At 36.6% G+C, this 165,646-nt stretch carries 161 protein-coding genes, 1 tRNA gene and 2 riboswitches; of the genes, 95 read left to right on the top strand and 67 right to left on the bottom strand.

The genetic code is table 11. The features are described 5' to 3' along the window. Positions 1-121: 121 nt before the first annotated feature. The 3 genes from ATE49_RS20415 to ATE49_RS19930 all read right to left on the bottom strand — a co-directional run bounded on the left by ATE49_RS20415 (position 122) and on the right by ATE49_RS19930 (position 2,281). The gene (locus tag ATE49_RS20415; RefSeq protein WP_148774291.1) at positions 122-1,270 is read right to left on the bottom strand and encodes a tyrosine-type recombinase/integrase; all 1,149 of its coding nucleotides are present in this window, start codon (positions 1,268-1,270) and stop codon (positions 122-124) included. Between the two features lie 97 nt (positions 1,271-1,367). Next, positions 1,368-1,449 (bottom strand) — tRNA-Leu (locus ATE49_RS19935). A gap of 64 nt (positions 1,450-1,513) precedes the next feature. Next, positions 1,514-2,281 (bottom strand): MBL fold metallo-hydrolase, encoded by a 768-nt coding sequence (locus ATE49_RS19930; protein WP_065083526.1) that lies wholly within the window; start codon positions 2,279-2,281, stop codon positions 1,514-1,516. Positions 2,282-2,327: 46 nt separating this feature from the next. Between ATE49_RS19930 and ATE49_RS19925 the strand changes: the two genes are divergently transcribed. The 3 genes from ATE49_RS19925 to ATE49_RS19915 are packed head-to-tail and all read left to right on the top strand — an operon-like array spanning position 2,328 to position 4,499. Beyond that, positions 2,328-3,755: a nicotinate-nucleotide adenylyltransferase gene (locus ATE49_RS19925; RefSeq protein WP_065083525.1), complete on the top strand. Its 1,428-nt coding sequence runs from the start codon at positions 2,328-2,330 to the stop codon at positions 3,753-3,755. Further along, on the top strand, positions 3,755-4,201 hold the full coding sequence (locus ATE49_RS19920) for a GAF domain-containing protein (protein ID WP_059154930.1): 447 nt from the start codon (positions 3,755-3,757) through the stop codon (positions 4,199-4,201). Before ATE49_RS19925 ends, ATE49_RS19920 begins: the two co-directional genes overlap by 1 nt. Before the next feature lie 7 nt (positions 4,202-4,208). After that, positions 4,209-4,499, top strand: coding sequence for a DUF1272 domain-containing protein (locus ATE49_RS19915; RefSeq protein WP_065083524.1), 291 nt, complete (start codon positions 4,209-4,211; stop codon positions 4,497-4,499). A 115-nt stretch (positions 4,500-4,614) separates the two neighbouring features. Here ATE49_RS19915 and ATE49_RS19910 read toward each other — a convergent pair whose 3' ends face one another. The 3 genes from ATE49_RS19910 to ATE49_RS19900 all read right to left on the bottom strand — a co-directional run bounded on the left by ATE49_RS19910 (position 4,615) and on the right by ATE49_RS19900 (position 7,332). After that, a complete protein-coding gene (locus ATE49_RS19910) occupies positions 4,615-5,340 on the bottom strand; it encodes an ABC transporter substrate-binding protein (protein WP_065083523.1) in 726 nt (241 codons plus the stop codon). A gap of 20 nt (positions 5,341-5,360) precedes the next feature. Continuing rightward, a complete protein-coding gene (gene mgtE, locus ATE49_RS19905) occupies positions 5,361-6,671 on the bottom strand; it encodes a magnesium transporter (protein ID WP_059154933.1) in 1,311 nt (436 codons plus the stop codon). A 79-nt stretch (positions 6,672-6,750) separates the two neighbouring features. Further along, the gene (locus tag ATE49_RS19900; protein WP_034869822.1) at positions 6,751-7,332 is read right to left on the bottom strand and encodes a hypothetical protein; all 582 of its coding nucleotides are present in this window, start codon (positions 7,330-7,332) and stop codon (positions 6,751-6,753) included. Between the two features lie 171 nt (positions 7,333-7,503). Between ATE49_RS19900 and rpsO the strand changes: the two genes are divergently transcribed. From rpsO to ATE49_RS20655, 4 genes are all read left to right on the top strand, one after another. Further along, the gene (rpsO, locus tag ATE49_RS19895; RefSeq protein WP_034869866.1) at positions 7,504-7,773 is read left to right on the top strand and encodes a 30S ribosomal protein S15; all 270 of its coding nucleotides are present in this window, start codon (positions 7,504-7,506) and stop codon (positions 7,771-7,773) included. 68 nt (positions 7,774-7,841) lie between these two features. After that, on the top strand, positions 7,842-8,390 hold the full coding sequence (locus tag ATE49_RS19890; RefSeq protein WP_065083522.1) for a DUF1003 domain-containing protein: 549 nt from the start codon (positions 7,842-7,844) through the stop codon (positions 8,388-8,390). 231 nt (positions 8,391-8,621) lie between these two features. Continuing rightward, positions 8,622-10,811: a polyribonucleotide nucleotidyltransferase gene (locus ATE49_RS19885; protein ID WP_059154935.1), complete on the top strand. Its 2,190-nt coding sequence runs from the start codon at positions 8,622-8,624 to the stop codon at positions 10,809-10,811. A 286-nt stretch (positions 10,812-11,097) separates the two neighbouring features. Next, positions 11,098-11,226, top strand: a complete 129-nt coding sequence (locus tag ATE49_RS20655) for a hypothetical protein (protein WP_255412752.1) — start codon at positions 11,098-11,100, stop codon at positions 11,224-11,226. An 89-nt stretch (positions 11,227-11,315) separates the two neighbouring features. Here the strand turns inward: ATE49_RS20655 and ATE49_RS19880 are convergent, their stop codons facing one another. Next, a complete protein-coding gene (locus ATE49_RS19880; RefSeq protein WP_065083521.1) occupies positions 11,316-12,509 on the bottom strand; it encodes a DUF1501 domain-containing protein in 1,194 nt (397 codons plus the stop codon). Between the two features lie 12 nt (positions 12,510-12,521). Beyond that, positions 12,522-13,886 carry a DUF1800 domain-containing protein gene (locus ATE49_RS19875; RefSeq protein ID WP_065083520.1) on the bottom strand — a complete coding sequence of 455 codons (1,365 nt, stop codon included), beginning with the start codon at positions 13,884-13,886 and terminating at the stop codon, positions 12,522-12,524. Between the two features lie 213 nt (positions 13,887-14,099). On the opposite strand from ATE49_RS19875, the gene ATE49_RS19870 reads away from it, so the two are divergent. The 7 genes from ATE49_RS19870 (at position 14,100) to ATE49_RS19840 (ending at position 21,041) form a co-directional block, all read left to right on the top strand. Continuing rightward, complete coding sequence (locus tag ATE49_RS19870) at positions 14,100-14,684, top strand: porin family protein (RefSeq protein WP_065083519.1); 585 nt, start codon at positions 14,100-14,102, stop codon at positions 14,682-14,684. 223 nt (positions 14,685-14,907) lie between these two features. Then, entirely contained in the window at positions 14,908-15,948 is a 1,041-nt protein-coding gene (gene glk / locus ATE49_RS19865) for a glucokinase (protein ID WP_223200293.1), read from the top strand. Positions 15,949-16,051: 103 nt separating this feature from the next. Beyond that, the gene (locus ATE49_RS19860) at positions 16,052-16,618 is read left to right on the top strand and encodes a YceI family protein (RefSeq protein ID WP_065083518.1); all 567 of its coding nucleotides are present in this window, start codon (positions 16,052-16,054) and stop codon (positions 16,616-16,618) included. Between the two features lie 76 nt (positions 16,619-16,694). Further along, entirely contained in the window at positions 16,695-17,735 is a 1,041-nt protein-coding gene (locus ATE49_RS19855; RefSeq protein WP_065083517.1) for a S66 family peptidase, read from the top strand. 37 nt (positions 17,736-17,772) lie between these two features. Beyond that, positions 17,773-18,435 carry an alpha/beta hydrolase gene (locus ATE49_RS19850; protein ID WP_065083516.1) on the top strand — a complete coding sequence of 221 codons (663 nt, stop codon included), beginning with the start codon at positions 17,773-17,775 and terminating at the stop codon, positions 18,433-18,435. A gap of 418 nt (positions 18,436-18,853) precedes the next feature. Further along, positions 18,854-20,272: an L-serine ammonia-lyase gene (locus ATE49_RS19845; protein WP_065083515.1), complete on the top strand. Its 1,419-nt coding sequence runs from the start codon at positions 18,854-18,856 to the stop codon at positions 20,270-20,272. 19 nt (positions 20,273-20,291) lie between these two features. Beyond that, positions 20,292-21,041 (top strand): subclass B1 metallo-beta-lactamase BlaB-26, encoded by a 750-nt coding sequence (locus ATE49_RS19840; protein ID WP_065083535.1) that lies wholly within the window; start codon positions 20,292-20,294, stop codon positions 21,039-21,041. A 19-nt stretch (positions 21,042-21,060) separates the two neighbouring features. Here the strand turns inward: ATE49_RS19840 and ATE49_RS19835 are convergent, their stop codons facing one another. The 8 genes from ATE49_RS19835 to ATE49_RS19800 form a co-directional block, all read right to left on the bottom strand. Continuing rightward, a complete protein-coding gene (locus tag ATE49_RS19835) occupies positions 21,061-21,537 on the bottom strand; it encodes a DUF1203 domain-containing protein (protein ID WP_065083514.1) in 477 nt (158 codons plus the stop codon). A 76-nt stretch (positions 21,538-21,613) separates the two neighbouring features. Beyond that, positions 21,614-22,456 carry a prephenate dehydrogenase gene (locus tag ATE49_RS19830; protein ID WP_065083513.1) on the bottom strand — a complete coding sequence of 281 codons (843 nt, stop codon included), beginning with the start codon at positions 22,454-22,456 and terminating at the stop codon, positions 21,614-21,616. A 221-nt stretch (positions 22,457-22,677) separates the two neighbouring features. After that, positions 22,678-24,186: a bifunctional ADP-dependent NAD(P)H-hydrate dehydratase/NAD(P)H-hydrate epimerase gene (locus tag ATE49_RS19825; protein WP_065083512.1), complete on the bottom strand. Its 1,509-nt coding sequence runs from the start codon at positions 24,184-24,186 to the stop codon at positions 22,678-22,680. 230 nt (positions 24,187-24,416) lie between these two features. Beyond that, positions 24,417-24,785: a hypothetical protein gene (locus ATE49_RS19820; RefSeq protein ID WP_034869804.1), complete on the bottom strand. Its 369-nt coding sequence runs from the start codon at positions 24,783-24,785 to the stop codon at positions 24,417-24,419. After that, on the bottom strand, positions 24,786-25,976 hold the full coding sequence (locus ATE49_RS19815) for an alanine dehydrogenase (RefSeq protein WP_059154948.1): 1,191 nt from the start codon (positions 25,974-25,976) through the stop codon (positions 24,786-24,788). 39 nt (positions 25,977-26,015) lie between these two features. Next, the gene (gene tsaE, locus ATE49_RS19810; protein ID WP_078402387.1) at positions 26,016-26,426 is read right to left on the bottom strand and encodes a tRNA (adenosine(37)-N6)-threonylcarbamoyltransferase complex ATPase subunit type 1 TsaE; all 411 of its coding nucleotides are present in this window, start codon (positions 26,424-26,426) and stop codon (positions 26,016-26,018) included. A 143-nt stretch (positions 26,427-26,569) separates the two neighbouring features. Beyond that, positions 26,570-28,114: a T9SS response regulator signal transducer PorX gene (gene porX, locus ATE49_RS19805; protein WP_034869801.1), complete on the bottom strand. Its 1,545-nt coding sequence runs from the start codon at positions 28,112-28,114 to the stop codon at positions 26,570-26,572. A gap of 20 nt (positions 28,115-28,134) precedes the next feature. Then, complete coding sequence (locus ATE49_RS19800) at positions 28,135-28,575, bottom strand: DUF1572 family protein (protein WP_065083511.1); 441 nt, start codon at positions 28,573-28,575, stop codon at positions 28,135-28,137. A 141-nt stretch (positions 28,576-28,716) separates the two neighbouring features. On the opposite strand from ATE49_RS19800, the gene ATE49_RS19795 reads away from it, so the two are divergent. The 8 genes from ATE49_RS19795 (at position 28,717) to ATE49_RS19760 (ending at position 36,626) form a co-directional block, all read left to right on the top strand. Beyond that, on the top strand, positions 28,717-29,958 hold the full coding sequence (locus ATE49_RS19795) for an HD domain-containing protein (RefSeq protein ID WP_059345330.1): 1,242 nt from the start codon (positions 28,717-28,719) through the stop codon (positions 29,956-29,958). Positions 29,959-29,990: 32 nt separating this feature from the next. Next, positions 29,991-31,028 (top strand): UDP-3-O-(3-hydroxymyristoyl)glucosamine N-acyltransferase, encoded by a 1,038-nt coding sequence (lpxD, locus tag ATE49_RS19790; protein ID WP_059154952.1) that lies wholly within the window; start codon positions 29,991-29,993, stop codon positions 31,026-31,028. Next, positions 31,021-32,418: a bifunctional UDP-3-O-[3-hydroxymyristoyl] N-acetylglucosamine deacetylase/3-hydroxyacyl-ACP dehydratase gene (locus ATE49_RS19785; RefSeq protein ID WP_034869797.1), complete on the top strand. Its 1,398-nt coding sequence runs from the start codon at positions 31,021-31,023 to the stop codon at positions 32,416-32,418. Before lpxD ends, ATE49_RS19785 begins: the two co-directional genes overlap by 8 nt. 7 nt (positions 32,419-32,425) lie before the next feature. Then, the gene (gene lpxA, locus ATE49_RS19780) at positions 32,426-33,217 is read left to right on the top strand and encodes an acyl-ACP--UDP-N-acetylglucosamine O-acyltransferase (RefSeq protein ID WP_065083510.1); all 792 of its coding nucleotides are present in this window, start codon (positions 32,426-32,428) and stop codon (positions 33,215-33,217) included. Positions 33,218-33,250: 33 nt separating this feature from the next. Further along, positions 33,251-33,814, top strand: coding sequence for an elongation factor P (efp, locus tag ATE49_RS19775; protein ID WP_059324818.1), 564 nt, complete (start codon positions 33,251-33,253; stop codon positions 33,812-33,814). 168 nt (positions 33,815-33,982) lie between these two features. After that, complete coding sequence (locus ATE49_RS19770; RefSeq protein WP_024565811.1) at positions 33,983-34,882, top strand: UDP-3-O-(3-hydroxymyristoyl)glucosamine N-acyltransferase; 900 nt, start codon at positions 33,983-33,985, stop codon at positions 34,880-34,882. A 50-nt stretch (positions 34,883-34,932) separates the two neighbouring features. Continuing rightward, positions 34,933-35,808: a succinate--CoA ligase subunit alpha gene (gene sucD, locus ATE49_RS19765; protein WP_034869792.1), complete on the top strand. Its 876-nt coding sequence runs from the start codon at positions 34,933-34,935 to the stop codon at positions 35,806-35,808. Positions 35,809-35,957: 149 nt separating this feature from the next. Continuing rightward, positions 35,958-36,626 (top strand): porin family protein, encoded by a 669-nt coding sequence (locus ATE49_RS19760; RefSeq protein WP_065083509.1) that lies wholly within the window; start codon positions 35,958-35,960, stop codon positions 36,624-36,626. Positions 36,627-36,725: 99 nt separating this feature from the next. Here ATE49_RS19760 and ATE49_RS19755 read toward each other — a convergent pair whose 3' ends face one another. The 6 genes from ATE49_RS19755 to ATE49_RS19730 form a co-directional block, all read right to left on the bottom strand. Further along, positions 36,726-38,015 carry an ABC transporter permease gene (locus ATE49_RS19755; protein ID WP_065083508.1) on the bottom strand — a complete coding sequence of 430 codons (1,290 nt, stop codon included), beginning with the start codon at positions 38,013-38,015 and terminating at the stop codon, positions 36,726-36,728. Between the two features lie 24 nt (positions 38,016-38,039). Then, complete coding sequence (locus ATE49_RS19750; protein WP_059154956.1) at positions 38,040-38,942, bottom strand: ABC transporter ATP-binding protein; 903 nt, start codon at positions 38,940-38,942, stop codon at positions 38,040-38,042. A gap of 178 nt (positions 38,943-39,120) precedes the next feature. Continuing rightward, positions 39,121-40,122, bottom strand: a complete 1,002-nt coding sequence (locus ATE49_RS19745) for an isoaspartyl peptidase/L-asparaginase family protein (protein ID WP_059154957.1) — start codon at positions 40,120-40,122, stop codon at positions 39,121-39,123. Between the two features lie 240 nt (positions 40,123-40,362). Then, on the bottom strand, positions 40,363-40,827 hold the full coding sequence (locus tag ATE49_RS19740; RefSeq protein WP_065083507.1) for a MarR family winged helix-turn-helix transcriptional regulator: 465 nt from the start codon (positions 40,825-40,827) through the stop codon (positions 40,363-40,365). Continuing rightward, positions 40,817-41,242 carry an EVE domain-containing protein gene (locus ATE49_RS19735; RefSeq protein ID WP_065083506.1) on the bottom strand — a complete coding sequence of 142 codons (426 nt, stop codon included), beginning with the start codon at positions 41,240-41,242 and terminating at the stop codon, positions 40,817-40,819. Before ATE49_RS19735 ends, ATE49_RS19740 begins: the two co-directional genes overlap by 11 nt. Next, on the bottom strand, positions 41,239-41,658 hold the full coding sequence (locus ATE49_RS19730) for an SRPBCC family protein (RefSeq protein ID WP_065083505.1): 420 nt from the start codon (positions 41,656-41,658) through the stop codon (positions 41,239-41,241). The genes ATE49_RS19735 and ATE49_RS19730 overlap by 4 nt, the downstream gene beginning before the upstream one ends. A gap of 308 nt (positions 41,659-41,966) precedes the next feature. After that, positions 41,967-42,064, top strand: a riboswitch (TPP riboswitch). Positions 42,065-42,124: 60 nt separating this feature from the next. Here ATE49_RS19730 and thiS point away from each other — a divergent pair. From thiS to ATE49_RS19695, 7 genes are all read left to right on the top strand, one after another. Beyond that, positions 42,125-42,331, top strand: coding sequence for a sulfur carrier protein ThiS (gene thiS / locus ATE49_RS19725; protein WP_059154958.1), 207 nt, complete (start codon positions 42,125-42,127; stop codon positions 42,329-42,331). A 30-nt stretch (positions 42,332-42,361) separates the two neighbouring features. Continuing rightward, positions 42,362-44,170: a phosphomethylpyrimidine synthase ThiC gene (thiC, locus tag ATE49_RS19720; protein WP_065083504.1), complete on the top strand. Its 1,809-nt coding sequence runs from the start codon at positions 42,362-42,364 to the stop codon at positions 44,168-44,170. Then, the gene (locus ATE49_RS19715) at positions 44,167-44,781 is read left to right on the top strand and encodes a thiamine phosphate synthase (protein ID WP_065083503.1); all 615 of its coding nucleotides are present in this window, start codon (positions 44,167-44,169) and stop codon (positions 44,779-44,781) included. Before thiC ends, ATE49_RS19715 begins: the two co-directional genes overlap by 4 nt. After that, positions 44,771-45,391 (top strand): thiamine phosphate synthase, encoded by a 621-nt coding sequence (thiE, locus tag ATE49_RS19710; RefSeq protein WP_065083502.1) that lies wholly within the window; start codon positions 44,771-44,773, stop codon positions 45,389-45,391. The genes ATE49_RS19715 and thiE overlap by 11 nt, the downstream gene beginning before the upstream one ends. Beyond that, positions 45,384-46,148, top strand: a complete 765-nt coding sequence (locus ATE49_RS19705) for a thiazole synthase (RefSeq protein ID WP_065083501.1) — start codon at positions 45,384-45,386, stop codon at positions 46,146-46,148. Before thiE ends, ATE49_RS19705 begins: the two co-directional genes overlap by 8 nt. Positions 46,149-46,340: 192 nt before the next feature. Continuing rightward, complete coding sequence (gene thiH / locus ATE49_RS19700) at positions 46,341-47,456, top strand: 2-iminoacetate synthase ThiH (protein ID WP_065083500.1); 1,116 nt, start codon at positions 46,341-46,343, stop codon at positions 47,454-47,456. 334 nt (positions 47,457-47,790) lie between these two features. After that, positions 47,791-48,513, top strand: a complete 723-nt coding sequence (locus ATE49_RS19695; protein ID WP_065083534.1) for a HesA/MoeB/ThiF family protein — start codon at positions 47,791-47,793, stop codon at positions 48,511-48,513. A gap of 132 nt (positions 48,514-48,645) precedes the next feature. Here the strand turns inward: ATE49_RS19695 and ATE49_RS19690 are convergent, their stop codons facing one another. The 3 genes from ATE49_RS19690 to ATE49_RS19680 all read right to left on the bottom strand — a co-directional run bounded on the left by ATE49_RS19690 (position 48,646) and on the right by ATE49_RS19680 (position 54,328). Further along, positions 48,646-49,917 carry a TolC family protein gene (locus ATE49_RS19690; protein ID WP_260256208.1) on the bottom strand — a complete coding sequence of 424 codons (1,272 nt, stop codon included), beginning with the start codon at positions 49,915-49,917 and terminating at the stop codon, positions 48,646-48,648. Positions 49,918-50,005: 88 nt separating this feature from the next. Then, positions 50,006-53,110 (bottom strand): efflux RND transporter permease subunit, encoded by a 3,105-nt coding sequence (locus tag ATE49_RS19685; RefSeq protein ID WP_065083498.1) that lies wholly within the window; start codon positions 53,108-53,110, stop codon positions 50,006-50,008. A gap of 114 nt (positions 53,111-53,224) precedes the next feature. Further along, positions 53,225-54,328: an efflux RND transporter periplasmic adaptor subunit gene (locus ATE49_RS19680; RefSeq protein ID WP_065083497.1), complete on the bottom strand. Its 1,104-nt coding sequence runs from the start codon at positions 54,326-54,328 to the stop codon at positions 53,225-53,227. A 319-nt stretch (positions 54,329-54,647) separates the two neighbouring features. Here ATE49_RS19680 and ATE49_RS19675 point away from each other — a divergent pair, with 319 nt between their 5' ends. From ATE49_RS19675 to ATE49_RS19665, 3 genes are all read left to right on the top strand, one after another. Then, on the top strand, positions 54,648-55,556 hold the full coding sequence (locus tag ATE49_RS19675; protein WP_065083496.1) for a DUF6268 family outer membrane beta-barrel protein: 909 nt from the start codon (positions 54,648-54,650) through the stop codon (positions 55,554-55,556). A 71-nt stretch (positions 55,557-55,627) separates the two neighbouring features. Then, the gene (locus tag ATE49_RS19670) at positions 55,628-56,695 is read left to right on the top strand and encodes a sensor histidine kinase (protein WP_065083495.1); all 1,068 of its coding nucleotides are present in this window, start codon (positions 55,628-55,630) and stop codon (positions 56,693-56,695) included. Beyond that, positions 56,692-57,447: a LytR/AlgR family response regulator transcription factor gene (locus ATE49_RS19665; RefSeq protein ID WP_065083494.1), complete on the top strand. Its 756-nt coding sequence runs from the start codon at positions 56,692-56,694 to the stop codon at positions 57,445-57,447. Before ATE49_RS19670 ends, ATE49_RS19665 begins: the two co-directional genes overlap by 4 nt. 198 nt (positions 57,448-57,645) lie before the next feature. Here the strand turns inward: ATE49_RS19665 and mgtA are convergent, their stop codons facing one another. Both mgtA and ATE49_RS19655 read right to left on the bottom strand, forming a co-directional pair. Then, on the bottom strand, positions 57,646-60,318 hold the full coding sequence (mgtA, locus tag ATE49_RS19660; RefSeq protein ID WP_065083493.1) for a magnesium-translocating P-type ATPase: 2,673 nt from the start codon (positions 60,316-60,318) through the stop codon (positions 57,646-57,648). Between the two features lie 22 nt (positions 60,319-60,340). Further along, positions 60,341-61,039 (bottom strand): MgtC/SapB family protein, encoded by a 699-nt coding sequence (locus ATE49_RS19655; RefSeq protein WP_065083492.1) that lies wholly within the window; start codon positions 61,037-61,039, stop codon positions 60,341-60,343. 225 nt (positions 61,040-61,264) lie between these two features. Between ATE49_RS19655 and ATE49_RS19650 the strand changes: the two genes are divergently transcribed. The 3 genes from ATE49_RS19650 to ATE49_RS19640 all read left to right on the top strand — a co-directional run bounded on the left by ATE49_RS19650 (position 61,265) and on the right by ATE49_RS19640 (position 62,815). Next, positions 61,265-61,651 (top strand): DUF488 domain-containing protein, encoded by a 387-nt coding sequence (locus tag ATE49_RS19650; RefSeq protein ID WP_065083491.1) that lies wholly within the window; start codon positions 61,265-61,267, stop codon positions 61,649-61,651. After that, positions 61,652-62,218 carry a Crp/Fnr family transcriptional regulator gene (locus tag ATE49_RS19645; RefSeq protein ID WP_065083490.1) on the top strand — a complete coding sequence of 189 codons (567 nt, stop codon included), beginning with the start codon at positions 61,652-61,654 and terminating at the stop codon, positions 62,216-62,218. A 240-nt stretch (positions 62,219-62,458) separates the two neighbouring features. Beyond that, positions 62,459-62,815: a hypothetical protein gene (locus ATE49_RS19640; RefSeq protein ID WP_065083489.1), complete on the top strand. Its 357-nt coding sequence runs from the start codon at positions 62,459-62,461 to the stop codon at positions 62,813-62,815. Positions 62,816-62,887: 72 nt separating this feature from the next. On the opposite strand, the gene ATE49_RS20290 is transcribed toward ATE49_RS19640, so the two are convergent. After that, positions 62,888-63,055 (bottom strand): hypothetical protein, encoded by a 168-nt coding sequence (locus ATE49_RS20290; RefSeq protein WP_155759319.1) that lies wholly within the window; start codon positions 63,053-63,055, stop codon positions 62,888-62,890. A gap of 330 nt (positions 63,056-63,385) precedes the next feature. Beyond that, positions 63,386-64,060: a hypothetical protein gene (locus ATE49_RS19635; RefSeq protein ID WP_065083488.1), complete on the bottom strand. Its 675-nt coding sequence runs from the start codon at positions 64,058-64,060 to the stop codon at positions 63,386-63,388. A 249-nt stretch (positions 64,061-64,309) separates the two neighbouring features. Between ATE49_RS19635 and ATE49_RS19630 the strand changes: the two genes are divergently transcribed. From ATE49_RS19630 to ATE49_RS19585, 9 genes are all read left to right on the top strand, one after another. Then, on the top strand, positions 64,310-65,314 hold the full coding sequence (locus ATE49_RS19630) for a hypothetical protein (RefSeq protein ID WP_090346981.1): 1,005 nt from the start codon (positions 64,310-64,312) through the stop codon (positions 65,312-65,314). Between the two features lie 574 nt (positions 65,315-65,888). Beyond that, a complete protein-coding gene (locus tag ATE49_RS19620; RefSeq protein WP_065083485.1) occupies positions 65,889-66,965 on the top strand; it encodes a DUF418 domain-containing protein in 1,077 nt (358 codons plus the stop codon). 7 nt (positions 66,966-66,972) lie between these two features. Beyond that, positions 66,973-68,037, top strand: coding sequence for a serine hydrolase domain-containing protein (locus ATE49_RS19615; protein ID WP_065083484.1), 1,065 nt, complete (start codon positions 66,973-66,975; stop codon positions 68,035-68,037). Positions 68,038-68,050: 13 nt separating this feature from the next. Then, positions 68,051-68,656 (top strand): GrpB family protein, encoded by a 606-nt coding sequence (locus ATE49_RS19610; protein WP_065083483.1) that lies wholly within the window; start codon positions 68,051-68,053, stop codon positions 68,654-68,656. Positions 68,657-68,724: 68 nt separating this feature from the next. Then, the gene (locus ATE49_RS19605) at positions 68,725-69,114 is read left to right on the top strand and encodes a cytidine deaminase family protein (protein ID WP_065083482.1); all 390 of its coding nucleotides are present in this window, start codon (positions 68,725-68,727) and stop codon (positions 69,112-69,114) included. Positions 69,115-69,156: 42 nt separating this feature from the next. Further along, positions 69,157-69,726 (top strand): GNAT family N-acetyltransferase, encoded by a 570-nt coding sequence (locus ATE49_RS19600; RefSeq protein ID WP_065083481.1) that lies wholly within the window; start codon positions 69,157-69,159, stop codon positions 69,724-69,726. A gap of 10 nt (positions 69,727-69,736) precedes the next feature. Beyond that, positions 69,737-70,690, top strand: a complete 954-nt coding sequence (locus ATE49_RS19595) for an AraC family transcriptional regulator (protein ID WP_065083480.1) — start codon at positions 69,737-69,739, stop codon at positions 70,688-70,690. 15 nt (positions 70,691-70,705) lie between these two features. After that, positions 70,706-71,437, top strand: a complete 732-nt coding sequence (locus ATE49_RS19590; RefSeq protein ID WP_065083479.1) for a GNAT family N-acetyltransferase — start codon at positions 70,706-70,708, stop codon at positions 71,435-71,437. Between the two features lie 11 nt (positions 71,438-71,448). Further along, positions 71,449-71,943: a DUF7000 family protein gene (locus tag ATE49_RS19585; protein WP_221407078.1), complete on the top strand. Its 495-nt coding sequence runs from the start codon at positions 71,449-71,451 to the stop codon at positions 71,941-71,943. Here ATE49_RS19585 and ATE49_RS19580 read toward each other — a convergent pair. Then, entirely contained in the window at positions 71,940-72,476 is a 537-nt protein-coding gene (locus ATE49_RS19580) for an AAA family ATPase (protein WP_065083478.1), read from the bottom strand. The two genes, ATE49_RS19585 and ATE49_RS19580, sit on opposite strands and share 4 nt — an antisense overlap. A gap of 354 nt (positions 72,477-72,830) precedes the next feature. On the opposite strand from ATE49_RS19580, the gene ATE49_RS19575 reads away from it, so the two are divergent. The 6 genes from ATE49_RS19575 (at position 72,831) to ATE49_RS19550 (ending at position 76,901) form a co-directional block, all read left to right on the top strand. Next, positions 72,831-73,130 (top strand): thioredoxin family protein, encoded by a 300-nt coding sequence (locus tag ATE49_RS19575; protein WP_065083477.1) that lies wholly within the window; start codon positions 72,831-72,833, stop codon positions 73,128-73,130. A gap of 35 nt (positions 73,131-73,165) precedes the next feature. Further along, a complete protein-coding gene (locus tag ATE49_RS19570; RefSeq protein ID WP_065083476.1) occupies positions 73,166-73,654 on the top strand; it encodes a DUF2938 domain-containing protein in 489 nt (162 codons plus the stop codon). 274 nt (positions 73,655-73,928) lie between these two features. Beyond that, on the top strand, positions 73,929-74,372 hold the full coding sequence (locus ATE49_RS19565) for a GNAT family N-acetyltransferase (RefSeq protein WP_065083475.1): 444 nt from the start codon (positions 73,929-73,931) through the stop codon (positions 74,370-74,372). 21 nt (positions 74,373-74,393) lie between these two features. Continuing rightward, positions 74,394-74,990, top strand: a complete 597-nt coding sequence (locus ATE49_RS19560) for a pyridoxine/pyridoxamine 5'-phosphate oxidase (protein WP_065083474.1) — start codon at positions 74,394-74,396, stop codon at positions 74,988-74,990. Between the two features lie 195 nt (positions 74,991-75,185). Further along, on the top strand, positions 75,186-76,037 hold the full coding sequence (locus ATE49_RS19555; protein ID WP_065083473.1) for an EamA family transporter: 852 nt from the start codon (positions 75,186-75,188) through the stop codon (positions 76,035-76,037). Between the two features lie 24 nt (positions 76,038-76,061). Then, positions 76,062-76,901 (top strand): GNAT family N-acetyltransferase, encoded by an 840-nt coding sequence (locus ATE49_RS19550; RefSeq protein WP_065083472.1) that lies wholly within the window; start codon positions 76,062-76,064, stop codon positions 76,899-76,901. 62 nt (positions 76,902-76,963) lie between these two features. Here the strand turns inward: ATE49_RS19550 and ATE49_RS19545 are convergent, their stop codons facing one another. The 4 genes from ATE49_RS19545 to ATE49_RS19535 all read right to left on the bottom strand — a co-directional run bounded on the left by ATE49_RS19545 (position 76,964) and on the right by ATE49_RS19535 (position 79,871). Continuing rightward, a complete protein-coding gene (locus ATE49_RS19545; RefSeq protein ID WP_065083471.1) occupies positions 76,964-78,340 on the bottom strand; it encodes a HAMP domain-containing sensor histidine kinase in 1,377 nt (458 codons plus the stop codon). 11 nt (positions 78,341-78,351) lie between these two features. Continuing rightward, positions 78,352-79,053 (bottom strand): response regulator transcription factor, encoded by a 702-nt coding sequence (locus ATE49_RS19540; protein ID WP_059345356.1) that lies wholly within the window; start codon positions 79,051-79,053, stop codon positions 78,352-78,354. Between the two features lie 222 nt (positions 79,054-79,275). After that, positions 79,276-79,398, bottom strand: a complete 123-nt coding sequence (locus ATE49_RS20650; protein WP_255522279.1) for a hypothetical protein — start codon at positions 79,396-79,398, stop codon at positions 79,276-79,278. A gap of 44 nt (positions 79,399-79,442) precedes the next feature. Further along, positions 79,443-79,871, bottom strand: coding sequence for a hypothetical protein (locus ATE49_RS19535; RefSeq protein WP_065083470.1), 429 nt, complete (start codon positions 79,869-79,871; stop codon positions 79,443-79,445). Between the two features lie 314 nt (positions 79,872-80,185). On the opposite strand from ATE49_RS19535, the gene ATE49_RS19530 reads away from it, so the two are divergent. From ATE49_RS19530 to ATE49_RS19505, 6 genes are all read left to right on the top strand, one after another. Then, positions 80,186-82,414: an alpha-L-fucosidase gene (locus tag ATE49_RS19530; RefSeq protein WP_065083469.1), complete on the top strand. Its 2,229-nt coding sequence runs from the start codon at positions 80,186-80,188 to the stop codon at positions 82,412-82,414. Positions 82,415-82,674: 260 nt separating this feature from the next. Continuing rightward, on the top strand, positions 82,675-85,662 hold the full coding sequence (locus tag ATE49_RS19525; RefSeq protein WP_065083468.1) for a SusC/RagA family TonB-linked outer membrane protein: 2,988 nt from the start codon (positions 82,675-82,677) through the stop codon (positions 85,660-85,662). Positions 85,663-85,674: 12 nt separating this feature from the next. Then, complete coding sequence (locus tag ATE49_RS19520) at positions 85,675-87,369, top strand: RagB/SusD family nutrient uptake outer membrane protein (RefSeq protein WP_065083467.1); 1,695 nt, start codon at positions 85,675-85,677, stop codon at positions 87,367-87,369. 228 nt (positions 87,370-87,597) lie between these two features. Beyond that, positions 87,598-88,353 (top strand): SDR family oxidoreductase, encoded by a 756-nt coding sequence (locus ATE49_RS19515; protein WP_065083466.1) that lies wholly within the window; start codon positions 87,598-87,600, stop codon positions 88,351-88,353. 69 nt (positions 88,354-88,422) lie between these two features. Continuing rightward, a complete protein-coding gene (locus ATE49_RS19510) occupies positions 88,423-88,770 on the top strand; it encodes a hypothetical protein (protein ID WP_065083465.1) in 348 nt (115 codons plus the stop codon). A 5-nt stretch (positions 88,771-88,775) separates the two neighbouring features. Further along, positions 88,776-89,198, top strand: coding sequence for a hypothetical protein (locus ATE49_RS19505; RefSeq protein ID WP_065083464.1), 423 nt, complete (start codon positions 88,776-88,778; stop codon positions 89,196-89,198). A 384-nt stretch (positions 89,199-89,582) separates the two neighbouring features. On the opposite strand, the gene ATE49_RS19500 is transcribed toward ATE49_RS19505, so the two are convergent. The 5 genes from ATE49_RS19500 to ATE49_RS19480 form a co-directional block, all read right to left on the bottom strand. After that, on the bottom strand, positions 89,583-90,143 hold the full coding sequence (locus ATE49_RS19500) for a hypothetical protein (protein WP_260234382.1): 561 nt from the start codon (positions 90,141-90,143) through the stop codon (positions 89,583-89,585). Further along, the gene (locus ATE49_RS19495; protein ID WP_143349674.1) at positions 90,144-90,611 is read right to left on the bottom strand and encodes a hypothetical protein; all 468 of its coding nucleotides are present in this window, start codon (positions 90,609-90,611) and stop codon (positions 90,144-90,146) included. A 363-nt stretch (positions 90,612-90,974) separates the two neighbouring features. Beyond that, positions 90,975-91,454 (bottom strand): DUF4822 domain-containing protein, encoded by a 480-nt coding sequence (locus ATE49_RS19490; RefSeq protein WP_065083462.1) that lies wholly within the window; start codon positions 91,452-91,454, stop codon positions 90,975-90,977. Between the two features lie 178 nt (positions 91,455-91,632). Beyond that, positions 91,633-92,232, bottom strand: a complete 600-nt coding sequence (locus tag ATE49_RS19485; RefSeq protein WP_065083461.1) for a DUF308 domain-containing protein — start codon at positions 92,230-92,232, stop codon at positions 91,633-91,635. Between the two features lie 39 nt (positions 92,233-92,271). After that, positions 92,272-92,892, bottom strand: a complete 621-nt coding sequence (locus ATE49_RS19480) for a Crp/Fnr family transcriptional regulator (RefSeq protein WP_065083460.1) — start codon at positions 92,890-92,892, stop codon at positions 92,272-92,274. Positions 92,893-93,601: 709 nt separating this feature from the next. Between ATE49_RS19480 and ATE49_RS19470 the strand changes: the two genes are divergently transcribed. The 11 genes from ATE49_RS19470 (at position 93,602) to ATE49_RS19420 (ending at position 105,506) form a co-directional block, all read left to right on the top strand. Further along, a complete protein-coding gene (locus tag ATE49_RS19470; RefSeq protein WP_065083458.1) occupies positions 93,602-95,020 on the top strand; it encodes a transcriptional regulator in 1,419 nt (472 codons plus the stop codon). 500 nt (positions 95,021-95,520) lie between these two features. After that, positions 95,521-95,754, top strand: a complete 234-nt coding sequence (locus ATE49_RS19465; protein WP_065083532.1) for a hypothetical protein — start codon at positions 95,521-95,523, stop codon at positions 95,752-95,754. Positions 95,755-95,852: 98 nt separating this feature from the next. Next, positions 95,853-96,509 (top strand): porin family protein, encoded by a 657-nt coding sequence (locus ATE49_RS19460; RefSeq protein ID WP_065083457.1) that lies wholly within the window; start codon positions 95,853-95,855, stop codon positions 96,507-96,509. 733 nt (positions 96,510-97,242) lie between these two features. After that, complete coding sequence (locus tag ATE49_RS19455) at positions 97,243-97,425, top strand: hypothetical protein (protein ID WP_034869731.1); 183 nt, start codon at positions 97,243-97,245, stop codon at positions 97,423-97,425. 17 nt (positions 97,426-97,442) lie between these two features. Further along, on the top strand, positions 97,443-99,131 hold the full coding sequence (locus ATE49_RS19450) for a fibrobacter succinogenes major paralogous domain-containing protein (protein ID WP_090346980.1): 1,689 nt from the start codon (positions 97,443-97,445) through the stop codon (positions 99,129-99,131). Positions 99,132-99,894: 763 nt separating this feature from the next. Beyond that, positions 99,895-100,077, top strand: coding sequence for a hypothetical protein (locus tag ATE49_RS19445; protein WP_034869729.1), 183 nt, complete (start codon positions 99,895-99,897; stop codon positions 100,075-100,077). A gap of 32 nt (positions 100,078-100,109) precedes the next feature. After that, positions 100,110-101,738, top strand: coding sequence for an FISUMP domain-containing protein (locus ATE49_RS19440; protein WP_065083456.1), 1,629 nt, complete (start codon positions 100,110-100,112; stop codon positions 101,736-101,738). 498 nt (positions 101,739-102,236) lie between these two features. Beyond that, complete coding sequence (locus tag ATE49_RS19435; RefSeq protein WP_065083455.1) at positions 102,237-102,416, top strand: hypothetical protein; 180 nt, start codon at positions 102,237-102,239, stop codon at positions 102,414-102,416. 10 nt (positions 102,417-102,426) lie between these two features. Further along, a complete protein-coding gene (locus ATE49_RS19430; RefSeq protein WP_065083454.1) occupies positions 102,427-103,959 on the top strand; it encodes a chitin-binding domain-containing protein in 1,533 nt (510 codons plus the stop codon). 244 nt (positions 103,960-104,203) lie between these two features. Next, positions 104,204-104,848: a cysteine hydrolase family protein gene (locus ATE49_RS19425; RefSeq protein ID WP_081278519.1), complete on the top strand. Its 645-nt coding sequence runs from the start codon at positions 104,204-104,206 to the stop codon at positions 104,846-104,848. Positions 104,849-104,924: 76 nt separating this feature from the next. Further along, on the top strand, positions 104,925-105,506 hold the full coding sequence (locus ATE49_RS19420) for a Crp/Fnr family transcriptional regulator (protein WP_065083453.1): 582 nt from the start codon (positions 104,925-104,927) through the stop codon (positions 105,504-105,506). 601 nt (positions 105,507-106,107) lie between these two features. Here the strand turns inward: ATE49_RS19420 and ATE49_RS19415 are convergent. After that, positions 106,108-106,413 (bottom strand): hypothetical protein, encoded by a 306-nt coding sequence (locus ATE49_RS19415; protein WP_065083452.1) that lies wholly within the window; start codon positions 106,411-106,413, stop codon positions 106,108-106,110. An 18-nt stretch (positions 106,414-106,431) separates the two neighbouring features. Continuing rightward, positions 106,432-107,100 (bottom strand): carbonic anhydrase, encoded by a 669-nt coding sequence (locus ATE49_RS19410; protein ID WP_034869722.1) that lies wholly within the window; start codon positions 107,098-107,100, stop codon positions 106,432-106,434. 288 nt (positions 107,101-107,388) lie between these two features. Between ATE49_RS19410 and ATE49_RS19405 the strand changes: the two genes are divergently transcribed. After that, on the top strand, positions 107,389-108,354 hold the full coding sequence (locus ATE49_RS19405; RefSeq protein WP_065083451.1) for an MBL fold metallo-hydrolase: 966 nt from the start codon (positions 107,389-107,391) through the stop codon (positions 108,352-108,354). A gap of 68 nt (positions 108,355-108,422) precedes the next feature. Here the strand turns inward: ATE49_RS19405 and ATE49_RS19400 are convergent, their stop codons facing one another. Further along, complete coding sequence (locus ATE49_RS19400) at positions 108,423-108,764, bottom strand: winged helix-turn-helix transcriptional regulator (RefSeq protein WP_260256207.1); 342 nt, start codon at positions 108,762-108,764, stop codon at positions 108,423-108,425. A gap of 175 nt (positions 108,765-108,939) precedes the next feature. Here ATE49_RS19400 and ATE49_RS19395 point away from each other — a divergent pair, with 175 nt between their 5' ends. From ATE49_RS19395 to ATE49_RS19360, 8 genes are all read left to right on the top strand, one after another. After that, complete coding sequence (locus tag ATE49_RS19395; protein ID WP_034869718.1) at positions 108,940-109,269, top strand: ArsR/SmtB family transcription factor; 330 nt, start codon at positions 108,940-108,942, stop codon at positions 109,267-109,269. Positions 109,270-109,344: 75 nt separating this feature from the next. Then, positions 109,345-109,815 carry a DUF6428 family protein gene (locus ATE49_RS19390; RefSeq protein WP_065083449.1) on the top strand — a complete coding sequence of 157 codons (471 nt, stop codon included), beginning with the start codon at positions 109,345-109,347 and terminating at the stop codon, positions 109,813-109,815. A gap of 18 nt (positions 109,816-109,833) precedes the next feature. Then, on the top strand, positions 109,834-110,448 hold the full coding sequence (locus ATE49_RS19385; protein WP_065083448.1) for an arsenate-mycothiol transferase ArsC: 615 nt from the start codon (positions 109,834-109,836) through the stop codon (positions 110,446-110,448). Positions 110,449-110,451: 3 nt separating this feature from the next. Further along, entirely contained in the window at positions 110,452-111,486 is a 1,035-nt protein-coding gene (arsB, locus tag ATE49_RS19380; RefSeq protein ID WP_065083447.1) for an ACR3 family arsenite efflux transporter, read from the top strand. Positions 111,487-111,585: 99 nt separating this feature from the next. Next, positions 111,586-111,999, top strand: coding sequence for an OsmC family protein (locus tag ATE49_RS19375; protein WP_065083446.1), 414 nt, complete (start codon positions 111,586-111,588; stop codon positions 111,997-111,999). A gap of 241 nt (positions 112,000-112,240) precedes the next feature. Next, positions 112,241-112,897: a FadR/GntR family transcriptional regulator gene (locus tag ATE49_RS19370; protein ID WP_065083445.1), complete on the top strand. Its 657-nt coding sequence runs from the start codon at positions 112,241-112,243 to the stop codon at positions 112,895-112,897. Then, the gene (locus ATE49_RS19365) at positions 112,894-113,727 is read left to right on the top strand and encodes a sulfite exporter TauE/SafE family protein (RefSeq protein ID WP_065083444.1); all 834 of its coding nucleotides are present in this window, start codon (positions 112,894-112,896) and stop codon (positions 113,725-113,727) included. Before ATE49_RS19370 ends, ATE49_RS19365 begins: the two co-directional genes overlap by 4 nt. After that, a complete protein-coding gene (locus tag ATE49_RS19360; RefSeq protein ID WP_059155009.1) occupies positions 113,727-114,128 on the top strand; it encodes a DUF1634 domain-containing protein in 402 nt (133 codons plus the stop codon). The genes ATE49_RS19365 and ATE49_RS19360 overlap by 1 nt, the downstream gene beginning before the upstream one ends. A gap of 80 nt (positions 114,129-114,208) precedes the next feature. Here ATE49_RS19360 and ATE49_RS19355 read toward each other — a convergent pair whose 3' ends face one another. Then, positions 114,209-115,297 (bottom strand): alpha/beta hydrolase, encoded by a 1,089-nt coding sequence (locus ATE49_RS19355; RefSeq protein ID WP_065083443.1) that lies wholly within the window; start codon positions 115,295-115,297, stop codon positions 114,209-114,211. A 316-nt stretch (positions 115,298-115,613) separates the two neighbouring features. Here ATE49_RS19355 and ATE49_RS19350 point away from each other — a divergent pair, with 316 nt between their 5' ends. The 5 genes from ATE49_RS19350 to ATE49_RS19330 all read left to right on the top strand — a co-directional run bounded on the left by ATE49_RS19350 (position 115,614) and on the right by ATE49_RS19330 (position 124,847). Next, a complete protein-coding gene (locus tag ATE49_RS19350) occupies positions 115,614-117,059 on the top strand; it encodes an alpha-L-fucosidase (RefSeq protein WP_081278518.1) in 1,446 nt (481 codons plus the stop codon). Next, positions 117,059-119,725, top strand: a complete 2,667-nt coding sequence (locus ATE49_RS19345; protein ID WP_065083442.1) for a glycoside hydrolase family 3 N-terminal domain-containing protein — start codon at positions 117,059-117,061, stop codon at positions 119,723-119,725. Before ATE49_RS19350 ends, ATE49_RS19345 begins: the two co-directional genes overlap by 1 nt. Positions 119,726-120,285: 560 nt before the next feature. Further along, a complete protein-coding gene (locus ATE49_RS19340; RefSeq protein WP_260256206.1) occupies positions 120,286-121,992 on the top strand; it encodes a fimbrillin family protein in 1,707 nt (568 codons plus the stop codon). 53 nt (positions 121,993-122,045) lie between these two features. After that, positions 122,046-123,692, top strand: coding sequence for a hypothetical protein (locus ATE49_RS19335; RefSeq protein ID WP_260256205.1), 1,647 nt, complete (start codon positions 122,046-122,048; stop codon positions 123,690-123,692). Positions 123,693-123,854: 162 nt separating this feature from the next. Then, on the top strand, positions 123,855-124,847 hold the full coding sequence (locus ATE49_RS19330; RefSeq protein WP_065083440.1) for a phosphatidylinositol-specific phospholipase C: 993 nt from the start codon (positions 123,855-123,857) through the stop codon (positions 124,845-124,847). 70 nt (positions 124,848-124,917) lie between these two features. Here ATE49_RS19330 and ATE49_RS19325 read toward each other — a convergent pair whose 3' ends face one another. The 4 genes from ATE49_RS19325 to msrB all read right to left on the bottom strand — a co-directional run bounded on the left by ATE49_RS19325 (position 124,918) and on the right by msrB (position 127,736). Next, entirely contained in the window at positions 124,918-125,730 is an 813-nt protein-coding gene (locus ATE49_RS19325; RefSeq protein WP_065083439.1) for a ferritin-like domain-containing protein, read from the bottom strand. A 26-nt stretch (positions 125,731-125,756) separates the two neighbouring features. Continuing rightward, complete coding sequence (locus tag ATE49_RS19320) at positions 125,757-126,467, bottom strand: ferritin-like domain-containing protein (RefSeq protein ID WP_024567565.1); 711 nt, start codon at positions 126,465-126,467, stop codon at positions 125,757-125,759. A gap of 65 nt (positions 126,468-126,532) precedes the next feature. Next, positions 126,533-127,102 (bottom strand): fasciclin domain-containing protein, encoded by a 570-nt coding sequence (locus ATE49_RS19315; RefSeq protein ID WP_059345380.1) that lies wholly within the window; start codon positions 127,100-127,102, stop codon positions 126,533-126,535. A 121-nt stretch (positions 127,103-127,223) separates the two neighbouring features. Then, entirely contained in the window at positions 127,224-127,736 is a 513-nt protein-coding gene (msrB, locus tag ATE49_RS19310; protein WP_065083438.1) for a peptide-methionine (R)-S-oxide reductase MsrB, read from the bottom strand. Between the two features lie 61 nt (positions 127,737-127,797). Here msrB and ATE49_RS19305 point away from each other — a divergent pair, with 61 nt between their 5' ends. Beyond that, positions 127,798-128,400 (top strand): RNA polymerase sigma factor, encoded by a 603-nt coding sequence (locus ATE49_RS19305; RefSeq protein WP_223200333.1) that lies wholly within the window; start codon positions 127,798-127,800, stop codon positions 128,398-128,400. 1 nt (position 128,401) lies between these two features. Then, entirely contained in the window at positions 128,402-129,220 is an 819-nt protein-coding gene (locus ATE49_RS19300; protein ID WP_065083437.1) for an anti-sigma factor, read from the top strand. Positions 129,221-129,277: 57 nt separating this feature from the next. On the opposite strand, the gene ATE49_RS19295 is transcribed toward ATE49_RS19300, so the two are convergent. Next, positions 129,278-130,255, bottom strand: a complete 978-nt coding sequence (locus ATE49_RS19295; RefSeq protein WP_065083436.1) for a DUF2971 domain-containing protein — start codon at positions 130,253-130,255, stop codon at positions 129,278-129,280. 231 nt (positions 130,256-130,486) lie between these two features. Between ATE49_RS19295 and ATE49_RS19290 the strand changes: the two genes are divergently transcribed. Further along, entirely contained in the window at positions 130,487-131,176 is a 690-nt protein-coding gene (locus tag ATE49_RS19290; RefSeq protein WP_045184642.1) for a TMEM175 family protein, read from the top strand. Between the two features lie 282 nt (positions 131,177-131,458). After that, entirely contained in the window at positions 131,459-133,474 is a 2,016-nt protein-coding gene (locus tag ATE49_RS19285) for a BCCT family transporter (RefSeq protein WP_065083435.1), read from the top strand. A gap of 72 nt (positions 133,475-133,546) precedes the next feature. On the opposite strand, the gene ATE49_RS19280 is transcribed toward ATE49_RS19285, so the two are convergent. Continuing rightward, complete coding sequence (locus ATE49_RS19280; protein WP_065083528.1) at positions 133,547-134,695, bottom strand: acyltransferase family protein; 1,149 nt, start codon at positions 134,693-134,695, stop codon at positions 133,547-133,549. Positions 134,696-134,856: 161 nt separating this feature from the next. Here ATE49_RS19280 and ATE49_RS19275 point away from each other — a divergent pair, with 161 nt between their 5' ends. After that, positions 134,857-135,450, top strand: coding sequence for an HD domain-containing protein (locus tag ATE49_RS19275; protein WP_065083434.1), 594 nt, complete (start codon positions 134,857-134,859; stop codon positions 135,448-135,450). A 108-nt stretch (positions 135,451-135,558) separates the two neighbouring features. Here ATE49_RS19275 and ATE49_RS19270 read toward each other — a convergent pair whose 3' ends face one another. From ATE49_RS19270 to ATE49_RS19235, 8 genes are all read right to left on the bottom strand, one after another. Then, positions 135,559-136,893 (bottom strand): GH1 family beta-glucosidase, encoded by a 1,335-nt coding sequence (locus ATE49_RS19270; protein WP_065083433.1) that lies wholly within the window; start codon positions 136,891-136,893, stop codon positions 135,559-135,561. Between the two features lie 305 nt (positions 136,894-137,198). Continuing rightward, positions 137,199-137,600 carry a hypothetical protein gene (locus ATE49_RS19265; RefSeq protein ID WP_065083432.1) on the bottom strand — a complete coding sequence of 134 codons (402 nt, stop codon included), beginning with the start codon at positions 137,598-137,600 and terminating at the stop codon, positions 137,199-137,201. A 47-nt stretch (positions 137,601-137,647) separates the two neighbouring features. Then, positions 137,648-138,085 carry a low affinity iron permease family protein gene (locus ATE49_RS19260; RefSeq protein WP_065083431.1) on the bottom strand — a complete coding sequence of 146 codons (438 nt, stop codon included), beginning with the start codon at positions 138,083-138,085 and terminating at the stop codon, positions 137,648-137,650. 127 nt (positions 138,086-138,212) lie between these two features. Beyond that, the gene (locus tag ATE49_RS19255) at positions 138,213-138,743 is read right to left on the bottom strand and encodes a hypothetical protein (RefSeq protein WP_233174430.1); all 531 of its coding nucleotides are present in this window, start codon (positions 138,741-138,743) and stop codon (positions 138,213-138,215) included. Positions 138,744-138,753: 10 nt separating this feature from the next. Then, positions 138,754-139,290, bottom strand: a complete 537-nt coding sequence (locus ATE49_RS19250; RefSeq protein ID WP_045184673.1) for a hypothetical protein — start codon at positions 139,288-139,290, stop codon at positions 138,754-138,756. Further along, complete coding sequence (locus tag ATE49_RS19245) at positions 139,287-142,037, bottom strand: COG1361 family protein (protein WP_065083430.1); 2,751 nt, start codon at positions 142,035-142,037, stop codon at positions 139,287-139,289. Before ATE49_RS19245 ends, ATE49_RS19250 begins: the two co-directional genes overlap by 4 nt. Further along, positions 142,030-142,830, bottom strand: a complete 801-nt coding sequence (locus ATE49_RS19240; RefSeq protein ID WP_065083429.1) for a WxL protein host-binding domain-containing protein — start codon at positions 142,828-142,830, stop codon at positions 142,030-142,032. The genes ATE49_RS19245 and ATE49_RS19240 overlap by 8 nt, the downstream gene beginning before the upstream one ends. A 92-nt stretch (positions 142,831-142,922) precedes the next feature. Then, the gene (locus ATE49_RS19235) at positions 142,923-143,501 is read right to left on the bottom strand and encodes a hypothetical protein (protein WP_045184681.1); all 579 of its coding nucleotides are present in this window, start codon (positions 143,499-143,501) and stop codon (positions 142,923-142,925) included. Positions 143,502-144,220: 719 nt separating this feature from the next. Between ATE49_RS19235 and ATE49_RS19230 the strand changes: the two genes are divergently transcribed. Further along, positions 144,221-145,018 carry a class I SAM-dependent methyltransferase gene (locus tag ATE49_RS19230; RefSeq protein ID WP_065083428.1) on the top strand — a complete coding sequence of 266 codons (798 nt, stop codon included), beginning with the start codon at positions 144,221-144,223 and terminating at the stop codon, positions 145,016-145,018. A 101-nt stretch (positions 145,019-145,119) separates the two neighbouring features. Here the strand turns inward: ATE49_RS19230 and ATE49_RS19225 are convergent, their stop codons facing one another. Further along, entirely contained in the window at positions 145,120-147,864 is a 2,745-nt protein-coding gene (locus tag ATE49_RS19225) for a TonB-dependent receptor plug domain-containing protein (protein WP_065083427.1), read from the bottom strand. A 376-nt stretch (positions 147,865-148,240) separates the two neighbouring features. After that, positions 148,241-148,336: riboswitch (SAM-I-IV-variant riboswitch) on the bottom strand. 532 nt (positions 148,337-148,868) lie between these two features. On the opposite strand from ATE49_RS19225, the gene ATE49_RS19220 reads away from it, so the two are divergent. Further along, a complete protein-coding gene (locus tag ATE49_RS19220) occupies positions 148,869-149,384 on the top strand; it encodes a methylated-DNA--[protein]-cysteine S-methyltransferase (RefSeq protein WP_065083426.1) in 516 nt (171 codons plus the stop codon). Between the two features lie 10 nt (positions 149,385-149,394). Beyond that, positions 149,395-150,030 (top strand): DNA-3-methyladenine glycosylase family protein, encoded by a 636-nt coding sequence (locus ATE49_RS19215; protein ID WP_065083425.1) that lies wholly within the window; start codon positions 149,395-149,397, stop codon positions 150,028-150,030. 106 nt (positions 150,031-150,136) lie between these two features. Here ATE49_RS19215 and ATE49_RS19210 read toward each other — a convergent pair whose 3' ends face one another. The 5 genes from ATE49_RS19210 to ATE49_RS19190 all read right to left on the bottom strand — a co-directional run bounded on the left by ATE49_RS19210 (position 150,137) and on the right by ATE49_RS19190 (position 155,407). Further along, the gene (locus ATE49_RS19210) at positions 150,137-150,613 is read right to left on the bottom strand and encodes a glycine-rich domain-containing protein (RefSeq protein WP_234108047.1); all 477 of its coding nucleotides are present in this window, start codon (positions 150,611-150,613) and stop codon (positions 150,137-150,139) included. A gap of 231 nt (positions 150,614-150,844) precedes the next feature. Beyond that, the gene (dnaJ, locus tag ATE49_RS19205) at positions 150,845-151,957 is read right to left on the bottom strand and encodes a molecular chaperone DnaJ (RefSeq protein ID WP_034869667.1); all 1,113 of its coding nucleotides are present in this window, start codon (positions 151,955-151,957) and stop codon (positions 150,845-150,847) included. 26 nt (positions 151,958-151,983) lie between these two features. Beyond that, positions 151,984-152,520 carry a nucleotide exchange factor GrpE gene (locus tag ATE49_RS19200; RefSeq protein ID WP_059155037.1) on the bottom strand — a complete coding sequence of 179 codons (537 nt, stop codon included), beginning with the start codon at positions 152,518-152,520 and terminating at the stop codon, positions 151,984-151,986. A 59-nt stretch (positions 152,521-152,579) separates the two neighbouring features. Continuing rightward, entirely contained in the window at positions 152,580-153,977 is a 1,398-nt protein-coding gene (locus ATE49_RS19195; RefSeq protein ID WP_065083423.1) for an Nramp family divalent metal transporter, read from the bottom strand. A 113-nt stretch (positions 153,978-154,090) separates the two neighbouring features. After that, entirely contained in the window at positions 154,091-155,407 is a 1,317-nt protein-coding gene (locus ATE49_RS19190) for an OmpA family protein (protein ID WP_065083422.1), read from the bottom strand. Positions 155,408-155,712: 305 nt separating this feature from the next. On the opposite strand from ATE49_RS19190, the gene ATE49_RS19185 reads away from it, so the two are divergent. Continuing rightward, complete coding sequence (locus ATE49_RS19185) at positions 155,713-156,123, top strand: DUF6705 family protein (RefSeq protein ID WP_065083421.1); 411 nt, start codon at positions 155,713-155,715, stop codon at positions 156,121-156,123. A gap of 116 nt (positions 156,124-156,239) precedes the next feature. On the opposite strand, the gene proS is transcribed toward ATE49_RS19185, so the two are convergent. Then, on the bottom strand, positions 156,240-157,715 hold the full coding sequence (proS, locus tag ATE49_RS19180; RefSeq protein ID WP_065083420.1) for a proline--tRNA ligase: 1,476 nt from the start codon (positions 157,713-157,715) through the stop codon (positions 156,240-156,242). A 172-nt stretch (positions 157,716-157,887) separates the two neighbouring features. Here proS and ATE49_RS19175 point away from each other — a divergent pair, with 172 nt between their 5' ends. Both ATE49_RS19175 and ATE49_RS19170 read left to right on the top strand, forming a co-directional pair. Next, positions 157,888-158,832: a vitellogenin ii gene (locus ATE49_RS19175; RefSeq protein WP_233174444.1), complete on the top strand. Its 945-nt coding sequence runs from the start codon at positions 157,888-157,890 to the stop codon at positions 158,830-158,832. A 63-nt stretch (positions 158,833-158,895) separates the two neighbouring features. Continuing rightward, positions 158,896-160,320, top strand: a complete 1,425-nt coding sequence (locus tag ATE49_RS19170) for an OmpP1/FadL family transporter (protein WP_065083418.1) — start codon at positions 158,896-158,898, stop codon at positions 160,318-160,320. Between the two features lie 65 nt (positions 160,321-160,385). Here the strand turns inward: ATE49_RS19170 and ATE49_RS19165 are convergent, their stop codons facing one another. The 3 genes from ATE49_RS19165 to ATE49_RS19155 form a co-directional block, all read right to left on the bottom strand. Continuing rightward, positions 160,386-161,354, bottom strand: a complete 969-nt coding sequence (locus ATE49_RS19165; protein WP_065083417.1) for a hypothetical protein — start codon at positions 161,352-161,354, stop codon at positions 160,386-160,388. Positions 161,355-161,486: 132 nt separating this feature from the next. Then, complete coding sequence (locus ATE49_RS19160; protein WP_065083416.1) at positions 161,487-162,179, bottom strand: ZIP family metal transporter; 693 nt, start codon at positions 162,177-162,179, stop codon at positions 161,487-161,489. After that, complete coding sequence (locus ATE49_RS19155) at positions 162,180-162,902, bottom strand: class I SAM-dependent methyltransferase (RefSeq protein WP_065083415.1); 723 nt, start codon at positions 162,900-162,902, stop codon at positions 162,180-162,182. Between the two features lie 81 nt (positions 162,903-162,983). Here ATE49_RS19155 and ATE49_RS19150 point away from each other — a divergent pair, with 81 nt between their 5' ends. From ATE49_RS19150 to ATE49_RS19140, 3 genes are all read left to right on the top strand, one after another. Further along, on the top strand, positions 162,984-163,364 hold the full coding sequence (locus ATE49_RS19150; RefSeq protein WP_034866388.1) for a Fur family transcriptional regulator: 381 nt from the start codon (positions 162,984-162,986) through the stop codon (positions 163,362-163,364). 41 nt (positions 163,365-163,405) lie between these two features. After that, on the top strand, positions 163,406-164,569 hold the full coding sequence (locus ATE49_RS19145) for a THUMP domain-containing class I SAM-dependent RNA methyltransferase (RefSeq protein ID WP_059155047.1): 1,164 nt from the start codon (positions 163,406-163,408) through the stop codon (positions 164,567-164,569). Between the two features lie 64 nt (positions 164,570-164,633). Further along, positions 164,634-165,626 carry a glycosyltransferase family 2 protein gene (locus ATE49_RS19140; protein ID WP_059155048.1) on the top strand — a complete coding sequence of 331 codons (993 nt, stop codon included), beginning with the start codon at positions 164,634-164,636 and terminating at the stop codon, positions 165,624-165,626. The last annotated feature ends 20 nt before the right edge of the window (positions 165,627-165,646 follow it).

Raw genomic sequence — 165,646 nt, 5'->3', positions numbered from 1 at the left:
TCTATATACTTTTGAATAGTGTTATAAATTCCCAGAAGGTTATTGTATGGGAATGTGATTTGGTTTGTCCTGAGAAATTAGGACTTTATTAAAAAAGGAGTACTTAAGTACTCCTTAATTTTTATCCTATTTTAATGTCAATATTCTTATTTCTTTCAACCTGATGTTCGTTATGGTCAATTGCATATATTTTAGTTGTTCTATTATTAGTATGTCCAGCTAATTCCTGCGCTTTTTGCAATCCAAACGTCTTAGATACTTGATTCAAGAAAGCGTACTTTAGAGAATATAAAGTTACATTTAACCCTACATATCTTGAATATTTTTTCCAAAGTTTGTAAGCACTTTGTTTATTTTCACGAACATCACCAGGCAGCATATTATGACTGAATATATATTGACCTGCTCCTGATTCATAAACAGCTTCTTTCCAGAGTTCGAAAGAATGCATATTTATTGCTCGCATAGTTCTTATGTGCTTACCTCCTTTTTTTACAGTAATCCAAAATATTCCTTTCTCAAGATCTACATCTTCTTTTTTTACTCCTAGAACTTCTACAATTCTACTTCCGGAATAGAAAAATATAGTTGCGAATCTATGTAAATAATAATGGATATTCCTTAAGGCTTCAAAACGTTCCCAGTCTGTTTTTTCTCTTATTATTTTCTTTACAGTAGGAGTGTGTTCTAATTTTGTTATACCCTTGACAAAATTCTCACCAAAGAAATCTAATTCGGTAAATATTGTAAAGTAAGATGAGATATGTGTTCTTGTTTTATTCACTCTATAATTTGAGTGATTATCATTCATCATTGAAAGGAGTAATTGTTTTATATCTCCTTTGGTAATATCTTGTATATCCTTGGCATTAATTCTAAGTAAAGTAGCATACTTATTAACATGCTTTAGGGTATTAAGTTCGTCTTTCCTAGAGTCCTCAGTCATTTTCTTAGAATTCATTGCAATTTCTAACGCTCGCATAAAGGGAGTGCGAGGAGTTAGTATTAAAGTCTCAGTAACTCCTTCAAATTCTTCTGTTACGGGGTTATACCCTTCGTCGAGTAGCTTTTGCTCTTGTTTCAACAAGAATTTTGTGTATAAGACACGTTCTCCATGATCTTTAATATGATTCATGCCTCTAAAAGCCTTTGGATGAATTACTCCTGACTTGTCGGTATATTCATACCTTACTACCCATTGTTTGCTCACTGATTTTTTTGAAGTCTCCCAGCTAACAGGATAAACCTTCATTTCTGAATACGATTTCATTTTTGCACGGTTTTTTGCACGATTGAAATCAAACAAGAAGAAAACTTTTTTAGAAAAATCCCGCAAACCTAATGTGGAAGGTGGTTTGCGGGAATTGTACCCAGTGCCGGAATCGAACCGGCACGCCTCGCGGCACTAGAGTTTGAGTCTAGCGCGTCTACCAATTCCGCCAACTGGGCCACTCGAAATTGTGAGTGCAAATATAGACATATTTTTGTTTCTGAAAAGAGTTTTTTTAAAAAATTAAAAAACAATTTCCTGCCCGTCAAAAGCCAGCTGGATGTGAGATGGCAGCTCCTGATTCATTTCGTCGTGAAAACCAATATGATGGCTCAGATGGGTGAGGTAAGTTTGCTTTGGCTGAAGCTCTTCCACTAACTCCAAAATCTGAGGCAAAATAAAATGTGCAGGATGTGGATTATCCTTTCGCAGACAGTTAATGATGAAATAATCGAGATTTCTTAGCTTGTCTTTCTCTGCAGCCGATATAGCACTGGCATCGGTAATGTATGCTGTATTTTTAAATTTATAACCGAAAATATCAATTTTATAGTGTGAAACTTCTATAGGAATGATTTCGGTATCTAAAAGTGTAAAAGGCTTATTGTCCAGAAAATGCATTTCAAAAGAAGGAGCCCCCGGATATTTTTCATCAGAGAAAGCATAAGGAAATCGTTTTTTTACTTCGTCTCCTGTACGTTGTCTGCAATAAATGGGCATATCCCTTTTACTCCGAAAGATAATAGGGCGCATATCATCCAATCCAATTACATGATCATTATGCTCATGGGTGAGGAGTACAGCGTCTACATTATGCTCTTGTTGGGTAAGCATCTGCTGCCTGAAATCCGGACCGCAGTCTATCAATATTTTTCTGTTATCATCTGTTGTTACTAAGACTGAAGACCGTAATCTTTTGTCTTTAGGATTCTCCGACAGACAAACAGGATCGGTACATCCAATAGTCGGAACTCCCTGAGAAGTTCCTGTTCCTAAAAATTTAAGACGCATTTTTTGAAGATGGTATTTATTTTGATAAATTTACAAAAAAATAAAAATGTCCCTAATAAAGCAAATTCTTACCCCAAAGCAAAAGGCTTTAAACATAAACTTAGATCCGTCGGTGTACGGAACTTTCGCGGAAATTGGTGCTGGGCAGGAAACTGTTCGGCACTTTTTTAGGGCAGGTGGTGCGTCTAATACGATTGCAAAGGCCATGTCTGCTTACGATAAAGATTTCAGTGACGCGATCTACGGAAAAGAAACAAAAAACAGGTATGTTACCCAGAACCGTCTTAGAAAAATGCTTCGTTATGAAGTTTCTTTGATTGAAGAACGTCTGGACAGAGAAAAAAATCCGGGAAGAAAATTCTTCTCCTATGCCAATACGGTAACAACCATCAATTATGATAAAACCCAAAAAGGACATGGTTGGGTAGGTCTGCGTTTTCAGCTGCATGAAAATGAAGCTTATAATGAAATTGTTATCCATGTAAAATTCAGAGAGAACGATGCGACATTACAGCAGGAAACATTAGGTAACCTTGGTGTAAACCTTATTTATGGGGCTTTTAGATATTCAGATAATCCGAGAAGATTAATAGAGTCTTTATATGACGATATCTCAATAGACAAATTGGAATTGGACATGATAGACTTTAGCGGTCCTGCGTTTGAGTACGTTGATAATCGTCTAATGTCCCTTCAGTTGGTGAAAATGGGTATGACAGATGCTGTAATTTTCAATTCCGAAGGTAATAATATGCTTCCGGCAGATATTCTGTACAAACAGAATATTTTTGCGGTAAGAGGAAGTTTCCGCCCGGTAACACTGGTGAATGTAGATATGTTCGAGAATGGGCTGAAAATGTTCCTTGAAGATAATAATACAACTATTGAAGATACAGAGGTTTTATTCGAGATTACAATAGCCAACTTACGTGCAGCCGGAGATATTGACGAACGTGATTTCCTGGACAGAGTAGACGTGCTTGCAAAACTAGGATACAATGTAATGATCTCTAATTTCTCCGAATACTACCGAATGGTAGATTACTTCAGTAACTATACCAACGGAAAAATTGGTGTGGCAATGGGAGTAAACAACCTGTTGGATGTCTTCGATGAAGAGTTCTATGAACTGCTTCCGGGAGGAATCCTTGAAGCCTTTGGTAAGTTCTTCAAAAAAGGAATGCGTGTATACCTTTACCCATACAAGGATACAACAACAGGAGAGTTACTAAACTCTGAAAACCTTAAAGTACACCCGAATCTTAAAGAATTATATAAATATTTCAAACTAAACAAGCGTATTGTAGATATCAATAGTTTCAAGCTGGAGTATCTGGAAATTTATTCAAGAGAAATCCTGAAGAAAATTGCTCATTGTGAACATGGCTGGGAAGAGCAACTGCCAAATGGTGTTGTAGAGATCATCAAAGAACGCGGAATGTTTGGTTACAAAGAATTAGCTTTCGAAGAATAATGAAAAACTTGAAACAAAGACTTTCCTATTTGCTTGCAGCAGATGAAAGTGTAGAAAACAGACTGAAAAAAGTATGTGTATTACTGGATCAGGAAGTAGCTTACTATAACTGGACCGGATTTTATTTCCGAAACGGAGACAAAGAAGAACTTGTATTAGGTCCTTATGTTGGAGCTGAAACAGATCACACTGTAATTCCTTTTGGTAAGGGTATATGTGGACAGGTAGCTGTTTCCGGAGAAACTTTTGTTGTTCCGGATGTATACAGTCAGGATAACTATCTGTCTTGCTCTATTGATACCAAATCCGAAATTGTAGTACCAATTTTTAAGGATGGTAAAAACATAGGACAAATCGATATAGATAGTCATACTGTTGATCCGTTTACAGATGAAGATACTGAGCTTTTGGAATGGCTTTGTGGAGAAGTAGCTAAAATTTTATAGAATAATAATGTTGGAGCTCCGTACAATTTGTGAAAATTGTGGCAAAAAACTTCCGCCAGATTATGAGGAGGCCATGATTTGTACTTTCGAATGTACCTTTTGTAAAGATTGTGTAGAAAAAGTTCTGGAAAATGTATGCCCTAACTGCAATGGCGGATTCGAGAAAAGACCTGTACGTCCGCGGAGTTTTCTGGAAAAATATCCGGTTAGTGAAAAGGTTATTTTTAAGCCTGTTGATCCGGAGAAATTTAAAGTTATTTTAGAGAAATACAGAGATATAAAACCTTCAGAAAGATAACAGGAATGTGAATGAATATTTATTCCATTTCTTGCAGGTTATAATGCTCTTATTAAATACAATCCCCATAGCTTTTAATCGCTATGGGGATATTTTATTCTGAATCTTATATGACTTAGCGAACTTCTATCGTAGTGACAAGTTCTTTATAATATGCTTCGCATTTCGCAATATGAGTTCCGTACCACGAGAAAGCTTCTCCGTCCACAATCATAATCTTTTTATCCGGATATATAGCCCTGAATTCTTCCAGGTGCTTTTCCTGAAAAGGGTAGGGTTCCGAAGAAAGCATAATGATTTCGGCCTTGTCCAGATCTTGCATTTCGATAACAGGATAGCGCTTCTGTTCAGCGAAAATATTGTCAAAACCCAGCTGCTGAAGCAAATGATGAATGAAAGTATCACTTCCAATCGTCATATAAGGCTTTTTCCAGATCAAATAAGCGACTTTTATTCTTTTATTGAGTTTATACTGATTGAAAATATCGTAGATCTTCAGATTGAATGCCTGAGCCTTTTCTTTCTGATTAAACATATTTCCAAGATTTTTCAGAAAATAATAGTTGTCCTCTATATTCTCAATATTGGTAACCCATACTTTAAAATCAGGCATAAGAGCTTCAACCTGATCTTTCATATTCTCTTCCTTGTTGGCGAGAATAAGATCTGGTTTTAAGGCCCTGATTTTTTCGAGATGAATATTCTTGGTTCCACCGATAACCTCAATATCTTTTACCTGATCTTTAGGATGAATACAAAATTTTGTCCGTCCTACAATATCCGGAATGCCGAAGTCTAAAAGACTTTCGGTAAGAGAAGGTACCAGAGAAATAATGCGCATGATTGGGTTTTATCCCAAATTTACAAAAGTTTTCCGGTTAGTAATAGTCCGGCAACAGTGAAGTAAATAATCAGCCCGGTAACGTCTACGAGTGTAGCTACAAACGGAGCGGAAGACGTTGCAGGGTCCAGCTTTAATCTCTTTAGTACAAATGGAATCATAGATCCTGAAAGGGTTCCCCATAATACAATAAGGACTAAGGATAAAGAAACACTAAGCGCTACATATAACCAGTGTACCCCATAATCGAATAATCCTAAATGTTGCCATGTGTAAATTCTGATAAATCCTATTATACCCAAAATTGTACCCAGGCACAATCCGGAAATAATTTCTTTACGCATTACATACCACCAGTCTTTCAGAGTAATTTCCTGAAGAGCCATGGCTCTGATGATAAGTGTTGCAGCCTGAGAACCGGAATTACCACCACTGGAGATAATAAGCGGTACAAATAAAGCTAATACAACGGCTTTCTGAATTTCGTGGTCAAAATAACCCATAGCAGAAGCTGTAAGCATTTCCGAAATAAAAAGAATAATAAGCCAGGTAGCTCTTTTCTTAATCATTTCTGTCCAGCTGGTTTGGGTATAGGGAAGGTCTAAGGCTTCCAATCCCCCAAATTTCTGAATGTCTTCGGTGGTCTGTTGTTCTATTTCGTCGATGATGTCATCTATGGTTACAATGCCTACAAGGACACCTGCTTCAGTAATAATAGGTAAAGCTGCACGGTCATATTTTTCAAAATAATGAATAGCATCTTCCTTGGTGGTTGTAGTTGTAATCGCAACAAAATGATTATCGATAAGCTCAGAAACTTTCTGATCTTCATCAGCGAGAAGCAGTGTGCCAATAATCATGTCATCGATTAGCCTGTTGTGGTCGTCCACAACATATACGAAGTTCATGGTCTCAGCTTTCTGACCCACTTTCTTTATATGTTGAAAGCAATGCTTTACCGTCCATTCCTTTTTTACCTGAATGTAATAAGGTGTCATCAGACGGGCAATAGAATTCGATTTATAGCCTAAAAGTTTTAGTGCTACCGAACGCTCAGAAGGGTTAAGAAGATTAATAGAGTATTTAATGAGTTCGTCGGGAAAGTCCTCTAATAACTGAGTTCTGTCATCCGGCGTCATTGCATTAAGAATGTCGGCAACATCATTGCTGCCGATACTGCGTATGGTCTCTTCCTGAAAACTGGGGTCCAGATGCGCAAAAACGTCAGCTTTATATTCTTTCGGAACTTTTAAGAACTCCAACAGTCTTTCATCTGCATGAAGTTCGCTTAGTTTTTCAGCTACATCAGCTGGATTTAGAATTGTTTCCATCACAGCAAAATTTTTCGCTGCAAAAGTAACGTGAATTTGTCAAAAAAGTACTATAATGGAATATTATTTTTCTGTAACCTTAGGAAATATACACTCCAAGCATCTTTCTCTTGCGAAATTCTTTGAACATTTTCTGAATAGCTCCGGTAGTTCCGATTTTCACTGAGTTTTCAGCAGAACCAACAAGGCGTCCGTTTCCGCTATAGGTGTCGTAGGCAACTTCCATTACAAAGTCTCCCATCTTATTATAAGCTTTCATACTTACAACAACCTGATTGGAAAGTACATACTTTCCTAGACCTACTTTGAAGTATTTTACTTTTGGCACCACGATAAGATCGGCCATATTGTTATTACAGAGTGTTTTTAGAGTGGGCACATCTATAGTGTCATAAGGCATCGGAGTGTCAATCCTGTTTACCTTTATATTACCCATGCTGTACATTTTATCGGTTACAGCACTGAAAAATGCCTGGTAAGTAGGCTCTTCTATACCTTCAAATTCCGGATAGATCTCAGGATTCAGGTAGACTACTTTACCAATCTTACCCAACTTGATATCATTGTTTACATAACGCAGGCTATCACCAAAGTTAGCACAGCTAACCAGTAGTCCTGTCGTAATAATCGCTAATGTCCCAAAAAGTAGTACTTTTTTCATCTCTTTTACAGAGTACAAAAATACAGCCAATTACTGAGTTTTTGATAAAAAATTATAAAGTTTTTTGAATTATTTGAATTTTAATTTTAAAACAGAATCAGTATTGTGAATGAAGAAATTAGTCGTATATTTGCACCCGAATTACATAATAATCATTTAAATAATATTGGAATGTATTTAACTAAAGAAAAGAAGGCTGAGATCTTCGCAAAACACGGACAATCCGCAACTGACACTGGTAGCTCTGAAGGACAAATCGCTTTGTTCACTTTCAGAATCAACCACCTTTCTCAACACCTTAAAAAGAACCATAAAGATTTCGCTACTGAGAAATCATTGGTAAAATTAGTAGGTAAAAGAAAAAGATTGTTAGATTATCTTAAAAATACTGAAATTGAGCGTTACAGAGCAATCATCGCTGAATTAGGTATCAGAAAATAAGATATAAGAAATTCTGTTAAAGCAACTCGAAAGGGTTGCTTTTTTAATTTTGTAACAAAAACATATTTATGAATCTAACCAAAAACAATATAGAAAAACTTAGTGCTTTAGAGAAAATAGCCAATGGTGCAATGTGGTGGATAGGTTCTATACCTTCTCTTATTGCACATACTATCTTCTTTATAGTAAGCTTTGCACTACCAATTCTGGGGATTGTAGATTTTGACAAAATGCTTTTGGTGCTTACGACTGTTGTTTCCCTGGAAGCTATTTATCTTGCCATCTTCATTCAGATGTCTGTTAACAGAAGTTCAGAAAATATTGAAGATTTGAAAGAAGATGTTGAAATTATTCAGGAAGACATCGATGAGATTCAGGAAGATATTGAAGAAATCCAGGAGGATATCGATGAAATCCAGGAAGACGTTGAAGAGATTCAGGAGGATGTAGAAGAGATTAGCGAAGATGACGACGACGAGGATCATAATGGAAGAGCAAGGGCAGTAATGCTGAAAAGTAAGGTCTCCAGTAATAAGTCCGATATCAGAATTCTGAAAGATAAAATAACAGAATTAGAAAACCTTATTGAAAACCTGAAAAAAGAACAGGGAGAATAGTGTATATTTGGTCCTTTCAGAATCCGGTAATATTTGTTTAGTGAATTGGCTGAGATAGCTATAAAAGTAGTGTGAGAGGGATAAAAGCACTCAATAGTACTTATGTTAAGTTGTTGTTATATTGCACCAGCTTTTTCAGCTAAAACAAAACAAATTCATTACCTTTGCGAACGAAAATTTAAAGAGTTTAAATAATAACATACTCAATACGGAGTATAAAGATGTTTTTTTATGAGTATACCTCAAGCAATTACAGAAAAAATTGTACTAAGAGATGGTCGCGAGATTACCATCGAAACCGGAAAACTTGCAAAGCAGGCAGACGGTTCAGTTGTCGTTAGAATGGGCGACACTATGCTAATGGCTACAGTTGTAGCAAACAAAGAAGCTAATCCGGGAGTGGATTTTCTTCCTCTTACTGTAGATTACAGAGAGAAATTTTATGCTGGTGGGAAAATTCCTGGGAACTTCTTCAGAAGAGAAGCAAGACCTTCGGACCAGGAAATCTTAACAATGCGTTTAGTAGACAGAGTTTTACGTCCGCTTTTCCCTGAAGATTTCCATGCTGAAGTTCAGGTAATGATTTCCCTTATCTCTTATGATGGACAATCTATTCCAGATGATTTAGCAGGCCTTGCAGCATCTGCAGCTATTGCTATTACAGATATTCCTTTCAACGGACCAATGTCTGAAGTTAGAGTTGTAAGAATCGACGGAAAACTTTCAGTTAACCCAAGTTACGAGCAGCTTTCAACAGCTGATATCGACATTATGGTAGGAGCTACAAAAGACTCTATCGTAATGGTAGAAGGGGAGATGAAAGAGATTTCTGAGCAGGAAATGTTAGAGGCAATTAAATTTGCACACGAAGAGATCAAAATTCAGATCGAAGCTCAGGAAAGATTAGCTGCTAAAGTAGGAAAAGCTTTCCCTAAAAGAGAATACAGCCACGAAGATCACGATGAAGAAATTCGTGAGAAAGTATGGAAAGAGTGCTACGACAAAGTATATGAAGTAGCTAAATCTCCATCTAACAAAGAAGAAAGAGGCGAAAAATTCAAAGCTGTTTTAGAAGAATTTTTAGCTCAATATACAGACGAAGAAGAATTAGCACGTGTAACACCTTTTGTTAAAGTATACTACCACGATGTAGAAAAAGAGGCAATGCGTCAGATGATTCTTAACGAAAATATCCGTTTGGATGGTCGTGATCCTAAAACTATCCGTCCGATCTGGTCTGAGGTAGATTACCTTCCTGGGGCTCACGGTTCAGCGGTATTTACAAGAGGGGAAACTCAGTCTCTAACAGCAGTAACTTTAGGTTCTTCTAAAGATGCTAACATGGTGGACAGCGTAATTACGCAACACGACGAGAAATTCTTTTTACATTATAACTTCCCGCCATTCTCTACAGGTGAAGCAAGACCTTTAAGAGGTACTTCCAGAAGAGAAGTTGGTCACGGTAACCTTGCTCAGAGAGCTTTGGCTAACGTTATCCCGGCAGAAGTTCCTTATACTATCCGTATCGTTTCCGATATTTTAGAATCTAACGGTTCTTCTTCTATGGCAACTGTTTGTGCTGGTACACTGGCATTAATGGATGCAGGTATCCAGATTTCGCAGCCTGTTTCAGGTATCGCAATGGGATTGATTACAGACCCTAAATCAGGTAAGTGGACTGTTCTTTCTGATATCTTAGGAGATGAAGATCACTTAGGTGATATGGACTTTAAAGTAACAGGTTCAGAAAACGGAATCACTGCTTGTCAGATGGATATCAAAATCCAGGGATTATCTATGGATATCATGGAAAACGCTTTAATGCAAGCTAAGGAAGGGCGTCTTCATATTCTTGGAAAAATCCTTGAAACAATTGATACACCTAGAGCAGATGTTAAACCACACGCTCCGAAAATGGAAATGCTGGAAGTTTCTAAAGACTTCATCGGTGCTATTATCGGGCCTGGAGGTAAAAATATCCAGCAATTACAAAAAGATACAGATACTGTTATCTCTATTGAAGAAATCGGAGAGATTGGAAGAGTTGAAATCGCAGGTACTAACCGTGAGAAGATCAACGAAGCGATTGCAAGAATTAACGATATTACCTTCGTTCCTGTTGTAGGAGAAGTTTACAAAGGTAAAGTTGTTAAGGTAATGGATTTCGGAGCTTTCGTTCAGCTTAAAAAAGGTACTGAAGGTCTTCTTCATATCTCTGAGATCGAATGGAAGAGATTGGATACTGTTCCGTACAAAGAAGGTGATGAAGTAGAAGTGAAATTCATGGGTTACGACGATCGTAAAAAAATGAAGCTTTCAAGAAAAGTACTTCTTCCAAGACCTCCAAAGCCGGAAGGAAAACCAAAAGCTGAAGCAACAGAAGCTAAAACTGAAGGTGACAAACCTGCAGAACAAGCATAAAAATAGAAATTACATTATAAATGTAGAAAAGCCGAAATAAATTTCGGCTTTTTTTGTGATCAATTAAGCCACATAGAAACATCGTGTTTTAGTATTAGATTAAAGATAAAGCCACCTTCAATACTAACGCAGGATGTGTATAATGAATGTGTGAAATTTTACTTTCCTATATGAAATTTTTTATATTGACTATTCTATATAGCTATATAGTTTTATAAAACCTTACCATGCTTTTATTTTTTATTTGGCGTGAAAGTTGTACCTTATTGCTGAAAAACAAAATATTATGAAAAGAATAGTAAGAGCGGCTTTAGCCTTTTTGATCCCAATTGCAATTGAATTTGTTATAAAAAAGATTACTGAAAAGCGTAAAGATAAAAGAGATCAGTCTCCGGCAACTTTACCCAATTCATAATTGATAAAATAAGAAATAACTCCTGAATTTTTCAGGAGTTATTTTGTTTCAAAATTATATCAAAGACTTAATATCTCTCCTAATACTAACTAAATGAAGTCATAGAATGTATTCTGTCTCGACAGAATTTTCTGATCATCGGCATTTAGCCATTTCTTCAGAATAGTAGCATATACATTCCGAAAATCTTCGGTGTAGATAAGATCTCCGTCATTTAGTCTTTCCAGATTAGACAATGGATTTAACAGGCCTTTTTTCTTTAGCCCGCCACTAATAAGAAACATCTGATTAGCTGTTCCGTGATCTGTTCCTCCGCTGGCATTCTGAGCTACACGTCTGCCAAATTCAGAAAAAGTAACCAATAATACATCCTGAAATCTGCCGTTGGCTTTTAGATCACTTATAAATGCTTTTACAGCATCGTTGATCTGAGTAAACAGATTTTTTTGTGTCTGAAGCTGGTTAACATGAGTATCAAAACTTCCTACAGACAGATAGTATACTTGTGTGTTGATATCTGAATTTATAAGAGAAGCAATCGTTTTAAAATCTTTGCCCAGTCCTGTGGTAGGATAGGTAGACGAAGCTGGCTTTGCCTTTGTGTTATCAAGAATATAAGATGCATTACTAATGGTATTGCCTAAAGTCTGATAAAGGTAATCCACCACCTGCTCATCATGAGAATGAGAATCATTTAACTTTTTATAGAAAGCCTCATTACTCGAATTAAACAGTCTTTTAGGGTCTGTAACTGCTATTGCCTTATTCTGTGAACCTTTCAAAGCAAGACTCAGCATATCGTCTATTTCCAGAGCTTGGGTTGGATGCGCGCAGGTATGACAGGCTTCATCCAGGTAGCGGCCCAACCATCCGGTTTCCCAAAAATCTTTTGAACTGCTGGCAGACTGCCAGATGTCCATACTTCTGAAGTGTGATTTGTCAGGATCGGGATAACCTACATTGTTCAGTGCTGCAAGTTCCCCGTTATCATATAATTCCTTAAAGAATGTCAGAGACGGATGTATAGAAGCTTCGTCAGTTAAAGAGAGTGCATCTTCTTTGCGGATAGATATGCCATTTCGGTTTTTATAGTACAGGTCATTTCTTACCGGTATAATTGTATTCAAGCCGTCATTACCTCCGCTAAGCTGGAGAACGACAAGTATCTTGTTCTGTGTCGGGAGTGCCTGCGGCAATTCCATTGCTTTCAGAAATTTAGGCATCATAAGAGATGCGCTGGCTAATGAGCTTATTTTAAGAAAATTTCTACGATTGATCAGCATAATATCAGGAATTTAGCATAGTTGGTATTCAGGAACAGACATAAGATTAATAACATCTGCCTCAAATGATTTTCCGGAATATTCTTTAATAACATTTGAAGAAGAAGCTACTTTTTTCTGGAGAAGCAAATCTGCAAGATTCTGATCTTTCAATACAGTTTCCGCCTGTGTCCAGTTGATATTTGCTTTTGCATTCTTTGGATTAAAATGTTGCTTTTGTCCCATATAAGTGTCATCATCCTCTTTAGGTTTATATACCATAGGAATAATGCCACTCCATATTTGTGGTATCTGCATTCTTAGGAGTAGGGTACTGCTGTCTATCCAGTTGGTACCACTTGGCCACCCGGCAACGTTGGGTGGACGGAAGATAACCTGCCCGAGCAGGTTGCCATAGTTAATAATAACTTCCGGTTTTTCAAAGCTTAATGGCAAAGTACGTTGTATGCCTACAAATAATTCTATAGGCGATTTTATTCTGGTACCGATATTAGCCTCATTATAGAACCATTTCGAAGTAAAAATATGATCAAATAATTTGGCAATATTATAATTGCTTTTATAGAAAACTGCGGCCATTTCGTCTACAATCTGATCGTTGATATTTTCATTCACAAAGAAGCGGTAGATTTTGCCCGCTATAAATCTGGAGGTTGCTTTTTGCTGCAGAATAATATTCAGGATATCGTTTCCGTTAAAGTTTCCGGTTTGCCCCAGAAAAGTTTTCTCAGCATCATCATGAAGCTTTGGTCTTTCCTGAAAAATTCCCGTTTTATCATAACCCCATCCTGTGAAAGCTCTTGCAGCTTCTTTTATATCTTTTTCGGTATAATGACCTCTGCCCATTGTAAACAGTTCCATGACCTCGCGCGCAAAATTCTCATTTGGGTGGCCTTTTCTGTTTTGCTGGTTATTCAGAAAGCTCAGCATAGATGCAGATTGGCTAACTGCTTTTAGCAGGTCTCCAAAATTTCCCAGAGCTTTATGTCGTACAATGTTCAGTAGATCCTGATTAAAATTACTGTTTTGGATACGGGAAGCAAAATGTCCCATCCAGAAAAAAGAAACCTTTTCTCGAAGTTGCTGCGGTGAATATGCCATTTTGTCTATCCAGTCCAGAGCGATCTGATTGGTCTGCATATTCAGCTGCTGGTTTCTGAGCTTTCTGGCCTCCGGATCGTTTTTAATATTACCATCCACAAGCAGATTGCTATCGTCCACAACTTTTATTGCAGGGACATCAGCTTCTGTAGAATCTGCCAGAATTTGTTTCCATAGTTTCAGTGTGTCAAAACTGAGTAGATTAAGACTGTCACTTTTGGGACCAAAGCCTGCCCGCCACAACAGATGTTTATTTTTTACAAAATTTGTGAGCATATCGCTTTATTGTTTTTGGTATGATTAATATTAAACGTTAAGGTTAAAGATTAAATTGCTTTAAGTTTTTATAAAAATATATAAAAAACAGGTCTTTTTTATAATACTTAAACATGAGTTGAAGTCTGATGGATAAAGGTTTTGTTAATGTTTTGTTAATTTTGGCACGCTTTTTACAGGTGTATAGTAGTAAAATTTAAAAAAATAGATGTTATGAAAATGATTAAGCAAGCAGCTTTAGTAGCTGGTATTTTCGCAGCAGGGTTAGTAAGTGCTCAGAGTGCTGATATGAATAATATGCTTAAAGTAGGTGTTAACGGTGGTGTTTCTACCGGAGGTAACACTTCTGCAAACGTAGGGTTTGATTTATCTTACCAAAATATTGTAACTCCTGGTTTCGGATTAGGTATTGCAACGGGGTACAACCAGTTTTTCGGAAAAACTAAAACTTTTTCGCCAGGTGGGGATGTTAAATACAATGACTTTGGAGTAATTCCGGTTGCTGCATTACTAAGATATTACCCTGCTCGTACAGGTTTCTATGGTGGAGCAGACTTAGGTTACGGATTTATCGTAGGTAAAGACAATGTAGCAAAAGATGGTTCTTCTCGCAACGCTGAAATGCCAAATGGCGGTTTCTACTTGAAGCCTGAAATTGGTTACCACAACCAAAACTGGAACTTCTTTGTTCACTATACTAAAGTATTCACAGGTAGCAAAGGACAGATTGATGATGTTAAATTCAACGCCGGAACAATTGGCGCTGGTGTAGCATACAACATTCCATTAGGTAAATAGTTTTTTAATATTTAATAGCAAAAGCTCTCCCTTTTTTGGGGAGAGCTTTTTTGTTATATAGAAATAAATATCGCTTGAAATTGATTTTGGAGTATGCTATAACCTGTTTGCAGTCAATGATTTGTTTGCTTTTTTAAGGTATGATGTTTTTTTATATTATATGAACAAAATGTTAAGTGCTTTTTTTATATTTTTGGAAAAATAATTATTTAATATGGAGTTAATGAGGTTTCCATTGCACCTTCCTGGTTGGAAAAATGCTGATAATGACGGACTTTCGGTAATTGCAACAGATATTGGAGGTACCAAAACAAACTTGGGATGGTTTGTTTCTGAGAATCATAAAATGGTATTAAAAGAAGAAGCTACCTATCCATCAAGAGATTATAGCTCCTTTAGTGATATTATCAAAGACTTTATCAAAAATTATAAACTGGAACTTCCGGATGTTTTGTCAATCGGTGTAGCAGGACCGGTTGTGGATGGTAAATGTATCACTACAAATCTTCCATGGTCTCTGGATGTGTCATTGTTGAAAAATGAACTTCGTATTAACCGTGTGGAAATGATCAATGACCTGGAGGCTACAGCTTATGGATTAGCAGAGGTAAACGATGGTTATCTGGCAACAATTCACAAAGGAAATCCTAATATCGACGGTAACGTGGCTATTCTGGCTCCCGGAACAGGTCTTGGTGAGGCTGGGTTATTTTGGGATGGCAAAGCTCTAAGACCATTTGCGACAGAAGGCGGCCATTCAGAATTTTCTCCAAGAAATAAAACAGAGGTTGAATTTTACGAATACCTGAACTCTATTTATGGTATTGTAAGCTGGGAAACTGTAATCTCAGGTCCTGGAATTTTTAATATTTACAGATTCCTGCGCGATGTGAAAAAACATCCTGAACCAGCATGGCTTACTCAGAAATTTGAGGAAGAAGGAGACCCGTCAGCAATTATTAGTCATACAGCAATGCGTGAACTGGATCCTACATGTTCTCTTGCAATGGAGATGTTTGTGGACTTTATGGCACGTGAGGCGACAAACCTTGTACTAAAGCTAAAAGCAACAGGCGGATTATTATTAGGCGGTGGTATTCCTCCGAAGATTTTTAATTTGCTGAACAAAGATAAATTCCACCAGAATTTTATCGTAAGTGATAAAATGGAACATATACTAAAAGATATTCCGATCTACTTAATCCTGAATAGTAAAACTGCTTTAATGGGAGCTGCTTACTATGGAGCTTATGGAAGAGCGTAAAAGGTGAAAATGCAGTTTTTATAGTCATTGTTGAAAACTTATCATAGGATAAGGCAATCGTCTATAAAAAAGGTATACTTTTGCATCAACATAAATTCAACACATGAAAAAGTTAGGTTTTCTATTATTAATGACAGCAGGTTTGGCATTTGGACAAACCAAAAAGGTAGTTGGTTCTGATATCCAGTGGTGGGGCTATAAAGTGATGAAGTCTGATGCTTCTTCACATTATGGTAAAGTAAATCTGAAAAGCGGTAATATCGTTTTGAAAAACAATCAGGTTGCAGGAGGTACTTTCGTATTAGATATGACGAGTATCAATGCTACTGATGTTGCTGGTGAAGATCAGCAAAAACTAAACGGACACCTTAAAAATGGTGACTTCTTTGAGGTTGAAAAATTCCCGACTGCAAGCTTTACAATTACTTCTGTAAAAGCTAACAATGATAAAGTATACAACTATGTAGTAAACGGGAACCTTACTGTAAAAGGTAAAACTGAAGCTATCTCTTTCCCTGCAAGAATTAATAATAGCAAAGGACAGGTAAGCATCGTGTCTAACAAGTTCTCTTTCGACAGACAGAAGTTTGGAGTAAACTATAAAGCTGGAATGAAAGATGTTGTTATCAAAGATGATATCGATATGCTTGTAAAAGTGACTGCGAAATAAATAAAATATAGTTAGTATTTTTAATGAAACGGGAAGTAGCCTCTACTTCCCGTTTTTTTATTATATTTTTGTAAACATGATACTTACCAGACCACAACTATTGAAGCCAGGAGATACTGTTGCTACCCTTTCTCTTTCATGGGGTGGGGCTGGAACTTTTCCGCCCAGATATGAAGCCGGAAAAAAACAGCTGGAAGATGTTTTCGGACTCAATGTCATGGAAACAAAAAATGCCCTGAAATCTGCTGATTATATTTATAAAAATCCTCAGGCAAGGGCAGAAGATTTAATGGAAGCTTTCTCGGATTCATCTGTGAAAGCCATTATTTCCAATATTGGTGGAGATGATAGTCTCAGGACGCTGCCTTTTACAGATCTTTCAATAATCCGCAATAACCCTAAAATATTTCTGGGATTTTCAGATACAACAGTTACCCATGTGGCTTGTTACAAAGCAGGTTTAACTTCTTTTTACGGAACATCAGTATTGGTTGGTTTTGCCGAAAATGGAGGTATGCATCAATACCAGATAGAGGATATTAAAAGAACTCTTTTCTCTGCAGAACCTGTAGGTCAGGTTTTACCTAATCATGACGGATGGACTACGGAATATTTAGAATGGGGAGAACCGGAATTACAGAATACTAAACGTAGCCTTGTAAAAGACAGTCAATGGAATTTTCTGCAAGGCACAGGGAAGGTTAAAGGTGAGCTGATTGGTGGTTGCGTAGATGTTTTGGAATTTTTGAAAGGAACGGATTTCTGGTTTTCAGAATCTGACTGGGATGGAAAGATTTTATTCCTGGAAACTTCAGAAGAGATGATGTCTCCGCTTCAGTTTTGCCGGGCATTAAGAAATTATGCTGCACAGGGTGTTTTTAATAAAATTAGCGGACTGATTTTAGGAAGACCTTATGATAATAAATATGTTCAGGAGTATAACGAAATATTATTGCAGGTTATAAGAAACGAGGAGGGTAGGGATGATCTGACTATTGTAACTGAAATGAATTTTGGACATACCTGCCCCGTATTTACAATTCCTTACGGTGTAATGGCGGAAATTGATAATGAAAGAAAAACATTTAGTATTTTGGAAAGTGGAGTAACCTTATAAAGGAGTTGCTTTCGGTTTATATTATATTTGTAGTTAAATGCAACCTCAGGATTCTAAAATAAAACTCTATATCATAAGCGGGCTGGGAGCCAATGCGCGTGTATTTGACAAAATAACTTTTAGCGAAGATATTGAACCTGTTTTTATCGATTGGCTTATGCCGGAGAGGGATGAAAAATTTGATCATTATATTTCCAGAATGGCAGAAAAAATAGATGACAGCAAAGCGTTTTATTTATTGGGTTATTCTTTTGGTGGTGTCTTGGTACAGGAAATTCATAAACTGAAACCCGCTAAAAAAATTGTTATTCTGGGGAGTATTAAATCCTGTCATGAGAAATCCAGGTTTTTTAATTGGAACCAGCTATTGCGGCTATACAAAGTAGTTCCGATGAGTTTTTTCTCCAATAAGAAAGCCATTTCCTATGCCTTTTTCCGTAAAGCCAACGATAAAAGAATAGATAAGCTGTATGAATACTTTACAGTCAGACAGCCTTATTATCTGAAATGGTGTATTCATCAGATTTTAAACTGGAAAGGTGAGGAGCAAAAAGAAGTTGTTCAGATTCTGGCTGATAAGGATGTGGTATTCCCTGTGAAAAATTCTGCTCCTGATTATATTATTAAAGGGGCTTCTCATTTATTCCCCGTAACCAGAGCAAAGGAAGTATCGGATATTTTACGGAAAGTTTTTAGTTGATATAATTTCAAACAGTCGGATAGAACCTTTAAAAAATAACTTCTCGATACAAAATTCTTTCAGAATTTCACTTGAAGTGATGCGGCATCACATGGTATAGAAATATAATTTCTAAATAAGGCTTCGACATGCTTAGCCTGACACTCCTGAAAGAAAGATGTTTAGAATTAGAAATATCACTCTGAGTGAAGTTTGTAGTGAGCTTGAGGAACTATCGAAGAATATTGAAAATAAAATTTAAATAAGCTTATAATATTTATTATAAAACCTCGTCAGTTCGAGTGCGGAATGAAATGCAGCGTATTAAGAACCACTTAATAATTTAGCATATTTCCAAATTTTCAAATTCACCTGCTATAACCCATATTTATCATTGACTACCTGTAGATAAAATGCTAAATTTGTATAAATTCAGATTATGCAATCGATTAGTGTTTTTGAAATTATAAAAGTGGGTATAGGTCCTTCCAGTTCTCATACTATGGGGCCATGGAATGCAGCAGAAATGTTTCTGGATCATATCCGTCGCGAATATAAAATAGCAGATGTAAAAGAAGTTTTTGTAGAATTCTTTGGTTCACTGGCTAAAACGGGAATAGGACACGGTACTGATATTGCCGGGATGATGGGGCTGAGTGGTGAAGATTTTAAGTTAATAGATACTTCTAAAATAGATGATAAAGTAGCTGAGATAAAAGAATCTCAAAAGTTAAATCTTGGTGGAGAGCATGTGATTCCTTTTGTATATGGACATCACTTAATCCTGAATATGGAAAGAGCTCTGGACTTTCACCCTAACGGAATGATTTTCCGTGCTGTTTTCAATAATGGTGAGGAAATATCCAAAGATTATTATTCCGTAGGTGGTGGATTTGTAGCGACGCAAGAAGAAAATTCAATAGAAAATAACTGTGTTCGTACACTTTATCCATGTCATCATGCCGAAGATATTAAAAAATATATAGACAAACTAAGCCTTAACAGGATTTCGGACCTTATTCTTTTAAACGAGGAATCATGGAGATCAGAAGAAGAAACCCGTAAGCAGGCATTGTATATCTGGCAACAGATTAAAGAATGTATTTACAAAGGAGTAAACCGTGAAGGTATTCTTCCAGGCGGATTGAATGTGACGCGCCGTGCAGCAGGTATTAACAGAAAGCTTTTGGGTGATAAAGTTTATAAAAATATAAATGAATGGTTCCAGCTAGTTGTAGATGCCGAAGAAACTTTCAGTACAATTAATAAATGGGTAAGCTGCTTTGCACTGGCAGTAAATGAAGAAAATGCTTCTTTTGGAAGAATTATCACTGCACCTACAAATGGTGCCAGTGGCGTAATTCCTGCTGTTTTAATGTATTCACAGTGCTTTACTGAGCATATTTCAGACGATGATATTGTAAGATTCTTAATTGTAGCCGGAGAAATAGGAACACTATTTAAAAAGAATGCAACAATTTCGGCAGCAATGGGAGGTTGCCAGGCGGAGATCGGAGTATCTTCAGCAATGGCAGCAGCCGGATTAACAGAAATTATGGGAGGTTCACCAAAACAGGTATTACAGGCAGCAGAAATCGCAATGGAACACCATTTAGGATTAACATGTGATCCTATCGGAGGGCTTGTTCAGATTCCATGTATCGAAAGAAATTCAATGGGAGCTATAAAGGCTATAACGGCTTCTAATATTGCATTGGAATCTAATCCGGATAATGCGAGAGTTTCATTGGATCAGGTGATTAAATCGATGTGGGAAACTGCCTTGGATATGAATACCAAATACAAAGAAACATCGGAAGGTGGGCTTGCTGTGGCAGTGAATGTCGCAGAGTGTTAATAATACAAAGAAGAAGATAATGATGAAAAGATTAAAAGGATTATTGGTTCTGGCTTTAGGTTTTACAGGACTACAGGTTTTTGGACAGGAGAATCCTGATGTTAAAATTGAGAAACTAAAAGATAATCTGTATGTTTATACAACCTATAATACCTTTAAAGGAACTAAATATGCGGCTAATGCGGTATATATGGTAACGGATAAAGGAGTAGTGGTGATAGACTCTCCATGGGGAGAAGATAAATTTAAAAGTTTTACAGACGAGATTTATAAAAAGCACGGAAAGAAAGTCATCATGAACATTGCTACCCATTCTCATGACGATAGAGCCGGAGGTCTTGAATATTTTGGTAAACTAGGTGCAAAAACTTATTCTACTAAAATGACAGATTCTATTTTAGCAAAAGAGAATAAGCCAAGAGCAAAGTACACTTTTGATAATAATAAATCCTTTAAAGTAGGAAAGACTGAGTTTCAGGTCTATTATCCGGGAAAAGGTCATACAGCAGATAATGTGGTGGTATGGTTCCCTAAAGACAAAGTATTAGTGGGAGGCTGCATTGTAAAAAGTGGTGATTCGAAAGACCTTGGGTTTATTGGAGAAGCTTATGTAAACGACTGGACACAGTCTATACACAATATTCAGCAGAAATTTCCCGATGTTCAGTATGTTGTTGCAGGTCATGATGACTGGAAGGATCAAACATCAATACAGCATACATTGGATTTAATCAGTGAATATCAACAAAAACAAAAGGCTTCAAATTAATGAAGCCTTTTTCCTTAATTTAAACTGAACGCTTGACCTGGCAACTGTAGCAGCCTGGTTTGGCATTGTGGATGTGGATATAGTCAATATCCGTATTTTCGAACCACTGATGTAAAACATTTTTAAGTTCTGTCCCGTTTAGAACATCAGCTTGTATCATTGTATCATTTTTATCATAAGCACGAAGGGATAAAAGTCTTCTTGTAAGCATATCCGGGATTTCATTTTCCGCTATTTCTTTTGTCTGGGCATTCTCACGAATAAAAATGGCTCCTGCTGAATTATAGGGCGAATTGGTTTTTAAATGCTCGAATGATAATAACAAAACACTTTCTCCAATTTCTGCATCCTCCAGACTAACACGACAGGGGAAAGCATTGGCTTTATCAACTGTTTTCCGGACAATATTACGCTTTGCTAACTCCTCGTCTGACAAAGCAAATAATGGGGAGAATATCTCGTGGTTTAGTCCCTGGATTTTAAAATTTGTACTCATTCTTTTTTCTGACAAATTTTGCTCAAAACAGAATGTTTTACAACCCGATTCTTGCTTATTCAGCTTTTTCGAATACCTATTTCAGGATTCCTCTTATTTTATTTGCTTTAAGAATTAATTCCTCCAGATATTCATAATTCTCCTTTTCCAGTGCCGATTTAAATTTTCTCAGCTGGGAGATATGCTCGTTTAGAACATCCAGTACATTCTCTTTATTTTGCCTGAAGATAGGTACCCACATTTCCGGATGCGATTTCGCCAGACGTACCGTACTCGAGAAACCGGTGCTTGCCAGCTGAAAAATAGTATCTTCCTCTTTCTCTTTTTCCAAAACGGTATTGGCAAGCGCATAGGAAGTAATGTGTGATATATGGCTGATATAAGCTGTATGGATATCATGATCTTCGGAATCCATGTACAAAAGATTCATTTCGAGTGTACCATAAACTCTTTGCACAAGTTTTACAGCATCTTCTGCCGATTCTTCCTGATTGCATATTACGGCCGCTCTTCCGGTAAAAGCATCTGCCATTGCGGCTTTAGGTCCGCTGTTCTCGGTACCCCACATCGGATGGGTTGCAACATATCTGGAACGGTTTGGATGGTTTTTAATAGCTTTTATAATACCATCTTTTGTAGAACCTACATCCATTACAGTCTGTTGATCATTTAATAAATCCAGTATGTTTGGAAGAATCATCCTGGCCGCATCTACAGGGATAGCAACAATAATCAGATCAGCGCTTTTTACACCTTCTTCAAAAGGCATATAGTCGTCTATAATCCCTAAAGATTTAGCTTCTTTTAGATGTTCTTCATTCTTGTCGATTCCAATAATTTTAGAGGCAAGTCCTTTTTGTTTTAATTTCAGGGCCATCGATCCGCCGATAAGCCCGGTTCCAATAATACTGATATTCATGATTCTGTTTTCTTTATTATACTAAAAAAATGAACCCTGTCTTATAAGGACAGGGTTCATTAATATTTTGACATATCATTCTTGTCCTAACGGTCGTTAAGATTAGAATAATAATATGCGTTGTTCATTTTCACGAGGCTAAATTAGAAATTAAGGATGAGGTGACAAAATTTTTTATTCAAAAAATATTAGTTCCTTTTAAAATTTGTGTAAAGTCAATTCTATTTGGTAAGGTCAAAATAAGCAGCACTTATGAAATTTGAAATATCAGAAGCAACCAAAGAATGCGGATGTATTTTTTCTGTTGCTAAATCTCCGGCCAGTCCATGTAAATAGGTGCCTAAAAGGCAGGTTTCATGGGATGAATAACCTTGCCCTAAAAGTGAAACAAGTATTCCCGAAAGTGTGTCTCCGGAGCCTGCAGTTGCCATCCCCCAATTACCTGTAGAGTTGAAATAGCAATTGCCATCTGACAATATACTGGCGGTATAAGCTCCTTTTATTAATATATTGATTTCATATTTTAAGGCGATATCTCTTACTTTTTCAATTTTTTCAAAGTCATCTTTCCAATCACCAATCAGTCGCTGTAGCTCTTTTGGATGTGGTGTTAGGATGGAATCTTTTGGAATATGCCTGAATGGATCTTCGTATTTGGATAATAGATTAAGAGCATCTGCATCAATAACAAACGCCATATTAGGATTATTTATAAGACATTTCAGGACTGTTGTACCTGTTTTATTATGTTGTCCTATTCCCATTCCGATAGCTACAGCCTGATAGCCGGAAATCTCCGGGATAGTGGATAGATACTCTTCTTCGGAGTCTGTAAGACACATGGCTTCGGTTATGCTGTTTTGTGCAATAGTATAGCCGCATTTCGGAACGTATACAGTGACCAATCCACTTCCTGTTTTTAAAGCAGCTTTTGCACTTAATATAGGAGCGCCTATTTTACCAAGACTTCCGCCAATCACCAGGACATGACCGAAGCTTCCCTTATGCGAAAATTTGGAAACAGACTTTAATAGTGCCTGGATCTTATTTTTTTCTGTAAAGTAATAAGATGATGTGAAGCTATTTCTGGTAGCTTCATCAAGATCTATTTTTACAATAGAAAAATCTTTTAAAAACTGGTATGATGAGGGAAATAGAAAACCTAATTTAGGGATCTCGAAAGTAAATACATGTTCGACTCTAAGGCATGGATAGTTTTCTTCCATAGGATGATCTGCAATAAAGCCCGATGGAAGATCAATAGAATATATATGCCGAGGTAAAGAACTTTCAATTTGCCGAAAAATAAGATTCCATTCCGAATTCAGTGGAGAATGCAATCCATTGCCGAAAATAGCATCGATAACGATACTTCCTTGTGGAATTTCAAGAAGACTGTTTTCATTGAATAATATAACATTTAAGCCTATATTCTTTAGACGCTTCTGATTCTCAATATTGCTGTCCGAATAAGTGTCTGATTGAAGAAGAAACACTGTAATATTGAAATTTTTCCGACGTAAAATTCTGGCTATTGCAAGGCCGTCACCACCATTGTTTCCCTTTCCGCAGAATATGCTAAACGAGAGCCGCAAACCTTTTGCTTTGTGTAAAATGGCATCTGTAACTGCTTCGGAGGCACGTTCCATTAATTGCCATGAAGAAATATTCTGAATGGCAATAGTTTCCTGATCCAGAAGCTTAATTTGATCGGAGTTTAGGATTTTCATAACTTAAAGGTAAGGATTACCTAAAGTAAATCAAATTTTTAATCCAATAAAGCCCAGATCAGCTTTTGTAATTGATAACAGAATTGAATCTGAATAATTTGACGTTGCTCTGTATTTTGATTCTTTATGTATATTCTTAAATTGAAGAGCTTTCTAAGTATTAACCTTCATAAAAGACTTGTGATTATAAATAAAAATGACCGGAAGAAATTCCGGTCATTTGTTTATGATTAATTTATCTTTTTGATGTTGATAAACTGAGCATTTTCCTTGCACTTTTCATACTGTACTTCATATACAGGTTTTTTGGAAGGGTAGAAAAGCAAATACTTTGGACAAGGCTGCTTTTGAGCTTCACTTCTATCAAAGTCTATTTTTCCTTTGCTTACAATACTGTCCTTTAGGAATTTTTCATTCAGGTTCAATGCCTTTAGTTCTTGCTGGAAATCCGGAGAAAGAACAAAGTCTTTTGTAAGGGTTTCAGCAACCACACGGTCATTTGGAAAATATGAACAACTGGTTCCTTTTTGGTTTAGAATAAAGAATACAATGATGATGCCCGGAATAAGGCCTATTAAATAAAATCTGAATCTCCGCATTTAGAAAATTAAAAGGTTGATATCGTGGTACTGCATTCCGAATTTGTTTGCAATAGCCTGCTTCGTAAGTCTGCCTTTGTACATATAAAGGCTCTGCTTCATTTCACTATTTTTTACCAGAACATTTTCGAAACCGCCTTCCTGATCAAAATCCAGTAAGTAGCTTAAGAAGAAATTACTTATAGCTTTTGTCGTTGTTCTGGACATACGGGAGGTAAGGTTAGGCAATCCGCAATGGATAACACCGTGCTTTATAAAGGTAGGTTTAGAAAGAGTGGTAAGTTCTGATGTTTCGACACTTTTACCATTGTCTACAGTAACGTCTATAATTACGCTGCCCTTTTTCATATGCATTACCATATCCTCGGTAACGATAGGGAACATATTAAGTCTAGGTAATGCACCGATTACAACATCTGCACGTCTCAGGCTCTTTTTCAATTCTTTTGGATCGATAATAGAAGTAGGTACTCTGCTGTCTACCATCACATTCAGTCTTCTTAGTTTGGATAAAGAGTTATCGAATACTTTTACGCTGGCACCTAATCCAATAGCTGCTTTTGTTGCATATTCACCTACAATTCCTGCACCCACAATTACAACCTCTGTAGGTCTTACCCCAGTGATCCCACCAAGCATTTGTCCATTGGTTTGTGCAAGAAGCTCGGAAGAGTAAAGAATAGAAACCGTACCGGCAATCTCTCCGATAAGACGCACAAGAGAATACTGCTTGTACTCATCCATAATATATTCGAATGCAATTGCATTGATTTTCTTTTCGGATAATTTTTTGAAGTATTCTTTGGAGCTCAGATTAATCTGTAATGCAGAGATAATATAAGAACAAGGCTTAAGGAATTCTATCTCTTCCAGTGTTGGCGGATTGATTTTCAGAATAATATTCTGATTAAATACTTCCTGAGTGTCTGTTGTCATTTCTGCACCAGCCTCGGCGTATTGCAAATCGGTAAAAAAAGAACCTTCTCCTGCACCATTTTCCATAATAATGCGGTGGCCGGCCTGTACTAATACCTGTACTGCATCGGGAGTAAGACAAAGTCTTTTTTCGTCAAGACATGTTTCTTTCGGAATTCCGATGCTGAACTTTTTTTCCTTTCGTACAATTTCTAATTTCTCTTCCTTGGGAATGAGTTCTTTTTCTGTGAAAGGTGTAAAAATTGTTGTACCCATTTTCTAACTTTTATATCAATCCTTATAACAAAGATAGGACTATTTAAATTTTATTGTTCTTGTGTTATCAGAATTTGTGATTTCCATTTCGTGGTGTGGCAGATCAGAAATTTCATCCTGAAATATCTCAGGCCATTCAATAATACTAAGGAAGGCATTGTCCAAATAATCTTCGATGCCAATGTCGTATACTTCTTCTAAGTTGCGCAGCCTGTAAAGGTCAAAATGAAAAATTTTGCCTTTTGGACTCTCATATTCATTTACAATAGAATAAGTGGGTGAGGTAACTTCGTCGTTACTTCCCAGAGATTTTACAAGCTGTTGTGTAAAGGTCGTCTTTCCTGCTCCAAGATTACCTTTCAGGAACAGGATATTATGCTTCAGATGTTGCTTGATTTTCTCAGCAACTTCCTGCCATTGTTCTATGGAAGAAATTTCAATTTCCAGCATTTTTTATTCTTTAATCCTGCAAATTTGTATTTTTTAATGTTACAAAACAAAAAAGCCGGGTAAATTATTTACCCGGCTTTTATCATTTTGGCTGTAAAGGCGTTTGTTTACAGTATGTTTCGGTATTTTAAATTTTGTCTTGTTTATTTCGGTTCCAAAATAGCAATCGGAATAATTACTTCTTCCAGAGAAATTCCACCATGCTGATAGGTATCCCTGTAATAGTTGACAAAATGGTTGTAATTCTTAGGATATGCTAAGAAAGTATTGTTCTTGGCAAAAATATATTTGGAGCTAAGATTTCCTTTTGGCAAGAATAGTTTCTCAGGGAAATCTATTGCCCATACATCTTTGTCCTCGTATGTTAAGCTTTTTCCGGTTTTGTAACGGATGTTGGTGGATGTCTCACGGTCACCAATTACTTTACTTGGTTTTTTTACGTAAATAGTACCATGATCTGTTGTAATTACCAGTTTAAACTTGTTTTCCGCAGCAAGTCGGATAATCTTCATCAGAGAAGAATTCTCGAACCAATGCTCGGTTAGCGAGCGGAAAGTTTTATCATCACGAATAAGCTGGTCAACGATAACATTGTCAGTTTTAGCATGAGAAAGAATATCGATGAAGTTGTAAACAATCACTAAAAGGTCATTGTTTTTATGCTGATTAAAGTCTTCGTAGATTTTTCTCTCAAAGTCAGCATTTAATATTTTTAGGTACTTCAGGTGTTTGCCGGATAATCCTAAACGCTTCATCTGATCTTCCAGGAAGTCTCTCTCATGTTCATTTTTATTTCCTTCCTCATTATCATTGAACCAGTATTCAGGGAATCTTTTTTCTATTTCTGAAGGAAGCAGCCCCGCAAAGAACGAATTTCTTGCATACTGTGTTGCAGTCGGTAGGATACTGAAATAATAATCTTCCGATGTCTTATTATAAAAACGGGTAAACAAAGGCTCTATAACTTTCCATTGGTCATAACGTAGGTTATCTATCATCAGAAGAAGTACTTTGTCCTTCTCTATCTCTGGTTTTACTTTTTCTTTAAACAGAGTATGCGACATTAATGGCTTTTCGTTAGAGTTTAGCCAGTCTGCATAGTTGTTCTCAATAAATTTAGCGAATTGAATATTTGCTTCCTCCTTTTGACTAAGTAAAAGGTCTGAAAATTCATTGTTCAGGACTTTATCGAATTTTATCTCCCAGTTCAGAATTTTCTTATAATATTCCGCCCAATCCTGAAAGCTGTTCAGGTAAGAAAGCTCCATACTAAGATTTCTGAATTCCTGCTGGTATTCCAATATGGTCTTTTGTTCCACAAGATCTTCGCTCTGAAGATTCTTTTTTAATGACAGCAAAATCTGATTGGGATTTACCGGTTTTAGGATATAGTCCGAAATCTGAGAACCAATAGCCTGCTCCATCAGGTGCTCTTCCTCGCTTTTGGTAACCATTACAATTTTGATAGTGGAGTCTATATTTTTAATCATCGGGATTGCTTCCAATCCTGAAATTCCCGGCATATTCTCATCGATAAGTACCAGCTGATATTTTTCTTTTTCCAGAATTTCCAGCGCCTCATTTACATTATTTACCGGAGTCAGCGCATAGCCTTTAGCCTCCAGAAATACCATATGAGGTTTTAGTAAATCGATTTCATCATCTACCCATAATATCTTTCCTGACATAATTTCTTTTTATTTCTTTTTTATTCTAATAATCTTCTGTGATAGTTAATCTGCCCAAGGTGGTAGCCGAGGTGTGCTGTAAGATGAGTAAAGAAAAACTCGGTACTCATTTTATCTTCGAAAACAACAAGTGGATATTCTTTTTTCAGATCATCTTCATTAAGGTTGTTCAGCGTACTCTCTATTACCAGAATGGTATTGTCTATCATTTCTGTTAGTTGAGTTCTTGGGACATTCTTCAGAGAAAATTCAGCCTCTCTGTTTCTTATATAACCTGTTTTACCAGTAATGGCGCCGATAAAATGGTTGAGGTTTCCTATAAGGTGCAGACACAAATTACCCGCAGAGTTGCTGATATGCTTTGATATTTTCCAGATATTTTCTTCTGACTGATAAGATTCGATCTCAGTTTTCAGCTTCAGAAGATCTCTTTTGAAAAGTATTTGTAATGTCTCAATCATCATAACTTTTTTATGCTCTTCAAAAATACGACCAAAAGTTCTTAATTAATAGCTAAAATGACAATTGATTGCGTTAAAAACCGTTAACTCTGTATGGAATTGACTACATTTGTATAGCTTTTTGATGCTAAAAATTTCTGAATGGTTAATAAACTGAAAATCGTTAATGATCCGGTACACGGATTTATAAAAATCCCTTACGAAATACTTTTTGATGTTATTGAACATCCGTATTTTCAGAGGTTACGCAGAATTTCACAGACGGGATTACTTTCTTTGGTTTATCCGGGTGCTATGCATACCAGGTTTCACCATGCACTGGGAGCAACACATGTGATGTTTACAGCTCTGGAAACCTTGAAGATGAAAGGGACAGAGATCTCTCAGGAAGAAGAAAAAGCAGCTTTACTGGCTATACTTTTGCATGATGTAGGGCACGGCCCTTATTCTCACGCATTGGAATCTGTACTGATGAATGATTGCCACCACGAGCGTTTATCTATTCTTTTAATGGAAAAGCTTAATGAGCATTTTAATGGCCAGCTTGATTTGGCAATACAGATGTTTCAGGGAAAATACCATCGTAAATTTTTCAATCAATTAGTTTCTTCTCAACTGGATGTGGATCGTCTGGATTATCTGAAACGGGATAGTTTTTATACAGGTGTTACAGAAGGTAATGTAAATACCCAGAGGATTATCTCTATGATGAATGTACATCAGGATGAACTGGTTATTGACGCAAAAGGGATTTATTCTATAGAGAATTTCTTAACAGCCAGAATGTTTATGTACTGGCAGGTTTATTTCCATAAGACATCTGCAGTTGCAGAGCACTTACTTATAAAAGTACTGAAAAGAGCAAAAGAATTGGCTGCACAGGGTGAGGATCTTATTGCTACAGAAAATCTGAGCTATTTCCTGAAGAAAAATAAATTTGATAAAATGACTGAGGAGGATCTCAGACGCTTTACCGAGATGGACGATTCAGACATTATGTTTGGGCTTAAAAACTGGCAGAACCATTCGGATCTTGTATTGAGCCATTTATGTAAATCCATTACTCAAAGACATTTTCCTAAAAATATTATTTCGGAAAAAGCATTTAACAAAGAAACTGTGGACAAAATTATCCAAAAGACCAATGAGTTCTACGGGATAGACAATGCAGAATGGCTGGTGGATCAAATCGAAAGAACTTTGCTGCCATATGATACGAACAAGCAACCTATTTTTCTGAAAAGTAAATCCGAAGATGTTTTTGCTTTAGATAAGTCCGAAAATCAGATATTAACCCAGCATTTAAAGACGTCCAGCACTAAATATATCTTATCTTTTCCAAGAGAAGTTTTACCTGTTGTAATTCAGGATCTGAAAAGATAAAATTATTCACTTTTTTAGTATCTTTGCAAACTATGGAATTTACTGCAGAGCAAATTGCAAACCTAGTTAAAGGTAAAGTTATAGGGGATCCTGAGACAAAAGTGTCCGGATTTTCTCAGATCGAGGAGGGTAGGAAAGGTAATCTTTCTTTCCTTGCGAATGCTAAGTATTTACCCCTGATGGATAATACTGAGGCCTCGGTCGTTATTATTTCGGAAAATCTAATAGATAAAGATAAAAAATATCCGTCTGCCCTGATTGCTGTGGAAGATGGATATTTAGCTTTTCAGGTATTGATGAATCTGTATCAGGATTTACAGTCAAAAAAGACAGGGATAGAGCAACCTGCTTTTGTCAGTGAATCTGCTAAAATAATGGATGACGTCTATATCGGAGCATTTACCTATATTTCTCATAAATCTGTTATTGGTGAAGGTTCACAAATCTATCCGCAAGTTTACATTGGTAAAAATGTGAAAATTGGTAAAAACTGTCAGATTGATAGTGGTGCCAGAATTTACGATGACTGTGTAATAGGGGACAATTGTGTGATCCATTCCAATACTGTAATCGGTGGAGACGGATTCGGTTTCCAACCTACAGCAGATGGATTCAAGAAGATTCCACAATTAGGAAATGTAATTATTGAAGACAATGTAGAAATAGGCGCTGGCTGTACTATAGACAGAGCTACGATTGGTTCAACAATTATAGGTAAAGGAACTAAACTGGATAACCTTATTCAGATTGCCCATAACGTAAAATTAGGGGAGAACAATGTAATTGCGGCTCAGGCAGGAATTGCAGGCTCAACAACTATCGGACACTGGAACATGATTGGTGGCCAGACAGGGATTGTAGGGCATATTAATATCGGGAACCAGGTGAAAATCCAGGCGCAAAGTGGAGTTAACAGCAGCGTTAGCGATCACGAGGTACTTTACGGATCACCTGCAATTTCAGCAACTGACTTCAGAAGAAGTTATGTTCATTTCCGTAATTTCCCGGATATCGTACAAAGAATTAATAATTTAGAAAACATAAACTCAAAAGATAGCACTAATGAGTGATAAGCAAAAGACTTTAAAAGAAGAAGTAACCCTTTCAGGAATTGGGCTTCATACTGGTAAGAATGTAATCATGACACTGAAACCTGCAAAAGAAAATACAGGTTTTGTGTTTGTACGTACTGATCTGGAAGGACACCCTACAGTAGAAGCAGATGTTAACTATGTTACCAGTACAGAAAGAGGTACTTCCCTTGAAAAGAAAGGAGTAAGTATTCATACTTCAGAGCACGTTTTAGCGGCATTGGTAGGTATGGATCTTGATAATGTTATTATCGAACTGGATAGTTCAGAACCTCCTATTTTAGATGGGTCATCCAAATATTTTATCGAAGCCATTGAATCTGTTGGCGTAGAAGAACAGGAACTACAGAGAGATTACCTTGTTATTAAAGAGGTATTGAATTATGTAGACCCGGCTTCAGGTTCAGAGATTACAATAATCCCTGCAGACAACTACGAAATTACCTGTATGGTAGACTTCGGGACTAAAGTTTTGGGAACTCAGAATGCAAGTCTGAAACATATTTCTGAATTTAAAGATGAAATTTCCAGCGCAAGAACATTCAGTTTCTTACACGAATTGGAAATGCTTTTAGATCACGGATTAATTAAAGGTGGAGATATCAGCAATGCTATTGTATATGTTGATAAAGAATTGACACCTGAAACTATAGAAAAATTAAAATTTGCTTTTGGTAAGGAAGATGTTTCTATCAGACCAAACGGTATATTAGATAATGTTACTCTTAAATATCCAAACGAAGCCGCACGTCACAAATTGCTAGATGTTATTGGTGACCTTGCTTTAGTAGGTGTTAAAATAAAAGGTAAAGTTATCGCTAACAAACCAGGGCACTTTGTAAATACACAATTTGCTAAAAAATTAAACAGACAATATAAATTGCAGAAAAAGAAAAATGTGCCGGATTTTGATTTGAAGGCAGATCCTGTTTATGATATAAACGGGATTATGAGACTTCTTCCTCACCGTCCGCCATTCTTATTAGTAGATAAAATCTTAGAATTATCTGACAGCCACGTGGTAGGGTTGAAAAATGTTACCATGAACGAACCTTTCTTTGTAGGACATTTTCCTAAAGAACCAGTAATGCCGGGTGTATTACAGGTAGAAGCTTTAGCACAGGTAGGAGGTATTTTAGTATTGGCTAACGTACCAGATCCGGAAAATTACTCTACATATTTCATCAAAATGGATAATGTAAAGTTCAAAAGAAAAATTGTTCCGGGAGATACCGTTATTTTCAAGATTGAATTAATGGAACCTATCAGAAGAGGAATTGTTCATATGCAGGGATATGGCTATGTAGGAGATACTGTAGCTATTGAAGCAGAACTAATGGCACAGGTAGCAAAAAATAAAACCGAATAAGTAAGTGATGATACATCAATTAGCCGCTGTAGATAAAAGAGCAAAAATAGGAAGTCAGGTTATTGTAGAACCTTTCACAACCATCGCAGGAGATGTGGAAATCGGATCAGGAACGTGGATCGGACCAAATGTAACCATTATGGACGGAGCACGTATCGGGAATAATTGTAAAATTTACCCCGGAACTGTAATAGCTGCTGCTCCTCAGGATCTTAAATATGAAGGTGAAGATACACAGGTAATTATCGGAGATAATACCACTATCAGAGAAAATGTAACGGTTAACAAAGGAACAAAAGCACTAGGATATACCAAGCTTGGTAGCAACTGTCTTATTATGGCTAATGTACATATCGCACATGACTGTATCATTGGAGATCATGTAGTATTAGTATACGGAAGTGGTATTGCCGGTCACGTAGAAATCGATGATTATGCTTTTATCGGCGGACTTAGTGCGGTACATCAGTTCTCCAGAATCGGAAAACATGTAATGGTTTCCGGAGGTACTTTGGTAAGAAAAGATATCCCGCCTTATATAAAAGTGGCTAGAGAGCCTATTTCATATGCTGGTATTAACTCTATCGGTTTAAGAAGAAGAGGTTTTACTAACGAGAAAATCTACGAAATCCAGTCTATCTACCGCGCTATTTTCCAAATGAAGAAAAACGCTACTCAGGCAATAGAATATATTGAAAAAGAGCTTCTTTCTACTGCGGAGAGAGATGAGATTATTACTTTTATCCAGAACTCACCAAGAGGTATTGTAAAAGGATACGGTAATTCTTCAAAAGATTAGAATAAAGAAACAAAAAAAATATAAAAATACTCAATGGCAACAACTTCAGACATTAAAAAAGGTCTTTGTATTGAATTTAGCAATGATATCTATAAGGTAATTGAATTCCTTCACGTAAAGCCAGGAAAAGGTCCTGCTTTCGTAAGAACAAAGCTGAAAAGTGTAACCAACGGAAAAGTGTTAGATAATACATTTTCTGCAGGACACAAGATCGAAGAGGTTAAAGTAATTACCAGAAAATTTCAGTACCTTTATGACGATGAAAATGGCTTCCATTTCATGAACAATGATGACTTCTCTCAGATCTATATCAACAAAGAAATGATTGAAAATGCGCAGTTTATGAAAGCAGGTGAGGAGGTTACAATCGTTTTAAAAGAAGCAGATGAGTCTCCGTTATCAGCGGAAATTCCACCAACTGTAACTTTAGAAGTTATTGAAGCTGATCCAGGTGTAAAAGGAAATACAGCGACTAACGCATTGAAAAATGCAATCGTTGAGACAGGTGCAAGAGTACTGGTTCCTTTATTTATCGAACCGGGAGAAAAAATCAGAATCAATACTGAAGACGGTAGCTACATCGAAAGAATTAAATAAGATGGCACTTTGATAGAATGTAGCTGTTGATTACAATTGAACAACTGCATCTTATCAGATCTTAAAAAAAATATACGAATGAAACGAAACTTATAATGAGTTTTTCCAAACAGGTAATATCATTATAAGTTCCGTTCCGTCCGGCAACAAAAAATAAAAGATAAACGGATGAAATTTAAAAAAGCTCAGAATCTGAAAACAATTGCCGATCTTATCGGGGCACGCTATGTTGGTGATGCTGAATTTCAGGTTTTAGGCACTAATGAAATACATCGTGTTACAGCCGGAGATATTGTCTTTGTCAATCATCCAAAATATTATGACAAAGCTTTAAATTCAGCTGCTACTATTGTTCTTATAGATCAGGAAGTAGAATGCCCGGAAGGAAAAGCACTTCTTATTTCTGAGGATCCGTTCCGCGATTTCAACTTAATCAATACTCACTTTACCAGAACTCAGGACTTCAAAGAAGAAAGACATAATCTTGAAGTTGGAGATGCTACTATTATTCACTCTTCTGTAGTAATCGGAAATGATGTGAAAATAGGGGATAACTGTATGATCCATCCCAATGTGGTTATTGGTGACAGAACAGTTATTGGTAATAATGTGATTATCCAGTCCGGAACTGTTTTGGGAGGTGATGCTTTTTATTACCGTAAAACAGCTAATGGTTTCGAAAAACTTCAATCCGTTGGACATGTTGTTTTGGAGGACGATGTAGAGATTGGTGTTAACTGTACTTTAGACAGAGGTGTTACTGATGTTACACTAATCAGAAAATCTACTAAAATAGATAATCAGGTACAGATAGGACACGATACTATTATTGGTGAACGTTGTCTTATTGCATCACAGGTAGGTATTGCCGGATGTTGTAATATAGGGAACGAGGTTACATTATGGGGACAGGTAGGTGTTGCATCTTCTGTAACTATTGAAGATAAAACAGTTGTTCTGGCAACTTCAGGTGTTTCTAAAGACCTGAAAACCGGTACATATTTCGGTGCCCCTGCTGAGCCTGCAAAAGAGTTCTATAAAAAAGCGGTGAAGCTGAGCAGGCTTTAATTAAATTTCAAAAATCTAATAAAAAATATTAATTTTACAAAAAATCAACAATGTCAGTATTAGTAAACAAAGATTCGAAAGTAATCGTACAAGGATTTACCGGTAATGAAGGTACTTTCCATGCAGGTCAAATGATAGAATACGGAACAAATGTAGTAGGTGGTGTAACTCCAGGAAAAGGTGGTTCTGAGCACTTAGGAAAGCCTGTATTCAACACTGTTGCAGAAGCTGTAGAAAAAGCAGGAGCTAACGTAAGTATTATCTTCGTACCACCGGCATTTGCTGCTGATGCAGTAATGGAAGCTGCTGATGCAGGTATCAAAGTAATCGTTTGTATTACTGAAGGTATTCCTGTAGCTGACATGGTAAAAGTTAAGGACTATATTCAGGATAAAGATTGCCGTTTAATCGGTCCAAACTGTCCTGGTATCATTACTTCTGACGAGGCTAAAATTGGTATTATGCCAGGTTTCGTTTTCAAGAAAGGTAAAGTAGGTATCGTATCTAAGTCAGGTACTTTAACATATGAAGCAGCTGATCAGGTTGTAAGAGCTGGATTCGGAGTTTCTACAGCTATCGGTATTGGTGGTGACCCAATCATTGGTACTACTACTAAAGAAGCTTTAGAATTATTCATCAATGACCCAGAAACTGAAGCTGTAGTTATGATCGGTGAGATCGGTGGTCAGCTAGAAGGTGATGCTGCTAAATGGTACAAAGCTTCTGGTTCTACTAAACCAGTTGTAGGTTTCATCGCAGGTCAGACAGCTCCTAAAGGAAGAACAATGGGGCACGCAGGTGCTATCGTAGGTGGTGATGATGATACGGCTCAGGCTAAAATGAAGATTATGGCAGAATGCGGAATCAACGTTGTAGCTTCTCCTGCTGATATCGGTGCTACTGTAGCAAAAGTTTTAAACAAATAATTGTTTGCTAAAAACATAAATAAAATCCCGAATTTTCGGGATTTTTTTATGTCCTATAGGCAATGTAGTATAAATGTGATAGTCAAAGAGCCTATGTAGTGAAAGTTTTCATTATATTTGCCATATAAAATTAAAAAAACAGAAATTTTATGAAGAAATTACTTTTTACTTCTGCATTAGCATTATCTACGCTTTCGTTTGCCCAGATTGACTTCAACAATACCAGATTTGGGGTTACTGCCGGGTTTAACCGTTCAGGAGTGAGCAATGCACACAGGCCTTCCGGACCAAGATATACTTTCCAGGCAGGTGGATTAGCTTTAATCCCAATAGGAACTGCTAACCAGTTTTTCTTACAGCCAGAAGTACTATATTATGGTGCTGGTGAAACAGGAAAGGATAGCGATTTTAAGAACGGAGATCGTAATGCTAATGGTTACAATGCAGTATATGCAAATAACTACATCAGTGTTCCGGTATATTTCAAAGCTTATTTCTCTGAAGCACCATCTGAGTTTTTTGCAATGGCAGGTCCTAGATTTAACTTCCTGGTAAACCAGAACGTTAAAAATGTTCCTCAGGGAAGAGAATATTATGATCCTAATTATAGCGGGACTAGCAGTTTTAACGGTAAAGCAGCAAGTTTTAACTTTGGGATAGGATTAGGACTTGGTTACAGCCTTAAAAGAGAATGGGAATTCACAATTAAGTATGACTTAGGACTTACCAACACTTACAAAGGTTTAGTAAACGAACTAAGCTCTAAGAGTAAGTCTGAACAAGTAGCGAGCATTGGTGTTAGCTATATCTTCAAATAAGACAAATAACATTAAGACATAAAAAAATCCCGGTCATCCGGGATTTTTTATTTTATAAATCTGTCTGTTGAATTTTAATATTTCTAACTTCATAATTAGTTAGCTTCTGATCCATTTCCAAAGCTCTTTTACCGAAGCTTTGTTACCATACATCAGAATACCCACACGGTAGATTTTCCCAGCTACAAAGATCATAAACAGAGCTGATGCGGCAAGTAATGCCATGGAAAGTAATAATTGCCACATAGGTACACCAAATGGTATTCTGGCAATCATAGCAACTGGTGATGTTAACGGAATTATAGACAGCCAGAAAGCTAAAGGACCTTCAGGATTATTCATAATGCTAAAGCTGCCATATAAGCTCAGCATTAGTGGTAAAATAGCAAATAAGGTAAACTGCTGGGTTTCTGTTTCATTGTCTACAGCAGAGCCTACAGCAGCATAAATAGAGCTGTAGAATATATATCCTAAAAGAAAATAGAATATAAATACACCGATAATGGTCACGTAATCCATACCCAATAGGCTGTGTGATACCATCGTAAAAATCTCCTGAATATTTCCTAGCTTATCCATTGGACCGGCTGCTGCGACCGAGTATTTTTGATTGAAAAATACAGCAGCACTTACCGTCATAGCGATCCATATAATAAACTGTGTAAGGGCTACCAAGGTTACCCCCAGAATTTTTCCCATCATCAGTTCAAAAGGTTTTACAGAAGAAATAATAATCTCTACTACACGGTTGTTTTTTTCTTCCAATACACTGCGCATTACCCGGACACCATACATAATGATAAACATAAATGTAGCATACATCAGGATGCCTGCTAATGCAGATTTTACGCCAAAAAGAAATGCATCATCATCTTGCTTTTTCTCCTTTAGGTTTTCTGTATTCAGTGTAAAATTCTGGTTCAGATTCAGGATTTGTGATTCTTTTATACCCAGTTGTTGTATTTTAAGCTTTCTTATTTCATCAGAAATAGCGGAAGAAATTTCTTTACGGGAATCAAAGCCAATCTGTTTATTTGTGTACAGTTTTGTTTGTGATTCCAGTTTACTGTAATTGTTATCTTCCAGTTTTGGAATAACCAAGAGCCCATCTATAGCTTCTGTTTCTGTTAATGTTCCTTTTATTGTGCCGGCACTTTTTTCAGAGACATATTGGTAGGTAATATCACCTGAATTTTTCATTTTAGAAAAACTCTGACTGTTATCTACTACTGCGATGTTATAATGGGTTTTGTTCGCTTTGAACATATAAGTAATGACAGCACCAAATAACAAAAGTAGGATAGGTGCCATTAGCGTAAGGACAACAAAAGATTTTTTCTTTACCTGGGTAAGATATTCTCTTTTGGTAATAAGTATAATATTTTTCATAAGTTCAGTCGTTGGGTTCGAGATTTACTTTACAGCATTAATGAATACTTCATTCATACTTGGGATTTTCTCTTCGAAAACTCTCACCTTACCAGTTTTTAACAGCTCTTCAAGCAGGATATTAGAATTGCTTTCATTTCTAATCTGGAAACTAATAAGCCCGTTTTCCTGGATAATATTATCCGGTGTATATCTGGTCTTAAAGTTTTCAAAGTTGTCTGGCTGCAGGTCTGTCAATACTACATTAAACAGGTTTTGTTTAAACTGCTCGCGGACATCGAATACCTTTCCGTCCAGTATTTTATTCGACTGGTTAATCAGCGCTACATAATCACACATTTCTTCTACTGATTCCATTCGGTGTGTAGATAGAATAATTGTTGTGCCCTGTTCTTTCAGTTGAAGAATTTTATCTTTAATCAGGTTGGCATTTACAGGGTCGAATCCTGAGAAAGGTTCATCCAGAATTAACAATTTAGGCTGATGTAGAACGGTTACCACAAATTGTATTTTCTGAGCCATTCCTTTAGACAGTTCAGACAATTTTTTCTTCCACCACTGGTCTATATTTAGCTGCTCAAACCAGTATTTAGCTTGTGTAATGGCATCGTGCTTGGACATACCTTTCAGTTCTCCAAAATAAGTAAGCTGATCTCCGATGGTCATGTTTTTATACAAACCACGCTCTTCAGGCATGTATCCAATTTTTTGAATATGCTCAGGGCTTAATTTTTGGCCATCAATAAAAATTTCTCCGCTATCCGGTTGGGTAATCTGGTTGATAATACGGATAAATGATGTTTTTCCGGCACCGTTAGGACCCAGAAGACCGTAAATACTTCCTTTTGGAACCTCAATACTGAAGTTGTTGAGTGCTACCTTTTTACCTGCATTATAGGTTTTGGTAACATTTATAGCTTTTAGCATTATTATTTTTTCTTGTTAGTCTTTCTTTTCAGAATTTGTTACAGAGATCAGATCTCATTTTAACCACATAGATACATAGGTTTAAGATAGTCTGCCTGGGCAGAACAGAGCTATTAAAAGTTATAATATTGGGCTCTGTGTAAAAAATTTAACCTTATGTTTAATGATTATGTGGTTTTTACTTGTAGATATATACCTCTATTTCACCTTTATCGGTTACTGTTCCGCGGTACATCCCCTCGGTATTAAATGGCATTGCTACATTTCCGTCCTTATCCAGCGCGATAAGGCCTCCATTGCCACCTAGTTTTCCGATTTCATCGATACTTTCCTGTGTTGCTTCAGTAACAGGTTTATGAAGATATTTCATGCGGTCTGCCGCTGTTTTGGAAGCTACTGTACGGATGAAAAACTCTCCCCATCCTGTTCCGGAAATTCCCACCTGTTCATTGGCATAGGTTCCAGCACCAATAATAGGTGAATCACCAATTCGCCCGTATTTTTTGTTGGTCATACCGCCTGTAGAAGTTCCGGCAGCAATATTACCGTTTTTGTCCAGTGCTACAGCACCAACAGTACCAAATTTATGGTCAACAATAAAATAGTCAGGATATTGCTCTTTACTGTTCTGGCTTGTTTTCTTAGCAGTTTCCATAGCCTTTACTTTTTGCAGGCTGTTCCAAGCCTTTTCAGTCCAGAAATATTTAGGATCTACAATTTCCAGTTTCTGTTCCTTTGCAAATTTCTCCGCTCCGGGGCCGGCCATCATAACATGTTCCGATTTATCCATAACAGCTCTTGCTGCCAGAATTGGATTTTTTATAGTGGTAACACCAGCAACAGCACCTGCTTTCTGATCTTTTCCATTCATAATGGATGCATCCAGTTCATTTCTTCCTTCATTAGTGAAGACAGCGCCCTTTCCGGCATTGAACAAAGGAGAATCCTCCATAACCATAATCGCTGAAGAGACAGCGTCTAAAGAAGATTTACCGTTTTTGATCTCGGCATATCCTTTTTGAAGTGCTTCTGTAAGTTTTTCGCGATATTCTTTTTCTTTTTCAGGAGAAAGATTGGCTTTGGTTATTGTTCCGGCACCTCCGTGGATCACCATTACATACTTTTTCTGGGCAAATGTTAGTGTCCCAAAGACTAATAAAGGAAATATAAACTTCTTCATTATGTAATAAATAACTCCAAATTTACATGAAATTTTCTATTTCTAAAATAATAGCAGGGAGTAATTAATGACGAACTGAATAAAGAATTTCAATGTCAGATGAATTAAAAATTATACAAAGTATCTCATTCAACACTATGACACAAACACTGTTTACATTTCTTAACCCGTGGTGCATTTAGAAAAAGAAAGGAATCAGTTAATTATTAGATAATTACCTAAATGCACCAGGGACTGTATCTATATATTATTTTTATTTCCCAACAATGCTATTAATTTGCTGTTAAAATCATGGGCTTTTCCATCAAGCATTCCAAAGAATTGTCGGTCAAAATTTTCAACCACCACAATAGCCTGTTTTATATTTTTTAGTCCTGCATCCGTTAGCTCAACCGTTTTAGCTCTGGTATCTGTTTTATGCTCCGTTCGTCTGATAAATCCTTTTGTCTGCAAAGTCCTTAATACAGTAGATGTAGTCATCGGATCTATTTGGGTGTGATTGGAAAGTAAAATCTGTGTTACATCCTTTTTTTGTAATGAAAGCCAATGCGCACTTGCGAGTAATACAAATTGGGCATGCGTTAATTCATATTTTTCCAATGCCTTCTTTATTTCCCGCTGCCACAGATTGGTTACCTGCCATAGTAGAAAGCCTGTACTGTCTTCGGATCTTTCGAAGCTAAATGTATTATCTTTATTTTTCATTCATAATCATTTTCGAAGCGATTAAATTATAATCTTTTTTATTGATTTCAAAAAATCCATAGCGAAAAGGATAGCCCCACATTTTTTTATTCTCAATAAAATCAAGTTCAGCAATTAATGGCACAATCGAGTATTCTTTACATTCATAAAATCTTATATTCCTTCTGAATGGAATAAAATTTTCAGACATCTGAAATTGATAAATTTCATCATCAATCACTTGTCCAATTGCAGTAAACTTTTGACACTTCTCATTTCCATCTAATGTGATTTTAGAAGAATAAATAAGAATCATATCTCCTTTACTCATTCGTTTTAATGGAGCTTTTTTACCGTGACAAACCTGAATAAAATTTCCATTTACACCACGCATAGCATGTTCTTTTGATATAGAAGCTATCCAAAATCGCATCATAATTTCTTAGCATTTTTTATTTGGTTAGCAATATCGTCTACCAAATTATCGACAATGTCTTTTGCAACCAATCTTACCCATACAAAGCTTAGCAGTCCTTTTACAGTCATAGTTACAGTTATTTTCAGTCCGTCACTTGTTTCCTCATAAAGATGTTCACCATACATCTTTGCTAAGGGAAATTCTGTCAGATCAGTAAATTTCTTATAAGGCTCAATTTCAACAAGTTTTATCTTTACTTTTGGCCCACCTTTAGGTTTTAATGTAAATAAGCTTCCCACTTTGAAGTCTCCTAATAGTTTTGAATCCTCCACTGAGCTATCCCAATTTTTCCAATTATCAATGTCAGTTGTTAATTTCCAGATTTGCTCTTTTGTTACCTCTTTTGTAATTATTGAATACGATTTTCTCCACATAGTATATATTTTTAAAATACAAATATAATAATTGCACTTATAATAAGTAAAGATTATTATTTTTTTGAACGTAAAACATCTAGAGTGCTAATTATTAGATAAATACCTGAAATTAATAATCTAACAGCCAATGTTTTTATGTATTGATTTTTGAAAATCTATGATTTTTCCTGTGCTTAAAACGCTGTATATATTATAATAATTGATGCTCTTGTGTATATAAATTTTTCGATCTAGATATTTAAACATCTTTAGGCTGAAGAATTTCAGAGATTATACACAACCTGTCGGTTTTTTTCTATCTTTGTAATCGACTTTAGGGGTGTCTGCAAACTTGCAGGCTGAGATTTTACCCTTTGAACCTGATCCGGGTCATACTGGCGTAGGGAAAAGTAAAATGTCTTCATTGGTGCTTTCTGCACTTTTGTGGCCATTCCTGAAGTTATATATCTAAAAATTATCAGGAATGGAACTAACAATTAATCACGAGAAAAGAAATTACGAGCATCTGCCTTCCACACTGGAAATATTGATGCAACTGGAAGCTCCCGGAAAATCTAAAGGTATTGCTGTGGCTGTTAACAGTCTTGTTATTCCTAAGGCCGACTGGGGTAATACTATTCTTCGGGACAAAGATTCTGTTCTTATCATTACCGCTACACAAGGAGGTTAATACTAAGTAAACAATAAAAAGACAGAAAATATGAAGACAATCACCCAAACATCATTACCCAATTCTAAGAAAGTATACATAGATGGTCAGCTTTTCCCGATTAAAGTGGCGATGCGTGAGATTACATTGAGTCCGACGAAATTGAGTTCGGGAGGTATAGAAGTGAATCCCCCGGTTACGGTATATGATACCTCAGGACCTTATACCGATGATCAGGCAGTTATAGACGTTCGTAAAGGATTACCCAGAATTCGTGAACAATGGATACTGGACAGAGGAGATATAGAAGTGTTGGAAGGAATAACTTCTGAATACGGAAAGCAAAGACTTGCAGATGCTAAGCTGGATGATCTGAGATTTGAGTATAGCCATAAACCAATGGTTGCCAAAGAAGGAATGAATGTAAGCCAACTGTATTATGCAAAGAAAGGCATCATTACTCCTGAAATGGAATATGTGGCCATACGTGAAAATCAGAAAATTGAGCAGTTAGAAACCTCTACCAAAGGAATGGCTGCGCAACACCGTGGTGACAGCTTTGGAGCCAATACACCTAAAGGAAAGATTACCCCGGAATTTGTACGCAGTGAAATCGCAGCCGGTAGAGCAATTATACCGAATAATATCAATCATCCTGAAAGCGAACCCATGATTATCGGCCGTAATTTCCTGGTGAAAATTAATGCCAATATCGGTAACAGTGCTGTGACTTCCAATATCGAAGAGGAGGTAGAAAAAGCCGTATGGGCTTGTCGTTGGGGTGCAGATACGATTATGGATTTGTCTACCGGAAAAAATATTCACGAAACACGAGAATGGATTATTAGGAACTCTCCGGTTCCCATTGGTACAGTACCTATTTATCAGGCATTGGAGAAAGTAAAAGGTGTTGCAGAAAATCTTACATGGGAAATTTTCAGAGATACGCTGATAGAACAAGCAGAGCAGGGTGTATCGTATTTTACCATTCATGCAGGTGTATTGTTGCGTTATATTCATCTTACTGCCAGTCGTGTTACAGGGATTGTTTCGCGTGGCGGATCTATTATGGCTAAATGGTGTCTGTTTCACCATCAGGAAAACTTCCTGTACACGCACTTCGAAGAGATCTGCGAAATTATGAAGCGTTATGATGTTGCTTTTTCTTTGGGCGACGGATTGCGACCGGGTTCTATTGCCGATGCCAATGATGCAGCACAGTTTGCTGAGCTGGAAACATTGGGAGAGCTCACCAAGATTGCTTGGAAACACGATGTACAGGTAATGATAGAAGGACCTGGGCATGTACCGATGCACATGATTAAAGAAAACATGGAGAAGCAGCTTGAAGAATGTGATGAAGCGCCTTTCTATACATTGGGGCCACTGACAACGGATATTGCACCGGGATATGATCATATTACTTCCGCTATTGGTGCTGCTATGATTGGCTGGTATGGCTGTGCAATGCTTTGTTATGTTACCCCAAAAGAACATTTAGGCTTACCGAATAAAAAAGATGTAAAAGACGGTGTAATTACCTATAAACTTGCAGCGCATGCAGCAGATCTTGCGAAAGGACATCCGGGAGCGCAGTATCGGGATAATGCATTGAGTAAAGCCCGATTCGAATTCCGTTGGGAAGACCAGTTCAACCTTTCTTTAGATCCGGATACAGCAAGGGAATTTCATGATGAAACACTACCTGCAGATGGAGCCAAGGTAGCCCATTTCTGTTCCATGTGCGGCCCTAAATTCTGTTCCATGAAGATTACCCAGGAGATCAGAGATGCTGCTGAACAGGGTATGAATGAAAAATCAAAAGAGTTTATCGAAGCAGGTAAAGAAATCTATTTATGATTATTGTACTCTCCCCGGAGCGAGAAGCAATGCAAGAAGCCTATTGGATCAATGAACTGCTAGCCAGCGGACTCAATTGTTTTCATATCCGGAAATACTGGCTGTCTGATGAAGCCATGCATGGTTATGTGAGTCAAATTGACGAAGATTACAGAAATCGGCTGGTCTTGCATTCTCACTATAATCTTGCAGAAGAATTTGGAGTTGTAAGATTACATTTCAGGGAAGAAAGCAGATTAAATAAAGAGTATGTAAACTTTCAGGGAAAGTATATTTTGTCGACTTCCACTCATTCTATCGAAGAATTTAATACACTGGGTAATGAGTGGACATATGCTTTCTTATCACCTGTATTTCCAAGTATCTCCAAACAAGGTTATGGAGCAGAACACAATATTCTGGCTGATCTGAAACGAAGAACCAATAAAAATGTACAGTTGATAGGACTGGGGGGAATAGATGAAAATAATATAGATATAGTATTAAAATCAGGAGCAAACGGAATAGCTATGCTTGGAAATATCTGGCAAAGTTCAAATCCGCTCCGGGCATTTTTGAATTGTAAAAACAAATTTTTAAATCAATTACAGAATCAAAATTATGTTGAGTAAACTGCAATATATATCACAGGGTGTAAATGCCGAAGAACAGGAAAGGAATATTCTAAAAGCTTTGTTGAACGGGGCAGACTGGATTCAGGTACGTTGGAAAGATTCGGATGCGGAAGCATTGCAGGAACTTTGTATGAAAGTACAAAAGCACTGTAGAGAATTTGGTGCTCAGTGCATTATCAATGACCATGTGAGTATAGCCAAAGCAATTGATGCAGATGGTGTACATCTGGGATTAACAGATACCACGGTAATGGAAGCCAGAAGTATTCTGGGAGATCATAAAATTATTGGCGGGACGGCTAATACTATTGAGGATATCAGGCAGCGTATCGACGAAAACTGTGATTATATAGGTTTAGGTCCTTTTCGATTTACCTCTACAAAAGAAAAACTAAGTCCAATTCTCGGTCTGGAAGGTTATAAAAATATTTTTAAACATTTCCAGGAACAGCAAATCAGTTTGCCACCAATCTTTGCTATCGGCGGTATTCAGGTAGAGGATATCGGCGCTTTAAAAGATATTGGTCTATATGGCATCGCTGTATCCGGACTAATTGCTAAAAAACCTGAATTGGTTTCAACCATTAAAACAATATTCAATGAATAACTTACAAATAGCAGACAGAATTTATACATCCAGATTATTTCTGGGAACAGGAAAGTTTGGGAATATGTCCCAAATGACAGAAGCTGTAAAAGCTTCAGAATCCGAATTGGTAACAATGGCACTAAAACGCATAGACCATCAGTCGGATTCCGATGATCTATTAACTGCTTTACAATTGCCGGATGTCCATCTTCTGCCTAATACATCCGGAGCGAGAAACGCAAAGGAGGCGGTGCTTGCAGCACAGCTGGCAAGAGAAGCTTTGGAAACAAACTGGCTGAAACTGGAAATACATCCGGATCCCCGTTACTTGTTACCCGATCCTATAGAAACCTTAAAAGCTACTGAAGAACTGGCTAAATTAGGTTTTATCGTTATGCCTTATATACATGCTGATCCGGTGTTGTGCAAAAGATTGGAAAATGCCGGAACTGCCGTGGTTATGCCTTTAGGCGCACCCATAGGAAGTAATAAAGGTTTGAGAACACTGGATTTTCTGGAGATTATTATTGAGCAGAGCAATGTACCCGTAGTAGTAGATGCCGGAATTGGTGCCCCGTCGGACGCGGCAAAAGCGATGGAAATGGGAGCAGATGCAGTTCTGGTAAACACTGCAATAGCAGTGGCAGGAGATCCTGTACAAATGGCGATAGCATTTAAAGAAGCAGTTATAGCCGGAAGAAGAGGTTATGAAGCTCAGCTGGGAGCTGTGCATTCCGGAGCAGTAGCATCCAGCCCGTTAACGTCATTTTTATAGGAATGGCTTTTGACTTATTATATGATAAATCAAAACTCTAAGGCGTGAAAAGCGACAAAGGATTTAGAAAATAATTTTTTACCATATAGAGACATGGTTTTTAAGAGGCGGATAGAGGTATCTCTGATACTAACATAGTGTATATGTGAAAGTTTACTTTCCAATATTAAATGAATTATAAAAAACGAATACATGAAAACATTTAAAAATACATTTCTGCAATATGACTGGGAGGGTATAAAAAATAAAATTTATACAGCGACAACACAGCAGGTGGAAAATGTATTGAATAAGAGAAGGAGAACTGTTGAAGATTTTATGGTATTGCTTTCTCCGGCAGCAGCTCCCTATCTGGAAATTATGGCTAAAATGGCACAAAGCCTTACGCAGAAGAGATTTGGTAAGGTTATACAAATGTATGCTCCCTTATATCTGAGTAATGAATGTCAGAACATCTGTACTTACTGTGGTTTTAGTCTGGATAATAAAATCAGACGCAAAACACTGTCCGACACGGAAATTATCATAGAAGCGATGGCGCTGAAAACAATGGGTATAAACCATGTCCTGCTGGTGAGTGGTGAGGCCAATAAAACAGTAGGAATAGAATATTTTCTAAATGCCATTAAATTGCTTCGGCCTTACTTTGCCAATATTTCTATTGAGGTTCAGCCTTTATCACAAGAAGAATACCAGTTATTGCATGATGCCGGTGTACATTCGGTATTGGTATATCAGGAAACTTATCATCAGGCTGTTTACAAAGAATATCATCCTAAAGGAAAGAAATCTAATTTCGATTTCAGACTCGATACACCCGACAGAATAGGAGAGGCAGGACTGCATAAAATAGGACTGGGAGTTTTACTCGGACTTGAAGACTGGCGGGTAGATAGTTTCTTTAATGCCCTGCATATAGATTATCTCCAGAAACAATACTGGCAGACTAAGTTTTCGGTTTCATTTCCGCGGTTAAGACCCGCAGAAGGAATTATTGAACCTAATTTTATTATGAGTGACAGGGATTTGTTACAGCTTATCTGTGCCTACCGGATTTGGAATGAAGATCTGGAAATCTCGGTCTCTACCAGAGAGAATGAAAATTTTAGAAATCATGTGATTCCGCTGGGAGTAACAACGATGAGTGCCGCTTCTAAAACCAATCCTGGAGGTTATGCTGTGGATCCGCAGTCTCTGGAGCAGTTTGAAACCAGTGATGAAAGAAGCATGGAGGAAGTGAAAAACATAATCCGCAACTCAGGCTATGATCCCGTAATGAAAGACTGGGATAAAGTTTTTTTAATATGAAGTTAGAATTTAGAAGTACGAAATATCCGTTAACTGATAATGATAAAAACCAGATTTATCGCAAGGACACGAAAGACATTAGGTATTGTATTATTTGCATTTGTCACTCTGAGCTTGTTGAAGAGTATTAATAGTGTTTTTATGTTGTAAAGTTTTTTTTAACCACATAGATACATAGTTTTCTTGTATTAGAAGTAGGTATCTTCGATACTAACATAGAGTACGTAGCTTATGTGTAAAAATTTATTTTCCTATGTTTTTATGTGGTTTTATTAAACCTTAAAAATCAATTGTGGTTGATATTGATGTATCTCATAATTATTACAATTATTATATGAAAGAAGATTCTATAACGAATGAAGAATTTAGCCGGTATAGCCGTCAGATTTTTATTGAGGAAATCGGTGTTGCCGGACAGCGGAAAATAAAAAATGCCAAAGTATTGATAATAGGTGCCGGAGGTTTAGGAAGTCCGGTTATTCAGTATCTGGCGGCGGCGGGAGTCGGCACTATTGGAATTGCGGATTTTGACAGGGTGGAACTGCATAATCTGAACCGACAGGTAGTTCATACCGAATCCAATATAGGAAAGCTAAAGACTGAAAGTGCAGCAGCTTTTGTTTCAGCTTTTAATTCTTCGGTTAAGTTTCTTACTATAAATGAAAAAATAGAACCTGAAAATATACAGTCGATTTTTCAGGATTATGATCTGATTGTAGATGGATCCGATAATTTTACCACCCGGTATCTGGTGAATGATGTCTGTGTAGCACTCAGTAAAACTTTGGTTTACGGAAGTATTTTTGGATTCGAAGGACAGATAGCGGTATTCAATTATAAAGGCAGTAAAAATCTACGGAATCTTTTTCCGGAGCCACCAAATCAGGATGATGTCCCCAATTGTGATAAAAATGGAGTTCTGGGACCATTACCCGGAATTGTAGGAACCATGATGGCGATGCAGGCTTTAAAGATTATTACAGATCTTCCGGTAATCACCAATCAGCTAACCATTGTAGATACCCTGAACTGGAATTTTACGAAGATTGGATTTTGAGTACAGTTATAGTATTTTAGACCTTGTCAAGGTTAATGATTATTGCTTTACTAATCTTGACAAGGTTACTTCAAGCAAAATGCTCCTGTGAATAAACAACAGGAGCATTTCTATATAATTAAGTAAAGTGATTTAGAAAGAGATATCCCAGATACCGGTTTTACGCTCTAGATCTATCAGGGCTGTAGCATTGTCTGCCAATGCCTGATAGTAATCTTTTCTTACGTCATTATAGGTTCTTTGAGCATTTAATACCTCCAGAATCGAGCTTTCGCCTCTTTTGTAGCTGTAGATAATACCATCCAGAATATTTTTAGCTTCTGTAAGCATGCCATTGTGGAACTGTTTAACCTGTTTCTGTGTTGCTATATACTGCTGATAAGCCTGCATTACTTCTGCACGGATACCTTGCTCAACTTGCTGGTACTCAAGCTGAGACTGGGAATGTGCCATTTCAGCAATCTTCAGCCCTGCATTCCGGTTATTAGAAAATTTCAACGGAATACTCACACCTAATTTTACAGCATTTACAGCAGGAGAAGGAGCAATCTCATTGGTTGCAGTTGTATTATGTGAAACCCCGGCAGTAAGGCCTAAATCTATTTTACGGTTAGCTCTTTCCAGATTGATCTGGCTTTTAGCAACCTGAGTGTTCTGCTTTGCAGCTAACAAATCTGCTCTTTCATTTAATGCCTGCGTCAGAAGATCTTCAATTCCAAAATCACGGTTAAAGGCATTAAAATCGCCATCAACATCTCTTCCGGTAAGTTTGTTATCACTCAGAAATACAGATAAAGCAGTTATAGCCTGTTGTTCTGCACTCTCCGCCTGATAAACACTATTTAGCAAAGAAGCAGCCTCTAGTTTACTCTGTTTGGAAGTGACCAAAGATATGGTACCTAAACGGTATCTGATGCTGTCGGATTTGGACAGTTGTAGCATATTTTTATAGGAATCCTGCTGAACATCCAGCAGAGCCTTGGATTTTAATGCTTCCACATAACCTAAGCTGGCATCTGCACGGAGATTCCTGAAGAAATCCAGCAGTAAGATTCTGCTAAGTTCCGACTGATTTCTCGCAAGATCTACACGAGCTCTTCTTTTTCCGCCGAGTTCCAAAGTCCAACCTAATGAACCGCCATAGGTATAACCCATATTTTTGGAAACTCCATTATTGGAACCTTCCATATCCAATTGTGGATCGGGGAACATATTAGCTGTCTGAATAGAAGCTTCAGCCATGCTTACATTATACTTCTGTGCCGCATAAGTAAGGTTTTTCTTCCCTACCATGCTCAGGTATTCGTCAAAGCTTAAAAGCTCTTTCTGTTGTGCTTTTGCTATACCGCTCATTCCAAGGAATGTGATAGCTGAAATTATGATGGTATGAATATTCAATTTCATCTGTTTCTTTTTTGATTCAACGCTTTGCGATTTATTGAACGGGGCAGATGTAATGTCGAAGATTGTTGTAATCTTAGACATTTGGCTTTTATTGTGGTGCTTCATCGGACTTCAAATTTTGCTTTTTTCCAAAACGGCGTTCAGCCATGTAGTAAATTGCCGGTAACACAAATAATGTCAGAATCGTAGAGAACATCAGTCCATAAACAATTACAGTAGCCAATGGTCGTTGTACATCCGATCCGATTCCTGTGGCCATAGATGCCGGGAATAATCCGATTACCGCAACGGTAGCTGTCATTAATACTGGTCTGAAACGGTCCCGTGCTCCTTTAATCACGGATTCTTTCAGTTCATGTCCTTTCTTTCGTAGATCGTTGATATGTGAGATCATAATAACACCGTTCTGAATAGCTACCCCAAATAAGGCAATGAAACCTACAGCGGACGATACATTGAGTGACATTCCGCGGATATTAAGTGCCAACATACCGCCGAATAAGGCCAGTGGAACAATAGACATAAGAACCAATGCCTGTTTGAAATCTCCGAAGGCACCATATAATAACAGGAACATAATAGCCAATGCCAGCGGAACAATGAATGCTAACCTTGAATAAGCTCTGTTTTGGTTCTCAAACTGGCCACCCCACTTAATATGATATTTTTCGTGGTCGTACTTAATATCCTTTTCGATTTTAGCCTGTGCCTCTTTCAGGAAGGAAGAAAGGTCACGGCCTCTAAGGTTCAGTTTTACCGTTAGGTGGCGTTTGTTCATCTCTCGTGTAATAGTACTTTCTCCGGTACTCAATTTTACTTCAGCAACCTGAGACAAAGGAATTTTAGCTCCTGAAGCCGAGGTTAGCATCAGATTACCGATTTTATCCGGAGTATCACGGCTGTCCTCGGTATAACGACATGAAATATCATATACTTTATTGCCGATGAATATTTGGGATATAGCCTTTCCACCTAATGCTACTTCAATAAGATCTGCTACATCCGATACGTTTAGTCCGTATTGGGCAATTTTATCACGGTCTGCAATAATCTGCAGCTGAGGTAAAGGCGGTTCCTGGTCGATTGCTAAATCGGCAGAACCCGGTGTCTTGTCCAAAGTGGATAATACATTTTCAGCAATTCTTCTGGTTTCTTTAAAATCATCACCATAAACTTTTACAACAAGTTCACTGTGTGCACCGGATATTTTGTCCATTACACCATCTATCATCGGTTGAGAGAAACCAACGGTAAAGCCTGGCATATCTTTATAATCTTTTGCTAGTTCCTGAATAAGATCAGCTTTAGTTTTTCCCTTAGGCCATTCTTTATAAGGTTTTATTCCTACAGAAACTTCGAAGTGAGAAGCTGTCCATGGATCGGTACCATCGTCATTTCGTCCCGCCTGAACCATCATATAAGTAATTTCGGGATGTTTCAGCGTTCTGGCACGCAGAGTATCGCTCATTTCTTTTGCTTTTGCTAAAGATATCCCCGGAGGTAATTGTACTTGCAGCCAAATGGAACCTTCATCCAATTCCGGAAGGAAGTCTTTTCCAACCGTATAGGATAATACTCCGGCAGTTGCCAGAACAATGCTGACCGGTAAGATAACCTTTTTAGGAGCCTGCATAATTTTTTCAATTCTCTTTCCGTAGGCAGTACTTATTTTTTCCAGCCATTTATTATGGTAAAGCTTTTGTGGTTTCCGGTAGATAACATAAGCCAGCCCCGGAATAAGAAGAAGAGCTACTGCTAATGCACCAAAAAGTGCATAACCTACTGTAAATGCCATTGGTGTAAATAGTTTTTTCTCTACTCTTTCAAATGCGAATAGCGGCAAATAAGCGGTGATAATAATGATTGTTGAGAAGAAAATAGGCTTGGCAACTTCTATTACTCTTTTAGTAATGCTCTTCTCTTCCAGTTCTTCATCCGGATCATCTTCTCTTTTCTTCAGAATGGTTTCCAGCATTACGATGGCGCCGTCTACAATAATACCGAAATCTATAGCTCCCAACGAAAGAAGGTTAGCCGGAATATTGGTGAAGTGCATTAAAATAAATGCAAATAATAATGAAAGCGGAATTGTAATCGCAACGAGTAAGGCCCCTCTCCAGCTTCCAAGGAATATGATAAGTACAATAATTACGAGTACAATTCCTTCAGTTAAAGTATGAGATACAGTATTAAGTGTGGTTTTTACCAAATCTGTTCTGTCTAGGAAAGGGTGTATTCTCACTCCTGGCGGAAGGGTTTCATTGTTCAGTTCGTCAACGGCCTGATGAACACCTTCCAATACCTGCGAAGGATTCTGACCTCTTAGTAAAAGTACAATACCCTCCACACTCTCGGAATAGTTGCGTTTTTTATCGCTATATCCCAGAATTCCTTTTCTTTCAAGGTTGCCATATTTCAGAGTTCCCACATCGTTCAGGAAAACAGGAACACCATTTTCTGTTTTTACAACAATCTTTCCAAGATCATTCAGGTCTTTTACCAGACCAATACCCCGGATAACATAAGAGAGGTCACCACGTGGAAGCATACTTCCGCCGGCACTTACATTGTTTTTGGAAATCGTTTCAGTCACTTCGGAAAGAGACAATCCGTATTGTTCGAGTTTGTGAGGATCCAGTTCTATCTGAAACTGTGTTGTAATTCCGCCAAAGTTCGTTACATCTGCGATTCCGGAAACCTGTTTGATCCGCGGAATAATAACAAAGTTTTGGAGGTCTGTAAGTTCGCGCAGACTATGATTATTGCTTTCAATAATGTATCTGTAAACTTCCCCGATAGGAGAGGTGAGCGGATCGAGTCCCGGTTGGGCTCCGTAAGGAAGATTGACTTCGGATAGTCGTTCCTGGATTCGCTGTCTTGCCCAGTAATCGTCCACACCGTCTTCGAAAACTATAGTGATAATGGAAAGTCCGAAAGTACTTTTACTTCGCATAACGTGCATTCCGGGAAGTCCGTTCAGAGATCTTTCCAAAGGGATGGTAATTTGTTGTTCTACCTCTTCAGCAGCCAGCCCCGGAACCTGTGTTACAACCTGAGAGGTAACATCAGCGATATCAGGGTAAGCTTCTACAGATAGTTTGGTCCAGGAGTAATATCCGAAGAATCCCAGTAAAAGGAAGAGTGCCAGCATCAGCCATCTCTTCTGTATAGAGAGTGTCAGTAATTGTTTCATGTTTTTAATTTTTGTACCTGATCCTGCAGGACCTTAAATTGACTATTCACCATTCATGTATTCACAACCAGATTGTGAAAACTGAAAATAGTCTCATGATAAAAATGTTATAGATTATTTTGCGTCCAGCATATAGATTCCGCCTTCAGTCATAATGACGTCACCAGACTGTAGACCGGAAGTAACTCTTACCAGTTTCTGATCTGTTTCTCCTACTGTGACCGAACGTTTGGCAAACTGATTTTTCCCGGTTTTTATCCATACATACTGAGAGCTGTCTTTTTGCATCAAAGCAGTAACCGGAATCATAATGGAATTAACAGGTGCTGTGGAAAAATTAACTGTAGCGTACATTCCGGGCTTTAGTTTTCTGTCAGGATTATCACACTCAATTAATACTTTTACGCTTCGGGTTGCCTCATCCACAATCTCGTTAACGTGATAGACTTTGCCGGTAATATTTCTGTCCGGATAAGCACCTACTTTTACCGAAACGCGGTCTCCGGTACTTACGAAACGTATGTCTTTTTCTTTTACTTCCCCGGTAATCCATACTTTGGATAATTCAGCAATAATGACAACCGGATCTGCATCTCCTTTCAGAAACTGACCATTTACAATCTGGTTAGAAATAACCTCACCGTTAATAGGTGATCTTACAATAAGGGGGCTGCCTAAACCACCGCCTTTGCTGTTATAAACCTTTAGTGCAGAAGAAGCATTGGAAAGAGATGTCTTTTTGTTTTTGAAATCTGTTTCAGCTTCGTCGAGCTCTTTCTGAATTCCAACACCATGTTTTACAAGATCCTGCTGTCTGCGGTAATTTTTTTCTGCGAGCTGGACATCGTTTACAGCATCGGTATAGTCCTTCTGAACTGAAAAATAATCAGATGAAAGAATCTCGAAAATAGGACTTCCGGCGGAAACGTTCTGCCCGAGGCGGACAAAAGATTTGGTTATTCTTCCCGAAAAAGGGCTTGCGATTTCCGCATAATGATTTGGAATAGCCTGAATTGTACCTGCAGAAACAACACCGTCGCTATGTTCCTGTTCGGAAACTGTTTCGGTTTTAATTTTTCTGAAGACAGGATTGCTTTCCGGAACGATAACATTATCACCTTTAATGATGAGATCCTGATCCTGAGGCGCTTCACTTTTAGAGTCTTTGCAAGAGATAACGAACACCAAAAGTGCCATTGCTAGTACTGTTCTTCTCATATATAGTAGTTATTTGTAACAATAGATAAATTTTTTGTTTTTTAGCTTCAGCACTATCCCTTCAGATGTAACTAAGATAGTCTTTTTTTCGCTGTTGCAAAGGTATTTTCATCACTTAGAATACGCTGTTAGAAAAGCTTTAGAATACTATTAGAAAACTATTAGAAATTCAGATTCACATAAATAATTTAGAACTGAAAATTCATCCCCGGAATAATAAAGTTCATCTGCTATTTTTGCTCTTCTGTCATTTACATTGTTGATTGTTAAATTGTTATGTGTTTCATGTATTTTCTTTGTGCTTTCAAATGAAAAAGTAATGAGAAAAAAATGGATTATAATAGCAGCTTTGTTCCAAGCGGTTTATTCTTATGCACAGATAGAACTAAGGTCTGAATACCTGCCGAAGCAAAAACTTATTAATGATAGTGGGGATAAAACAGGTGGTAAGAGCGCTGCATTTACAACTTCGTTTACAGCCACTATTCCCGTTAGTGTACAGCCTACAGCTTATCCCCAGCCCAAAATATGGGCGGCGACACTGAATGCTTCTTATACGTCTTTTAGTAATGAAGGTGTAGCTGCAGAGGCTTTACCAAAAGAAATAGGATCGGCAGATTTGGGTGTATTATACATGACACCTATACACCAGAAGCTCACCTTTGTAGGAGGAATTTCTGCAGGCCTGTATACGACAGACACAAACCTTAAAAAACTGGATAAGGATAATATTATTATCAATGTTTATTCAGCATTCATATGGGAGGTAAGACCGAAAATAAAAGCGGGAATAGCAATTGTGGGAAATAATGCTTTTGATAAACCAATGCTTATTCCCGTGCCGTATTTTGTGTATCATAATGAAGAAAAGTCAGGCATGGAATATCATGCAGAACTAAGTTATAATCCGAGATTTTCTATAGGCTACCGATTTAACGATGCATTTGCTTTAAGAATAGTTAACCGTCCTAAGTTTTTCTTTGCGCCTGATAAAATAGATGGTAAAAAGAAATACTTTGATCATCACTATGTAAGTATGGGACTGGAACCTGAATACAGAATTAATAATTGGGCAATAAGCGGTACTTTTGGTACTAATTTCGGACGCACAGACCGCTATAGAGACCGTGAACCTGAACAGTTTCTGAAATGGGGAGGTGCAACTTTTGATCCGTCATTTTATATTTCTGCCGGTATTAAATATAACTTCGACAGAAAGCAAAAATAGATTACATTAGCCTTTGGTAAAAAGAACAATAAAAACCAATCTGTAATACGATTACACACAGAATATCGAATATGGTTTTCTCCGAAATATTCCGGGATCAGGAAATGAAAAATAAAAAATATGTAGTTATTGCCTGCTATTTTATTGTAACTACTATTTATACCGTTTATCAGATCTTTTTCTTCAATACCATCATGAAAAGCAGTATCCTGTCTAAGAACATTATGTGGGATCATTTTCTGCTACAGTTTGCAATTATATATCCAATTGTACTCATGATGACTTTTCTGGATTATTTACTGATAAAATTTATCAACGAGATTATTCCCTTACACAGTAGCTTATACAGACATGCTTCTTCATTGTTTTTAAGTAATATCCTGTTATGTATTCTTTTGAATATGGCGTTTAATTTTATTGTTACTCAGGTATTGGATGTAGGAATTCGGCAGTCTTTATCCTATAAAACAGGATTGATACTGAATATTACTGCAAATCTTCCCATTCTTCTGATTATTGATTTATTATTCTATTTTCAGGCTGAACGCAGAGCGATTAAAGCTTCGGAAAAATCAAAACGGGATATGCTGATGTACCAGTACAATGCTTTGCGTGCGCAGGTGAATCCACATTTTCTTTTCAACTCTCTTAATGTGTTATCATCACTTATATACGAGAATCAGGACCAGGCGAATAAATACACCAAAGCGCTATCTCAGGTATACCGGCAGGTACTGTCAGTAAGTAAAAAGCCACTGAGTACCCTGAAAGAGGAAATGCATTTTTTTAAGCAATATCTTTTTCTGATGGAAATAAGATTTGAAAATGGCTTCAGAATAGAGATTGATTCTTTTGAACAATGGGAAAATCGCAAGATTATTTCCTTTAGTTTTCAGCTTCTTCTGGAAAATGCATTCAAACATAATGTAAGTTCAGCCGCAGATCCTTTGCTTATTTATATTGCCATAGATGATAATGGTATTGCATTCAGAAACAAAATATCTTTACGGAATGATGTTCCTAAAGGAGAGGGAATAGGACTTTCTTTTCTGGATACCCAGTACGATCGTCACCAAAAAAAGCTTATGATAGAAGAGAAAGATAATTTTTTTGTAGTTAAAATACCATTCGTAGAATGAAAAAATACTTAATTGTTGAAGACGAGCGATTGGCTTTTTCCGAGTTAAAGAGAATGATGGATAAGCTTCGTCCGGAGTATATATTGCTGGGAAGAACACAAAGTGTGTTGGAATCTATTGAATTTCTGCAACAGAGTAAACCCGATTTTATCCTGATGGATATAAGCTTATCGGATGGCAGCTGTTTTGAAATTTTCAATCATATAAAAGTTGAGGTACCCATTATTTTTACAACAGCTTACGATGAATATGCAATACAGGCATTTAAAGTAAACAGTATAGACTATTTGCTGAAGCCTGTCTCTGAAGAGGATTTGGAACGTGCTATAGCCAAGCTTGAAGATCTTCATTTTGATAAAGAACAGGAAGAAATAGGCATCCGTATGGTTGAATCTTCTCTGATGAAAAAAGTGAAAAACCGTTTTCTGGTACAGTCACGTGAAGGCTATCTATATGCAGAATCAAAAAATATAGCTTATTTCTACAGTGAAGAAAAAGTAGTGTTGCTGCATACATTCGATGATAAACGATATATTATCAACTATACTCTGGACCAGTTGGAAGGCCAGCTTTCCGATGATATATTTTTCCGGGTATCACGTAATTGCATTGCTAATATTAAGGCTATAAAAGGAATTAAGAAAGTTGTGAACAGCCGGTTGGGAATTGATTTTGAACCTGAATGTCCACATGAAATTATTGTGAGCAGAGTAAGGGTTCAGAATTTTCTGGAATGGCTGAATGATGATTAAAGAATTGATATAAAACAAAAACAATCCCCTGTAGTGAAAACTGCAGGGGACTGTTTTAATATGGAAAAGAAATAAATAATTTTAGTTGACTTAATTATATAATCGGGTTTTGATGTTTTTATCAAACCACATAGACACATAGAAAAACTTGTTAAGGTACCTCTGTCTGAATTTCAAAAGCTCTATGTACCTGTTATTTTATAACCATTGCTGGAACTTTTTAATAAACCATTGTTTTACCAACTGGGTGAGGATGCAGTACCCGGTAAGAATTCCCAGTAAATAGGGGAAATACGAAAGAGGTAATGGCTGCATTTTTAAATATCCGGCTATAGGTGTAAACGGAATAGAGAGTCCGATAAGCATAATCAGGCTGGTAAGTGCAACCACAGGAGCCGCAGCCCAGCTTTGGATAAATGGTATTTTCTTTGTCCTGATAATATGCACAATCAAAGTCTGAGATAATAAACCTTCTACAAACCATCCGGTCTGAAAGAGGCTCTGATGTTCCGGAGTATTGGCTTTGAAGATAAAGAACATTACCGCAAAAGTTATATAGTCGAAAATAGAACTTAAAGGACCTATATACAACATAAATTTCTTGATACTGCCGGCATCCCATTTTTTAGGTTTTTCCAGAAAATCCTTATCCATAGTATCCCACGGAATAGAAGATTGTGAAACATCATAAAGCAGATTCTGGGTAAGTATTTGTAACGGAAGCATAGGTAAGAAAGGTAAAAAAGCACTTGCTCCAATCATACTGAACATATTGCCAAAATTACTGCTGGCTGTCATTTTAATATACTTAATAATGTTTCCGAACGTCCTTCTGCCATAGATAACACCACTGCGCAGTACCATCAGGTCTTTTTCCAACAGGATAATATCAGCACTTTCTTTGGCAATATCTGCTCCGGTGTCCACAGAAATTCCGACATCAGCTTCTTTAATCGCTGCTGCATCATTAATTCCGTCTCCCATAAAACCTACAGTATGTCCCTTCGATTTTAATACTTTTACAATACGTTGCTTCTGCAGCGGACTTACTTTAGCAAAAATTGAATAAAGATCCATATTCTTGCTAAGTTCTTCATCCGAAATATGATCCAGTTCCTCACCCAGCATGATATTATTGATAGGAATACCAACATCATGGCATATCTTTTTTGCAACAATATCATTGTCTCCGGTAATTACTTTTACCTCTACACCCAACTTATGCAAAGCTTTAATACTAGGTTCTGCGGAAGGTTTTGCAGGATCCAGGAACCCGATGAATCCGGTAAGAGTAAGATTGTTTTCATCTGCTACTGAATAGTTCAGCGGATGATTTCCTTCAAATTCACGGATAGCCACCAGTAAAACACGAAGCCCTTCAGCATTTAATTTCTCAGACATTTTAAGAATCTTCTGCTTCATTGCCTCATCTAACGGAACAATATTATCATTCTCAATATGCAGGCTATGATCGTCTCCGGGATCTAAAGCATATTTACACAGAGAAAGCATCTCTTCTACAGCTCCTTTAGAAATCATCAGATGTTTGCCTTTAGACGTATTCAGAACTACAGACATTCTTCTTCTTTCAAAATCAAAAGGAATTTCATCCACTTTCATATACAGCTCATCGGCTTTCATCAGGTTATGTACTTCAGCATGATCCAGGACAGCCTGATCTAAAAGATTTTTAAGTCCGGTTTGATGGAAACTGTTGAGATATGCCCATTTTAGTACTTCATCGTCATCTGTTCCCCGAACGTTGAGGTGGGTTTCCAGTACGATTTTGTCCAGTGTGAGTGTTCCGGTTTTATCTGTGCATAGAATATCCATAGCACCAATATTCTGGATGGCATTGAGCCTTTTAACGATGACTTTCTTTTTGCTCATATTCACGGCACCTTTTGCAAGATTGGCAGTAACAATCATAGGCAGCATTTCCGGAGTCAATCCTACAGCAACAGCTATTGCAAATAATAAAGCCTGCATCCAGTCATCTTTTACAAAACCATTAATCAGGAATATAACCGGAGTCATAACCAGCATAAACCGAATAAGAAGGAAGCTTACTTTGTTAACCCCTATGTCGAAAGAAGTTTCAGGCCGCTTGGAAACAAGATTCCGGCTGATACTTCCGAAATAAGTGAAGATACCAGTATTGGTAACAACTACAGTGGCGGAGCCGCTTACCACATTAGTTCCCATAAAACAGATATTCTGAAGGGTAAGTGGATTTTGCTCTTTGGCATTCTTGATAGCAAAAGCATTTTTCTCTACAGGAAGAGCTTCACCAGTGAGGATAGATTCGCTGATAAACAGGTCTTTGCTTTTTAGAATTCTACAGTCTGCGGGTACCATATCACCTGCAGAAAGCAAAATAATGTCACCCGGAACAATATCCGCAATTTCTATTTCCTCGCTGTCTTTAAATTTCCGCTTAGTAAGGCAGCTTGTTTTTACCATTTTTTTCAGGGCTTCTGCAGCTTTGTTACTTCGGAATTCCTGAATAAATCTAAGAATTGTACTGAACAGCAACATAATGGTAATAATAATACAGGTACTAAAATCTTTCTCTTCGGAAGGGACTAGTATAGCATCAATGAATAGCGAAATAATAGCAATACAGGCCAGTATATAATTGAATGGATTGAAAAATGAATGCGCAAACTGCTTTAACCATGAAGGAGCCTTCTGCGTTGCAATTTCGTTTTTACCATAAATTTTTACGCGGTCTTTTACCGTGTTGTCGCTAAGCCCTTCTTCTGAAGTTTCCAGCATAGCATACACCATCTTTTCATTCAGTACAGCTGCTTCTTTAAGTTTTACAAGTGCTGCTGAATTAAGATTTTTGTTTGTGGATCTTTTTAACATTGTTTCAATGCTGTTTTTAATGTTATAAATCGTTTTCGGTACCTACAATTTCCCAGCTTACTTTAATTACTTTGTCTTCTATAGTAAGTCTGCTGGCTGTTTTTTCCATGAAGCTGTCCTGTGGCACAGAAGCATGAACTTCAGCTGTGATAATAGCATTTTCAGGTGTTCCGTTGTCATCACTGGTAAGGGATTTTAGCAAAACCTTATCGTTGCCACCTAGGGACTGCATAAGGAGTACCCGTACATGGTTTTCAACTTCTGTTTTACATTTAATGCTCAACAGGTATTCGGTATAATGGCTTCTGCTATTGATATTTTTACTAAGCGTTATTCCTAGCGGGCGCAGAATTAAATGAGTGAGGATAATAAATCCGCTGGTAATAGCCGCTTCAAGTGGCAGTCCCATTGCACATAGAGCTCCAACCGAAGCCGAACACCAGATGGTGGCAGCAGTATTAAGCCCTCTTACAGTGAGCCCGTCTTTCATAATGACTCCACCGCCTAAAAAACCAATGCCACTAACGATATAAGATGCTATTCTGCCGGTAGCATCGCCACCTATTCTTATAGAAAGCAGTACAAATGCCGCAGATCCAAGACATACTAATGTGTTGGTGCGTAGTCCTGCACTTTTCTGACGCCACTGTCTTTCAAAACCAATACTGGCTCCCAAAGCGAATGCAATAAAAAGACGAAGTGTAAATTCTGATGTATTCATAACCTTTCTGTTTTAGCATCCGGCCGGCTTACAGAAAAGTGAAGCGGCGGAATGCTTAGTTGTTGTAATAATGCGGATCGGTATCCATATCTGTTTTTCTTTGCTGCAAAGGTAGGGTGAGTATCTTGGAATGGCTGTTAGAAAGGTCTTAGAATGTAATTAGAAAATCATTAGAAAATAAATATTGTATAATTTTTCATAAATTTAGTCATTGCTTTTACAGTTATGCAGACAATACACCTTAAAAGAGTTTATGAGAAGCCTTCTCCGGAAGATGGTTACAGAGTTCTGGTAGACAGAATATGGCCACGCGGAATCTCTAAACAGGAAGCTGATATTGCTGAATGGAATAAAGATTTAGCCCCTTCTACAGAGCTAAGAAAGTGGTTTCATCATGATCCTGCCCTCTGGAAGGATTTCTCTGCAAAATATAAAGCGGAATTACTGGATAAGAATCCGGGAATTGCATTTCTGCACAGATTAGAAAACGAAGAAGTAATTACCCTTGTATATGCGGCAAAAGATGAGAAACATTGTCATCCTCTGGTATTGAAAGAATATCTGAATAATATTCTGGCAGAAAAAGTTAATCAAAATAAATCACAGCCATAAATGACTGAACATATTGAGAAGATCCGGATACTTGTTGAAAGTTTTGATGAAGAAACGACAAATGTAATGGATCGACTAACGACGATTAAACACCTGAAAAAAGGTGAGCTTTTGCTGCAGGAGGATGAAGTTTGCCGGAAAAGTTACTTTATGGTAAACGGAATTGCCCGAAAGTTTTTTATTCTGGACAATAAAGAAGTGACAACAGAATTCTTTTTTGAAGAAGATATTGCTGTATCATTTGAAAGTCTGGTAAGTCAGAAACCTAGTAAAGAAATTATAGAATGCCTGACAGATGTTACGGTTGAAGCAGTAGATTATAATGCTTTTTATCAAATAAGAGGACAGTATCCACAGCTGATGGAATATGTAATTCTGATTACAGAATTATATGTTATCTGGCTGGAAGATCGTATTTTCGATTTTCATGCTCGCAGTGCTACAGACCGTTATCTCAATCTCTTGAAAAAATATCCGGAATACATTCATCATATCAAGCTTACCCATATTTCATCTTACCTGGGAATTTCTCTGGAAACACTCAGCCGGATCAGAGCGAAAATATAAACGAAATCTAATAGAGTACTAGACTCAAACTCTAGTGCCGCGAAGCGTGCCGATTCGATTCCGATACTGGGTGCAATTCCCGTAAGCCACTTTCCATAATAGGTTTGCGTTTTTTTTTAAGTTACATTTTTTTTCATCTGATTTCAATCGTGTAAAAAATTGTATAAAAATGAAATCATTTACAGAAATGAAGGTTTATCCTAAAAACTGGGAAACCTTGAAATCCACAGTCAAAAAAACTTGCATATCCAAGAAAGTCAAGAAGAATTATTAAATCAGATCGAAGAACTACTAAACAATATTCAGAAAAAATTATCACATATTGGCATTGGTAAAGAAAAGACTATTGAATGGGTTTTTAGAGGTAAAGTAACTCAAATAGAAGAAGAACTAAATTTAAATTATGGAGATTATTCTATTTGGTATGATGTGGAAAATAATGTTATGAACAAACAAATGACTTTTCCAGAAGCATTATTATATGCTAATAGACTAATGAATAGGTATTCTGCCCATAAGTTTTCTGCTCATACTAAATATTTAAATCCATATGATGTATTTAATATTCAAAACCTTGCACGACAACTTTTTACATAAAATAGAATTTATATAAAAAAAAAATATTTAATATAAGGAAATAAAAATCCCCTCATTTTGAGGGGAGAAAGATTAATCTAGACTATCTGTGCTTTCAGAAGGTTTAACAACTTTTTTATCACAAATGTAAACACATCCTTCAACAGTGTTAACAAACCCCATGAAAGTAGTACCACATACACATGCAAAACCTTCACCTCCGTTTACGTTCTTTAATTGAATCTTAGATAATTTTTTCATAATAATTTTTATTTAATTGGTTAAGGTGTAAATATAGACAATTTCCCAATGCAGTGATTTAACATAAAAAAATAATTGAAATCAGATAAAATATCCAACTAATACGGAAACCTGTAACGATAGGATATAAAAAGACCCTCAATTAAGAGGGTAAATCTTATATATAAAGTTAATTACAAACCGCCAGAATCTTCTGTTTTTATGATTATACTTAATTATTTTCTATTTTTAGGCTTTATACTTATGCTATCAGGGGTTACTCTTGCTGAATCCATAGCAATAGAAATTGTATATATTTTAGCAATCCGTACTTATTATTTGGAGCATATTTTAATTATAGCGAATAATATAAGGTCCAAAATATTCTGTGAAAGTATTATTTGCACATTTTTTTCTAACATAGAATTGATAGTCAATATTTTTATTTAATTGATAAGCCGCACCAGATGGAGCTAAAATTAATTGTGTGTTTCCTGAAGAAGGAGGAGTTGTTAAAGATCCGAAGCCTACTTCATATACAGATATTCCATCATTTTCCCAGGTAATTTGGGCTGTAAAAGTTGATGGAGTATATGAAGATTTTGTATAATTCACATAGCTTGGTTTCACACACGCAGTAGTATTATTTGATAAGATAGTTATCGGTTTCGACCAATTACTATAACCCTTTGCACCACAATTTTTCCTTACATAAAAATCATATTTTTTTCCGCTATATAGTGGGGCATCAAAATTTTTCTGGTTCGTTTCAATTGAAGTTCCACTTCCTAATACAAAACCTTCTGCTCCATATTGTACTTGAAAGTAACCAGCTCCATCAACATTAGGATCTGACCACGAAAATATATTATATAAATTTTTAAAACTTAAATTAGTTGGGACCATGCATCCTTGCTGTTGTGGATTATTGTTTATATTATTATCTTCAACACTGTCACGAGATGAACATTGAAAATTAAATAATAAAAAAAGAAGAAATAATAAGTAGATGTTTTGTGTTTTCATAAATAATTTTTCAGAAACAAATATATATCATTTTACTGTATTTATAAAATATCAATTTTTTGTTGTGTTTATTTTAAAACTTGCATATCATCTTACGATAAGGAAAATTCAAATCTGAGCAAAATATATAGTCTAGTAAGAATCGGTATTGCCGGTATACTTATTTTCTAAAAATAAATTTTAGCAGTGTAATTGTTAATGTATGTCTCTAACCTGTGAGATAATTGTATTTTAGCAAAAAAAATATTTATGAAGAAAATTTATTTTATTGGGTTATGTTTTATGTCCTTAGCAAGTTGTTCTACAAATGATGACTTACAAAATTTTGACAAAGTAAATCTTAATCAATTAGCAGTAGGAGGTTTTAGAGATGGAAGTGGAACTTTTGATGAAGAACCCCCTTCAAGTGGTATTTTTTGGAAAGATGCAATTATACCTAAACCTATTTACGGTTATTATAGTAGTGCTAAAAATAGACATATTTACTCAACCAGTGATTCAGGTTTATTTTTACCACATGCAGAAATTGGAAATTACAATTATATTTATGATAGGTTTTTAGGCTCAGCTGATGGAAGTGGTCAAGAAATTACTGGATGGTTTAATAAAAATAATGATGATTATGTACTTACAACTAATCCTAGTGAATTTAACGGACAAAATGGATGGATGTGGTTTAGTGATATAGGTAAAAGTTATAATGGTAATGAACCGGGTAGTTTTCCCATATATCGATATTTTAGAAAAGAAACAACATCACACTTTTATACTAGAGATTTTAATGAACTAGGAAATGGAAAATTCGGTTTTGTTTACGAAGGAATAGCTTTTTATCTAAAAGATTCTGAAGCACAGAAAGCAAGAATACGTGATGGCGAATTTTATCGTGATAGAAATACAGGACAATATTATATAACATTTGAAAGTACAATTAGACTTATTGAAAATGTGGATGTCTTAAAAAGAGTGTTCGATTTTAGAGAAGAGAGCACTGGTATTAGAGGACGGAAGAATAAACCTATTTTTAATGTAGATATAGCTGATTATATAGGTCCAAGGGGTAAGAATTTCACAATGGATACCAAATTAATTAGAGATCAATCAAATGGGAAGGTATATTTATTAGATAACGGAGATTTAAGACATATTCCAACTCCTGAAGTTTTCCAATTTTATTATTTTAAAGAAGAATCAATAATACAATCTAATAAAGTACGAGGATTTGCGGGTAAAGATATTGTTAGAACATATTAAAAATAAAGGGGCAATTAAGCCCCTTATTTTATGAACGATTGTTTAATCTTTATTTAAAAAAATCAACTAATTCCATTTTTGTTTCAATAAATTTATCTTTTAAGATTGATGTTTATTATCAGAATACCTTTTGCTTTAATAAAGTATATTCCTTACTGTTTAGTAGTATAGATACATTTGCATCTTTTAATAAATAACCCATATGGGTTCTTATAAAATAATTTAAGCCCAACGGACCTAATATTAGGAAGGCTAGTTTAACAACACTTATTGTTAATGGCCAATCAATATTCTTCATACTATTTCTTTATATAAAACAACATACTAATAAAGGATTAATGTTATAAAACAGATAATACCTGGGGAAATAAATTTTCGCACATCAGCTATGTGATCTATGCCAGTATCGAAGATACCTTACAGGAGGTTGTGAGGCTATATTCTATGTGGTTAAAAAGATTCTTTTATTCAGTGAGATTTATAGTCAATAAATCCTGTAATTTCTGTTTTTTTTGACATTTGTCAAAGGCAGGTTGGCTGGTAATCGTGATTTTTGCTGCGGAATATATGCAACATGAAGAAAAGGATTATCGGATTCGATCTGGCCAGAGCTTATGCTATTTTTGGGATGTTTATTGTAAACTTTAATATTGTCTTCGGAAAAGATGACGATAGTTTCATGGGCAGGTTTCTGACACTGTTTAGCGGACATTCCAGTACGGTCTTTGTTATGTTGGCGGGTATGGGAGTAGCATTGATGACAAATCGTACTCAGGAATACACGGCAGAAGACAGAAAAAGATTAAGAGCGACAATTCTGAAGCGTGCTGCTTTCCTGTTTGTTTTTGGAGTACTTTTTTATCTGTGGTGGCCGGCAGATATCCTGCATTTGTATGGTGGGTATATGAGTATAGGTGCTTTACTGGTGTTCATGGATAAAAAGTACTACCTAATAGCTGCTGCTATTACTGTGGCAGTCTTTCATCTTTTATTATTGTTTATTCCTTACGAAACAGGATGGGATTTTGGAAGTTTACAATATCTGGATTTCTGGACTATAAAAGGTTTTCTCCGCAATACACTTTACAATGGCTGGAATCCTGTATTTCCATGGTTTGCATACTTTGCTGTGGGTTTATATTTGGGGAGACAGGACTGGACACAAAAACAAACTCAGCGTAAAATGTTCATAACAGGACTTATACTCTTTGTCTTTATTGAGATTATCCGTTTTATAAGTGTTTATATGGATCTTAGTCCTGAGGTTATGGAGTTTATTCATGCCGATTATATTCCTCCGTTTTTACCTTTTGTAATCAATACCATAAGTTTTGGAATGATGCTTATTGCCGCTTTTATGTATGTAAGTCAGTATATTTCAAATAAGCAATGGGCAATAGATCTGGCAAAAACAGGGCAGATGACATTTACGCATTACGTATCTCATCTTACAATTGGTCTTGTAATACTGGCTCTTTTACGGGGTGATTACTATTCGGGAGAATTAGGCGGGCAGCCTCCTTTAAAACCTGTATATATTCTTTTGTTTTCTATAGGTTACTTTATCGTCAGTATTTACTTCAGTATATTTTGGAATAAGAGGTTTAAACAGGGGCCATTGGAAATGCTGATGCGTAAAATTTCAAATTAAAAAATTAATGAAAAACGTATTTGATATACTTGAAAATTATATAAAGAAAATAAAGTTTAATGGAAATATAATGATTGCCGATCGACGAAGAGTATTGTATACCGGGTCTTTCGGCAATACTTATCATCCGGGAGAGAAAAGAGAACTGAGCAGAGCCTCGGTTTTTGAACTTGCGTCTGTTTCCAAACCATTTACTGCTTTTGCCATATTAAAGGTTTTGGATATATATAATCTGTCTCTGCATACAGACGTAAAGTATTTTTTTCCGGATTTTCCCTATAATGATATTACTGTTTATCAGCTGCTCAACCATACATCCGGATTGCCGGACTATATGGAACTATTTGAAACATTTTGGGATAAAACAATTATAGCGGATAACCAGGATGTATTGGGGTTATTGGCAGCTATCCGTCCTAAAGTCTATTTTAACCCGGGCGAACAATGGGATTATTCTAATACTGGTTATGTAATATTAGCCATTATTCTGGAGAAAATAACAGGATTTACATTCCCTGAAGTATTACAGAAGTATATTTTCAGACCATTAGAAATGACCAATACAATGGTATATAACAGGCGGAAAAATCCACTGTTAGTTCCTGATTATGCTTTCGGTGTTCTACACGATCCGGAAACAGGAAAAGTGAAGCTGCCGGATGAGATAAAAGGAGAAGAATATGCTTACTATCTGGATGGCATACAAGGTGACGGAGCAGTTAATTCCACACTGGATGACCTGTTGATCTGGAATAATGCCATATTGGAACAGTATTTAGTGGATGAAAAATATCTGGACCTTATGTTTGAACCTACGGTAAATAATGATGGCCAGATTTTTCAGTATGGATTAGGGTGGGAGTTGGATGAAAAGCGTAACGGTCATAAACAGGTCTATCACACGGGAGGATGGCCTGGATATTTTACCTATAATTCATTATATTTGAATAGCGGGATATCTATCATTTTGTTATGTAATAAACCAGATTCCGGAGATACTGAACAAGAAATACTTCAGAAGCTGGAAGATATTATTTTCAGCAGAAAAAAGTTCCGAACATTATATTCATAAATATTCTCCAATCATGCATCTTACAATAGAAAAATATAATCCTGACTGGAAAAAACAGTTTGAAGAACTGAAACAGGAACTGGAAAAATTAACAGCTCCGGTATATACCAATATTCAGCATATAGGAAGTACATCTGTAGAAGGGCTTTCTGCAAAACCTGTTATCGATATTATGATAGGTGTTAATTCGGAACAAGATTTAGATAAAATTCCACCTTTATTAGCCGGAAGACAGTATGTATATTATGAAAAATACAATGAGGATATGCCTTACAGAAGATTTTTTGTAAAGCTAAAAGAAAATCCTTCCAAATGGTTTTTTCCGGAACAAATTAATAAAGATGATGAGATTCCGGAGAAGCTGCACGATCATAGTTTAAGGCTAGCACATATACATGTAATACCTACAGGTTCCGAACACTGGCTGCGTCATATTGCATTTCGGGATTACTTGCGGACACATCCTGTCGTACTAACTGAATACCAGAAACTAAAAGAAGAGCTAGGGAAACAAGAATGGAAGGATGGTAATGAATATAATGACGCTAAAAATGACTTTATACAAGATGAAGAACAAAAAGCAATTCTCTGGTATAAAGAAAATAATAGTGGAAATTAAACCTTGATGAGGTTTTTAATACATGAGAAATTTATCATATACTTAAGTAAAAATAAAAGAATAACATCATGGATTTAAAACAAATAGCATATCAGTACGCTAAATCTAAAGTCCTGAATGACTTTATAGAATATGGCGGAGTTGCAGCGGCAATAAGAACGGCTGCCGGAAATGTTTATACAGGTATTAGTATAGACACAGCATGTTCCATGGGATTTTGTGCAGAACATAGCGCAGTGGCAGAAATGCTGAAGCATGGAGAATCTGTTATTCAGGCTGTAGTAGCTGTGGACAACGATGGAAATGCGGTTCCTCCATGTGGACGATGCAGAGAATTGATGAGCCAGCTCTCCAGAGAAAATCTTAAGGCTATTGTAGAAGTAAAAAATGGAATATTTAAGAATCTGGGAGAAATACTTCCTTATGACTGGAAAGTGGATTTAGGAAGAGAGTGGTAGTGATGACTAGAAGATTAATAAGACAAGAAAGATAGAAAAAAAATGCAGGAAGTTAGAGAAATTAGCTTTACAGAATTCAGTGATATATACAGCCGATACCTTGTGGAAGACTTTCCGGAGGAAGAGGTGAAACCTTTATATGTTGTAGAGAACGCCTTTTCGGCTAATAAGTATACTGCTTATGTACTGGAAGAAGATTCCAAGATAAAAGCTTATGCTACTTTTATGTGGAAAGAAAAAGATCTGCTGTTGTTAGATTATTTTGCTGTAACACAAGAGGCCGGACGGGGTAGTGGAATAGGCTCTGTTTTTCTTCAGGAATTAGCAGGAAGTATAAAGTCAAAAGGCTTTATTATAGAATGTGAGGCACCGGAAAAAGCCATAAATGAAGAAGATAAGGTGATAAGAGAAAAGCGGATCGCTTTCTACGAAAGAAATGGAGTAAAAATGACAACTGTAGTTGCTGAGGTTGTAGAAGTAGACTTTTGTCTTTTATATATGCCTATTGAAGCAGGATTGGAAAGTATAGATATGGAAACAGACTTTCTCAATATTTATCACAATCTGGAGCCCAAAGAATTCTACCGCAAATTTGTAAAAATCATATCATAAAAATATAAAAATGTCCAAATCCATCGCTATCAAAGAAATTAGTAATCCACAGGAATTCAAAGAGTTTTACCTTAACGATGCTCATCATTCTTTCTGTGAAGAGTGCAATACAATAGAGTATATATATGGTAGTGGCTTTTTAGAAGTTATAGCATTGGAAGAGCTGAAGAAAATACAGAAAAAAACTTTCGGAGACCGGACAAGAAGAAAGTTTTACAGTATTGTACTGCTTACTGAAGGCGAAACTGAAGAAACTATAGGACACAAAAAATATCGTTTCGGACCAGGATCTATGTATTTCATTTCTGAGAACCAGCTTTATGCTACCGAAAAATGGGATGAAAATGTGAAAGGAATCTTATGTATGTTCGATGCAGATTATTTTCTATTATGTATTAAACACCAGATTAAACTGAATCAGTTTCCGTTTTTTCAAACAGATCAGAAGCCATTCATTAAGCTTTCTGAGCGGGAAATCTCAATGATGGAACATCTTTTTTGGAAATTGAACAGTGAGAAATGCCAGAAATCTACATTTAACGATGATCTTTTGGTAAGGATGTTTCTGAATGTTATTTTATTGGAAGCAGAAAGGATATATCATAAAGTATCTGCTGACGAAACTTTTAATCTCTCCAGGCAGGAGCAATTGGTGGCTAAGTTTCAGATGTATGTGAATCAATATTTTCTAGATAAAAAACAGGTGAATGAATATGCAGAGCTATTGCATGTTCATCCCAATTATCTCAATGATGTAGTAAAAGAAATTACAGGTTATCCGGCAAGTCATTTTGTACAGAAACAGCTTGTTCAGGAAGCTAAATCACGCCTGATACAAACCAGTGATACAGTATCCATGATAGCTACGGAACTTCAGTTCACGGATGATTCTTATTTTGGCCGCTTTTTTAAAAAACAAACAGGACTGACCCCGCTACAGTACAGAAAAAAACATAAACACTAAATATATAAATAGAGAATGAATGAATTTTCGAGGCAGATTACGGCCTTTTGGGAAAAGGAAATGAATGGAGATCTTTGGTATAAAGACGAAAGTTTTACACTTATGATTAATGAAGACCTGGAAGAAGATGGTCAGATTATGCTATTTGAAAGTGCAGATAATCAGAGTGTAAGTGCAGTTGTAACACCTGCTATCATGAAACGCATAGGGCTGACAGTAAGTGATTCTTTATCAGAATCTGTGTTCCTTCAGCTGCTAAAAGATGTGGGAATCTCTCTGCATGGAGCTGACTATATCTATTATTATCAGGAGGGGGATAAAAAGGAATTATTAGAAACAGTAAGTATTGAAACAATTCGTCAGTTAAGTTCGTCAGATGCTGAAGTTTTTGAACATTTCGTTTCCTCTGCTTCTGAACAAGATCTTGATGATGCTTATGTAGAACTGGATCATTGGGTTGTATTTGGCTCCTTCGAAGACGGAAAACTGGTAAGTGCTGCCAGTATGTATCCGTGGGGAGATAATGAAAAAATTGCAGATTTGGGAGTATTGACACTGCCTGATTACAGAGGAAAAGGACATGCCGGAAATCTGGTACAGGCTATTTGTAAATATACACTCCAACAAGGCTATGAACCTCAGTATCGCTGCCAGATCGATAATTTTGCATCTGTAGCACTAGCAGCAGCTTCAGGGCTTACCCTGTATGGAAAATGGGATCTTATCGCTTCAGACAGTATTATCTAATGCAATTGAAAATGAAAACATTAAACGACTATATAAACGTATATCAGGAACAGCTTGTAAAAAAAGATATTCAGAAAGCATATCATAATCTGATGAAGTATATGATGAGCTTGAAAACCAGCTTGTCCGGAGTACAAGCGGATCGCTTTAGCTATGGAAATATTTCGTTTGGTTATATGGATTTTACTTATTTCCCGTTTCATAATGAATTTTTGAGAGAGCGGAAATTACGTTTTGGAATAGTCCTTAATCATGAAAAAATGAAGTTCGAATTATGGCTGATGGGACAAAATGCAGGAATACAGAAAGCTTATTGGGAGCTTTTGAAAAACAGCAGTTGGAATAAAGGTAAAAAGAAAATGCCCAAATACTCTATTCTGGAGGCTGTGTTAACAGATACTCCGGATTTTAATAATCTTAAAGAACTTACCCGGATTATTGAAGTGCAGGCAGAATATGTATCTGAAGCTGTCTTAAAAGAGCTGGAACGATTAGATATGGACTAAAGGTTATTAAGGATAAAATTTTTTCTATTCGTTATAGTATCAAAAGGAACATTGATGATGTTATATCCGTATCGGATATAGATATCCCTCATTATTTCGTAAGTGTCCACAGCTTGCTGCCAGTTTTGTTTACGTTCGTTATCTGTTTCGTAAATACTTTTCCATGGCGGAAGTAAAAATACATGTGTATGGTAAGGATGTGCACGTATAATTTGTTCAGTTTCCGGAGGAACAGGAATGTTTTCCAATTCCATATAACCAATGGTATCCGGTATTCCTCTGTCGAAAAACACTAAAGAATGTTCTGCTTTCTGAAGTATTTTATGGTAAGCTTCCAATGAAGCATTCAGCATTAATGCGGCAAAAGCAGCCTTGTTTTTCCATGGAAGACCTTCGCCGGCAAATTCGATCTGTTCTTTTATTATTCTGCGGCCTTCTTCCGGAACAGTAAGGAATCCGTTATTGTTTAGCTCATTGATAAGGGATGTTTTACCAGAGCCAGGACCACCGGTAATGATATAAAAATTATTCATTGTTGATGAATTTAAATTGTTTTTTAGTTGTAATTATTTTGTCGGGGAGTTTATCCGGATCTGAATAAAAGGACTATCTGATGATTCCGGAAATAGAAAAGTGAATAGCTTATCAAAGTGAATATCAAATGTACGATATATTTTTTATCAAAATTTGAATAGGCTCATATAATGTACCAACAATGCCTTATATCCTATTACCAGACGTATTTCTGGAAATTCCGATGATAATATAATAACGGGAGCCTTTGTGTTTAGCTTATATAATCTGTGATTTGTACCATTTCTTCTACGATTTGTGTCAGGATGATGCCCGAAGCTCAGTCTAAATTTGTATAACTAAATTTTAAAACAATGAACAATACAGACAACAAAATTCAGGAGATTGATTCACTGACTTTATTGCAATTCTATGCAGAATGGTGCTATCCATGCAAAATGATGATGCCGGTTGTAAATACACTGAAAAATAAATTGGAAGACTGGCTAAATGTACATCAGGTGGATGTGGATGAAGAGCAGAATATGGCAATACAGTACAGAGTACGTGCAGTCCCAACGTTTGTGGTACTAAAAAATAACCAGGAAGTATGGCGCAGCTCCGGAGTGCTTTCAGAAAAGCAGCTGGAGGAGCAGTTAAAGGCAATGCGTTAGCAGGCGGTCTAAAGTTTATCATTAAAGTAAAAGCTATGCAATTGATATTTTATGGTATTTTAATGGGGGTAGGAGCTACACTATTTATGGATGCTTATGCAGTCATTCTAAGGAGTTTTTTTAATATTCCTTCTCTGGACTATCGTTTGCTGGGTCGATGGATCGGGAGCTTCCGGAAAGGAATTTTCTTTCACAAGAGTATTCTTCAGACAGAACCGGTTACGAATGAAAAATTAATAGGATGGATGGCTCATTACGGAATCGGGATAACCTTTGCTATCTTATTATTATTTATCTATGGAATAAACTGGTTGGAAGATCCTACACTTTTTCCGGCTATATTTATAGGTCTTAGCACAACAGTAGCACCTTTTTTTATGATGCAGCCTGCATTTGGTTTTGGTATTGCTGCTTCCAAAACGCCTAATCCGCGTATAGCAAGGATCAGAAGTCTTTGTACGCACCTTGTATATGGTATCGGTTTGTATTTTTCGGCTTTATTAATTAGTGTTTTAATAAAATAAAAAAATAACAGTCAAAGCCTTAAAAAACAGGTGTTTCCTGATTGAAAATCCATAGGATTTCGTATCTTTGATTACTTTCAGCAATGAGCCGGAATATGTTAACCTAAACAGGTTATGAAAAATACGGCAATGCTATTAAATCAATTATATTCAACCGAAATATTACATGACAATTCCCGGATTATAAATTCCCGGAAGCGTTGATTGTTTTGATATAGAGTATTTTAATCCAGGTTGTTATATTGATATTATTTAATCATGTAAACTTGAAGATATGAGTGAATTAATAAGAGAAGCCAGTTCTAAAGATTATGCAGATGTGATAAGGGTGTGGGAAGCTTCGGTAAGGGCTACTCATCACTTTCTGGATCCTGAAGATATAACATTTTATAAGAGTATTATACCTGAGGCTTTGCCCCAGGTAAAACTTTTTATTTATGAAAGTGAAGGGCACACAGCTGGTTTTATGGGAATTTCTGGAAATACACTGGATATGTTGTTTATCGACCCTGACTACAGAAGGAAAGGGATTGGCAGCAAACTATTTCAATATGCACAATCGACATTTGGAATATCAAAGGTGGATGTTAATGAGCAGAACCTGCAAGCCGTAGATTTCTATCTGAAAACCGGATTTGTGCAAACGGGCAGAAGGGCAACGGACGATTTCGGAAAAGCTTATCCAATACTGGAAATGATCCTTGGTACCGAAGAATAAAAATTTCAAAAAATAGGCGAAATGATAGTTGAGACAGGATTTGATGAGATAATTAGCTTGTTTAATAATGGGCTGGAAAGAGAAATGCAGGTGCATAAACAAAAACTGCCTTACGCATGCTGCCTTTCTACGGAAGGGTTGGATGGGTTTCCTAATGCGCGTTTTGTGTCTTTAAAAGAAATTAGGAATGAAGAATTTGTAATCACTGGCACACTGACTTCCCGAAAAGGAGAGGAAATTAACTATAATAATAAAGTAGCTTTAACATTCTGGTGGCCTGAAACACAGCAACAGGTACGGATTCAGGGTGAAGCAAGGTTAATCTCAGGATCGGTTTTGGACAGCTACTTCAGCGAGAGGAATCGGGAAAGCCAGATCGTTTCTGTAGTCAGTGATCAGGGAAAAGAATTGCACGATTTAAATGAGCTTATTCTGAAATTTGATACTGTAGCAAACAATACGGAAATATCGGAAATCCGGAGACCGGATAATTGGGGAGGTTATGCCATTGTTCCTTTCCGTATAGAATTTTTAGTGTTCAGCGAGTCAAGATTTCATGACAGAATACTTTATGAAAGAAAAGACCAGATATGGCAGAAGAAGAAAATACAACCCTGAAAACCATAGTTAATTGATACAATATAAGCTTGTTATAAATAAAAAACAGTAAATTTGATGATAAACCTTTACACAATGAATTCAGTAGTAGTTTTTAATTAATAAAAGACAAATAAAAAGTGATTGTACACTTCTTATACCTTGAGAATTTGCTTCTCAGGGGTATATTTTTTATAAATTAATATAACTATTCAAATGAAAAAATCAAATACAAATATTGCGATATCCGCTACGCTATTAGCGATTATATGTGTGCAGGGTGGCGCATCCATTGCCAAGCAGCTTTTTCCTGCAATTGGTGCTATAGGAACAGTTACTTTAAGAATTGTTCTGTCAGCTATTATATTAACGTTGATTAACCGTCCGAAATTTTCACAGTTTACCAAACAAATGTGGATTTATTGCGGGTTCTATGGAACAGGTTTGGCTGTGATGAATCTTATTTTTTACATGGCTATACAGCGGATTCCACTAGGTCTGGCTGTCACTGTAGAATTTGCAGGACCTTTATTTCTGGCATTGGCACTTTCAAGGAAATTACTGGATGTTGTCTGGGCTTTACTGGCCTGTGCCGGGATATTACTGATCGTTCCGTGGAACAATGACCATGTTGATCTGTTAGGTCTTGGGTTTGCTTTCCTGGCAGGTGTGTTTTGGGCATTGTATATTGTAATGGGAGGTAAGGTTGCCAAAATAATGGACGGTAAAGATGCTGTTACTACAGGGATGTTATTTGCCAGTCTTGTGATTCTTCCTTTCACAATCTGGGATGGGGCTGTTTTCAGTATTACACCTGTCATTTTTCTGAAAGGTTTGGGTGTCGCTATTTTATCCAGTGCTTTACCATTTTCTTTGGAAATGGTAGCATTGAAGAAACTTCCTGCAAAAACCTTCAGTATTTTAATGAGTTTGGAACCAGCATTTGCAGCTCTTTCAGGACTGGTCTTCTTATCCGAAAGCCTAAGCTTTTTGCAATGGATTTCTATAGCCTGTGTAATAATGGCCAGCATAGGAACTACTATTTTTAGTAAAGCTTCTAATCAATAATAAATAATATAAAAAAGTAAAAAAATGAAAATTCAGACCCTGGAAAAAATAGATATATCACAAATTCTTCAGGTATTCAATGAATCATTTGCAGACTATCTGGTACCTATGAAGCTGACTGAAGAGCAGTTAGAGTTTAAAATGAGATCGGATAAAACAGATAAAAGCCTATCGGTAATAGTACAGGACGGAGAGAAACCTGTTGCTTTTATTTTGCATGGTAAGCAATTAATAGATGGCAAATTGGTTGTCTATAATGGTGGTACTGGTGTTATTCCGGAAAACAGAAAATCAGGATGGGTGAGAGAAATGTATGATCTTATTCTTCCTGTGCTGAAAGAGCATGGAGCGGAAAAGCTGGTGCTGGAAGTTATTACCGAAAATGTTCCGGCAATTAAATCCTATGAAAAATTTGGTTACACGGTCAGTCGTAAACTTAAATGTTATCGTGGAGACATTAATATCAACGCTGTAAAGAAGGATGCAGAAATTCGTGAAGTTGCAGATTTTGGCTGGGCAAAAATGAAAACCTTCTGGGATATTCAGCCAACATGGCAAAATTCTATAAATGTGCTGGAAGAAATAAAAGAACATTGTAAAATATTGGGTGCCTTTATTGGCGGACAATTGGTAGGTTACCTTGTTTTTAATCCGGAAGCAAAAAAAATATATCAACTAGCTGTAATACCGGAACACAGACGTAAAGGAATAGGAACACAGCTGCTCGCTGCACTTAAAGAAAGAGTGGGTGCTGGTATCTCTGTTATTAATGTTGATGAGAGTTCGGTTGCTGCAAACAAATTTTTACAAAATTCAGGTTTAAGCATTTTCATTGAACAATATGAAATGACGAGAGCTGTCTAATTTTGTTATAATAATATAATTATTGAATCCCTTTAAAGCTAGAGTTTTAAAGGGATTTTACTTTATATTTTAGGTGTTTCCCCGGAGCGAAATACAACTGTAAAAGAGGTTTTATGATTTTCAGATGTTACTGATATCTCTGCATGATGAAGATTAATGACTTTTTCAGTGAGGAATAGTCCTATTCCATGACCTTTCTCTGTCCGGGAATTTTCACTTCTGTAAAAAGGTTCAAAAATATGCTGTAAATCTTCCTGTGCAATGGTGACACCTGTATTGGTGAAATCAATGCGGAGATTATTGGAATCAACGGAGATATTTACAGAACAGGAATGTTCCGGAGAGTATTTGCAGGCATTATCAATAAGGTTGTTAAATGCCACACGTAGCAGGTATTCATTTCCCTGTATGGTCAGTTGCTGTTCTTCTACAGCATCATTTATATGAAGAGCTACTTTATATTGTGGATTTTCTTTAATAGTTCCTGAGTAGGATTCCAGAAGAACTTCATCGAGACGTATCTCGGAAAAGCTGATCTCATTCGGATCGTAACTGGCCTTGGCCAGATCCATAAGGCTGTCGGATAAGCGCCTCATATTGCGGGCGTCTTCCAAAGCGAGATTTATGGTTTGCTGGTATTCTTCTTTTGTCAGTTCCTTTTCTGAGGCTAATTCCAGTTCTGCAGTGATAGCCGCCAGAGGTGTACGGAGCTCATGTGAAATATTAGAAACGAAATATTTTTGCGCATCGAAAGAGTTTTCCAGCCGTTCCAGCATTCCGTTGAAATTTTGTGCGAGTTCATTTAGCTCATCTTTTTCTTTCGTCGTTTTTAACCTTAGCTGAAGTTTTCCTGCGGTAATATTTTTCACCTGGCTCACCATTTCACTTACCGGATTTAGAGCTTTACCAGCAAAGAAAATCCCTGCAAGATAGACCAGAATAAGAATAATGAAAAATGCAATAATACTAACAGTCAGTAGATTTGTAACGTAAGCGTGTCCATATTTATCGTAAGAAGCGGCTGTAATGGCATATGTTTTTCCGGAATGATTATAAGTAATACCTGTTACCTGCAGATCACCAAGAAAAAAACTGGTCTTCTTCTTTTTAAAGATACCAGAAAGCATTTCAGCGTTTTCCTTTACATAATCTACTTTTGCATCATCATGGTAAATCAGATCATAATCGGAGTTATAAATAGCAACCTGAACCTCATTGAGTGTTCTGTTGTTGTTTCTGTATAGCTTATGCATTTCCTGCTCAGAAAGCGAACTTTTAAAAAAGAGATCAGCTTTTGCAATAGCCTCATTCTGTAATTCTCCATAGAAAGATTTTTCCCGGGCTTCTTTGGAAGAATAGTATACTGTAATACTGTAAATACCAAGAAGCATTGCCGTAACAAGGGTGAAGAGTAGTGTAAGCCGGGTTCTTATTTTCATCTTTAGGCGTTTTATGAAATATCCGATTCATAATCCTTTTTCATAATAAAACCCATTCCGGCTTTAGTATGAATAAGCTTTTCCGCAAAATCTTTATCTATCTTTTTCCGCAGATAATTAATATAAACATCTATAAAATTGGTTCCGGTATCAAAATGAGTTTCCCATACTTTTTCAGCAATTTCGGATCTGGAAAGAACTCTTTCAGGATTTTCTAACATAAATTTCAGGAGATTAAATTCTTTAGGAGTTAGTTTAACCGGAATTTTATCTCTGCTCACTATTTTCTGCTCCAGATTCATTTCAATACCTTCATACCGCAATACAAATACTTTTTGCTGCTGTTGCTGTGAAAAACGTTTTAGCAATACTTTGACTCTGGCTACCAACTCACGCATTTCGAAAGGCTTGGTAAGGTAATCATCGGCTCCGGCATCAAAACCTTCCAGTTTATCATCCGTAGTTCCCAGTGCAGTAAGCATTACTACGGGAAGATTAGGTTTTAATGTTTTTATTTCCTTACAGAAATCCAAACCGTCTTTTTTGGGTAAGACAATATCAGTAATTACAAGATCAAAATCTTTTTGTGTAGCTAGTTTCATTCCGGTCATACCATCGTATGCGGTACTTACTTCAAATTCGGCTTCCTGTAAGCCTTTTGAAATCAGTCTGGAAAGTCTGTCATCATCTTCTATGAGTAAAATTTTTGCCATGAGATCAGGAATTGTATTACCAGTATTGCAAATATCACGAAACCTGCAGAAAGAAACAAGTGGCAATAGCTGAAGTTTAGGTATAAATCAGTTGCAAATCGATTGAAACCGAAATAAGTCATTGAATTTGATTGAAAGAAAAGAGCTACTGCTTATCAAAAAATAGATGAAAGATTAAGTGTAAAATTTAGCAGTAGCCTTTGATATAATTCTATGGATATTTTATTCCTGATATTCCTGTGTATTTCTCATAAACAGAAAATCCAGAAAACGATCGCATGTTTTGAAAATATTGTATACTATCATGAGTATAATTAATTTGAAAATATTTTGTTTTTCTGTCATGATTCTGATTTTTAAGTTTGTTAAACAGAAAGTTGTCAGACTATTTACTTTTTTTCAGGAACTGTAACTGTAACTTCCACATATTTACTGCTTTGGTCGCTATCTCTTCCTGCCCAGAATTTCCAGGTATATTCTCCAGCTTTAGTTGGGCGAAAAGTAAATTCCTGCTTTTTCTCTTCTTTTTTATCAGTACATTGCTTCCCATAAACCTGAGAACCAATTACCCCTACATTCGTTATATTATCTGTATTCTTCAGTATTCGGAACTGGGCGAAAGACTGGCAGGTATTGTTTGTGCTATAAGTCACCTGTAGCTTATTAATTTCTCCTACGGGGCTTATTTCTGTAGCTTCTACTTGAGTAGCTGCGAGGTAACCATAGGTAATATTATCCCGTTTGTCAACATCTGAGCAACTTATAAAACATATACCGAAGTATACTGTAACGATTCCGGATTTCAGAAAATTTAGCATGGGTAATTTGATGTTCTTTCAATAAGATGCTTATTTTTCTTAAAGGTTGCGTCTGTATTTAAAATTATTAATCGGCATCTATATTAGCCATATTATTTTGATTTTTAATATAAACTTTGCGTAATATACCTGGTGTTCAGATACTACACAGCTTCTGCATTTAGTGTATACGGACAAATAATTAAATATTTTTTTTGCGTATTCTATATTATTTTCTAAATTTGGATAAGAGAGAATCAATAAAAGTGGTAAAACAATAAAAAAATAATAATATGAGATAAAGACTTAAATAACCATCGAAACTAAAACCAACCATGAAACTTAAAACCTGTATCACCTCTCTGGCTTTGCTGGAAGGTTTAGTCTGTATATCTGCGCAAAACGCAAAGATTATACCTGCTAATACTATTGCAATAACTCCTACAGACAGCAAAGAGCTTATTATAGAAAAAGCTGCTCATGTAATTCCCACAAAAAATCAACTAGATGCCCTGCGCAATGAGTTTATTGCCTTTATTCATTTTGGACCCAATACTTTTACACGTATGGAATGGGGCAACGGAATGGAAGATCCTAAAATATTTGACCTGAAAGAACTGGATACCGATCAGTGGTGTAAATCTCTTAAAGATGCCGGAATGAAAATGGTTATCCTTACGGTAAAACACCACGATGGATTTGTATTGTGGCAAAGCCGCTATACCAATCATGGAATTATGTCTACTAATTTTAGAAACGGAAAAGGAGATATACTGCGCGATCTTTCCAAATCCTGTCAGAAATATGGTTTGAAACTCGGACTATATCTATCTCCTGCAGATCTATATCAGATCGAAAATCCAAATGGGCTTTATGGTAATCTCAGTCAGTATACCAAAAGAACAATTCCTCGGGAAGTTCCGGGAAGACCATTTTCCAACAAAACCAAATTTGAATTTGAAGTCGATGATTATAATGAATATTTCCTGAATCAGCTCTTCGAAATTCTTACCGAATATGGTCCAATACATGAAGTCTGGTTTGACGGCGCTCATCCTAAAACGAAAGGAGGGCAGAAATACAACTACGAAGCCTGGAAAAAACTAATCCATACATTGGCTCCTAAAGCTGTAATCTTTGGTCAGGGGGATGTACGTTGGTGTGGCAATGAAGCTGGGGTTACCCGAAAAACAGAATGGAATGTATTACCGTTTAACAATAAAGATTTAACGGAAATAACGGGACTGACAGACTGGGAGGAAGATAATATCGGAAGACGTGATAGATTATATGATGCCCATTTTCTGCATTATCAACAGGCAGAAGTAGATACTTCTATCAGAGAAGGCTGGTTCTATCGGGATGATGTTTACCAGAAGGTAAGAAGTGCAGATGATGTATTCGATATTTATGAACGCTCTGTAGGTGGAAATTCAACATTTATACTTAATGTCCCGCCAAACAGAGAAGGCAAATTTTCGGATCAGGATGTAAAAGTGCTGGATGAAACCGGAAAACGTATTAAAGAAACTTATAGTAAAGATCTTCTACAGGGGGCTAAAGGCTCTAAGCAGGTATTAGATCATAACGATACAACATATTCTTTACTCTCTAATAACCAGATTGTTGTAGAGAGTAAAGTGCCGATAACAATTAACAGAATTGTATTGCAGGAAGCAGTATCCACACATGGTGAACGTGTGGAAATCCATGCTGTAGACGCATGGATAGACGGGAAATGGAAAGAAATAGCTGCGGCAACCAATATCGGTTACAAACGTATTCTTCGTTTTTCCGAAGTAACAACCCGTAAGATAAGGTTGCGTGTATTGCAGGATCGTGGCAGTGTAGCGATCAGTAGTATAGCTGCATATTATTATAAGATGAGGCCTCCACAATTGACTATTCTACAAGATAAAACAGGAAAGGTTTCGATTGATGAAAAGAAGCAACCTTTTGACTGGAAGAATCAGGATAAAAAAGATAAAAAAGACAAGGATAAAAATTTTAATATCTACTATACCACCGATGGTTCCGAGCCTGGCATCAATTCATTAAAATATATCGGGCCATTTGAAAAAGAGCAGGGTATAATAAAGGCTGTTGCTATTCTGAAGGGAGAACCTGGTGCTGTACAAACTGAAGTAGTCGGCATTGCTAAAAATAAATGGAAACTTTCCGAATCTAAGGACGGAACGAAGAATCATTCTGCTGAAGCTGCTTTTGATGCAAATCCTAAAACCTTTTGGCAGTCGGTAAATCAGACTATTCCTCAAAGTCTGAGCCTGGACCTTGGCGCTTTGTATACCTTAACCGGTATGGCGTACACTCCACAAACCGCATTTGGTGGTGGCATGATGGCTAAAGGTATTGTGGAAATAAGTGCAGACGGTAAAAAATGGGAAACAGCATCTGCTTTTGAATTTGGGAACCTTGTGAATGACCCGTCAAAGAGAGATCTTTATTTTAAACAAGCTGTTAAAGCACGCTATGTAAGGGTAACGGCTCAGGAAGTTGCCGGAAATTCTCAGGCTCTGACAATTGCTGAACTCGATTTCTTTTAATCACAAAACCTGATTGCACAGAACAATATTTTCTTCTGTATAAATATTGAAGAAACGATTCGTTAGTATAAATGACTGCAGAGGAACTTATGAATGCCTGTTTATGATATTCAGATTTGATGTCATATCCAATGTTCATCATTTCAGAAATTAATAAAAACAAAAAATTAAGGAGGATATTAGTGCTCTGACTAGTAATGGTCATAGAGCGCTAATACACCTGTCTTAAAAACTAAATACCAAACTCAAATAACAAAAATATGAAAACACTAACCTGTCGGGCTTCTTACAGCCCGGGGGTTGCTATAGCGTTTTTCCTGTGCTCTTTTGGCGGAGTACAGATGCTTAGCGCGCAGCAAACTCCATCTAAAAAAGAAATTCAGAAAAAGAAAGATTCAACCAACAAAACGAAAGACATTGATGAAGTCGTTATTGTAGGTTATGGTAAACAGAAGAAAGTCAATCTTACCGGAGCTGTTGCTTCTGTTTCTGCAAAACAACTGGAAAGCCGCCCTATTACCAATCTGGGGCAAGGACTTCAAGGCTTAATTCCGAACCTCAATATTAATATGGCAGGAGGAAAGCCCGGGCAGGGATCGACTTTTAATATCAGGGGAACAACTTCTATTAATGGCGGAGATCCGTTAATCCTGGTGGATAATGTTCAAATGGATCCTAACCTGATTAACCCGGCAGATGTAGCAACTGTGACTGTACTTAAGGATGCTGCTTCTACAGCTATATATGGGGTACGGGGAGCTTATGGCGTGGTACTGATTACCACAAAGACGGGAAAGAAAAATGCACGTATGGCTGTAAGCTATAATTACGACTATACTTTGAGCCGGCCTACAAAAATTTTTGGCACCATGAATTCCGTTGATTATATCAAAAGTCATATGGAAGCTAGTGCTACCGGAGCAGCTACCGGAGCAGGAGGGGCATCTTCACCTTTTACAGCTGAAGATTTACGAAGAGCAGAGTATTACTTACAGAATCCATCTCCCGAAAATGCAGTTTATGTAGATCCCGGAACCCCACGACTTTACAGATATACGGGGAATACAGACTGGGTAAAAGCATTATATCCTAGTTGGGCACCGCAGATGTCGCATAATTTATCATTAAGCGGTGGTAGTGATAAAACAACTTACTATGCTTCTTTGGGATATCTGGATCAGGCCGGGATGCTTGAAGCTTCTAAGCAAAAATTTCAGAAGTACAATGTTTCTTTTAAATTAGACTCGGAACTCGCTCCATGGTTGGATGTTAATACAAGAGTTACTTTCAACAGAACAGATAATAACGACCCTGCGAGTGTAGGATATGGAAGTGCAGAGCTTATTAAAAACGATTTAAGGCCATTGATGCCAATTAAACATCCGGATGGTCATTATTCAGGGCAAGGCGGATTTACCAATCCTTTTGCTATTCTGGAGTATAACGGGCGGAATATTGCTAAAGACAATGATATCTGGCTTACCGGAGGGATCAACCTGAAGCCGATGAAGCATGTGAATATTATTGCAGATTACACATGGAATAACTATACCTATAACCGAACGACCAATACCAAAGCTTTTAATGAATATGGTGCTAATGGAGTTTTGCTGGGTGTTTATCCATGGACAACTCCGGCGCGAGTAACTGAGGTTAATTATAATGACCGTTATCAGGCTATTAATGCCTATGCGCAGTATGAAAATACATTCGGAGGGAAGCATTATGTAAAAGCAATGGTAGGATACAATCAGGAACTGAAACAATTTAAAAGTGTTGATGTGAGCGTTAAAAATCTTATTAATCAGGATTTACCTTCTATTAATCTAAATTATGATCAGAAGCCTATAGTTGGTGGAGGAATTAATGATTGGGCTGTTGCAGGTTCGTTCTCAAGGATTAATTATGTATACGATGAGAAATATCTGTTTGAAGTAAACGGACGTTATGACGGAACCTCTAGATTCGCAAGAGGACATCGCTACTCTTTCCAGCCTTCTGCATCAGTAGGATGGCGGATTTCAAAAGAAGGATTTTTCAACCCTTTAAAAAAAGTAATAAATGAGTTAAAAGTCAGAGCTTCCTATGGAACATCTGCGAGCCAAAAACTCGACAAAGACAGAACCGCGAATAACTATCCTTATCTGGCTACTTTAGGTGTTAATCCTGGGAATTATATTTTTGGTATGGATCAGCAAGCTTATTTAAGCACACCAGGCTTAGTAAGTCCTGATTTCACATGGGAAAAGGTAACATCTCAGAATATTGGTATTGATTTTTCTATGTTAAGTAACAGATTAACCGGAAGTTTTGACTACTATATCCGTGATACCAAGGATATGCTGTATGCGGGATCTGCTGTACCTGCTGTATTAGGAACCAGTGTGCCCCGCCAGAATTCTGTAGATCTCCGGAACAGAGGTTTTGAACTCAGTCTTTCATGGAAAGATAGGATTGGTGAAGATTTCAGATATTCAGCTACTTTAGGCCTATCCGATTATCAGGCACGTATTACCAAATTCGGACAAAATCCCAATGGAAATATAGGAACTTATTATGTAGGTCAGAAATTGGGAGAGATCTGGGGTTATGTAACAGATGGTTATTTTAAAACAGATGCCGAGGCTCAGAGTTGGAACCAAAAATTTCTTTTTGGTGGCCAATGGCTGGCCGGGGATATTAAGTATAAAGATCTGAACGGAGATGGTAAAATAGATCAGGGTGATAATACAATTTACAATTCGGGTGACCGCAGGATAATTGGCAATAATACACCAAGATATCAGTATAGTATTAATCTGGATTTCCAATACAAGAATTTCGACATGACCATCTTCCTGCAGGGGGTTGGAAAAGCTGACTGGATGCCAGGAGGGAATGCTTTCTGGGGATATACAAGCGAATGGGATGTACCTACACAGGCACATATTGGACAATATTGGACACCTGATAACACCAATGCGTATTTTCCTAGGCTCAGGTTTGGTGGTGGTGGTAATTTCCAAACGCAGACCAAGTACATTCAGAGTGCTGCTTATCTCAGAGCAAAGCAGATTACCATTGGTTATACTCTTCCGCAGGAAGTTCTGGAGAGTATTAAGCTTAAGCATTTAAGGCTTTATATTACCGGGCAAAACCTGTTTACATTTACCAGTATGTTCAAAAACTTTGATCCGGAATATCTCCTTTCGGGAGCTACTTACCCAATTAGTAAATCTATTTCATTTGGAGCACAGCTTCGTTTTTAAAAATTTAATATCATGAAACTAAATAAAAAACAATTCATTTATACGGCCGCTGTTTTGGCATTGGTTAGTTTGTCTTCCTGTAAGCAGGATAATTTTCTGGACAGGGCTCCACAGGATAAACCTACAGAAGATATACTCTTTAAAACAGAGAATGATCTAAGATTATACAATAATCAGTTTTATGAAACTTTGCCTGTAGAATATTCCAGTCAGGATTCTCAGTCAGATAATCAGGTTCCTAATAGTGTCAATAGTTTTCTGGCAGGAACAGATCAGGTTCCGGGTTCGGGTGGCGGATGGTCTGCAGGTGATTGGTCCAATATAAGAGCCTGTAATTATTTTTTAAGAAAGAACAACGATCCTCAATTAGACCAGAATATAAAAAACAAATACAATGCTGAGGTTCGTTTTTTCAGAGCGATGTATTATTGGGACAAAGTGGTTCGGTTTGGAGATGTTCCGATTTATGAAACCGATTTAAATGAAAACTCACCGGAACTGTATAACCCTCGTGACCCACATAAAAAAGTTATGGATTTTGTTTTAAAAGATCTTGATTTTGCTGTGGCGAATCTTCCCGATCCTACAACTGAAAACAGGGTACATAAATATGCTGCTTTGGCCCTGAAAGCAAGGGTAGCTCTCTGGGAAGGAACTTTTAGAAAATATCATAGCCTGGGAGATGCCGAGGTTTTTCTACAAGCAGCAGCAGATGCTTCGCTTCAGATTATAAATTCAAACAGGTATGAAATTTTTTCTACAGGCAGGCCAGATGCTGATTATAACAGCCTGTTTATTCAGGATGATCTGTCTAAGAATAGAGAGAGTATTTTATCCAGAATATTTATTACCAATATCAATACAACAAATTATTCAAGAGGAGCAGGAAATGGTGATGGTTATAGTAAAGATCTGATAAATGCATATCTGTGTACAGACGGGAAGCCAATTTCGGTTTCACCATTATATGCTGGTGATGATACACCGGAAAATGAAGTGAAAAACAGGGATCCCCGATATCCACAAACAATTGCTACGCCAGGTTATATTATGTTTATTAATGAAAATGGATCAACTACTAAATTAGAGAGACCTAATCTTGGAACCAGTGCTACTTCTACAGGTTACCAGATTATAAAAGGGAGATCTTCTGATGCAAAGTTGCAAAATGCCAATCAGGATAATATAGACCGCTTTATTTTTCGCTATGCAGAGGTATTGCTAAATTATGCAGAAGCTAAAGCCGAATTGGGACAGCTTACTCAGGATGTACTGGACATATCGATTAATAAATTAAGAAAAAGGGTAGGGATGCCGGATATGTCTTTAGCTAGCCTTACTCCTGATCCTAATACACCTTTTCCGGGAATTAGTCTTCCGCTTCAGGAGATCAGACGGGAGCGTCGTGTTGAGCTAGCAGGAGATGGTTTCCGTTTCAAAGATTTGCTAAGATGGAGAGCCGGAGAGCTGATAAATAACCCTAAAACAATACAGGGAATGAAGCTTACAGATGTCTATAAGGCTACTTATCCAAAAGATGCAAATGGAAAGTCACAAGTGGATAATGTATTGCTGGATGCACAGGGGAATGTCCGTGTATATCCTAATATTACAGCAAGAGCATGGGACAATAAAATGTATCTGTACCCATTGCCTAAAGATCAGCTATTACTGAATAAAAGTTTCAAACAAAATCCGGGCTGGTAATTTTATACAAGGACTAATAATTACAGAAAGAGGGAAGCATCGATATGATGGCTTCCCTTTTTATATACTACATGTATCCTACATGTGTTGTAAAAGAGTTGATTAATTGTTTTAGGTGAATTTATTTGGACCAAATTGTTTTTAACTTTGATAAGTTCCGAAAAGTTCACCATAAATTATCAGTGAGCAGTATGCACCTTTGTAACACTAATTTAAAATATATATATGATGTCAAAAAATGATTTAAAAAACAAAGTAGTTTTAATTGCAGGTGGTGCGAAAAACCTTGGTGGTCTGTTAAGCCGTGATTTTGCTGCCAAAGGTGCAAAACTGGCAATCCATTACAATAGTGATGCTACAAAGGCTGATGCCGAAAAAACGCTTGCAGATGTTCAGGCAGCAGGAGCGGAAGCATTTCTGTTCCAGAGTGACCTTACAAAAATAGAAAATATTACCAAGCTGTTCGATGAGACAGTTTCCAGATTTGGCGGGGTTGATATTGCAATTAATACAGTAGGTATGGTACTTAAAAAGCCATTTACTGAGACAACAGAAGCAGAATACGATCAAATGTCCGATATTAATTCCAAAGTGGCTTATTTCTTTATTCAGGAGTCTGGAAAGAAGTTAAATGATAACGGAAAGATTTGTACTATTGTAACTTCTCTTCTGGCTGCTTATACAGGTTTGTATTCTACTTATGAGGGAATGAAAGCTCCGGTAGAACATTTTACAAGAGCAGCTTCTAAAGAATTTGGTGACAGAGGTATTTCTGTAACTGCTGTAGCGCCGGGGCCTATGGATACTCCTTTCTTCTACGGACAGGAAAGCTCTGATGCTGTAGCTTATCATAAGTCGGCTTCAGCTTTAGGAGGTCTAACGGATATTAAAGACATTGCGCCTCTGGTAGAATTTCTGGTAAGCGATGGCTGGTGGATTACCGGACAGACAATTTTTGCTAATGGTGGTTATACCACAAGATAACTAATCCAGGAACAGAAAGCTCTTCAATTTTTTTAATTAGGAGTTTTCTGTTTTTAATTTCTGAAAATTATGGTACTAAAAATTATAAATGCTGTTCTGATTTTATTTGCTGTATTTATGGGCTTTAAACAAGGTTCTGCTATGTTTGCAGGAAAACCTGAAATGCTGGAATTATTTGGAAAATGGCATATTGGAAAATCCGGAGTAATGATAAACGGATTGGTTACTATGCTGTCTGCGGTATTAATTCTTTTTCCGAAAACTTTTGTATGGGGAAATTTTCTAATGGCTGCAGGGATATTGCTTATTATATGTTTTCAGGTTTCAGAAAGAGATTTTAAAGGAGCACTTATAGAATTGCCATTCCTGTTACTCAACCTATTAATAATTTATTTGCAGCATCCCCTTAAAAATTAAAAGCAATGAAAGCTTTATTTATCTACAGTCTGTGTATTTCTTTGACAGCCTGTGCACAGAAACAAAACTCAGAATCAACTATAAAACAACAATCCCCAAAAACACACACGATGGATTTATCAAAAATTACAAACAATCAGGTGAAAGATGCTATAGAAGCCTTGCAGAGCGGTAATAAAAGCTGGTATTCTTACTTTATAGAAAACCCGGAGATGACTGATGATGATCATAAAGTAGAATTTAAATCTTTTTTTGCGAAGGCTTTGGGAGATGAAAAGTTTCTGAGTATAGATAAAGTAGAAGATGAGGGGAAAACTTTATACGGAAATTTTAAAGCCGGACAATGGGGTACATTTCGTGTATTTTTTAAGTTTCATCAGAATGCTGATGGGAAATTTGAAAGATTGGATATTGGACAAGCTAACTAAATTCAGAAAGAGTTGTCAGGGCAATATAGTGTACTGTATGTCAAATGTTTTTCTTAAAGGTTCTTAATGTCTCAAAAGTGAAAAATGAAAATTAAATATTTTCTATGTTCTGATTATGCCCTAAAACAGGGCTTTTCTTTTGTTTGTTTTTAATTTCTCTATTCAGGGAGATATGTTTTTTGTATTAAATTTTTCTTAACACTGTTGCATATATTAAAATAATTTGTACTTTTGAAGTGAATAAATTTTTTTTATAAAATTTTTTGTGATTTGGTAGGTCCCGGGCAACCGGGACCTTTTTTATTTCATACTAAAACAGAGGTTTAGATATAGATACAAAAGAATGTATTTGCTTCTGTAATACTATTGAAAGTAGTATAAATTCTACTTTCTGTTTTTTATCTTCTTTTTATATATCGGTAAATTTTTTACTCTTTTAGACGGTTGCGGAGTAGGGGTTACTACTGCCGAATCAGTCTGAACTGATATTACATTACTTATAGCATCTATACCGGATGGCGCTTCTTCGTATAGAGGTGTTAATTCAATAATATTGTTATTCTCCTTAAAATAATAGGATCCGGATAAAATTTTAGGTTCTTCACAATCCGGACTCATAGCACCATCGCTTGTAGCAAGTTCGATAATATTATTCTCCCTTACGCGATAAAGACCTAAGGCATTATAACATGAAATACCTGTCTGGTAATTGATATTATCTTCAAATTGTATAAAATGAAATTTGGCCCGTTCATTTGATAGGTTAATCCATTTTGCTTTTATCAAGATCGCTTTACCATTGGGAGCAATATGGTCTATTTTCCATGTTGTCTTTATAAACGGATTATGCTGGGCATAGACTATAGAAAATAAGGACAGTATCGTAACTACAAAACTTATAATAAGCCTGTTTATAATAGTTGTATGTGAAAATTTACAGCTCATTTATTCCTTCTTTAGAACGAAAAGCACTTTATTATTTATTGAGTCTATATTGTTAGAGAAATAAAGCCCGGTTGGTGTTGCTTCCAGTAAAACTTCATTTGCCGAATAAGTGCCGTCATTATTACTTTCAATTATACTATATACAATTTTGCCTTGTGTAAAATCCGGATTTATAGTACAATTCATATCCGTAATCTCAGTTTTCCTCATGGCGCTTGATTTGCCGTTTTCACTAATGCTAAAGTCCAGCGTGCGCTTTTGTGGATTAATGATAAATATGGCTTTTACAGGTTTCTCTGTTTTATCTTTTGTGAAAATCATTTTATCCGAGCTTAGTTTTAACATTTGCAGACATTGTTTTGAATAAGATATTTGAGGCGTGGTGTCTTGTGCAGTTAGTTTTCCAACTCCTGTAATAAGCAGGAATAATGATAAAGGAAACAAGAATTTAAAAAGAGGAGATTTCATAATAAGTGTTTTAGCTACAGCTAAAGTTAAGCAGATTTTTTTGAAACAGAACTTAAATAAAAGAGCCCGGTTATTATAACCGGGCTGTGGCTTTTTCAATTAGTTTCACATTCATATCAACAGATAAAGCCATAAATTTTAATTTTTTATAAAAGTGACCAGCCTTCCGGAGTTAGCTGATCACGAAACACAAATGAATGATGAAAATTTTATATAAAATCCTCTCCGCCGGATTGATAAAAGTATGTTATCATCTGAATAAAATTGCTTATGAAATATATCGGAACATCATAGTTTTATATGAGTCGGTTATTAGTTGAAAAAGCGGAGAGAATATAATTTTAGTTGTATGATATTTCTGTATTACGGATTTATTGTAATTGGCTCCTTATGATTGGTAGGAGTGTGGATAATATCATAATAAACAGTTTTATCATCAGCATTTGGATAAACCCTGTAGGTAAACTCAGCTTTCGTTAGTACCGTAATGTCCACCACGCGTGTAAATATTACTTCACCATTAGCATTTTTAGCTACAATGGTTCTTGTTTTTCCATCAGGAGATACAGACCAGTCGCCTCGCATCTTTGGAGAATCATCCAGGTTATACATGGTAAAAGTTCCGTTGTCTTTGAAATAAGCGAAGCCTACAAAATTGATAACGTTAGGATCGTTAAGATCTACTTTGCCACCGGCAGCATCTTTAGCTCCTGTAGTTTCCCATGGTGTAGATGCCAGAATCTGGCTTGGCGTTAGCGGGATGTCTGTATTATCATTGTCACGCGAACATGAGATTAAGACCATGGCCAGCGCTGCTGCCCAAACTAAAAATAACTTCTTCATAGTTTTAAAATTTAAATTGATTAAAAGAGACGAGTATTGCTACTCTTATTATTGTATGATTATTTGTGTTTGTATCTTGAATACAAATATGTAATTAAATTATATTGGCATTGGTAACTATTGTTACACTATATTATTTATATAAATATATATTCAGAGATCTGAAGAACAGTACTTTCTATGCAATCGACACCAGTTTTGTACTTTTTGTCAGTTTCTTTAGTAGCCCGTAGAATCTGTTTACCTTTCTTAGCTCCGAGTATAATAATAGACCTGCAATTCCGGTTGATATAAATAAGGCCGCCATTACAAAATTTACAGGAAGCTCCAGAGTATCGGGGTCGGCAATCAGTATTACAGAAAAAATAAGTCCGGTAATACTTGCAATACCTATATTGCCCCAATCAGCATGTTCGTGCTTTTTAAGATCCCACGCAGCACCCAGTAAAATACCTGAGCGAAGCAAAGAAGCCAATCCTGTAACGTATACAGAAGGTTCTGATACAGTAATATAAATTCCTGTTAGCAGTATTAATAATCCGAATAAAAGATAAAGCCCCCAGCCATTAATAAGCTTGTAATTCTGAACAGAGAAGATGCTCAGAGATAAACCTGATGCTATAAAAAGAATTCCGGGAATCTGAGAAGATGCTATCTGATTTTCTATTAAAAGACTAAGCATATAAAAGCCTGTAAGTATTGATCCTGTACTGGTAAGTAATGGGAATAAAATATTTTTTAATGATGAATTTATAGTAGTATTGAATGAATCTGACATAATATATATTTAAAGTGAAAAATGGAAATGTTGTTTTTTCTATATCAGTGTAATCTGATTTCTGTTGAGCTTCAAAACTCCTTTTTCTTCTAATTGTTTCAACAGGCGGGAAATAACTACACGTGATGTAAGTAACTCATAAGCTAGTTGTTTGTGGGTTATTGGTATTACTCTGGATCGTGTTACTTCAGCTTTGTTTTTTAGTAAATACAGCAAACGTTCATCAGTTTTTTTATACGCATAATCTACTACATTAATAAGGTCTTCATAATGCTTTATGAAAAGTAGAAGAATATAGTCCAGCCACTGTGGATGCTCTTTTATAAAGAGCCTGGCTTTTTGAATAGGGAGAAAATAGATTTCAGAGTCCTCCTCTGCTTCTACCCGCAGACTACTGGTAATATTGTATATGCTTCCCCAAAACGGAAGGATACAGGTTTCTCCTTTTTTTACGTAATACAGAAGGATAGCTTTATCCTCATTTTCTTTGCGTACTATTTTCAGAATACCTTTAGTAACTACAGGTATAGATAGTGTATAAGCATTTTCCTTCAGAATAACACTTCCTGCTTTGTAGCTTTTTTTTATACTATTTTCATATAGCTTTTTAATTAATTCAGGAGATGATTTAAACGCTGGTATTTGTTGTAAGTTTTCCATTTTTGTGTTTTTTATTTTCTAATGCTTACCAGATATGTTTAAAGCTTGTATAAACAAGTGTAATTGTTACTCTTTTAACCTTAGAGGCAGTTCATCAGAAAAGGAGGTCATTGGGAAGTTTTTTAATGTATGTATTGCTAAGAGTAATATGTTGCCAGTGACCTGTTATTACTTTTTAGTAATTGCTTGTAAAGCAATATTGCTTTCTTCATTTTTAGCGTTGTTATTTGGACTAAAGGATGATATGGCTAATAAAAATAGAAATATAAGGACCACCCATATCGTAATAAATTTCACTTCATTTTTCATATTCATTTTTTTTAAATAATTGTTATTGTGTTTATGAATTTGCAAAGCTGATATTAAAAGCTGGTGCTTTTTGTAACATATGTTACGTATCTGGTATTTTTTAATCGATCTAAAATTTGCTGCCTTTGGAGGTGTGAATATTTTGTTTTTCTGGTACAAATCTATTTCCGTTATCATGAAAAACTTTTACTGCAATTGTACTTCATCTGTTTAATGTGTTGTAATACAGTTTCTTGACTTTTGGTGTAACGTATAGATGAAGTGAAAAGGGGAATCTTGTTTGAGAGAATTATTATCAATTTTCATTGCTTCTGAAGATGGGATATTTATTTAGAAAGCAAAATTTGAAAACTTTGAATCATAATTCTGTTTATCTTTAATCGTTGTAAAATCATCACTAATGCCTGGCAAAATTTCTTCTGTAAAATTTTTATTATTATTCCTTTTTCTGTTGTCTCAAAAATATCCGGCTCAGGATTATTCCTTTTTTCCCGAGCCTATAAAAAAGACCTTTGAATATTATGATAAGGGAGAACTGGTGAAAGCAATGGACTTCAATGTTAAAGCTCTGGAAAAATATAAAAAGCTAAATGATAAAGACGGAATTATTACAGCATATACCAATATTGCATCATTGTTGTTTTCTGTAGACAAACTGAAAGAAAGTATGCATTACCTTGATAAGGCCGGAGAGGAAATGAAAGGAAGCAAGAATCCTTTATTTCAGACAAGGTTCTATGGTGAGTATGCACGGATTTATACCAGGTTGGGCTTACACAAACAGTCCAATGAAAGTTTTGAGAAAGCTATAGATTATGCTAAAAAGATACCCAACGAAAAGCAAAAGACCTTTTCTTTATTTTCCATTTATACATGGAAGCGCCTTAATTTTCTCAATCAGCAGGATTCTCTGAGAAATATAGAGAAAAAACTGATCCGTATTATGCCCAGTGCTATTACTTATAGCAAAATAGCCGATGGTTTTATCGACAAAAGAATTCAGCTGGATTCAGCTGCTTATTATCTGAACAAAGCAGACGCTGCTCCAGATTACAATAGTATGGCGGTAAGTGGAATTACTCTTTTTAGTTACGGAAAATTATACCAGGTAAAAGGAGATTATCATCAAGCTTTGGAATATTATCTGAAATCTGTTTCGGCTTTGCAAAAGACGGAATTCAGGACGTATACCAGAACTGCTTTCGATTCCATTTCCAATACTTATGGCTATCTTAATAATGCTGAGAAATCCAATGAATATCTGAAAAAATATAAAGCCATAAATGACACTATAAAAAATGAAGAAAAAGCTGCGGTAAATATTGTTGTAAACAAATTACTTCAACAGGAAATGCAAGAGAAACAAAAACAAAAAAAGAACTTGTATTTTATATTCTCCGGCTTTGTAGTATTAGTTCTTATTATCATTTATGCTATCCTAAGGTTTTATCGGACAAAACAACTGAGAAAAGAAAACTTACTGGAACAACAGACAATGGAAAATATGCAATTGAAAAGGCAATTGGACGGTTCTGTCGATCAGATTATAGAATTGGCAAAAACCAATAGCCCCTTTTTCCTGACGCGCTTCCGGGAAACCTATTCCGATTTTATAGATCAGTTATTGTCCCATCAATCTAATCTTACAGATTACGACTTAAAATTGGCTGCTTTTATAAAACTGGGGCTTAATACCAAGGAAATTGCCCAGTATGAAAATGTCTCGTTACGGACTGCTGAAAGCAGAAAATACAGACTTAAAAAGAAGCTGAAGTTAGATTCCGAAACCAGTCTTAACAAATGGATACTGGAACTTTGAGACCATTTAAGGTATGATAATACTATAATGCTTTAACAGATAAGAAGTAGGTGGAAATCCGGGTTTTTAAAAGCTTTAATGCAATTTAAAACTAGAAATGTTGTAACATATGTAACAGAAACCATAAAACTTATCCATTAATATTGCAGCTAAAAGTAGAATACATTATACCAATATTTTTTCATAAACATGTTTATCTATAAATGAGAGTCCTGAGAAATCAGGACTCTTTTAATTAATGGCTATAATAATGTGCTTTTATAGTAGGCTGATTTTGTGCTACCCTATTGTTACTTCAATTGTTTTGTAAATAATTGTTAATGTGCTGTTTGTGAATTTGAAGTGTAATTGTAGTAGACTGTTTTGAGGAGCTTTGATATAGTTTTGCAGATGCAACGAAGTACCGGTGAATTGATTCTGAATAGACCTAACTATACAACAACCGATTGTATGTACCCATAAACATAGACCATAATAAAACAACAACAAATAGAAATCCGATGAAAGAAAATGCTACTGAGTATAATTACTTATTAGGAAAAAGTAAAAGAGATGTGTTATCATATCTAGGGGAAGGGTTTAATTTCTATCCCGATAATACATGGATTTATGATATAGATAAAACATGGTGGGGAAGGTGTACCTCATTATTGTTAAAGTTTGATGGTTTTAAGGTTAAAAAAATAAGCCTGATCAGTTCTTTTGGAAAAATAAAGCACGAAAAGTACAGATAAGATCAATCTATCATAGGCATTATCTTTTAGCCAATTCTTCTATTGATGGGGCTTTGACTAAAATAACAGAAGTATATAAAAAATAATCAATATCAATTATGAAAAAAACAATTTTAGTATTCGCTCTGGCTATATCTGCATTTTCATATGCACAAACAGATTCAGACGGAATCAGATTTGGTATTACAGCAGGAGTAAACCGTTCCGGCGTTAGTAATGCCCACAGACCTTCAGGTCCACGGTATAATTTTCAGGCCGGGGGATTAGCGCTTATACCGATTAGCAAAACCCATCAGCTTTTCTTACAGCCCGAAGTGTTATATCACGGTGCGGGAGAAACAGGAAAAGATCCTGATTTTAAAGGACAGGATGGTTATAATGCATTGTATGCCAACAATTATATAAGTGTACCTGTATATTTCAAAGCCTATTTTTCAAAAAAAGCTTCATCATTTTTTGCAATGGCAGGACCCAGATTTAATTTTCTGATCGATCAAAATGTAAAGAATATCCCGACAGGCAGGCCGTGGTACGATCCTGATTATAGTGATCCTAACGGATTAAACGGAAAAGCTGCAAGTCTAAACTTTGCAATAGGTTTAGGCGTAGGATACAGCATCAACAGAGATTTCGAAATTGTTATTAAACATGATGTGGGTCTTTCCAATACTTATAAAGGCTTAATGAATGAGCTCAGTAACCGAAATAAGTCAGAACAGGTTTTCAGTGTAGGAGCCACCTATATCTTCAGGTAATCCGAATCTGTAATATTTTCACCTCAACTAAATTATGAAGTATAGGTACATACCGGATTGGATAGTAAGACAGGAGAACAACAGGTATATACCCTGCTTTTAAAATAGTTTTTCATAGATCTGTTTTATGATTTAGTTGTGAGTCCCGGGAAACCGGGACTTTTTTATGAACTATTATTAATGATAGCATTCATGGTATTGTATTACTATTTAGTCTAGAACATAATTAGCATATAAGTTTTTATAGAAATAATACAGATGTGGAGTTTCTAAATGCTTACAGATTTATGGGATTAGTACAGAAAAAGAATAACAAAGATTATCCTAATGCAGACTCAGCAGACAGCTTTCTAAATAATGAATTTCGGATGCTTGACAACATTAAGTAATGAAAAAAGGTAGGGTGGCTAAATAAAGAATAATGAACCCATGATATGATTTCCGATTTAGAAATTATACAAGTCTGCCGGCATGTTTAATCTTCAATATTAAACCATTATTCAAAAAAAAATAACAACCAGATATTACTTCATTATCACTTATGTTATTTTGTATATAGCTGTTTTTCAGTATTTTAAAATTTTAAAGTGTAATTGCAGTACAAGATTTTTGGCATAACGGAGGTAGATTTGTAAACACAATACGGAAGGAAATAAATAATGTCTTTGTGTAACACTTGTTACAAAATTTCCTGAGTATTAATTAGAATTTCGCACAATTAAAATGAAAACAGATGAATAAAAAATCGAAAAAACAAAAGCAGAAATATGAAGCTCCAAAAATAGAAGTCGTACTTGTAAAAATGGAGCAGGGAATCGCTGCAGGATCAGCCAGAGTAAGTCCGCTGGATACCGCTAACGGTACTGTTAAAGACGAATGGGATACCGAAGATCAGTCAGGAACTATAGATTGGTAATTTAAAAACAAACAAAAATGAAGAATTATATAAAATTTTCCATAACAGGAATTATACTAAGTCTTGTTCTCTCATTAGCTATAGGTTGTCGTGGTACAAATGATTCTGTTGAAAGTGAACAAGGTCCGGCTTCAGTAAAGGTTATTTTAAAAGGTGAAGATTTTAGTGATACAGGTAATATTGGAGCACAGGCTTCTAGTGGAAGAAATAGTACTGATTCTGCAGCGGAGACAGAGCAAAGACAGGAGATTGCTTTAAAAAATAATAATGACTATAAAATAGTGGCAACACTTACGCCGGCGAAATCTGTTAATACTTCACAAGCGTCTTCCAAAGCAAATCTTATTGCAGCCACCGAAACCAATCCTTTACCCAATGGTACGAGATACAAAGTTGTTGTATTTGATAATAGTGGAAACTATCTTACAGAGCAGGATTATGTCAGTGGTCAGGCGGGTTCAGATATCACGGGATTAGATGGTGGCAGTGCTTATACTTTTATTGTTTATTCTATTGGCTCTTCTACAGATTTACCTATTGTGACCTATGTTGATCCACTCAATAAAACTTTAGCTACTGCATCAGTGAATAATGTATCAGGAGATAATGATCTGATGTACTTTTCTAAAACAATGACAGTTTCCGGAAATGGGACTAATTATTTAGATACGGTACTAAGACACCGGTTTAGCCAGGTCACCACAACAATAGATGCTTCCCCTACGCAAGTATTTACTATTACGGGGATTACAACACCTCAGATTTTTCCGCATTATAATAGCGCGTCGCTTAAATTGTCGGATGGAGGTGTAACGGCCAGTGGAAATACTAGTAGAAATTTAACATTTCCCACTCTTGGTACTGCAATTGCAACCGCAAATCCAGTGCTGATTAATCCACTGTTTGAAACTGCAAATCAAAGTGATATGGTGTTTTCTATAGCTAATTTAACACTACAGGCAAACGGAGCCAACCCTATTCAGATATCTCACCAGTTTGCCTTTTCACGCTTTAGGATAGGCAGGGGTATAAAATATAATCTTAATCTGGCTATTGTCCCGAATGACCAATATTTAACCTTCAGAGGTTATCCGGCAGTAAAAATAAATGGGATGATTTTTATGCGTCATAATTTAGGATCAAATTATTTAGCTGATCCTGATGTTCCAAGTCCTGATATTGTAGGGAATTATTACCAGTGGGGGAGAATTGCACCGGTTGCAAATGCGACCACAGGAACAGGACCTATTGCAGGCTGGGATAATACAACAGTTCCTCAGGCCAATGCATGGAATCTTGGCAGTCTCTCTGTTCCTCAGAAAAATCGGACAAATGATCCCTGTCCGGATAATTGGAGGGTAGCGAGTCGTGCAGAATTGGGATTTTTGGCAAATCCAGTTAATACAACTTATACTTATATAGGAAATACGCAAACTACAAGTACGAGTTCTGCAGCAGGTGTCTTTACCAGTAAATTTAATCCAAACGTAAAGGTTACCATGCCTTTTACAGGTTTTAGAAATGGTCCTGATGGTTCGTTTGCGATCAATGGAACTACTACCTCTGATATAGAAGGAGAATATTGGTCGTCCAGTCAAAATGTATTTGGAGTTTTTAGTGTAGGTGGTACAGGGTTCTTTTCAGCTGGTGGTGTCATAACTCAAAGAGGAATGCCTGTGCGTTGCGTAGCTACATATCCATACTAAAGTACATTTTCAGTGTATAACAGTTTAATTATAAAAATTTCATAACTTATTTGTTTGTGGAGGGTGGGTATATATCGATAAGAGTTATCCACCCTTTTTATAGAAATAAAATAATTATATAAATTCCAAAGTATTATCAGAAGTCTACGGAAGCTCATTGAATATCTTCATTATACTTTTGTTATTTACTTTTTGAGAATCTATAACAGGCAGCGGAGTTTGCCTGTTTTTTTATTATCGATTTTAAATAGTTTCTTAGTTTAAAGCATCATTAGGATATACACTTTTGCAGAGTAATCCAGATGTGGGAATTCTAAATGCATTAGTACAGAAAAAGAACAACAAAGATTATTCTAATACATACTCAGCGGACATCTTTCTAAATAATGAATTTCGGATTCATGACAACATTAAGTAATGAAAAAAGGTAGGGTGGCTAAATAAAGAATAAAGAGCTCATAACATGATTTCCGACTTAGAAATTATACAAGTCTGCCGGCATGTTTAATCTTCAATATTAAACCATTATTCACAAAAAAATTAACAACCAGATATTACTTCATTATCACTTCTCTTGTCTTGCAATCTATTGTGTTTAAGTTAGTTGTGATTTTGAAGTGTAATTGCAGTACAAGGTTTTTGGCACAACGGAGGTAGATTTGCAAACACAATACGGAAGGAAATAAATAATGTCTTTGTGTAACACTTGTTACAAAATTTCCTGAGTATTAATTAGAATTTCGCACAATTAAAATAAAAACAGATGAATAAAAAATCGAAAAAACAAAAGAAGAAGTATGAAGCTCCGAAAATAGAAGTCGTACTTGTAAAAATGGAGCAGGGAATTGCTGCGGGGTCAGCCAGAGTAAGTCCATTGGATACTGCTAACGGAACAGTTAAAGATGAATGGGATACTGAAGACCAATCAGGTACTATTGAGTGGTAATACAAATAAACAACAAAATAATGATATAGATTATGAAAAACAGATTTTATAAAATAAAGGCTTTCCTGTTTGTGTTATTGATAACAGTAACAGCGTGCCGTAATTCAGATACGGATCATCATTTAGGAAATGAGCCGGTAGCTGTAAAAATGAATATGAAAGGTACTGAATATAACGATGCCGGAAATTTAGGATCATTAGCTTCTTCCGGAAAAAGTGCCGGCATCGGATTATCGGTGCAACGCCAGAATATCCAACTGACCAAAGACTTAGTGCTGACAGCCGAATTAGTACCTGATACAGCTTCTGCACAGGATAAAGCCAAAACATTGCGGAATGGTATTACAGCTGTAGAGACTGGTGATTTGGCAATGGGCGTCCTTTATAAAGTTGTGGTTTTTGATGCTAATGGAAACTACGTTACGGAAAGAGACTATACCCGTGGACAGGAAGATAGTGCCCAGGCGCTAATGCTTGACGGAGGCAGCAGTTATACTTTTATTGTTTATTCGATTAATACTTCTGCAAACCTGCCACCTGTTACTTTCTCTAATCCTAATAACAAAACCTTGGCAACAGCGAGCTTAGCCTCACCAACAATGGGTTTGAATGATCTTATGTACTTTCGAAAAGATATGGCAGTATCCGGAAACGGAACCAATTATCTGGATATTGTATTAAAACATAAATTTAGCCAGGTTACCCCCAAAATAGACGCTACAGCTACAGGCTATACTATTTCTTCTGTACTTAACCTAAGTATGATAACTAACGTATCTGCTACCCTACAGTTGTCGGATGGAAATATTACTGCACGTGCAAACCCTAGTGCAAACTTGTTCGCTGGTTTTGCAGGATTAAATACAATGATCGTAACATCGGCCCCAAACCGATATAATGTAGATACGACAACAGGTACTTTAACAATTGGATCTATTAAAATAGGGACTGTAACACGGACGAATTTAACATTGAATAACTTAACGATTAAGCCAGGTGTTAAATATAATCTGAATGTTGCGATTACCCCAACTGATATTTATTTAACCCATCAGGGGCAATCTGCGGCGCGGATTAATGGAAAGATATGGATGAGGCATACTCTGGGAGCTACAACTTCTAATGATCCCGATGTTCCCAGTCAGGCTATTGCCGGAAACTATTATCAATGGGGGATTATTACGGCGGTTGCAACAGCTTCTACAGGTGCAGGTACTATACCTGGATGGAATACAACGAATCCTTCTCCGGCTAACGCATGGAATAGCGGAACGGTAGCAGCTCCTGTAAAGACATCTGCGGATCCTTGTCCAGCGGGTTATAGGATACCAACAGACACAGAGTTCAATCAATTGATAGCAGCTACAACTCAGACTAATATTGGAACATGGACAGCTACGAATGATGTAAATAATTTTTCTGCTGCAAAAGTCTTTACAAGTAATACCAATAGCTCTGTTAAAATGACTTTTATGTCAACAGGCTATAGGAGAGGAGGAGGAGGAGGAGATGCTAGTGATGGATCTTTAAATCGCCGGGGTGTTGCCGGTCAGTACTGGACAAGTGTAAGTACTATTAATTACTTTATGCCCAATAATACTGTAAGCCGTAGTATTAATACTAATGTAGAAGGACACCAGATTCGTTGCATTGCACAATAGTATAAAAATTAGAGACCTTATCAGCCTCAATTTAAAAAAATGATAAAAATTTCATAATTTGTTTGTTTGTAAAGGGTGGATGTATTCACAATTATTCACCCTTTTTATCAATAAGAAAGAGATTTCAATACCTTAAATAATGTTTTAATTATAACTAACATCCATAGAAGTCGTCCATAGTGTTTATATGTAGTTCAGGTAACTTCATTATATTTTTGTTTACTACTATTGGCGGTTATAACAGGCAGCACCGTTTGCCTGTTTTTTTGTTTTTATATAGTATAGATTTTTACTTAGAAACGGATGATATTGACAGTCGGATGTCAATGCAGCTTATAAAACAGATATAATACCATAGATTACCGTCATCAGGGTTAATTAATAGCAATTTCAAAACACAAAATAATTGATAACGTGTTACATATGTTACCAATACAGAGAAATGTCAGTCATAATTTTGCAGTCGTTTAAAAAATAGGAAAACAAATAGCAAAAATTATGAAGAAAACAAAAACACAAAAGAAAGAGTATATCCCTCCAAAAGTAGAAGTGACATTGATTGAAATGGAACAAGGGGTTGCAGCAGGATCTGCGCGGGTAACACCTGTAAGTGCTACCAGCCAGGTAGAACAAGAATGGGAAACCGGAACGGATAGAGATACAACTATTAACTTTTAAAACCAGAAAGATGAAAAAAATATTAAAATACAATTCTGCTTTTTCAAAAGGTAAAATAACGGGTATTGGAAGTTTATTTCTGGGTGTATCATTCTTTTTATTCTCATGCAGAAGCGCAGATACAGAGCGTCAGATTTCCGAAAATCAGGCCGTAGTAAAAGTAAATCTAACGGATAGTGAATTTGAAACTCTTTCTGATAACAGTAATACAAAAAGTGGAATTCAGTCTGTTGATCCGAATGTGCAAGTGAATCGTATTAAGCTTACCAATGAGCTCGATCTTATAACAGAGGTTACTCCTGTAGAAAGTAAAGAGAGGGGACAGCGTACAATAAAAGGAGGTGCAATAGATGCAATTGTAAAAGATCCTTTGCCGAATGGTACAGTATACAGGGTAGCGGTATACAATAATAACGGGGCATTTGTAGAGAGTAAAGATTATACCAGAGGGAATGAGGGTACTGTAAGTATGAATTTGAATGGTGGCAGTACCTATACTTTTGTCGTGTATTCTGTTAATACCACCAATGTGACAGACCTGCCGGCGATAACCTATACAAATCCGGCAGTTCCTACTTTGGCAACAGCCAGGATTAGTAATACACCCGGAAACCGGGATATGATGTATTTTAAAACAAACCTTACTGTATCAGGAAGCCAGACGAATTATCTGAATGTTATATTAAAACATAGATTCACCCAGATTACAACGGTGATAGATGCTTCTGCAAGAAATGCTAATGTAACAGCTGTTACAGGTAATTATAGCCCACATTCGGATACAGGACAATGGACGATGAATCTTGCAGATGGGGTTGTTACAAGGACAGCAACAAACTCAGCGGGATCTCCTATCGTATTTCCAACGCTTAATGCACAGGTTGTAACTTCCAGACCAACCATTATCAACAGTAATGCCACCAATGCAGGCGTTTTGGCCTTTTCAACTTTAACAATAGGCGGGGTAACAGCAACCAATGTTATACCTTATAATAATTTGCAGCTTACTCCCGGAGTCAGGTATACGGCAAACGTAAGAGTAGCCCAGGCTGTGGGGTCAATAGCTAATTTAATTTGTGCAAGTGCAGTTTTTAATACTACGTTCTATAATAATGAAGATGTTGCTGCAAATACGACGCTTACAATTCCTTATCAGGGAGGGAATGGAGGAACATATCCTGGTCAGGTTGTTCAGTCTACAGGTGTTACAGGGTTAAGAGCAACATTAGCAGCAGGAAGCTTTGTCAATGGAAATGCTAACCTTATACTTACGATTTCGGGTAAACCTCTTGGAGAAGGGCCGGCTATTTTTACTATTACGATTGGAGGCAGAACATGTATAATAAGTGTAGAAATAAATCTGGCAAGGGGTGTGCTTATCAGATGTGTCGCTGCTGGTTTTTATCCATATCCTAATGTAGGTGATAAATATCTCCAGTGTGTACAAATAAGTGGTCAATGGTATTATTATGTTTATTCTTGTCCTGCCAATTCTAATTTTAATCCATCAGTTGGTAGATGTGTAGTGGGATATGTCCCATAATAACCTTGCCAAAATACTACAATGATATTTGAATTCCATAGAAAACTGTCAATATTATTTTTAAGCTAGGTAGTTGTAACTTTATTATACTCTCCAATTACTTGTTTTTTGACAGTTGGAAACCGGCAAAATTATTTGTCGGTTTTTGCATTTAGAATCAGGAAAATAAACACTGTTTTTTGAACTAGTTCAAATGTCAGGACTTTTTTTGGCTATAGCTTTGTACCATAAAATTTAAATAAAAATGAAGAATTTACATAAAGGTATTATAACTATATGCCTATCATTAATCTCAATTGTAACAATTAACGCGCAAAAGAAAAAAAGTATGGAAAACACTGCATTATTAATTATTGACGTTCAGAATGATTATTTCAAAGGTGGAAGAATGACACTGGTGGGTGCTGAAGAAGCCGGAAAAAATGTACAACAGGTTCTGTCATATTTCAGAAAAAATAGTCTTCCTGTTGTTCACATCAAGCATATTGCAACAAATGATGGTGCAACTTTCTTTTTACCAGATACAGAAGGTGTTGAAATTTCGCCTTTAGTAACCCCAAATGCTGATGAGAAAGTTGTAATAAAGCATTATCCAAATAGCTTTAGAGAAACCGAATTGCTGGAATACCTGCATTCAAAAGGAATAAAAAATCTTGTTATTACAGGAATGATGACCGATGTCTGTGTGGAATCAACAACAAGAGCAGCTTTCGATTATGGTTTTAGTAATACTATTGTAGGAGATGCAACAGCAACAAGAGATCGGGAATTAGATGGACAGGTTGTAAAAGCTGCTGATGTGCAAAAATCTTTTCTGGCAGGGATTTCAGCATTAGGTGGATTGTATACAGGTATTGTCAATACACAAGATTTGTTGAAAGGAAAATAGTTTTGACTTTAAATAAGCAGCTTATTTTGTAAAGGTACCGGTTTTCTCGGTACCTTTATTTACTTAAATATAAACAATGCTGGATCTACTTCACAAAAATATCAGTCAACATGTAGAGCTTAAAGAAAAGGAGTTTCAACAGTTTGCAGCGCCTTTCCGGCTTAAAAATTTCAAAAGAAAAGATGTTCTCCTATGTGAGGGAGAGCGGTGTAATTTTGAAGGCTTTGTACTAAACGGCTGTTTCAAAATATATTTTCTGAACGAGAACGGACAAGAGCAGATTTTATATTTTGCAGTAGAGAGCTGGTGGATTACTGATCTTGACAGCCTTGTGAATGATGTACCAAGTATGCTGAATATTGAAGCGTTGGAAGACAGCGAAGTGTTGCTGATTTCTAAAGAGGATAAAGAAAAGCTGTATGAGACATTGCCACAAGTGGAAAAAGTTTTCAGAATTATGAATCAGAGATCATCGGTGGCCCTGCAAAGGCGGATTCTTTCCTTAATGAATAAGACAGCAGACAAGCGCTATCTGGAATTTCTGGAAAAATATCCCGGACTGGAACAGCGGATAACCCAGCAGCAGGTTGCTTCGTATCTGGGAATATCACATGAGTTTTTAAGCAAAATAAGAAAAAGAATAGCACTTGGAAATTAAAAATATACTTTGAAATTTCATTTATATTGTTATTTCGTAATAAGTTTTTTAGCTAAAATTGAGCTGATTTTTTAAAACAAAACTGAAATAAAAAGCCCGGCTATTATAACCGGGCTGTGGCTTTTTCAATTAGTTTCACATTCATATCAACAGATAAAGCCATAAATTTTTATAGGAGTCATCAGTTTTTAAAGTTACTTGATGACAAAAAATATCATTTTTTTCCTGGTTATCCATACATATTCAGTATCGGAGGGATAAAGAAACAGAGCATGGATTTTATATTAATCTTTTGACTGCGATTGACTTCTGACAAATTTAATGTTTAATTTTAATTAAGAGTAAGGAAAAGAATAATTTTTGGAAATTAAAAATATACATTGAAATTTCATTTATATTTTAGAGTATCTGTATCAATGACCCAATTGATAAGATGGTAGAGCTATACGAGCGTATACTGCAAGAGCAAAGAGAAATGATTGATAAACTGGAACGGCTGATTAGAGAGAAATAATCTTGAGATAGAAAATATTTTTCAGCAGAGAGCTGAGGAGATTTGGAACCTCTGAATTTTAGGATTTGGAGGTTTTGTTTTCTGATTTTAGATCAGATTTTCCGGTGGCGGAGAAAATATGGTGAGTAAAGGTGACAGATGAAAAGCATCATCTACCAGCACAAAAGCCTGGCCCTTTGCATGGGGCTCAAAAAACTTCAGGTAGTCAAAGACCTCCAGAGTTTTTGGAAGCATCTTTTCATAAACAATAAGAGAAGCGGGACCGGAATGAGGCTCTTCCTCGTTTACTATTACATCTGTTCTGGGAATTTCCCAATCCATAACTGCAGCAATGCCGGGCAAAGCTGTAAAGTTTAGAAAACACATTAATGTAATAATACTCCAAAATTTCATCTCACATCCTTTAAAAAACTAAATAGTTTTTTTTCTCATTACCCAGTCCGAGGTTGTAAGATTGTAAATCTTTTGGATATTCTTCAGTACTTTTTCGAAGTCTATTTCCAGATCAATAATTTTACCTGTCCTAAGATCGAACACCCAACCGTGTACTATAGGATATTCTTCCAAAAGATATCTTTCCTGTACGCAGGCCATTTTAGTGACGTTAATACATTGCTCCAGAACATTCAGCTCTACAAGTCTGTCATAACGTTTTTTTTCATCCTCAATGGCATTCAGTTCCGTTTGGTGTAAGCGGTACACATCACGGATATTTCTAAGCCATGGATTCAGAAGGCCAAAATCCTGAGGAGTCATTGCTGATTTTACGCCGTCGCAGTTGTAATGCCCGCATACCACGATGTGCTTTACCTTAAGATGTTCCACAGCATACTGAATAACTGCTGTAGAATTCATATCCAGAGTATTGACAACATTGGCAATGCTTCTGTGGATAAACACTTCTCCGGGCTTTACTCCCATCATTTCTTCCGCTGTAACTCTGCTGTCCGAACCACCGATATATAAAAACTCGGGGTTTTGTGTTTTGGCAAGTTCCTGAAAGAAATTAGGATCCTCTAAAAGTTTGGATGCCGCCCACTTCTTGTTGTTTTCGAAAATAACTTCGTACGATTGTGTCATAATTTATTTGTTAAAAGATTATTACGACGTAATTCGTTTGTTTTATTTTCAAACTCAGCAGAGTGATTGAATACACTCACAAAAGTATAATTTTTATGGGAACTCAATGAAACTTTAATACAGTTTATGATTTAACGTATAATAATAAAATTCCCTGTCAACCGAAAATTCAGATCACAGAATGTCTGTAAAAAACTGATAACCTTAATGTAACCACTTTGTCCAAAATAGCTTCAAAGGCATACCGGCATAGTCTAATTTTGCAACAGAATTTAAATTATGTGTCATATGAAAGAAGTAATAAAAGCCCGTTTTTCGGGAGTATTGTTTTATGTATTATTATTTGTTAGCAGTCTTATATACGGGCAAATGCCTGTTCCCTATAAAGTAAAAGTAGGAGATACAGAGGTAACAGCATTACTGGATGGTGTACTTCCTGTAGATGCAGAACAGCTTTTCTTTACCAACGAACCCGGAAAGCCAACGCAATTATTAGAAAATGTATTTATCAAAAACCCTGTAGAGGTTAGTATGAATGCTTATCTGGTAAAAACAAACGGGAAACTGATATTAATAGATACAGGTGCCGGAGAATTATTTGGAAATGCAGGCGGAAAACTGGTACAAAGTCTGAAACAAATTGCTGTAGCTCCGGAAGACATCACCGATATTCTGCTTACCCATATCCATGCAGATCATTCCGGCGGGCTGGTAATGAAAGGAAAAGTAATATTTCCCAATGCCGTCATCCACGTAAACAAAGCTGAAACGGATTTCTGGCTGAATGAGAAGAATGCTAAAAAAGCGGATGAAAAGGCAATGGGTGCAAATCCGCGTACCTTCTCAAATGCAAAGGAGATGCTGGATCCTTATTTGAAGGCAGGGAAAGTAAAAGCCTTTGAAAGAGAAAAACAGGAGATTGTACCCAATATTTATACAATGCCTACCGGAGGACATACGCCCGGACATACTGTATATGTGCTGGAAAGTAAGGGCGAAAAAATGTATTTCTGGGGAGACCTGGTGCATATGGAAGGATTACAGTTTGCAGAACCTGCACTGGAAAATCACTTTGATGTTGATCACAAATCGGGAATTGAGAATCGTGAAAAGTATTACAATGATGCAGCAAAAAACAATTATCTGATAGGAGCTTCCCATATTTCGTATCCGGGAATGGGGCGTGTGAAAAAAGAAGGCAATAAATATGTATGGTATCCTGTACCTTTCAGCCTTAAAGGAAGAACAAAGTAATATAACCGATTAAAAAGAACTAAGCTGCTTAATCAGAAATTCTATACTTGGATTTCGGTTAAGCAGTTTTATTTTGCTGAAGTATTTTCAGGATGATTGTACTTCATATTCCATAAAGAAAGCTGGTTTAGGATTTTCAGAAGTTCTATTCCTTTTTCACTCAGAAAATATTCCACCCTTGGCAAAGTTTCTTCATATTCTTCCCGCAGTACAATACCATCTGCTACAAGTTCTTTCAGTTGTTCAGTCAGAACCTTTTTCGAGATAATATCCATTAAAGTGAAAATTTGCCCGAAACGTCTTCTCTTAAGGCCTATTGTATAAATAATAATGGGTTTCCATTTTGTTCCTATTGTAGCCATGGTACGTGTCATGGGGCAGTTGTGGCAAATGAAAATCTCTTTATCCATATTTTACTTTTTGTTTCGCGTGGTTATATTGAGATAAGCTCTTGTACAACCTGCGAGGTTTAGATTGCACAATGAAATGCAGATACAAAAATAAGAAATACTCCGGAGTTTCTCTGAGTGAGAATATTGTGTATTCAATTTTAATATCGTAATATTGCGATATTGAAATAAGAAAATGGGAACTACCAAAACAGAAATTTATACAGATAAACATAATAAACTTGCTTCTCTTTTTAAAGTTTTAGGGCATCCCGCCAGGATTGCGATATTGCAATACATTATCAATCAAAAAGCTTGTATCTGTAATGATCTTGTGGATGAGCTAGGTCTTGCGCAGGCTACTATTTCACAGCATTTAAAAGAACTAAAAAACATAGGTATTATACAGGGGTCTATAGAAGGAAAATCAGTATGTTATTGTATAGAAGAAAATGTATGGAAACAGTTGCAGGAAGAATTCAATGCTTTTTTTAACCAGGAAGTAAAAACTAATCAATGCTGTTAAAAGCATTTTTTTTACCTACTATCATCGTAATATTGCGATGATAGTGATATTTGTAAACCATAAAAAATAAATATTATGAAGTTATCAGAAATTAAAGAAATTCTGCCTGCATTGGAAAATGTAGAATTTCAGTTAGAAAACGGAGCATTTGTTCCTGAGCATTTTCATGTGACAGAAGTAGGACAGATTATTAAAGACTTTATCGATTGTGGCGGGGCAATCCGAAATGAGAGAACAGTAAACTTTCAGCTTTGGAATGCGGATGATTACGAGCATCGCCTGAAGCCAGGCAAGCTATTGCATATTATTAAACTTTCGGAAGATAGACTGGGGATACAGGATGCTGAAATAGAAGTTGAATATCAGAGTGAGACTATTGGCAAATACGATTTGGATTTTAACGGAAAGACGTTTGTTCTGAAAAACAAAGCAACAGCATGTCTTGCTCAGGATGCCTGTGGAATCCCTCCTGCTAAGCAAAAGAAAAGCCTGTCTGATTTATCTGTAAATCAATCTTCTTGTGCTCCGGGTTCTGGATGTTGTTAAATTTATAATTGAATTCTCATGTATCAGCCATTATTAGAAAATATTCAAGGAATACAAAAAGCATTTAACATTAATGAAGAACGCAAAAATGTATTATTGCCATTAATAAGCTTTATTCAAAAGAAAATAAATAATAAACAGCGTATAAATATTAATTTTATTTGTACACACAATTCCAGAAGAAGTCATCTTTCACAAATATGGGCACAGGCTGCGGCTGCATATTTTAATATTCCAGAAGTATATTGTTATTCCGGCGGAACCGAAGAAACTGCACTTTTTCCTAAAGTTACAGAAACCCTGAAAATACAGGGGTTTAATATTTTAAAGATATCAGAGAGCAGCAATCCTGTATATGCGATAAAGTATAATGCCAATACTCTGCCTGTTATTGGTTTTTCGAAGAAATATGATAACCCGTTTAACCCTGAAAATTTGTATGCAGCAGTAATGACCTGCTCGCAGGCGGATGAAGCTTGTCCTTTTATAGCAGGTGCAGAAGTCAGAATACCTGTTACCTATGAAGATCCCAAAATATCAGATAACACTTCGGAACAGGCACAGGTATATGCAGAGCGGAGCTTGCAAATAGCAGCAGAAATGCTGTATGTTTTTTCTAAGATTAAGATATGATCTATGGAGCCGAAACTAAAATTTATAGACCGTTATCTTACTTTATGGATATTCCTTGCAATGTTATTGGGAATAGGTATTGGTTATTTTATACCGGAGGTTTCAGATTTAATTAATAAACTAAGTATTGGTACAACAAATATTCCTTTGGCAATTGGACTGATTGTTATGATGTATCCGCCATTGGCAAAAGTTGATTATTCATTATTGCCCAAAGCTCTCAAAAATAAGAAAGTAATAGGTATTTCATTACTACTTAACTGGATTATCGGACCGATATTAATGTTTGTTCTTGCAGTTTTATTCTTGAAAAATGAACCCGATTATATGATTGGACTTATTCTGATTGGACTGGCGAGATGTATCGCTATGGTTATGGTATGGAATGATCTTGCTAAAGGAAACAGAGAATATGCTGCTCTTTTAATAGCACTAAACAGTATTTTTCAGGTTCTGATGTATAGTTTCATGGTTTGGTTATTTATTAATGTATTGCCTTCTAAATTGGGTCTTGCAAGTTTTAATATCCATGTATCTATGAAAGATGTTATGGTAAGTGTACTGATCTATTTAGGTATCCCTTTTTTTGCGGGTTTTATAAGCCGCCTTGTTTTTATTAAGATTAAAGGTAAAGAGTGGTATAACAGAAAATTTACTCCTGTAATATCACCATTTACATTGTATGCTTTATTGTTTACAATAATATTAATGTTCAGTATTAAGGGGGATAAAATACTGGAATTGCCAATGGATGTAATTAAAATAGCTATGCCACTTGTAACTTATTTTATACTGATGTTTTTTGTAAGCTTTTTAATCAATAAATTTTTAAAAATTCCATATGATAAAAATGTATCAATTGCCTTTACTGCTACGGGAAATAACTTTGAATTGGCGATAGCCGTAGCAATAGCTGTATTTGGTATTCATTCGCCACAAGCATTTGTGGGAGTAATTGGCCCTTTAGTAGAGGTTCCGGTTCTAATTTTACTGGTAAGAATAAGTCTGTGGTTAAAGAAAAAATATTACTTATGCTAGATGCTTCAAAAAATAAGAAATACAATTTTTAATATTGAATGTCCGGAGAATAAGACTACCTTTATTTTGTAAACATCAGAAACAAATAAATAAAAATTTATGAGACGTCATGCAACAGCCGTTTGGAACGGTACCATTAAAGAAGGTAAAGGGAATATTACAACTCAAAGTACTGTATTGGATCATACCCAATATTCATTCAGCAGCCGTTTTGAAGACGGAGTAGGAACAAATCCTGAGGAGTTATTGGCAGCAGCACATGCAGGCTGCTTTACCATGAAATTAAGTCTTGATCTGACGCAAGCGGGCTTTACTCCGGAAGTATTGGAGACCAAATCTGTGGTTAGCCTCGAAAATGGAAAGATTACAAAATCGGAATTAACCTTAACAGCTAAGGTACCGGGAATATCTGAAGAACAGTTTCTGCAAATTGCCAAAGGCGCTGAAGAAACCTGCCCGGTAAGCGGAGCATTCAGCTTCGAGATTACACTAAATGCTACATTAGAGAATTAAAAATTTATAACAAAATTCTTATACAGGCCCTGCAAATACTTGAGTATTTCGGGGCTTTTTTGTTTTTACTAATATGTTCGGCCTCTACTATTATGATCAAATTTTGGCATTAAAAACTGCATTGGAAGAGGACAAAAATGATATTGTCTATATAATCAGGTAGTAGTTATTTAAATAATCAATTTAAATTCATCTGATGTTTTAATTAATACATCATATCTTTGTGCTGTGATTTTTAATTATGGAAAAAAAAGAACGTTTATCAGATCTCACTACAAATCGTATACAGGATGATATTCTAAAAGGAAAATATGCTGTAAGGGAGAAGCTTCCGACAGAAAAAGAACTGATGGAGATCTACCAGGTAGGACGTTCCACAATCAGAGAAGCTGTGAAACAGCTTTCCATCTCCAAAATTTTAAGTGTAAAACAAGGCTCGGGAACCTATGTGAATAAAAGTCAGGTGCTAAGTCCTTCGGATATTCTGAAGAAAGTGAAGTTTGACGAGATAAATGATGTAAGACGTCTGGTGGAGGGGGAACTTATTCAGCGGGCTTGTCAAACAGCAACAAAAAAACAACTGGGGGCTATTGATAAAAGCCTGCAGGAAAAAAAGAAGGCTATTCTGGAAGAGAATAAAGACAGCTGTATTCAGGCAGATATTGAATTTCACCTGAATGTAGCCAAGGCCGCAAATCATCAGGTATTGCTGCTGCTCTATCAGGGATTCACCGAGATGATAACCGATTTTTTCCACGAAAGAGAGCCAAAAGGTATCAGCTTTTTTGCCATGAGTTACCACCTGCACGAGCAATTATATCTGGCTATCAGAGATAAAAAAGAAAAACAGGCAGCTAAAATTCTTGATAATATATTAAATAACAACTTTTCATTATGACCATTCTTGTTTTTACCCTTATACTTCTTGTTGGGGCTTATATGGCGGGGTTTCTGGGTTCTTTGACGGGCCTTGGCGGCGGTGTGATTATTATTCCGCTGCTTACATTAGTTTTTCATGTTGACATCCGTTATGCCATTGGTGCAGCATTGCTGGCTTCCATTGCAACCTCGTCAGGAGCGGCTTCGGCTTATGTAAAAGAAGGAATTACCAATATCCGTTTGGGAATGTTTCTGGAGATTGCAACAACAATAGGAGCTGTAATCGGAGCTTTTATAGCTATCTATATGCCGACTAATGCTATTGCAGTGATCTTTGGAATGGTTCTTATTTTTTCTGCAGCGATGACGATAAGAAAGAAACATGAAGCAAAACTTATAAAAGGAAGTAAGCTCTCTGAAAAGCTTAAGCTGAACAGTACTTATCCGGTTAACGGCGAGAAGGTAAGTTATCAGCTCACCAATGTGGCTGGCGGGTTTTCACTAATGACGCTTGCAGGAGTGCTGTCGGGACTTTTAGGCATTGGATCAGGATCTTTAAAAGTTCTGGCAATGGACAGTACCATGAAGATTCCGTTTAAAGTAAGTACCACCACCAGTAATTTTATGATTGGCGTTACTGCTGCTGCTTCGGCTGTTGTTTATCTTCAACGGGGATATATGGATCCGGGAATTGCTTTTCCTGTGGTACTAGGCGTATTGGCGGGAGCTCTAACGGGAGCAAAGATATTGCCGAAAATAAATCCGAAAATACTAAGAATTATTTTTGCTGTAGCCATAACAGCAGTTGCTATAGAGATGATTATAAACGGTATAAATCACAAATTCTGATGAAAAAGTATTTTTCTGAACATTACTGGGCAGACCAGGATATACAGTTACTGGTAGGCAAGATCCTGAGGATGGGGGTTACAATAGCTTCTATTACGGTTTTAGCAGGAGGGATTATGTATCTTATCAATCACGGTGGCGAGGCATTACCGGACTACAGACATTTTGTCGGGGAGAGCGGATCTAATACAACACTAAGCGGAATTGTATCAGGAGCATTCCATTTGCAGGCGGCTCAGCTGATTCAGCTTGGGGTAGTATTTTTGGTAGCGACACCTGTATTTCGTGTCTTTTTCTCGTTAGTAGGATTTACCATGGAAAAAGACAAGCTCTATATTATCATTACCCTTATTGTGTTGGGTGTTATATTCTTTAGCATTTTCAGCGGTGTAAAGGGCTAAAAGTAAAAACTATTTAATTTAAAAGCCTCACAGATTTCTATAATTTGTGAGGCTTTTTATGATATAGATACTGTTCAGTATTATTTACAGACGGGTTTTACATCATTGAGAAGAGTAACGAGCATCTTTCCGGGCTCTTCCAACATAATCATATGTGCTGAGTTCTCGAACCAGATACCTTTTTTTACAGGTGCATTTACTTGCTGCAGCCATTTATAAGTCGGTTCGGTTGGGGTAGTGTAGTCATGTCGGCCCATAAACATAAATACAGGAATGGGAAATTTTTTAACAGCAGTGAAATCTGTATTTACAAATTCCGGAAGTATTTTGCTTAAGGTAAACAGACTTCCTTTGCCGATAGCATCTGCATCCTGTTCTGTATATTCAGGGGCTAATAGGGGAGCCTGGAAAAAGTAAACAGAATTATTCCTGTAAGCAGTTAATCCTCCATAATATTGAGGCCATTTTCTGGCAATAATAATTCGTTGTCTTGTAATAGGCTTGTCGCCGGGATAAGGTGCAATTGTAGCAAGCTCTTTTAAGGCTTTATCATTCTTTAGTTTTGTTGCCTGCTCTATAGCATAATTATAGCTTAAGCGTTCATTTTCCCGGGTGTTTATTACCTGGCCTATTCCTACATAAGCATAGAACAAATCAGGTCTTTTTAGAGCAGCATGCATAGATACAATAGTTCCCCAGCTATGTCCCACAAGAATAACTTTTTTCTTCTTATACTTTTTGATAATAAATTCAGCAAGTTTTATGGCATCATCAGTATATTGCTTTATATTAATAGTTTTTCCCAGACTAAGCGTATCATTGGCATTATAAGTTTTTCCAGCAGCTCTCTGGTCGTAATTTACTACAGTAAAGTATTCCTCAATAGGTCTTTGAAACATCCACATAATAGGAGAAATAGGAGATGCCGGACCTCCATGCACAAATAATATGACAGGGTTTTCTTTATTCTGACCACGGACATATACCCATTGTTTTATACCGCCGATATCAGCTTTGTATCTTTCCTGAATTCCGTTTGGAGAAACAATAGAATCTAGCCCTTTGATAATTTCTCTGGCTTTAGTATACTCATTGGCTTGTTGATTGTTCTGCCCAAAACATATAAAAGAATATGTAAAGAGAATCAGCAGTAAAATATTGTGTTTCATATAAATTGTATTTGTGCGTGATCCTGAAACCTATCCAAATATACTTAAATTATAGTATGCTATCTTTTGAACTCAACAGGCAATTTATTCAAAACTGTTAATTTATTTGGGTAGAGCTTTTAACCATTATCACTATTTTTGTTATTTAACAGTTTGGCGGGTTATTTATATAGTAATCCGTTTTTTATTAGAAATTTGTTTAATTATTCTTATGATATATTAATTATAAATATCAGAAAATCTTATATCTTCATGCATTAATTATGTTTTATAGGTTATATAAAACTATATTCTGAAAACTAATAAAACTATTTCCATGTTAATTAAACAAAAAACTAAAACCTTCTTCTTCTTCTTAGCAACTTTTATTTCCACAAATTTTTTTTCACAGGCCCATAATGTCTCGGCAGGGTATGAAAAACCAAAAGATCCCTTAGTCGTTAATAATCTCGAAGAATGGCAAGATCTTAAATTCGGGCTTTTTATGCATTGGGGAACCTATAGCCAATGGGGTATTGTGGAAAGTTGGAGCTTGTGTCCGGAAGATGAATCCTGGACGCAAAGAAAGTCTGAGCATGGCAAATCTTACTACGAGTATGTGAGAAATTATGAGAATCTTCAGACAACATTTAATCCTGTAGAGTTTAATCCACAGAAATGGGCGGATGCAGCAAAAAAAGCAGGAATGAAATATGTAGTTTTTACAACAAAACATCATGATGGTTTTGCGATGTTTGATACTAAGGAATCTGATTATAAAATTACCTCTTCCAAGACACCTTTTTCAAAGAATTCAAAGGCTGATGTAACAAAAGAAATTTTTAATTCATTCAGAAAAGATGGCTTTAAGATAGGGGCCTATTTTTCAAAACCAGATTGGCATACCGATAATTATTGGTGGTCGTATTTTCCGCCAAAAGACAGAAATGTAAATTATGATCCAAAGAAATACCCTGAGAAGTGGGCAAACTTTAAAAAATATACATTCAATCAGCTTAATGAGATAACATCAAATTATGGTAAAATAGATATCCTCTGGCTGGATGGAGGATGGGTGAGACCTTTTAAAACAATTGATCCTACAGTAGAATGGCAAAGAACAATTAAAGTAGAGCAGGACATTGATATGGATAAAATTGGAGAGATGGCACGCAGGAACCAGCCTGGTATCATTATAGTAGATCGTACGGTTCCCGGTATGTGGGAAAATTATGTAACCCCTGAACAGGCTATTCCTGAACATAATCTTTCGATTCCTTGGGAAAGTTGTATTACAATGGGAAATTCTTTTTCATATGTACCAAACGATAACTATAAATCTTCCCAAAAGATTATAGAGACTTTAATTAAAATTATTTCCAGAGGCGGGAACTATTTAATGAATATAGCACCGGGGCCAAATGGTGATTATGATGCTGTAGTTTATGAACGCTTGAAAGAAATTTCCGAATGGATAAATATTAATAAAACAGCTGTTTATGCAACAAGAAGTATAGCCCCATATCATGAGAATGATTTTTATTATACCCGGAGTAAAGATGGAAAAACAGTTAATGTATTTCATATAAATGAGGCCTCAAATTATATGGCACCTCGCGATTTTATCTTTACAGTACCAGAAAATTTCGAACCTAAAAAGCTGCAGATTCTTGGTATAGAATCTAAAATTTCATGGAAGAAACAGGGAAATAAAATTAAGGTTCAGCTTCCTGAAAAATATAACAAGCTAAAGTATTCTACGGTAATCCAAATAACACAGTAATGAAGTTTTGTCATTTTAAAATAATTCTATTAGTTCCTGTTTGTTTATTATTTTCGTTGGCAAATGCACAATCTGCTCTCTATAAAGATCCAAAACAACCTATTGAGATAAGGGTTCAGGATTTGTTGAAAAGAATGACTTCTGAGGAAAAATTCTGGCAATGTTTTATGATTCCAGGCGACTTGGACAATGTTCCTAAGAATCAATATCATCATGGTATTTTCGGTTTACAGGTCAGTGCCGGAAGTCAGGATGGTGCTGTAGCCGGGCAGATGCTAAAATATAATGCAAAAGAAGATGCTGAAAAATTGGCCAGAAAAATTAACGCGATTCAAAAATATTTTGTTGAAGAATCAAGATTAGGGATTCCAATAATCCCTTTTGATGAAGCGCTGCATGGATTAATGCGGGAAGGAGCAACCGCTTTTTCTCAATCAATAGGATTATCTGCTACTTTTAATCCCGATTTGATGAAGGAAGTTTCATCTGCAATTGCCAGAGAATCTAAACTTAGAGGAATCCGTCAGATTTTGACTCCGGTGGTGAACTTGGCAAGTGATGTCAGATGGGGAAGAACAGAAGAAACCTATGGAGAAGATCCGTTTTTAACTTCTGTAATGGGAGTCAGTTTTGTAAGTTCATTTGAAAACCAGGGAATTATTACCACCCCAAAACATTTTTTAGCCAATGTTGGCGAAGGCGGAAGGGATTCCTATCCCATTCATTGGAGTAAACGATATTTAGAAGAAACGCATTTAATTCCTTTTTATAAAGCTTTTACTGATGGGAAGAGTAGATCTGTAATGACTTCCTATAATTTATTAGACGGAAGACCTTCTACATCTAACCATTGGTTATTAACAGACAAATTGAAAAAAGAGTGGAATTTCAAAGGTTTTGTAATTAGCGATGCAAGTGCTGTCGGAGGGGCAAATGTTTTGCATTTTACTGCAAAAGACTACAGTGATGCATCTGCACAGGCAATTAATGCAGGATTGGATGTGATTTTCCAAACAGAGTATAAACATTACAAATTATTTATCCCGCCTTTTTTGGATGGAAGAATTTCCAAAGAGAGAATTGATGATGCGGTGTCAAGGGTTCTAAGAGCAAAATTTGAGCTTGGGCTTTTTGAAAAACCTTATACTTCTGAAAAAGAGATTTTGGAGCTCCGGAAAATCAATCATAAACCATTAGCAGAAAAAGCTGCTGTAGAGTCATTTGTTTTACTTCAGAATAGAAATAACACACTTCCTGTTACAGAGCACTATAAAAAGATTCTGGTTGTAGGAACAGATGCTGCAGACGCCAGATTAGGTGGCTACTCGGGTCCGGGTAATAAAAAAGTTAGTATTTTGGATGGGATTAAAGATTTTGTTAAAGGTAAAGGTGTTGAAATATCCTATACAAAAGGGATTGACTGGGATCTGAAAACATTCAATAGGGTACCCTCTCAATATTTGTCTTTTAATGGAGAGAAGGGATTAAAAGGTCTATATTTTCCGAATAGTAATTTAACCGGGAAATCTGTTATTGAAAAACAAGATGAACAGATAGGATTCAAGTGGACATTATATTCTCCGGACCCGGAAAAATTGCAACCGGATAATTACAGTATAAAATGGGAAGGAAAGTTAGAGGCTCCAACTTCCGGAAAATATAAATTGGGATTACAGGGAAATGATGGATTCAGATTATATTTAAATGGAAAATTGGTTGTTGACAAATGGGAAAAGCTAAGTTATTCAGCCCAAACAACAGATGTAGATTTTGTACAAGGGCAGAAATATGATATTGTAATAGAATTTCATGAAAACAGAGGTGAAGCCAATATTGAATTAATCTGGAATTATGGACTGAATAATTATGAGCAAGATTTTAATGAAGCGTTAAAATTAGCCCGAAGCTCAGATTATATTATTGTAACTGCCGGAATTCATGAGGGGGAATTTCAGGATAGATCTTCTTTGAGCCTTCCGGGGAATCAGGAGGCATTTATTCATGAAGCAGCAAAACTAAATAAACCTGTAAGTGTTGTCTTGATCGGAGGATCTGCTATAAAAACAACAAGCTGGAAGGACAAAGTTGGAGCAATTATGGATATCTGGTATCCGGGAGAAGAAGGTGGAAATGCCGTAGCCAAAGTTTTGTTTGGAGCGGAAAATCCTTCCGGGAAACTCCCCATTACATTTCCAGTTGAAGAGGGACAGCTTCCGTTAAGCTATAATCATCATCCTACAGGTAGGGGTAATGACTATCATGATTTAAGTGGTGAACCTTTATACCCTTTTGGTTATGGATTAAGCTATACTTCTTTTGAGATCTCAGATTTACAACTGAATAAGGATAAATATTCCGAAAATGATATAATAAAAGCTCAGGTATATGTGAAAAACACAGGTGACAAAGCAGGAAGTGAAGTTGTTCAACTATATGTTAAAGATTTATTGGCAACAGTATCGAGACCAATCATTGAGCTAAAAGGTTTTCAGAAGGTATATCTGAAACCAGGAGAATCGAAAAAGATTACAATAGAAGTTCCGGTAAAAGAACTTAAATTTTTGGATGAAAAAATGAACTGGAAAGTAGAAAAGGGAGTCTACAGAATCATGATCGGAAATTCGTCGAAGAATCTGCCTTTAAAACAAAATATTGAAATAGAATAGCAAACTAAAATATAGTTCCGAATAATTGAAAAAGAGCCTCGATACAATAAGTTGTATCGAGGCTCTTTGTATGAATATTATATCATTTAGATAGTGTTTTCTTATATACATAATTACTGCATTATGCTAACAGAATTTAAAATTAAAGTTAATTGTCTTATATTCATTGTTTTCCTGATTTTATTTTTTATTTTTGTCACCATAATGATCCTGCCGGATATTTCCGGAAAATGGTGATTTTACAAAAACACAAACAAACAAATGATGAAACAAATGAACTTTTCACCTGACAATACTTTCCCGAAAGAGTAAGCTCCTTTTATCTATGGAGCAATCCGTATAATTACGGAATAAGAATAAACACTGCTTTAGCAAGTGTTATTTCTGCTATTATTTTAATAGTGGGATACCTGCGTGATAAATGCTACCGGTTTTTTGTGATGTTGTTGACTAACGTATGTGCTGTATACTGTATAATAATGCTCTGTATGTAAATGTTTTAAAATAAAATCTCTATGAAATAAAGTTTTAAATACTAATAGAAACACAAGCAAATGATAATGAAAAAACGAAAGACACAATTCATTCCGAAGCAGACAGGCTTTGGAATAATAACTGGTACAGCACTACTATTGATTTTATTCGCGGTATTTTCCTGTCGCAGCAACGATTCCGATAACAAAATGACAGCAGGCGGAACAGCCAATGTAAGTATCAATCTCCAGGGAGAAGCTTTTGATGATGTTGCAGATCTTGGCGGGCAGGCTTCTTTAACACAGAGCATTTCAGGGAGTACTTCTGCAGTACAGAGAAAAGAAATTCCTTTTAACGATGATTTTACGCTGGTAGCAGAATTGTCCCCCGTAAAAGCTTCGGTAAGTAATCAGGCTCAGGCTTCCTTAGGCGGAAATCTGCTGGCAGCAACAGGGCCAACACCTTTAGGAACAGGAATCAGATACAAAGTAGTGGTTTTCCGGTCTACAGGAGAATATGTGACAGAAAGAAACTATATCCGCGGTCAGGAGAGTAGCACCGCAGCTCTTAATCTGGACGGAGGCAGTAATTATACTTTTATTGCGTACTCGGTGAAGAGTCAGACGGATTTACCGGATGTTACGTATACCAATTCTTCTAACAAAACATTGTCAACAGCCAGCATGTCGGGATTAGCCAATACGGTAGACTTTATGTATTACCGAAAAGATATGCAGGTATCCGGTAATCAGACCAATTATCTGGACGTTATTCTAAGACATAGACTCAGCCAGATAACCACAACGATTGATGCTTCTGCAACAGGTTATAACATTACAGCAGTGACCGCGAATATCGATTCTCATTATCCGACTTATAATGTTCCATTGTCAACCGGAACCCCTGCTCAAACCGGAACCGCAGGTACAGCGGCAGTAACATTTCCAACTTTAGGAACACAGGTTGTAGTAGCGAATCCTGTAATGCTGAACGGTAATACGATGACAGGGAAATTTACATTGTCTACGATTACGATTGGCCCATTAACTCAGACAGTATCGAGTACAGCATTGACGGGTCTTAAGATAACACCGGGAATTATGTACAATCTGAAATTTACATTGAGTCCTGCGGATGTTTATCTGGATAATTATAATGGACAGAAAGCAGCACGTATTAACGGAAAAGTATGGATGCGTTATAACCTGGGAGCTGATAACAGCATTAATCCTGATCAGGATCCAATTGTTTCAGGCCTTCATGGAGGATATTATCAGTTCGGGCGCAGTGTTTCTGTAGCAAATGGAACAGAAACATCTTTAAATTCTAATTTTAACGGTAATCCTGCAGATGCCAATGCATGGAATAGTGGCACAGAAACAGCACCTGTAAAAACAGCGAATGATCCATGCCCGCAAAATTACCGTCTACCTACGCAAACTGAATTCCAGGGACTACTGGATGCTACCGTGCAAAGTAATGTGGGAACCTGGTCCACAAGTGATACAAACTACAGTGCTGCGAAAGTCTTAACAAGTAAGAAGAATAATAATGTAAAAATAGTTTTACCAGCTCAGGGAGCTTTCGGAGCCAGAGGGAATGGAGCACCTTATACATGGTTTTGGACTAATCAAAGGGGTAGTCGTGTAAGTTATTGGACCAGTACAAGTACTAGTGGCAATAACACATCATATTTTGAAGGGAGCAGTACCAGTGCTACAGTTTTCGTACAAACAGATGGGAATCCAAGTACAAAAGTCTTGTCTAAAACAATCCGCTGTATTGCACAATAAAATAGTTACCCTGCATTATACGATCTCCGTAGAATAACAAACAAATGATGATAATGAAAAAACGAAATACACAATTCATTCCGAAGCAGGCAGGTTTTGGAATGGCAACCTGTACAACATTACTATTGATTTTATTTACGGTATTTTCCTGCCGTAGCAACGATTCCGATAACAAAATGACAGCAGGCGGAACAGCCAATGTAAGTATCAATCTCCAGGGAGAAGCTTTTGATGATATTGCAGATCTTAGCGGACAGGCTTCTTTAACACAGGGCATTTCAGTGAGTACTTCTGCGATACAGAGAAAGGAGATTCCGTTTAATAACGATTTTACGCTGGTAGCAGAACTGTCCCCCGTAAAAGCTTCGGTAAGTAATCAGGCTCAGGCTTCCTTAGGCGGAAATCTGCTGGCAGCAACAGGGCCAACACCTTTAGGAACAGGAATCAGATACAAAGTGGTGGTTTTCCGGTCTACAGGAGAATATGTGACAGAAAGAAACTATATCCGCGGTCAGGAGAGTAGCACCGCAGATCTTAATCTGGACGGAGGCAGTAATTATACTTTTATTGCGTACTCGGTAAAGAGCCAGACGGATTTACCGGATGTTACGTATACCAATTCTTCTAACAAAACATTGTCAACAGCCAGCATGTCGGGATTAGCCAATACGGTAGACTTTATGTATTACCGAAAAGATATGCAGGTATCCGGTAATCAGACCAATTATCTGGACGTTATTCTAAGACATAGACTCAGTCAGATAACCACAACGATTGATGCTTCTGCAACAGGTTATAACATTACAGCAGTGACCGCGAATATCGATTCTCATTATCCGACTTATAATGTTCCATTGTCAACCGGAACCCCTGCTCAAACCGGAACCGCAGGTACAGCGGCAGTAACATTTCCAACTTTAGGAACACAGGTTGTAGTAGCGAATCCTGTAATGCTGAACGGTAATACGACGACAGGGAAATTTACATTGTCTACGATTACGATTGGTCCATTAACTCAGACAGTATCGAGTACAGCATTGACGGGTCTTAAGATAACACCGGGAATTATGTACAATCTGAAATTTACATTGAGTCCTGCGGATGTTTATCTGGATAATTATAATGGACAGAAAGCAGCACGTATTAACGGAAAAGTATGGATGCTTTATAATTTGGGAGATAACAGAACAGATCCAAGTACAGGTCCGTTTGATCAATCTAATTTTTATCAATTTGGACGTAATACGGTTGTTGCAACAGGATCTACGCAGACAGCAGAAATATCGGGGTGGAATACTACAGTAGCGGCAGATAACGCATGGAATAGTGGAACAGAAGCTGCTCCTGTGAAGACGGCTAACGATCCATGCCCACAAAATTATCGCATACCAACACGTACAGAATTACAATCTTTATTAGATGGTACAACAAAGAGCGAAGTAGGAACGTTTAATGATTCTCCAACAAATTTTAGCGCTGCAAAAGTTTATACAAGTAACAGAAATAGCAGCGTTAAGCTTACATTTCCTGCAATTGGTGCCAGAAATGCTGCCGCGGGAAGGGTAAATAACAGAGGAATAAGCCCGCATGTGTGGACCAGTACCGCCAGTGATGCAAGCAACGCCTACGCTAATGGTAGAAACGCAATTGTTATCCATCCTAAAAATACAGGAAACCCAATTCGCTGTATTGCTATATAAAGTACAGGATAATTATATTGATCTATATATAATAAAGCCCCATTATGGGGCTTTTGCTTTTTGGTTGGATCAAGTTACTATAACTTAATCAGAGTTTAAAACTCTGTTCATCTGCTTTGTATAAGGGCTGTGTATTTTTATATCAGGTAATATATATCACATATGAAAAAACTAACTAACTATTTGCTGACTGCTGCCATTGCAGGCGTATTCTTTTCATGTTCCGAAAACACCACTGAAAGAGATTCCGAAGGTCTTAAAGCTCAACTAAATGCTGCTGCAATTAATAAAGCTTCATTAGCTTCAGTAGGAATTAGCAACTGGATGTCTGCTTTGCAGGATAATGTTTCTTTATCGCAAATTTCAGTACCCGGAACCCACGATTCCGGAGCAACGGTAGAGTTTCCCTCGGGGACTGCAAAAACCCAGAATCTTACTATTGCTGAACAGCTTAATATTGGTGTTCGTTTTCTGGATATCCGCTGCCGGCATATTGATGATTCTTTTGCCATACACCATGGACCTGTTTATCAGAAGCTGAATTTCGATGATGTACTGAATGCTGTTTATGCATTTTTAGACAGCCATCCTACAGAAACGGTTATTATGTCGGTAAAGGAAGAGTATAATGCGTCTAATACAACCAGAAGTTTTGAGAAAACCTTTGATGCCTATGTTCAGAAAAATCCTTCTAAATGGGATTTGGGTAATAATATCCCTAAATTGGGAGACATAAGAGGTAAGATAAGATTATTGAGACGGTTCCCTGCAGATTCAAAGCCTAAAGGGATAGATGCTACAAACTGGGCAGATAATACCACCTTCGAAATCAGTAATGATTCTCCGGTTAAAGTAAAAGTACAGGATAACTATAAAGTAGACAATAACGATACTAAATGGTCGCAGATTCAGTCTGTTCTTACTGAGGCAAAAGCCGATACCAGCGGAAAGCTGTTCATTAATTTCACAAGTGGTTACAAACCTCTAATATTCGGGATTCCAAGTATTCCTACAGTTTCTAATGCCATAAATCCAAAGCTTAAAACCTTTTTTCAGAGTAGTACACAGGGCTCTTATGGCATTCTGCCAATAGATTTTATCAGTGCAGAACTGGCAGAGCCTATCGTTAAAACAAATTTTTCAAATAATCCTTAGTAAATCCCGGATTATTACAGAGCCCTCATATGAGGGCTCTTTTTGTTAATTTGTTATGTGGATATATCCTTTATACAATGAATAGAGATGCAATAGCTTTAGCATCATCACCTGTAAGGATTTCGTCATAAGCAGCGGAACCGGCAGCAGCTCCGAATGTTGTACTGGTATTGTATCCTGCCTGATTGGTATTGTCTTCGCCTGCATACACAGGATTGGTTGCTGCAGGCATATTCCCACCGTCTGCAAGTTCTATCCAACCTTTATTAGCCCTCATTCTTCTGACCTGTGAGGCATGTCTGGCTTCTACTGAATGAATCTGAAGGGCTGCCTGCAAAACAGTTTTATTAGACATCACATTTCCGGCCTGCCCTTTATAAGCTCTTACCCCGGTATCTTCGAAAGCCTGAGCCAGAATCAGAAACTGACTGTAATCTGTAAATGGAGAAAATTTACCTTTTGCTGTAAAATCGAAGGTTGGTTTGTTACCAGGGGTTGTTCCTAGAGAAGTTAATGTATTTTTAAGAAAGCTTACGTGTGCAGATTCATGTTTGGAAATTTGCATAAATACGGTTCTGTCTTTAGCAGGGATAAGCCCGGGAGCAGAAAGACCAATATTATAATATTCATTTTCAAGATATTCAAGGACCAGTGCCAGTTGTAGAGCATCTGTGAGGTCGTTTTGAGCCATACTCACAGCCATGGATGATTGTTTTACCGTTTCGGCCTTTGTCGTCATCATAGAACCCAGACCCAGAGGTACGGCTGCTATGGCTGCTTTTTTTCCGAAAGTATATATGTTTGTAATTGCCTCTGATCTGGATGAACCCGTAGTGAAGAATTTATCATCAGAAAGCATATCTAATAATTTAAGAATGTTCATAACAATAGGTTTTAAAAATGAAATAATTAACTAATACCTCTTTCTTTCCACGTAAAGCGGGTTTTTATAAATCCACCTGCAGCCATAACAATGTCTTTAGGTTCTTTTGCCACATCCAGCCCGTTAGCATCTACAACATCATCTCCTGAAAAATCAGCCGATCCGGGATTTATAAGATTTCTGATTGCCGATGCGTGCCTTGCTTCAACGGAAACAATCTTTCCTGCAATTACGAGATATGCCGGATTTGTAATGTATTTTCCTGCAGCATTATAGGCCGCTACTCCGGTATCTTCTAAAGCCTTAGCTGTTGCCAAAACTGAACTGCGGTCGTTAAAATTCACATTGGGGTATTGAAATTCCAATTTTGGCAAAACATGAGAAGTAGCACCGCTAATTGCTGCTTTGAAAAAGTCTCTGTGAATGACTTCGTGGTGATAAAGATCTGTGAAAATCTCTTTTTCATTACTGGAGATTCCTGTGTAAAAATTGTTAACCACTTTTGTATAAAAATCTGCTTCCAGCTGCTCCAGTGCATAGGCATAATTAAGAACTCCTACATCACCCTGTCCAAGGTCGAATACTGTATCGTCCATGAAGTTGAATCCATCACCATCATTGCAACCCACCATTGTAAGACCTGCCATGGCAATGCCAATTCCACCAAGCTTTAGAAAATTTCTTCTGCTGGTATCAAGGGTTGCGCCCTGATTTGAAATATGAATTGTTTTTTTCATAATATTATTTTTTAGGTGTTAATATTTGGTGTGAAAATTTGTGTTTTTGGGATAGGTGCGAATAACTATGGCATAAGGACTTTGTCTATTACGTGAATAACTCCGTTGGATTGATTTACATCGGCAATGGTGACTTTGGCACTGTTACCTTTAGCATCTTTTATGTAAAGATCTTTGCCTTTTGTCCAGAAAGTAACACCTTCCCCTTCTACAGTTTTCATCATGCTTGTGCCGTTTCCTGCTTTTACAGCAGCCCAGATTTGTTTAGCATTGTACTTTCCGGAAAGAACATGATAAGTCAATATCTTAATCAGCATTTCTTTGTTTTCTGGTTTTAACAGATTTTCTACTGTTCCTTTTGGTAACATGGCAAAGGCTTCGTCCGTAGGAGCTAACACTGTAAAAGGTCCTGCTCCTTGTAATGTCTCAACAAGGCCTGCTGCTTTTACAGCTGCAACAAGTGTTTTGTGGTCATTGGAATTGACTGCATTTTCTATAATGTTTTTAGATGGGTACATAGGTGCTCCACCTACCATTACTGTTTTTTCTTTCATTACTTGTGCAGTAAGTTGTCCACTATAGGCAAATGATAATATGATCATTCCTAAAACTGCGATTTTTGATTTTGTTTGCATTTTCTTAGATTTTTTTAATTAAACATTACTTGAATATGTTCTTATTGGCATTTACGAGTTCGGTTTTATTTTAGATTTTAAAAAATCGAATAATTTTGTTAATTGCCTGAAAATGAATTATTTATTTTTTAATTGGAGTAAAATCTAAACAGACAGAATTCATGCAGAATCGTTTTCCAGTAGGTTCGGGGCCGTCGTCGAAAATATGACCAAGGTGAGACCCGCATCTGCCACATAAAACTTCTGTTCTTACCATATTATAAGAAGTGTCTTTTCTGTATTTTACACTGTTTTTATGTATTGGCTGGTAAAAGGAAGGCCAGCCGCATATGGTTGCAAATTTTGAGGTGGAAAAGAATAATGGATTGCCACAAACTGCACAGTAATAAGTTCCTTTCTCATCGAATTCATAATATTTTCCTGTAAAAGCGGTTTCTGTAGCTCCTTCCCGGGCTACTTTATACAATTCAGTGTTCAGAATTTTTTTCCATTCGGTATTGCTCACATTTAACAGATTGGTGGCGGTACGGGAATAGTATGGGTTCTGAATTTTAAACTTTTCAGACTGCGCATTGGCCTGTATTGAAATGACTAATGACAGGCCGATAACTATTGTTTTCAATATTGTATTCATGAATATAAATTTTAAGTATTATTGTCATAAACACATATACGAGATAAAAAGTTAAACAGATTTGTATTGTTATCTTCTTTATTTTGTTACATTTGGAAAAGAAATATATACCACAATTAAAACAAACTATTCGGAAGAGGAGCTTATCGTTTTTTTAAAAGAAAAAAACGAAACTGGTTTTCATCATTTGTATGATAACTACTCTGGTGCATTATATGGTGTGATATTCCGGATTGTGCAATCTAAAGAATATACTGAAGAAATTATTCAGGATGTTTTCGTTAAGATCTGGAATTCTGTTCACCAGTATGACTCTCAAAAAGGCAGATTTTATACATGGATGATCAATATTGCCAGAAATACAGCAATAGATTATTTAAAATCAAAAGGTTTTCAGAATGAACTGAAAAACCAATCGATTCCGGATTTCGTATATAACAGTGCAGCACTTTCTACATCCAATAATACTTCTGATTTTATTGGATTTAATAATGTGCTCGAGAGTTTGGAAACCGATAAACAGGAGCTTATTAATATGGCTTATTATCAGGGGTATACACAAAATGAAATATCCGAGCAATTGAAGATACCGCTGGGCACAGTGAAAACAAAAATGAGAAATGCACTAATGAAATTAAGAGATTTATTAAAAGATTATCAATAAATTGAATACTAAAGAATACATATCATCCGGAATTATAGAATCTTATATTCTAGGTCTTGCTTCTCCCGAGGAGGCAAGTATTTTGGAGTGTGTTATGAAGAATAATGCAGAGGTAAAAGCTGCTTTTGAAGAAGCACAAAAAACTTTGGAAGATCTGGCTACAGCACAAGCCATGACACCTCCAGAAGATTTAAAATTTAAAACCTGGAGCAAAATCCAGAAAGAACAAATAACAGAAGAAAAAACTTCTGATGTTTCCAAACCTTCACTGAACCTTAGGATTGAAGAAAAAAGAGAAATAAAAGGAACTGAGAAAAATACGAACTGGAAAAATTTTGCAGTTGCAGCATCTGTTCTGTTTCTGGTGAGTATCGCCGGAAATTTATATTGGTTAAACCGACAGTCTGAAGCTAAAAAAGAAATTGTAAAGCTGGAAACGGCTAATCAGGCTCAGAATTTAGCATTGCAAAAGATGAATGAAAAGTGGCAAACACTATCCGGTTCCAATATGCAAATCATCGCTTTAAAGGGTGTTGAGAAACATCCGGAATCTAAAGCTACAGTTTTCTGGGATCAGAAAACTAAAGAGGTTTACCTGAATGCAGAGAGTCTGCCAAAAGCACCAAAAGGTATGCAATATCAACTATGGGCTATTGCAGATGGAAAACCAGTAAACGCCGGAATGTATACCGAAGAAAAAGACAGTAAGATTGCTCTTTCGAAAATACCAAAAGCCCAGGCTTTTGCTATAACACTTGAAAAAGAAAACGGTAGCGAAGTTCCTACTATGGAGAATATGTATGTAATGGGAGGAACTTAACTGGACATTATTTAATAACTATTTACGATATAAAAAGCCCTCATATGAGGGCTTCTTTTATGTTATTTCCAGAAATCCTTTTCGCTTAATATATTTGAAACTGAAATTTCGAGTGGTTAGCTTTCTCAGATCATTTTTACATAAAATTTGAAGTGTAGGTTCACTCACATTTCCGGTTAGTACAATCTCCTGAATTTCCAGAATATTGGGCAGCTCTACAATTTTTAGTGCTATCCTTTCTATTTGTTTTTTGTATTTGTAGTATTCTTTTAGATTTTGCTTTAATAATAATCCTTTATCGAAAAAAGCTTTATTCTGATAGTACTGAGGACTGTTTGGATATAAATCTTCGATAGGTTTTACCTTTAACTGATATCTTTTAGAGCTTATTTCAATTTGTTTATACTTTATGCCACGCCCCTTCAGTAGGTTCATCGTATTCTTAATATCCTCTTTTCGTGCTTTTGCTCCAAATATAATGGACTTAACAGCGGTATGGTTATAAGTAAGAAGCCCCCAGTCTTCGAATGTTATTCTCAGTTCATTCTCTTTTTCCCACGCAGTCGATTTGTTGCCAATAATACTTTGGATATTGAGCTTTCCGTTTAAAGCTTGTTGGATGATCTTTGGAACTCTGGAAGTATTGGTGTATTCAATATCAAACATAAAAGCACAAGGAATATTAGTATCAAAATTAAAGTCTCTCAACAGAATATCTGTTTCATATTCAATGGCAAATCCTCTGTGCGAATCAGAATACAATGCCCATAAGATTTCATTATCCACGTCTTTTGAAAGTGAGTATACACCCTGAGTTTTTAATAACCGAACGACTTCCGAATATGCAGCCTTTAATTCATCTTTATTGGTTAAATAGGGTAGGCTTTCAATAAACGATTCATCGTTTATGGGATCCATAAACTGCATACTTTCAAAAGGATCATTAAGATCCTCATATTTTGATGCAAATAACTGATTACAGGTTAAGGTAATCAGGTCGCGTCCATAGTTGCTTCTGTATTTGAAAACTCTCATACAATAATTGACTTAATCTGGTGTTGAATTATCTTTTAAAGTTACGTTTAACAATATAAACTTAAAAATTGAACAATTTATTACAATTCCACGTGATAAAATATTTCTATATGTAATGGTATTATCATATTGAATAATCTTTAAGAATATTTATTATATATTGATGAATAAATATACATGAATCATTTTTTATTTTAAATTTGATTAACACCAAAAAACGAAAACTTCAATATGGAAAATCAAGAAAATGAAGGTTATTCAGGTACAGAAGTAAAACATCCGAAGCAGGAATTTCAGGTAGAAAGACTGGCTTTTTTCAGCGATGCTATTTTTGCAATAGCAATTACACTTCTTATTATTGAGTTCAAAGTGCCACATGTTACCAGAGAAAGCACGTATGATCAGGTGCTCGGAGAGCTGTCGGAACTAAAGTATAATTTTCTGGCCCTGCTTTTTAGCTTTGGACTTATCTCAATGTTCTGGATCAGACATCATTTCCTGTTCAAACATATCCATAATTACAACGGGCCAGTGATCCGGCTGAATATGCTCATTATGCTTACGATTATTTTCTTCCCGTTTACTACTACGTTTTATGCAGATTCGGTTGAAAATTTTGCTGTATTTACATTAGCATTTCGGTTATTCGCTCTCAATAATATACTGGCTGCACTTAGTATTTTTGCTCTTTCTTACTATGTTTTTGTTGCACATACAGAGCTTTCTTATAGTATTCCGGAGCATTATAAACGTAAATTTTTCTCAGACAATCTGTTTCTGGCAAGCATGTTTATTTTACTGCTTGTACTCACATTTTTCACTGATAGTGCAAAGCTATTAGGAGGGATTGCCTGTGTTACTATTCTTGTAAAAAACATTCTGGAGAGAATATTGAAAATTAGCCATGTAAAATATTCCTGATTTTCCGTTTTTGATACCATGTGTATATGGTTGTAATACAGTTAGTTGTATGGAGTTTTAGACCGTTTAATTATTTGTCCGTATATTTGCAGCGTAATTATAGTCTTTTCTATCACTATTAATTTCCCTTTTTAGCATACAGGTTTTCAGCTTTTACTGCTGTACCGTTTTCTCGTATGTTTCCGGAAATTCCAGAACAAGAGGCTCCGTTTTTTTATATGTTCATGTCTATATTCCATACGAAGGTATAAGGAATGTACCGGCATTTTAATCAATACAATAATGATGAAATTTTCTAATTTTAAAACAACATTCAGTAAGGGCGTTACAGTCCCCAGTCTAATTTTTATTATTACCGTCTGTGTACTTTCAGCAGTTTTTCCAAAACTTACGGAAGACCTCCTGAACAATGTAAAAGAATTTATTTTTGTTAAACTCAATTGGGTATATGTATGGTCAGTGACCATATTTGTTCTTTTTCTTATTTACCTTATGTTCAGTAAGTATGGGAATATCCGGCTGGGCAGGAATGATAGTAAACCCAAATATTCCTTTTTTTCATGGATTTCCATGCTGTTTGCAGCAGGAATGGGAATTGGATTGATGTACTTTAGTGTTGCTGAACCTATGCAGCATTATTCCAACGATGTATTTACCGGAAATAACCACATTAACAGAGCAAAAAATGCACAGCTGTATACTTTCTTCCATTGGGGGATTCATGCATGGGCCATTTATGGAGTTGTAGGCCTGGCTTTATCTTATTTTGCTTACCGCTACAGATTACCCCTTTCTCTGCGAAGCTGCTTTTATCCGTTACTGAAAGATAAAATAAACGGGCGATGGGGAAATGCTATTGATGTTTTTGCCCTTTGCAGTACCTTCTTTGGTATTACCACAACATTAGGATTCGGAGTAGTGCAGATTAATTCGGGTTTGCAGACATTGCATATTGTACCGGAGAATAGTTTTGTTTATCAGGTTATTATCGTAAGTGTCTTGGTAACTCTTTCTATTATTTCTGCTGTTACAGGAGTAGACAAAGGAGTGAAATTGCTGAGCAATATTAATGTAATCAGTGTAATTGTACTACTGGTTTTTGTACTGGCTTTAGGACCGACAGTCTATCTGATAGGTAGTTTTACAGAGGGATTGGGTAATTACATCAACAACTTCTTTAACCTTACATTCGGGACCCATGTTTATGAAGAAGAAACCCTGCCGTGGTTCTACAATTGGACAATTTTATATTGGGCATGGTGGATTTCGTGGTCTCCATATGTAGGATTATTTATTGCTAAAATATCGAAAGGGAGAACGATCAGAGAATTTATCGCAGCAGTACTGATCCTGCCTACTTTATTTAATTTTATCTGGATGTCCGTTTTTGGGAACAGTGCGATCTGGATAGACCTTCATACTGCTGGTGGAGCACTTAGCCAGCTGGCCGGCGATCCGGATGCATTAATGTTCAGATTTCTGGAGTATATGCCATTCTCTTCCATTGTGAGTTTCTTTGTAATATTAATTATTCTTATCTTTTTTGTGACCTCTGCAGATTCAGGAATGTTTGTGATGAACAGCATTGCAACGAAAAATGCAAAGGTTTCTCCAAAATGGCAAACCGTATTCTGGGGAGTATTGCTTGCTGTACTGGCATTATTATTACTCAATGCAGGTGGATTGAAAGCCTTGCAGAGTATGACGCTAATTACGGCACTGCCTTTTTCCATTATCATTATATTGTTTATCGTCAGTCTGATGAAAGCACTTATCATTGACAAAAATTATTATGAACGCGACTTCTCTGCATCTACAGCTCCGTGGTCAGGAGAATATTGGAAGGAACGATTGAAGCAGATTATCTCGCTAGACGATCGCCAGTCAATAGACCATTTTATAAATACAACCGTTAAAACAGCGTTTACAGAATTGCAGGCCGAGTTTGCTGAAAACGGAACGGAGGCAAAGATTAATACTTATGAGAATCCTACACGGATTGAAATAGAAATTCAGTACGATCTGGTGAATAACTTTTTATATGGAGTGAGAAACCAGTCCAGAACAGTATCTGCTTATTTATTAAACGAAGATAATCTGCCTGATGCAGACGATAACCAGGCTCATTTTCCGGGATCTTATTTCGGTGATGCCCGTGAAGGTTATGATGTAAGGCTCTTTACCAAAAATGAACTTATCTCCGATGTATTAAAGCATTATGAACGTTTTATAGAAATTATCTCCGAAGAACGAAACGAAATGTTTATAAGCAGTAATGCAAACAAGAGAATGAAATAGAAGATACTCTATATAATAAAAACAGCAGGCTTTTTGAGCCTGCTGTTTTTATATAAACTTAGTTTTTAATGACTAACTTTTTATACTGCTTTTAGGTTTTAAGAATACTGCAGTCAGATATTTTCTCACCGGTATATCATAAAATTTCAGACACAGATAAGCCAATATAATACTGCCTAAAACCACTGCTGCTGCACCCGGAAATGATTGCTCGAATGTCAGTTTGCCATTTTTCACCCATGCATAATACAGGTAAATAAAAGGGTAGTGGACCATGTATAATGGATACGATAGATCTCCTAAAAACTTGCATATACGGTTTGTAAACTTATTCGTAGTTTTTTCTGAAGCTCCTAACCAAAGCAGAACAGGGAAAAATATAACACAGCATACCGTGTCATACAGACCATTCATCCAAAGATGTTCTGCGCCGCCTATGCGGGGAATAGCTAAAAGAGTAACAAGAATAATACTGCATATCCAGAATGCTCCTTTTATTTTAAGCGGTTTGAAAACACGGAAAAGAAGCAATCCGGCTGAAAATGAAAACATAAATCTCAAAAATCCGGCTGTAAATTCAGTTCCGGTCAAAGAGAATCCCGCACAGATATCTCCATAAGGCCCAAATATGGCAAAAGCTCCCAGCCCTAATCCCGCAGCAATAACCAAAGCTAAAAGTGCTTTTGTAGAAAATTTACGGATAATCAGTGCATAGAGAATACTGCCTATATATTCAAAGAATAAAGACCAGCTCGGACCATTCAGTGGAAACATTTCGCCGAGACCACGTACCTCGGTTCCCGGAGGCGCCGGAATTAGAAAGGCATTGAGAAGTGTAGCACCAAGCAATGCTATAACTGATACTTTAGATACATCCCATACGGCACACACCTGAGTATAAAATAAAATGCCACCAATTAAAGCCCCCATTACTACCATTGGATGTAAGCGTATAACTCTTCGTTTGATAAAGTCTTTTGTGGTCATTCTTCCCCAACGGTCGCTGTATGCATATCCCATTACAAATCCCGAAAGGATAAAGAAAAAATCGACAGCCAGATAACCATGATTGATACGCTGGTCTAAGTGGCTTGTTGCAAAAGCTTCAAAAATATGGAAGCATACTACAGTGATCGCTGCAACTCCACGCAAACCATCGAGAATATTATAATGTGGTTTGGTGTCTGCAAAAGCAGCTTTAGGGGATTGAGTGTTTAACATGAAATAAGTTTTGGTTATTAGTTTTCTTAGTTTTTTCAAATAAAAAGTGAATATAAGCAAAAACTTCTATTTGCTCATCTTTCATCCATGTAGAGCAGGTTTGAAATAATCAGATCAACTATCTTTGTGTAATTATAGAATAGAAACTAATCCATTTAGATATGCTTCCGGATACACTGCTCAAACAAATAGACTTTATCAAAGAAATTGACAAGCTCAAATACATTCAGCGCAGAACAAAACTGTTCAATAGCGATCGTAATGAGAATGATGCCGAACATAGCTGGCATCTGGCCATGATGGCTGTAGTATTGGCTGAACATGCTAATGAACCGGTAGATATACTGAAAGTTATCAAAATGGTTCTGATTCATGATGTTGTAGAAATAGACGCAGGTGATACCTTTATCTACGACACACAAAAGAATCACAGCAATACGGATGAAGAAAGATTGGCGGCTCAGCGTATATTTGGAATATTACCCGATGAACAGGCAAAGGAACTGATAGCAATATGGGAAGAATTTGAAGCTGGTGAAACAGCCGAAGCAAAATTTGCCAGAGCAATGGACCGATTGGAACCTCTGCTGCAAAATACTTCTAATAATGGAGGTACCTGGAATACACCGGGAGTGAATTATACCAAAGTATATGCTAAAAAAGTTGCGATTAAAGAGGGTTCTGAAAATATATGGGAATATGCTGAAGGACTTATTAACGACGGTGTAGAGAAAGGAATTTTAAAGAAGGAATAACACGAAATTGATTAGCCTTTTTCAACTTAGATTTCGTTATATCATATAGCCCGTATAATCTGTTTTTTCCTTTGGAAAAGCTCGATATAAGATAGTATAGAGTCCCTGTTATTTAATAAAATCGGCATACCAGTGCCCCGATGCTTTTACAGTGCGCTGCTGGGTCTGGAAGTCTACATGCACCAATCCAAATCTGGGATGGTAACCTTCTGCCCATTCAAAATTATCTAGGAAGGTCCATACAAAATAGCCGTTTACATTCACGCCTTCCTGTTTTGCACGCAGTACCTGCTGTAAAATATTTTGCATGTACTGCAGCCTTTTAGGATCGTGCACCTGATTATTTTGTAATGTATCCGGAAAAGCAGCTCCGTTTTCAGTAATAATTAAAGGCGGTATATTTTCGTAAGCCTGAAATTTCTTCAGAATATGATAGATGGATTCCGGATACACTTCCCATTCCATAGCTGTCATTTCTACATTTCTGTCCTTGGCATTTACAATTTTTGCCTGCAGAAATGGAACGAACATAGCATAGCGGATAATCTCGCGGGTATAATTCTGTATACCAATAAAATCCATATCGAATTTCAGATCCTGCTCATCATTTTGTTTGATGTATTTTTCTATCCTTCTCAGGGTCTTGATTTCATTCACCGGATATCCCATACCCAATAAAGGCTCTATAAATAATCGGTTAAGCAAGAGATCTGCTTTTTTAGCAGCCTTAATGTCTTTTTCCCGGTTTGTATACGGTTCTACATGTGAACAGGAAAAAGTAGTGCCTACGTTGCTTTCAGGCTGTAATGCTTTTATAACTCTTGCTCCGTGGGCTTGTGCCAGAGTTGCATGATGTGCAGCAGCAAGAAAACCTTCAATACTTTTTCTGCCGGGGGCGTGCACCCCAAAGAAATAACCTGCAGCGCTAAATACTGTAGGCTCATTTAGTACCATCCAGTTTTTTACACGGTCACCAAAATTTTTTACGCAAATGGCAACATAGTCACCAAACCAGTCTTTAACATCCCTGTTGGTCCAGCCGCCTTTTGCTTCGAGGTTATGAGGCAAATCCCAATGGTATAAAGTAATCCAGGGTGTAATTCCAAGTTCCAGAGAAAGATCGATGAGCCTGTTGTAAAAATCAATTCCGGCCTGATTGATCCGACCTGTACCTTCTGGCAGAATACGGCTCCATGAAACGGAAAATCTGTAATTGCAAATGTTCATGCTGTGCATGAGATACAGATCGTCTATATAGCGGTTGTAATGGTCACATGCGATATCGCCTGTATGATTGCGGAATATTTTATTTCTTTTCTGTACAAATTTATCCCATACAGATGGGCCTTTACCATCCAGATTATGTGCACCTTCTATTTGATACGCTGCAGTAGATACTCCCCATATAAAATCTTTGCCAAAGGCTTCCTTTGTCAATAACATCTATTCGGGGTGGTTTAATAACAACATCTGCATTCCTCTCATTCAGCCGTTTAGCTTTTGTGAAACTTCAGCGGTGAATAAAACGAACTGAACTGTGTTAAAAACAGGCGAAAGAATAGTCTTTGGAAGAAATGTACAATAGTTTTCATCGTGTTAATGTATTTGGTTACAATACTATATTCACTTTCTACTATAAAATTACATCGTTTTAACTTCCTGTATATTAAGGGAATGTTAAATTTTGGAATGGCTGAGAATAATATTTTTTTTCTACAGCCAAAGATTATAAAAATTCTACTTAGTTATTACAGAATCTGAATCTCTAATTCACGCTCCGTAACAACAAAACAATTAAGTCCTTTGGTTTGTACAAAAGAATAGAAATAAAGATCTTTGGTCATTAATTCTACCAATACCTTTTCAGGTATGTATTTCTCCATATTCTCAAAATATTTCTTTTTCTTTTTGTAAAAAACTGCAAAACTGCGATCTATTTCAATTGTATTGAAAATGTTGGAAAAATCAAACTCTGAAAATTCCTGCCAGATAATATTTCTGAATATCATTTTTTTGTTTGGTACAGAATCTTCAGTAATATACCTTCCAAAGTCAATAATTGTTGTTTTTGTCTGAAAATTGACATTTAAATTATAAGCGAATCGATCACCAAACTCTTCTGTTATAAAGTCTGAATTTAAAACAAGCATTAATTAGTATTTTCTTTTCCAAAAAGTAATTAAAAATAAAATAATAATTAACTATGCTGCTTTTTAATATGGTTTTTGTTTGCAGCATCTATAGAATGAGACTGATGGATATTAATCTCGTTTTTGGTCATTTGTGCTAATGTCACAAAATACTGGTGCAGCTGGTCGAGTTCTTTTTCTGTAAGGTCTTCAATATCTACCATTCGGTTGCTGGCGTTCTTACTTGCCGCAATCAGTTCATTTAGTTTCAGTTGAATTGCTTTACTGTCTTTATTTTGTGACTTCTGAATCAGGAAAACCATTAAAAAGGTTATAATGGTTGTTCCGGTATTGATAATCAGCTGCCAGGTTTCTGAGTAGTTAAAAAATGGCCCGCTCAGAAGCCAGACGATAACAATGGCCAACGCTATTGTAAAGGCCGATGAACTGCCTGTAAAACTTGTGGCTTTATTGGCAAAAGTTTCGAAAAAAGTCCTGAATTTCATAACTGGGAATAATTATTCGTTTAAAAATATTGTTTCTGCAATCTACCTTGAATAGTATATACTAAAATAGGAATGTTACGGGATATTCTGCACTTTTGGAATTGCATATAGAGTATTTACTCTATTATTAAGGAGGTCCTACTGTAAATATTACCCGTGCCTGATAATTTGCTGCCGGAACAGTAACCGATACACCGCTTAGCCTTAGTTGTATTCCGATATTATTATAAGCTGCCAGCGCCAGTACAGCTGTAATGCGGAATAGTTCAATATCGGTTTGGGTAAGGGGAACATAGTTATCCTTTCCGCCGGTAATGCTGCACAATACGCAAAGTGTTGTTCCGTCATCTGTGCGTTTGGCAGCTAAAGACAGTGCATTGTTCCATGTAGGGTTTGGGACATAACGTACAGAAATCTTACCTGTTCCCAGTAATAAAGGAACACCAATAGTAAGCTGAATCTGACTGGCTTGACTTTCGTAGGTTCCGGCATAATTGGTTCCAGCTTCAGTAATAGGCGGAATATTGACTGTCCAGTCACTGCCGCTGATGACCATGGTTTGTGCTTTTCCATTATTTGCACCAAGTACTAAAATAAAGATCAGAAAATATCTAAAGAAAGCTGTGCGGAGGAATATAGGTTGTGGGTGTAATCTCATTTTCAAAATTTTATTCAGTAATGGTATAAGTAATAACTACCGGTGTATTGCTTTGCGTTATAAGGTTGGAGTAAGTATTAATAACCAGTGATAATGTAAGTTGATGCCCGTTGTTGGTTCCGTTACCTGTATAAGCCCCACCAATGCCACTGATAATAGTAACAGGTGTAGTAGTAAGGGTTACCAGACCAGAAGATGTTCCCATTGTACCTCCACCTGCACCAGCCGCAGCACCGGCTTGCAGCTTTATATCGACACCAGCGATAGTCTGGTTTACAGAAGCTGTTATTCTTCTACTGAGGCCGCCTGCTGCAATGGCAGAAGTATAGTTAATCCATTTAGAGGTATTAGCCGCCGGACTTACAATAGGCCTTCCAGCCTCTGTGGGTGGAACAAAACTAAGTGTAATGTTGCCGGCTGGCTCTATGTCCATTAAGGTAACAACCGGAAGTGTAACAATTGCTCCCTTGCTTCCTGTCGTTTGAGAGAAAACATGGTCAGACATAATTATGGCAATGATGATGAATGAGCAACGGATGACTTTCATTTTGTTTTTTTCGTTTCGTTATATTCTACCTTTATGGCTTCCTGTTGATATCTGACCTCAGTTTGCTGTTTGGTGATATTAATATTAACTTCTTTAGTTTCTGAAGCTTTTAGCGTAAATCTGAAATTGTCTGAAGCTATTTTGTAGCGTTTATTCAGTCCGTTTCTGTATAGTTTTACAGTCCATTCTCCGGGACGCAGATAGGTGAAGCTAAAATCTTCTCCTATAGCAAACATTTTCCGGTAAACTAGATCTCCGCTGGATGCTTCTATAATAATACTTTCTCCTTTTTTCTCTGGTTTTGAAGATTCTGATACAGGCTGGCTGTCTTTATCGATTTCGTTTAGCCGTACATGCCCTCGAATGCTTGAGGCTCCGGTTAATCCAAAGTTGAATATATTTTCTTTGTTTGTCAGACTTACTGCAGCCGGAAGATTAATATCGGATATATTATCCATATCCGTTGTGGAGCGGTCTATTTCAAGGAAATAATCTCCAGGAACAATATTTTTAAAGCTGAAATTTCCATCTTTATCCGTTACTGATAAATGAGTTCCCAGCATAAGCCGTATACCATCGGTTTTTTTTACACCCAGGTTGCTGATGTGTCCTGTTAACGTTGTATGTTCAGCGATCTTCTGAATAGGAATATTCATTCGGAGTGTATAGCGCAGGGAGAATATAAAATCTTTATTCCCAAGCTCTCCGCGCTGCAGGGCGTAGCGTCCGGAGATATCCAGATCGTGGTTGCGGAAAAGACGCTGATGAAAGAGAACTTCGAATAAATTTCGGTCTTTAAAGTACTCCTCCGGGATATAATTGTTCTGATAAAATAAACTTAGATAATTATTATCTGTAAACCTGCTGGTGATTCGGGCTCCGTAATAAATTTGTCTCTGGTTCTTTAGAAGATAACGGGAAGTTAATCCATAGCTTCCGAATAGATTAAAAGAAGTCTTGAATTTTTCAAAACTGACATTTGCTGTATAGAAACTGGAATTACCGCTAAAGCCTGTAAGATAATTATCGGTTTTGCCGAATTGTCCCTCCAGATTCAGCTGAAAGATTCCTATCTGCTGGTCTATGCTGATTTTAAAGAACCTTTCGTTGTAGTTAAATTGCTTCTGTGGCAAACGATCTTCATATTTCTGAAAGCCATTATAAAACATAATATTTCCGGTTTTCATATATCGGTAATTCAGGCCGTACTGGAAAAATTTACGATAAGGAGCGGCCATTAATAAAGTGTCCCGCTGAAAGTTTTTAGCATCCTGTATATAGCTGGCAAATACATTGAATTTATTCGAAAATCTGTATTGCAGATTTCCATTTATGTTACTGGTGTTGTTAAAATATCCTGCAAATTTAGGGCTGGCTCTCATGTACATTATATTCCCGCTTACTTTCGCATAGTTAGCCTGTGCCTGTATCAGGTAACCTGTCCCTTCGGTAATATTGTTTTTACTGTAGGCGAGCTCTCCCTGTAATTCGATGTTTTTCAAAACAGTTAGTTTTCCTGTAAGATAGGGAAGGTGAGTGTTAGAATCCAGAGCCAGACTACCCATACCTGGTTCCGTGTTGTCTTTTTGTGGTGTTTTATAAAGGTAGCCGGCAGTCAATTCTGCTGTTTTTCTGAATCTGAATTTGGTATAAATATTAAACTCATCTTTAATATCGCGGAAAAATCTGGGATGATTGTAAAATCCACCTATTGAAATGTTTTTAAAATCATAACGAAGCTCTGCACCACGGCCGTAACGTGCAAATTCCGTCAGAAAAGATGAGGAGTAAGTTTTGTCGCCGATATGAAAGAAAAGATGATCATTTTTATAATTAATAAAATATTCCTCATACTGAGTAAATGCACTAAACTCTACAGGGTTAGCCGTTACAGCACGGAATTCGAGTATATCTTTGTTTTCTTTACTCAGACTGCCTTTTCCGTAGATTTCTCCCTGAAATCCATTATTGTAAACTCCTCTGTTGCGCATGCCGATAAAGGATACTGAAGCAGATACCGGAAACCGGTAATAGATGTCATCTTCCACGGGATTTACCGATATAATCCTTGTTGTAGAATAGGCTGTGAGGTTCTGTGCGTTAGCTGATCGTGCAGATAAGTTAAGGTTCAGATATTCATTTTTTCCAAGTTTGGGATCAGTAGTTTTACTTACAGAGACAATTTTACTTTCCCCCGGTTGTAAAGTCAACTTGGGATCTATGTCCATTGTCGTATTCTGTGAGCAGGTGAGAGTTAAATTTTCAGTAACATTTCCGTTATTTTTCAAAAGAAATGTAGAGGTAACCTTTTCTCCGGCTTTTATAAATTCGGGAGTATTTAAGCTGGTAAGAGAGAACTTTCGTTGTTCAGAGATTACAATCTCCAAAGTTTTGACGAATTCATTATTGTCGGGATTGTTTTTGTCGGTACCACGTATCGTAAGGGTGTAAACTCCTTTTGGTATCTCGGAAGCAATCCTCAAAGATACCAGATACAGTGATTTTTCACCGGCATCAACACTCAGATTATCCTTAGTGGTAATGGGGGTGATATAAGGAGTAGAGGATTCAATTCCAATATTATAAATCTTATGTACAGAAGTATTATTTTCTATAGGAAAAGATACAGAGGTGGCCGTTCCCGGCAACAGACTATCTTTCTTATGAATAAATTCCTGAGTTTGTTTTTGTGAAAATAGAAGTGCCGGAAATAGAATGAGAAGATATAACAGTGTTTTTTTAATCATTCTTAATTTCTAGTTCTACATTGAGGGCGAAAGCATTTTCATCCTCATCCGTTGCTATAATTGCAGCATTATATTTATCGGGTGGCAGCTTACTGATATCTATATAAAATGTTTTGGAAGTATCTGGTAGTAATCCCATGGGAAGGCTGGAAAAATTACCCGTTTTTTGTCCGCTCTTTTTACTGTATATATCAACAGAGGTTGCCAGCTTGCAGTATAAAGCGCCATTGTTGGCAATAGCAATATTTAAAAAACGCTTATCTGCTTTTTTATCTACTTTTACACCTTCAAATTTAAGCTCTGGTTTTATATTTTCTGTTTTGTAATCCGTAATAATCTGAATAGCATAGCGTACAACAGATGTAATATTTACGCCCACTTTAGCATCACTGGGTTTTATATCGTCTATAGGTTCCACAATAAGAACACTCCAATAACTGCCGGGACGTTCTATGTTGTTCGGGATCAGAATTTCATAATAGACATCCGTTTTTTCTTTGGCCTTTAGGGCTACTGTATTGGTGTTGAGTTTTATCCAATCTGCATTGGTCTTGCTGTTGGTGTGTACAGTACTATAGGTAATGGTTCCATCGGATTTGTAACTAAAGTCCTGTGGAAATATTTTTACATTCTGAGTCGTATTACCTGTATTTTCTATTGCAATCTTTCCCTTGTAGATTTGTCCATTTTCTACTTTATAAGTATGGCTAAGTCCGTTGAGAATGACAAGTCCAGCCTGCATATATCCTAACTGCAGGATAAAGGCAATAGTAAATAAGATACGCTTTTGCATAAAAAGAATATTAAGGTATATAAAGACATGAAAATTTTAGAAGAAACCGCTAGAGCTATTTCTTCTTAGTAGTGCAACTGAGTTTTTGGCTGCTAGTTGTCGGAAATTGTATAGGTTACAGTAGCTACTACAGATGCTTTCGCTTCCAAATCTCCATAAGATGCTACTGATCCCGCTGTACTACCGTAGTTTATAGCATAAGTAAGGTTGTGTCCGTTATTAACCCCATCACCTGTATAGGCACTGCCTATTCCGGAAATAATTGTCTGGTCTGTAGCACTTAATATAAGCTGAGCAGAAGGAGTACCACGTGTACCACCGCCAGAACCTGATGCAGCTGCAGCTGTCACTTTAATATCAACCCCGGGAACTACTGCGGTCAGTTTTACCGTAACATTTCGGGTAGGATCAGCAATGGATTTTACTGATGAATAATTGAGCCATAAAGTGGTATTCGGACTTGGTGCAACAAGTGGCTGACCGGCTTCGGTAGGTGCTGTAAAAGCCAGTGTTAAATTTTTGCTTGCGGAAGGTTCTATATCCAGTAATGCTACTTCCGGGATAGTAATTCCAATAGTATGATTATCAGTATTGGTATCCTGTGCTTTCAAATTGGCAGACAAAGCTAGAAAGGCAAAAGAAAATGCCAATGGATAATTTAATTTTTTCATATTGTTTGTATTTGATTGTATTGTGAGGTGAATATAATTAAATTTTCATTAATAATTATTTTTTTTTGAATTATATATTTATTTTTTACTTTATGTATTGTTTAATATAGTTGTTGTAATGTATTATGTATGAAAATGTATTAATTATTTTTTCATTGAAGGTTAACTGGTCATAATCTCTATAACCGTTTATAGTGCAAATTATAACGTATTATGCTTATGTATGAACTGTAATTATTGATTTTAATATTAAAAAAGAGAACTTCCTTAAAATAGTAGTGTAGAGGGGCTATGTTGAAAATTATTCCTAATATTGCAGTGTAAATCTGGCATAAAGAAGGTTTCTTGCCTCCCGGAAATACACCTAAAAAGAATCTTAATACTAAAAAAGACCCATAAAGACATGCTAATTTAATCCCAATTGACTAGAGTTAAGAAGAAAGTTTACTGTTAACCAGAATGTTTAACAGAAGCATGGCTTAGATATATAGTAATTGTGGTATTCGTTTCATGGATATCTTTTTATCTCCGGGTTTATAACCTCAGATTTTTAGAAGAGCAATATTTTGTGAGCAGATGTGGGATCAGTTTATACCAATTCTGAAGTATTCTCGTATTATAATTCACTTTCAGCAGTTATCTCTGATAAATGTTTATTTCATATAGCTAAGCTTTGCATTATTATAAATAATTAAGTTCAATTTTAATCGTAAAGCATAATGACAGATTATAAAAAGAATCAATCAGGTAAAGAATATAATCAGCAAGTATGGGATCACTTATCCAATCTGGATTGTGAATGGTCGAGACCTGTAAGTTCGGAAATTATTAATGCAGCCCGTTATGGGGAGTGGGAAGTACATTTAACCCATGACCGATTACCCAAAGGCTGGCTGGATGATGTAAAGGGCATGAAGATTTTGTGTCTGGCTTCTGCCGGAGGACAACAGGCACCAGTTCTTGCTGCAGCCGGGGCTAAAGTTACAGTTTTTGATATTTCTGAAAATCAATTAGAAAAAGATCGTTTGGTTGCAGAGCGTGATCATCTTGATTTGGAAATTATACAAGGTGATATGCGAAATCTGAGTGTATTTGAAGATGAAACATTTGATTGTATTTTTCATCCGATATCCAATCTGTATATTCCGGATGTACAACCTGTATGGGATGAATGTTTCCGCGTACTGAAGCCCGGAGGAAAATTACTCAGTAGTTTCTATAATCCGGTTTTGTTTGTTGCTGATCGTAATCTGGAATACAGACATCAGGGAATTATAAAGCCTCGTTATAAAATTCCTTTTTCAGATTTAAAGGATATTGATGATGAGGCTCTGCAAGCTAAGAAAGAAAAGAATGAGGCTTTAACTTTTGGACATAGCCTGTCCCAGTTAATAGGAGGGCAGTTACAATCCGGATTTCTAATTAAAGGCTTTCATGAATCTTCTGCTCCGGTTTCAAGGTTTCTCATAGAAGAATATATGCCGGGCTTTATAGCAACCTGGTCAGTAAAACTGTAAGTTTATGTCTTGAGAAGTATATAACATCAAAGGTTTTAAAACCTTTGATGTTTTTTATTAATACCTGTTTAGATTGAGTTCCGCATATGGCTTTATGCTTACTAAAAGTCAAAATTGATACGGGCAAATAGATAACGCCCGCCAATACCAAACTGAGAAACCTGTCTGGAAGTAAGAAACTGATTTCCGGCAGTAAGACTGTTGATGTTGGGATTTTGTGTAGGCTGTACATTGAAAATATTATTGGCACCTACTGTTAACAAAACGTTTTTGCTGAATTGATACCCGGCAGATAGGTCTGTCACAAGTTTACCCCCCAATATTACGTGCTCATTAGGTTCTGTTACTCCATCCAGGTTTGCATCTACAATATTGGCATCGGTAACCTTCCCAAAGTAAGCATTTCGTACATAGAAATTGAACCTGTTGACTTTTAAATTATGGCCAAGAATAGCTTTGAAACGGGGAACAGCTTCTTCAAAATATACTCTGTTTTCTTCAGAAAAATAGCTATTTATCTGGCTCTGTAGCTGTTCGGATGCTTTAATAGCACCTACTTTTCTGGTTTGATTAAGATTAATACCCAGATTATTTTCTAAAGAGATTCCGGGTGCAAATCGGGAACGCTGAGATACTGTTATGTCTATTCCCTTAGTCTCTGTATCGATGGCATTAGCAAAAAAGTTTGCGGCTTCAGCCCCTACGGAATCGAATATCTGCTGTAAATTTCTCTCCGGAGTTCCGTCAGCAAAATTACCCTGAGGTCTTGTGAATAAATCTGTCAGAACTACACGATTATCAATTCGGGTGAAGTAGGCATCCACCGTAAATAAAAGGTTTATAGAAGGTATTTTCCAGTTAAATCCGGTACTTACAGACTTAGAGGTTTCCTGTTTCAGCTGGGGAATTCCTAGCTGTCTCGCAGCGTCGGAATCATTGCGGAAGGTTCCTACCTGAGTCGTTTTTCCACCATTGATAAGAGTGGAAGTAGAACTGTAATATAACTGAGCCAGCGAAGGAGCCCGGAATCCTGTAGATCCAGCAAGGCGCCAGTTGAACGTTGGAGATATCCGTATATTAGAAGCTAGTTTGTAATTGAATGTCGAGCCAAAGTCTGTATAGTTTTCATAGCGAAGCGCCCCTTCCAGGAAAAGCCAGTCTGTTGCCTCCAATTCAGCATCCAGATAAGCTGCTACACTATTTCTTCCCTTGGAAACTTCATTTTCAGGACGATATCCCGGAAATACCTGTGCACCGCCGGGGCGTGCATTACCAAAGAAATCTGTAGGAATATCTTTTGCTGCTGTTTTTTCAGTAACCGGGTTTCCGAATATATCATATTGTTGATATGAATTTGCTTTTCCCGGAGTGATGCTGTATTTCTCGTGCCGATACTCCCCACCGAAGGCTAAGTTTAATCCTTTTAACACATCAAATTTTTTCTGGAAGTCCAGATTTAATGTATTTTGAAGAAAGCCAAGACTTCCTGCTTCAAAATATGTTGGTGAATTTTGCAGTAGAGAAGCATTAAGAGTATTGGCAACTCCAAATTTAAAATTGTTTTGACCAAAAGTATTACTCAGATTAATATTCCAGTCATTCCATTTACCTTTAACACCTGCAGCAAGAGAATAGTCATAAATAGTAGATTCTATCTGAGGTAAAAAACCATTAGGGTAGAGGCTTGTAACTGCTCTCGGATTGTTTGGAAAGCGATAGAAACCTCCTGCGTTTCCATTTCTCAGGCTATAGCCACCAAAGGAAAATGCTTTCCATTGATCACTGATTGGAACTTCTGTATTGAAATAGAGCTGGGCGCTTTTCAATCGGGATTGTCCGATTCTCATATTAAAATCGCTTCTTTCAAGGCCACGATAAGCGAGCTCCTGAGTAGTGTAATCTTTAGATAATAACTGTTGAAGTGCAGATATACTGCTGGCATTCTGAATGGCTTGTTTTTCTCTTGTAGAGAAATAATCGACTTTATTGCTGTATTGATGGATGTAATTAACAATCTGGTTTGTATTCGGTGTATTGTTGATGTTTTTGTAAAGACCGTCTATATTGATATTTTCCTGTGCAGCGCGATAGGATATAGCATTGTATCCATTAAAAAGATCTGCTTGTTGCTCCCCGGCTCTTGAATAAGGATCGCGGTATTGCAATGATGATGTAAAATTGATAAAGCCTTTCTTACCAATTTTGGTACCGTAATTAAGGTCTAAGCCTATATTTTCACCATCCACGCCGCCGGTATGATTATTGGTAACAGAAGATGCATACCCACCAAGATATACCTGCCCCGAGAAGCCTAAGCGTTTTTTCAGTTCGAGGTTTATTACACCAGCTATTGCGTCGGAACCGTATTGAGCGGAAGCACCATCCCTCAGGACTTCAATTCTTTCCAAAGCAAAAGCAGGAATTGCGTTAAGATCGGTGCCTACAGATCCTCTTCCGGGTGTTAGGGTTACATTGACCAAAGACGACTGATGTCTTCTTTTTCCGTTAAGGAGAACCAGAACCTGATCTGGTCCCAATCCACGAATTTGTGCAGGATCTACAAAGTCAGTTCCATCATTTACAGTATGAGAGGTAGAAGTAAATGAAGGAACAATAAAATTAAGTGTGCTAGATATCGAATTTTGCGGTACTTCTTTCAAAGTTTTAGACAGTTCGATGATATCTACTGGTACCGGAGAGTTTACAATTGTACGGCTGGAGCTCCGGGTTCCCAGAAGGACAACTTCGTTTAATGTTTTGGCCTTTTGTAAACTGTCTTGCGCAAAGTAAATGGCCGATACAGAGGTTAATGAAGTAATAATAGTTTTATGTAATAGTCGTTTCATAAGGTTGATAATGATTAAGAGCTCCCGATATTTCAGAGCTGTTTTGGATTGATAATTAATAGCGATGAAAGCCAACAGGTCTATTAGCCCTTCATCATAAGAAACAAGATAGATTTCCTGTAAGAATGATTTTTAGCTTTGTATTTAACAGCAACAGTACATACTGTGCATCATTCCTTTTGTTTTAATCAATCGGAGAATAGTAATTGTGCCTAAAAGCAACGTAACTGGTGTGAGGAAAATACAAGAATAATAGGGTGCTATAAAAGCGCCTAAAAGTATTAACTCGGTAAACGGAATAATTAATCGGAAATTTCTTTTTTGATATTTCATTAATGTGTTTTATTTAACACAAGAACTCAACAAAATGAAAATAGAATACAACATTTTTTCCGAAATATCGGCTTATCTATTTCAGCACCTTGCTTGTTGTTGCAGGTTGCTACTTCTTTTGAAGTTCTTGATAATTATGGTGCAAATATATTTCTTTTTTTGAAATAAAAATGCATCATAGAAATAAAATTATACTTTTTTGATAGGATTTATTTTGTTTATGACTGTCAGGCCTGGTTATCAGTGATTTTATATGCCATATTAATAAAAGTATTGCTGAGGAGGAATATAGAATTCATTAAGATTTACGATAATTTATTCACATGCATCAGGATGAAGATTAAATATCTTATGACACACTTTCAGTATATTATAAACAATCAGAAAAGCGAGTATTTTAAAAATATTTTGTCCTTTTGGTATCATATCTAAATATTTGGTTGGTGTTCTATACAGGATTGTTACTGTTTCTAAATAAGATGCTGGTAATTGAAAAAGGTTGCGTTATTTAGTACAATAAAAATGCTGTTGAGGCTGTGGAAGATAAGCAAAAAGGAAGCCATTTTAGTAACTGCAAAAAGTTTAATAAATTTGGATCAGGCTGAATATTTTGAATTTATTGTATATACAGTATGAGAAGATAGAGCTGAATTCATGAGTAAATCATAATAATGGAAGACAATCAGAAATTAGTATATAAGGATATGCTTTCACCACTTGGGGTGATCAGGCTTATCGCTTCAGATATGGGCCTTGCAGCTATATTATGGGAAGGGGAGGGCTATAAACGGACAAAACTATCTGCTCCGGAAAGAGATGACCAAAATCCTATACTTTTGAAAACTGAGCAACAATTAACAGAATATTTTGCAAAGAGCAGAACTGTTTTTGATATCCCACTTGATTTTTCGGGTACCGAATTTCAGAAAAAAGTATGGAAAGCTTTATTGGATGTCCCTTTTGGTACTACTGCTACCTATGGTGAGCTGGCAAAAATATTAGGAGACATCAAAGCAGTGAGAGCTGTGGGTGGAGCATTAAATAAAAATCCTATTTCTATCATTGTTCCTTGTCACAGAATAATTGGAGCTTCCGGCAGTATGGTTGGTTTTGCCGGAGGTATTGCCAATAAAACTATTTTATTAAATCTGGAAAATAAATACACGATACCTTCTCTTTTCGATTAATAAATGTACAATGAATATATCTTCGACTTTTACTTCTGAAAACTTCCGGATAATATGTGACGAGCTGGCCAATAATGATAATCATTTGAAAGAGGTTGTGGATGCATATGGCTATCCGCCAATGTGGACAAGGGATAATAGTTTTGAAACTTTTGTTCATATCATTTTAGAACAGCAGGTTTCTTTAGCATCAGCATTGGCTGCTTTAAATAAACTGAAAGAAAAGCTTATAGATATTTCTCCTGAAAAGATTCTTACACTTACCGATGAGGAAATGAAAGCCTGCTTTGTAAGCCGGCAGAAATCCGCTTACATTAGAGGATTGGCCAAGGCACTTATAAATGATGAGGTGAGGCTGCATGAGCTTGAAAAAATAACAAATGAAGAAATACGGGATAGGCTTATTAAGCTCAAAGGTATCGGGAATTGGACAATAGATGTTTACCTCATGTTTGTATTGCAGCGCACAGACCTTTTTCCTATTGGTGATCTGGCAGCTGTAAATGCATTAAAACGTTTAAAGAAGCTTGAATCTTCTGTTACAAGAGAAGAAATAATAAGTATTAGTGAAAGCTGGAAGCCTTACCGTACTATAGCTACTATGATGCTTTGGCATTACTATTTGTCCAGTGCAAAAAATAAGTAATATGGGTTTATAATAGATTAGGCAAAATAAGCACTGGCGAAAATTACAAGAATAAAATCCTGTTATGTCAAGCTTTCATTTTGTTGTAAATGCAGAGTACAAATTTTTATCTCTGGATAGCTCTTATATATTCTTTTGTATACTTTTCCGGATATTCCTTGAACCATTTTGAAACAGTTTTTTCTCCACACAATACATAGACTGTATTCATTAGTAATTCCTTTTTTCGCATAGATTCATCTTTTTTAGCTTCTGCACAAATAATTTGGGAATTGATATATTCGGTTTTGCTCCTCTTTTGCAAGGGGGTATGATGGACAAAGCGGTTAAAAAAACGCTGACAAAATTCGGTATAAGCGGAAGTAAACACAATAAAGCTATTCCACATCTCCTCTATAATCAGCATATCGTCATTGATGTATATTCCGGGCTGTGTACAAATTGCAATATATTTTTTTGTCTCCTGAAAGAGTTCTTCAATTTCTTCAGCGGGGAGATTATATAAACATGAAAAATGAGACAGAACATCGTCATTACGGTAGTTAAGATAAGACGTATTTTTTAAGACTTGCGGAAACATCATAACAGATCGGTTTTAAAAATAGGAATAATATTATCTTTTTAAATGCAACTTAGTTGCGAATATAATATCTTTATTTATAAATGCAATAATGTCGCATTAATATTTAGATAAGTTTAACATTTTTAATGGACCACAAGTGGTGAAAATCATATGATGATCGAATGATTCAAGGATTATGCATAAAAAAGCCTGCTAAAAAGCAGGCTATTGTAAAGTTGACTTATGTATAACTTAATTAAATAAGTCTTTTACCTTTTCAAAGAAAGTTTTTTCCTTTCCTGTTGGTTTCGGAATCATTTCATCAGATTCCATTTGATTTTCGAAGAATTCTTTTTGCTCTTTAGAAAGTTTCTGAGGCGTCCATACATTGATATGTACAAACATGTCACCTTTTCCGTAGCTGTCGATGCTTGGTAATCCTTTGTTCGCTAAACGAAGTATCTTTCCGGATTGTGTTCCGGCATCGATTTTTACTTTTACTTTTCCACCCACTGTCGGAATTTCTTTAGAAGTTCCCAATGCTGCTTCAGCAAAAGAGATATAAAGTTCCTGGTGCAGGTTATCGCCTTCACGCTTTATAGTGTTGTCTTCTTCTTCTTCAATAACAACTAAAAGATCTCCTGGAGTTCCGCCAAAAGGGGCATCGTTACCTTTTCCGCGAACATTCAGCTGAATGCCATCTCTTGCTCCCGCTGGTATGTTGATACTGATTTCCTCATCATCTTTTATCAGACCATGTTCGTTAGCTCCTGAAGGAATTTTGTCTGCAACTTTCCCTAGTCCGTTACATGTTCCGCAGGTTGTCTGCGTTTGCATCTGTCCGAACATAGTGTTCATTATCTTCATCTGTACACCGCTTCCCTGACATGTTGGACAGGTTTTAGAAGTTACTCCGGGTGCCAATTTCATTTTCTTTACCTTGATGGTTTTGGTTGTACCATTTACCATTTCGTCAAGGTTTAATTTTATTCTTACTCTGAGGTTGCTTCCTTTTACCTGCTGACGTCCGCCGCCGCCGAAACCACCAAAGCCGCCAAAATGTCCACCGAATATATCTCCAAACTGACTGAAAATATCATCCATGTTCATTCCGCCGCCAAAGCCGCCACCAGCTGCTCCGCCAACACCAGCATGACCATACTGGTCATAACGGGCACGTTTATTATCATCGCTTAGAACTTCATAGGCTTCAGCAGCCTCTTTAAAGTTTTCTTCAGCTTCTTTATCACCAGGATTTTTATCCGGGTGAAACTTTATAGCCATTTTACGGTAAGCCTTCTTGATCTCATCAGCAGAAGCAGATTTGCTAATGCCTAATACCTCATAGTAATCTCTTTTTGTCATTTTCTTACTTCAGAATTATATTGGAATTATGCTCCTACTACTACTTTCGCGAAACGAATTACTTTATCGTGAAGCATATAACCAGTCTCTATAACATCTACGATTTTACCTTTTAAATCGTCTGAAGGAGCAGGGATTTGTGTAATAGCTTCATGCTTGTCTACATCAAAGCTGTCTCCTGCCTGTACCTCGATAGTAACAAGGCCTTTTTCAGTTAATTTACCTTTAAATTTCTGGTAAATAAGTTCTATACCTTTAAGATCTTCAGGATTGCCATTTTTAGAAATCTCCTTTATAGCTCTTTCAAAATCGTCTAAAACAGCAAGCATGGAAACCATAAGATCCTGATTAGCATATTTGAAAAAGTCCATCTTTTCTTTAGTGGTTCTCTTTTTATAGTTTTCGAACTCAGCATAAAGTCGGATGTAACGATCTTTTTCTTCTGCCAATTGGTCCTCAGCTGACGGAGTTGCTGACAAATTTTCAGTAGATGTAGTATCGTTGTTCTCTATATTTTCATTTGGCGTAGTCTCTTCTGCCTGTATTTCCTTATTTTCGTCCATTATTGATATATTTTAAAGTCATTTTCACAAAGATAACGCCAAAATATATTTTAGGACATTTAGGCAGACTTTTCCTTTTTAAGTGGATAGTAACATGTGTAAAACAGGAGCGTTATAAAAGCTACAATTCCGAGAATATGCAGCAGTTTTATACCAAAAGAAAGATTGCTGAAGCCTTCGAAAGTATAGGATACAAGCCAAAACAGATTAAGTCCGCATATTAATACTGCAATACCCCAGGATGTGATCCGTAATGGTAGACCGATTCTGAAGTTCTTCATAATCTTTTCGGAGCTTACACTGAAGATAAGAGGTATAATAGCAAAGCTCAGTTGTAAGCTTAATATTACCTGAGAGAATACCAATAGCGATTCCGATTTGTCATCTCCATAGAGTATGATAACCAAAATAGACGGAATGATAGCCAGTAATCTGGTAATTAACTGACGAATAAACGGGTTGATTTTAATATTCAGATAACCTTCCATAACAATTTGTCCTGCCAGTGTTCCTGTAACGGTAGAGGATTGCCCAGCTGCAATTAGTGCAATAGCAAATGCAACTGGTGCAAAATTGTTATTCAGAACCGGAGCCAACATTTTGTAGGCATCAGTAATGGAGTTGAGTTCCTGATTACCTGAATTATGAAATGTGCTGGCAGCCAAAATAAGAATTGCCGCATTTACAAAGAAAGCGAAGTTTAATGATATTGCAGAATCCCAAAAATTGTATTTCAGCGATTCCTTAATACTTTTTTCATCATCGTTTATTTTCCGGGACTGTACAAGCGAAGAGTGGAGATACAAGTTGTGAGGCATTACTGTGGCACCGATAATCCCAATGGATATATAAAGCTCTTCAGTACTTAACTTTTTAGGAACTAATCCACCAGTAATACTGGCAATATCCGGCTGTGAAAGAATAAGCTGGAAAACAAATGCACCGGCAATAATAAAGATTAATCCAAGGATAAAGCTTTCAATTTTTCTTACACCCAATTTTTGCAGATATAGTATTAATAAAGTGTCCACAAAAGTGATAAGTACCCCCCAGATCAGATCTATTCCGAACAAGAGTTTCAGACCTAATGCCATTCCGAGTACTTCTGCTAGGTCAGTCGCAATAATGGCTATTTCTGCCAGAATATAAAGAATGAAATTGAGTTTTCGGGGATATATTGTTTTATTAATCTGTGCTAAGTCTTTTCTCTTTACAATACCCAGTCTTGCTGAAAGACTTTGTAATACCAAGGCCATAAGATTAGAAAGCAAAAGCACAAATAATAGTTTGTAACCAAATCTGGAACCGGCTTCCAGGTCTGTTGCCCAGTTACCTGGATCCATATAGCCAATACTAACTAAAAGTGCGGGGCCAAAAAAACTAAGAATCCGTCTCCATCCGGTAAGTTTTTTGGTATCAATTGTTTCGTGTATTTCGTGAAGAGATTTATCCGTCATTAAAAATGAAAAGTTAGTTTAATCTAACAAAATTACTAAAATAATCTAAAAAGAAAGAATTGAACACAAAAAAACCGCTCATGGTGAGCGGTTAAGTATTGTAAATGAGATGCTTATTTTGCAAATCTTACAGCCATTTTTCTGTCAACAGCTCTTTCTTCGTTAGATGCAGTTGCAGCAACTGTAGCATGTTCGCTTCCATAACCTTTTGCTTCAAGGATTTGTCCGCCTACACCTAATTTTGTTAACTCAGCTTTGATGAAGTTAGCTCTGTCCTGAGATAATTTCAGGTTGCTGGCTTCGTTTCCTGTTTTATCTGTGTAACCACCGATTTTGATTTTAGCATCAGGAAAAGCTTTCAGAATAGTAGCTATGTTCTGGATTTGTCCTTCAGAACCAGCCTCAAGTTTATCTGCTTTACCAATTACAAAGTTAACATTGTCGAAGTTATACCATGTAGTTTTTAACGCTTCGTCATCAGTAGTAGCATATTTTCCGGAGTTAAGGAAGTTAACCATACTTTCTTCCATACCACCTTTAAATCCTTGTAAAGAGGCTCCTTTTACATCAATTGTAGTTGTCTCTTTAGTAGTAGTTGTAGTGCTTGTTTTTGCACTATCCTGAGGTGTAGTACCTGAAGAAGTACTTTCTGTAGTTGTAACTGTTGTTGTAGAGTTTTCTTTTGCTTTACACTGCTTCCACAGGAACCAGCCTATTAATCCTAAAAGGATCAATGGCAACAACCATTTCCATACAGAACCACCACCGCCGTTATTTCCTGCAGGAGGCGGAGTGTATGTATTTCCGGATCTGGTAACTTCAGGAGTCTCTTCATTTCCTGTAAATACATTTTTAATGTCTTCAATTTTTTCAGTAACAGCTTCTTTTACATCTTCAGCTTTTTCACCAAGTCCACTGAAAATTCCCCCCAAGCCTAATGCGCTTAGTGAAAGTCCGGCAGGTAATAAAGAAGAAATCCAGCTTTTTTGGCCGGAAAGAAGGTTGGTAAATCCGGATTCATCTAGGTTGTTATCTGCTGCGTATTTACCAATAGTACCTAAAGTAGCATCTGATGTCAGTCCTAAAAGTGATTGTGCAGATGATTCTTTAATACCGGCAAAACTGGATACAGAGGATAAGATTCCACCGATTTTATCGCCAAAGATAGAAGAGATAATACCAGATACTACAGAATTACCCCCTCCAGATCCCAAACTGGAAAGAATTCCGCCAGAAGCCAATCCTTTTAGCTGGTCCAATAATCCGGGAGTACTACCTGCTTTATCGGCAATACCACCAACTAGTACGGGTAGAAAAGCGCTGATAGCTTTAGATACTCCGGATTCACTTTCTCCAAGCTGAGTAGCTGTCTGAGATACTACGCCAGGTGAAAGATAATTTTTTACAAGATCAATAATGTTTACAGACATAATAGTTTAGTTTAAAAGTTAATATATCAAAAATAAGTAATTTTTTTTCAATTAAATTGCTGAAAATGAAACTTTAAGAATATTTTAATACAGGATTGTGAATGAAAAGCAGGTATTTTTTTTGCAAATATTTATTGCCAGCCTGCATTAAAACGTCATCTTGGTTTTATTGATAAAGGAATAAAATAATGCAATTAGAAATAGAAAAATTTTTGAATTTAATTAGTTTGAATATGATTGTAACAGAATATTTTTTGTTTTTGTACATTTATGAAAAAGGCGTCAGTCTGTAAAAGATAACTAGGATGAAAACACACTTAGCTGTTATAATTGTATTGTTAAGTAATATAACTGTATTTGCCCAAACCTTAGTATCCCCACAAATAAAAGCAGATTTTGAAGGAACATGGATTTATAAAAGGAAACATTACAGCAGTACTATAATTCTAAAATTTGAAAAGGGTAAAGATTATGCAAATTTTATAGATGTTGGAACAGGTGAGGCTCCGGAAGAGCATTTTCGGGCACAGATAAAGAATGGTAAGCTTATTATACCTCCGTATTATCATAGAAATGACTCTAAAATCGAAATGAAAGTAATAAAAGGTAAATTGTACTTCCGTCAGCAACTGGTATTATGGAACAAAAACAATAATCCGGTGGAAATAGAGAATGCTCCAGTAATTGTAAAAATTTTTAAGCGTGTTAAAAAGTGAAAGCTTTTCTTCCTGACAATCTATACATGAAAGAAATGGAATCCGGATTCTGATAGAAGCAGAAATAAGAAAGACACTTCCGAAGAAGTGTCTTAATATATAATATCTGAAAATTATTAATAAGCTTTTGCAAATAATACTCTTCTTTTAGATGGTTTACCAGTAACAAGAGAAACACCATCTTCCTCTTCCGCATCCAAAGGAATACATCTGATTGTAGCTTTAGTTTCGTCTTTAATCTGCTCTTCTTCTTCCGGAGTGCCGTCCCAGTGCGCAGAAATAAATCCGCCTTTTTCTTCTAATACCTTTTTGAACTCTTCATAAGTATCTACTTTGGTAATATGCTCGTCTCTGAAAGATTTTGCTTTGTTAAAAATATCCTGTTGAATTGTCTGAAGCAAATCTGTAATATACTGATCCAAACCTTCAATCGGAACAATTTCCTTGGTAAGGGTATCACGGCGTGCTACTTCTACAGTTTGATTTTCCAGATCTTTAGGCCCGATTGCTACTCTTACCGGCACACCTTTTAGTTCGTATTCAGCAAACTTCCAGCCTGGTTTGTATTCGTTTCTGTCATCATATTTTACATAGATTCCTTTTGCTTTTAATTTAGCAATGATATCATCTGCAACATCTCCGATTTCAGCAAGTTGTTCGTCTGTTCTGTGAATAGGAACAATCACAACCGGAATTGGAGCTAAGCTAGGAGGAAGTACCAATCCGTTGTCATCGGAGTGTGTCATAATCAACGCTCCCATTAGACGGGTAGAAGTTCCCCAGGAAGTAGCCCATGGGAAATCCTGCTTTCCTTCTTTATTAGTGAATTTTACATCAAATGCTTTTGAAAAGTTTTGTCCCAGAAAGTGAGATGTACCCGCTTGTAGTGCTTTTCCATCCTGCATCATTGCTTCGATACAGTAGGTTTCGTCAGCGCCGGCGAATCTTTCACTCTCAGTTTTATAACCCTGTACAACCGGAATAGCCATAAATCTTTCCGCGAAGTCAGCATACACTCCAAGCATTTTTTCTGTTTCTTCAACAGCTTCATCTTTTGTAGCATGTGCAGTATGCCCTTCTTGCCACAAGAATTCAGCAGTTCTCAGGAACAGACGTGTTCTCATCTCCCAACGAACAACATTTGCCCATTGGTTAATTAATATTGGTAAATCTCTGTAAGACTGAATCCAGTTTTTGTAAGTATTCCAGATAATTGCTTCAGAAGTTGGTCTTACAATAAGTTCTTCTTCAAGCTTAGCCTCAGGATCTACAATTAGTTTTCCCGGATTATTAGGATCGCTTTTTAATCTGTAGTGGGTAACCACTGCACACTCTTTGGCAAAGCCTTCTGCGTTTTTTTCTTCAGCCTCAAACAAGCTTTTGGGCACGAAAATGGGGAAGTAAGCATTCTGATGGCCTGTTTCTTTGAACATTCTGTCCATCTCATCTCTCATTTTTTCCCAGATTGCATAACCGTACGGTTTAATAACCATACATCCTCTGACACCAGAGTTTTCTGCTAAATCTGCTTTTACCACTAACTCGTTGTACCACTTGCTATAATCTTCAGCTCTTGAAGTTAATTTTGCCATATTGCGTATCTCAATTAATTTAACTTTTTTTAGAAAAAATTATCTAAATAATAAATTGTAATTTTATACCATTGATTTTGTATAATTTGGTATAATTTTAGCAATTCATTTTGCAAATATATTAATAAAATTAAGCTCTGTAATTATCATGAAAAATAAAACTATAATTGGTATGGGCAAACTGCTGAAAAGCAATGTGTTGCTGGGAGCGTCTGCATTGGGACTTTTAACCTCATGCGGTGCTTATATGAACGGATATTCTGAGACAGACGGGGCCTATTATGATCCGAGAAGAGATACTGTACCACAGTATGACACAAGAACAGCCGGTAATCAGGTAGGTGGCTACTATTCATATGGTGACGATGAGGATGAATCTTATGACACTAGTATTGTAAGACAAAGCCAGTACAATCAGAAAAAACAACAGACAAAATACCAGAACTGGGGTAATAAAAAAACAGATTCCGATTGGGGTGACTTTACCGGAACACAAACCTATTATACCGACAATAGCTTTTATGGCGGTTGGGGCTATCCTTATGGTTGGGGTGGATGGAGATCTCCATTCTACGGATCATACTATGGTGGAGGTCTAGGTTTTGGTTGGGGTGCATCTTATGGCTGGGGCTATCCGGGCTGGGGTTGGAACATCGGCTTTGGCTGGGGAGGAGGTTACTATCCAGGCTGGGGTATGGGAGGCTTCTATGATCCGTTCTGGGGCTATCCTTACTATGCATACAGACCTCATTATTGGGGAGGTTACTACCGCCCGTGGGCAGGTGGTGGCTATTATGCACCTAGATATAAAACCAGAGATTCTGATTATATAGACAGAAGCAGAAATGGTTTCCGTAATAATGGCGGTTATAATAATGGCAGTTTCCGTGGAAATAATGGTAACGGATACCAGGATCGTTCTAACAATGGTTTCAGAAACTCAGGATTTGGGGAAAGACCTACGAATCAAGGTTGGAATAACAGACCTTCTGACTCAGGCTTTAGAAGCAATAATGGCTTCAGTACTGGTGGCAGAGGCGGCGGTGGCTTTGGCGGCGGATCTGCAGGAAGTTCTGGTGGCGGCGGTGGCGGCTTCAGAACTGGAGGAAGAAGATAATTTCAAAGTCTTTCTAAATATTAAGGATATAGTATAATATTAAATTAGTTAAAGAAAATAAAGATGCATAAAAAAATAGTTTTGTTAATGAGCCTTCCAGCAGCATTGTTTCTGCATGCTCAGGATGTTTCAGAAATTCGCAATACGGCTACTGTTTATGGTAACAATATGACACAAGGGTCTGCTAAATATATGGGTATGGCCGGAGCTATGGGAGCAATAGGCGGAGATATTTCTGCGGCTAATGTTAACCCTGCAGGTGTCGGAGTTTATATTACAGGCGATTTTCAGGGGACATTAGGTATCAATTCCTATAAAAATACATCAACATTAAATAATTCAAGTCTTTCTTATAAGAAAAATAATACAAATCTTAATCAGTTAGGTGGAGTAGTATCATTTCCTCTTTATGGAAGCAACTGGAAGTTTGTAAATATTGGAATGAGTTATATAAATCAGAATTTGGATGATTATATTGAAACTCCAGGAAACAATAAGATTGCTGAGAATATTACATGGACAAATCAGCAGGGGCAGCAGATTAATGACAGATCCATGTATGATGGTCATGGATATAACAGGACAGGTCATTTAACAAAAACCAATCTTACGGTAGGTGGTAACTATAATAACAAAATCTATGTAGGTATGGGGCTTAATTTCCATACTGCGGATCTTGATCAGGGAGACTCTTACAGAGTTCAATATGCTTCAGATGGTAAGACCACTATTTATAACAAACAATACACTCCATATACAGAATCTTCCAGTGGTTTCTCTATTTCTGCGGGTATTATTGGTAAGGTTACTGAGGAATTCCGTTTAGGAGCATCTTTAGAATCACCAACATGGTGGAATATGGATAGGGCTTATACAGAATATTCTGCTTCTCAAGATAAAGGACCTATTACATCAGTTGATATCTATAATGAGCGTAGAGATTTCCGTTCTCCTGCAAAAGCTACTTTCAGTGCGGCAATAATTCCATCTAAGGATTTTGCATTTAATGTAGACTATACAATAGGAATATCTAAGCCTAAATACACAACGTCTAATACTGTAAATAATAATTTGAATAATTTCTTTAACGATTATTATAAGAATTTGTCTGAATTTAAAGTGGGAGCGGAGTATAGATTTGAAGGTTTGCGTTTGAGAGCAGGTTATGCTTTTGCTAATAATCCTTTTGATGACAGAACAGTAAAGACATTTAGTAATGATGGAAACCAAGCTGATACCAACTATAATAACTTATATGTAGGTAAGAGAAATACTTTAGGTTTGGGTATTGGGTATGATTTCCGTTCGTTTTATATTGATGCAGCATATCAGAATGTAAAGTACGATTATAATAACGAATTTTTTGGAGGGACTTATGCGACTAATACAAGCGTAGCAAGTGAAGGCGTTAATAATTCAAGATCAATAGTTTCTTCTGTTAAGAACCAACAAAACAATATCTTTATCACATTAGGATACAGATTTTAAGAAGATCTTTACTATAAAAAAAATCCTGCAAAATATTTTGCAGGATTTTTTTTATAAAATGAGTCCTATCGGATATCGTATTTCAGTTTGATTTTTTTGGAATTGTTAGCTGTTGAATAGAATGTCCATAACGGATAGTATTCTTTGCTTTCCGCACTTGCTATATATTTGTCTACAACATTTTCCTTACCTTTTGTTATCTCCTTGGTAGCGAGATTCACACAATAGAAATTGGCTTTATCTATTAGTGATTTTTGATCAGCGTTTAAAGGTTGTTTATTTAATAATGCATTGACAACGGAATTGATAGCTGTTTTTTCAGCTTCACTCTCAACAATTAATAATAAATGTTTACCAAAAGAAACCATGGAAAGATGAAGTGCATCGGAATAAGAGTCACTTGTAGGAACAGCAATGTCGAAAGCTTCAAGCTTTAGTTCATATATTGCACCTTTGGTTTTATGGTCCTGTTCATAATACTTCTTTCCTAGTATAAGTTTGTCTACATCGGGAAACTTGTCTACGGTTAACATATACAGCTGTCGGTATGACTGAAATTCTGTACTTGAAGAAAAGAAAGCCGAATTTGAGGAATTCATCCCGGAATATTTAGCAATGAGATTATTATATAATTTCAGATAACTATTCTTGATATCTGCGATATCCTTTATTAGAAACTGGTCATTATACCTAAAGCTGGTGTCGAGATTAAGAGGGTTTTCCGCCTTTGTATCGGTGCCTGATATTTTTCCGTTTTTGTTTTGTACAAGCTGTCCTATATATAAACTCTCTTGTAAAAATGACTGATGAACTCTGTCTGTCGACACTGTAATTGTATGGGTTTTTGAATCGCTCCAAACACTGTCTTTTACTAATTCAAAAGAACTCGGTATCAGAATTTTTTTATCTTCTGGTTTTGCTGTCGGATCTGGTTTGACTTCAGGATTAGTGACAGTAGTTACTTCACGGTCGGAAGAGCAGTTTGCTAGCGAAATGCTAAGTAAAAATAAGGCAGTAAATTTTAATAATTTCATGTATTATTGGTTTGTTTCCGTATCAATAAAAAATGCTTTAATCCGTAATGAATTAAAGCATTCTGGTTATCATCAAAGATAGATATTTTATCTGGCCCTTGGTTACGGGAAACCGTAATAAAGACTGTAAATTTAGTGGTGATGGAAAAGATGCCCTACGTAAGCAATACCTATTCCCAAGAGCACTAATGCAATTTTTTCCAAATCCAGTTTGTGGTTTTTATTGCCTTCAAAAATAATAACAGATGAGATATGAAGGAAAATACCACTCACGATTGCCAAAATATAGATTTGATAATCCGGATTAAAATATTGCCCCAGAAGCATTCCGAGCGGTGATGCTAATGCAAATAATCCGATTACTGTCCATGCAATTTTTTTATTATAGCTGCCATTAAGCAGGAAGGCTCCCATAACAAAAGATATAGGAATATTATGTACCAATATTCCCTGTAAATATGGTGTTACAGTATTCGGCATTTTGCTTAAAGGTATACCTTCTATAAAAGCATGGATAAACATTCCGGCAATCAGTGCCATCGGGAAGATTTGTTTTTCCTCTTCATGGTGATGGAAATGGCCATGTTCAAAGCCTTTGGTAAGGCTTTCTAATATCAGCTGCAGGATAACACCTCCCAGAATCCACATCCCTATATTGTGTGAAGGAGTCTGAAATACAACCGGAAATACTTCCATAACCGTCATGCTTAGCAAAAAGCCGGCACTGAGTATGAGCAATCTTTTGGCAAACTTCTGCTGTCTGCCAAAGTAAAATCCTAAGGTAATACCTGAAAGGACGCTGAGTATAAGAAGTAAATAAACCATCTATTTTTTCTGAAATAATATAATGCAACGCGGAGAGTTATCTGACAACGAGCCTAGCTGATAATCGCCCCATCTGGTGACATAAGAAAGCTGATGTTTCTCTGCCAGTGATTTTAATTTTTCAAAAGAGTGAAGCTTTACTTTCTCTTCATAATGGAAATCCTGGCCATTGTCGCTAAAGCGGATATCTTTTATAACTCTTTTGTTATCAATTTTTTTGTGAATACTGAAAGAAATGTCGTCTTTAACAATTAACGATTCAGGTACTAAAGTATGTTCTACATAATCTGCATTCAGAAAATCCAAAACAAATAATCCTCCAGGTTTTAATGCCTGTGCTACAGATTCAAAAACCTTTCCATCATCATCGTCCTGATCAAAATACCCAAAACTTGTAAAGAGATTCATCACAGCATCTACTTTCTCGCCCTGAATAGGATTTCTCATATCGTGTACACGGAAGCTTAGTGTTTCGTTTTCGAATTGTTTATCGAAACTGATACTGGCTTCAGATAAATCCAGTCCTAATACTGTATAACCTTTTTGATTAAGGTATACAGAATGTCTCCCGTGGCCGCACGCCAGGTCTATGATCGTAGAATGTTGTGGTAACCTGATTTCAGCCAGTAGCTTATCAATGAAATTTTCGGCTTCAACAAAGTCCCTGTCTTTATATAAAATATGATAATACGGGGTGTTGAACCAACTTTCGAACCAATCCATTCTGTTTTAATTTTTAATAGTATGCAAATTTATTAAAAAAAATCGCTAATATTGCAACATTGTCGCATTAATTTTTTATTCATGGGAAAAAGAAATACAAAATCGAAGCAGCTGGTTTTGGATATTCTGGAATCAGAACCTTGCGCATTGTGTCATGAAGAGTTTCAGAATCGCCTGCAGGAAACTGTAGATAGGGCTACTATTTACAGAATTCTAAATAGCTTTTGTGAGGACGGAATTGTACACCGAATTATAAGTGATGAAGGAAAACAATATTTTGCATTGTGTAAACCCTGTGATGGAAAAGATCACAATCATTTTCATTTTCGCTGTTTGAAATGTAAAAAGGTAAAATGCATGACAGAAGAGATTAATGTAAATCTTCCGGGAGATTATCATATCGCCGGAGTTAATGCATTTGTATCTGGTTATTGTCCGAATTGTAAGGAAAAAGAAAAATAGCCGGTTTAAAATGTCTATTTTTGCAAAATACTTACAATATTATGCAAACAGGGGATCTGGAAATACAGGTGAAAACATTTTTTGGACTGGAAAATGTTTTGGCAGAGGAAATTAAAAAATTAGGTGGAAAAAATGTAGAGGTTAAAAACCGTGCAGTGAACTGTATGGGAGATTTAGGATTTCTATATAAGATTAATTATTCCTTGCGTACAGCACTCAAAATTTTGGTCCCGGTACTTACATTTAAAGCATTTAACGAAAGTAAATATTACGATAAATTATTTAAGTTTCCATGGGATGAGTATATGGATGCAGACCAGACTTTTGCTATAGATGCAACTGTATATTCTGAACGCTACAGCCATTCTCAGTTTATGACACTGAAGATGAAAGATGCTATTGTTGATTATTTTGTGGCAAAGCACAGAAAGCGTCCGTCTATTGATACAAAAAATCCGGATATCAAATTCCACCTTCATATCGATCGAGAACTGGTTACTATTTCTATGGATAGTAGTGGAGCACCATTATTTAAGCGTGGTTACAGAAAAGAGCAGACTGCGGCTCCTATCAATGAAGTATTGGCAGCAGGAATGCTTCAGCTGGCAGGTTGGGATGGAAAAGGAAATTTCCTGGATCCGATGTGCGGGTCGGGAACTCTTCTTATAGAGGCCGGAATGGTGGCAATGGACTTACCTGCGCAAATCTTCAGAAAAGAATTCGGTTTTATGAACTGGAAGAACTACGATGCAGAATTATTCGAAAAGATAAAAGAATTCAGAATTAACAGGGTGAAAGCGTTTGAAGGGAAAATTGTTGGTTATGATATAAATGAAGATGCATTGGATGTTGCTTGGAAGAATATCAAAGCGGCAGAAATGGATGATATTATTACCGTGAAAAAGAAAAATTTCTTTGATTCAGAAAAGGATATGTTCCCATTGTTAATGGTGTTTAATCCTCCTTATGACGAGCGTCTGAGTATTTCTGATGAAGAATTTTATAAAAAAATAGGAGATACATTCAAAACCCATTATCCTAATACTTTAGCATGGATGATTTCAGCAGACTTAGAGGCTGTGAAAAAAATAGGTCTTCGCCCGTCCCGAAAAATAAAATTATTTAACGGAAAACTGGAATGTCGTTTCCTTCAATATGAAATGTATGAAGGAACAAAAAAGGTACATAAAATAGCAGAAGCGTAAGTAATTTTTGCCATTAGGCTTAAGAACTAGCCATTGATAACGGAATCTGTAAACTAAATAAAACATGAAAATATCCATTGTTGTTGCAATATTTAACCGAAAAGATGAGCTTTTTGAGCTTCTTAACAGTTTGTCCCACCAGACATATAAAGATTTTGAAGTAATTATTGTAGATGATGGATCCAAAATAGAATTACAGCCTACGGTTGATATGTTTAAGGAAATGCTTACTATTAGGTATTTCAAAAAAGAAAATACAGGTCCCGGACTTTCCCGTAATTATGGTGCACATCGTGCAGAAGGCGAGTGGTTGGTGTTCTTAGACTCTGATGTTATTGTAGAAACTGATTATATAGAACAGGTTTGCAAAAATATAGACGAAATTCCTACCGATGCTTTTGGTGGAGCAGATAAAGCGCATAAAGGCTTCAATCTGTTGCAAAAGGCAATTTCTTATTCCATGACTTCTGTATTTACTACAGGTGGGATCAGAGGGAATAAAAAAGCGGTAAGCAAGTTTCAACCCCGTAGTTTCAATATGGGAGTCAAGAAAGCTGTATTTCTGGAAGTAGGTGGGTTTTCTGAGATGAGAATCGGAGAAGATCCGGATTTGTCTATGACCTTATGGGAAAAAGGATATCAGACCGCTTTCTTTGATCATATAGGAGTTTACCATAAACGCCGTACTGATTTGGGGAAATTTTCAAAACAGGTTTATCAGTTTGGAGTAGCACGTCCTATTCTTAATCAAAGACATCCGGCTTATACGAAGCTCACCTTTTGGTTTCCAAGCGTTTTCTTAGTTGGTTATTGTATGGGAATTATTCATTATTTCTTTGAGCATAACGGAATTATTCTGAGCCTGTACGGACTTTATACATTTTTAGTTTTTGCCCACGCTACCCTGATTACACGCAATATTTCTATTGGCGCGCTTGCAGTAGTTACAACCTATGTGCAAATGTTCTCTTATGGCTATGGATTTCTTGAGTCCTGGATAAAGCTGAATGTTTTCAGAAAAGAACCCAGAGATGCTTTCCCGAAGCATTTTCATTAATATTTATACATATAAAAACA

Source organism: Elizabethkingia miricola (assembly GCF_001675285.1).
Classification (GTDB): Bacteria; Bacteroidota; Bacteroidia; order Flavobacteriales; family Weeksellaceae; genus Elizabethkingia; species Elizabethkingia miricola.
The sequence above is the reverse complement of the archived record's forward strand: the minus strand, read 5'-3'. Positions and strand labels throughout refer to the sequence as shown.

What these genes read in the sequence shown, in the direction of transcription:
- ATE49_RS20415 (WP_148774291.1), bottom strand. Translation starts at nt 1,270, where the DNA reads ATGAAATCGTATTCAGAAATGAAGGTTTATCCTGTTAGCTGGGAGACT.
- ATE49_RS19930 (WP_065083526.1), bottom strand. Translation starts at nt 2,281, where the DNA reads ATGCGTCTTAAATTTTTAGGAACAGGAACTTCTCAGGGAGTTCCGACT.
- ATE49_RS19925 (WP_065083525.1), top strand. Translation starts at nt 2,328, where the DNA reads ATGTCCCTAATAAAGCAAATTCTTACCCCAAAGCAAAAGGCTTTAAAC.
- ATE49_RS19920 (WP_059154930.1), top strand. Translation starts at nt 3,755, where the DNA reads ATGAAAAACTTGAAACAAAGACTTTCCTATTTGCTTGCAGCAGATGAA.
- ATE49_RS19915 (WP_065083524.1), top strand. Translation starts at nt 4,209, where the DNA reads ATGTTGGAGCTCCGTACAATTTGTGAAAATTGTGGCAAAAAACTTCCG.
- ATE49_RS19910 (WP_065083523.1), bottom strand. Translation starts at nt 5,340, where the DNA reads ATGCGCATTATTTCTCTGGTACCTTCTCTTACCGAAAGTCTTTTAGAC.
- mgtE (WP_059154933.1), bottom strand. Translation starts at nt 6,671, where the DNA reads ATGGAAACAATTCTAAATCCAGCTGATGTAGCTGAAAAACTAAGCGAA.
- ATE49_RS19900 (WP_034869822.1), bottom strand. Translation starts at nt 7,332, where the DNA reads ATGAAAAAAGTACTACTTTTTGGGACATTAGCGATTATTACGACAGGA.
- rpsO (WP_034869866.1), top strand. Translation starts at nt 7,504, where the DNA reads ATGTATTTAACTAAAGAAAAGAAGGCTGAGATCTTCGCAAAACACGGA.
- ATE49_RS19890 (WP_065083522.1), top strand. Translation starts at nt 7,842, where the DNA reads ATGAATCTAACCAAAAACAATATAGAAAAACTTAGTGCTTTAGAGAAA.
- ATE49_RS19885 (WP_059154935.1), top strand. Translation starts at nt 8,622, where the DNA reads ATGAGTATACCTCAAGCAATTACAGAAAAAATTGTACTAAGAGATGGT.
- ATE49_RS20655 (WP_255412752.1), top strand. Translation starts at nt 11,098, where the DNA reads ATGAAAAGAATAGTAAGAGCGGCTTTAGCCTTTTTGATCCCAATTGCA.
- ATE49_RS19880 (WP_065083521.1), bottom strand. Translation starts at nt 12,509, where the DNA reads ATGCTGATCAATCGTAGAAATTTTCTTAAAATAAGCTCATTAGCCAGC.
- ATE49_RS19875 (WP_065083520.1), bottom strand. Translation starts at nt 13,886, where the DNA reads ATGCTCACAAATTTTGTAAAAAATAAACATCTGTTGTGGCGGGCAGGC.
- ATE49_RS19870 (WP_065083519.1), top strand. Translation starts at nt 14,100, where the DNA reads ATGAAAATGATTAAGCAAGCAGCTTTAGTAGCTGGTATTTTCGCAGCA.
- glk (WP_223200293.1), top strand. Translation starts at nt 14,908, where the DNA reads ATGAGGTTTCCATTGCACCTTCCTGGTTGGAAAAATGCTGATAATGAC.
- ATE49_RS19860 (WP_065083518.1), top strand. Translation starts at nt 16,052, where the DNA reads ATGAAAAAGTTAGGTTTTCTATTATTAATGACAGCAGGTTTGGCATTT.
- ATE49_RS19855 (WP_065083517.1), top strand. Translation starts at nt 16,695, where the DNA reads ATGATACTTACCAGACCACAACTATTGAAGCCAGGAGATACTGTTGCT.
- ATE49_RS19850 (WP_065083516.1), top strand. Translation starts at nt 17,773, where the DNA reads ATGCAACCTCAGGATTCTAAAATAAAACTCTATATCATAAGCGGGCTG.
- ATE49_RS19845 (WP_065083515.1), top strand. Translation starts at nt 18,854, where the DNA reads ATGCAATCGATTAGTGTTTTTGAAATTATAAAAGTGGGTATAGGTCCT.
- ATE49_RS19840 (WP_065083535.1), top strand. Translation starts at nt 20,292, where the DNA reads ATGATGAAAAGATTAAAAGGATTATTGGTTCTGGCTTTAGGTTTTACA.
- ATE49_RS19835 (WP_065083514.1), bottom strand. Translation starts at nt 21,537, where the DNA reads ATGAGTACAAATTTTAAAATCCAGGGACTAAACCACGAGATATTCTCC.
- ATE49_RS19830 (WP_065083513.1), bottom strand. Translation starts at nt 22,456, where the DNA reads ATGAATATCAGTATTATTGGAACCGGGCTTATCGGCGGATCGATGGCC.
- ATE49_RS19825 (WP_065083512.1), bottom strand. Translation starts at nt 24,186, where the DNA reads ATGAAAATCCTAAACTCCGATCAAATTAAGCTTCTGGATCAGGAAACT.
- ATE49_RS19820 (WP_034869804.1), bottom strand. Translation starts at nt 24,785, where the DNA reads ATGCGGAGATTCAGATTTTATTTAATAGGCCTTATTCCGGGCATCATC.
- ATE49_RS19815 (WP_059154948.1), bottom strand. Translation starts at nt 25,976, where the DNA reads ATGGGTACAACAATTTTTACACCTTTCACAGAAAAAGAACTCATTCCC.
- tsaE (WP_078402387.1), bottom strand. Translation starts at nt 26,426, where the DNA reads ATGCTGGAAATTGAAATTTCTTCCATAGAACAATGGCAGGAAGTTGCT.
- porX (WP_034869801.1), bottom strand. Translation starts at nt 28,114, where the DNA reads ATGTCAGGAAAGATATTATGGGTAGATGATGAAATCGATTTACTAAAA.
- ATE49_RS19800 (WP_065083511.1), bottom strand. Translation starts at nt 28,575, where the DNA reads ATGATTGAGACATTACAAATACTTTTCAAAAGAGATCTTCTGAAGCTG.
- ATE49_RS19795 (WP_059345330.1), top strand. Translation starts at nt 28,717, where the DNA reads ATGGTTAATAAACTGAAAATCGTTAATGATCCGGTACACGGATTTATA.
- lpxD (WP_059154952.1), top strand. Translation starts at nt 29,991, where the DNA reads ATGGAATTTACTGCAGAGCAAATTGCAAACCTAGTTAAAGGTAAAGTT.
- ATE49_RS19785 (WP_034869797.1), top strand. Translation starts at nt 31,021, where the DNA reads ATGAGTGATAAGCAAAAGACTTTAAAAGAAGAAGTAACCCTTTCAGGA.
- lpxA (WP_065083510.1), top strand. Translation starts at nt 32,426, where the DNA reads ATGATACATCAATTAGCCGCTGTAGATAAAAGAGCAAAAATAGGAAGT.
- efp (WP_059324818.1), top strand. Translation starts at nt 33,251, where the DNA reads ATGGCAACAACTTCAGACATTAAAAAAGGTCTTTGTATTGAATTTAGC.
- ATE49_RS19770 (WP_024565811.1), top strand. Translation starts at nt 33,983, where the DNA reads ATGAAATTTAAAAAAGCTCAGAATCTGAAAACAATTGCCGATCTTATC.
- sucD (WP_034869792.1), top strand. Translation starts at nt 34,933, where the DNA reads ATGTCAGTATTAGTAAACAAAGATTCGAAAGTAATCGTACAAGGATTT.
- ATE49_RS19760 (WP_065083509.1), top strand. Translation starts at nt 35,958, where the DNA reads ATGAAGAAATTACTTTTTACTTCTGCATTAGCATTATCTACGCTTTCG.
- ATE49_RS19755 (WP_065083508.1), bottom strand. Translation starts at nt 38,015, where the DNA reads ATGAAAAATATTATACTTATTACCAAAAGAGAATATCTTACCCAGGTA.
- ATE49_RS19750 (WP_059154956.1), bottom strand. Translation starts at nt 38,942, where the DNA reads ATGCTAAAAGCTATAAATGTTACCAAAACCTATAATGCAGGTAAAAAG.
- ATE49_RS19745 (WP_059154957.1), bottom strand. Translation starts at nt 40,122, where the DNA reads ATGAAGAAGTTTATATTTCCTTTATTAGTCTTTGGGACACTAACATTT.
- ATE49_RS19740 (WP_065083507.1), bottom strand. Translation starts at nt 40,827, where the DNA reads ATGAAAAATAAAGATAATACATTTAGCTTCGAAAGATCCGAAGACAGT.
- ATE49_RS19735 (WP_065083506.1), bottom strand. Translation starts at nt 41,242, where the DNA reads ATGATGCGATTTTGGATAGCTTCTATATCAAAAGAACATGCTATGCGT.
- ATE49_RS19730 (WP_065083505.1), bottom strand. Translation starts at nt 41,658, where the DNA reads ATGTGGAGAAAATCGTATTCAATAATTACAAAAGAGGTAACAAAAGAG.
- thiS (WP_059154958.1), top strand. Translation starts at nt 42,125, where the DNA reads ATGGAACTAACAATTAATCACGAGAAAAGAAATTACGAGCATCTGCCT.
- thiC (WP_065083504.1), top strand. Translation starts at nt 42,362, where the DNA reads ATGAAGACAATCACCCAAACATCATTACCCAATTCTAAGAAAGTATAC.
- ATE49_RS19715 (WP_065083503.1), top strand. Translation starts at nt 44,167, where the DNA reads ATGATTATTGTACTCTCCCCGGAGCGAGAAGCAATGCAAGAAGCCTAT.
- thiE (WP_065083502.1), top strand. Translation starts at nt 44,771, where the DNA reads ATGTTGAGTAAACTGCAATATATATCACAGGGTGTAAATGCCGAAGAA.
- ATE49_RS19705 (WP_065083501.1), top strand. Translation starts at nt 45,384, where the DNA reads ATGAATAACTTACAAATAGCAGACAGAATTTATACATCCAGATTATTT.
- thiH (WP_065083500.1), top strand. Translation starts at nt 46,341, where the DNA reads ATGAAAACATTTAAAAATACATTTCTGCAATATGACTGGGAGGGTATA.
- ATE49_RS19695 (WP_065083534.1), top strand. Translation starts at nt 47,791, where the DNA reads ATGAAAGAAGATTCTATAACGAATGAAGAATTTAGCCGGTATAGCCGT.
- ATE49_RS19690 (WP_260256208.1), bottom strand. Translation starts at nt 49,917, where the DNA reads ATGAAATTGAATATTCATACCATCATAATTTCAGCTATCACATTCCTT.
- ATE49_RS19685 (WP_065083498.1), bottom strand. Translation starts at nt 53,110, where the DNA reads ATGAAACAATTACTGACACTCTCTATACAGAAGAGATGGCTGATGCTG.
- ATE49_RS19680 (WP_065083497.1), bottom strand. Translation starts at nt 54,328, where the DNA reads ATGAGAAGAACAGTACTAGCAATGGCACTTTTGGTGTTCGTTATCTCT.
- ATE49_RS19675 (WP_065083496.1), top strand. Translation starts at nt 54,648, where the DNA reads ATGAGAAAAAAATGGATTATAATAGCAGCTTTGTTCCAAGCGGTTTAT.
- ATE49_RS19670 (WP_065083495.1), top strand. Translation starts at nt 55,628, where the DNA reads ATGGTTTTCTCCGAAATATTCCGGGATCAGGAAATGAAAAATAAAAAA.
- ATE49_RS19665 (WP_065083494.1), top strand. Translation starts at nt 56,692, where the DNA reads ATGAAAAAATACTTAATTGTTGAAGACGAGCGATTGGCTTTTTCCGAG.
- mgtA (WP_065083493.1), bottom strand. Translation starts at nt 60,318, where the DNA reads ATGTTAAAAAGATCCACAAACAAAAATCTTAATTCAGCAGCACTTGTA.
- ATE49_RS19655 (WP_065083492.1), bottom strand. Translation starts at nt 61,039, where the DNA reads ATGAATACATCAGAATTTACACTTCGTCTTTTTATTGCATTCGCTTTG.
- ATE49_RS19650 (WP_065083491.1), top strand. Translation starts at nt 61,265, where the DNA reads ATGCAGACAATACACCTTAAAAGAGTTTATGAGAAGCCTTCTCCGGAA.
- ATE49_RS19645 (WP_065083490.1), top strand. Translation starts at nt 61,652, where the DNA reads ATGACTGAACATATTGAGAAGATCCGGATACTTGTTGAAAGTTTTGAT.
- ATE49_RS20290 (WP_155759319.1), bottom strand. Translation starts at nt 63,055, where the DNA reads ATGAAAAAATTATCTAAGATTCAATTAAAGAACGTAAACGGAGGTGAA.
- ATE49_RS19635 (WP_065083488.1), bottom strand. Translation starts at nt 64,060, where the DNA reads ATGAAAACACAAAACATCTACTTATTATTTCTTCTTTTTTTATTATTT.
- ATE49_RS19630 (WP_090346981.1), top strand. Translation starts at nt 64,310, where the DNA reads ATGAAGAAAATTTATTTTATTGGGTTATGTTTTATGTCCTTAGCAAGT.
- ATE49_RS19620 (WP_065083485.1), top strand. Translation starts at nt 65,889, where the DNA reads ATGAAGAAAAGGATTATCGGATTCGATCTGGCCAGAGCTTATGCTATT.
- ATE49_RS19615 (WP_065083484.1), top strand. Translation starts at nt 66,973, where the DNA reads ATGAAAAACGTATTTGATATACTTGAAAATTATATAAAGAAAATAAAG.
- ATE49_RS19610 (WP_065083483.1), top strand. Translation starts at nt 68,051, where the DNA reads ATGCATCTTACAATAGAAAAATATAATCCTGACTGGAAAAAACAGTTT.
- ATE49_RS19605 (WP_065083482.1), top strand. Translation starts at nt 68,725, where the DNA reads ATGGATTTAAAACAAATAGCATATCAGTACGCTAAATCTAAAGTCCTG.
- ATE49_RS19600 (WP_065083481.1), top strand. Translation starts at nt 69,157, where the DNA reads ATGCAGGAAGTTAGAGAAATTAGCTTTACAGAATTCAGTGATATATAC.
- ATE49_RS19595 (WP_065083480.1), top strand. Translation starts at nt 69,737, where the DNA reads ATGTCCAAATCCATCGCTATCAAAGAAATTAGTAATCCACAGGAATTC.
- ATE49_RS19590 (WP_065083479.1), top strand. Translation starts at nt 70,706, where the DNA reads ATGAATGAATTTTCGAGGCAGATTACGGCCTTTTGGGAAAAGGAAATG.
- ATE49_RS19585 (WP_221407078.1), top strand. Translation starts at nt 71,449, where the DNA reads ATGAAAACATTAAACGACTATATAAACGTATATCAGGAACAGCTTGTA.
- ATE49_RS19580 (WP_065083478.1), bottom strand. Translation starts at nt 72,476, where the DNA reads ATGAATAATTTTTATATCATTACCGGTGGTCCTGGCTCTGGTAAAACA.
- ATE49_RS19575 (WP_065083477.1), top strand. Translation starts at nt 72,831, where the DNA reads ATGAACAATACAGACAACAAAATTCAGGAGATTGATTCACTGACTTTA.
- ATE49_RS19570 (WP_065083476.1), top strand. Translation starts at nt 73,166, where the DNA reads ATGCAATTGATATTTTATGGTATTTTAATGGGGGTAGGAGCTACACTA.
- ATE49_RS19565 (WP_065083475.1), top strand. Translation starts at nt 73,929, where the DNA reads ATGAGTGAATTAATAAGAGAAGCCAGTTCTAAAGATTATGCAGATGTG.
- ATE49_RS19560 (WP_065083474.1), top strand. Translation starts at nt 74,394, where the DNA reads ATGATAGTTGAGACAGGATTTGATGAGATAATTAGCTTGTTTAATAAT.
- ATE49_RS19555 (WP_065083473.1), top strand. Translation starts at nt 75,186, where the DNA reads ATGAAAAAATCAAATACAAATATTGCGATATCCGCTACGCTATTAGCG.
- ATE49_RS19550 (WP_065083472.1), top strand. Translation starts at nt 76,062, where the DNA reads ATGAAAATTCAGACCCTGGAAAAAATAGATATATCACAAATTCTTCAG.
- ATE49_RS19545 (WP_065083471.1), bottom strand. Translation starts at nt 78,340, where the DNA reads ATGAAAATAAGAACCCGGCTTACACTACTCTTCACCCTTGTTACGGCA.
- ATE49_RS19540 (WP_059345356.1), bottom strand. Translation starts at nt 79,053, where the DNA reads ATGGCAAAAATTTTACTCATAGAAGATGATGACAGACTTTCCAGACTG.
- ATE49_RS20650 (WP_255522279.1), bottom strand. Translation starts at nt 79,398, where the DNA reads ATGACAGAAAAACAAAATATTTTCAAATTAATTATACTCATGATAGTA.
- ATE49_RS19535 (WP_065083470.1), bottom strand. Translation starts at nt 79,871, where the DNA reads ATGCTAAATTTTCTGAAATCCGGAATCGTTACAGTATACTTCGGTATA.
- ATE49_RS19530 (WP_065083469.1), top strand. Translation starts at nt 80,186, where the DNA reads ATGAAACTTAAAACCTGTATCACCTCTCTGGCTTTGCTGGAAGGTTTA.
- ATE49_RS19525 (WP_065083468.1), top strand. Translation starts at nt 82,675, where the DNA reads ATGAAAACACTAACCTGTCGGGCTTCTTACAGCCCGGGGGTTGCTATA.
- ATE49_RS19520 (WP_065083467.1), top strand. Translation starts at nt 85,675, where the DNA reads ATGAAACTAAATAAAAAACAATTCATTTATACGGCCGCTGTTTTGGCA.
- ATE49_RS19515 (WP_065083466.1), top strand. Translation starts at nt 87,598, where the DNA reads ATGTCAAAAAATGATTTAAAAAACAAAGTAGTTTTAATTGCAGGTGGT.
- ATE49_RS19510 (WP_065083465.1), top strand. Translation starts at nt 88,423, where the DNA reads ATGGTACTAAAAATTATAAATGCTGTTCTGATTTTATTTGCTGTATTT.
- ATE49_RS19505 (WP_065083464.1), top strand. Translation starts at nt 88,776, where the DNA reads ATGAAAGCTTTATTTATCTACAGTCTGTGTATTTCTTTGACAGCCTGT.
- ATE49_RS19500 (WP_260234382.1), bottom strand. Translation starts at nt 90,143, where the DNA reads ATGAGCTGTAAATTTTCACATACAACTATTATAAACAGGCTTATTATA.
- ATE49_RS19495 (WP_143349674.1), bottom strand. Translation starts at nt 90,611, where the DNA reads ATGAAATCTCCTCTTTTTAAATTCTTGTTTCCTTTATCATTATTCCTG.
- ATE49_RS19490 (WP_065083462.1), bottom strand. Translation starts at nt 91,454, where the DNA reads ATGAAGAAGTTATTTTTAGTTTGGGCAGCAGCGCTGGCCATGGTCTTA.
- ATE49_RS19485 (WP_065083461.1), bottom strand. Translation starts at nt 92,232, where the DNA reads ATGTCAGATTCATTCAATACTACTATAAATTCATCATTAAAAAATATT.
- ATE49_RS19480 (WP_065083460.1), bottom strand. Translation starts at nt 92,892, where the DNA reads ATGGAAAACTTACAACAAATACCAGCGTTTAAATCATCTCCTGAATTA.
- ATE49_RS19470 (WP_065083458.1), top strand. Translation starts at nt 93,602, where the DNA reads ATGCCTGGCAAAATTTCTTCTGTAAAATTTTTATTATTATTCCTTTTT.
- ATE49_RS19465 (WP_065083532.1), top strand. Translation starts at nt 95,521, where the DNA reads ATGAAAGAAAATGCTACTGAGTATAATTACTTATTAGGAAAAAGTAAA.
- ATE49_RS19460 (WP_065083457.1), top strand. Translation starts at nt 95,853, where the DNA reads ATGAAAAAAACAATTTTAGTATTCGCTCTGGCTATATCTGCATTTTCA.
- ATE49_RS19455 (WP_034869731.1), top strand. Translation starts at nt 97,243, where the DNA reads ATGAATAAAAAATCGAAAAAACAAAAGCAGAAATATGAAGCTCCAAAA.
- ATE49_RS19450 (WP_090346980.1), top strand. Translation starts at nt 97,443, where the DNA reads ATGAAGAATTATATAAAATTTTCCATAACAGGAATTATACTAAGTCTT.
- ATE49_RS19445 (WP_034869729.1), top strand. Translation starts at nt 99,895, where the DNA reads ATGAATAAAAAATCGAAAAAACAAAAGAAGAAGTATGAAGCTCCGAAA.
- ATE49_RS19440 (WP_065083456.1), top strand. Translation starts at nt 100,110, where the DNA reads ATGAAAAACAGATTTTATAAAATAAAGGCTTTCCTGTTTGTGTTATTG.
- ATE49_RS19435 (WP_065083455.1), top strand. Translation starts at nt 102,237, where the DNA reads ATGAAGAAAACAAAAACACAAAAGAAAGAGTATATCCCTCCAAAAGTA.
- ATE49_RS19430 (WP_065083454.1), top strand. Translation starts at nt 102,427, where the DNA reads ATGAAAAAAATATTAAAATACAATTCTGCTTTTTCAAAAGGTAAAATA.
- ATE49_RS19425 (WP_081278519.1), top strand. Translation starts at nt 104,204, where the DNA reads ATGAAGAATTTACATAAAGGTATTATAACTATATGCCTATCATTAATC.
- ATE49_RS19420 (WP_065083453.1), top strand. Translation starts at nt 104,925, where the DNA reads ATGCTGGATCTACTTCACAAAAATATCAGTCAACATGTAGAGCTTAAA.
- ATE49_RS19415 (WP_065083452.1), bottom strand. Translation starts at nt 106,413, where the DNA reads ATGAAATTTTGGAGTATTATTACATTAATGTGTTTTCTAAACTTTACA.
- ATE49_RS19410 (WP_034869722.1), bottom strand. Translation starts at nt 107,100, where the DNA reads ATGACACAATCGTACGAAGTTATTTTCGAAAACAACAAGAAGTGGGCG.
- ATE49_RS19405 (WP_065083451.1), top strand. Translation starts at nt 107,389, where the DNA reads ATGAAAGAAGTAATAAAAGCCCGTTTTTCGGGAGTATTGTTTTATGTA.
- ATE49_RS19400 (WP_260256207.1), bottom strand. Translation starts at nt 108,764, where the DNA reads ATGGATAAAGAGATTTTCATTTGCCACAACTGCCCCATGACACGTACC.
- ATE49_RS19395 (WP_034869718.1), top strand. Translation starts at nt 108,940, where the DNA reads ATGGGAACTACCAAAACAGAAATTTATACAGATAAACATAATAAACTT.
- ATE49_RS19390 (WP_065083449.1), top strand. Translation starts at nt 109,345, where the DNA reads ATGAAGTTATCAGAAATTAAAGAAATTCTGCCTGCATTGGAAAATGTA.
- ATE49_RS19385 (WP_065083448.1), top strand. Translation starts at nt 109,834, where the DNA reads ATGTATCAGCCATTATTAGAAAATATTCAAGGAATACAAAAAGCATTT.
- arsB (WP_065083447.1), top strand. Translation starts at nt 110,452, where the DNA reads ATGGAGCCGAAACTAAAATTTATAGACCGTTATCTTACTTTATGGATA.
- ATE49_RS19375 (WP_065083446.1), top strand. Translation starts at nt 111,586, where the DNA reads ATGAGACGTCATGCAACAGCCGTTTGGAACGGTACCATTAAAGAAGGT.
- ATE49_RS19370 (WP_065083445.1), top strand. Translation starts at nt 112,241, where the DNA reads ATGGAAAAAAAAGAACGTTTATCAGATCTCACTACAAATCGTATACAG.
- ATE49_RS19365 (WP_065083444.1), top strand. Translation starts at nt 112,894, where the DNA reads ATGACCATTCTTGTTTTTACCCTTATACTTCTTGTTGGGGCTTATATG.
- ATE49_RS19360 (WP_059155009.1), top strand. Translation starts at nt 113,727, where the DNA reads ATGAAAAAGTATTTTTCTGAACATTACTGGGCAGACCAGGATATACAG.
- ATE49_RS19355 (WP_065083443.1), bottom strand. Translation starts at nt 115,297, where the DNA reads ATGAAACACAATATTTTACTGCTGATTCTCTTTACATATTCTTTTATA.
- ATE49_RS19350 (WP_081278518.1), top strand. Translation starts at nt 115,614, where the DNA reads ATGTTAATTAAACAAAAAACTAAAACCTTCTTCTTCTTCTTAGCAACT.
- ATE49_RS19345 (WP_065083442.1), top strand. Translation starts at nt 117,059, where the DNA reads ATGAAGTTTTGTCATTTTAAAATAATTCTATTAGTTCCTGTTTGTTTA.
- ATE49_RS19340 (WP_260256206.1), top strand. Translation starts at nt 120,286, where the DNA reads ATGAAAAAACGAAAGACACAATTCATTCCGAAGCAGACAGGCTTTGGA.
- ATE49_RS19335 (WP_260256205.1), top strand. Translation starts at nt 122,046, where the DNA reads ATGAAAAAACGAAATACACAATTCATTCCGAAGCAGGCAGGTTTTGGA.
- ATE49_RS19330 (WP_065083440.1), top strand. Translation starts at nt 123,855, where the DNA reads ATGAAAAAACTAACTAACTATTTGCTGACTGCTGCCATTGCAGGCGTA.
- ATE49_RS19325 (WP_065083439.1), bottom strand. Translation starts at nt 125,730, where the DNA reads ATGAACATTCTTAAATTATTAGATATGCTTTCTGATGATAAATTCTTC.
- ATE49_RS19320 (WP_024567565.1), bottom strand. Translation starts at nt 126,467, where the DNA reads ATGAAAAAAACAATTCATATTTCAAATCAGGGCGCAACCCTTGATACC.
- ATE49_RS19315 (WP_059345380.1), bottom strand. Translation starts at nt 127,102, where the DNA reads ATGCAAACAAAATCAAAAATCGCAGTTTTAGGAATGATCATATTATCA.
- msrB (WP_065083438.1), bottom strand. Translation starts at nt 127,736, where the DNA reads ATGAATACAATATTGAAAACAATAGTTATCGGCCTGTCATTAGTCATT.
- ATE49_RS19295 (WP_065083436.1), bottom strand. Translation starts at nt 130,255, where the DNA reads ATGAGAGTTTTCAAATACAGAAGCAACTATGGACGCGACCTGATTACC.
- ATE49_RS19290 (WP_045184642.1), top strand. Translation starts at nt 130,487, where the DNA reads ATGGAAAATCAAGAAAATGAAGGTTATTCAGGTACAGAAGTAAAACAT.
- ATE49_RS19285 (WP_065083435.1), top strand. Translation starts at nt 131,459, where the DNA reads ATGATGAAATTTTCTAATTTTAAAACAACATTCAGTAAGGGCGTTACA.
- ATE49_RS19280 (WP_065083528.1), bottom strand. Translation starts at nt 134,695, where the DNA reads ATGTTAAACACTCAATCCCCTAAAGCTGCTTTTGCAGACACCAAACCA.
- ATE49_RS19275 (WP_065083434.1), top strand. Translation starts at nt 134,857, where the DNA reads ATGCTTCCGGATACACTGCTCAAACAAATAGACTTTATCAAAGAAATT.
- ATE49_RS19270 (WP_065083433.1), bottom strand. Translation starts at nt 136,893, where the DNA reads ATGTTATTGACAAAGGAAGCCTTTGGCAAAGATTTTATATGGGGAGTA.
- ATE49_RS19265 (WP_065083432.1), bottom strand. Translation starts at nt 137,600, where the DNA reads ATGCTTGTTTTAAATTCAGACTTTATAACAGAAGAGTTTGGTGATCGA.
- ATE49_RS19260 (WP_065083431.1), bottom strand. Translation starts at nt 138,085, where the DNA reads ATGAAATTCAGGACTTTTTTCGAAACTTTTGCCAATAAAGCCACAAGT.
- ATE49_RS19255 (WP_233174430.1), bottom strand. Translation starts at nt 138,743, where the DNA reads ATGAGATTACACCCACAACCTATATTCCTCCGCACAGCTTTCTTTAGA.
- ATE49_RS19250 (WP_045184673.1), bottom strand. Translation starts at nt 139,290, where the DNA reads ATGAAAGTCATCCGTTGCTCATTCATCATCATTGCCATAATTATGTCT.
- ATE49_RS19245 (WP_065083430.1), bottom strand. Translation starts at nt 142,037, where the DNA reads ATGATTAAAAAAACACTGTTATATCTTCTCATTCTATTTCCGGCACTT.
- ATE49_RS19240 (WP_065083429.1), bottom strand. Translation starts at nt 142,830, where the DNA reads ATGCAAAAGCGTATCTTATTTACTATTGCCTTTATCCTGCAGTTAGGA.
- ATE49_RS19235 (WP_045184681.1), bottom strand. Translation starts at nt 143,501, where the DNA reads ATGAAAAAATTAAATTATCCATTGGCATTTTCTTTTGCCTTTCTAGCT.
- ATE49_RS19230 (WP_065083428.1), top strand. Translation starts at nt 144,221, where the DNA reads ATGACAGATTATAAAAAGAATCAATCAGGTAAAGAATATAATCAGCAA.
- ATE49_RS19225 (WP_065083427.1), bottom strand. Translation starts at nt 147,864, where the DNA reads ATGAAACGACTATTACATAAAACTATTATTACTTCATTAACCTCTGTA.
- ATE49_RS19220 (WP_065083426.1), top strand. Translation starts at nt 148,869, where the DNA reads ATGGAAGACAATCAGAAATTAGTATATAAGGATATGCTTTCACCACTT.
- ATE49_RS19215 (WP_065083425.1), top strand. Translation starts at nt 149,395, where the DNA reads ATGAATATATCTTCGACTTTTACTTCTGAAAACTTCCGGATAATATGT.
- ATE49_RS19210 (WP_234108047.1), bottom strand. Translation starts at nt 150,613, where the DNA reads ATGATGTTTCCGCAAGTCTTAAAAAATACGTCTTATCTTAACTACCGT.
- dnaJ (WP_034869667.1), bottom strand. Translation starts at nt 151,957, where the DNA reads ATGACAAAAAGAGATTACTATGAGGTATTAGGCATTAGCAAATCTGCT.
- ATE49_RS19200 (WP_059155037.1), bottom strand. Translation starts at nt 152,520, where the DNA reads ATGGACGAAAATAAGGAAATACAGGCAGAAGAGACTACGCCAAATGAA.
- ATE49_RS19195 (WP_065083423.1), bottom strand. Translation starts at nt 153,977, where the DNA reads ATGACGGATAAATCTCTTCACGAAATACACGAAACAATTGATACCAAA.
- ATE49_RS19190 (WP_065083422.1), bottom strand. Translation starts at nt 155,407, where the DNA reads ATGTCTGTAAACATTATTGATCTTGTAAAAAATTATCTTTCACCTGGC.
- ATE49_RS19185 (WP_065083421.1), top strand. Translation starts at nt 155,713, where the DNA reads ATGAAAACACACTTAGCTGTTATAATTGTATTGTTAAGTAATATAACT.
- proS (WP_065083420.1), bottom strand. Translation starts at nt 157,715, where the DNA reads ATGGCAAAATTAACTTCAAGAGCTGAAGATTATAGCAAGTGGTACAAC.
- ATE49_RS19175 (WP_233174444.1), top strand. Translation starts at nt 157,888, where the DNA reads ATGGGCAAACTGCTGAAAAGCAATGTGTTGCTGGGAGCGTCTGCATTG.
- ATE49_RS19170 (WP_065083418.1), top strand. Translation starts at nt 158,896, where the DNA reads ATGCATAAAAAAATAGTTTTGTTAATGAGCCTTCCAGCAGCATTGTTT.
- ATE49_RS19165 (WP_065083417.1), bottom strand. Translation starts at nt 161,354, where the DNA reads ATGAAATTATTAAAATTTACTGCCTTATTTTTACTTAGCATTTCGCTA.
- ATE49_RS19160 (WP_065083416.1), bottom strand. Translation starts at nt 162,179, where the DNA reads ATGGTTTATTTACTTCTTATACTCAGCGTCCTTTCAGGTATTACCTTA.
- ATE49_RS19155 (WP_065083415.1), bottom strand. Translation starts at nt 162,902, where the DNA reads ATGGATTGGTTCGAAAGTTGGTTCAACACCCCGTATTATCATATTTTA.
- ATE49_RS19150 (WP_034866388.1), top strand. Translation starts at nt 162,984, where the DNA reads ATGGGAAAAAGAAATACAAAATCGAAGCAGCTGGTTTTGGATATTCTG.
- ATE49_RS19145 (WP_059155047.1), top strand. Translation starts at nt 163,406, where the DNA reads ATGCAAACAGGGGATCTGGAAATACAGGTGAAAACATTTTTTGGACTG.
- ATE49_RS19140 (WP_059155048.1), top strand. Translation starts at nt 164,634, where the DNA reads ATGAAAATATCCATTGTTGTTGCAATATTTAACCGAAAAGATGAGCTT.